Consider the following 230,686-nt stretch of genomic DNA (forward strand, 5'->3'; position numbering starts at 1 on the left):
TCATATCTATGTGGATGTTTGATAAATTGAGCCTTATAAGTTGAATCGGGATTTAAGTTTGCTAAGTTGTATAAATTCAGACGAAGTTTGTACCCTAACAGTTTACCATTAGGTTTTTGATACATCTGATTTAAGGCTGTTTCGTCATTTGTAGATTTCCCGTTTACAAGAATATTATTTTTTACAAGAAGGTTTTTTCCGTCAGGAACTCTTTTTACAGCATTACAAGCGCAAATAAGTATTGCTATTAGAATAAATGCTATTATTTTTGTAGAATTCTTTTTCAAGTGTTTTTAAAAATTTAATTCAAAAGTACATTATTTTATGGTTACTAAAAACCAAATAAAGCTTATCTCAGGTTTGCATCAAAAAAAGCAGCGTTTTGTAAATCAATTGTTTTTTGCCGAGGGGGTAAAGGTAATTCAAGAATTACTGCAATCCAATTTTGAATTAGAGCATTTATACACCACAATAAATGATTTTCAAGAAGTTCAAACTTCAAAGCGAACTCTTATTAATGACCAAGAACTAAAAAAAATAAGCGCGCTGACAACTCCAAATTCTTGTTTAGCAGTTTTTAAAATGCCTGTCGAAAACGAAATCAATTCTACGGGTTTAATCCTCGCTTTAGATGACATTCGTGATCCAGGAAATTTAGGAACCATTCTGCGTCTTTGTGACTGGTTTGGAATTAAACAAATTGTTTGTTCTAAAGAAACCGTCGATATTTACAATCCAAAAGTTGTACAGGCCACAATGGGATCTATTGCCAGAGTAAACGTAAATTATGTTGATCTCAAAACTTATTTAAGTCAAACAAAACTTCCTGTTTTTGGAACATTTATGGATGGCGAAACTATTTATAAAAAAAATCTGCCTGAAAATGGAATCATTATTATGGGTAATGAGGCCAATGGTATTTCGGCAGAAATTGAAAAAACGGTTACCACACGACTAACAATTCCTAGGTTTGGAGAGCTTCAAAAAACAGAAAGTTTAAATGTAGCAACCGCAACCGCGATTATTCTTAGTGAGTTTAAACGAAATAGTTAAGAATTTGTTTTAGTGAAAGGTAAAATTTATTAAAAGAGCCCTTGATTTCATAGAATCAATGTTACTTGTCCAAGGGCTTAATGGATCTTTGTCTTGTACTAATTCGTTTGTAATGCCAAACATACCTCTAATAGAAGGAGAGAAAATAAAATACTCCGTAAAGAAATCTATTCCAAAGCCAAGCTCATAAGCCGCAGTCCATGGTTTTACTCTGAATTTTCCTTCAGCATTGTCATCCGTAGATTTAGAGTTGCTCGACAAGTTTAATGTTGTGGACATTCCGCCAACTAAATACGGACGGACATTTCCAGTACGCAATGAAGAAAATTTCAATAACAATGGAAAATGAATGTAAGTACTGTTTACTTCTCTCAAATAATCAGTTTTAGAAGTAAAATTAGGATAGTACAAATCTCGTTTTGTGTAATATAAACCAGGCTCAAAACGCAAATTAATGTATTCCTGCAATCTTAAATCGGCAACTACACCAACATTAAAACCAGTTGTCTTTTTTACTTGAATATCTTGATTTACTACATTTTTGTAATCAAATTTAAAGTCAAAGCTGTTGAAACCTAAATAATAACCAAAGTAAACACGTTGCTTTTGCCAGTTTTCAAGATTTATAATAGGATCTTTGCTAAACATGCTTTTAGCAAATTGAGAATATCCTTTTGTCGATAAGACTAATAAAAATAAGATTACAATTTTTTTCATACTACTTTTTAGATGCTGAATAAATGGTTGCTACACCAAAAGTCTGAGGCATTGCTACAACATCTATAAACCCAGTTTTTCTTAAAATATTGTTTAATGCTTCTCCATATGGGAAAGCCGCAGCAGATTCAGATAAATAACCGTATGCTGAATTGTCTTTAGAAAACAATTTCCCTATAACCGGTAATATATTTTTGCTGTAAAATTTATATCCTTGTTTGTATGGTGTTTTATCAGGAACTGAAGTTTCTAAAATCACAAATACACCATTTGGTTTTAAAACTCGTAAAATTTCAGAAAAGCCTTTTTCTAGATTTTCAAAATTACGAACACCAAAACCTACGGTTATTGCGTCAAAATAATTATCATCAAAAGGAATGTTTTCAGAATCTCCTAACACTAAGTCTATAACAGAAGACAGATTTTTTTCTTCAACTTTCTTCTTTCCAACTTCAAGCATTCCTGCAGAAATATCCAGGCCAATAATTTTTTCTGCTTTAGTTTGAGCCATTAAAATGGCTAAGTCACCAGTTCCTGTTGCAATATCAAGAATGACTTTTGGTTTAGTATCTGAAACTATTTTTAATACTTTTTTTCTCCATTTGACATCAATACCAAATGAGATTACGCGATTTAAATTATCGTAGTTCCCAGAAATGTTGTCAAACATTTGGGCTACCTGCTCTTTTTTACCTAAAGAAGAATCTTTATATGGGGTTATTTTTTCAGACATTATTTTTATTTACGCAAATATAAACAATCTGCTTTAACTGTAGTTGAGTTTTTTAAAGTGTAAATTAAATGTTTTGAAATCGGGGATGAAAATCACTTTTAGTAAAAGTTTTTACCATCACCAAAAGTGGGTATTTTTAAAAAATCACTAAAAGTGGGTATTGTGAGATGTGGATTTTATATACAACTTTGTTAAAGTAAAAATGATAAAAATTTAATGATTGATTTATCATATTGACTTAATCAAACAGCTGTTTTTTTGCACTGACGGCTAATTTGTTCAAGTAAGTAGTTTTAAAAGTATTGTTCTTGGGGGGATACTATTTTTAAAGTGCGAAATACGTTCTTAGGATTAAATTTGTTTTTGGAAATTTTAATTTTCTGCCTTTAATATCTTAGTGGTATTTGTTATTAAAGGCTTGTATTGAGATTCGTTCTCAATTAACAGTAAATGTTATTCAGTTATTTCAAGTGCACTTTGCATTTGTGATTTTTACAAAAACTATTTCTTGAATGAGTCAGGACAAACTATCGATCATTTTTAAAAAACATCCTTCAAAAGAGGATGTTTTTTTATTTATTTTTTAATATAAGTTTCATAAGTGTAATCATAAAGATGTTTCTCATCCTTAAAATTTTCTTCAGATTCTACTAGTAACCACTCGCTTTTATTGATTTTAGGAAAAAATGTATCAGCATCAAATGTGTGATGTACCTTAGTTATTTCGATTATATCTGTATAAGGCAATGCCAGATTGTAAATTTCGCCTCCTCCAATAATGTATGAATCTTCATTTTCAGGGCATAATGCGATAGCTTTTTCTATGCTGTCTACAACTATACAGCCTTCAGGTGCATAATCTTTTTGTCTGGTTATAACAATATGTACTCGGTTCGGTAATGGTTTAGGGAAGCTTTCAAATGTTTTTCTTCCCATTATAATATGATGATTTGTTGTTAGTGACTTAAATCTTTTAAAATCATTTGGCAAGTGCCATACTAAATCATTATTTTTTCCAAGAGCATTGTTTTCGGCTACAGCCGCGATCATTATAATCATAATATGCTTAAACTAAATTTTATTTTCGGTATCCTCATTAATCCTTGACTCTAATTGACTTATTCTCTTTTGCTGTAAAGCAACTAACCTGTCAATTTGTTCTCTTTCCCATTTTTTGTTCATGAATCGATCTGTGATGTAAACTTTTATAAAGTGCAGTATAAAAATGAAGAACCATATGGTAATGCCCCATAAGCACCAATTTTGCTCTGTTGAAGCTCCAAAACCAAAAAATCTATTTGCAATGAAAATAAATAAACTTCCCAGTAGAAAAAGTACAAAATGAAAATAAAGGATTTTTTTTTGTCTTATACGTCTTCTTGCATACTCGTATTGTTCGTGCACTTCTTTTTCCATACCGATATAAATGAGATTATAAAGTTAGAATTTATTTTTAAAACACCGTATTTTGACTGCAGAATATTTGTTTGAAAATGAGTTGTAAATAAATATACAAAAAAAATATACTCTTTAAATTGTTGATGCAATTAAAAAAACGGACTGTTTTTGCTATTATCACAAATCGGAATTGTATTGTGAAAAGTTTAGTTGAATTTATGTAATTTTATTTTCTATAAATCTAAAAGCTAAATAGTTATGTCTTTAAAGAAACAATTTATCAAAACAAAACCAGTTGTAAAAGTTACTTTTTCTATAGATGCCAAAGATGCTGATTCGGCAGCAGTTGTTGGAGATTTTAATAACTGGAATCCTGAAGAAGGAACTTTGAGTAAACTAAAGAATGGAACATTCAAAGCTACGTATGACTTAGTAAAAGACGCCATTTATGAATTCAAATATGTAATCGACGGTATTTACATTAATGATCCTGAAGCAGATTCATATAAGTGGAATGATTTCGCCGGTAGTGAAAACAGTGTTTTAGTAGTATAAAAAAATCCGCTTAAAATTTTAAGCGGATTTTTTTTGTTTTTATACAGCAACACTTCCTTTTATGCCCGCATGCGGTTCATAGTCAACAAGTGTGAAGTCATTATAGTCAAAATCGAAAATATTTTTAACAGCTGGGTTTAGAATCATTTTTGGAAGCGGTTTTGGCTCACGAGTCAATTGTAATTGCAATTGTTCAAAATGATTGTTGTAAATATGTGCATCACCAAAAGTATGAATAAAATCGCCTGGTTCTAAATCGCAAACCTGCGCAATCATCATAGTTAATAGTGCATAAGAAGCAATGTTGAAAGGAACTCCTAAAAATATATCAGCGCTTCGTTGATACAATTGACAAGACAATTTTCCTTTAGTTTCTCCTTTTTCGGCATCTGGTGTCGCTACATAAAACTGGAAAAAGGCATGGCAAGGAGGTAATGCTGCCTTATTGTTGGCTACATTTTCTTCAAAAGATTTTTTTGTGTCTGGTAAAACAGATGGATTCCAAGCTGAAACCAACATTCTGCGGCTGTTTGGATTAGTCTTTAATTCGGTAATTAATTCCGAAATCTGATCAATTTCTTCGCTGTTCCAATTACGCCATTGATGTCCGTAAACAGGTCCTAAATCTCCGTTAGAGTCTGCCCAAGCATCCCATATCTTTACTCCGTTTTCTTGTAAATATTTAATATTCGTATCACCTTTTAAAAACCAAAGCAGTTCATAGATGATCGATTTTAAGTGTAATTTTTTTGTTGTAACCATTGGGAAACCTTCACTTAAATCAAAACGCATTTGGTATCCAAAAACGCTTTTGGTTCCAGTTCCAGTTCGGTCTCCTTTTTGGCAGCCGTTTTCTAAAACGTGTTTTACTAAATCTAAGTACTGTTTCATTGTTTGTTTATTTGTTTAATCATGGATTTGTTTAGTCGTTAGATTGATTTAACAAATACACAGTTTCGATTAACCATTAAAATTTATCTTTTCGAGATTTCGTCTCTAATTTTTGCAGCTTTTTCATAATCTTCCTGAGAAACCGCCTGATCTAAAAGTTCATTTAGTTCTTGTAAACTGTGTTTTGCGTAAACATCTCCAGATTGATTACTTTCCTCTTCATGTCCAAATGTTTCTGGGTTAGAAAGCACATCGTCAATCTCCTGAGAGCCTTGATCTGTTTCGGCTGTATTTGATTTTAAATAAATCCCAGCTTTGTCCAGAATGTTTTTATAAGTGAAAATTGGAGCATTAAAGCGTAATGCTAAAGCGATAGCATCTGATGTTCTAGCATCAATAATTTCTTCAATTTTGTCTCTTTCGCAGATTAAACTTGAGTAAAAAACTCCGTCTACTAATTTGTGAATGATGACTTGTTTTACAACAATGTCAAACCTTTCAGCAAAGTTTTTGAATAAATCGTGAGTTAATGGACGAGGAGGTTTTATCTCTTTTTCTAAGGCAATAGCAATTGACTGGGCTTCAAAAGCGCCAATAACTATAGGTAATTTTCGTTCGCCGTCAACTTCATTCAAAATCAAGGCATACGCGCCATTTTGAGTTTGACTGTATGAAATTCCTTTTATGGATAATTTTACTAGACTCATATATGTTTGTAAAACGGGCACTTAGCACCGCATTTTAATACTTTTTTTGATTGAAAAATAAAGGTGCAATTTTAATCAAAAAATATGGAACAAAAAAGCTGCCTTAAAACAAAGATACGATTATCTTGTTTTTAGGCAGCTATATTTTTAAAGAGAATTCTTGAATTAAGAATGTTGCGCTTTGAAAGCTTTTAATTTCTCTGTTAATTGAGGTACAATTTCAAATGCATCACCAACAATACCATAATCAGCTACTTTAAAGAAAGGCGCTTCTGGATCGTTATTGATAACTACTTTTACTTTTGATGAGTTGATACCTGCAATGTGCTGAATTGCGCCAGAAATTCCAATGGCAATATATAAGTTTGTTGCAACTGGTTTTCCTGTTTGCCCAACGTGCTCGCTGTGAGGTCTCCATCCTAAATCTGAAACTGGTTTAGAGCATGCCGTTGCAGCGCCTAAAACAGCTGCTAAATTTTCAACTAATCCCCAGTTTTCTGGACCTTTTAATCCTCGTCCTCCAGAAACTACAATATCAGCATCAGCGATAGATACTTTTCCTGTTACTTTTTCTACAGATTCTACTTTTACGCCAAAATCATTGTCTCCAATTGTTGGATTAAAATCTTCTTCAGCTGCAGATCCTGCGCTTTCGAAAATTCCGTAAGAGTTTTTAGCTAAACCAAGAACTTTTACATCTGTATCAATTTGTGTAATATTGAAAGCTTTGTTTGAGAAAGCATTTCTTTTTACTTGAAATGGAGATGTGCTGACAGGTAATCCAACAACATTTGAAGCGAAACCAGCTTCTAAAGCTACTGCAACTAATGATGAAAGGTAGATGCTGTCTGTTGTAGAAGAAAGTAAAACTAGTTTAGTTCCTTCTTTTTGTGCTGCTTGTTTAATTACATCAGCATAAGCTTTAGCAGTAAAACCAGCTAATTTATCGTTGTTTACTTTCAGAACTTTATCAACGCCGTATTTAGCTAATTCGCTTACATCGCTGATGTTTACAGTTAAAGCTGTAACGGTTGTTCCTAAACTTTCGGCTACTTTTTTAGCATAAGAAGCTAATTCGAAAGCTACTTTTTTAAATTTTCCTTCTGCAGATTCTGCATATATTAATATTGACATAATTTTTTGTTTAAAAGTTTAAAGTTTCAGGTTTCAAGTTTTGCAAACTGAAAACTGCGACTGAATACTGATTACTAGATTACTTTCGCCTCGTTGTGTAATAAATTGATTAACTCATCTAAATTATCTGCAGAAACTAATTTTACTGCTGATTTTGGAGCTGGTTTTTCAAATTTAACTGCTTTTGTATTTACAGGAGCGTCAACAGGTTCAAGGATGGTTAAGGCCTTAGTTCTTGCTGTCATAATTCCTCTCATGTTCGGAATACGTAAATCTTTTTCTTCTACTAAGCCTTTTTGTCCACCAATGATTAAAGGAAGAGTAGTGCCTACGGTTTCTTTTCCACCATCAATTTCGCGAACAGCTTTTACATTGCTTCCATCAACAGTTAAGGCTGTACAAGAGTTTAAGAAGTTGTAACCTAAAATTCCCGCGATCATACCTGGAACCATTCCTCCATTATAATCTAAAGATTCTTTTCCTGCAATTACAAGATCATAACCTCCGTTTTTAATTACTTCTGCTAATTGTTTTGCTACAAAAAAGCCATCAGTTGGATTTGCGTTTACACGAATTGCTTCGTTTGCACCAATTGCCAAAGCTTTACGTAAAGTTGGTTCAGTGTCAGGACCTCCAACATTTACCACTGTTACATTTGCGCCTTGCTGCTCTTGAAACCAGATTGCACGAGTCAATCCAAATTCGTCATTAGGGTTAATTACATATTGTACACCATTGGTATCAAATTCAGAGTCACCATTGGAGAAGTTAATTTTTGAAGTAGTATCAGGTACATGGCTGATGCAAACTAATATTTTCATAAGTATATATTTTGGATTTATAATATGCTTTTACAAATTTAGAATTTAATTTGGAATAATTATACTATGCATGCATAATATTTTTAAAAACTATTACGATTTCGAAGATTTAGAGTTTTAGCTTGAAATTGATAAGAAAATAGCCTGGAAGGATTTTATATACGTTTTCTTCTGTAAAATTGTCAAATCGTGTTATAGAAATTTGTTGATTGTTTTGAAGATTTAGAATATCATTGCCTATCAGGCTAATTTCTGCTTTAGATTTTGGAAAAACATATCTAAATTTTGGACTTAACGTATACAGGTCACTAGATGAAGTATTCGAGATGAATTTTTTATACGAAAACTTGCTGACAAAGGAAAGGTTCTTAGAAAGTTTAAAACTTGCTTCGGTAAAGGGATTTATGACGGATAAATAATTTAGAGACAATTCATCTTTGTAGTCATCTTTTGCAAATAAAATACCTGTTTCTATCTGGAAACTAGTTTTTTTGAATCTCGAAAGAAAAGAAAAGTAGCCCGATATTGATTTAGTGTTTAAGTTTTGATCTTCGTTATTAGAGAAAAAAGTTTTGTTGCTATCAGAATAAGAAATACTTCCTCGTGCCGAAAATGGGATTTTAGAAAATGTCTTTTCTAAAAACAACATTGAGTTAAATCGATCTTCAAATGGAGCTAATTTATAAGAGATGGTATTTAAGGTAGAACTAGAAACGGAATTGCTGGAAAGTATATTTTTTGCTTTGAAATAGGAGAAATTGGAGACTATTGATAGTTTGTTTTCTGAATTAAAGTAAAAGTAATCCAGTGCTATTTGTTGATTTGGGAATACCATATCAAATGATATATCTTGATTTTTAAAAATTGTTCGATAGTTGCCAATAACTTGATTTTGTAGTAAGTTCTCTACTTTATTCAAATCATTATTCTTGCTGTAAGATAATTTGATGTAATGATTTGAACTAAACTCATTTTTGAACATAAATTTTGGCGCAAAAAACGTTCTTGAGCTTAACTCGCCATTAAATGTATAATTGATTTTAGAATAAACTAGTGATGAAGTAAAAGAAGCTTTTTGAGATAATTTAAATTTAGTGTCAAAACCTAAACTGTTGCTTTTTTTGTTAAAATTTAGGTCGTTTTCAAATTGCGAGAATTGAATTTCACTGTTTAGAAATGTTTCCTTTTTTTCAAATGTTTCTAAGAACAAACTAAAATTAACCTTCTTTATTTTGAAAAAATAATCAGCCTTAAGAGCAAATTCGTTTTTATGGATTTTAGTTTTTTGAAAAATCTCATAGTTCGAATCTTCAAATAATAAATCTAGAAATTCGTTATTGGAATTTATATTTAAGTTGTTCGATGACTCTTGAATATTTTGTTTAAATGTTATGTTTAGACCTTTGTTTTTTTTGAAAAGATTGTTGAAGTTTATTTGATGATTAAAATCAAAATTAGAAAATGCTATTTGGTTAAGGATAAGATTTGAATTGTTTTCAATGTCAGATTTATTGCTTTTATCTAAGCCTGAAAAAGAAGCTTTATAGTTTAATAATGATTTTTCGGTAAACTTGTAAGCAATATCCAGATACGAAATATTGATTTTTGTTTTTTCAGTTATGTCTTTTAGTTCTTTATTAATTATTGGATTTGGTTCTGTAAAATATTCTTGTGTAACGGATTGTTGTTCTAATTGATCTGTATTGTTGAAAATAGTGTAAAAATTGATCTGCATTTTCTTTAAAGGAGAATACTTTAAATTTAATCCAGTAAAATAAGAAGATCTGTTTTTAACACTATTTCCAATAGTTAAAAATCTCGGAAGATCCTCATTTTTTGAAAAAGTGGTTTCTCGGGAAGTGTTTCCTTCTTTTTGAGCTATAAAATTCATATAATCATCTATAGAGATAGCGAGTTGACCTGTGTTGTTTGAATCACTAATTAAGCTAGTCAATAGTTTTTTTCTGAAGCTGAATAAAGTAGTGTGTAATCTATATTTAGCATTGTCTCCAATTCCAGCTTCAACATTTCCAGTTATTTTATTTTTAAATTGTTCCTTGATGTTTATGTTTAATGCTGTGATATCTGACTTTTCAGTTGTTTTTAGATTTTTAAATTCAGTATAATTTTTGATAAGCTCTATGTTTTTAATCATTTCCGAGCCAATATTTTCGGTTGCAATTTTTTGTTGATCTATAAAAAATTCTTCACCATCAATCAAAAGTTTGTCAACCGTTTTGCCATTTGCTTTAATTTTTCCTTGTTGATCAATGTCAAGTCCTGGAAGTTTTTTGATAACATCTTTTAACGTTTCTTCTGTTCCGTTCATGAACTTTTCTATTCTATATCTCAAAGTATCTCCAATTTCAGTAACGCCTTTTCCTTCGTTTTTTACGATTACATCTTTTAGTTCAATTTGGTTTTCATGCAGCGTTATACTTCCAAGATTTAAGATTTTATCACTTACTTCAATTTTTTTTATTAACGAAGCAAAACCAAACCCAGTTATTTTGAGATTATAGGTTGCCTTTTCTTTTACTTCCAACTTGAAAAAACCTAATTTATCAGTTTGAATAAATGCCAGAGTATTGTCTGTTTGAACATTTTTTATTTGTACAGTTGCTTGATCAACAGGAATGTTTTTAGAGTTTATGATTCTTCCTGTAATAATATTTTGGGATTGTAATGTTATAGTGAAAAACAAAAAAAGCAGGTAGACTGCTTTTTTTAAGTAAAATTTATTTTGGCATATAATAAAAAGCATAGTTTATTTTCGTTGTGCTTTATATTCTTCAAAACTTATTTCCTTGGCTGTATTATTAGGGATTTCAATAGTAGTGGTTTCATCACTGAAAGCTAATTTTTGAAATACTAAGATTGATTTATCATCTAGCTCTAACTGAATTATAAAACCAGGCAATCCACTGTAAAACATTGGTCCGTCACTTACTGGGATTTCTTCAGAATACCATGCTGTAATATTCTGGTTTGCACCAAAAGAAGTGTTTTTTGTTGTTGCTTTTTTGCAAAGAAACCCATTTATAGTTTTGCTTTCGGGATGTAGTTTCCAATTCTGAGTAGGAAGGTCTGTTTTTACATTTACATCTTTTCCATCATTTGTCTGAAGGACTTTGTATATTTTTGAATCAAAATCTTTGTAATTAATTACGGCAGAGGACAAACGTATTGTAGCTGTGGTTGGTATTTTATCTCCATATTTTTCTATATAAGTCGTGTCTGTGTAGGACTTTTGAATACTTATAAGTGTTTGAATTGACTTTTTTTGAGAATAAACATAGCTAAAGGTTTCTGGTTTTTTTGCTGTTTCAAGCAAAGCACCATTAGTAGATTTTAATGTTTGCTTAGTGTATATTCCTTTAAGACTCTGGGAGTAATTTTGAAAAGAAAATAATATGAAAAGCAGTAAAGTTATAGTTGTTTTCATGCGTGTTTTTTAATGTTAAAGTTGTTTTTTATGCATTTTTAAAAGAAATATACAGTGTTAAAAAAGCTGTATAAATTTGGAATTTTAATCATAGTCATAATGTAGTCATAATGCATTGGCAGGTTTTTGAGGTGGTTGTGTCAACGTTTATTACGTTTTTTGTTGTGGTATTAGATGCTGAACAACCAAACAGAATACCAACTTTAAGTGTTTTGGATTGAGTTTCATTTAAAATATTTGATACTGCTATTTACTGTTTTTACTTCAATATTGGTTTTTACATTACTTGAAAATGTTACTAAAGCAACAATCGGTAAAAAAAAGCGTTTCATAATTTATGACGTAATAGGTTAATGCTTACAAAGCAATATAAAAAAAGCAGCTTTTTTGTGTTTTTTATTTGCTATTTTTTTAGTATTTAACAAAGATGCTGTTAAAAACGCAGTTCCTCCTGAGTATTGTTGTTCTGTTCTTGTGTAATCGAGTTTGAAAGGGAAAAGGAAAATGGAGGATGAAACGATAGTTTGTCTAAAAAGAGTTCTACAAGGATTAAGTGTTAATTTTACGCGTATTATATCGATTTCGTAAATATCACAATAAAGCTAAAAAAGTTAAAACCTATAGAGAGAAAGAAGTTCATGCGATTTTAAACTTAATTTATGCTTTTAAGTGATTTAAAATATTTATTTTTGCTCTTCAGAAAATTCAACATACAATATAAATATGAGAACAATACAATTTAGAGAGGCCATTTGCGAAGCGATGAGCGAAGAGATGCGTCACGATGAATCCATATATTTAATGGGCGAAGAAGTTGCAGAATACAATGGAGCATACAAAGCTTCAAAAGGAATGCTTGCTGAGTTTGGCGAAAAAAGAGTAATTGATACTCCAATTGCTGAGCTTGGTTTTACAGGAATTGCAGTAGGTTCAGCTATGAACGGCTGTCGTCCTATTGTAGAGTATATGACTTTCAACTTCTGTTTAGTTGGTATTGATCAAATTATAAACAACGCTGCTAAGATGCGTCAAATGACAGGAGGACAATTTAATGTGCCTATCGTTTTCCGTGGACCAACAGCTTCTGCAGGTCAATTAGGAGCAACACACTCTCAAGCTTTAGAGAACTGGTTTGCAAACACTCCAGGTCTTAAAGTTGTTGTACCGTCAACTCCTTATGACGCAAAAGGACTTTTAAAATCTGCAATTCGCGATAATGATCCAGTAATTTTCATGGAATCTGAGCAAATGTATGGTGACAAAGGTGAAGTGCCAGACGGAGAATACACTATTCCATTAGGAGTTGCAGATATTAAACGTGAAGGAACAGATGTAACTATCGTTTCTTTTGGTAAAATCATCAAAGAAGCTTTTATCGCTGCTGATGAATTAGCTAAAGAAGGAATCTCTTGTGAGATTATCGACTTAAGAACAGTTCGTCCTATGGATAAAGATGCAATTCTTAAATCGGTTAAAAAAACAAACCGTTTAGTAGTTCTAGAAGAAGCTTGGCCGTTTGCTAGTATTTCTTCTGAGATTACTTATATCGTTCAAGAGCAAGCTTTCGATTTCCTTGATGCGCCAATTCAGCGTATTACAACAGCAGATACTCCAGCACCTTACTCTCCAGTTTTATTAAAAGATTGGCTGCCAAATGCAGGTGATGTAGTAAAAGCAGTTAAAAAAGTATTGTACAAATAATACACATATAAAATACACATAAAGCTTCATCAGTCATATTTATTGATGAAGCTTTTTTATTGATGAAGCTTTTTTTGCCAGATTATGAAAAGAATAATTTTACTCAGCCTGTTTTTTGTATTTGCTTTTGTAAATATTGCTGCTGCACAGACAAAAGTGAGTGGAATTGTTTTAGATAAATCTAATCAGCCGGTTCCGTTTGCAAATGTTGTTTTTAAAGGATCAAATACAGGAATAGTCTCTAATGAAGATGGTCGTTTTTATCTAGAATCTCCAAATACTTATACTGCCTTATTAGTTACTTCTGCAGGATTTTCGGATCGTGAAGTACCTTTGGAAAAAGCAGTAAATTATGATTTTAAAATTGTTTTAAGTGAAGCCGAAGCACTTAATGAAGTTGTAATTTATACCGGAAAAACTTCCAAAAAGAATAATCCCGCATTAGACATTCTTCGAAAAATATGGGAACGAAAACGTAAAAACGGACTTTATCAGTTCAATCAATATCAGATGCAGAAGTACGAGAAAGTTGAGTTCGACATGAACACAATCGATAGTGCTTTTATGAAAAATAAACTCTTTAAAGGAATGGAGTTTGTTTTTAATCATATTGATACATCAGATGTTACTGGAAAAACCTATCTGCCAATTTTTATCAATGAATCAGTTTATGATGTTTACGGCGATAATAAAATAAAGAAAGTAAAAGAAAATCTTACCGGAAATAAAATGTCTGGTTTTAATGGTAATCAGCAGATTTTATCATTTGTAAAAGATCTTTATTCAGATTATAATATTTACGATAATCACCTTAAGTTTTTTGATAAAAGTTTTACGAGTCCGCTTTCTAAAACTGGAATTGATGTTTATAATTATGTCTTGAAAGACAGTGCTTATATTGACAAAAAATGGTGTTATAATATTGTTTTTTACCCAAGACGTAAAAACGAATTAACTTTTAAAGGAGATTTTTGGGTCAACGATTCTACTTTTGCGATTAAGAAAATTAATATGGGCGTTACTAAAAGTGCCAATATTAACTGGGTAAAAGATATTTATATTGAACAAGAGTTTGAGGTAGAAAACGATTCTGTTTTTCTTTTAACTCGTGATTATATGATGTCTGATTTTGCTTTAAATAAAAAAGAAAAATCAAAAGGAGTTTATGGAAAACGAACCACTTTATATCGCAACCATAAATTCAATATTCAAAAACCCGAGAAATTTTACAAAGAAGAAGTCAACTTTGTAGACAATGCTGTTTATGAGCGACCTCCTGAATTTTGGGAAGAAAATCGATTTGAGAAACTAAATAAAGATGAAGCAGGTATTTATAAAATGCTTGATACATTGCAAACCGTCAAGCGATTTAAGCAGTTGTATAGTCTCGTCTCGATTTTAGGAAGCGGTTACGTCGAATTTAAAAACTTCGATTTTGGACCTATTTTTTCTACGTTTGGCTACAATGAAGTCGAAGGTATAAGAATAAGAGCTGGAGGAAGAACTTATTTTGGACCAAATGACCCTTGGCGTCTTCAGGCTTATACAGCTTATGGTTTTGACGATAATAAATTCAAATACGGTGTTTCAGGAAAATGGATGATCGACAAAAAAAACAGAATCATTATTTCAGGAGGAAACAGGCGCGATATTGAACAAATTGGAGCCAGTTTAACCACAACAAATGATATTTTAGGACGAAGTTTTGCATCGTCAGCATTATTTACGACAGGAAGCAACGGAAAATTAACCAACATTAATTTGAGTAATGTTTCCTTTGAAATGGAGCCTAAAAAGAATTTTATTGTTCAAGCAGGTTTTTCTTATCGAACATTAGAATCAGCTTCAAAGACTTTTAGTTTAGATTATTATACAACATTACCAAGTACTGCAAATCCTGCCGGCGTGGTCGAAAGTATGGTAAAACAGTCAGAAGCAAATATTCAGTTTGAATATATGCCAAACCGTAAAACAATTGGATATGGAGTTGAACGCAGCTTAGTTGACAGTCCTTTTAGTCATTTCTTTGTTAACTTTAGTTATGGTATTAAAGGCGTTTTTGACAGTGATTTTGCTTACGAAAAAATTCAATTGTTTTATAAACAGCCGATTATTATCGGGCCATTAGGAAGGTCAAATATTATTCTTGAAACTGGAAAAACATGGGGTACAATTCCGTTGGGATTAATGAGTGTAATTCCTGGAAACCAGACCTATTTCACGATTGAAAATACGTTTAGTAACTTGAATTTCTATGAGTTCATTACCGATCAATATACTACTTTGCAATGGAATCATGATTTTGGAGGAAGGTTATTTGCCAGAGTTCCTTTTATGAGAAAACTAAATTGGAGAGAATTTGTTGGTATAAAAGCAGTACACGGAACCATTTCAGATGCGAATCGCGCTATAAATGCTTCAGGTCAGCCTTATAATGCACCAGAAAATGTATATTGGGAATATAATGCAGGAATTGGGAATATTTTCAAAGTATTTAGAATTGATTTCTCTTGGAGAGGAAGTTATTTAAACACTCCAGATGCTAATAAATTTGCAGTAAAAGGATCTTTCGGATTCTATTTTTAATGATATAAGATGTAAAGCATCAAAGTTGCAAAGTCGCAAAGGTTTAAAATCTTTGCGGCTTTTTTTTCTTAAATGTTTTTTACGCAGATTTTTTTAATTAAAAATTGTAAAATCTGCTTTCATCAGCTTAAATCTGCGTGAACTAAAACTTTGCGTATCTGCACCTTTGTGAGATTCTTTTTTGCTTAATTTTGAAATGGACTTAAAACCAATTTATGCAAGAAGCCATTGATTTTCTATCTGATAAAAATCCAATATTTCATCAAATTATTGAAAAATATGGATTGCCGCCAATTCCAAAACGTCCGCAAGGTTTTGAGACATTGGTATTGCTTATTCTCGAGCAGCAAGTTTCGATAGATTCGGCGAAAGCCACATTCTTAAAAATTAAAGGCTATACAACGTGTAATCCAGAAACGATGTCGGTTTTATCAGATGAAGAATTTCGGAATCTTGGTGTCAGTCGTCAGAAAACCAAATACATTAAAATTTTAGCTGATGCAGTTTTAGACAAAGAATTAGATATTGAAAGTTTAGCTCTAAAAACTGCGGTTCAAGTTAGAGAAGAACTCATAAAACTAAAAGGAATTGGAAATTGGACTATCGATATTTATTTAATGTTTTGTTTGCAAGAGCCTGATTTAATTCCGCTTGGAGACATTGCAGTAATTAATACGATTAAAGAATTATTGGATATTCATGATAAACAAGAAATGGAAATTCATGCCCAGCAATGGAGTCCGTACAGATCTTATGCAACATATTTACTATGGCATTATTACTTAAATAAACGAAATCGTAAGATTACCTATTAACTGCCTGTTTTTTAAAACAAAACTAGGCAGATTAATGTAGTTTTTTATTGTGAAAAAAGGATTCTTTAGTTACTTTTGCAACCGAATTTATAGAAACAATAAAAAACGAAAATGACCGCAGACAAACTAACAACTTTCGATGTATTAATCGAAATACCAAGAGGAAGCAGAAATAAATATGAGTACGATTTTGAAATCAAAAGAATGCGTTTCGACAGAATGTTATTCTCTTCAATGATGTACCCTGCTGATTACGGATTTATTCCTGAAACTTTAGCTCTTGACGGTGACCCTCTTGATGTATTGGTTTTGGTAAACGAACCAACTTTTCCTGGATGTGTTATGGAAGTAAAACCAATTGGTGTTTTCCACATGGCAGACGATAAAGGACCAGACGAAAAAATTATCTGTGTACCAGTTTCAGATCCAATCTGGAATTCTTTAACTGATTTATCAGATATTAACCCTCACTTAGTTAAAGAAATCGAGCACTTCTTCCAAGTGTACAAAGATCTTGAAAACAAAAAAGTAGATGTTGAAGGTTGGGGAGACGTAAACGAAGCTTATGCAATTATTGCTGAGTGTACAAAACGTTTTGATGATATTGAAAATAAACCAGAGGGATTATTTAGCATTAAATAATTTTAACCCTTTTCTAATATAAAAAAAGCAATACTACCGTCAGGAGTATTGCTTTTTTGTTTAAATTCGTTTTAGTTAGATTGTTGACTATTAACCAAAAACCATTACTATATTATGAATTCATTTATGATTTACCTGCCAATTGTTATGGCAATTTTAGGATTACTTTTCATGGGAATAAAAAGGGCTTGGGTTTTAAAACAAGATGCGGGCGACGGTAAGATGAAAGAGATTTCAGATTACATTTATGAAGGAGCATTAGCCTTTTTAAAAGCTGAATATAAATTATTAACCATTTTTGTAATTATTGCCAGTATTGCTTTGGCAGGAATTACTTTTATTCCAGGAGTACAAACTCATTTATTAATCGTAATAGCATTTATTTTTGGGGCTTTATTTTCTGCGTATGCTGGAAATATTGGAATGAAAATAGCGACTAAAACAAACGTTAGAACTACTCAAGCAGCTCGTACAAGTTTACCTCAGGCATTAAAAGTTTCTTTTGGAGGCGGAACTGTTATGGGATTAGGAGTTGCAGGTTTAGCGGTTTTAGGTTTAACAGCTTTCTTCATATTATTCTTTAATCTTTTCTCTGACGGAGTTTGGAAAGATACTGAAACAATGACTGTTGTTTTAGAGACATTAGCCGGATTTTCACTTGGTGCTGAATCGATTGCTTTATTTGCAAGAGTTGGAGGCGGAATTTATACTAAAGCTGCCGATGTTGGAGCTGATTTAGTAGGTAAAGTTGAAGCTGGAATTCCAGAAGATGATCCTCGTAATCCTGCTACAATTGCAGATAACGTTGGAGATAATGTTGGAGACGTTGCAGGTATGGGAGCTGATTTGTTTGGATCTTATGTAGCAACCGTTTTAGCGGCAATGGTTCTTGGTAATTATGTTATTAAAGATATGGGCGGAAGTATCAATGATGCTTTTGGCGGAATTGGACCAATTTTACTTCCAATGGCAATTGCTGGTTTTGGAATTTTGTTTTCGATTATTGGTACAATGTTAGTTAAAATTACTGATGATAATGCTAAAGAAGCGCAAGTTCAAAAAGCATTAAATATAGGAAACTGGGTTTCTATTGTTTTAACAGCTATTGCTTGTTTCTTCTTGGTAAGACACATGCTTCCAGAAGTAATGACAATGCAATTTTTTGGAGAAGGAGCACAGCAAATATCTTCAATGCGTGTTTTTTATGCTACTTTAGTTGGTTTGGTTGTTGGTGGAGCAATTTCGTCGGTAACTGAATATTATACAGGATTAGGGACAAAACCTGTTATGGCAATTGTTCAAAAATCATCTACAGGAGCGGGAACAAATGTAATTGCTGGTTTAGCAACCGGAATGATTTCTACTTTTCCAACTGTATTATTGTTTGCGGGTGCCATTTGGATTTCTTATGCTTTGGCAGGATTTTATGGTGTTGCTTTAGCGGCTTCGGCAATGATGGCTACAACAGCAATGCAATTAGCAATTGATGCTTTTGGACCAATTTCAGACAACGCGGGTGGAATTGCAGAAATGAGTGAATTGCCTAAAGAAGTACGTACAAGAACAGATATTTTAGATTCTGTAGGTAATACAACTGCAGCGACAGGAAAAGGTTTTGCAATTGCTTCTGCGGCATTAACTTCATTAGCGTTATTTGCAGCGTATGTTACCTTTACAGGAATCGATGGAATTAATATTTTTAAGGCACCAGTTTTAGCCATGTTATTTGTCGGCGGAATGATTCCGGTAGTATTCTCAGCTTTAGCAATGAATTCTGTTGGAAAAGCAGCTATGGATATGGTATATGAAGTACGTCGCCAGTTTAAAGAAATTCCTGGAATTATGGAAGGAACTGGAAAACCTGAATACGGAAAATGTGTTGAGATTTCTACAAAAGCAGCTTTACGCGAAATGATGCTTCCGGGAATCTTGACAATTGGTTTTCCAATTGCAATTGTACTTTTAGGAAAATTAGTTTACGCAGACAATAATCAGTTAATAGCTGAAATGTTGGGAGGATATATGGCAGGAGTTACTGTATCTGGAGTTCTTTGGGCTGTTTTTCAAAACAATGCCGGAGGAGCTTGGGATAATGCTAAAAAATCTTTTGAAGCTGGAGTTATGATAAACGGCGAAATGACTTATAAAGGTTCTGATGCGCACAAAGCAGCGGTAACTGGAGATACAGTTGGAGATCCGTTTAAAGATACATCTGGACCGTCAATGAACATCCTTATTAAGTTAACTTGTTTAATTGGTTTGGTAATTGCACCAATTTTAGGAGCAGGACACGCTGATGCTGGAATGGCAGGAAAAGGTTCTTGCTGCGCTAAAACAGAAATGCATGCAAGTGTAAATTCTAAGTGCGGTGATATGTCTGGAATGACAAAAGAAGAATGTATTGCAATGTGCAAAGAAAAAGGATGCTCTGAAGAAGAAACAGCAAAATGCTTAGCTCATTTTGATCAAAAAGGTAAATATCAAAAAACAGATTGTTTTGATACTAGTAAATATGAGAAAAAATCTGTTCGAGTTGAAATTACAAACGTAAACGGAAAAACTAAAGGAACTGTAACTAAAACCGAAAATGGTAAAACAACCACAGAAGTTTATGAAGGAACCGAAGAAGAAGTTCAAGCAAAAATTGATGCTGCAAAATAAAGAACATTAAGAACTTTGTCAAAGTTTCTTAAAAACAAAAATGCCTCTAATATTATTAGAGGCATTTTTTATTTCGTGTAAATCTGTGCAATTCGTGTTCTAAAACAACCCGTTCAATTCAGCATCAATTCTATTGATAATGTTTCCTAGATCTTCAGGATTATCAACGAAATTGATATTGTCAACATCGATAATTAATAATTTTCCTTTAGTATAAGTCTGAATCCACGCTTCGTATCTTTCGTTCAAACGGCTTAAGTAATCAATAGAAATTGAGTTTTCATATTCGCGGCCGCGTTTGTGAATCTGTCCTACTAAATTAGGAATAGAACTTCTTAAATAAATCAATAAATCTGGTGCTTTTACCAAAGACTCCATTAATTCAAACAAAGACGTATAGTTTTCAAAATCACGACTTGTCATTAATCCCATCGAATATAAATTGGGAGCAAAAATGTAAGCATCTTCATAAATCGTTCTGTCTTGAATGATTTTTTTTCCGCTTTCTCTAATTTGCTGTACCTGACGGAAACGACTGTTCAAGAAATATATTTGTAAATTAAATGACCAACGTTCCATTTGATGGTAAAAATCATCTAAATACGGATTATCAACAACATCTTCATAATGGGGTTCCCATTTAAAGTGCTTCGCTAATAATTTAGTCAGAGTAGTTTTTCCTGCGCCTATATTTCCTGCTATTGCTATGTGCATTACGGTGTTACGATTTTATAATTTGCAATTTCTTTAGCTGTAAAAATAGATAAAATTTGGTCTTTGTAATAGAATTTATTAAACGTTTTTTCTAAAATTTCAATTTCAAAATCTTTGGCTGTATTTACTTTACTAATGTCTTTATAAAACAACAAATTAGCTTTGCTGTAAATGTATTTTTGAGGGCTTATTATTTCAATTTTATCAAAGTCTGGTACATTTCCCAAACTTGAAATTTTCCCGAAAATATCACATGAAAACCAGTTATTTTTTTTATCAATCCAGTAAAAAGTATTAAAATCAGTTTGGTAATACTTTATGCTTTCGGTCAACGGAATTGAAACTGTTTTGTATTCATTTTTCAAATAATCAAAAAGACCTATCTGCTGATTTAAAGTATTGAAAATCCAAAGCTGATTTTGAGTTGACATTCCCATTGCTCCAGCTATTATTGGAATTGAATTTTGAGAAAAATTAATCTCCGTCATTTTATTTAATTGATTGTCTAATAAAACAACGCTGTTAAAATCTTCGTAGTATAATAAAATTTTAAGCGGATTTTGAATGTCAACTTTACTGATGTTTCCTAAAGCGACATTTTTATATTCAAAGATCTCACGGCCCTTTGTTTTTCTAAAAACGTTATTTTTTATGTCATAACCATATCCAAAAGAATCAAAGCCGATAAAATCGTCAATATCAACTATAAATCTAGAAACAACATCAGGTTTTAATTTTTGGGTTTGCCCAAAGAAAGTCGAAAACGAGCACGAAATAAACAGCAGTAAAAAAATATGACGATATGTTTTGCTCATAAAAGATTTGGTTTCGAAATGCCAAAGTACAAAAACCGCGTAAAAGAAACTCTTAAAATTAGAGTTTTAGTCATTTTATAGTTTAAACCTTTCTAAATTCTAATAGTCTTACAAAAACTTAATTTTGTCGATGACATTCTAAGATTGATATATTTAATTTTCAGTATTTTAAAAATAATAATACATTTGAGTGTAAGTTTTGAAAAGCTTACCGAATTACAAAAAGAAAGAAATGAAAAAAGGATTTTACTTGCTTTTGATTCTTGTTTTTAATCAAGTACAAGCACAAAAAGATTTTCAAGGATTAGCGGTTTACGAATCTAAAACTCAAGCGCCTAAATTTGAAGGTGTGAGAACTGGAAATCGCGATATAACGCCAGAAATGCAAAAAAGTATGGAAGAGCGTCTGAAAAAAATGCTTGAGAAAACATTTATTTTAAATTTTGACAAATCGGCATCAATTTATAAAGAAGAAGAAAAACTGGAAACTCCCGGACAGCAAGGCGGCGGAATGCGAGTTATGATGAATTCGTTTATGGGTGGCGGTGGCACTTTTTATAAAGACGTTAAAACAAAATCGTATACTGTTGACAAGGAATTCATGGGAAAAGAGTTTCTAGTTGTAGATTCGCTTCCAAAATTAGAATGGAAACTAGAACAGGAAACCAAGCAAATTGGAGGTTACAATTGTTTTAAAGCAACTGCGGTTAAAGAAGCTAGTAAAACTGATTTTAGAAATTTCAGACCTAAAAATAATGATGACAAAAAGGATGAGGTAAAAAAGACTTCAGGAGAAACTAAAACAAATTTTGAAGACAATTTTGAAATCCCTAAGCAAATCATAGTTACCGCTTGGTACACACCAGAAATTCCAGTTAATCAAGGACCAGAAAATTATTGGGGACTTCCGGGTTTGATTCTAGAAGTAAATGATGGCAAAACTACAATTTTGTGTTCCAAAATAGTTTTGAATTCCAAAGATAAAGTGGAGATAAAACCATCGAAAAAAGGAAAAGTTATTTCTCAAAAAGAGTATGACGCAACAGTGATTAAAAAAATGGAAGAATTTAGAGAAATGAATCGTGGACGCGAAGGTGGTCCAGGTGGAGGAAATACAATAATGATCAGGCGATAAAACGCTAACTCTAAAATATTTATCCTAATTATTTTCTTGATGAACAAGACGCTTTTTTTATTCGCCTTATTTTTTACTTCTATATCTTTTTCTCAGAGTATTCGTTTTGATGGAGTTATTCAGGATGAACAAAAAAATCCGTTGGAAATGGCCAATATTATGGCGGTTAACAACGGGACAAAAGCAATGGATTCCTATGGGATTACTAATGATAAAGGGAAGTTTCAGCTTACTTTAAAATCAAATACTTCTTATACAATCAAAGTAAGTTATCTTGGAATGAAATCTAAGGAAATTGCCGTTTCGGTCAAAACTGAAAACATCAGCCAGAATATTGTTTTAGATGGAGCAGGAATTGAATTGGAAGGAGTAGAAATTGTGCGTGAAATGCCGGTTTCTATAAAAGGAGATACAATTGTTTACAACGCTGATTCATTTAAATCTGGAACAGAAAAAAAACTCGAAGATGTTTTGAAGAAGTTACCGGGAGTTGAAGTAAATGCCGATGGAGAAATTGAAGTTGAAGGGAAAAAAGTGAGTAAATTGATGGTTGAAGGCAAAGATTTTTTTGACGGTGATACCAAGTTAGGCGTAAAAAATATCCCAGCTGATGCCATTGACAAAGTGCAGGTTCTTAGAAATTATAACGAAGTAAGTGCTTTAAAAGGTTTAGAAAACGATCAAGATAATGTTGCAATGAATATCAAACTAAAAGAAGGAAAGAAAAACTTTTGGTTTGGAGATGTTACTGCGGGAATTGGAGTTGCAGAATTAGACAGTCGATATATTATTAACCCAAAGTTGTTTTATTACAGTCCAAAATACAGCATTAATTTAATCACCAATTTTAATAATATTGGAGAACTGCCGCTTACAGCACAGGATTATTTTAAGTTTACCGGCGGTTTTAAAAATATGATGAAAAAGGGAGGAAGCTCTTTTAATGTTTCTTCAAATGATTTAGGAATTTCTATTTTAAGAAATAATCGCGCCAAAGAAATTGAAACCAAATTTGGAGCAACAAACTTCGCCTATTCCGTTTCAAAAGCATGGAATATTAGCGGTTTTGGAATACTTTCGACCTCAAAAACAGATCTTGAAACCAAATCGCAGACTACAATTCTTGATTCTGGAGATCAGCAAAAACGCGATGAGTTAACACATCAAAAGAATAATTTAGGACTTTTTAAATTAAGTTCAACCTATAAACCAAATGATAAATTTCAGTTTGATTATGATATTTTAACCAAATTGTCAAAGCAAAATGAAGATACTGATTTGCTGCGCGAATCAATTGTAAATAATGCCTCAACAGTTGAAACTATTTTGACAGGTAAAAAACAAGATCCGACCTCAATAAATCAAAATTTGAGTTTGTATTATACACAAAGTGCCAAGAATATATTTGCCTTTGAAATGCAGCATTTATATCAAGATGAAAATCCGTTTTATAATGCCAATTTGCGTACGCAGCCATTTGATTTGTCAGGTTATATTTCTGGTCAAAAAAGGAATGATCTCAATCAAAACCGATTTGTAAAGACTAATAAACTGGATGCTAAATTGGATTATTATTATATGGTAACGCCAAAAAGCAACATCAATATTACTTTAGGAAACACGTATTCGTATCAAGATTTTAATTCTCATATTTTTCAGATGTTGGATAATGGAGACAAAAATGATTTGAATGACACAGCCAATAATAATGATGTAAATTATAATTTTGATGATGTTTTTCTAGGTTTTCATTATAAAATTCTAACAGGAAAATTTACTTTGACTCCCGGAGTAAGCGTGCATTCATACCAAATGACTAATACACAATTAGGGACAAACTATTCGCAAAATTTCGTAAAAGTACTGCCTGATTTCTTCGCCTTATATCAAATCAAAAAATCAGAAACGCTGACCTATAATTTCTCTTTAACAAATGATTTTACAGATATTAATCAGTTAGCGGCAGGTTATGTTTTGTCTGATTACAGCAGTTTATTCCGCGGTAATAGATTTTTGGAAAACGCCACTTCGCAAGTGCATTCGTTGCGTTACTTTAAATATAACATGTTTAATTTTGAGAATATTTTTGCCAATGCATCTTACACAAAAAAAGTAGATGCCATAAAAACTAAAGCCGATTTTGAAGGAATTAATCAATCATCATCGCCATATAACTCCAATTTAGCCGATGAAACTTTTAGCGGAATGGGAACTTACGGGCGTTCCTTCTTAAAAAAATATAAAGCGTCGGCAAGCGCAAGTTTAAACTGGTCGAAATTCAATAATATTCAGAATGATAAATTGGCAACGACAGAAAGTTTCGTTCAGAGTTATACCGTAAAAGCATCAACAAATTATAAAAACTTCCCTAATATTGAATTTGGTTATAATGCCTTAATCAATAAATACAGTGGCTCTACTTATTATACAGACAAACCTTTTGCTCGACTAGATTATTACTTTTTAAATAGTTTTTCGTTCGTTTCAGAATATGAATTCTATCATTATTATAATGGAAATAAAAGCGTAGATAACGAATATGATTTTTTGAGCGCGAGTTTGATTTATCAAAAAAAGAACAGTAAATGGGAATATAAAGTGTCTGCAACAAACCTATTAAATACAAAATATCTTAACGACGACAGTTTCTCACAGTTTTCTACAAGGGTTTCTCAATATACTGTACAACCAAGATATATCATATTCTCAATGAAATACAATTTATAGTATTTTAGTTACATTATTTTAGTTTTAAGTGTTCCGATTCAGACAAGAAAGAAATATCTTTGCGCAACAAAATTAACCACAAAATTTTAGTCATGCGCAATCTTATTTGGAGTGTAATGCTCCTGTTTATCGGAATGTCTGCGTTCTCCCAGACAAAAACAATTGAAAAAGGATCGTATCTATCCACAGATAAAGGTCAAAGAATCAAGCTTAATTTATTGGATAATAATAAATATGAGTTGATTCTATATTCTGGTGATTATGAAATCAAAGGAGATTCATTACTTTTTATACAAAATGGAAAGGACAGAAATATTTTTAATCTTTCTTTTGTAAACAATAATAAAGCGAAAAAAGTTAAAGTAAAATTTATAGATCCAGCCTATTTTCCTTTTTATATTGGAACTCAAAAAGGATCAGACTTAGTTCAATACCAAAGTGTAATTGATATTAAAACTAAAATAGATCCTAATTGGATTAAAGCAGACTTAGAGTTTGAGATTGACAAAGCCGATTTTTTATATTTAGTTTATGAAGGATATGAAGGAAGTAGTAATGTTTATAAATATGCATTACCAAAAGAAGTTTCGGAAATAACAGTTAAATACGAATTACCAGTTTTAGGTGATTTAAAACTATCTGGTTTTTTTGATCAAAAGATTGGCGGGTTGAAAATTTCTGAGAAAGAAGGAAAAAATCCGTTGACATTTTTTAATGAAAAAAATGCTCAGCCAGAGAAATCTCAAAAAGTTGTTCCTCTCGAAAGTGAACTGGTATCTAATTGGACGTATCCAGGAAAACAAGAAGCTTTAGCAGAATCTGCTGTTGCGGCTGACAGCGTTGCCGAACTTTCTTCACTTGACAGTATTGTAGGAGTAAACAAGGTAGATTTTAAATTAAAGATCGAGAATAATTTAAAAAATGCCCTAGCAGCAACTAAACAAGTTAAAGATAAATTTTTAGTAGTTGTTGTGAATGGTAAAGCTTCGGCAAAAACTGATTTTGATACTTTTATAAAAGATCAGGAAACGCAGATTGGGTATAATATGTATAGTGATTATAATCCGCAATACGATGTATACAATTTTTATTTGGCAGGAGCCGAAGATAAAAAATGGCTGAAAAGCAATAAGATTGTAAACGATCCTGCAGTATTAGTTTTGAATGGCAATGGAGAGATATTGGCACAGGCAAAATCAGATTTATTAGGCAAGGAATATCAGCTGGGTTATTACAACGATTTTTATCGTCAGCTAAAGCGTGCAGATGCATTTATGAGTTTTGATAAAGTATTAAAAAACAAAAAAGCAACTGATGCAGATTTGATAAGTGCTTTTAATAAAGTTTCAGCTTTAGAGGTTTCATACGATTATGAGACTATTGATGCAGCAGATCCTAGTTCAACAGATTTTGCAGTAACTAAATCAGTTCTTGATAGAAAAGAGATAGAAAAAGTTTGGAAAAAACTGATTGCTGCACATCAAAAAGATACCCAGCCAAATATGCTTTTGGTAGAAACGATTATAAAAGAAATTAAAGATCAAGGATTTTCAAAACAATTTTTCAAGGAAGAAAAGATTCTTAACGACACTGATTTCTTAGCTATAGATTATTTGATAAAACATTATGATGCTATTGAAAAAATAAATAAAGAAACTGAAAACAGTACAATCGAATCAGAGAACGGAACGAAAATAGGGAATCTAAGTGCAGAAATTTCATTTGCTTTACAGCAAGATACTTATGCAGCGCAAGATGAAACTGACGGAAAAGCGAGTCAAGATAGAGCTATTGCAGTCTATAAAAAGTTAATTGCAGCAGGAAAAGGTGGTTTTGACTGCTATAAAAACTACTTAAATTATTTGAGTCAAGAGGCCGAAACAAGTGGTAATGATGCTGCTTTTTTAAAAGAATTCGGCGTTTATTTTGATACTTATTTGTCAACAGAAAAAGGAAATGCTATTCAGCGATTAGATGATTTATTTGCAACAATCGATTATAATTCTGATTACTCTTATAATGGATGGAATTCATTCAAAGAGTATAATTCTAACCTTTGCAACTCGGCAGCTTGGGCAGTTGTTCTAAAGCCTGAAAATGCAGATTATATTAAATCAGCAATTAATTGGTCAGAATATAGTTTGGTTGTAACCAAAAATAATCCATACTATTTAGACACTTTAGCGCAATTATATTATAAAGATGGGCAGAAACAAAAAGCAATCGAAACACAAACATTGGCTGTGAAATATTTGAATGCTGCAGTTGAAGCGGAAACTGCTGCGGAAATTAAAGAGACATTAACTAAAATGCAAAACGGAACGTATTAAAATTATTAGTTGAGAGAAATGAAATGGCTGTCTATATTGACAGCCATTTTTGTTTGTTAATCGTTGCTATTTCCTGTTTTTGCTGTAAAAAATCAAAAATTTTGGCTTTAAATGATTAAGTTTGAATTATAAAATTAAATATATGAAAAGTAAAATGATCCTTGTTTTACTTGCCTCTGGTGCATTGACTTTTGCACAGGCAGTTAAAAAACCTTTAGTTTCGGCAATAACTGATAAAGATCTTAGAACTGATATGTACCAAATGGCTGGAGATCATTTTAATGGTCGTGAAGCAGGAACGCTTGATGAATTGAAAGTTTCAATGTGGCTTGCAAATAAAGCTAAAGAGGCAGGAATGGCTCCAGCAGGTGATGATGGAACTTATTTTCAGTTTTTTGATTTGTACAGACATCAGGTTACGCCAAATACAAAGTTCAAAATTGGCAAGAAAGAGTATAAATTATGGAAAGATGTTCTGGTTGCAGAAACAACAAATATAAAAGTTGAAGGTTCTTTAGTGTATTTAGGAGCCGCAACAAAAGAAGAAATTGAAAAGGCCGACATTAAAGGGAAAGCGGTTGTTTTATTGGCTTCAAAAGAAGGAATTGCTGACGATATTTCACTTTTTGATAGAAGATATCCAGGTTTAGTTCGAAATAAATATTATGACCTTGTTGTAAAAAAAGGCGCCGCGGCACTTATTATGGTTGCTGACGAATTAGCAGAACAAAGCTGGTCTCAAGTTGAACCGCAAATGACAAGAGGAATTTACGGAATTGAAGGTTTTCGTGACAAAATAGGTGCAACAATGCCTGTTTTTTGGGTTCACGGAGATCAATTAGAATATTTAAAAACAACTAAAGATATTTTGTCAACAGAAGTGGTTTCTGAAACTTACAAATATCCCTCAGTAAATGTTGTAGGTACAATTGCAGGAACTGATCCTAAATTGAAAAATGAATATGTACTTTTCAGCGGACATCAAGATCATGACGGGGTACGTCAAAAATACGGGCAGGATTCTATTTATAATGGAGCAGATGATAATGCAAGTACTTGTGTAGCAATGCTGGCAATTGCAAGGGCGTATAAAAAACAGCCAGGAAAAAGAACAGCTTTGTTTGTGTTTCATGGTTCTGAAGAGCGTGGTTTGTTAGGTTCAAGATGGTATGCAGCGCATCCTACTGTTCCTGAAAAAGACATTATAGCAGTTTTAAATGGTGATATGATTGGAAGAAACAATGTAAATCAGGCAGCATTGCTTGGTTCTAGTTCTCCTCATGAAAATTCATCTGATTTGGTAGCTATTGCAAAAAAAGCAAATGACGAAGGACCAAAATTTGATTTAGATAAACTTTGGGACAGACCAGAACATCCGGAGTATTTTTACTTCCGTTCCGATCATTTGCCTTATGCGAGAAAAGGAATTCCTGCAGTTTTTTTTACAAGCGTACTGCACAGTCAATATCATACTCCAATGGATGAGTCTGAAAATATTGATTATGTAAAACTGCGCAAAATGACAGAATGGATGTATCGTACAGGTTGGATTTTATCAAATGATGCAAATCGTCCTAAAACGTTGCCAAATGTGCAATTAGAGCGATAAAGAATTTTATAGATTTGTTTTATTTGTATTGAAAATAAGACGCAGATGAAACGGATTTACTTCGTAAAGACGCGGATGAAAACGGATTTTATTTTATATTCTACTCAAAGTAGAAAATAAACAAAGAAAAAATCTGTGTCATCCGCGTTTTCGTGATAACGAATCCGTGTCATCCGCGTCCAATTGACAGACGCTGTAAAACAAAAATGGCCGTCTAAATTAATAGACAGCCATTTTTTATGTTTAAGAATTTGAATTATTACAATCCAAATGCAGCTTTTACTTGGTCAACAAAATCAAGTTTTTCCCATGTAAACAAATCAACAGTAACTGTTTTTGTGTTTCCTCCAGGAGCAGAGAAAGTTTTAGTAACCGTTTCTGGTTTACGTCCCATGTGTCCGTAAGCAGCAGTTTCACTGTAAATTGGATTTCTTAATTTCAAACGCTGCTCGATAAAGTAAGGACGCATATCAAAGATAGCTTCTACTTTTTTAGCGATTTCACCGTTAGTTAAGTTTACTTTAGAAGTTCCGTAAGTATCAATAAAGATTCCCATTGGTTCAGCAACTCCAATAGCGTAAGAAACCTGAACTAAGATTTCGTCAGCAACACCGGCAGCAACTAAGTTTTTAGCGATATGACGAGTTGCATAAGCAGCACTTCTATCTACTTTACTTGGATCTTTTCCAGAGAATGCACCACCACCGTGAGCACCTTTTCCACCGTAAGTATCAACGATGATTTTTCTTCCAGTTAAACCAGTATCTCCGTGAGGACCTCCAATAACGAATTTTCCTGTTGGGTTAATATGGTAGTTGATTTTATCATTGAATAAATGAGCGTGAGCTGGATTTTTAGCAATGATTCTTGGAATTAAAATTTCAACAATATCTTTTTTGATTTTAGCAAGCATTGCAGCTTCTTCATCAAAATCATCATGTTGAGTCGAGATAACAATCGCATCAATACGAGTTGGTTTGTTATCATCGCTGTATTCTAAAGTTACTTGAGATTTAGCATCTGGACGTAAATAAGTGATTTCGTTATTTTCGCGTCTTAAAATTGCTAACTCTTGTAATAATTTATGAGATAAATCAAGCGCCAATGGCATGAAGTTTTCAGTTTCGTTTGTAGCGTAACCAAACATCATTCCTTGGTCACCAGCACCTTGCTCTTCTGGCTTAGCTCTGTCAACCCCTTGATTAATGTCTGCAGACTGCTCGTGAATTGCAGAAAGAATTCCACAAGAATTTGCTTCAAACATGTACTCGCTTTTAGTATATCCAATTTTACGGATTACGTCGCGTGCAATTTGCTGTACATCAAGATAAGTATTCGATTTTACTTCACCAGCTAAAATTACCTGACCTGTTGTAACAAGAGTCTCGCAAGCTACTTTTGAGTCAGCATCAAATGCCAAAAAGTTATCAATTAATGCATCCGAAATTTGATCTGCAACTTTGTCTGGATGCCCTTCACTAACAGATTCTGACGTAAATAAATAAGCCATAATAATGTATTAAATTTAAAATTAAGCGAGAAAAATAATTGCTAAAAAGGGCTAAAGGAGAGTTTCTGCTTTAGCATTTTTTACTACTGAAATATTTGTTTCAGCATCCATAACGAACCGTTTCATTATGAAGAGGTTGCAATCAGTTCAAATTTTTCCTCTGTATTCGCGTGCAAAGGTATAAAACCATTTTGATTTGCAAATCAAAGTTTTGATTTTTTTGTTTTTTTAGGTATAAATTTAACATAACATACTAAATTGATAGGGTAATAGAAATTATTTCTGTTTTTGTTTGGTTGATTCAAAAATAGTTTGCAACTTTGCCCCATCAAAATAACAAAAAAATGAAAACAACAGTTTGCAATATGATGTCTTGTAAGATGCCGGAGTTATCCGCAGAGATACTATTGTAGTTTTTTTTCAAAAATATATACATAGAACCTCTGCAGATTGCAGAGGTTTTTTTTTGCACAAGAACGACTGTAATTCTTTTTTAAAACCAAACAAAACACTAATTAATCAGAAAAAAAATGAAAAAAAATGTATTAATCGCCTTAGGTCTGCTGACTTTTTCAGGCATTCATGCTCAGGAGAATAAAAAAGAGCAGGATAGTTTGAAAAACAATGAGTTGTCAGAAGTTACTATTATAGGTTCAAGAAGTAAAAATAGAGTTAAAACAGATGTACCAGTTCCGGTTGATGTTTTTAACATATCTGAAATAACAAAAGGTGCGCCGCAAACCAGCGTAACCCAAATATTAAATTATGTTGCACCATCGTTTACCAGTAATGCAACATCTACAGCAGATGCAACAGATCACGTTGATCCTGCTCAATTAAGAGGTTTAGGGCCAGATCAGGTTTTAATCTTGGTAAACGGAAAACGAAGACATACAAGTGCTTTAGTAAATATAAACGGATCTCCAGGAAGAGGTTCAGTAGGAACCGATTTAAATGCAATCCCATCTTTTGCAATTGAGAGAATTGAAGTTTTAAGAGACGGTGCAGCAGCTCAATACGGTTCAGATGCTATTGCCGGAGTAATTAATATAGTACTTAAAAAGAATGCCAATTATCTAACAGGAGGTATTCAGTACGGTGCAAATTTATCTTCGGGATCTAATAACTTTAAAGGCGGCGCTGACGGACAAACTGCACAGGTTGACTTAAATTATGGAACTTCTTTAGGAAAACCAGGAAGTTTCTTAAATATTACTGGTACAGCTGTGACTAGACAAGCAACCAGCCGAGCAGGAATTAGAAGTAATGCTATTTTTAATGCTTATAATGCTGTAGAGAACAGAGCTGCACAAAATGGTGTTGAAATTAACTCGCTGTTTAGTAACATAAATACAACTCCAAACTCAACGCAAATTTTGACATCATTAAAACAATATGCGCCGCAAGTAAGTTATTTTACGCCTGCACAGCAAAGCGCTATTGCTTCGGCATCAACGCTTACGCAAATGCAGACTGCTTTGAACTTTGATGTAACTAATAATGAATTGGCATACAGAGGTCAGCAAAGAAGCGATTATAATATGAGTGTTGGTCAGTCAGAACTGGCTTCTGGACAGGCATATTATAATGCAAAATATCCTTTAAGCGAAATCACATCTTTATATTCATTTGGTGGAATCTCATATAGAAATGGTAAATCCTATGCTTTTAACAGACTTCCAAATGGTGCAGGAACTTTTACACAAGTGTACCAAAATGGATTCTTGCCTGAGATAGAATCAGACATTCTAGATGCTTCGGCTGCAGTAGGTGTTACTACAGAATTATTTGGTTTTGATACAGATTTGAGTTCAAACCTTGGAACAAACTCTTTTAAGTATGATGTAAACAATACTATTAATGCAACTTTGGGAACCAATTCGCCATTTAGTTTCGATGCAGGTAAAGTTTCGTTTTTACAAAGCACAACGAATTTAGATTTTAGTAGAAAGTATGATGTTCTGGCAGGTTTAAATGTCGCTTTTGGAGGAGAATTTAGATATGAGAATTACCAAATTAAACAAGGTGAAGAAGCTTCATACGGATTGTATGATGTAAACGGAAATGTAGTTTCTGGAATTCTTCCAAGTAATTCACCTTTAATTGTTACTGATTTTTTTGGCAACAAACGCGGTGCTGGAGCACAAGGTTTTTCTGGATTTCAACCTTCAGATGCTAAAGAAAGAGATAGAAAAAGTGGAGCGGCTTATATAGATTTAGAATTGAATGCTTCAGAAAAATGGCTTGTAAACGGAGCTGCACGTTATGAGAACTATTCAGATTTTGGAAGTACGGTTACTTTTAAATTAGCGTCTCTTTTAAAATTAAATGAAAACATAAATTGGAGAATTTCTGGGCAAACTGGTTTTAGAGCGCCTTCGCTACAACAAAAATATTTTGAATCAAGTTCAACGCAATTTATTAATGGCTCACCATATCAAGTTGGTTATTTTACAAATGATTCACAGGCTGCAAAAAGCATTGGAGTTGAAAATTTGAAACCAGAAAAATCAAAAAGTATCAGTACAGGATTTACATTTAAAATTCCTGCAGCAAATATTACAATTGCAACAGATGCTTACTTTACCAGAATTAATGACCGAGTTGTGTTGTCAGGACAATATGCAAGACCAACAGATGCGCAGATAAATGCAGCAACTTCGCAAAGTCAAAAAGACGCCTTGACATTGTTTCAACAAGCATTTGACCTTAAAGGTGTAGAAAGAGCTTCGTTTTGGACAAACGGAATTGACTCTGAAACGAAAGGAATTGATTTAGTAATTTCTCAAAAATACGATGTAATTCAGGATTTCATCATTCGAAATGACTTAGCATTAAGTTATAATGAAACCAAGAGAGTTGGAGATTTAAATGTACCGCAATCTATTATTGATGCTGGAGGAGAGCCTTACAAATATTCATTTTTTCCTGAATCAAGCCGAATTTATTTAGAAGAAGCAATTCCGAAGTTGAAAGCAAATTTAATGACAACATTCAGTATTAAGAAATTAGATATTTATTTAAGAAACAGCTATTTTGGAAAAGTTACTGATCCAGGAGCAACAGATGTAAACTTAGACGGATTTTCATCAGTATATGAACATCCAGAATATAGTGCAAAACTTGTTACAGACTTATCTTTAGGATATCAGATCAATGAACATTTTAGAGCAACAATTGGTTTTAATAATATAGGAGATGTTTATCCAGATAGAAATAATCCTGCAACTCCCACATTTACAAATACAACTCCAACATTGTCACCTGTGCCAAGTACAGATTTGAGCAATGCAAATCAATTTGCTTACTCAAGAGCCGTATCTCAATTTGGATTAAACGGTAGATTTGGTTTTGCTCGTTTGAGCTTTAAATTTTAAAAGTTGAAAGAGTCGGCTGCTCGTGATAGCTGTCGGGATATACGGATTAACCGAATTAGCATTGATTTTTTTGAATCTTTGTAATCTGTTATCCCGACAGCTATCGCGAGCGGCTAAACTTTTTAATCTTGACTTTTAATGCTGATTATTTGATTTTCAGCGCAAAAAGAAAAAAAAATATAAAATATCAATTTTTAATTTGGTAGTTAAATAAATACTTATTACATTTACTCTATCGAATTAGTAGAATTTAAAATAAGACTTAAATTTTAATTAAAATGAAAACAATAGCAAGAAAAAATATGATGTGTTGTAGTATGATGCAAATGTGCATCCCAACTTGCTGTTGCCAAAAGTGAAAGATAAAATCTTTGTTATAGTTAGAACTATAAGCCCTTTTGGTCGCCATCCGAAAGGGCTTTTTTTTAATTCACACATTTAAAATTAAAATTATGAAAACACTAAATTCAATCGCAATAGAATATTTGTTGAGAAATGATTCTCAAAATAACAATAGTATATCAGAAGAAATAACAAAAGAAGTTGTAAGAATAAATACAGAGCAGAATATAAAAAGTCAAAAATCGCTGCTGTTTCAAATGTATGATCTAGAAGATGAAGATCTTTTTATTTAAATTACAATTTCAAAATCAAATAACAATATATAATAGTATTAACAATACCTAAAAAACTAAGAAATCATGAGTACACAAAAATTTGCAACAAACGCATTACACGCAGGACACGATGTTACTAAAAACGCAGGAACAAGAGCAGTGCCAATTTATCAAACATCATCATATGTATTTAATAATTCAGATCATGCGGCCAATTTATTTGGTCTTGCCGAAGCAGGATTTATTTATACAAGATTAAACAACCCAACAAACGATGTTTTAGAGCAGCGTTTAGCGACACTTGAAGGCGGAATTGGAGCTGTAGTAACAGCTTCGGGAGCATCAGCAATTTCTACAGCCTTGTTAACACTGCTAAAAGCCGGCGATCACATTGTAGCTTCAAATAGTTTGTATGGCGGAACTTATAATTTGTTAAGTGTAACATTACCGCGTTTAGGAATTACAACAACTTTTGTAGATCCTTCAAAACCAGAAAACTTTACAAAAGCAGCTAAAGAAATTACCAGAGCATTTTTTGTAGAATCTCTAGGTAATCCAAAATTGGATGTTTTAGATTTAAAAGGAATTTCGGTGGAAGCTAAAAACTTCAAAGTTCCTTTTATCGTAGACAATACAGTTGCTACACCTTATTTATTGAATCCAATTGCACATGGAGCAAACATTGTGATTCATTCCCTGACAAAATATATTGCCGGAAACGGAACTTCATTAGGCGGTGCTATTATTGATGCTGGAACTTTTGATTGGTCTAACGGAAAATTCCCTGAATTTACAGAGCCTTCTGCTGGATACCACGAACTTGTGTATCACGAAGCTTTAGGAAATGCTGCTTTTATTGCAAAAGCAAGAATTGAAGGATTGCGTGATTTTGGAGCAGCTTTGAGTCCATTCAATGCTTTTCAAATTATTCAAGGATTAGAAACTCTGCCAATTCGAATTAAAAAACATAGCGAAAATGCTTTGGCTTTAGCCGAATGGTTAGAAAAACAAGATGAGGTTGTATGGGTAAATTATCCAGGTTTAAAATCAAGTAAATATTATGATTTATCACAGCAGTATTTGCCGCAAGGACAAAGCGGTGTTGTTACTTTTGGATTAAAAGGAGGTTTCGAAGCAGCTAAAAAAGTAGTTGACGAAACGAAACTGTTTTCACTTTTGGCAAATATTGGTGACACAAAATCATTGATTATTCATCCTGCAAGCACAACACACCAGCAATTGTCTGAAGAAGATCAATTATCGACTGGAGTTTCAAAAGATTTAATCCGACTTTCTGTTGGAATAGAAGATATTGAGGATTTGATTGCCGATTTAAAATCGGTTTTTGAAAACGCAGCTAAAACTCAGTACAATATCAGTAAAAATTAGGTTTTTTTGTTTTTTGTTTGAAAAATTGCCTTTAGCAGCGTGAGTTCTGCTAGAGGTGATTTTTTATAATAAAATCTCTTTATAGTTTTAAAACACTAAAAATTATGTCAAAGCTTAAAATAAATATTATTCTATTTGGAATAGGAAATATAGGAAGCACTTTAATCAATCAGATTATAGAAAGTCAGGAGTTTTTTCTTCAGAGTAAAAATATCGATTTTCATTTTCCAATTATTACCAATTCTACAGTTGCCTTTTTCGAGAAAGAAGGCGTTGGATATGCTTGGGAAACCAATTTTAGAGAATTGGCAGTTCCTTTTAGAGTTGAAGATATTGTCGAATTTGCAAAGGAAAATGAATTTGAGAATTTAATTGCCGTAGATGCTACAGCAAGCGATGAACTTATTGGTCATTATAATACATTGATCGAAAACGGATTTAATATTGTTGCGGTAAATAAAAAAGCAAATACACTCTCAATAGACCTTTACAAACAAATTAGAGAAAATCTTAAAAAATACGATAAAGAATTTTTATACGAAACCTCCGTTGATACTGGTTTTCCTGTTTTACAGACATTAAGAGATCTTTATTATTCAGGAGAAAAGATCACGAAAATTCGAGGTGTATTTTCAGATAACCTTAGTTATGTGTTTAATAGATTTTCGATAGAAGATAATTCATTTTCTTCCATTTTAAAAGATGCAGGTTTGTTAGGATTAATGCGTTCTACTTTTAAAGAAAATTTGTCAGGAAATGATACAGCAGGAAAACTGTTGATTTTAACTAGGGAAATAGGAAAAGAATTTGAACTCTCAGATATAAAGATTGACCCACTTATAAAAGAAGAACATCTAGAGAAAAATGGAGTTCTTAATAGAGAGGCAATTGATAAATCCTTTAGAATAGAAAAAATCGCTCAAGCCGAGAATCATGTTTTACGATATGTTGGCGAATATGATGTTGAGAAAAACATATTAGAAGTAAAACTAATTTCAGAACCAATAACATCTGCAATAGGACAGTTAAAAGGATCTGATACTATTTTTGAAATTTATACAGAATCCTATTCAAATACCCCAATTGTAATACAAAGTGCAGCGCCATGCAGACAGGCAATTTCTAGAGGTATAATTACAGATATTTTGAAAGTATCAGAGAAAATTAAAAACAAAGAAGCCGTTTGGCTGTAGGTGAAGTTAATGTTAGCAGATAGTTCTTTGATAGATTGAAACAGAAAAGTTAGTTAATTTTTTGTAAGATTAAACCTGTAAATTGTATAAACGCATTTTTGTAGGGTGTTTTTTAACGATAAAAGGTTGTTTTTTAACGTTTTTTAAGACTTTTTTCTTTTGAAATGTTTGCGATATTGAAAAAATATTCGCACATTTGTATGACCCTAAATACTATCAAATACAATTAGTTAGCAATCTAATTAATAGTTATGCACATCGGTTAAAGCCGCTGAATAAATTTTAAAATCAATAGAAGTATTTTCAGCAGTTTCGAGAAGCTTATAAAAACAAACAAATGCAAGAATTTTTTAAAATAACAGTCAAATCGCAAATGAATAAGTCACTACAGATGAACAAGATGTTTAATGTCGCACGTATTTGTGTATGCGTCTGTTGATACTAAAAGTATATATAAGTTCTAATAAAACTTAAACCCTTTTGGTATTAAAAACCCAAAAGGGTTTTTTTATTCCATTTGGTTACCATAACAAAGAATTAAAGAAAAAGTAAAGATTATAAAACGCAAACTAACTTAAACTTAAATATCATGAGCACATTAAACTACTTAACAAGAACGTTGAAAAGCATAAGAACAAAAAGAAACAATTTGCCGCCGCCGACAAATGAATTGGTACATCCAAGATTCGGTATAAACGAGACAGATAAAAAAACGGAGAAAAAAGATCCAAACTCATTATTGTTTTTGATGTATTCAAAAGAAAATGAAACGCTTTTTATCTAAATCAAAAAGTGTTATAAAATAGGGTAAAACCTGCATAAACTTACTGAGCAGTTTGTTCGGTAATTTTTTGCGTACAATAGTTTTGTTGAATTATGTTTAAGAAATTGCAGAATCAATTTCGATAAAATTTGCTTGTTTAAGAAATTAGTAGTTAATTTGCACCTTTAAGTTCAAAAACGTATTGAAAATGTTATAAAGAAAGGACGAGGGATTAGACCCGATGAATCCTTAGCAACCCTTCGTTAAATCGAAGAAGGTGCTGCATTCTACCACGCCCAAACGTGGAAAGATAACAACAAGAATTTTTCTAGTTTCACTCTAGACTTTCTTTCTAATATTTCCACATACAAATCAAAAATAAAAAGATTTGAAATTGGAAAATAGACCCAATCCCATTATAATTCAAGATTTCATCACAGAAAGTGGTGCACTTTATTCATCCTTACCGTTAAGCTTTACGCTTTCTGGCAGGCCTTTGCATACTGCTCCGATTGTTTTGGTAAATCATGCCTTAACAGGAAATGCACAGGTTACAGGAAAAAATGGATGGTGGAATGATTTAGTGGGTGAAGAAAAAACAATCGACACTAACAAGTACACCGTTCTGGCCTTTAATGTTCCAGGAAACGGAAACGATTCGTTTATAATCGAAAACTATCAAGACTTTACCACTAGAGATATTGCCCGAATTTTTATAAAAGGACTTGAAGCTCTAAATATTGAACAGGTATTTACAATAATAGGCGGCTCTGTTGGAGGAGGAATTGCTTGGGAAATCTTGGCTTTAGAACCAAATATCACAGAACATTTAATTCCGATAGCAACTGACTGGAAGTCGACAGACTGGATGATCGCAAATTGCTATCTGCAAGAGCAAATCCTGAACAATTCTTCAAAACCTATAGAAGATGCCAGAATTCATGCAATGTTGTGTTATCGCTCTCCAGAATCATTCAAAGAAAAATTTCAACGCACCATCAATCAAGATCTCTTGATTTTTAATATAGAAAGTTGGCTGGCGCATCATGGTAAAAAACTGCAGCAGAGATACCAATTGTCATCTTATAAACTGATGAATCAGCTGCTTAAAACCATCGATATTACTAGAGACAGTGAAGATTTTGAAACTTTAATGTCTAAAACAAAAGCAGCGATTCATATCGTAGCAATCAATTCAGATTTGTTTTTTACACCAAAAGAAAATCTGGAAACTTATAATGAATTAAAAAAGTTTAAAGAAAATGTCACCTACAGCGAAATAGATTCTGTTCACGGACATGACGCTTTTTTAATAGAGTACAAACAATTAGATCATTTACTTGCCGATATTTTTAAGGCAGAAACAATAGCAAAATAAAATGAAAGTATTAAAATTTGGAGGTAAATCATTATCAAACGGAGAAGGACTTAATAAAGTTGTTTCAATCATTTCTGATAAAGTAAGTCAAGGCGAAAATATTGCTGTAGTGGTATCAGCTCGTGGAAACGCAACAGACGAGTTAGAATTTATTTTAAGCATCGCTGCCAAAAACGGAAGCTATAAAGAACTATTAGAGAATTTTAAAAAATATCAAATATCAGATTATCCACAAGTAGATTTATCTGAAGAATTTAATGTTTTGGATAAGCTTTTTGAAGGTGTAAGCTTAATTGGTGATTACAGCAAAAAAATTAAAGATCAAATTTTGTCTAAAGGAGAATTGCTTTCGGCTAAATTATTGACGGCTATTTTGCTTGAAAAAGGAATTCCTGCCAATTTCGTTGATACAAGAGATTTGCTTAAAACCGATTCAAAATTTGGAGATGCTCAGCCTTTAGAACAGCTTTCAAAGAAAAATGTAATCAATTATTTCAAAGAGCATAATGGTTCAACTGTTAATATTGTAACAGGTTTCATAGGTTCAAACAACAATAACGATACAACAACTCTAGGAAGAAACGGAAGTAATTATACCGCTTCATTAATTGCAAATTACCTAAATGCCGAAGAACTTCAAAATTTCACGCACGTAGACGGTATTTACACTGCAAATCCAGATTTAGTTGCCGATGCTAAGAAAATAGAATATTTGTCGTTTAACGAAGCAAATGAGCTGGCAAATTTTGGAGCCACTATTCTGCATGCCAAAACGATTATTCCATTATTAGAAAAAAATATTCCGCTTCGTATTTTAAATACCTTCAATCATGAAAATCGCGGTACATTAATTACTTCAGATTCTGCCAAAGAAGGAATTAAAACACTTTCAGTTTTAGAAAACGTTTCGTTGGTAAATCTTGAAGGACGCGGATTGCTTGGGAAATCTGGAGTTGATGCCAGAATTTTTAAAGTAATGGGCGATCATAATATCAGTGTCAGCATTATTTCACAAGGTTCTTCAGAAAGAGGAATTGGACTTGTTGTTGCTACTGATAAAGCTACAACTGCTGTAGTTGAATTAGAAAAAGAATTCGAAAACGACTTTTATTCAAAAGATGTAAATCAGATTACAGTAACAGATAATGTTTCGGTAATTTCGATTATCGGGCAGGACTTAAGTACTTTTCATAAACCTTACACTGCTTTAATAAAAAACAAAATAGTTCCAATATTATTCAACAATACCGTTACAGGTAAAAACGTAAGTTTGGTTGTAAAAAAATCAGAACTTAATAAAGCGCTGAACGTAATTCATGGTGAGATTTTTGGAGTTTCTAAAAAAATCAATATTGCTATTATCGGTCACGGTTTAGTAGGCGGAACTTTAATCAATCAGATTTTAGAATCGGCATCAGCAATCGAAAAGCGTAAAGATGTTAAATTGAACGTTTTTGCAATTGCAAATTCTAAAAAAGTGCTTTTAAATAAAAATGGCGTAAATTCAGACTGGAAAAATGAAATTCAGACAAAAGGAGAAAACTACACCATAAACGATATTATCACTTATGCAAATGAGCATCATTTAGAGAATCTAATTGCAATTGATAATACTGCAAGTGCGAGTTTTGTCGAAAATTATATTCCGCTTGTAGAAAACAGTTTCGATTTAATTTCGTCTAATAAAGTAGCTAATACATTGAGCTATGGTTTTTATAAAGAACTAAGAAAAGCGCTAGCCGAAAATCAAAAGAACTATTTGTACGAAACCAATGTTGGTGCAGGTTTACCATTAATTGACACGATCAAATTATTGCACCTTTCTGGAGAAAACATCACAAAAATAAAAGGAGTTTTCTCAGGAACATTGAGTTATTTATTTAATAATTTCTCTGCTAAAGATGCTCCATTCAGCGAAATTCTGAAAGAAGCAATTGATAACGGATATACAGAACCAGATCCGCGTGAAGATTTATGCGGAAATGACGTAGGAAGAAAATTATTGATCTTGGCAAGAGAATTAGATTTACAAAATGAGTTTGAAGAAATCTCAATTCAGAATTTAATTCCAGAACATTTACGTGAAGGAAATGTTGCTGATTTCTTAACGAAACTAAAAGAATTTGACCCAATTTACGACAAAATAAAAGCGGATCAGAAACCAAATCACGTATTAAGATATATTGGTGAATTGTCTGGAGATTTGCAAAATGACAAAGGAAACCTAGAAGTAAAATTAGTTTCAGTTCCTTCAGATACAGCTTTAGGCGGATTGAAAGGTTCAGATTCTTTCTTCGAAATTTATACAGAATCATACGGAGATCGTCCAATCGTTATTCAAGGAGCCGGTGCAGGTTCTGCAGTAACAGCGAGAGGAGTTTTTGGTGATATTTTGAGATTGTCTGATAAAGGATAATTTGATTTTAGATTTATTAGAAGCCGATTAATGAACATTTATTGAATGAAAAAATTACTGATTTTACTGTTTTTATCGAATATTTTGACCGCTCAGATTTCTAATGTTGTCAGAAATAAAGATAGTTATACACAAGAAATTTTTCCTTACAAAGGAGTTCGGGCAATTCAAATAGATGAAGTTAGTGTTGTAGGAGAGGAAGACAATGTTTTTATTTTTTCGAAAATTGAAAAAAATGCCAATCCTGACAAAATGTATTTTCAGAGATTTACAAAAGTCAATGATAAATGGATTGTAAAAGCTATTCTTGAAGTTAATCACAGCGGAATCATTTCAGCTTGGGGAAGCCGAAAAGCTTTTGGCGATTATAATAAAGATAAAAGTGTTGACGCTCTTTTTATTTACGGATTGTATGATGCCGCTTTCAAACAGCAGTCGGTTCATTTGATTTTTTCACAAAAAGATCAGTTCTATACCATTGAGTCAAGTATTTCTGATGATTTTAAGACTGATAAATTCTCGGATAATTTTAAATCATTAGATGCAGATTCTAAAAAACAAGTATTAGAATATTGGAGTAAATTAGATAAAAGAGATAAGTGATTTAAGATCTGTATTTGTTTTTAGGCGTAAATATTAAATTTAATAAATATTAAAAAGTTTTTAAAAAATTGGGGTTGTGGATTAATATTCATTATTCCTTTTCTATTGATAGGATTGGGAACGTTATCGTTTAGTTCGTATAATATTTTTAAAGCTTTACAAGCTAAAGGATGGACTCCAGTTTCTGCCAATATTGAAAAAACAGATATTACTTCCCATTCGAATAAAGGTACAATATCGCATGAAGTTATTGTTAGGTATCTTTATGTTATTGAAGGGAAAAAGTATTCAGGAAAAAGAATTGCATTTGGTTATGGTATGAACAATATTGATGATCATGACGGATTGTATTCTAAATTAGAAAACAGTAAAAAAGTCTTGGTTTACGTGAATCCTTCAAATAACGAAGAAAGCGTGATCGTTCCAGGAATGAATGATTCGATTACTGGTTTATTAATTTTTACAATATTATGGAATTCATTTATTGTAGTTTTAGGCATACTTCCTTTTGTAATAAAAGGTGTTGACGAAAATAATGAACCTAGATTTACAGCAAAAGAAGCTACTTGGATTATTTTTATAATATGGATTGCAGGCTTCGCGATTTTATTTAGCAATTGTTTTCATATAGATATAGAAAGTAAAATCAATGTTTTAGAAGCAAGAAATGTTGATTTAGATATAGAATAAAAAAAAGAAAAATACCATGAAAGTAACGTTAAACAGAGTAAACGACGCGTTTCATTTTAAATTAAAAAATGAAAGAGGTCATGTAGTTGATGTTGACAGCAGAGCCGAATTTGGCGGAAGCGATTTAGGAGCTAGTCCAATGGAATTAGTTTTAATGGGCGTTGCCGGATGCAGTGCGATTGATATGATTTCGATTCTAAAAAAGCAGCGTCAAGAAATTACATCTTTTAATGCTGAGGTTGAAGGTGAGCGCGTGCAAATTGGTGAAGCAAAACCTTTTAAAGAAATTAATGTCGTTTTTTATTTAGAAGGCGATATCAATCCCGAAAAAGCACAGCGTGCTGCACAGCTTTCTTTTGAGAAATACTGTTCTGTAGCCAAAACTGTAGAACCAACAGCAACAATTAAGTATAAAGTTGTCTTGAACAACGAAGCTTTGTAAAATTAGATAATTAGTCAATTAGAGAATTTGATAATTTCTCTAAACAGTTTGAATTTTGAATTCAGTAATAACCTGAAACTTTAAACTTTAAACAAAAAAACAAAACAACACAATGAATACAGAAGAATTTGGTTTTGAAACACAAGCCATAAGAACACAATTAGAAAGATCTCAGTATCTAGAGCATTCAGTGCCATTATACTTATCGTCAAGCTTTGTATTTGAAGATGCCGAAGATATGAGAGCTTCTTTTACAGAAGAAAAAGAAAGAAATATTTACAGCCGTTTCAGCAATCCAAACACAACTGAATTTGTAGAGAAAATCTGCAAAATGGAAGGTGCAGAATCTGGTTATGCATTCGCAACTGGAATGGCAGCAGTTTATTCGACTTTTGCAGCTTTGTTAAATGCAGGAGATCATATCGTTTCTGCAAGCAGCGTTTTCGGTTCTACGCATGCATTGTTCATGACTTATTTTCCAAAATGGAACATTGAAACTTCTTATTTTGAAATTAATAAGCCAGAAACAATTGAAAGTTTTATTAAGCCAAATACAAAAATATTATATGCTGAGTCACCGACAAATCCTGGAGTTGATGTAATCGATTTGCAATTGTTGGGTGATATTGCCAAAAAACACAATCTGATTTTAATTATCGACAACTGTTTTGCAACGCCATATATTCAGCAGCCAATTAAATTTGGAGCACATTTGGTAGTACATTCAGCAACTAAATTGATTGATGGTCAAGGACGTGTTTTAGGTGGAGTTACGGTTGGAAGTGAAGATTTAATCAGACAGATTTATTTGTTTTCAAGAAATACAGGGCCGGCTTTATCGCCGTTTAATGCTTGGGTTTTATCTAAAAGTTTAGAGACTTTGGCAGTTCGTGTAGAGAAGCATTGTGAAAATGCATTAAAAGTAGCCGAATTTCTAGAAGCGCATCCAAATGTAAACAGCATAAAATATCCATTCTTGAAATCGCACCCGCAATATGAAATTGCCAAAAAGCAAATGAAATTAGGTGGAAATATTATTGCTTTTGAAATTAAAGGTGGAATTGAAGCGGGAAGAAAATTCCTGAATTCAATAAAACTTTGTTCATTATCTGCTAATATTGGAGATACTAGATCAATTGTAACTCATCCAGCATCAACAACGCACAGCAAATTATCTGAAGCAGATCAATTAGCAGTTGGAATTACGCAAGGTTTAGTGCGTGTTTCAGTTGGTTTAGAAACGGTAGAAGATGTAATTGCCGATTTAAAGCAAGCGCTTGATTAAAATCAAGATTTTAGAATATAAAAAGAAAGATCATTTTTTNNAAAAAATGATCTTTCTTTTTTTTTGTGATGTCAGTAAAAAGTATATTTTTGTTAATTAAAAAATCAAAAGTTATTAATAATCAACTACTAAACCACATTACAAATGAGCAATTCTACTTACGTTTTAGACGATAAATTATTAGTGTCAGCTGGAGCACGTTTTTTACATTATATAATTGATCTTTTTGCCTTTTTTGTCATTTTAATCCTAATTGGAGCAGCAATCGGTGTTCTTTCTGCCTTACTTGATGTTACTGCATTGTCTGATTGGATGAATGGTTTAGGTGATTTAGGATGGAATCTTGTCGCAATTATAGTTTCGTTAATTTATTATATTGCTATGGAAGGATTATTAGGCAGAACAATAGGAAAATACATTACAGGCAGTATTGTAGTGGATGAAAATGGTCAGAAACCGGATTTTGGAACTATTGTAAAAAGAAGTTTTTGTCGTTTAATTCCTTTTGATGCACTTACTTTTTTGGGAGGTTCTAGAGGTTGGCATGATTCATTATCTGGAACCTATGTTGTGAGTAAAAAAGCATTAGATGAAGAAGTGAAATCCTTTCATGAGTTCAATTTAATTGGAGTTCAGGAAGTAAATCAATAAAACTATACTAATTTGGTAGAATATAGTTTTCTATTCTGTTAGTATTCTCGTTCAAAAAGTCTATTTTTGTTGCAGAAAAACAATGAAGATTGTTTATTTTAGTGAGAATGTAAAATAAACAGTCAGCAATCAAAAATCTAAAAATGCTTTCAAAGAAAACAAAATACGGAATTAAAGCTTTAACTTATTTGGCAAGACGCGAGAATAACGAACCTGTACAAATTGCCGAAATTGCGAAAAGCGAACATATTTCGATTAAATTTCTGGAAAGTATTTTATTACTTTTAAGAAATTCAGGTTTCTTGGGTGCTAAAAAAGGAAAAGGCGGAGGTTATTATCTAATCAAAGATCCAAAAGACATCAGCATGGCTAAAGTGTACCGTATTCTTGAAGGTCCAATTGCATTGCTGCCATGTGCGAGTCATAATTTTTATGAAAAATGCGACGATTGTGACGATGAGGATTCTTGTGCTGCCCGACGTTTAATGACTGAAGTTAGAGATAATACACTTAAAATATTAGAAAGTAACTCTTTAGCAGATATTGCATTTTAATACATATTAGTTTAGATATAAAAAAAAGTCCATTTCATAATTTTTGAAAAGGACTTTTTTTGTTTTATCTTAAAATATCAATTTATATCCCGCCATAAAAAGCATAACAGCGATGGCATTTCTTAAAAACAAATCAGGCACTTTTCCGCTTAACATACTTCCCATAAAAATTCCGGGAAGGGATCCTAAAAGTAATTGACCTAATAAAAATAAGTCTAAGTTTCCCATCGAAGCATGACCAATTCCGGCTACCAAAGTTAAAGGAACGGCATGAGCGATTTCAGTTCCTACCAAACGCGGCGTTGGTAAAAGCGGATACAAGAAAAATAAAGTTACTGTGCCTAAAGCTCCAGCTCCAATTGAAGTTAAGGTTACAGTTGCGCCAAGTAAAACTCCAATACCAATTGTCAGCATATTTTGAGTTTGACTCTCGCTGTGAAATTTATCGCCTGCATGTTTTTGAGAAAATCGCAACAGCCTTTTCTTAAATAAAATTGCAACAGATGTAAAAAGAAGTGCCCAGCCTAAACTGTATTTTATTACAGAATTTATAGTAGAAATATCAGTTTTTATACTGTTTAATATCCATAAAGTCAGCAAAGCAGCAGGAACACTTCCTAGAGTCAGCCAGCCAGTAATTTTCCAGTTTATGTTTCCCTTTTTATGATGAACAAATACTCCGCCGGCTTTAGTAAATGCGGCGTAAAGTAAATCAGTTCCAACTGCAGTAGTTGGTGGAATGCCAAAGTACAATAAAATGGGAGTCATTAAAGAGCCGCCTCCAACTCCGGTTAGTCCTACTATAAAGCCAACGACTAAACCTGCAATTACAAGGCCTATTTGAAAATCCATAATTAAAAAAAATTTGGCGCTAAAGTAATAACAATTTTATAATTATCCTATAGATTTTGTAGAGATTAAAAATGTATTTAAAAAACAAATGATTACAAGGCAGATGTTGTTTAAATAAGATGAGTTTTAATTTCATTTGTTAAATTAATTTGTTGAAACATTACGACAGTAATTTCTAGATAATTAGAGCTTTAAAAAAAAGATAATATTGTTTTGATTTTTAGAAATAAGTAGTATTTTTGCAAAGTAATCTATTAACCCGATAGGGTAATAGGATTTGAAAATCAATCGAATAGTATTAATATGGAGAAAGAACTGAAAATAAATAGTATTGATGTGAAGTCTGAAGCTTCATTAAAAGAGAAGCTTTGGGTTGTAATACCAGTTGTTTTATTAGTAGGTTTACTATCAACCTTGATTTACAATCATTATGCTGATTTTTCTGTAGATGCTTTTATAGCGGGATTCAATCAGGAATTTTTAGTGTTTTTTGCTATTGGAGTTTTTGCTCAATTGGTTGATGGTACTCTAGGAATGGGTTACGGAGCGACTTCAACGTCATTTTTATTGGCTTATGGAGTTCCACCAGTTGTAAGCAGTACTGCGGTTCACGTATCTGAAATGTTTACAACAGGAGCTTCCGCACTTTCACATCACCGATTTGGAAATATCAATAAAAAGTTAGTTAAACATTTATTGATTCCAGGAGTTTTAGGTTCAATTACAGGAGCTTATTTATTGGCAGATGTTATTAATGGAGATATAATTAAACCATTTATTGCAGTATATATGATTGTTTTGGCAGTCATTATTATTAAAAAAGCCTTGAAGAAAAGTATTGTAAAAAAGAAAACTAAAAAACTTGGTTATTTAGCTGTTTTCGGTGGTTTTATGGATTCGGTTGGCGGCGGAGGCTGGGGACCAATTGTGACTTCAACATTACTAGGAAGAGGAAGAAATCCAAGATATACTATCGGTTCCGTAAATGCAGCTGAGTTCGCAATTTCATTTGCAAGCGGTATAACATTTATGCTTTTTGGAGGAATTCATGGCTGGCAGGTAATCATCGGATTGATTTTAGGAGGAGTTATTTCAGCGCCATTAGCAGCATATTTGGTAAATAAAATCAAAAGAAAACCAATGATGGTTGCAGTTGGAATTCTAATTATATTATTGAGTTTAAAAACATTATCTAAATTATTGTAAGTAATAATTTTAGAAAGGAGAGATTATGAGTGCGATTATTGTACAAGATTTATTAGAGAAAACTGCAGCTTTTTCGCTTGACGAAACCTTAGTTTTTTTAGCAGAAGAATTCCCAGGGAAAGTAATTTTCTCGACTTCTTTTGGACAGGAAGATCAGGTAATTACAGATTTTATTGCAAAAAGCAATACTGATATTATTGTTTTTACTCTAGATACGGGAAGATTATTTCAGGAAACTTACGACGTTTTTCACAAAACATTAAAAAAGTATAAAAGACCTATCGAAGTTTATTTTCCGGAAGCTGCAGCTGTAGAAAATTTACTAAAAGAAAAAGGACCAAACAGCTTTTACGATTCAGTTGAAAATAGAAAAGAGTGTTGTTTTATTCGAAAAGTAGTTCCGTTAAGAAAAGCTTTAGCAGGAAATTCAGTTTGGATTACAGGTTTAAGAGCTGAACAATCAGAAAACAGACAAGATTTACATTTGTTTGAATATGATGGAAACTTCGAAATTATAAAATTCAATCCGTTGCTAAAATGGACTTTAGAAGAGGTTGAAACATATTTGCAAGAGAACAATGTTCCTCAAAATGCATTGCACAAACAAGGTTTCGTAAGTATTGGATGTGCTCCTTGTACTAGAGCAATTTTTCCAGGAGAAGATATTAGAGCAGGAAGATGGTATTGGGAATCGAGCCATAAAGAGTGTGGTTTGCATAGTGCTAAAAAAGAGTAGTTAGAGGTAAGAAGCAAGAAAATAGATTTAGAATATGGATTAAAGTTTCGGAGGAACGATTCATATTGTAGAGCCGTCCCGAAGCTTCGGGATTAATCCGGGTGGAGAATAAAGAAAACAGAATAAATAGCGTAAAGTTTTAGAGTAACTCACAACTTAAAACCTGAAACTTGAAACTAAAAAATATCAAACAAAAAAACAATGAGTTCAGTATTAAAAACAAACGCTTTAGAGAGTGAAGCGATATATATTTTCAGAGAAGTAATTTCACAGTTTGACAAACCAGTTTTACTTTTCTCAGGAGGAAAAGATTCTATAACATTAGTGCGTTTAGCGCAAAAAGCATTTTTCCCTGCTAAGATTCCGTTTCCTCTATTACACGTTGATACGGGACACAATTTCCCTGAAACTATTGCTTTCAGAGATAAATTGGTAGAAGAATTAGGTTTAGAGTTAATCGTTCGTAATGTTCAGGATGCTATTGATGAAGGAAAAGTGGTTGAAGAAACAGGAAAATATTCTAGTAGAAACAGCCTGCAGACAACAACACTTTTAGATGCAATTGAAGAATTTAAGTTTGATGCTTGTATTGGTGGTGCGCGTCGTGATGAAGAAAAAGCAAGAGCAAAAGAGCGTATTTTCTCTGTTCGTGATGATTTCGGACAATGGGATGAAAAAAATCAAAGACCTGAGTTATTTGATATTTTGAATGGAAAAATCGAAAACGGACAAAACGTTCGTGTTTTCCCAATTTCAAACTGGACAGAATTAGATGTTTGGAGTTATATCGAAAAAGAACATATCGAGATTCCATCAATCTATTTTTCACATAAAAGAAAAGTTTTTTTGAGAGACGGTTTAATCTGGTCGCATTCTCCTTTTGTGTACCAAGAAGAAGACGAACAAATCGAAGAAAGAATTGTTCGCTTCAGAACCGTTGGAGATATGAGTTGTACAGCAGCAGTTGAATCTTACGCAGCAACAATCGAAGAAGTTGTTGGAGAGATCAGAGAATCAACAATTTCTGAAAGAGGAGCCAGAATCGATGACAAACGTTCTGAAGCCGCAATGGAAAAGAGAAAACAACAAGGATACTTTTAATTCAATTAAAAATTGAGAATTAAAAATTAAAAGTTAGAATCAAGAAAACAAAAACATACAGATTTAAATTTTAGTTCAAGGGAAAGCAACTTGAAACTTGAAACAAAAATTAAACCTGAAACAAAATATTAAGAATGGAAGTTTTAAAAATAGCAACAGCGGGAAGTGTAGATGATGGAAAAAGTACTTTGATCGGGAGATTATTGTACGATACAAAATCATTGACTACTGATAAGATTGAAGCAATCGAAAAAAGCAGTAAACAAAAAGGATATGATTATCTTGATTTTTCACTAGCGACTGACGGATTAGTAGCAGAAAGAGAACAAGGAATCACGATTGATGTTGCGCATATTTACTTTTCGACTGCAAAGAAAAGTTACATTATAGCCGATACTCCGGGTCACGTAGAATATACGAGAAACATGGTTACAGGAGCTTCGACTTCTCAGGTTTCTATCATTTTAATTGATGCCAGAAAAGGTGTAATTGAGCAAACATACCGTCACTTTTTTATCAATAATTTATTGCGAGTAAAAGAAGTAATTGTTGCGATTAATAAAATGGATTTAGTTGATTACTCAGAAGAAGTTTTCAATAAAATCAAAGCCGATTTTCAGGCGTTAAATGCAAAAAGTACATTCAAAGAACAAAACGTAAGCTATATTCCGTTAAGCGCAATCAACGGTGGAAACGTTGTTGATCAGTCAAAAGATATGCCTTGGTATGATGGACAAACCGTTTTAGAACATTTAGAAGGATTACATTCTCATGATGTTTTTGAAGCAGGAAAAGCACGTTTCCCAGTTCAAACCGTAATTCGCCCAAAAACAGAAGAGTACCACGATTTTAGAGGTTACGCTGGAAAATTATACGGAAACTCAATTAAAGTTGGAGATGCTGTAACAGTTCTTCCTTCTTTAACAGAATCAAAAGTATCTAAAATTCACTTTTTCGATAAAACATTTGACGAAGCCGTTGCAGGTTCTTCAATTACAATCGAATTAGAAAATGATATCAATGTAACGAGAGGTGATATGATTGTAAAATCAGATGAACTTCCAAAAATTGAAAAAGAAATCACAACAACAGTTTGTTGGATGGACAGTAAAAAATTGGTTGCAGGAACAAAATACATTGTGCAGCACAATACAAATTCAGTTTTAGCAAAAGTAGAAAGTATCAAAAATACAATTTCAACTGATTATTCTGGAACAAAAGAAGCTTCGCAATTAGCGATCAACGAAATCGGAGAAGTAAGCATAAAATTAAGCAAGCCTTTATATTTTGACGCTTACAACGACAATAAATCAAATGGAGCTTTTATTTTAATTGATACCGCAACAAACACAACAGCAGGAGTAGGATTCATCAGGTAGTTGATAGTTTGTGGTTTTTAGTTGATAGTTCTGCTGTCAACAACCAACTATAAACAACCAACTATAAACAACCAACTTAGAGAAATGGAAAGTTTTAGAACAGAAATAGAAAATCCGGTAGTTCAAAGAGAGATTATCGAATTAGAAAAAAAGATTCATTTATTCCGTGGAGGAAAAATTGATGATGAGCGTTTTCGTAGTCTTCGTTTAGCGCGTGGAATTTACGGGCAACGTCAGGAAGGCGTTCAGATGATTCGTATCAAATTGCCTTATGGTAAAGTTACCAGCGAGCAATTAGTGCGTATCACGCAAGTTTCTGATGAGTATTCTACAGGACGTTTACACATTACAACACGTCAGGATATCCAGATTCATTATGTGAGTTTAGACAGAACACCAGAACTTTGGGCAGATTTGGCTAAAGACGATATTACGCTTCGTGAAGCTTGTGGAAACACGGTTAGAAATATTACAGGAAGCGAATTGGCTGGAGTTGATGTAAACGAACCATTTGATGTTTCACCTTATGCACACGGACTTTTTCAATATTTGTTAAGAAACCCAATTTGTCAGGAAATGGGACGTAAATTCAAAATTTCGTTTTCTTCTTCAGACGAAGATACTGCTTTGAGTTATTTACACGATTTAGGATTTATTCCAAAAATTAAAGACGGACAAAAAGGTTTCAAAATCATGTTTGGAGGAGGTTTAGGATCTCAGCCAGCGCATGCCGAATTGCTTTCGGAGTTTGTTCCGGTAAACGAAATCATTCCAACAGCAGAAGGAATCATTCGTATTTTCGACAGATACGGAGAACGTGCAAAAAGAATGAAAGCGCGTATGAAATTCTTAATCAAAGAAATGGGAAGAGATGTTTTCCTTGATTTAGTTGAAAAAGAGAAAAAAGCCATCGCATTTGAAACATACGAAATTGACACAACGGCTTTTGACGGCCCAATTACAGAGCCGTTATTAGAAGTTCCGCTAGTTACGATCGAAGATACTGCAGCTTACGAAACGTGGAAAAAATCGAATGTAATCAAGCAGAAACAAGACGGTTATTACGCTATTGGAATCAAAGTTTTATTAGGTGATTTTTATACGGATAAAGCAAGATTATTAGCAGCTTTAATAAAAAATTACGGAGCAAATGAACTACGTTTTTCATTGCGTCAAAATATTGTAATACGTAATATAAAAGAAGAGAATTTACCTTTCTTTTATCAAGAATTAGCCAAATTGGATTTTGTTCAATTAGGATATAATTCGACAGCAGATATTACAGCATGTCCGGGTACAGATACTTGCAACTTGGGGATTGCAAGTAGTACCGGAATTGCAGAAGAATTAGAAAGAGTTTTAAGTGCAGAATATCCTCAGTATTTAAACAATCAGGAAATTGAAATTAAAATTTCAGGTTGTATGAATGCCTGCGGGCAGCATAATATGTCTGCAATTGGATTCCAGGGAATGTCTATCAACTCAGGAAAACTGGTTGCTCCGGCATTACAAGTTTTGTTAGGAGGAGGAAGATTAGGAAATGGAGCAGGACGTTTTGCGGATAAAGTAATTAAAATTCCAAGCCGTAGAGGACCAGATGCTTTGCGCACAATTTTAAACGATTTTGATGCGAATGCAAACGGAGAAAAATTCCTTAATTATTACGATGTAAAAGGAGAGAAGTATTTCTATGAAATTTTAAAACCTTTCGCAGACGTAACCAATTTAACAGAAGCTGATTTTGTGGATTGGGGTAATGCAGACAATTATGTAAAAGCAGTTGGAGTTGGAGAATGTGCCGGCGTTGTGATCGATTTAGTAGCGACTTTATTGTTTGAAGCTAAAGAGAAATTAATCCTAGCTCAGGAATCTTTTGATAACGAAAAATGGTCAGACGCTATTTATCATGCTTACGCAGGATTTGTAAATGGAGCAAAAGCTTTGTTGTTGTCAGAAAACCAAAAAACAAATCATCACGCAGGAATTGTAGACCTGTTTGATACTGTTTTTGTTGAAAATAATAAAATCGAATTAAACTCAACTTTTAAAGACTTGGTTTACCAAATCAATAAAAATGAACCATCAGAAGCTTTCGCTAAAGATTACATCGCTCAAGCGGTAGTTTTCTTTGATAAAATCGAAACTTTCAGAGCTCAGGAATTAGAAAATGCTTAATATAAAACCCAAAATAACTTTAGTTGGTGCAGGTCCGGGTGATCCTGATTTACTTACGCTCAAAGCTGTAAAAGCATTGGCTGAAGCTAATGTGGTTTTATACGACGCTTTGGCTAACGAAGAAATTCTGGATTATGCACCCAAAAATGCAATTAGAATTTTTGTTGGAAAAAGAATCGGAAATCATGCTTATACGCAGGATCAGATCAATCAATTGATTGTGGATAATGCGCTGACATATGGAAATGTAGTTCGGTTAAAAGGTGGTGATCCGTTTATTTTTGGAAGAGGAAGCGAAGAAGTAGAATTTGCAGAAAGTTTCGGAATTGAAACTATTGTAGTTCCTGGAATTTCATCAGTTGCTTCGGTTCCTGCAAGTCAGGGAATATCAATTACAAAAAGAGGCGTTTCAGAAAGCTTTTGGGCGATTACCGGAACAACTTCTGACAGAAAATTATCTTCAGATGTAGCTTTAGCGGCACAATCTTCGGCAACGGTCGTGATTTTAATGGGAATGCACAAATTACCTCAAATCATCGATTTGTTTCAAAAAGAAGATAAAGGAAATCTGCCTGTAGCGATTATTCAAAACGGAACAACTTCGGAGGAAAAAGTTGGAGTTGGAACAGTAGATTCGATTCTAAATATTGTAAAAGAAAAAGAATTAGGTTCACCAGCGATTATTGTTCTTGGAGAAGTTGTAAGAGAAAGCAATAAATTAAAAGGATTTTACGAAGAGTTTCTATCAAAGGAAATCGCAAGATAAAGTTCCGAAGGAACCATTCGTATAACAATAGCGTTCCGAAGGAACAATTCATGTTGTAGGGTCGGGTTTCACCCGATGTACGCATGGTAATAACGTCGGATTTTAATCTGGGAAATAAAACGAAAGATTGGAAAACATAGCCCGAGGTTTCAACCTCGAGAACGAATGGATATTTAATTCAATATTCATTAAAAAATCATCTAATTTTGATTGGATGTAATTAAATTAAAATGGAACAGAACGAATTATATCCCATATTCCTAAAACTTCATAATCTGAATGTTTTAATTGTGGGCGGAGGAAATGTAGGTTTGGAAAAGCTTTCTTTCTTGCTAAAGTCAAGTCCAAATGCGAATGTTGAGGTTGTAGCGCCTGATTTTCATTTAGAAATTAAAGTTTTAGCAGAAAACCATCCTTCAATTAAATTGACGGAAGCGAAGTTCAAAAAGAAAATGCTCAAAAAGCGTCACATGGTAATTGCCTGTACAGACAATTTAAAAGTGAATAAAAGAGTTTACGATTTGGCCAGAAAACGTTATTTGATTTGCAATATTGCCGACACGCCCGATTTATGTGATTATTATTTAGGCGGAATCGTAACTAAAGGAAATGTGAAAATTGCAATTTCGACCAACGGAAAATCGCCGACAACGGCAAAAAGGCTTAGGGAGTTTTTCGAAGAAGTAATTCCAGAGGATATCAATCAAATGGTTGAAAATTTGAATGAATATCGAAAAACTTTAAAAGGTAATTTTGAAGAAAAGGTTAAAAGAATGAACGAGATAACCGATTCATTAAGAAATAAAGAATAATAAAAAGTTCCGAAGGAGCAATTTATATTGTAGCATCGGGTTTTAACCCGATGGACGAAAGAGGAGAAATGAATAATGATAAAAATCATTGTTAGTAGAATAAATTATTCGTTTCTTTGTATTATTAAGAATGATTATAAACAACAAGCATAATGATTAAAACAGATATACTTATAATTGGAGCAGGACCAACAGGTTTATTTGCCGTTTTCGAGGCAGGATTATTAAAATTAAAATGTCACATTTTAGATGCTCTTCCACAAGCAGGAGGACAACTATCAGAATTGTATCCTAAAAAACCTATTTATGATATTCCTGGTTTTCCAGAAGTTTTAGCAGGAGATTTAATTGATAACCTACAAGAACAAATTAAGCAATTTGAGCCAGGTTATACATTAGGCGAGCGTGCTGAAACAATAGAAAAACAAGAAGACGGAAGTTTTATTGTTACCTCAAATAAAGGAACTAAATTTCATGCACCGGTTATTGCAATCGCTGGAGGTTTAGGAAGTTTTGAGCCTCGTAAACCACTTATCGAAGATATAGAGTTTTATGAAAATAAAGGGGTAAAATACTTCATCAAAAATCCTGAAAAATTTAGAGACAAAAGAGTTGTAATTGCAGGAGGAGGAGATTCAGCATTAGACTGGAGTATTTTCTTGGCAAATGTAGCTTCAGAAGTTACTTTAATTCACAGAAGAAACGAATTTAGAGGTGCTTTAGATTCAGTAGAAAAAGTACAAGAATTAAAAACTGCAGGAAAAATTAAATTAATTACGCCGGCAGAAGTTATCGGAATTAATGGTGCTGAACACATCGAGTCATTAGATATCGAAGAAAACGGAGCACACCGTAAAATCGAAACTGATTATTTCATTCCGCTATTTGGATTAACTCCAAAATTAGGTCCAATTGGAGATTGGGGACTAGAAATTGAGAAAAATGCAATTAAAGTAAATAATGCATTAGATTACCAAACAAACATTCCAGGAATCTTTGCAATTGGAGACGTAAACACGTACCCAGGAAAATTAAAGTTGATCCTTTGTGGTTTCCACGAAGCAACATTAATGTGCCAAGCTGCGTACCAAATCATCAATCCAGGTAAAAAATATGTGTTGAAATATACAACAGTTTCTGGTGTAGATGGTTTCGACGGAACTCGTAAAGAAGCACCAAAAGCAGTTGTGAAAGCGATAGTCTAAGTTGCTAAGGTTTTTATATACAAAAGCTCAAACTTTAAAAGTTTGGGCTTTTTTTTCATCACGCAGAATCCCAGAGGGATGAAATATTTACAGAAAAGAAATAATTCCGTCTGTAAAAAACTTCAGCGGAGCAACATCTTTGAGATGTGTCGCTCCGCTGGAGCTTTAGTTTGATTGCTGAATGTTTTTCTATAAATATTATGCTCCCCTGGATCTAAATCACGTAAAAGGTCAAAGCCTTAGAATCTTAGCATCTTAACTGCTCAGCACCTTAGAAAAAAAACATTTGCAAATCGAAACCCTATTTCATACCTTTGCACTGTTCTTAAAATTATTGTCAGTTATCACGAAAGGCGGAGGGATAGACCCGATGAAACCTTAGCAACCCTTTATCATAAAGAAGGTGCTAAATTCTACTTTATACTACATTTTCCAGTATTAAAGATAGATAACACAAATACATACTCGTATTTCTCAAAACTTTTCTCGATAACATATAATATTTACTGAAACAGATTCTGTATCAGGAGCGAATCATTGGCGCATTTTTGCAGTTAATAGTTCCCGCTTTCGCCTATATCTCTCCATTTCATTGCGAGGATACCGGCTCAATCGGGGCTAATGAGCCAGCACTAGTGCACTTTTGGAATTAATGTAAAAAAATATCGAAGGCTAGACCGAAAGGTTTTTTAAACCTGCCGGGTCTAAAAGAGCCTTCACAATCATAATAAAAAAACTTAGCATCTTAGAACCTTAGCGTCTTAGCAGCTAAAACAAAAAAATATGGCAATTACAATACAAGAAGCAATAAAAAAAAATATCCTAATCCTTGATGGAGCTATGGGAACGATGTTGCAGCGCTATAATTTCTCAGAAGAAGATTTTCGTGGCGAACGTTTCAAAGATTTTCCGCATCCATTAAAAGGAAATAACGATTTACTATCCATAACACAACCACATGCAATCCGCGATGTCCACGCCGCTTATTACGAAGCCGGCGCTGACATTGTAGAAACTAACACTTTTTCAGGAACGACAATCGGTATGGCCGATTATCACATGGAAGATTTGGTTTACGAGTTAAACTACGAATCAGCAAAAATCGCAAGACAAGTAGCTGATGAGTTTACCGCGAAAAATCCAGAAAAACCTCGTTTTGTAGCCGGTTCAATCGGACCGACGAACAGAACGGCAAGTATGTCACCAGATGTAAATGATCCAGGTTACAGAGCCGTAACGTTTGATGATTTGAGAATCGCTTACAAACAACAAGCAGAAGCTTTAATGGATGGTGGCTGTGATTTACTTTTAGTAGAAACCATTTTCGATACTTTAAATGCAAAAGCAGCACTTTTTGCGATCGAAGAAGTAAAAGAAGAACGTAATCTTGATATTCCAATCATGGTTTCAGGAACGATTACAGATGCCTCTGGAAGAACACTTTCAGGACAAACTGTAGAAGCATTTTTGATTTCAGTTTCGCATATTCCGTTATTAAGCGTGGGATTCAATTGCGCCCTTGGAGCCGATTTGTTGAAACCGTATTTAAAAACATTATCTCAGCATACACAATTTAATGTTTCGGCACATCCCAATGCAGGATTGCCAAATGCTTTCGGACAATATGATGAAACACCAGAACAAACTCAGGCTTTTATTAAAGAATATTTAGATGATAATTTAATCAATATAATCGGTGGCTGTTGCGGAACAACTCCAGATCATATTCGATTAATGGCTGAAGTTGCAAAAGATTATAAGCCACGCGTGGCGCCAGTAACAGTATAGTGTGATTTTTTGGAATATTATATGAAATTTAAATATCTGGTTTTATTAGTTTTTCTTTCAACTTTACTTGCACAATGTGCTTCGTCAGCGACCATCGAAGGAATGACGGTTAAAGATTATAAAGCGGAAAAGAAAATTGGAGATAAAATTTTCATTAGATCTGTTACAGGTGGAAAAAAAACAAATCCATTATGGACATCTAAGATTTCTAATGAAAATTTTGGAGAAGCATTTAAAAAATCTGTTATTGAATCTGAAGTATTTTCGAAAATAGATTCGATTACAAATGACGAGGATTGGGTTCTTGAAATTAATTTAGTTTCTGTTGATCAGCCTTTTTTTGGTCTGACCTTTACGGTCAAAACTACAATAGAATATAAATTGTATTATCAAAATAAATTGAGGTTTAGCAAGAATATTAAACAATCCGGAAGTGCTACAACTTCAGATGCAATTTTAGGAGTAAAAAGGTTACGCTTAGCGAATGAAGTTTCGGCAAAAAATAATATAAATGAGTTACTTCGATCATTAAACGAGATTGTTCAATAGATGTAAATGCAGTAATGACAATATCAAAAATGGATGGAGAGCATATTATTTATTCTGAAGATGGAGAGGTTTTTAAAGCTTTTCTAAATTCAAATTGGTACGATACAATGAGTCCATATTTATATTGTGTTTCTGAATTGAAAAGTATTAAAAGTAAGATTGACAATAACGAAAAATTCAAGATAGAAAGTAACGGTAAAATATATCATATTACGACAAATTTAGAATTTAAGACATGGATAGAAAAGGTGTTTTATGGCGGATTTGAGAAACATGTTTTTATTGATTAAAAAATAAAAGTTCCGGAGGAACGAAACATATTGTAGCAACGGAATTTATTCCGTTGAAAATTGAAGAAAATGACAGAAAAAAGAAGAGACCTTGTATTAGCAGGATTAGAACCGTTGATTATTACGCCCGAAAGTGTTTTTGTAAACGTTGGGGAACGTACAAATGTAACAGGTTCAAGAAAATTCCTGAGATTAATCAAGGAAGAGAAATATGACGAGGCGCTTGATATTGCAAGACAGCAGGTAGAAGGTGGAGCACAGATCATCGATATTAATATGGATGAAGGAATGCTTGACGGTGTTACGGCGATGACTAAATTTTTGAATTTAATTGCTGCAGAACCAGATATTTCGAGAGTGCCGATTATGATCGACAGTTCGAAATGGGAAATCATCGAAGCAGGTCTTAAAGTAGTACAAGGAAAAAGCGTTGTAAACTCGATTTCGTTAAAAGAAGGGGAAGAAGCTTTTATTCATCATGCTCGACTAATCAAACGTTATGGAGCGGCGGCCATTATCATGGCTTTTGACGAAGTAGGTCAGGCCGATAATTACGATCGTAGAGTTGAAATCTGTCAGCGTTCGTACGATATTTTGGTGAACAAAGTAGGGTTTCCTCCACAGGATATTATTTTCGATTTGAATATTTTCCCAGTTGCAACGGGAATGGAAGAACATCGCTTAAACGCTTTGGACTTTTTTAGAGGAACAAAATGGGTTCGTGAAAACCTTCCGCACGCACATATTAGCGGTGGAGTAAGTAACGTTTCGTTCTCTTTTAGAGGAAATGATACCGTTCGTGAAGCGATGCACTCCGTGTTTTTATACCACGCGATTAAAAACGGAATGACGATGGGAATCGTAAATCCAGAAATGTTGACGATTTATGATGATATTCCGAAAGACTTATTAGAACACGTTGAAGACGTAATTTTAGATAGACGCGACGATGCTACAGAACGACTTTTGGATTTTGCTGAAAACGTAAAAGGCGAAGTAAAATCAGATGAAAAAGCCGTTCAAGAATGGCGTTTTGGAACAGTTCAAGAGCGTATTACACATTCGTTAGTAAAAGGAATCGATGCTTTTATTGAAGAAGATGTTGAAGAAGCTCGTTTGGCGGCAACAAAGCCAATTGAAGTTATCGAAATCAATTTGATGACGGGAATGAATGTCGTTGGAGATTTATTCGGAAGCGGAAAAATGTTCCTGCCTCAGGTTGTAAAATCAGCTCGTGTAATGAAAAAAGCCGTTGCTTATTTATTGCCTTATATCGAAGCCAGCAAACAAGCTGGAGACAAACAAGGAAACGGAAAAATCCTGATGGCAACTGTAAAAGGCGACGTTCATGATATTGGTAAAAACATCGTTTCGGTGGTTTTGGCTTGTAACAATTACGAGATTGTCGATCTTGGTGTTATGGTGCCTCCGGAAAAAATTATTGCAGCGGCTATTGAACACGAAGTAGACATTATTGGATTAAGCGGATTGATTACGCCTTCGCTTGACGAAATGGTGTATTTAGCCAAAGAATTAGACAAACAAAATATTAAAATCCCGATTATGATTGGCGGGGCAACAACTTCGCGCGCGCATACTGCCGTGAAAATTGCACCACAGTACAAAGAAACTGTAATTCACGTAAACGATGCTTCGAGAGCTGTTACTGTTGCAGGAAATCTGTTAGATCATAATAGAAAAATATATGCAGCAGATATTCGTGCCGAATACGATTCATTTAGAGAAACATTCTTAAATCGTTCAAGAGACAAAAACTTCCTTACGATTGAAGATGCCCGTAAAAATAAATTACCATTGGATTGGTCAGAATATACTCCGACTAAACCAAAAGTAATTGGTAAACAAATTGTCGAAGTTGACTTAGATGTTTTGGTTCCGTACATCGACTGGACGCCATTTTTTCAGACTTGGGAATTGTACGGAAAATATCCTGCGATTTTAACGGATGAGGTTGTGGGCGAACAAGCAACTTCTGTTTTTGCTGATGCTCAGGCAATGCTGAAAGTTATTTTAGAAGAGAAAAAACTAAAAGCAAAAGGTATTTACGGAATTTTCCCTGCGAATCAGGTTGATGATGACGATATCGAATTGCGTGACGAAAACGGAAAAGTTTTGGAGAAATTCTTAACACTTCGTCAGCAGTCACAAAAAACAAAAGGCGCTCCAAACATCGCTTTATCTGATTTTATTCTGCCAAAAGAAAGCGGAATAACAGATTATATGGGAGCTTTTTGTGTGACAACAGGTTTTGGTGTAGATGAATGGGCAGCGGAATATGAGAAGAACTTAGACGATTACAATTCGATTATGGTTAAAGCACTTGCCGATCGTTTTGCTGAGGCTTTCGCCGAATATCTTCACGAAAGAGTACGTAAAGATTTTTGGGGTTACGATTCAGAAGAAGCTTTAACCAATGAAGAATTGATTAAAGAAAATTACAAAGGAATTCGTCCAGCTCCAGGTTATCCAGCTTGTCCTGATCACTTAGAGAAACCAACAATTTGGAAGCTTTTAAATGTAGCCGAAGAAATTGGAGTGACTTTAACGGAAAGCATGGCAATGTGGCCGGCTTCATCGGTTTCAGGATACTATTTTGGAAACCCGAAAAGCAGGTATTTCGGACTCGGAAAAATAAAAGAGGATCAAGTAGTAGATTACGCTAAACGACGCAATGTCCCAACGGATTATGCCATGAAATGGTTAAATCCTAATATAGCAGATTAACAAAGAAGTTTCAGGTTTCAGGTTTAAAGTTTCAAGTTCTGTACAGCAACTTGAAACCTGGAACTTTAAACTTGAAACAACAAATATTTGATTTAAGTTTTTGATTTCAGATTTTTTACACAAACGATTCAAAAACATAATCATAACTCATAACTTAAGAAATGAAAGTAACAGAGCATATAGAAAACGCCAAAGGAAAAACATTATTCTCATTTGAACTTATTCCGCCTCAAAAAGGGAAGAGTATTCAAGAATTATACGATAATATTGACCCGTTAATGGAGTTTCAACCGCCGTTTATTGACGTAACAACTTCGCGTGAAGAATATATTTATATAGACAAAGGCAACGGACTTTTAGATAAAAAACTGACTCGTATGCGTCCGGGAACGCTTGGAATTTGTGCTTCTATAAAACATAAATACAACGTAGACACCGTTCCGCATTTACTTTGCGGCGGATTTACACAGGAAGAAACCGAATATATGCTGGTTGATTGTCAGTATTTGGGAATTAATAATGTGATGGCGCTTCGTGGTGACGCCATGAAAGATGAACAATCTTTTGTGCCAAAAGCTGGCGGAAATCATTTTGCGATTGATTTGGTTAAACAAATTAATGATTTGAATTGTGGAAAATATCTTCATGAAGTGATGGATATTGATAACAAGGCTGATTTCTGTATTGGTGTTGCAGGTTATCCTGAAAAGCACTTAGAATCACCATCATTACAATCTGATTTAAAAAGATTAAAAGAAAAAGTAGATGCGGGAGCAGATTATGTGGTAACACAAATGTTTTTTGATAATGCGAAATATTTTGCTTTTGTAGAAAAGGCGAGAGAAATAGGTATTACAATCCCAATTATTCCAGGAATTAAACCAATTGCAGTACAAAGACATTTGCAAATTCTGCCTCAAATTTTCAGAATCGATTTACCTGAAGATTTAATCGATGCAGTTTATAAATGCAAAAATAACGCTGAAATCAAGCAAGTCGGAATCGAATGGGCGATTCAGCAGTCACTTGAATTAAAAGCTGCTGGAGTTCCTGTTTTACACTATTATTCAATGGGTAAATCAGAGAATATTCGTCAGATCGCAAGTCAGGTTTTTTAAGAGTTTTCTATTAGATATAACACAAGTTTGTCATTTCTTCTTCGTCGAAATGACAAACTAAGCGTTAGTTGGAAATCTGATTCCAAATGATAATAATGCTGAAGGATTTTGTTTAATTTAGAAGTTTAAAATTTTCGTGTAATGAAACAAGAAGAACTACAAGCCATAGCCTCTCAATTAAAACTTCCAATAGGAGAAAAAGGAATCGAAATGGGAAATATGATGAACGAAACGAACATCAATATGACACGCCATTCGATTCAAAATCTGAATATATCAAACGAAAATAAAATTCTAGAATTGGGTCACGGAAATGCGGGACACGTAGAATTTTTATTCGAACAAGCTGAAAATCTGAAATACTACGGACTGGAAATGTCCGAACTAATGTTTCAGGAAGCACGCCAGACTAATCGAAATTTTGTTTCTCAAAAACAAGCTTTCTTTTCGCTTTATGACGGAAATAAAATTCCGTTTGAAAATGATTTTTTTGATAAAATATTTACGGTAAATACAATTTATTTTTGGCAGAAGCCAGAAGAATTATTAGTAGAGATTTACAGAGTACTAAAGCCGAATGGGAATTTCTGCTTAACATTTGCGGAAGAAGATTTCATGAAGAAGCTTCCATTTACTCAATTTGAATTCGAATTATACAGTACTGAAAAAGCACAAGAATTAATTAAGAAATCGCCTTTTAAAATTGTTTACTCAGAAACACAGACTGAAAAAGTAAAGAGTAAAACAGGCGAATTAGTAGATAGAGCTTTTACTACTATAGTTCTAGAAAAATAAAAGTTTTTTTGCCACAGATTAAATGGATTAACACAGATTAAAAAAATCTTTTAAATCTGTGGCAGAATTATTAACTATAGCAGATCTTAAAGTGCTTTCGTTTTTTATTATTAATCTTTCGGAATTATAATCCTTTACAATTATGGAAGTTAAGAAAATCAATTTTTTACAGAGTTACAGCAGCATACTTTTGCTTCTTGGCGGTATTATTATAGGAAGTGTTTTAGGATTGGTATTTGGAGAAAAAGTTTTGATCATAAAACCGATTGGTGATATATTTCTGAATTTACTTTTTACGGCAATTATTCCGCTTATCTTTTTTACGATTGGTTCTTCAATTGCCAATTTGGAAAAAACAGAGAAACTTGGAAAACTGTTTGTTATAATGATATTGGTTTTTCTCGCGACAATTCTAATTTCTGGCATTGTAATGATCTGTGCCGTTTATCTTTTTCCAATTCATCAGGATATTGCCATTACCAAAGTTCCGTTTGAAAACATTCAATCTGGATCGGCGGGAGATCAAATCGCAAAATTGCTTACAGCAAATGATTTCTTCGAATTATTGTCTCGAAAAAGCATGCTGGCACTTATTATATTCTCATTTTTAATCGGCTTTGCCACATTACAATCTGGTGAAAAAGGAAATGCTTTCAAAAGTTTTCTTGATTCAGGAAACGAGGTAATGAAACAGCTTTTGAATATTATAATGAAATTTGCTCCAATTGGTTTAGGAGCTTATTTTGCTTATCAGGTTGGTATTTTTGGACCGCAGTTGTTTGGAGTTTATGCAAAACCTATGGCTGTTTATTATGCGGCCTGCATCTTTTATTTCTTTGTATTTTTTAGTTTGTATGCACTTGTTGCCGGTGGAAAAAGAGCTTTCAAAGTTTTTTGGAGCAATAATGTAACCGCTTCATTAACTGCAGTTGGAACTTGCAGCAGTATTGCAACGATTCCTGCAAATCTCGATGCTGCGCAAAAAATGGGAATTCCGGCACATGTTCGTAATTTGGTGATTCCACTTGGAGCACCTTTGCATAAAGATGGATCGAGTATGTCATCTATTTTAAAAATAACCTTTTTATTTGCCATGTTTGGAAAAGAATTTACAGAACCTTCAACCATACTTTTGGCACTCGGAATTACAATTATTGTTTCGATTGTCGAAGGCGGAATTCCAAACGGAGGTTATATAGGAGAAGTTTTAGCTATCACCGTTTATGGTTTTCCAATGGAACAGGCATTACCGGTTGCCATGATTTTAGGAACTCTGGTTGATCCAATTGCTACTTTACTAAATGCAAATGGAGACGTAATTTGTTCTATGATGGTTTCCAGATTTTCTGAAAAGACCAAATGGTAGCTTTACGGTAAGTTTTACATTTTCACATTAAATATTAATTAACCTGTTTTCTACTGAAAAATCAGTACGAAAACCAATACTATATAATATGAATTCAATACTGCAGCATGATCTAAAAAATTTCGAAGTTATCTTAGAAAAAGCAAAACAACAAGGAATTGATTTCTTGAACAATCTTGAGAATATTCCAACTTCAAGCAAAAATAAAGTAGATACAAACCGTGCTTTAAACGAATTAGGTTTGGGCTCTGAAGAGGCTTTAATAGAATTTAATGAAAGACTAGTTCCTTTATTAGTTTCTTCGCCAGGTCCGCGTTATTGGGGTTTTGTAACTGGAGGATCGACTCCCGCTTCAATTGTAGGCGATTGGCTGTCGTCGATTTACGATCAGAATACGCAGGCGGTTGTGGCACAGGGCGGAAATTCGGCATTAATAGAATTTGAAACCATTCATTTATTACTACAATTACTAGAACTTCCTGATACATTCATGGGCGGATTTGTTACTGGAGCAACTATGTCAAATTTTACTTGTTTAGGAGTAGCGAGACAATGGTTTGGAAAACAATTGGGTAAAGATTTTGCTAAGAATGGAATTTCAGAAACGATCAATATATTGACAGCAATGCCGCATTCGTCTTCTTTAAAAACATTATCAATGTTAGGAATTGGAAGCCAGAATTATACAGTTGTAAAAACAATTGAAGGTAACCGTGAAGCAATTGATACTGTTGATTTAGAAACAAAAATAAAAGAATTAAATGGGAAACCTTTCATCTTAATTTCTAGTGCGGGAACTGTAAATACAGCAGATTTTGATGATTTTAAAGAGATTTCAGCTCTTAGATCAAAATATAATTTCTGGTGGCATATCGACGCGGCTTTTGGTGGTTTCGCTGCAGTTTCAGATAAATATAAGCATTATGTAGAAGGCTGGCAGGGTGCAGACAGTATTGCTGTTGATTGTCATAAATGGCTGAATGTTCCTTACGAAAGCGCATTTTATTTGGTTAAAAAAGAACATATTAATCTGCAAATCGAAACGTTTCAAAATTCGAATGCTCCTTATTTAGGAAATGCGCTTGAAAATTTTAATTATTTAAACGTTCTTCCAGAAAACTCACGTCGTTTAAGAGCTTTGCCGGTTTGGTTTTCTTTAGTGGCTTACGGAAAAGAAGGATTTTGCGATATTATTGAAAAAAGTGCTTTACTTGCGCTGCATTTTGGAAATGAGCTTATTGAAGACGGCCGTTTTGAACTTCTTGCTCCAATTCGGTTAAATAATGTTTGCTTTACTTTAAAAGGAGATGAAAATCAAGATAAAGTTGCTCAATTTTTAACGCAGCTAAATGATACAGGAAAAGTATTTATGACACCAACTGTTTATCAAAACAAAAAAGGTATCAGAGCATCATTTGTAAATTGGAGAACTGCCGAAGAAGATATTAAAATTGTAATAGAAGAAATGAAAAATATAATTTCAGATTTGGATTTATAAGTCTTAAAATAGAATTTTTGAAGCCCGTTTATGTATTAAGCGGGCTTTTTTTATGCGCTAAACGCTGTTTTTCCTTAAAAAAGTGTTCTGTAATTTAACTTTTATGATTAAAAATCTTAATCAAATCTTAAGCTAAAGTTAATTATTGATTAAGGAATGCTGTTTTTTTTATTGATTCTTAAGTTTAAAAGTTAATTATTATTCTTATTTAGAATAATTAAAAATAGTTTGGAAAAGCTGTTGAAAGAGTCTAAGTTTGTTGTCAATTTAATTTTCAAACCATATTTATCTGATGCAAATAAGTAGATTATTACTCTTGATCACGATTATTTTTACCTCACTTCAAGGGTACTCACAAAAAAACAAAGTAAACTTAACCGGAGTTATTTTAACAAATCAAGGCAAACCAGCTGAAGGAGTTTCAGTAGCACTAAAAGGAACCGTTTACGCAGCACTAACTAATAACAAAGGAGAATATAAAATTAGCGGCGATAGCGGAGACTATATTTTATTGATTACTCATGTTGGTTATAAAACAATAGAAGCCGCAGTTTCGCTTAAACAAGGAAGCAAACCAACTCAGAATGTTACGATAGAGGAGGATATGGCTGCTTTAAATGAAGTTGCTGTAAAAGGAAAATCTAAAGTACAGCGTGCCAGAGAGCAGGCGTACAATATTACTTCTGTAGATCTTAAAAAAACATACAATACAACTGCCGATTTAAATCAGGTTTTAAATAAAACTACAGGTGTACGTATTCGTGAATATGGAGGATTGGGATCTGCGTTTAACTTTTCATTAAACGGTTTCTCTGGAAATCAGGTTAAATTTTTTCTTGACGGAGTACCTATGGATAGTTATGGTTCGTCACTTACCTTAAATAATATTCCGGTAAATATGGCTGAAAGAATCGATGTTTACAAAGGTGTTGTTCCTGTAGAATTGGGCGCAGACGCTTTGGGAGGCGCAGTAAATATTATTACGAATAAAAACGTAAACCGCTATATTGATGCTTCTTACAGTTATGGTTCTTTTAATACTCATAGAGCGGCCGTAAACACAAGGTTTTCGGGTAAAGATGGATTTATTGCTAATATTAATGCTTTTGCAAATTACTCAGATAACGATTATAAAGTAGACGTAAGTGTTGTTGATAAAAATACCTCGAAGTTTTTACCAGAACAAAAATACAAACACTTTCATGATGGTTACAAGTCTGGAACTATAATGGCCGAAGCGGGATTTAAGAATAAAAGCTTTGCCGATTATTTGCTTGTTGGTTTTGCTATGTCTGGCAATAAAAAGGAAATTCAGCAGGGAAGATCTATGCAAAAAGTGGTTGGACAAGCATTTACAGACAGTGAAAGTTTTATTACTTCTTTAAAATATAAAAAAGATAATCTTTTTACTAAAGGATTATCACTAAATGTAAACAGTACATACGCTTTGGTAAACAACAGATCTGTAGATACATCTTCAAGAGTGTATGATTGGACAGGGAATTATGTTTACAGGCAATTTGCAGGAAACAGTGATAAAGGAGAGCTGGGAAACAAGAGTATTTATGTTTATGATGAAGAAAATGCCCAGTTGACTACTAATTTAAAATACCAATTGAATGAACAGCATTCGCTGGCAGTAAATTATTCTTATTTAGGCTATAAACGTAAAGAAACAGATGAATATTTAACTGTAATTGAACTTGGAGAGCCTACAATTAATAAGAACATTCTAGGATTGGGTTATAACTTCAGCGGTTTAGATAATCGATTGGCAATTTCTGCATTTGGAAAAATGTTTGATTTAGAAACCAAAATGCTTTCTGGCGGAATAACGCAATCAACAACATCGACTAATTACGGTTATGGAGCTACTACAGCTTATCATTTATCGGATAAATTACAAATAAAAGGATCTTATGAACATGCTTATCGTTTGCCGGCTGCAATCGAAATGCTTGGAGATGGTTTAACAGTAAACAGTAACATTGGCTTAAAACCAGAAAGCAGTGACAACGCAAATTTAGGACTTGCTTTTATTCTTCAAAAAGAAAAAAATCACTTTAATGCTGAGACTAGTTTAATATACAGAGAAGCAAAAGATTTTATTAGAGAAAAACAAGATGGTGATAAAACGGTATATGAAAACTTGCAAAATGTACAAGTATCAGGTATTGATGGAGTTCTTAGATATGGTTACACAGATTTACTTACGTTCGAGGTAAATGCAACATATCAAAAAAGCCTTAATAAAAACAAATACAAAACAGGAACAACAAGTCCAGATGCTTTGTATGATGCGCAGTTGCCAAACGTTCCAATTTTTTATGGAAATGCTGATTTGACTTTTAATTTTAAAAATGTCAAATATCAAGGAGACAAACTTTCTTTGAATGTGAGCGCAAATTATATCGATGCATTTTATTTGACTTGGCCGGTTTTAGGGGAGTTAGAAACTAAAAAAGCAATTCCAGAACAATTTACCCAGAATGCAATGGTTGCCTATTCATTTTTAAAAGGAAAATACAATCTCGCATTCGAATGTAGAAATATTACTGATGTTAAAGTCTACGACTACTTTAAAGTTCAAAAGCCGGGACGTGCTTTTGCTGTTAAGTTCAGATATTTTCTTCAGTAATTAAATTTTAATAATAACCCTTAATAATTATAATCATGTTAGTAAACAAATTCGCAAAATGCTTTGCATTGGGCTTTCTGTCATTATCTATTTTTTCATGCAGCAGCGATGATTCATCTTCAAAAGAGGAACCAGCTGTAAATGGTGCAAAATACGTTGCATCATATTGGTTAGACGATTACACACAATATATATTAGATTTTAACTCTACAGATCAATTAATGACTGGCGAAATCAGTGCTAAAGGAGTTGGAATTGAGCAAGAAGGAAGCTGTTTTCCAGTGCAAAATACTTTTTTTGCATTGAGTACAGGAGATGAAGGATCAGTTTCATTTCATCTTAACAGCGCAGGAAAACTAGTTCAAGGCGGAAAACTAGCTTTCGAATCATCTTACGCTGTAGGTTATACTGATGATAAAAAAATGATCAATATTGGTGCTACGTGGGACGGAAGTTCGTCTGATTACGAACTTATGATTTACAATCCAGCAACGGTTTCAATCGATGGTCGTAAGTTTAATGACTTTAGTGTAACTCCTGGAAATAAAAATATATTATATTGGCCAACTGGAGCTGCGGTTTCTGGCGACAAACTTTTTGTTCCTGTTTATACTAAAGATGTCAGCGAGAAGAAAAATGTAGTATTATCTTCAGATGCGGTTGTGAGAGTTTACAAATACCCTTCTTTAGAATATGTAACAACAATAAAAGATACTAGAACAACTGCAATTGGAATGTACTATACTAATACAGGAATTGTACAAACTGAATCTGGAGATATCTATACTTTTTCATCTAATGCACGTGCAGGAGGTTATCCAGTTACAGCTGCAGCTTCTGGAGTTTTACGTATTAAAAAAGGAGATGCTAAATTTGACCCAGGATATTTCTTTGATCTTGAGGCAAGTACTATTAAAGGAAAAGTTTTAGCAGCTTATCCATTAGGAGGAGAGAAAGTTTTTATCTCTTATATTCCTGCTTCTGTTGATCCAGGAAAATCAGTTTATAGTTTCTTAAGCACACAAACCATATTCAAGTCAGCAATACTTGACTTATCAGCAAAAACTGTTTTAGCAGTTACAGGATTACCTGATCATGGTGGTGATGAGTTTTTTGGAGTTGGAAGTTTGTTTGTTGAAAACGGTAAAGCTTACAAAAGTTTCGTAACCGGCAATGAAGCTCGTGTTTATCAAATTGATATTGCAACAGGTAATGCAAAAGCTGGAGCTCTTATTAAAGAAGGTCTTTATTTACCAACAATTGGTAAACTTACTTTCTAAATTCTAATCTATTATAGATGGCTTGAAGTATCTTAAAAGATGCTCAAGCCATTTTTTTATTTTTATTAAATTATAATTTCAATGACTGCTATTAAAAGCCGAACGGGTAAACCGCCAAATAAAGGAAAATCACGTTTTAGTAAAATTAATGCCTGGCTGCATTTATGGCTGGGTCTTGCTTCTGGAATAATTGTGTTCATAATGGCAATTACAGGTTGCATATTAGTTTTTGAACACGAAATAAAAGAGTTGACTTCACCATACTTAAATGTTGAAGCACAAAGTCCGGAAAAACTCCTGCCACCTTCAAAAATTTACGCTGCCGTTCAAAAAGTACTGCCAAATAAAGAAATTCATGGAGTATGGTATAGCGGCTTAGACAAATCAGTTAAAGTTGATATTGAATCTGATTCATTGATTTATGTAAATCCGTATAACGGCAAAATTACGGGAATGGTCGATCACGAAGATTTTTTTCACATCATAGATGAAGGACATCGAAATCTTTGGCTGGAGCGTGAAATAGGAGCGCAGATAACGGCTTGGGCAACTTTCATTTTTTTCTTTTTATTGATAAGCGGACTTGTACTTTGGTTTCCAAAAAAATGGAATAAAACAACGGTTAACAACAGTTTTAAAATAAAATGGAGCGCCAAAATCAAACGTCTAAATTATGATTTGCATAACGTTATGGGATTTTATGTCGTCATTTTAGCCTTACTGATTTCTTTTACAGGATTATTAATGAGCTTTCATTGGCTTCGCGAAAGCACTTATTGGATAAGCGGAGGCTGGGCTGATGAAAAGGACAAAAAAGAACAGATTGTTTCGGTTAAAAATGATACAATTTCTAAACAGCAAATCGATAAGCTGGCTGGAGCCGATTTTATCTGGAAAAAGGTGCGGACAGAAATTGCTAAGGAAAATAAAGAAGCTGTTATCATTCATTTTCCTGATGAGCCCAAAGACGATTATTATGCTTGCACAGATATGTATAAAGGAATTTGGAGGGATTTATATTTTGATTCTAAAACATTAGAACTACTTCCAAAATCTGAAAAATACATTAGTGACGAACGATTCTCAGATTGGTTAATGCGATCAAATTATAGTCTTCATATTGGCGCAATAGGCGGATTGACTACAAAGATTATTTATTTTACAGCAAGTTTAATATGCGCAAGTCTTCCTGTTACAGGTTTTTACATCTGGTGGGGAAGAAAGAAAAAACAAAAAAAATAACATTGAGTACTTTTTAAGTTTCTATTTGTTTGGTTAGTTGGTTGAAAGTCTTTTGCAAGAAATAATATTCTGCAAGAGACTTTTTTTTGTTTTAAAATAAAGAAAATAAATAATCATATTGTCATACTGAGCGAATTCGAAGCCCCGCAAAGTGATTTAGTATATGTGAGCTTCGAATTCGCTCAGTATGACAACTCTGACTTCGTTCGGCCTTATAAATGTGTGATTATTTACTGCTTTGCATAATATCTTTAAAAACAAAAAGAGCCTGCTAAAAGCAGGCTCCTCTCATTCAAAAAAAAATAAAAAACAAAAACAAATTCAAGGGATCTTAAATTCTATAAGTAAAAGATAATGTCGCAATGCGATTATCTAGATCGTATCGTTTATTAATAGCAGTCTGCCCGACTGTTGAGTTAATATAAAAATTGTTAGTGTTAAAAATATCAGTAACATTTAGTTTTATACTGCCTTTGTTTGCCAGAACTTGTTTTGAAATTCCAATGCTGAAATCAAAAAAGCCGTCACGTTGATAAACGCCAAGGTTCGATTTTGATTGATACTGTGCGTTAGCTTCAGCTTTCAAACTTTCAGTTATTGTGAACGAATTTTGTACACTTAAGTTTAGCGTAACAATTGGGTCAATAGTATCAGAGTTTACAATGTTGCCCATAAATCTATTTTCGAAAATATTGAAAAGAGTATTTATAGACCAAAACTTGTAAAGTTCCGCTGTATGAGTAATGTTTGCTCCATAATTATAAGATTTTGATACATTTATCTGAGAAGTAACAGTTGTGTTATTACCCGGATCATAAGTATAAACTTCCGTAAAAACATCTTTAGTGCTGTTGAAATACAATGAAGACATGAAATTGCTTTTCCAAGCATATCCAATTTCGGCAGCATGCGTAATTTCAGGAACTAAATTTGGATTTCCTTGAGAGTAATTGAATGAATCATCATAAAAACGAAATGGATTCAAATCAAATTGGCTCGGTCTGTTTATTCTTTTGCTGTAAGAAGCATGAACAGAATGATTGCTTGTAAGTTCATATTTTAAAGAAAGACTCGGGAACCATTTTAAATAATCGTCTTTGTGCTCCTCGTTTAAAGTTCTTTGTAAGATATTAATTGCCGTATATTCAGAACGTAAACCACCTTGAATGTTTAAATCTCCAATTTGATATTTGTAATTGGCATACGCCGCATAAATTTGTTCTTTGTACTCAAAATGATTGGTTGAATTAAGATCAATTATCCATTGGTTATTGTCATTATATTCATAAACCGATGGATTATCATTGTTTTTTAAGCTCGCTTTAAAACCCCATTCAATAGATTGTTTTTCTTTTAATGGATTAGTAAAATCTACTTTTCCTGTAAAAACTTTTAATTGTGACGGAATAAAACCTCTTCTATCATTAATATCATTTGGGTTTGAAGGATCTATATTTTGTGCACTCTGAAATTGATTTGATCTAAATTTTGAAGTTTCGTATTCAAAGTCAAAAGACATATTTTTTCCTTCCGTATTAAACTTATGAACTCCAGAGAACGCATACGTGTAATCATTCCATTTTTCTTTACTGTCGTTGTATGTTGAAGCATCAAAAAGCAGTTGATTTTGGGCATTGCTCAAAGAGTTTCGACCGTTGGCGATATTTTCATAACGCCCCAATTTAGCATCAACATAAAACTCTAAATTCGTTTTAGGAGAAACTTCATAAGTAGTTCCAATTTTAAAGTTATTCGAAGTAAGCGGTTCGTCTGTAGTTGAGGTTTGATAATTTTTAGTGTCAATTTGCTGACGCGTTATATCTGTATATTGCGTTTGGTTAAATTCTTTGCGTTCCTCTTCACCTCTAAAAGTGTAGCTGTAATTACCATAAACGCCAAATTTGTCCTTATTATAACTTAAGTTAACTCCAGAATTAGTTCTGTTTTTTCGTCCGCGGCCATAACTCGCAAACGCAGTTCCTTTTATCCCCGAAGTACTTGGTTTTTTTAGAATAATATTTATAATTCCGGCTTTTCCGGCTGCATCATATTTAGAAGAAGGATTCGTTATAACTTCAATTTGTTTAATATTTGAAGAAGTGGTTGATTTTAAGTAATTAGCCAATTCTTTTTGAGAAAGCTGTGTTAATTTACCATTAATCATAACAGCAACACCCTGTTGTCCTCGAATAGACAAATCGCCGTCCTGAGAAACTACTACTCCAGGAGCACGAGATAAAACATCCAGCGCTGTACCACCTTCAGATACAATACTGTTTTCGACATTAAAAACCAGACGATCTGATTTTTGAGTATATAAAACTTTCTTTTTTGTAATTACAATTTCATCTAAAACATTGATAGATGTTTCAACCAGACTGTCTTTTTCTTTTTCTGTCTGTGAATAGGAATATACGGAAAACGCGAGCATAATAGAGGTTAAAATGTTCTTCATGTCGTTTTGTGCTTTTATAAATGAGTTGTTTTTTTAATGTAAAACGATTTGTTCGATTTTATCTGAAAGTAATTTCTTGAAACGTTCAACGTAATTATAAAAGGAATAAAAAAGAGACATTATGAAGTGAAATAAATGTGGCATTTGTGCAGTATTATTGAGATTGATCCTGCAAATATAACACTATTTATATCAAGTCTAAATAAAAATAATTCAAATTTGGCACTTTTAATTGTAAACCATTGATAACGAGAGAAGATGAATTGGGTTTCAATGTTGTTTTTGCGACTCAGAAGGTATAAATAATGATTTTAGAACTGTTAATAGTTTCTTTTGAAGATTTTATAAAACAGAAAACCAGTCTATTCTGTACAAGAATAAACTGGTTTTGTTGATAAGCTGAAACTGAAAACCGAGATCGAAAACTACTTGGTAATTTCTCTAAATACAGCTTCTAAGTTTTTATTTTTTTGATTTAATTGCAGTGTTTTTAAGCCGTTTTCGTTGGCAAAATCAAAAATGGCAGGGCGCATATCTTTTTCAGTAACAAAAGTAAGTTCCCACGTCATGTCATGCGTATTTTTGTACGAAGCAATATTTTCAAGTCTTGCTAGAAGCTGCTCTTCAACTTGATAATCAAACTCAACCTCAATAACTTGCTCTTTATTTGTAGAAACAAGATGATCTAATTTGTTATCAGCAACAATATTTCCTTTGTCAATAATAATGACACGATCACAAATAGCTTCAACCTCCTGCATGATATGAGTTGATAAAAAAACAGTTTTATCTTTACCAACATTTTTGATTACATTTCGTATTTCCATTAACTGGTTAGGGTCTAGACCAGTAGTTGGTTCATCTAAAATTAAAACATCAGGATTATGCAGTAAAGCATTGGCAAGTCCCACACGCTGGCGATATCCTTTTGATAATTGTCCTATTTTTTTATGGCTTTCAGTTGACAGTCCTGTCAGTTGAATTACTTCTTCGATTCTTGATTTTGCAACTTGATAAACATCGGCATTAAAAGCCAAATACTCACGAACATACAAATCTAAATACAACGGATTGTGTTCTGGTAAATATCCAATAGAACGCTGCACCGCTTTTGCATTCGTCATGACATCGTGACCGTTTACAAGGGCTGAGCCGTCGTCGGCAAGTAAATACGTAGTCAAAATTTTCATTAAAGTAGATTTTCCCGCTCCGTTTGGACCAAGAAATCCAACGATTTCTCCTTTTTGAATAGAGAATGAAATTTCGTTCAGTGCTTTTTGAGTTCCGTAACTTTTTGATATGTTGTTAACTTCGATCGACATAGACTTTTTATTTGCTACAAAAGTAAACAGAAATAATCTTGATTGCTAAAATTTGTCTTTTAAAGAAACCATAAAATAAATAAAACCCAATAGATTCACGGCATTGTTGTTGTTAAAGGAATGCTAAATTAAAACAAACCCAAATCATGAAAAAATTTTTAGTGATAGCAGCTTTGGCTATCTGCACTTTTGCAACTGCACAAAAAAAAGGATCCATTTTAGTAATGGGAAGTATTGAGTATAATTCTCAAAACGTTTCAAATTCTGGATCAGAAGACAAAACTAATTCTTTTACTTTTTCGCCTAAAGTAGGTTATCAATTTCACCAAAACTGGACAGCGGGTATCGAAGCTGGAGTTGGTACTGCTAAAAGAGAGTTTAGTAATAATACAGAGAGCAAATTAAATAGTTTCTCTTTAGGAGGTTTTTTACGTTACTCAAAACCATTAAACCAAACTTTCTCTGCTTATGCTGATTTAGGAGTTGGGTATCAAAATAGAAAAACAACAAACTCTGTTGGACCATTATCAACAATAAATGAAGGTGACGGTTTTTATATTGGAGTTACACCGGCGATTTTTATTAATGTAAATAAAGGATTTGGATTAAACTTCAACATTGGAGGTTTAGGGTACAATACTTTAAATTATGACGGAAATAATGGAAATGGAGACAATGTTAAAAACTTCAATTTCACTTTCGGAAAAGCATTTTCTGTGGGAATTTCAAAGAATTTCTAATCTGAAATATATATATTCAATTTCGAGAAGAGCATCCGTCGCGGCGGATGCTTTTTTGTTTAAATAGAAATGCCAGCAAAAGTGAAACCGAAACGAATCATAACTAAATTCGGTCTCACATACTGGCATAAAAAACAAAAATATATTCTAGGTAAAACTATTACACAACAGGATTTTCAACAGCAGCTCTCATTTCCTGAGCAGCAGCAACCATTTCGATCAAAGCTTTTTTAGTTTCATCCCAATGACGAGTTTTTAAACCGCAATCTGGATTTACCCAAAGCTGATCTACCGGAATTACAGCCGAAGCTTTTTCTAACAAACGAACCATTTCTGTGCTTGATGGCACTCGAGGTGAATGAATATCATAAACTCCAGGTCCAATTTCGTTTGGATATTTAAAGTTAGCAAATGCATCTAAAAGCTCCATTTGCGAACGAGAACACTCGATTGTAATCACATCGGCATCCATGTCTGCAATGTTCTGAATAATGTCGTTGAATTCGCTGTAACACATGTGCGTGTGAATTTGCGTATCATCGTTTACACCGCTTGCAGAAATTCTAAAAGCTTTTACAGCCCAATCTAAATAGTTTGCCCATTCTTCTTTTCGTAAAGGCAAACCTTCGCGAATTGCGGGTTCATCGATTTGGATAATTTTGATTCCGGCTTTCTCTAAATCCACAACTTCGTCACGAATTGCTAATGCGATTTGTGTACAAGTTTCAGAACGCGGCTGGTCGTTACGAACAAATGACCATTGCAAAATTGTTACAGGACCGGTAAGCATTCCTTTTACCCATTTTGAAGTTAAAGACTGCGCATATTTAGACCATTTTACAGTCATAGGAATTGGTCTTGAAACGTCACCATAAATAACTGGCGGTTTTACACAACGGCTTCCGTAACTTTGAACCCAGCCATTTTTGGTAAACGTAAATCCGGCTAATTGTTCTCCAAAATATTCCACCATATCATTACGTTCAAATTCTCCGTGAACTAGAACGTCAATTCCAGTTTCTTCCTGAAAACGAATTGTAGCTTCCGTTTCTTTTTCGATTAAATCATTGTATTGTTCAGTGGTTAATTCTCCTTTTTTGAATTTTGCTCTCCAGCTTCTCACTTCAGCTGTTTGAGGGAAAGATCCAATTGTGGTTGTTGGAAATAATGGCAGATTTAAAGCTTCAATCTGGCTTTTTCTTCTTGCAGCAAAAATACTTTTACGTTTGTCATCTGAAGCTGTAATTCCTGCAACACGATTTTTAACCTCATTATTATGAATTAATTTTGAAGTTTTACGATTGTCGTTTGCAATTACATTTTGCTCAAAATCAATTGAGCTTTTAGTGTCAACTTCGTTTGAAGCGAATTGTTTTAAAAGTACAATCTCGTTGATTTTTTGTTTTGCAAAAGCCAGCCATTGTTTAATTTCTGGCGTAAGAGTTTGGTCGTTTGTTTCTAGATCTAGATCGCACGGACTGTGAATTAAAGAACAAGACGGAGCTACTAAAATTCTATTTTCGCCTAAAGCTTCAGTCGCTTTTTTGATTAATTCTAATGATTTTTTGAAGTCGTTTTTCCAAATATTTCTTCCATCAACAACTCCTAATGAAAGATTTACATTTGGATTTAGTTTTCCAGATTCTAAAATATCATCTAATTGAAGCGGACAACGAACTAAATCTAAATGGAAAGTATCAACTGGTAAAGCCAAAGCCGTTTCTAAATTTTCTCCAAAGCAATCAAAATAATTCGCTAAAATGATTTTAAGTTTTGGAAAACGAGTATTGATTTCGTTATACACTTTTGTAAAAGTGTTTCTTTCTTTATCAGTTAAATTTAAAGCTAAGAAAGGTTCGTCAAGCTGAATATATACTGCGTTTTCTGCTTGTAATTTTTCGAAAATTTCGAAATAAACAGGAAGTAATTTATCAATAAGATCAATTCGGTGAAAACCTTCTTCCTTTTCTTTTCCTAAAAGCAAATATGAAATTGGTCCAATTAAAACTGGTTTTGTGGTAACTCCTAAAGCATTTGCTTCTTTAAATTCGTTGATTACTTTTTCTGAAAACAATTCGAATTTTTGGTTCTTTGTAAACTCAGGAACAATATAATGATAGTTGGTATCGAACCATTTTGTCATTTCCATTGCAACAACATCCTGTCCGTCTTTTTGCGCGCCTCTTGCCATTGCAAAATACAAATCTAAAGTAGAATTTGTTTTGGCTAATTCATGATAACGTTCTGGAATTGCTCCAACAGTCAGAGTTAAATCTAAAACCTGATCGTAAAAAGAAAAATCATTAGACGGTATTAAATCAACTCCAGCTTCAGCTTGTAAATGCCAGTTTTGAATTCGAATTTCTTTTCCTGCGTCGATAAGTTCGTCTGCCGAAATTTTTCCTGCCCAATAAAGTTCGCTGGCTTTTTTGAGCTCTCTGTTGCTCCCAATTCTTGGATAACCTAAATTATTTGTTTTCATTTTGATTTCAGTATTTTTTACTGAGCAAATTTATTGCATTAGATTTTATAACTTATATTTGGTGGTTATTTCAGTAAAATGCGTTTTAAAAATGTAATTTTAAAGATTTTATTACTGTTAATATCTTTTAAACGAACCTTCAGCCGTAAAAAAAACTATGGAAAATCTAGACAAAACCGATTTGCTTATCTTAAAGCACCTTCAGGAAAACTCAAATATCAATACAAAAGACCTTGCAAGTAAATTATTTCTGACTGTGACGCCAGTTTACGAACGTATAAAAAGACTGGAAAGAGATGGTTATATTACTAAATATGTAGCCTTGCTTGACAAGAAGAAAATGAATCGCGGAATGACAGTTTTTTGTAATGTTCGACTAAAAGAACACGCAAAAAACGTAGGAAGCAATTTTGTAAAAGATATTGTCGCTCTTCCTGAAATTATAGAATGTTATAACATTGCAGGCGATTATGATTTTATGCTAAAAATTCTAGTTCAAGATATGACTAGTTATCAGGATTTTGTAATGAACAAATTATCAACGATTGAAAACATCGGAAACACAAATAGTATTTTTGTAATGGGAGAAATTAAACATAGTACGGCGTTAGAGTTTTAATAATATTTTGCCACGAATTTTACAAATTAACACAAATCATTGAACTTACATTAATTCGTGAAAATTCGCAAAATTCGTAGCGAGCAAAACATTTAAATCAAATTAATTTGCGACCTATATTTATTCAATTTTATCCTAAAATAAAATGTATTTTTGAAATCTTAAATCATCAATTTAGATCCTCAATCTAAAATAAATAATCTACAATCTAAAATAAAACAATGAACTGGGAACAACTTTTATCATTAAAACGTCAAGGCGATACAAGCAAAAGATTACGTGTAGAACAAGATGACACGCGATTAGGTTTTGAGGTCGATTATGACCGAATTATCTTTTCGGCTGCTTTTAGAAGTTTGCAAGATAAAACACAAGTAATTCCGCTTTCTAAAACAGATTTCGTACATACAAGACTTACGCATAGTTTAGAAGTTTCTGTTGTTGGACGTTCTTTAGGACGTTTGGTTGGTAAAAAAATCATCGAAAAATACCCTTATTTAAAAGAAATTCACGGTTATCATATGAATGATTTTGGGGCAATTGTTGCCGCAGCGTCATTGGCTCATGATATTGGAAATCCGCCTTTTGGACATTCGGGTGAAAAAGCAATTGGAGAGTATTTCTCGAGCGGAAAGGGATTAAAATACAAAGATAAACTTACGGCAAAACAATGGCAGGATTTAATTGATTTTGAAGGAAATGCTAACGGATTTTCAGTGTTAACAGCAAGTCGTCCAGGAATTGAGGGCGGACTTAGAATTTCATACGCTACTTTAGGTGCTTTTATGAAATATCCTAAAGAAAGTCTTCCGAAGAAGCCAACTACTAATATCGCAGATAAAAAATATGGTTTCTTTCAAACAGATAAGTCTTTCTTTGAAGAAGTTGCTCATGACATGGGAATGATCGCAAATAAAGAAGATGGCGATATTGGTTTTGAAAGACATCCTTTGGCGTATTTAGTTGAAGCTGCAGACGATATTTGCTATACTATTATTGATTTTGAAGACGGAATAAATCTTGGCTTAGTTTCAGAAGATTATGCTCTAGAGTATCTTATAAAATTGGTAAAAGATAATATTGGTGTTTCTAAATATAAATTACTGGAAACAAAAGAAGACAGAATTAGTTATTTAAGAGCGTTAGCAATTGGAGCTTTGATTAATGATGCTGTAGATGTATTTGTTGAAAATGAAGAAGCTATTCTAGCAGGAAATTTCCCTTTTGCGTTAACAGACAAAAGTAAATACAAAGCACAAATGAATGATATAATCAAGTTAAGTGTTGATAAAATTTACCAGAGCCGCGAAGTAATCGAGAAAGAAATCGTGGGTTATCAAATCATTCAAACTTTGCTGGATAAATTTATAACTGCTTTCAATAATAAATATGACAGAACGGCATCAAACTACGATAAATTAATCTTGAAGATGCTGCCAGAAAAACATCATTTAGATAAAGGTAATTTGTACGAACGTCTGCTTCACATTTGTCATTATGTTTCATTACTAACAGATGGAAATGCCTTAGAATTATATGAAACTATTCAAGGACGTAAGAAGAATTAAATAGAAGCATTTATGCTATTGTCCAAAATAAAACACCCCATAAACATAATTTATGGGGTGTTTTTTATTTTCTCATGATCGAGAATTAAGTTTTGTATTATTGAAAAGCATAAACTAGACCAACTCCTAAAACTTGGCGTAATTGCATTCTAGGTCCGTCGTTTACTTGAGATTTTGCGCCTGTAGTAGGATCAATTACATCTTTTTTGGTTTTAATATCGTCATCATAAACTAAATGAACACCAATATTTGCTTTGACATAAGCATTTACAACAAGATCTAAACGAGTATCATAATCTATATCGACATTCCCAAATCGGTTTAAATAATCGGTGTATAAACTTAATCGGTTTTCGTAGAAGACATTTTTATAGATTTCGTTTTTCATATAGCCAGTAACAAGAATACCAAATTCGGCTTTTACCTTTTGACCGCTTTCAATCAATATTTTATTATTTGGATCTAGAGGATCAGTGGCGTAAACTGCTTTTTTAACACCAAAAGAACCTTGATCTGCAAGATATTGATCTAATACCAAAGTGGTTTTTAATGTAATAGGAGAGAAGTAAAAAGTTCTGTTTTTCTTTTTATTCGAGTTTTCAGCTCCAGCTCCAAGAAATATGTAAGCAGGTGCAAAAGGTTTCGAGATAGCAATGTCACGATTAGGATAGTTATAACCGTCGGTAAATTGCGTATTAAAATTAAACTTGGCCGAGTAAAACCAATTTGAAACCGTATCTTTTCTAAAACCGTAAGTCGAGTTTAGTTGAAAAGCATCGTCCGTTTTACGCAATTCAGTTCCGTCTTGCTTGTTTAATCCGTATTTTACAATAAGTTCATTTGCCCATTTGTGATTTCCTTTTTGGTAAATTCTTCCAAATTCTCCTTTAAACAAACCAGAGATAGAACTTGTTCCCCCCGCACTCCAATTCACAAATGCAATTTCTGAAATATCAAACCCTACTTGATTTTTTTTGGCCCAATTTGAAGGCAGTTTTGGTGCTTTATTGGGATCTATTGTTGTTTGTATAAGTTGGGCAGAGTTTTTAGTTGTACACAAAAACAAAAGAATAAAAAGAGTGGAACGTATTAATTTCATTAGGTTTATTTTAATATTTTGGTGCCGCAAAATAATTATTTTGGCTCATTAGAAAAAAGATTTATTAAATTTTTAACGTCAATTTTACACAATTGTTGTAACTGGTTTACTGTTCCGTGCTCAATAAACTCATCTGGAATTCCTAAAATATTGATGTTGTTTTTAAAATTATTTGTGGCCGCAAACTCTAAAATAGAGCTTCCAAAACCACCATTTTTTACCCCGTCTTCTATTGTAATTATGTTGTCAAATGAAGATAATATCGAGTGTAAAGCCTCATTGTCTAAGGGTTTTATAAAGGGAAAATCGTAATGCGCAATAGTTTCTGAATTTGTACTTTGTTGTAGAGCTTCGATTACATTATTTCCAATCGTTCCAGTCGATAAAACAGCAGTTTTTGTTCCCTGTTTTAAGCAAATTGCTTTCCCGATTTTAATTTTTTCATAATGTCCGAAATTTTCTACTTCCCAATTTGGCAGCACGCCGCGTCCTCTTGGATATCGAATTGCGATTGGATGATTTAGACCTAGTTGAGCAGTATATAAAATGTTTTGCAAAGCAATCTCATTGAGAGGTGCGTAAATAATCATGTTTGGAATAGAACGCAGATACGCTATATCAAAAACACCATGATGTGTTGCGCCATCTTCGCCTACTAAACCTGCTCTGTCCAGACAAAAAATAACAGGTAAATTTTGTAAAGCTACATCATGAATAATTTGGTCATAGGCACGCTGTAAAAAAGTCGAATAAATATTGCAATATACAATCATGCCTTGAGTTGCCATTCCGGCTGCAAGCGTTACAGCATGCTGTTCGGCAATTCCCACATCAAAAGCACGTTCCGGCAATTCGTCCATCATAAATTTTAATGAACTTCCAGAGGGCATTGCAGGTGTGATTCCGATTATTTTTTCATTTTTTCTGGCTAAATCTAAAATGGTTAAGCCAAAAACGTCTTGAAATTTAGGCGGTAAATTTTCTTCAGATTTTAAAATGATTTCTCCTGTCGAAGCATCAAATTTTCCAGGTGCATGATATTTTACCTGATTTTCTTCAGCTTGCTGTAAACCCTTTCCTTTTGTAGTTACAATGTGAAGAAATTTTGGGCCCTTTATGTTTTTTAAGCGATTCAATTCTTTGATTAAATTCGGAAGATCGTGACCGTCTATTGGTCCTGAATAATCAAAATTCAAAGATTTGATCATGTTATTCTTCTTCGGATTTTTTCCTTCTTTTACAGCAGTAAGATATTTTTTAAGAGCACCAACACTTGGATCAATTCCTATTGCATTATCATTTAAAATAACCAACAAATTGGCATTAGTAACTCCGGCATGATTTAAACCTTCAAAAGCCATTCCAGATGCAATAGAAGCATCGCCGATAACTGCAATATGCTGTTTATCGAAATCACCTTTTAATTTTGAAGCAATCGCCATTCCGAGTGCTGCAGAAATTGAAGTTGAAGAATGTCCAACACCAAAAGTATCGTAAACACTTTCGGTTCGTTTAGGAAAACCTGAAATTCCGTCGATTTGTCTATTAGTATGGAAAATTTCCCTTCTTTCCGTCAGGATTTTATGCCCGTAAGCCTGATGGCCAACATCCCAAACCAACAAATCATCTGGGGTATTAAAAACATAATGAAGTGCAATCGTAAGTTCAATAACGCCCAAACTAGCTCCCAAATGACCTTCTTTTACAGAAACAACCTCAATTATAAATTGACGTAATTCTTGTGCAACTTGTAGAAGTTGTGCCTCAGAAAGTGCGCGTAAATCAGCTGGATTATATATGTTCAAAAGTAAATCGCTTTTCATTGTATGGAAAAAAGCAAATTTACGGTTTTAAATTTAAATCTGTTTGTTCCTTGCTCTCTCCAGTTTTAAAAATTTGCATTGAGGTAATTTTTGAAAATTTTCTTTTTCTTTTTTTTGGATTCAAAGTATCAAGCTCAAGTGTGATAGGTAGATTGTAATAAGTTCTAACTTTTCTTCCATTGGTTTCACCTGGAGTCCATTTTTTAGATTCTTCTAAAATCCGCATGGCTTCTTCCCCAGTTCCTAAACCGAGGTCTTCAATGATTTTTATTTCATTTAGTTTTCCATCTTTTTCAATGACAAAAGACATTTTTATTACTCCGGTAGATTTCTTTAACTTTTTTGGGATTTTATATTCTGATTTAAAAATTTCGTAAAACATATTAATTCCTCCTGGGTAGTCAGGCAAAACATCAATTCCCATACCTCCATAAACGCTATAGTCCTCATAAAGACCTGTGGGTATTGGTCCTTCACATTTTGCTTTTGCGAAAGAGAAGGTTTTTTCTTTTTTAAGCGAAGACCTGCTTTTGCGTTTTGTGGATTTTGTTTCGTTGGCAGTTAAGGATTTATTATTAGCGGCTTCATGCTTTTCGCCAGCATTAGTTTTTAGAACTGCAGGATCTTCAATTATTTCAATTTTATCGATCTTTTGTTTGTTTCCATCCTTATCCTGACAGCTGAACAAAGTAGTTCCCATGGAAATAAACAGAGCAAGTAAAAATATTTTATGGAAATAAGTTTGTGTATAAAAAACGCGACTAGGAATTTGGATTGTAATCGAGTCTAATTGAGATCTTTTTATTCTTCCACAGATACTTTTGTTTTGATTTTGGGTAAAAAAGTACTGAATTTCTTCGGGCAGCATAGATGTGAAATCAATAACCGTTTTAGAACAGCTCAAACAAAAACGCCCCTCTTTGTTTGGAATCATTTTGTCCCAGTTTTCTGTACAAGGTTCCGGAATTGTTATTCTGAGTTTTCTTTCCATTTTTGAATTTCAATATTTAAATGTAATAAAAAATAAATAGTAAAACCTTATTTTTGCATCTATGATAAATCCTTTTACCGACGAGTACTTCATGAAAAAAGCTTTGCAGGAAGCTGAAATGGCTTTTGAAAAAGGCGAAATTCCTGTTGGAGCTGTAATTGTTGTTGCTGATAAAATAATAGCAAGAAGTCATAATTTAACAGAATTATTAAATGATGTTACGGCTCATGCCGAAATGCAGTCGATAACCGCTGCTGCTAATTTCTTAGGCGGTAAATACCTAAAAGATTGTACACTTTATGTAACGCTGGAACCTTGCCAAATGTGCGCAGGAGCTTTATATTGGAGTCAGATTTCGAAAATTGTTTTTGGAGCTCGTGATGAACAGCGCGGTTTTATCACTATGGGTACAAAACTACATCCAAAAACTACAGTAGTTTCAGGTATAATGGCAAATGAAGCGGCTGATTTAATGAAACGTTTTTTCTTGGAAAGACGTAAGTAGTTAAAACATATATCCTCCCATGTAAACACAGATAAAGATCATAAAAGAATTAAAGCATACGATATTATAAAATGTGTTTTCAGAAAACCCTTTTTTCGAAAGCAATATTTTTATACTTATTCCAATTGAAAAAAGCAGGATTAGGCAAGTGTAAAATTGAATTCCATTAATGCTTAAACCGCTGGAAAGTAGATTTGTATAATTTCTTATCTTGGATTTTACGGTTGTTACGGATTTAAACAATAAAGAAGTTTCAATTGTAACATTATTTTCATCAATATATTCTTTTGCTGTAGAAAAAGTAAATCCTTTTTGTGTAAAATAATGATAAGAAACTTTTTGTTTAGATTTTCCAGAAGTTCTTATAGTGTAATGCGTAATTACATCATTAGTTTTTGAAGTGGGCAAAACATAATAATCGGCAAAAGTAATCAAAATAAAAAATGTTATAACACCCATCAGATATATAATTACATTTTTATTTTTGATAATAAATTCATTTTCAATAGAATATCTATTTAAATTATCAGGCATTCTTCTTTAAATTTAAAAACATTAATTTAATAATTTAATGATTCGTTTTTGTAAAACTTCAACAAAAGTTAAATAATCAATATTAGCGAATTTTCTTCTTAAATAAATTAAAAAATAAATTACTTTTATCCTTATTTAATTTGTAATTTGTTGTTTCGGTTTTCGTTAACAATTCAAATTAAATTTTTGCTTTATTAATCAATAAACTAAAAGTAAACGTGAAAGTAAAAGGATTAAGTCTCGTGTTTTTTGTGTTTTTTATTTTTCAATCTTGCGGTAGAAAATCAGCAGCCGATTTCAATTCGGATTTTTCGTTATTTAAAGATTATATAACCAGTTTTACTGGCGGAATTGTTTCTTCGGATTCTGATATTCGTGTGGTTTTGGCTTTCGATAAAAATGATTGGAAACCCAATCAGGAATTAGATGATGATTTGTTTGATATTTCGCCAAGTGTTCACGGAAAAGTAGTGGCACTTTCGACCAATACTTTAGCTTTTATTCCAGAGAAAAAATTAAAACCAGGAACAGAATATCAGGTTACTTTAAACTTAGATAAACTGACAGCAATTCCGAAAGAGAAAGAGTCAGCGCTTTCTAAATTTAACTTTACAGTTAAAACAATCAAACAGGATTTTACCATAAATACTGGTGATATTCAATCGTACAGCAAAGAATATCAGTATTTAAACTGTGTTTTGAAAACAGCAGATAATATTGATCTTGAAACGGCTCAAAAATTGGTTGAAGCCAAACATAATGGCAATAATCTTAAAATTAAGTTTGAGAAAACAGCGGGGCCAGCTAAAGAATTTCGTTTTATAATTGACAGTATTCAGCGTCAATCAGAAGCTTCAAATTTAGAGATTATCTATGATGGAAATGATTTTGATATTGACCAAAAAGGACAAATCGACTTTCCTATTACAAGTATAAATGAGTTTAAAGTTATAAAAGTTGAAGTTCCAGACGGGAATAATCAATCAGTTTTAATTAATTTTTCTGAACCATTAGAAAAAGGTCAAGATTTTGCCGGATTGGTTTCCATTCAAAATACCAATAATCTTAAGTTTTCTACTCAAGGAAATTTATTAAAAGTATATTTTACCAATCAGGCAGTTTCTAAAAAAGAGACTCCTGCACCTGTTGTTGAAGAACCAGCGTATGCAACAGTAGATTCTGCTGCAGTTGTGGTAGACTCAGCATCAGTTGCTGTCGATTCTGCCGCTGCAGTGGTTGAAAATGTTGTAGAAGTTGTGCCGGACGAAGAGCCAGAGCAAGTTATTACAGGTGAACTTCTTTTGGAAGTTTTTGAAGGAATTGAAAGTCAATACGGTAAAAAATTAGAATCAAATTATTCTGAGAAAATTTCTTTTGATCAGATAAAACCAAGTGTTCGTTTTGTGAAAAATGGAACTATTCTGCCAAGCTCTAACAATTTAAAACTGAATTTTGAGGCTGTAAATTTAAGTGCGGTTGACGTAAAAGTGTATAAGATTTACAAAAATAATATACTTCAATTTCTTCAATATAATGAATTAAACGGAGCTCAAAACCTCAAAAAAGTAGCGCAGCCAATTGCTAAAACAACGCTTAACTTAAGAGAAAGCACACTCGTAAATCTCACAAAATGGAATACGTATGCTTTAGATTTATCTAAAATTATAAAGCCGGAACCAGGAGCAATTTATAGAGTAGAGTTTGTATATAAAAAGAAATATTCTCTTTATAAATGTGAAACATCTGATGGAAATGATAATGAAGCAGAAGAGGATGAAGTAGATGAAAATGACGTAAACTACAGCGGCAATTCGTATGATGATTATTATTATGATGATTATGACTGGAGAGAAAGCCAAGATCCTTGCTCTGGGTCATATTACTATAATGCAAGAATTGCTACTAATATTTTAGCTTCAGATTTGGGAGTTATCGCGAAAAGAGGCGAAAATAAATCGTATTTGTTTGCTGTAAATAATATTGTTACAACAGAACCAGTCTCAAATGCGAGAGTTGATTTATATAATTTTCAACAGCAAAAAATTGGTACGCAGGCGACAAGCAGTGAAGGAATTGCGTCTTTCCAATTAGATAAATTCGCATATTTCGCTATTGTTACCTTGGGAGATCAATCGACTTATGTAAAGCTTGACGACGGACTTTCATTATCTGTCAGTAATTTTGATGTAGCTGGAGAGACTTTACAAAAAGGATTGAAAGGATTTATTTATGGAGAAAGAGGCGTTTGGCGTCCAGGAGATAATTTGTATTTGTCTTTCATTTTAAATGACGCAGCGAATAAACTTCCAAAATCACATCCAATAAAGTTCAGATTGAATGATCCAAATGGTAAAACTGTTTATCAAACTGTTCAGAAAACAAATGATTTAAATCATTACGCTTTTATAGTACCGACAAATCAAGATGCTCCAACAGGAAATTGGGAAGCAATGGTAAGCGTTGGAGGTGCTAAATTTTATAAAAGTATTAAGATCGAAACGATAAAACCAAATCGTTTAAAAATTAAAAATACATTTAGCAGCAAAACCCTTTCGGCGTCTTATCCAAATACAGATAATCTAGAAGTGACTTGGCTTCACGGCGCTATTGCGAAAAACCTAAATGTAGAAATGCAGGCTAAATTTTCACAGCAGACAACAACATTTAAAGGATATGAAAAATTTAGTTTTGATGATATTGTTCGTCAGTTCAGTACAGAAGAAATAAATATTTTCTCTGGAAAATTAAATGAAAACGGAAAGGCTTCTGTAAATATTCAGCCAAAATTACAAGGTCAAGCGCCTGGAATGTTACGCGCTTCATTCATTACAAAAGTGTATGAAGAAGGCGGGGATTTTAGTACTGATGTTATTTCGACAACTTATTCTCCATATAAAACCTATGTGGGAATAAAATCGCCTGAATTGAACAAATATAATATGCTTGAAACTCGAGCTAATAATCGTTTTGAAGTAGTTACTGTTGATGAAAATGGAAGACCACGAGCAGTTAGAAATCTTGAAGTAAGAATTTATAAAGTTGACTGGAGATGGTGGTGGGATTCATCAAGCGATAATTTGTCAAATTATAATTCATCAAACTCGACAACAGCTTATAAATCTACTATAATTGATACCGATTCAAGCGGAAAAGGAAGTTTTCAATTTGCTTTAACTGATGAAGAGTGGGGGCGTTATTTGATTCGTGTTGAAGATACAAACGGCGGACATGCAACTGCTTTAACAGTAAATATTGACTGGCCAATATGGTCTGGAAAAACACGTAACAGAGATGCTTCTACAGCGAATATGTTAGTTTTTTCTACAGATAAAAAGAATTATGCTGTGGGAGAAAAAGCACAAATATCTTTCCCTTCAAGTGAAGGTGGACGTGCTTTAATTTCAATCGAAAATGGATCTCGTGTAATTCAGACGATTTGGGCAAAAACTAAAAACGGTGAAACAAAAGTTGAGGTTCCGATTACTGGAGCTATGGCGCCGAATGTTTATTTTAATATCACTTTGTTACAGCCTCATGCCACAACCAAAAATGATTCGCCAATTCGTATGTACGGAATTGTTCCGATTGAAGTGGTGGATAAAAACACGATTTTGGCACCAACCATTAATATGCCGGATGTTTTAAAGCCAGAACAGCCATTTACAGTTAAAGTTGGTGAAAAGTCAGGTAAAGAAATGACGTATACAATTGCGGTTGTTGATGAAGGGCTTTTAGATCTAACTCGTTTTAAAACACCAAATGCATGGGATAGTTTCTACGTTCGTGAAGCTCTTGGAGTAAAAACATGGGATGTTTACGATGATGTAATTGGTGCTTACGGCGGAAAAATAAACCAGATTTTTAGTATTGGAGGAGATCAGGATTTAGGAGGTGGGAAAGCTAAAAAAGCCAATCGCTTTAAACCTGTAGTATTGTATTATGGTCCGTTTAAATTGGAAAAAGGACAAACAAAATCACATCAATTAAAACTGCCAAAATATATTGGTTCTGTTAGAACAATGGTTGTAGCTGGAGATGCTGCAACAAGTGCTTACGGAAGTGTAGAAAAAGCAACTCAGGTTAAGAGCCCATTAATGGTTTTAGCTTCGCTGCCTAGAAAAATTTCACCATCAGAAAAAGTAACACTTCCTGTGACAGTTTTTGCTACAGAAAATAAAATTAAAAATGTTTCAATTCAGATAAAAACAAGCAACGGATTGAAAGTAGCAGGAAGTGCAGTTCAAAAATTAAGTTTTGCACAGCCAGACGAAAAGATGGCGTATTTCAATTTAGTTGTAGGTGCTGCAACTGGAATTGCAAAAGTTCAAGTTATTGCAACATCAGGAAGTGAAAAATCAGTTTATGAAGTTGAAATTGATATGACAAATCCAAATCCAGTTACAAGTACATTTACTGATGTCGTTCTGACGCCAAACAGCAGTAAAACAATTTCATGGAAAACATTTGGTGTTGCCGGAAGCAATAAAGCGAGATTAGAAATTTCGTCTATGCCGTCAATGAATTTGAATGGAAGACTGCAATTTTTAATTCAGTATCCGCATGGTTGTGTAGAGCAGACGACTTCGTCCGTTTTTCCGCAATTATTCTTAAGTGATGTTGCCGATATTGACGTGAAACGTAAAGAGATTATTCAAAAAAATATTGCAGCCGGAATTGCCAGATTAGGAAATTTCCAGTTATCAAACGGTGGATTACCATATTGGCAAGGAAATGCAATAGCAGATGATTGGGGAACTTCTTACGCTGGACATTTCTTGATTGAAGCGGAGAAAAAAGGTTATGTTCTGCCTATTAATTTCAAATCAAAATGGCTGTCGTATCAGCAAAAAGAAGCGAAGCAATGGCGCTTTGAACCTAAATATGGAAATGATCTTGCTCAGGCATATCGTTTATACACATTAGCTTTGGCTGGAAATGCAGATTTATCAGCTATGAATAGATTACGTGAAACAAAAAACATTTCGAATGAAAGTAAACTTCGTTTGGCCGCAGCTTATGTTTTAGCAGGACAAAAATCTGCTGGACAAAGTTTGTTCTTGAAAACAAGTATTGATGGAGATTCAGACGGATATAGCTATTACTATTATGGTTCAAGCGAAAGAAACAGAGCAATGGCTTTGGAAACAATGCTGCTTTTAGGGCAAACGCAAAAAGCATTTACTATGGCTTCAAAACTAGCCAAAGAAATGTCGGCCAATCAATGGATGAGTACGCAGACAACGGCTTATTGCTTGTACTCAATGTCGAAATTTGCAATTAGCAACGGTCCAAAAGGAATCAATATTCAGTTTAGTAAAAACGGAAAAGGAGAGGCAATAAATACAAGCAAATCAATTGCAGATCGCAGTATTTCGGTTACTTCTGGAGCAAATAGTATTACGGTGAAAAACAATAAGGCAAATACGGTTTATGTTCGTGTATTGAATACAGGGATATTGCCTATTGGACAGGAAAATGCTGTTCAAAGCGATGTTTCGGCAAGTATTGTCTTTAAAAATAGAAAAGGAAGCGTAATAAATGTTTCAAGGATTAATCAAGGAACAGAGTTTGTTGCTGAAGTTACAGTTAAAAATCAAAGAGGAGAAAGTGTTCAGAACGTGGCATTATCACAAATTCTGCCTTCGGGATTCGAGATTGTAAATACTCGATTTACAGATTACGGAGACGCAGTAAACAACATTGCCGATTATATTGATATTCGCGACGATAGAACTAATTTCTATTTTGGAATGAAAGCCAGAGAAACCAAAGTTTTCAGAATTCTGCTAAACGCATCGTACTTAGGAAATTATTATTTACCTGGATTGCAATGTGAAGCGATGTATGATAATACGTTCTTAGCCAGAACAAAAGGATTCTGGGTTGAGGTTGTGAAATAAATTTATTCGCCACAGATTAAAAGGGTTTTTAAAAATCTGTCCGAATCAATTTAATCTGTGGCAAAAAATCTTTGTGATAAAAGGTCTCCCGAAGATTTTGCAGATCAAGCAGATAAAAATAAAATCTGTCAAATCTGTTGAAGCTGCGAGCAAAAAAACTTAGCGCCTTTGTGGTAAAATAATCAGCATTGAAAAATAAAGTGAAGGCGTTTTTCCAACGCATTATAAACTGGATAAAAAGTAACAAAATAAAATCAGCAATTGCATTTATGCTCTTGCTGATTTACTATTTTTCGATACCCCGAACTTTATTCAAAGAGCCCTATTCAACCGTTATTGAAAGCAAAGAAGGGGAATTATTAGGAGCCAAAATTGCCCGCGACGGACAATGGCGTTTCCCTGCGCAGGACAGTGTTCCTGATAAATTCAAGAAGTGTATTGTTTATTTTGAAGACGAGTATTTTTATAAACATCCCGGATTTAATCCAGGTGCAATGGTAAATGCTTTTAAACAAAACAAAAAGGCGGGTAAAGTAGTCAGAGGAGGAAGTACCTTAACTCAGCAAGTTATTAGATTATCTCGAAAAGGAAAAAATAGAACTTACTTTGAAAAAGTAATAGAAATCATCCTCGCAACTAGATTAGAGTTAGGGTATTCTAAAAATGAAATTCTCGAAATGTACGCAGCTCATGCACCATTTGGAGGAAATGTTGTGGGATTAGAAATGGCTTCATGGCGTTATTTTGGAGTACAGTCCAATCAATTATCTTGGGCGGAAAATGCTGTTTTAGCCGTTTTGCCAAATGCTCCAAGTTTGATTTATCCAGGAAAAAATCAAATAAAATTACTGAATAAAAGAAATCGACTTCTATTAAAACTGCATCAGGAAGGTATAATCGACAAGCAAACCTATGAGCTTTCAATAGAAGAACCGTTGCCTCAAAAACCGTATGATCTGCCTCAAATTGCGCCGCATTTATTGCAGAGAGCAGCGAAGAATGAAGAAGGAACACGAGTTAAAACGACTATTGATTATGCTTTACAAAATAGAGTTAATCAAATCACGAGATATTATTACAATCAGTACAAACAGAATGAGGTTCATAATCTGGCTATTTTGGTAATCGATGTTCAGAACAGAAGTGTAATGAGTTATGTTGGCAATGCTCCAACGGACAAAGACCATCAAAAAGATGTTGATATAATTGACGCACCAAGAAGTACAGGAAGTATTTTAAAACCGCTATTATATGGCGCAATGCTTGATGATGGCGAATTATTACCCAATACTTTAGTTGCCGATGTTCCAACGCAGATTTCAGGATATACGCCTCAAAATTTTAATTTAACGTTTGACGGCGCTGTTCCTGCGCATCGTGCATTGTCGCGTTCTTTGAATATTCCTGCCGTTCTTATGCTTCAGGAATTTACTGTAAACAAGTTTTATGAAGAATTGCAAAAATTCAAATTGAAGAATATTAATAAAACCCCAGATCATTATGGTTTATCGCTTATTTTAGGAGGTGCCGAAAGTAATTTATGGGACTTATGCAGAACTTATGCGAATCTGTCTTCAACATTGAATTATTTTACTAAACATCAAGCAAAATATAGAACAAATGAGTTTACGGAATTAAATTATAAAAATGATTTTAAGGCTGATTTTGGCTCGGAAACTGATCAAAAGAATATTTTGGGCGCAGGGTCAATTTGGTTAACGTACAATGCAATGGAAGAAGTGAACAGACCGGAAGGAGACGAAGCTTGGAAATTTTATGATAGTTCTCTGAAAATTGCATGGAAAACGGGAACAAGTTTTGGAAATCGTGATGCATGGGCAATTGGAACAAATTCAAGATATGTGGTTGGAATTTGGGTTGGAAATGCAACGGGAGAAGGAAGGCCGACTTTAACGGGAGTTACCAGTGCAGCACCAATTTTATTTGATGTATTTAATTTACTGCCTAGACAAAGATGGTTTGATACACCTTACAAAGATTTGGCTGAAGTTGAGGTTTGTCGATTAAGTGGTTATCTGGCTAAAGAAAACTGCCCGAAAATTAAACAATGGGTTTCTAAAAAAGGAAAATCGACTAAGATTTGTCCATATCACAGAACGATTCATTTAGATAAAACAGAACAGTTTCAGGTAAATAGCAGCTGTGAAAATGTTGAAAATATTAGTACTAAAAATTGGTTTGTTCTGCCTCCAGTTATGGCTTGGTATTATAAAAGTCAGCATATTGAATATTTACCTTTACCGCCGTTTAAGGAAGGCTGCGAGGGAACGCAAACGACAGCGATGGATTTTATTTATCCAAAGGCAAACAGTAAAATTTATTTGACTAAAGATTTTAATAGCAAAGTACAGCCTGTAATTTTAAAAGTAGCTTATTCTGAAAGAGATAAAGAATTGTTTTGGTATGTTGATGATGTGTATAAAGCTACAACAAAAACTTTTCATGAATTGCCAATTACGCCAACCACAGGAACACATTATATTACTGTGGTAGATGCTTCTGGAAATGAAATTAGAAGAAAAATTGAGATTGTGAGGGAGTAGGATTTAAAAATAAAATCCAATTCTAAACCCCAAATTCCCCAAAAAAAAAGCTTCTCTCTAAAGATAATGTATGTCAGGCTGAGGGAAGTCGAAGTCTTTTTTAGATAAGAAAGTCTTCGACTTCGCTCAGGGTGAAAATCATACTTATAACGACTTTTTAATATATAGTGATCTTATAAAAACGATTGTCTAGCCCAGATAGAAGCGGTATCCTTTTTCTGGCTCCTTTAGCCAGGAAAAGATACAAGCGGATAGCAGGAACTTGCTTCTAAAAAAAAGCCACAAAAAAACCGCCAGTCTTTCGAAAGGCGGTTTTTTGTTTTTTATTCTGAAATAACATTTCCTTTTTTATCATAGAAATGGTATTCTAAGTACGTGTAAGCGTCACGAGGTATGATTTTCACCCATTTCTTATGTTCAAAAAACCATTTTGAACGTAATGATGGAAAACCTTTACTGAGGTATGCAGCCACAAATGGATGTACATTAAGTACAACATTTTTGTGGGTTTTTAAAAGTCTTTCTAAATCAGAGGTGATCTTATCAATAATTAAAATTGGCGCTTCAATTTCGCCATTTTCTTTGTTAGGATCTTCTTCTCTGGTTTTAATGTTAACTTCTGGTCTTACGCGCTGTCTTGTAATCTGGACTAAACCAAATTTACTTGGCGGTAATATTTTATGCTTTGCTTTATCGTCGCTCATTTCTTCTCGCAAGAAGTCGAACAAAACCTTCCTGTTTTCAGGATTCGACATATCGATAAAATCTACTACTATGATTCCGCCCATATCTCGCAGACGAAGTTGTCTGGCAATTTCTGCAGCAGCAATCATATTTACTTCCATGGCAGTGTCTTCTTGATTGGTTGCTTTATTCGAACGGTTTCCGCTGTTTACGTCTATAACGTGAAGAGCTTCTGTATGTTCGATGATAAGGTAAGCGCCCTTACTCATAGATACTGTTCTTCCAAAAGAAGTTTTGATTTGTCTCTCTATATTGTATTTCTCAAAAATTGGAGTGTCATTTGATTGATAAAACTTAACAATCGATTGTTTTGAAGGCGCAATTTCTTGCAGATATTCCTTCGTTTGATGGTACAACTCTTCGTCATCTATTTGAATACCGCTGAAGGTATCGTTGAATACATCTCTTAATATTGAAGAAGCTCTATTGAGTTCTCCTAATACTTTTGATGGATGATGAGCAGTTGGTAATTTTTTACACATTGCAGTCCATCTGCCAAGCAGGTTCTGCAAATCTTTTTCTAATTCGGCTACGTTTTTGCCTTCGGCTACTGTGCGAACAATAACACCAAATCCTTTAGGTTTGATCGATAGAACAAGTTTTTTTAGACGATCCTTTTCTTTTTTGTCTTCTATTTTTTGAGAAATAGAAACGCGATCAGAAAAAGGAACTAGAACGATAAATCTTCCAGCAAGAGAAAGCTCAGCGCTTATTCTTGGACCTTTGGTTGATATAGGTTCTTTAACTACTTGAACTAAAACAGATTGATTGGCACTTAAAATATCAGTAATGATGCCATCTTTGTCAATCTCTTTTTCAAACTGAAAGGTTTTTAGGGAGAAATCTTTTAATTTACCTGCGCTTACAAGTTTTATGAATTTCAGTTGGGAAGCTAAATTTGGACCTAAATCATGATAATGCAAAAAGGCGTCTTTTTCGAAGCCTACATTTACAAAAGCAGCATTAAGTCCAGCAACTGGTTTTCGAATTTTGGCAATAAAAATATCACCAACCTGAAAGTTGCTTTTTTCTTCTTCTTTATGTAATTCAATTAGTTTTCCATCTTTTAATAAGGCAAAATCTACGGCTTCAGAACTAGATCTAATGATTAATTCTTTATTCACACTGTAAATTTTTATCCGTGAATTGGTTGTCGGCTTCTTGTTGATGGTTGTTGGCAAACAAAACCAAAAGCCAAAAACTAAAAACCATTAACTTCTACAAGGATGGATTAAACAATATTTTAACAGGTATTGAACCCGGGGAAAATCAGCAGGCAGTTTGCAGTTGCAAGTAATCAGTAAACTGAATACTAAAATCTGATAACTGAACACTAATTCTCAATTTCAATGAACGTTTAAAAAGAAAAAAGTAGTTTAAAACTACTTTTTCTTCTTGTGACGGTTAGCTCTCGCTCTTTTTTTACGTTTGTGAGTAGCTACCTTATGTCTCTTTCTTTTTTTACCACTTGGCATATCGTGTCAGATTTTATGTTAATTAATATTATTTTGCTTCGTTGTTCGTTTTTACTCCTTCTACAAAAACTTTTGCAGGTTTAAACGCAGGGATGTTGTGTGCAGGAATTTTAATTGTAGTGTTTTTAGAGATATTTCTACCAGTCTTTTCAGCTCTGGTTTTTACAATAAAACTACCAAAACCTCTTAGGTAAACATTGTCTCCAGTTTCTAATGAAGTCTTAACTTCTTCCATGAACGTTTCTACTGTTGCTTGAACATCTCCTTTTTCAAGACCTAGTTTTTCTGAAATTTTCGCTACGATATCTGCTTTCGTCATTTTCTTTCCTATTTTATTTTATAATGGTGTACTATTTTTTTGAGGTTGCAAATATAAGAATTAAAAAAATAATTAATCAAGCTAATTCGTTAAATTTTAATTACATAAACATTTACTTTTGCTTTTTAAGGATTTCAATATGGATTTTCATAACACACTGATAAAATGGTATTTACAAAACAAGCGTGATCTTCCATGGCGAAATACGACCGATCCGTATCAAATTTGGCTCTCAGAAATTATGCTGCAGCAAACAAGAGTTGCGCAAGGAATGCCTTACTTTTTTGCTTTTACTAAGGAATTTCCTACTGTTTTTGATCTTGCAAATGCCTCTGAAGAACAGGTTTTAAAACTTTGGCAAGGACTTGGGTATTATTCGCGTGCTAGAAATTTGCATAAAACAGCAAAATACGTAGCATTTGAGTTAGGTGGAAGTTTTCCTGCAGCTTATAAAGAACTTCTAGGTTTGAAAGGCGTAGGTGAATATACCGCAGCAGCTATAGCTTCTTTCTCCTATAATGAAGTAGTTCCAGTTGTTGACGGAAATGTGTTTAGAGTGCTTTCCCGTTATTTTGACATTGAATCTGATATTGCGATTCCTGCCACCAAAAAAGAGTTTACGGAACTTGCTTACGAATTAATGCCAAAAGATAACCCTGCAATTTTTAATCAGGCGATAATGGAGTTTGGTGCTTTGCAATGTGTACCTAAAAGTCCGAATTGTAGTATTTGTGATTTTAATGATAGTTGTGCAGCGCTTCAGAAAAAGAAGGTTATGGATTTGCCTGTGAAATCAAAAAAAGTAAAAGTAACCAATCGTTTCTTTAATTATTTAATTTTAGAAGATGCTTTAGGGAATACTCTAATACAAAAAAGAACAGCAAAAGGGATCTGGCATAATTTGTATGAGTTTCCTCTTCTTGAAACTGCAGAAATTGAGGGATTTGATTTTGTTTCAAAAACAGTAAAAAGCGATCTTTTTTCTTCCTATACTATTATAGGTATAGAAGAATGTCAAAATGCGGCTTTGGTACACAAGCTTTCGCATCAGCATTTACATATTCAATTTTGGAAAATAAAGATTGAGGAAGTGATTGAAAAAGGTGTTAATAGAACTGATTTAAAAACTTTTCCCTTTCCTATTGTGATTTATAATTTTATAGAAAAGCAGGAATTAATTTGCTAAATAAAATGTATCTTTGGTAGAAATACCGCTATTATTATGAATGGAACATTAAACAAAGTCATGCTTATTGGTCACTTAGGCGATGATGTAAAAATGCATTATTTTGATGGAGGAAACTGTATTGGACGTTTTCAACTTGCGACAAACGAAGTTTATATTAATAAAACAACCAATGAAAAAATAACTTCAACAGAATGGCATAATCTAGTTGTGCGAAATAAAGCAGCTGAGATTTGTGAAAAATATCTTTCAAAAGGAGATAAGATATATGTTGAAGGACGCATAAAGTCCAGACAGTGGCAAGCTGAGGATGGTACTACAAAATATACAACGGAAATTCAAGTGACTGAATTTACTTTTCTTACTACGAAAAAAGAAACTGCAAATCATAAACCAAATCAAGATTCAGAATCCGCAAAAAACACTAACTTTGATGCTTCAAACGAAGGCTTACCTATAAATGATCTGCCCTTCTGATTGTTTAACTAATCTATTTTAATTTGGACCCAGAGCCCAGTTTACTTTTTACTTCAACTTTAGACATCAATTTAATTATTGGTTTTGTCGGAATATTTATTTTACTTTTTTTATCGGCCATTGTTTCAGGAGCCGAAGTTGCTCTCTTCTCTTTGTCACAGAAAGATATCGATCAAACGCTGCAAGAAAATTTCTCAAAGGGAAAAATTATTTCAGATCTTTTAGATAAACCAAAAAAACTGTTAGCAACATTATTAGTAGCCAATAACTTTTTAAATATTGGAGTTGTTATATTGTTTTCCTTCGTTGGTCGAAATTTATTTAATGGGGTTAGTTCTCCGGTTTTTAAATTTATTTTAGAAGTAATTTTAGTTACTTTTTTAATCTTGTTGTTTGCAGAAGTTTTGCCTAAAGTTTATGCAAGCAGAAACAATATAAAGTTTGTTAATCGTTTTGTTTATCCCATTTCAGTTTTAGACAAACTGCTTACGCCAATAAGTCTTCCTATGCGAAGTCTTACTTTGTATTTGCATAATAAATTAGGGAAACAAAAAAATAACTTTTCGATTAATCAGCTTTCTCAAGCTTTAGAATTAACAGATTCTGAAGGAACTTCAACAGAAGAACAGAAAATTTTGGAAGGAATTGTTTCTTTTGGAAATACAGATACGAAGCAGGTTATGAGTCCGAGGATTGATATTTTTGCTTTAGAAATCTCAGAATCATTTGAAGCTATTTGCCCGAAGATTATCGAGAAAGGATTTTCTAGAATACCTGTGTATCGTGACAATATAGATCAAATAGAAGGCGTTTTGTTTGTTAAAGACTTATTGCCGCATATTGATAAAGACGATTTTGATTGGACATCACTGATAAGAGAAGCTTTTTTTGTTCCTGAGAATAAGAAACTCGATAATTTGTTGAAAGACTTTCAGGGTTTAAAAAGTCATTTAGCTATTGTTGTTGATGAATATGGCGGAACTTCGGGATTGGTTTCTTTAGAAGATATTATAGAAGAAATTGTAGGAGATATTAGTGATGAATTTGATGATGAAAATCTGAATTATTCTCAAATAGATGAAAAGAATTTTCTTTTTGAAGGAAAAATAAATCTAAAGGATTTCTATCGAATTGTTGATGTTGACGAAGATGTTTTTGAATCTCGCAAAGGTGAGGCGGAAACATTGGCGGGATTTATTTTAGAAATTTTAGGGAACTTCCCAAAGAAAGATCAAAAAGTGATTTTTGAAAACTGTGTTTTTACAATTGAAACAGTTGATAAAAAACGTGTTAAACAAATAAAAGTAACAATAGAATAATGTTTAAAAAAATAATTTTGGTAACTGCAATTTTGCTGACATTAACAGTTGTAAGCTGTAAAGACGATGTTTTGCCTAAACCTGCAAGTTTCCTTAGATTAGATTATCCAGAGGCAAAATATGTCAATTTTGAAAATAACTGCCCTTTTGCTTTTCAAATGAATGAAGACGCTGTAATTAAAGGCGAAAAAGACTGCGGATTTGCAATTACGTATCCAAAGATGAAAGCGACAATTTATTTAACGTATAAGCCTGTAAATGGTAATATTGATAAGCTTTTGAGAGATGCTCAGAAACTTACTTACGAACATGTTATAAAAGCTGATGATATTCTAGAACAGCCTTATTTAAATCCGGAGAAAAAAGTATACGGAATGTTTTATCAGGTTGACGGAAATGCTGCTACAAACTCACAATTTTATGTTACAGACAGTACAAAGCATTTTGTAATTGGTTCTGTTTATTTTTATGCAAAACCAAACTTTGATTCGATTATGCCGGCTGCGAGTTATATTAAAAATGATATGCAGCGATTGATGGAAACTCTAAAGTGGAAATAAAAAAACAAAATAAAAAAACGGCGTCTGTTACAACAGCCGCCGTTTTTTTTATCTCCGAAGTTTTAAACTTAAGATTTGAAATTTAAAACTTTGTATGTTTTTCCATCACCAGTTTCTTGAACAACTTTCGTTAAGTTTTCTTGATTTTGAACAGTTTTGTCAAAAGTAACAGTCGCTGTTTTTTTATCAAAATCAACAGCTGCCTTTTCTACTCCTTCTAAATTAGATAATTCTTTCTCGATTGTTTTCGCACATCCCATAGCGCAAGTCATTCCTTCGATTTCGAAACTTGCAGTTTGTACATTTTCAGCCGCAATTGCTTTGTGCTCTTTTGGAGCCTCTTTTTCGGCTTGAGCCTTAATTAAGCTTAAGCTTTTGTCTTCTTCTTTTTTGCAGCTTACAAATACTAAACTTGCAATTGCTATAACAGCTATAGTTTTTGTGAATTTCATTATGTATGATTTTAATATGTTTGATATGTTTGTTGCAAAATTAATAAAAACCAAGAGGTTAGTTCGTAAAATAATTACAAATTTGCAGTAAAATACTATTTATGGAAGCAAAACAGTTGAAGTGGACTTATTTATTAGTGCTTTCGTTAATCTGGGGAAGTTCTTTTATCTTAATTAAAAGAGGTTTAGTCGGTTTGACGGCAGTTCAGGTTGGTTCATTCCGAATAATTTTTGCAGCCTTATTTTTATTGATTATCGGGTTTAAGAGCTTGAAGAAAATTTCACGCCGCCAGTGGAAATTTGTTGCAATAACATCTTTTTTTGGAACTTTTACTCCAGCATATCTTTTTGCAATTGCCGAAACCGAAGTTGATAGTTCAATAGTTGCTATTTTAAATTCCCTGACACCTTTAAATACATTGGTTTTAGGAATTATTATTTTCGGAATCCAATTCCAGAAACGTCAGGTTCTAGGTGTTTTTATTGGATTAATTGGTTGTTTGTTGCTGGTTTTAAGTGGAGCTTCGTCGCATCCCGGGCAAAATTACTATTATGTTATTTTAGTTGTAATTGCAACTATTTGTTATGCGATAAATGTCAATTTAATCAAAAAATATCTGTCAGATCTAAATTCGGTCAGTATCACAACTGGAAATTTTACGGTCTTGCTTTTGCCTGCATTAATTATCTTAAGTACGACAGATATTTCTGAAAGGATAAATATTGACATCACGCAGCATTCAATATTATTTGTGATGATTTTAGGGGTTTTAGGAACGGGAATAGCAAATGTTTTGTTTTTTAAACTAATTCAAATGTCATCACCAGTATTTGCAACATCAGTAACGTATCTAATTCCGATCGTTGCCTTTTTCTGGGGACTATTAGATAATGAAATGCTGACTCCAATTCAATTTTTTGGAGCGTTTATTATTTTGATTGGTGTTTATTTATCTGCCAAGAAGTAAGTTTTTAGTTCTAAAATGTGAGATAATATATATTGTCAGGCTGAGCGAAGTCGAAGCCCTTTGCGCCCTTCGACTTCGCTCACGGTGACAAAACGAGTAATAAAAAAAGCCTTGTCAAAGTTTAAACTTTGACAAGGCTTTTAAAAATCTTAGTCCCGATAGCTATCGGGATAGTTCCTCAGAATCTTTTTTACAAGAAATCTGCATCCGAAACACCTTCATTGATCTTGATGTCCGACATTTTGATATCTAATTCAAAGCCTACATTTTGAATTAAGTTAAAAGGAACTTTTACACCTTTTACCTCTTTGTAGTCATTAAAGTTTGTTATTTGTGTATTCGATTTTCCGTCTTGTTCACGAGTTTTAGCTTCTGCCGTTTTTAATCCTGATTTCACATCATAGAAGTAAGTAGTTTTACCATCTTTGATTGCATAAGCATCACTTCCGTTAATTGGCTCAATGCCTTCAACTTTTAAATCTGCTCTTTTAATCAGTTGTAATTCTTCAAAAGGAGCTGCATTGGCTTTCATTTCAGCAAGATCATTTCCTTCAAGGTTTTTACGTTTTCCTTGTTGTTCGATATATGCGCCTTTATCGTTTACAACTTGTTTCATTAAATTCATTGGTCCCATTGCAAGAGATACCATCATTTTTCCTTTCGAATCTAATTTTGATGTAAAAGTAAGTGGAGAAGGAGCTTGCGGAATTGTTGTAGTTCCGTTCATGTAAAGAGTTTTTACAGCTGTTACTGCTTTTTCTCCGCCAATTGCTTTAATGTAATTTTCGAAAACAGTTTTAGCAGTAATTCCAGTTGGAACCTCTTTTTTTGTTGCTGGTTTCTCAACCGGATTTCCGTATTTGTCAAAATAATAAATAGGAATTTGAAGTTTTTCCAAGCCTGTAATAACATCAGATCCTTTTCCTGCAATTACAATTCTCATATTGTCCAGTAAAAAATATTTATTCGCTACACGGTAAATATCATCTGCAGTAACATTGTTAATGGTTTGAATGTATTTTTCGTAGAAATCAGCCGGAAGCTTTTCTGTTTCAATGTTTAGGGCATATCGCGCTACAGCTTGCGGTTTTTCAACCTGCATTACAAAACGACCAATATATCCAGCTTTTACGTTTTTAAGAACATCTTCAGAAACCTTTTCAGTTCTGATTCTTTTTATTTCTTTTATAAATTGAACAACTGCGCTGTCTGTAACGGTGTTTCTAACTGCAGATGAAGCTTTGAATTTAGTTACATATTTTCCGCTTCCAATACTTGAACTCGCGCCGTACGTCCAAGCGTGCTGCTCACGTAAATTCATGTTTAAGTAACTGTTGAAATCACCTCCCAGAATTTGATTTGCAATTACAGCAGGGAAAAAATCAGGATCGCTCATTCTTAAATTTACAGTATTTACTAATGAAATTTCAGATTGAACGGCATTTGGCACATCGACAAAATCAATTTGAAGTTTAGAAACATTCTCAGGATTTGGATATGTGTTTTTTGGAGCAGATTGTTTTTTCCAGCCGTTAAAAAGTTTTTCGACTGCCGCTTTTGCTTCTTTAAATTTTATGTCTCCAATAATTACTAAATAAGCATTTTCAGGAACAAAATAAGTAGCGTAATTAGCTTGAACATCTGCAAGAGTTACATTTTTTACTGTTTGTTCAGATAAATATTCTCCAGAAGGATGATTTTTTCCGAAAGCCAAAACATCAACTACACGACTGGCAATTGCTGGAACGCTTTTTTCATCGGCTTTAAGGCCTTCAAGTAATTTTGCCTTTTCTTTATCAAATTCGCTCTGAGTGAAATTTGGCTGTAAAGCTCCTTCTGCTAAAAGTTCAAGAACGCGTCCTGAATATTTAGAAAGCGAACTTGCGTAAGCTCCTGATGACGAGAAATTAATGTTTGCGCCATAAAAATCTATTTCTTCATTAAAAGCTTCTTTGGCAGTTTTTTTGGTTCCGTTACCAATTAAACTGCTTGTTAATTCGTCAACGCCTTTTTTGTTTCCTTCGGTAAAAGGTGCGTTGTCCAGCGTAAGATTAAAACTTACTCTAGGAAGTTTATGATTTTCAACTACCAAAACTTTCATTCCGTTTGCCAAAACAAAAGTTTGTGGTTTTTTGATGTTGACTACAGGCGGATTTCCTGGTTTTGGTTGTGGACGATCTTGTGCTTGCATAATTCCAGTCAGGAATAAAAGGATTAAAACTGTATGTATTTTTTTCATGATTCGAGGCTCTTAATTTTGAACTTTAGTTGAAGGGATGTAATCTAAAATTAAACGCTGATTTGGGTTTAAATACTTTTTGGCAACTTCTCTAATTTCTTCTCTTGTAATAGAGTGGTAAAGATCGATTTCAGTATTAATCAGGTTCACATCGCCATAAAGTAAGTAATATGAAGCTAGATTTTCAGCGATTCCTTCAACAGTTGCATTTGCATTAACAAAATTATTGTCGAATTTGTTTTGCAGTTTCTCATAGTCTTTTTCAGAAATCAGATCAGTTTGGATTTTTACAATTTCCTCATCCATTTCTTTTAAAACATCTGCAGTCGTATGCGGTGCCATTGGTAAACCGTACAAAATGTATGTTCCGTAATCTTCCTGGCTGAAGCCGACTGCGCCAATTTGAAGCGCCATTTTTTTGTCGTCAACTATTTTTTTGTACAGCTTAGAGCTTTTTCCGTCACTTAAATAGGAAGAAATTAAATCTAAAACTCTAGCGTCTCTCGTTTTCATAGACGGCGTTCTGTATGAAGCCACAATCATTGGAATTTGAATGTTTGGATCTTCGTAAGTCGCTTTTATCGTTTTGGTAATCGGTTCTTCGATAAAAGTTTGTTTTTTTACTTCTTCACCTCTTGGAATTGGAGCGAAATATTTCTGAATCCATTCCTTGGTTTTGGCTTTGTCAAAATCTCCTGCTACTACTAAAACAGCATTATTTGGAGTGTAGAACTTTTTGTTAAATGCTTGGAATTCTTCAAGAGTCGCAGCATCTAAATCTTTCATAGAGCCAATTGTAGTCCAGCGATATGGATGATTTTTGAACATGTTTTTTTTAACCTCAGGTAAGATGTTTCCATACGGCTGGTTGTCATAACGCATTCTTTTTTCTTCCTTAACAACTTCGTTCTGAGTTTCAACGCCAATTTTATTAATGATTGGGTGCATTAAACGTTCTGACTCCATCCATAAACCCAGTTCTAAACTGTTTGATGGAAAAACTTCGTAATAATAAGTTCTATCATCCGAAGTATTGGCATTGTTGACACCGCCATTTGCAGTAACGATTTTCATCCATTCGCCGCGTTTGATATTTTGAGTTCCTTCAAATAATAAATGTTCAAAGAAATGTGCAAAACCGGTACGATCCGGGCGTTCGTCTTTTGAACCCACATGGTACATTACAGATGTGATAACAACAGGAGCAGAGGAGTCATTGTGCAAAATTACATGCATGCCGTTGTCTAAATTGTATTCTTCAAAAACTACTTTTTGAGCATGAGCAACTCCGCCAAGCATTAGTGCAGCACTTAACATCATTATTGAATTTTTCATAGAGATTAATAATTTTTATTTACCTAAGTAATAGGTAGTCCTGAATTGATTATAGTTACATCAAAAATAGTTTTTTTTGTGTAGTTTTTTGAAATTTTACACGATAGATGATTAATTTAACAGTATTTTACATCTGTTTGAAATTTTGATTAGCTGTTGAAGTGCTTGAAAAAGAGACTTTAGGGTAAAATAAATATTTTTAGAATTAGGAATTGCACAGTAAATTAATAGTTGTATATTTGCAACCTTAAAAATCAATAAATCAATTTGGTATGTATGCAATCGTAGAGATAGCAGGGCAACAATTTAAAGTAAGCAAAGACTTAAAGGTTTATGTTCACCGTTTAGCTAATGAAGAAGGTTCAAAAGTTTCTTTTGACAAAGTTCTTTTATTAGATGATAATGGAAATGTAACTTTAGGCGCCCCAGCTATAGAAGGTGCTTCTGTAGAAGCTAAAGTGTTACAACACTTAAAAGGAGATAAAGTTATCGTTTTCAAAAAGAAAAGAAGAAAAGGATACAAAAAAAGAAATGGTCACAGACAATATCTTACTCAAATTGTAATTGAAGGTATTACTGCAGCAGGAGGAACTAAAAAAGCAGCGGCTAAAAAAGCAGTTGTAGCAGAAGATGCAGCTACTGAAGAAGTAGAAGCTCCTAAAGCTAAAAAAGCAGCTCCAAAAGCAAAAAAAGAAGCTACTAAAGAATAATAACAATATTTAAACTCATACGTCATGGCTCACAAGAAAGGTGTCGGTAGTTCGAAGAATGGTAGAGAATCAGAATCAAAACGTTTAGGCGTTAAGATTTTTGGTGGTCAAGCTGCTATTGCTGGGAACATCATCGTTAGACAAAGAGGTTCAAAACACAATCCAGGTGAAAATGTTTACATCAGTAAAGATCACACACTACACGCAAGAGTAGCTGGAGTTGTTAAGTTCCAAAAGAAAAAAGATAATAAATCTTATGTATCTATCCTTCCATTCGAAGCATAATCATTAGATTACTATTTATAAAAAACCCGTTCTGAAAAGATCGGGTTTTTTGTTTTATATGGTTTTGTCGTATAAGTTATGTAAGAGGATTTACGCTTACTTTGTTTTGTAGTTTTGTTTTATTTGGTTCGTTTTTTTGTCATTTCGACCAGAGGGAGAAATCACACAGGTAGATCGACAAAGTTTTGGGGTTTTGCTTGAGGAGTTTCTGGTGAGATTTCTCCCTTTGGTCGAAATGACAAAATTTGGATAGGGTTTCAGATAAAGAAAAAAACCTTTGTCAAAGTTTTAAACTTTGACAAAGGTTTATATTGTGTAAAAGAAGATCGATTGTTAAAACTATTAATTTGTTCCTTTTTTGTTTGTTTTAATGTGTTTGTAGATGAATTTTTCTAATTCTTTTCCATTAAAAGTATTGTCTTCAAATTCGAAATAGATTTCATCTTCATAATTTTGTTTTAAAGTGATTAATCTAGTATTGCTATTTTTTTCTTCAAGATTAATATCGAGCCATTTCTTTGGTCGAATGTTTTCAATATACTGTGCGTTTGCTGAATTAATAATTCTACAAAATTCTGAGATTTCATTTTTGCTTAATAAAAAGGAATGTTCTTTATAGAAATCGTATTTCTTTTTGTTCCATATCCAGCTGCCATCTCCATTGTGAATTTTGGTTATGTTGTTGGAGTTAATATTAGCTTTTTTGGAAATGTCAAAAGAAGCTTGTTTGTAATAAAACATATTGAAAACTGCCCATGCGAATCCTATGTTGGCAAATACTATTAAAAGTATGGATAGTTTTTTCTTGTTCATTTTTTATTTCTGAATGATATTAGGAGTGCAAAATGAATACAGTAAACTTAAAACATTTAATCTTCCGTATCTTTAGTTTCTTCTAAATCTTGAGATTTTCTTCCAACTTTTATTTTTGGATTGTCTTGAGTTCCGGTAACTGTAAGTGGAATTCCGAATATTCCAAATGGAGGTAAACCTAAGCGCATTTTTAAATTCAGTTTTCCGTCTAGACTTGTTGTGCCTTCAATTCTTGGTCTGAAGCCGGCAAATTTAAATTTAAAACGTTCAACAGTCATAATGTTGTTTTTAATCGTGGTCTTAATATCGACTTTAGAAAGATCAGGATTTTTAATAGCTTCTGTACTTGTTTCCTTGCTTACTGCGGTAAACATTTTTAAGCCTCTTACTTTTACATCTTTAACAGAAAGAATTCCGCCTCCAGAAAGTGATGGGTAAACGGGTTCCATTTTGCTGTTTAAACGTCCCTTTAATTGATAATCTAAAGATACAATACCTTGAGCTTTCTCAGCTGCACTTGCCATTTTTCTAAAAACCTCAATTTCGTTATAGGCTCTCTTAATGTCAAAGTCTGATGCTTTTATAGCGTAATCAAAATTGGCTTTTTGCGGCGTTATGGCTTGGTAATTTGCATTCATAGTAACATTGCAGCCAATTAGATTAAAACCAGTATTCTGCATTGTTAATTTTCCTTTGTTCATGCTTAAATTACCAATTGCATTCTGAAGATTAAGTTTGTCGAAACTTACTTTCTGAGCAACGGCATTAAATTGCAAATTCAAGTTAGTTGGAATTATAATAACTCCTGTTTGTGTGTTCTCGGTTTGTTTTGTCTCTGCTTTTGGAGATGGATTTTGTGTTACAGAAGTTTCTGCATTTGTATTCGACATAAATTCATCAACATTAATGTATCGAGAAGTAGCTTTGAATTTACCTTTTAAAACACCTGTATTGGTTGTTACATAGTTAAAAACATTTTGTAAATATCCATTCATTTTAAAATCAGATTGGCCATAAGCTGCCAAAAAGTTGTTGAAAGACATTTTGTCCTGATTGATTTTGAAAATTCCTTCTTTAATAATGAATTTTTTAGGCAGGTATTCAGATGTAATTCCGATGTTTCTAAGTTCCAGCGTTCCTTTGTTGTATAGTTTGCTGTAATTTCCTTTTTCGGCATCGCTTTGTTTTCCTTTCAACACCACATCAGCTTTTACGAAACCGTCAAGGTCAAGACCTTTTTGCGAGAAAACCTTATATATTTTGTTCACATCAAGTTCACCCTTTGCTTTTATGTCGTAAGCTAAATCATCAAAATTGCTTAAATCTGCTTCAACAAAAACGGGTTTTCCTTCAAAGGTAAATTGAGCCGGCTTTAGATTGATGTTTAAGTCGCCAAAAGTTCCCTTCGGATTATCAATTTTAGATTTTATCGTAATATCAGTAATTGGATTTGGATAATAAGGTGTTTTTAAATATCCGTTTTCCAAATCAATAGTTCCGTTTGTAACAGGAAGGAGCTTGTTCTTTAAATCAAATTTACCATTTGCTTTTACGTCGCTTGTTAAAGCTCCTTTTAATTCGATTTTAGGAATTCCAAGTGCTTTTGTTAATTTTTCAAGATCAATTTTGGATTTAAAATCGGCGTTGATTTCGGGAGTTTTTATGCCTTTTACATAAAACTTAGATTTCAAATAATCTTTGTTCATGTTTAGAGAAACGTTCTTAGCGTCAACAGTTAAAAGATCTGGATTTAAAGATGGAACTTTAGTTTTTACATCTAAGTTTAAATTTGAAACAGGAAATGGACTTTTGTTGTAATTCACAAATCCGCTGTCTATTTTTAGGTCAAGATTCAAGTCAGGAGCTATATTTTTTGATGCAATATAATCTCCTTTTAAAGTTAGAAGTAAATTGGTGTTTCCTTTTATTTCGGTTTTTGACAACCAAGTAATGTATTTAGGAGGAAAAGCTGTGAAAACATCGTGTAAATCGCTGTTGTCAGATTTTATTACAAAATCCATATTGTAGCCATCTTTTAAGAAATCAAATTTCCCTTTGAAATCTATTAAAAGCTGGTTTATTTTTAAGTTATTCTGTTGGAAGAAAAACGATAAGGAGTTAATGTTGACTTTTGTAATTAAATCTGCATTGACTTTTTTGTTCATTAAATAAGGTTCATTTTCATAAACGATATTCAGCTTTTCAATTTTGGCTTTTGAGTATAAATCAAAAACAGCTTTGTTTAAATCTCCTTTTCCTAAATAATTGAATCCAAAAGCATCAAAGTGAATTTTTGTTGATTTGTCATCGTAAATAATTTTACTGTTTAAGATTTCAATTCGTTCCAGTTTCAAGGCAGTTTCAGTGCTGTCTTTTTCTTCTGAAGCTTTAGCCTGCGATTTATAAATATTGTAATTTGCTTCTCCGCTAGGGTTTACTTTTACATTTATAAAGGAATCCGATAGGTAAATCTGATCAATTTTTACAGATTTACTGAAAATTAAACTGGCGACATTTATTCCGAAAGAAACTTCTTTGGCAGTAATGAATTTTTCATTTTTGTATGGTGCAGATCCATTAAGACTAAAGTTGTCTAATGTCAATGTAAGAGATGGAAAATGGCGAAAAAATGAAACGGAAACGTCAGAATAGTTGAGCTCCGCGCTTAGCCTTTCGTTGGCAGTTTTTTTGATCTGATCTTTAATTTGATCTTCAAAAATAATAGGAGTTAAAAATAATAATCCTAAAATAACAACGAAAGTTATCCCTAAATACTTGGCAATTTTAAATACGATTGATCTGGATTTACTTTTTTGCATAGTAATTTGTGGTGTTTAATAAAATAATAATGTCAAAAAAAGATGTAATTTATCCGTGTACAGTTTCTTTTTTACCGTAATTGGTAATAATAGAACCTTCATATTCAATCCACTCTTTCCATCGTTTATCGATGTCAATATTGTCTTGGTATTTTCTTGCAAATCCTAAAAATGTTGTATAGTGCCCCGCTTCAGAAATCATTAAATCACGATAGAATTTGGCTAATTCTTCATCTTTAATATTTTCCGAAAGAACTTTAAAACGCTCACAGCTTCGGGCTTCAATCATGGCTGAAAATAATAAGCGGTCACACAGCGCATCACGTCTGCTGCCGTCTTTTTTCATGAATTTAAACAGCTCATTTACATAGTGGTCTTTTCGTTCGCGCCCTAAAGTAAGTCCGCGTTTTTTTATAACATCATGCACCATTTGTAAATGTTCAAGCTCTTCACGTGCAATTATAAGCATTTCGGTTACCAGTTCTTCTAATTCAGAATTATAAGTAACGATACTTATTGCATTCGAAGCGGCTTTTTGTTCGCACCAGGCGTGATCTGTCAATATTTCTTCAATGTTTGACTCCACAATATTTACCCAGCGCGGGTCTGTAGCTAATTTTAATCCCAACATAATTTCCTTGCATTTTTAGTTCTTGCAAAATTAGTGTTTTTTATGACGAAAAGTCAGGAAATATCGTTCAAATGCGCTCAAAAAAGCATTATTTTGTAAGTTGAAAAAAAAATGATGAATCAGATAAAAAAACTTTTAATAATTGGATTTGTCTGGCCTGAGCCAAATTCTTCTGCAGCAGGAGGGAGGATGATGCAGTTGATTTCTGTTTTTATCGCAAACGGATATCAAATTACATTTGCCAGTCCTGCTTTAGACAGCGAATTTATGGTTGACTTGTCTGAGTTTGGTGTCGAGAAAAAAAGTATCGAATTAAATAGTTCAACTTTTGATGATTTTATAATTGAATTAAATCCAGATGTGGTTTTGTTTGATCGTTTTATGATTGAGGAGCAGTTTGGCTGGCGTGTAACAGAAAATTGTCCTAAAGCAATTCGATTGTTAGATACAGAGGATTTGCATTGTTTAAGAACAGCAAGACAGAAGGCGTTTAAGGAAAATAGAGTTTTTCAGCTTGCTGATTTGTTGTCTGAAGAAGTAGCAAAACGGGAAATAGCGAGTATTTTAAGATGTGATTTTTCTTTGATGATCTCACAGTTTGAAATGGATCTTTTAAAAGATGTTTTTAAAATTAGTTCAAGTTTATTGTTTTATCTTCCGTTTTTAGTTGATAAAATGAATGAAGAAAGGTTTGGTGAATTACCTTCTTTTGAAGATCGGAAACATTTTATTTTTATTGGAAATTTTCTTCATGAACCAAATTGGAATACTGTTCAGTATTTAAAAGAATCGATTTGGCCTTTGATAAAAAAAGATTTTCCAGAAGCAGTTTTAGAAGTTTACGGTGCTTATCCGTCACAGAAAGTATTGCAACTGCATCAGCCTAAGAATGGTTTTTTTATTATGGGAAGAGCTGTAAATGCTAATGAGGTTGTGAAAAAAGCTAGAGTGGTTTTAGCGCCAATTCGTTTTGGAGCTGGTTTAAAAGGAAAGTTGTTGGAAGCGATGCAATGCGGAACTCCGAGTGTAACCACAACTATTGGTGCAGAAGCAATGAGCGGAGATTTAAATTGGAACGGATTCATTGAAGATGATCCGCAGGAATTTGCAAAAAAAGCGATTGTACTTTATCAAGATGAAAATCTTTGGAAACAATCTCAAAAAAATGGTATTGTGATTATAAATGAATGTTATCAGAAGAATAATTATGCCGATGAATTAATGATGAAGGTAGATTCTTTATTGATGAATTCTGATGAGCATCGTCTCCATAATTTTATGGGGAATTTATTGCAGCATCATGGTTATAGAAGTACAATGTACATGTCGAAATGGATAGAGGCTAAGAATAAAAACTAAATATTCGTTTTAAAGAAAAAAAAATCCCAATTACAATTGTAATTGGGATTTTTGAGTTTTAGTGTAAGCTGAAAACTATTTTAAAGTACCTTTAATATCTTGAATAGTTGTCGCGTGATAGCCAGATTTTGCTTTATCAAAAATTTGGTTTGCCCAAACTTTTCCTTCTGGTGTTTTTACCATTTCTTTATAAAGCATCATCACAGATCCAGTTCTGCTGCTTCCAATTAAAAATTGTTCAATATCAGGATTAGCAGCTTTATATTGATGGCGAATTGCCTGAACAAACCATTGACGTTTGATGATGAAATTGCCACCTTTTGTAAAGTTGAATTCCTTGTCAAGTTCTTCCATTTCTTTTGGTGTAATATCTGATGGAAGATGATCTATAAAATGTTGTTTCTCTGTAGTTGTTGTGATTTTTTTGCTTAATCCTTTCACGCCGGTTTCTCTCCAGCTTTTTTGGATTTTATCTATAGCATCAAAATCGGCAGAGCTTACAGGAGTAATATTTGATGGAATTCCAGGTTTGAAAATCCAGTCTTCTAGTTTTATTTTATCAGCAAGAGCTTTGTCGCCTTTAATAAGGTTTTCATTAAGGTATTTGATAAAATCATCAGTAGTGATCGATTTGAAAGCGTGCGCATCAAAATAGTTTTTGATGAAAACATCAAATTTTTCGCGGCCTACAGCGTTTTCAATTACTCTCAAAAACGCATATCCTTTTACGTAAGGAATCATGCTGATTCCTTCGTCAGGATTTCTTCCTGTAAGACTCACTTTTAGCCTTGTATCAGGATTTGTATCTCCATATTCAGCTACATTATCAATTAATTCTTTACGAATGATAACGTTTTGCATTTTAAATTCTTTTTGACCAAATATTGCTTCGCCAATTCGATGTTCAACATAAGTTGTAAAACCTTCGTTTAACCAAATATCATCCCAAGTTGCATTTGTAACTAAATTTCCGCTCCAGCTGTGTCCTAATTCATGTGCTAATAAACTTGTCAATGAACGATCTCCTGCAATAACTCCCGGAGTTAAGAATGTTAAGTTTGGATTTTCCATTCCGCCGTAAGGGAAACTTGGCGGTAAAACCAAAACGTCGTAACGTCCCCAACGATATGGACCATAAAGTTTTTCGGCAGCAACAACCATTTTTCCAAGTTCAGCAAATTCCCAAGCTGATTTTTTCAACATTGAAGGTTCTGCGTAAACTCCGGTTCTATTGTCGATAGATTGAAACGCAATGTCTCCAACAGCAATTGCCATTAGATAAGATGGAATTGCTTTGTCTTGTTTAAATGTGTAAACTCCGGTGTCATTTTTCTTCTGCGGATTTACGGCGCTCATTATGGCTAGTAAATCTTTAGGGACTGTAACTTTTGCATTATAAGTAAAACGAATTCCTGGTGAATCCTGGCAAGGTATCCAAGTACGTGACCAAACACTTTCTCCTTGAGAAAAAAGAAATGGTTTCTTTTTGTCTGCTGTTTGTTCTGGTTTTAGCCATTGTAAAGCTACTGCATCTTTAGTGGTGTTGTAGTAGATGTTTACTTTTGTCGTATTTGGTTCTATTGTAATATGAAGTGGTTTTCCGTGAAATTCGGTATTTTTTCCAAGTTCAAATTTTGTTTCTTTTTCTTCGTCACCTAAAGTTACTTTCGTAATGTTTAAGGTGTTTTCGTCGAATATAATTTCATTTCCTTTGCTGATATTGTCAATTAACCAAGATGCTTTTCCAGAAATAGTCTGTGTGTCAAAATCAACTTTTATGTCAAGATCTAGATGTTTAACTACAGCAAGTTCTGGTTTAGAATAGCTGTGTTCATCTGTAACGACTGCTGGTTTTTCTGTTTGGTCTTTTTTCTGACAGGCGATTGCCGCTAGGAATAAAGTAACAAGGATTAGTTTTTTCATTTTATCAAGTATTGAATTTGTGGGCGAAAATTAAACAAAAAATCCCGTTTTGAATAAACAAAACGGGATTTTATTAAATGTAACCTTCTTCCGAAGTCTCGGGACGCTCAGGTTGGAATAAGTAAATTATGCCAACATTGTAACTGGGCTTTCGATGTATTGTTTTAATGTTTGTAAGAACTGAGCTCCAGTTGCACCATCAATTGTTCTGTGGTCACAAGCTAATGATAACATCATTGTGTTTCCAACTACGATTTGACCGTTTTTAACTACTGGTTTCTCAACAATTGCACCTACAGAAAGGATAGCAGAGTTTGGTTGGTTGATAATTGAGTTGAATTCAGTAATACCAAACATTCCAAGGTTAGATACTGTAAAAGTACTTCCTTCCATTTCTTGTGGTCCAAGTTTTTTGTTCTTAGCTCTTCCTGCAAGATCTCTTACTGAAGCACCAATTTGAGATAAACTCATAGCGTCAGTAAATCTTAATACAGGAACTACTAATCCGTCTTCAACAGCTACAGCTACACCAATATTTACGTGGTGGTTGATGATGATAGCATCTTCTTTCCACTGAGAGTTGATTTTTGGGTGTTTTTTCAATGCTAAAGCACAAGCTTTAATTACCATATCGTTGAAAGATACTTTTGTATCCGGAACAGTATTGATTGTAGCTCTTGCGCCCATTGCTTCGTCCATGCTTACTTCGATCACTAAGTTGTAGTGAGGAGCTGTAAATAAAGATTCTGCAAGACGTTTTGCAATAATTTTACGCATTTGAGAGTTTTTGATCTCTTCTGTGTAAACTTCTCCCGCAGGTACAAATACTTTTGGTGCAGCAGGAGCAGATGCTTCTTGTTTAGCAGCTGGTGCTGAAGCAGCAGGTTGTGCTTGTGCAGATGGAGTAAAGTTTTCGATATCGCTTTTTACGATACGTCCATTTTCTCCAGATCCTTTAACTTGGCTTAATTGAATTCCTTTGTCAGAAGCAATTTTCTTAGCTAAAGGTGAAGCTAAAATTCTTCCTCCGTTTGAAGTTTCAGCAACAGTTTCTGTTGCTTGAGCAGCAGCAGGAGCAGTTTTTGTTTCTTCTGCAGCAGGAGCACTTGCAGCGCCTCCAGCAGTATAATTGACAGCAATTCCAGAAATATCAGTTCCTGCAGGTCCAATGATTGCTAGTAAGCTGTCAACTGGTGCAGTGTTTCCTTCTTGAATTCCGATGTATAATAATGTTCCAGCATTGAAAGACTCAAACTCCATGGTAGCTTTGTCTGTTTCAATTTCTGCTAAAATATCACCTTCAGCTACCGTGTCGCCAACTTTTTTCAACCAAGTTGCTACTGTACCTTCGGTCATAGTGTCGCTCAAACGAGGCATAGTTACAACAATAACACCTTTTGGTAATTCAGTTGCAGCTTTTGCAGGAGCAGTTTCAGTTTTTGCTTCAGCAGCAGGAGCATCAGCTTTAGGAGCTTCGGCTGCAGGAGCGTCACCACCAGCTAAAAGAGCAGAAATATCTTCTCCTTCGTTACCAATGATTGCTAATAATGAATCAACAGGAGCAGTTTCTCCAGCTTGAATTCCGATATGTAAAAGAGTTCCTTCGTTAAAAGATTCGAACTCCATTGTTGCTTTGTCTGTTTCAATTTCAGCAAGGATATCTCCTTCGCTGATTTTGTCGCCTACTTTTTTAAGCCAAGTTGCTACCGTTCCTTCCGTCATAGTATCGCTCAAACGAGGCATAGTTACTTTAATCGCCATGATGTTATAGTTTATGAGGTGTAAATGGATAGTCTTCTTGTGCGTATACTACGTCGTATAATTGTTGTAAGTCTGGGTATGGAGATTCTTCAGCAAATTTCTGACACTCTTCAACCAAGTCTTTAACTCTTTGGTCGATTACTTCAATTTCTTCTTCAGTAGCATATTTTTGATCCAAGATTACATCAAGAACTTGTGTAATTGGGTCAATTTTTTTGTACTCTTCAACCTCTTCTTTAGAACGGTATAATTGTGCATCAGACATAGAGTGTCCTCTGTAACGGTACGTTTTCATTTCAAGGAAAGTTGGTCCGTCTCCACGACGAGCTCTGTCAATTGCTTCAGTCATTGCTTCAGCAACTTTTACAGGATTCATTCCGTCAACTGGTCCGCATGGCATTTCGTAACCTAAACCAAGTTTCCAGATGTCAGTATGGTTTGCAGTTCTTTCAACAGAAGTTCCCATTGCATAACCGTTGTTTTCAACGATAAATACAACTGGTAATTTCCATAACATAGCCATGTTGAAAGCTTCGTGTAATGAACCTTGTCTAGCAGCTCCGTCACCAAAGTAAGTCATGGTAACACCACCGGTATTGAAATATTTATCAGCGAAAGCTAAACCAGCTCCCACAGGAATTTGTCCACCTACGATTCCGTGCCCTCCGTAAAAACGGTGCTCTTTAGAGAAAATGTGCATAGAACCTCCCATGCCTTTAGAGGTACCTGTTGCTTTTCCTAAAAGCTCTGCCATTACGTTTCTAGGATCAACTCCCATACCAATTGGCTGAACGTGGTTTCTGTATGCAGTAATCATTTTGTCTTTAGTCAAGTCCATAGCGTGCAATGCACCTGCTAATACAGCTTCTTGACCATTATATAGGTGTAAAAAACCTCTAACTTTTTGTTGAATGTATAATGCTGCAAGTTTGTCTTCAAACTTTCTCCAAAGCAGCATGTCTTCGTACCACTTTAAATATACTTCTTTTGTAACTTCTTTCATCTGAATTCTTTCTTTTGCTAAAGTTTGTTTGTGTTATCAATTGTTGCCTATAACGCAAAATAGTTTCCTCCCACAAATTTGCGCCCGAAAGGTCGGGATGCAAAAATAAGACATTCCTATTAAGAAGTAAAATTTAAAAGGCACTTTTTGGCTTTTTTTTACAAGAACTTTTTATCAAACATAAAAGGGAGTAAGTTTTTTAGGGATGCTGATTTATAAACTTCGCCAATTTCGCCCATAAAATAGATTTCAATAGGGGTGTCTTGTTTGATTTCGTATTCTGCAATAGATTGTCTGCATGATCCACAAGGCGGAATCGGTGCTTTGGTTTGGTTTGTGTCTGAAGCTGCTGTAATAGCTATTTTTAAAATTTTAGCTTCTGGATAAATACTTCCTGCGTGAAAAATAGCAACTCTTTCGGCGCATAATCCTGATGGATAAGCGGCGTTTTCTTGATTTGAGCCCAAAACTATTTTTCCGTTGTCTAAAAGTAAGGCGGCTCCAACTCTAAATTGAGAATAAGGTGCGTATGCTTTTTTGCGAATTTCAACGGCTTGTGTCATTAAATCCTGAATTTCTTCTGAAACTTCTTTTATAGATTCATAAACTGTAAATGATGATGTAATGCTTATTTCTTTCATTTCTTTTTATGGGAAAAAAAATCCAAATTTCTAAGTTTTTAGAAATTTGGATTTGTGATTGTTTTTTATTTGATCTTTTTAATATACCTCGTATTTGTCTCCAAAGTTAAAGGTTAAAGAAAAGCGAAGTGTATTTTCTAAAGGATTTTTAACATTTGATGATGAGAATAAATAAGACACGTCAACTTTCATGATGTTGTATTTAAATCCTGCTCCTAAAGAAAAGAACTGTTTTGCTCCTTTCATTGGGCTTTCATGATAATAACCTAAACGCATTGCGAAGGCATCTTGATACATATATTCTGCAGCAACGCTGTAGGTTATTTCTTTTATCTCTTCACTGAAGCCTCCCGGTGCATCTCCAAATGATTTGAATATTCCTGATACCCAGCCTGTGTCTTTGTAGTTTTTATAGTTTATAGAATTTGCTTTTTCTTGCGAGATGTCTTCTGGATCTGTAAAATCACCGTCGCCATTTGTGTCTACAGGTGTTCCTGGTCCAGGAGGTGTAGGAACTAAAAGTTTTGTCAACTCTACAGAAACTGCTAATTTGTTATAATCATCAAAAATAAAATCAAATCCACCACCGACTCTTAAATTTGCAGGCAAAAAGTTTGAGCTTAAATCGTCGTTGTCATAGCTTATTTTTTGACCTAAATTTTGAACATTAAAACCGGCTCTCCATCTTCCGTTAAAATCACGGTATGCAATTTCTTCTGATTGATAAAAACCTGCGATATCTACAGCAAATGATCTTGCAGCGGAAGCATCGACTTCTCCAGATGGAATTTTTAGGTTTGAGCTGATAAAACGTGCGGCAACTGCCATCGAGAATTTTTCGCTTAATTTTAATGAGTAAGAACCGTCTAGTGCAAGTTCATTTGGACTTACTTCTCTGGTAGGTTCACTTGGATCTCCAGTTTCTCTTAGCTCAATTCCTCCAAAACCAAAGTATCTAAGACTTCCTGCAAAGGCACTTCGTTCGTTTATTTTGTTGTAATAAGTTAATTGTCCAAGTGAAATGTCATTGGCTAAATCTGTTAAATAAGGCGTGTAGCTGATTGAAAAACCTTGGGCATCTTCTGAAAAAGCATATTTAGCGGGATTCCATTGTTGAGAAAAAACATCTGAAGAAGTAGCAACACCTTGGTCAGCAAGACCAGCAGCTCTCGCATCTGCAGCAACTAATAAAAAGGGTACTCCTGTTGTAATGGGGCGTTCAATATTTTGGGCTTTTGCGAATGAAATAATTAATAAAGAAATTAATAAAAACGATATTTTTTTCATTTGTGGGGATAAAGGTATTTATGTTACAAATATATATATTATTATAGAATTACAAGTTTTTCGTATTTTTCTGCTTTTTTATTTGTTAAATTAGATCGAACGGTAAGTTTATAAATGTAAACTCCTTTTCCAATTCGATCGCCAAAATCATCTTTACCATCCCATGATATTTCTCTAGATAAAAAGCCTTCTGTAGTAATGATTTGGTTTTTTGTCCAAACTACTTTTCCTGTTATTGTCATTACCTGAACCTGAACATCTAATGGCTCATAAGGTCTGTTGTGAGAAAACCAAAATTGAGTATAAGTTGAAAATGGATTAGGGTAATTAAGAACGTGTGTTAGTGTTAGTGCATCGTCGCCTACAACTATAAACTGTATTTCGCTTGTTACAGGATTGTTATAAACATCCCAAGCGGTGAAACTTATTGTGTGCAGACCCGGAGCTAAATTCCGCAGCGGGAAACGCAGATTTCCGTTTGTATAGTCATCTAATTTTGTTTGGTAGTAATCATTCAGAATATATTGATTGCTTACATCTCCGTCCAAAACGGCAATTATATCATGACCAATTCCGCCGGCAGTGTTGATGCCGTTTTCGTCTTCTAGAAATGCTAAAAGAAAGGGTGAATCGTTTGTGATACCGCCAGATACAAAAGTCTCATCGTTCATATATAACTTAACTTTCGGACTTATATTGTCCTGTGGTGCATTTTCGTTTATACCGCCAATTTTAATGATAGTTGTGCTGCCAGTTTGGTTCTCCAGCGCTAGATTTTTCTTTGAATAAAAACTAATTCGACCATTGTCAACTGGTATTCTGATGTCTCTTGGTACAACAAAACTAAATTCAAATTGACCATTGGTTACTGATGCATTTCCTCTAAAAATAGTTTCTCCAAGGGTTTTGAATGAGATTGCAGGACTGTATCCGTCATTGTTTAAAGTTGAGGCTGTAATCATTTTGTCAAAAATAGCGGTTGAGAGTTCTCCATTATAATTGCTTAAAATGCTGTTGTTTTCGTCTGTTATTTCGCCAGTGATTTTGATTTTTGATAATGATTTAAAGTCAGGAATTGGCTGTGAAATTGAAATATCGTTTACTTTGGTTAAATTAATTTTAGGTTTTGGAATAGCGAGCATTAATGCAGGATCACCTATATAAACGATAACATTGCTTGATGAACTTGGATTCTCGTTTTTTGAAATCCTCAGCGATTCTGCAATACTGTTGTATTGATTGGAACCGTATGAGAGAAGGTTTTTGCTTAAGATGTCGTTGAAATTTTCGGCATTAAACTGTCCTATTGCTCGCGTCGTTGTCAGCATTGAAATAGCTCCGCCTTTTGGATTCCAAAAAGTATATTCGCCTGCGGTTGGTCTTGTTGGGTCGTCAAATCTTGAAAACTCACAGGTTATTGTAATAAAAAGCGGGTATTTGTATTGATTGTTTAGGTTTTGTCCGTCTGACTTTTCCCAGATTCGCTCGCTTGCCAAACCGTCTTCTCCGCCGTGACCTAAATAATTAAAAACTAAAGCTCCTTTTTCAAAAGCATTAAAAAAATCAGTTCTAGCTTTTGGGTAGCGCGATCCTCCGGCAGAAGCTTCTTGTGTATAAGAATCTAAAATGATTTTGTCAATATTGAAAAAAGGTTTTTCTGTTGCAATTATATCTGCTAGATTGTTTTGACGAGCTTGCAGAGAAGCATCAGAACTTTGGTCGGAATCGTCGCTTATTAAAACGAAGTTGTTTCTCCAGTTTCCATAAGATTTTGTGTCGTGATATTCAAGTACTTTGTTGACCATTTCCTGTGCTTGAACATTGTCTGAGACCAACATTCGGCCAACAGCAATGTCAATTCCTCCAAAAGGATAGCCGACAATTCCTTCGTTGGAGTCCATTAAGCTATAAAAATCATCTGATGCAAATGATGCTTCGCCGGTTGTATTGCTTATTGGGGATTGATAAATAGGTACAATATTGGTGTTGTTTGGAATTCTATTTTTGTAATCATAAGATGCATCGCCAAACAGATTTACATATTTTATTCTTCTTTCAGGAGATGAAGCGTTATCATAAACGTATTTAATGCAGTTTCTAATTGCTGCAATATCTTGTTTGCCGGATGAAAATTCCTGATAGATATTTTCAAGCGAAACAACTTTTACACTTAAATTTGAATTAATGCGATGAAAAACGGCTAATTTTTCTGCTTGTGCGGCCAATGATTTTGGAGTTACAATTATATAATCAATATCTTGAAAGCTGTTTTGGTTGTTTCTAAAAAGTGTTCCTTTTAAATTTTGATTGGCAATTTTTGACTGATTTTCTTTTAAGGGAGTATAATAATCTGCGGCATCAATTGCGATATATTTTCTAACTTCTCCCAGGTTTGCTTTGAAGCTGAAAACAGTCTGATTTGTATTTTCAAATCTCGATATATTATATAGGTCTGTAATATCCCAAATTTGAGAAATTGTAGAAGCATTTCCGATAGTATAATTTACAATTCCGGTTGTTGAGCCGGCAGCGTTATATTGAAACTTGAATTGTTTGTTTGTGCCGAGAAGTTTTCTTTTAGCGGTTAAATTGATGTAGTCAAGATAGCCTTTTGAGCCCGGTACACCATTGTTATTATAGGTGAGTTTTATTTTTATGGTTTCGGTACCGGAAAATGTTGTATTTGCAGGTAGTTTTTGTGTTAGATATTTGATTTCTGAACTTGTCGAAAGGCTGTTGAAGTTTATAGTTCCAATGTTTTGTCCATTTGCAGAAATAATAAAGGAAGTAGGAGTAAAGGCTGCCGAGGCTGCGTTTAGTTCAATTTTTACTGGCGATGATGTGTCAATGTTAGGGAAGTTAAAAGAAAATTCTTGTTCTTGATTAGTATCAAATGCTTCTCCAAGCCATTGTCTTCCTAAGTGAACAAGATTGGTTTGATCTACTTCATGAAACTGATAGTCATCAAACGTATTGAGTTCTAAAGTGCTGTTTCCTGATGGCTGACTTGCATTTGGAATTCTTTTGCCTTCTCCTCCAGAACTGGTAACATAATAGTAGGATTTTGTATCGTACAGATTTAAGTTTGTTTGACTTTCAGTGTTCCAATTTTCTACACCTTCGGCATAGAAAAGGATGTAATCTTCATTGTTGAAAATACCGTCATTCTCTCCAATAATCTGAATCGCATTTTCGATTAGGTCCTCGGGATAATAAATGTTGTTTGATAAAGGAAGCATTTGTCCGCCATTACCATAGATTTTTATTCTTTTTGGGTCAGTTTTTCCAGGATCAAAACCTAAGCTTTGCAGAAAAGATTTTGAAATTTTGTAAACCCCTGATTTTTCGACATAAAAACGATACCAATCGCCCGAAGCTAATACAGAATTTGTTACGGAATTTGATTTTTGAAAAGCTGCGGAATTACTAGTTTTTGCTGTGGCGTTTGTAAGGAAGTAAGAAAATGATCGCAGGCGTTTAAAGCTGTTTCCTTCCTTTATAATAGGGTATAGAAACAAGAAGTTTTGTTTCGTGTCTCTGGCGCTTGTGCTTCTTAATGATTCGTTGAGTTTGTCTGGGATGTTTTCAGGGTTTAGGTCGCCTAAGTCAGCTCTTGAAATTGGCTCGTAAATGGTATTTGTAATTTGTACAGAAGAATTATCTGAAAGGTTTGACTGGTTTAGGTTGAGCAGAAGCGTTAAGTTTTTTTTAGTAATGTCGTACCGAAAAGTGTTTCCTGAAAAGTACGGAATTGTTGTTTTAAAGTCGCCGTAATTCATCTCCTTTTTAGGTTGCCAATCAAGTGTAAAACTCCCGTTTAACTGAGAGAATAAGAGAATTGGAATCAACAGAAAGGATACTATTAGAAACTGTTTCATTATCTAAGAAAGCGAAAATTAATTAAAAAAAAATTAGTAGGTAAAAATATAGTATTTCATGTTACAGTAAATAATAAAAAGTATATTTTTGCGTTCGTAACTATAGGTTATTTTCTGGTAAAAAACAGCTAAATAAAATTATTAGAACAGATGTTGCTAATTAAATGTTAATTATTATATTGCAGCACCTAAATTTATCACCTAAGAATGAGTATGAAAGTAAACAAAATTGTAGTCTTGCAATTAATGATGTCAATGGTATTGATGTTGGGCACGGCTAGTTGTAGCAAAAAATCGAGTTCCACTCACGCTTCGAGAGCAACTGGCTGGGATGTAGATAGTCAGAATGGAACTGCTGCTAGAAATGCAGGAAAAAAACAACAGGCAGGACCTGGTTTAGTTTTTGTTGAAGGAGGTACGTTTACTATGGGTAAAGTACAAGATGATGTTATGCACGATTGGAATAACACACCTACTCAACAACACGTTCAGTCTTTCTATATGGATGAAACTGAAGTTACCAATGGTATGTACTTAGAATACCTTGAGTGGTTGAAAAAAGTTTTCCCGCCAACAGAAGAAAATTACAAGAATATTTACGAAGGAGCTTCACCAGATACTTTAGTATGGAGAAATCGTTTGGGGTATAACGAAACGATGACAAATAACTATTTAAGACACCCATCTTATGCAAACTACCCAGTAGTTGGTGTAAACTGGATTCAAGCTGTTGAATTTAGTAAATGGAGAACTGACCGTGTGAACGAAGCAGTTTTAGAGAAAAATGGTTATCTTCAAAAAGGAGCTAAAACAAGCGATGTTACTGCTGAAAATGCATTTAATACTGAAGGTTATTTAATGTCTCCTAGTACTTCACGTGGTGGAAGCGAAGAAATTGTAATAAAGAAAAATCCAAACGGAAAAAGACCAAAAGCTGGAAAAGATGGTGTAGTTCCTGAAGAGAAAAATGTATATGCACAACGTTCTTCTGGAATCATTTTGCCAGAATACAGACTTCCTACTGAGGCTGAATGGGAATATGCTGCTGCAGCAGATGTTGGACAAAGAGAATATAATATTTACAAAGGTCAAAAGAAATATCCTTGGTCTGGTGATTATACTCGTTCATCAAAACGTAAAAATAAAGGAGATCAATTGGCTAACTTTAAACAAGGAAACGGTGATTACGGTGGAATTGCAGGTTGGTCTGATGATGGTGCAGATATTACAAACTCTGTAAAAAGTTATGCTCCAAACGATTTCGGTTTATATGATATGGCAGGAAACGTTGCAGAATGGGTTGCCGATGTTTACAGACCAATTATCGATAATGAAGCAAATGATTTTAACTACTATAGAGGAAATCAATATGCTAAAAACAAAATTGGTAAAGATGGTAAAGTTGAAATCGTTACAACTGCTACTATTAAATATGACACATTAAGCAATGGAAAAGTTGTAGCTAGAAATCTTCCAGGAGAAATCGCTCAAGTTCCAGTTGATGAACAAGAAACTTATTTAAGACAAAACTTCAGTACAAGTAATAATATCAATTACAGAGATGGTGATAAACAATCTTCTAGATATTTTGACTTTGGAGATTCTGAATCAGGATCAAAAGCTGATCAAGCAATGTACAATTCTCCTAAACATAACGTAACAACGGATAGTTTAGGTAAAATGATTAGAAAATATGATAATTCTAGTAAACGTACTACTTTAATCGATGATAAAGTAAGAGTTTATAAAGGAGGTTCTTGGAGAGATAGAGCATATTGGTTAGATCCAGCTCAAAGAAGATATTTCCCTCAAGATATGGCAACAGATTACATCGGATTTAGATGTGCTATGTCAAGAGTAGGTGCAAAATCAGAAAGAAAAAAATCACCTAGAAACTAAGTTTTAGAAATTTCAACATAAAAAATTCCAAATTCCAAAAGCTGAATATTTCAGTATGGAATTTGGAATTTTTTTATTGTTTTTTTTCTATTTTTATGGTCTATTAAATAAAAAATTAAATGAATATTCAGGACATTCATAATTTGTTTTTACAATGTAAATCAGTTTCAATTGACACAAGGAAAATTGAAAAAGAATCGATGTTTTTTGCCATTAAAGGAGAGAATTTTGATGCCAATACCTTCGCACAAAAAGCACTCGATTTAGGAGCATTATTTGTTGTTATTGACAACGAATCTTATTTGATCGATGAGCGGACTATTCTTGTAAAAAACAGTTTAGAAACATTGCAGGAACTTGCAAAATATCATAGAACCTATTTAAAACTGCCAATTATTGCTCTTACAGGAAGTAACGGAAAAACTACTACAAAAGAGCTTATAAATGTCGTTTTGTCTAAAAAGTTTAAAACAAAAGCTACGATTGGTAATTTAAATAATCATATTGGAGTTCCGTTGACACTTTTGTCTTTTACAAAAGAAACTGAAATTGGAATTGTTGAAATGGGTGCCAATCATAAAAAAGAAATTGAGTTTTTATGTGAGATTGCGCAGCCGGATTATGGTTATATAACAAATTTTGGTAAAGCACATTTAGAAGGTTTTGGCGGCGTCGAAGGAGTTATACAAGGAAAAAGCGAGATGTATCAATATTTGGCAAAAAATGATAAACTTGTTTTCGTAAATCTTGAAGATCCTATTCAAATCGAAAAATCGCAAGGAATAAAAGCATTCACTTTTGGAGTGAATAAAAAGAATGCTGATCTTGAAATTAAAAACATTACAGCAAATCCTTTTGTGATTGTTACTTATGAAGATTTTGTTGTTGAGTCTCATTTAATTGGACTTTATAATGCAAATAATATAAATGCAGCTGTAACTATAGGTAAATATTTTGAGGTTGAAAATAAGGCCGTAAAAGAAGCTATTGAGAATTATATTCCTGAAAACAACAGATCACAGTTGTTGAAGAAAGGCTCAAATGAGATCATTTTAGATGCTTACAACGCAAATCCGAGTAGTATGGCAGTTGCGATAGTAAACTTTGTGCAATTAGAAAACAAAGGAAAAATAATGATTCTTGGCGATATGTTTGAGCTAGGTGATGAAAGTCAAAAAGAACATAAAATAATAGTAGATTCTTTAATAGGACAAAACGAATGTTTGAGTTATTTGATTGGGAAATCATTTTATGAACATAAAATTTTAAGTGACACAATCAAATTTTTCGAATCATTTGATTCGTTTGCAGATTATCTTAAAACAATTCAGTTTAAAAATAATACCATTTTAATAAAAGGCTCAAGAGGAATGGCTCTTGAACGTACATTAGAATATATCTTATAATAAAAAGCCATTCGTTATCTCGAATGGCTTTTTCAATTTAAATACTCATTAAAAAACCTATCAGGTTTTCTTTCTTATTCAGTCCCAGTTTTTTTCTCAAACGGTATCGGGCTAATTCTACACCTCCAGTCGAAATATTCATAATTTCTGCTATTTCTTTTGTAGACATATTCATTAATAAATAGGTTGATAAATCCAGCTCACGAGGCGAAATTGTGGGATATTTTTCCTTTAGACGCTTTAAAAACTCAAAATGAACATTCTTAATGTGTTTTTCTAGATCCTTCCAGCTTTTGTCTGTATTTACCTCTTTTACAATACTTTTATTTAGTTTGCTGACTTGAAATTTAGTAGAATCATCTAAAGCTTCCACATCTATTTCTTTTAATTTATGGATGATTCCATTTAGAATTTTATTTTTCTTTACTACCTGCAAAGAGTTGTTAACTAGTTCTTTGTCTTTTGCCAGGATTTTAATTTGAAGTTTGTCATTTTTTAACTTCTCGATTTCTTTTTCCAAGTCATATTGTTCTTGCCTGATTCTAGATTCTTTTTCAAGGTAAAGACGTCGCTGCTCAATCGTTTCATAGTACTTGTTTTTTCTTATTTTCATTTTAATTCTATCCGAAATAAAATAAATAGCTATAATGAGAAGTATAAAATACATCATAAAAGCTAGAAAATGTCTGTACCAAGGAGGAGAAATGGTAAAAGTAACAGCTGATGGATCAGATTGAATTCCGTAACTGTTTCGAACCTTAACTTTCATCGTATAATCGCCCTCACGTAAGTTTGTATACTCTTTAAAAGATACTACAGACCAATTGCTCCATTTGTCATCAAAAGGCTCTAATTGATACGAAAATTGCACATTTTCGAGGTTTTCGTAAGTAGGTGACGAAAAGGTAAAGCGAACATTATTTGAAGCGTAAGGTATGCGAATGTTTTCAATTCTAGTTTGATTATTTCCAATTACAATAGTATCACCCGGAAAGGAGAAACTGCGAATAAAAGCTTTAGGTTTAGTATTATGACTGCTTTGCAGACTGAAGTCATAATGAGCAAGTCCATCTGTTAATCCGATGAAAATATTTCTAGAGTCGATCGTATTTACCGATAGATGGTTGCTGACTAAGTTGCCCGTTAAGTTTGAAAATGGAACAATACTGTTTTTGTAATGATTACGGTCTTTCATTAAAACCCCAAGCGACTCATCAAATGTATACCATAAATTTGACTGAGAATCTTCGCTTAAGGCATTTATTACAGGTATATTCTTAAAGAGTGCTGTTACGTTTTTATCTTCATAAAATAAGTCTTGTTCACTTGAGTATTTGTAGAAATGATTATTAGTTTGAAAGTAAATTTTTCCTCCAATTTTTTGAAGACTTCCTATGTTCTTAAATCTCGGAGTTAATTGATCAATTTTTTTGATGCTCGCAAATCTTGTTAAGTCTTCACTTAAGGCCATTCTATAAATAGATTCGTCTTTTTTTAGCCAGAAATACAGTTGATCAAGTTCGAAACTATTTGATGACTTGTCAAATCCAGAAACTTGATTTTTGAACACAAGTCCGTTAGCTGTTTTTTGAAAAATGGCAAAACCATCATAATTAGAACCAATAAAAAATCCAGGATGACTTGGTATTTTTTTTAATCCAAAATAACCTCTAGAATCAATTATCCTAGTTACTCTGTCACCTTTAATAACAAGCGCACCTCTATTATTTGCGCATATTAATTCATTATCAATTACCTGAACATTCCAAGATTGAGCGGTGGTTCCTTCAACTAGTTTAAAAACATCTTCCTTAAAGCTGTTATTCCAAGCATGATAAAAAACACCTTGATTGGTCGCGACATATAAATTTCCCTGAAAAATAACAGAAGCATATACCGTACTAATGTCATAACTAAATCCGAAATAAGTAAAAGGAGAAGTCTCATTAACAAAAGCAATTCCGTTATCAAGTCCAAGCCAAAGATTACTTTTATTGTCTATAAATGAAGTTAAAACGGTATTGTTTTGCAATCCCTTTTTTCGATTAATATGCTGAATTACTTTGCCATTAAAATCGCAGATAATAATTCCGTCTAATACCGTATTTAGTACAATGAATTTATTGTTAATGATTGAAGCGCCCAGTGAATTGTTCTTTTTAACAAAGCTGTTAGCTTCAGTATTCCAAGGAATAATATTGTTGTTTTCATAAAGAAACAAACCTCTTTCGAGTGTAACAATCAGTATTTTGTCTTTTGAAATAGAATGCATGGCCCAAATCTCCGTATTATTCAAGCTTGTAGTATTTGGCAAAGCATAAAGACTGCCATTTCGATATTCTAGAATTCCTTTTTCGACATCTTGAAAATAAAGTTTCCCGTTAACAACAAATGAAAATTGAAACCTTTTTGGAGCTTTTAATATGGTTAATTTGTCATCTTTAAAAATGTAGGCTCTTGCAAAAGATTGAAAAATAGTTTGATCGCCAATAGAGTGGATTTTCCAAACAAAATCAATCATTTTAATTTTGTTTTTATCTACTCTTTTAGCCAATGAAGTGTATTTAAGTCGTCCGTTATGATCTGGTTTAAAATACCCAAACTCATTATAACCTCCCACAAATATTTTTCCTGATTTGTCAATTTTTAAACATCTAACAGAAGTTAAGTTTGGCAAAGGATATTTTCGCCATGTCGCTCCGTCAAATTGCAGCAGACCATTATTATTAGCAAAATATAGATTTCCGTTTTTATCTTGATCGATATTCCAGTTTTGGGTACCGCCTTTATATTCATTTCGTTTGTAATTTCTGACATCTGGAAGGCCGATGTTTTTTACCTGCGAAAAAATTGAGATTGTGAATAATGTAAAAAAAATGATGTAAATGTGTGATTTTATCAATTTTGTGGTTTTTTGAGTTTGTTTAGGGAAATAGGCTTTAATGTGCTTGTTTGTAGTGTTTTATATTTGTTTTTTAACTACTATTACGATGTAGAGCAGTGTTTTTTTAATAAAAATAAGCAATCTTATAATAGTGTAGTGTTTATTTTTATAATTAACATTTTGATAACATCATTTATTTTGATTTTAAATCATTGTAAATTAATGTTTTGTGTAAAATTTGATGTGTTTTTGTAATGTGTATTTTTTTAATTTGATGTGTTTTTGTAAGGAATATTAGTTATCGATAGTAGAATATTAACATTATTATTGCATCAAATTACTAATTAATTAACCAAAATTTTTAGAAAAATGAAATTAACAAAATTACTTATTTTTTGTGTTTCGTCTTTGTTATTCTCGGTTATAGCCGTGGCTCAGGATGTCACAGTTAATGGAATAATAAACGATGAAAGTGGAATGCCAGTTCCAGGCGCAACAATTGTACTAAAAGGTACGACTAAGTCAACCGCATCTGATTTTGATGGAAAATTTCAATTACAAGTACCTTCAAATGGAGTTTTGACAGTTACATTTATTGGATACACTACAGTTACTGAAGCTGTAAACGGAAGGACAAAAATTACAATTAAGCTATCACCAGAATCACAATCCTTAAATGAAGTAGTGGTTGTAGGATATGGAACTCAAAAGAAATCAGTTGTTACGGGAGCAATCTCCAGCGTAAAAGCAGCAGATCTTGAAAAAGTTCCAAACGGAAGAGTTGAACAAACTCTGCAAGGTCGTGCAGCAGGGGTTTCTGTTGCAGCTGTTTCTGGACAACCTGGCGAAAAATCAAAGGTTCGCATTAGAGGTATAACTACTTTTAGAGAAGGAGGAAATGATCCGTTATGGGTTGTTGATGGTATTGCAATAGATGCAAATGCGGTAGGTTTTATTAACCAAAGTGATATTGAATCTATAGAAGTTCTTAAAGACGCAGCTTCTGCGGCGATTTATGGTACTCGTGCTGCTACGGGAGTTATCTTAGTTACAACTAAAAAAGGAAAATCAGGAAAAATTTCGGTAAACTATAATGGTTTTGCTGGGATTTCAACTCCTGCTAAAAGATTAGATCTTCTTAATGCCGCACAATATGGTGCTCTTATGAACGAAAAATCAATGGCTGATGGAGGTCCAATTAAATATACAAATCCAGCAGCTTTAGGAAAAGGGACAGATTGGCAGGATGCAATTTTTAATGATTCAGCTTTTAGATATACACATGAATTAAGTATCAGTGGCGGAGGTGAAAAATCTACTTTTTATGCTTCTTTCGGAATACAAGATCAAGAAGGTATTGTAGCAACAGAAATTTCAAACTATTCAAAGAAAAATTTCCGTTTAAATTCAACACACAAAATTTCTGATTACTTTACGTTTGGACAAACTTTTGGTTATACACACCAAAAAACGAAAGGTTTTGATAACCCAAATACTGAATTTGGAGGGCCTTTAAGTTCTGCAATTAACTTAGACCCTATTACTCCACTTGTTGTTACTGATCCTGCAGTAGATGGTACTGGTTTTTATGCCAATCCAAATGTTGTTAGAGATGCAAGCGGACGCCCTTACGGAATTTCGTCTTTAGTACAACAAGAAATGACCAATCCACTAGGTTTCATGCAAACTAGATTAGGAGCATTTAACTGGTCAGATGATTTTGTTGGAAATGCTTATTTAGAAGCTAATATTACCAGTCATTTAAAATTTAGAACTACACTTGGCGGTAAATTGGCTTATTGGGGGAAAGAAGGTTTTACACCGGTTTTTTTCCTAAATCCAAACATGAAAGCGGATAGAAACAACTATATGCAGGAAAACAGAAAATCATTTTCTTGGACTCTTGAAAATATCCTGACATATTCTAATAAATTCGGTGATCACAACGTAAACATTCTTGCGGGGCAAGGAGCTTATGTCGAAAACATTGGCGGTATGATTGGTGTAACCATGTTTGGGCTGCCAATTACAAGCTACAAAGATGCTTCTTTCAATTTTGATATACCTCAAACAGACAGAGTTAATTCAGCTGAGGATTTTGTAGAGCACAAATTGGCATCGTTGTTTTTACGTGCTAACTATGATTTTAAAGAAAAATACCTTTTTACAGGAATCGTTCGTCGTGATGGATCGACTCGTTTTGGTGAAAACAAAAAATTCGGAGTTTTCCCTTCATTCTCATTAGGATGGGTAATCTCTAAAGAAGGATTTTGGAAAGAAAATAATGTAGTTAATTCTTTAAAACTACGTGGAGGTTACGGAGTTGTTGGTAATGATAATATCGATGATTTCAAATATAGAGGTTTAGTTGTTGGTGGTTATAACTATTCAGTTGGGAATGCTGGCGCAATTACAACTGGTTATGGAAATTCTACACTTCCAAATGCTGACTTAGGATGGGAAGAAACATCACAAACTACAGTAGGTCTTGATGCAAAACTTTTTAATGATTTTAATCTTTCAGTAGATTATTATAAAAAGAGAACAACAGGAATTTTAAGAAACGTTGTTATTCCTGGATATGTTGGAGTTGTTGATCCGCCTTCTGCAAATATTGCCGATATGAACAACAGCGGTTTCGAAATTGAATTAGGATACAAGAAAAGACTTGGAGAATTTAATTTAGGTGTAAACGGAAACTTTGCCTATTTAAAAAATGAAATTACTTACGTAGGATCATCTACAAATTATATTGTTGGAGACGCTAGTTTTCAATCTATGGGACCAGTAACAAGAACACAAGTTGGACATTCATTCAATGAATTCTATGGTTTTAAAACTGCAGGGATTTTTCAAAATGAAGCAGAAGTTGCTGCCTATAAAAATGCTAAAGGAGAGTTGATTCAGCCAAAAGCCAGACCGGGAGATTTCCGTTGGGTAGATGCAAATAACGATGGCTCAATCACCGATGATGATAAGCAGTTTTTAGGTACAAATATTCCTAAATATACATTTGGTCTTACTCTAAACTTAGATTACAAAAACTTTGACTTTATGGCATTTGCTCAAGGAGCAGCAGGAAGTAAAATTTTCCAAGGGTTAAGAAGACTTGATGTTTTGAATGCTAACTACCAAACAAAAGCTTTGGATCGCTGGGTTGGAGAAGGAACTTCAAATGATTATCCTAGATTAACCAACGATGATCCAAATAAAAACTACAGTAATATGTCTAATTTTTATCTTGAAAATGGAAATTACGTGCGTTTGAAAATTGTTCAAGTTGGATATACAATGCCAACTAATTTATCATCTAAAATTGGTGCAGATAAAGTTCGTTTTTACTTAACAGGCGAAAACTTAATCACATTTACAAAATACAGCGGATACGATCCAGAAATTGGAGGTCAAGTTTTTGGTGTAGATAAAGGAGTTTATCCACAAGCAAGATCTATTTTGTTTGGAGCAAATGTTCAATTTTAAAAAATTAAAGAATCATGAAAACTATAAAATTTAAATACATATATATCGCTCTAGCAATGGCAGCCTTGGGTGGATCTTGCTCTGAAGATTTTGTCACCATTAATCCAGAGGGAAAATTTGATACTAGTACTTATTTTTCTAATGAGCAGCAATGTTACGCAGCCTTAATGGGAGTGTATGATCCGCTTAGAAAAAATACAGGTGGTTTTGAAAACCTAGTAGCCATGCTTAACGCGGGATCTGATGATTTTTATGCTGGAGGAGGTAGTGCCACAGATGGAAACGGAATTCAGAATTTTTCTACGCATTCACTTACTTCAATCAGTGTTCCAAGTAGTTACTGGAATGACCACTATCAAGGTGTGTCTAGAGCAAATTTGTTGATCGAAAAACTTCCTGCAGCTACAATGGATAATGGTGCAAGAGCCAGATTTGCTGCAGAAGCAAAAGCATTGCGTGCACTTTACTATTTTAACCTAGTGAGATTGTTTAAAAACATTCCATTGGTTTTAGTACCTCTAAATACTCAAACTATTTATGATCCAGAACAAGTTACACCAGATGTAATTTATGCACAAATAGAAAAAGATCTAAAAGAAGCGATTGCCGTTTTACCAAATAAAGTTACTCCAGAGACTGAAGCTGGAAGACTTAATAAAGGTGCAGCACAAGCGATATTAGGAAAAGTATTTTTGTTTGAAGGTAAAAAAGCAGACGCTGCAGCTGTTCTTGCTGAAGTAAATGGAACTCCAGGTGTTGAAAACCAATATGGAAATAAGTTACTGGATAAGTTTAGTGATTTATGGGACACTTCAAAGAAATTTAATGCAGAGTCACTTTTAGAAGTATCTCATACAAGTGCAGGAAACTCTGACTGGACATTTTGGGGAACTGGTAAAGACGAAGGAAACTCCTTAAACGTTATGGTTGGGCCAAGAGGATATGTCCTAACAGAAGGTTCTACAGCACCAGATCTTCCTTCAGGATGGGCTTTTAATGTTGCTACTCAAAAATTGTATAATGCAATGAAAGATGATCCTAGGCTTGGAGCGACTATTTTAGATTTGAAAGCGCTTAAAGCTGCTGGTCAAATCGATTATATTCCAGCTTATCAAGACACAGGTTACTTCTTGAATAAATATCTTCCAAGACAATCTGATGTTCGTACTGGTGGTGGTAATGCAGAGTTGAACTACAAACAAAATTCTTATATCATCAGACTCGCAGATACTTACTTAATGGAAGCAGAAGCTTTAGGATCTGGAGACAGAGCACAGAAATTACTTGATGCCGTTAGAAAAAGAGTTGGCCTAGGTTCAATACCAGTAACATTAGCGGCTATTAAGAATGAAAGAAGAATGGAATTAGCTGGTGAAGGACATAGGTTTTTTGATTTAGTAAGATGGGGAGACGCACCAGCAGCTTTAGCTGATAGAGGTTTCGATGCTGGTACAGATGAGATTTTTCCAATTCCGTACACAGAACTTAATGGTACTAAATTGAAACAAAATCCTAATTATCAATAGTCGAAACTAATTAACCAAAAACATAGAATATGAACTTAAATATAAATTTGAAAAAAAGTGTTTTTCTAATGCTGACATTGGCTTTAGGATTAGGAACATTAATAAGTTGTGACGATGAAACTGGAAATGCAAACGTTCTAATAGGAAGCAATATTGATGCAGCATTTACTGTAACTCCAGTTCAAGGAGCATCAAACACTTATCTTTTAGTTGCACAAACGAAAAACGTTATTTCTTCAAGATGGAATACGGGCGATGGTGAATATCCAGGAAAAATGAATGAGATTATCACATTGCCAGATGCTGGAACCTACACAATTACGCACACAGCAGTTGGTGCAGGCGGAGCTACAGGAACTGCAAGTTCTCAACTTGTGGTTGCAACTACTGACTTAGCAAAAGGAAATCTTGTAAAAGGCGGTTCTTTTAAAACAGCTGCAGATCAGGCTAACTGGAAAAAAGTTATTTATGAAGCAACAGGTGACTGGGTTTATAGTGATAAAGGAGCAACTGTAAGTGGTGGTCACGCAGGGATTTATCAAGCTATAGATGTAGTAAAAGATAAAGAATATACTATTGATATGGTAGTTTCTGGCGGTGCATCTACAGATATGTGGTTTGAAGTTTACGCAGGTGAAAAAGATCCAGCGACAGTTTCTGGCGATTATAGTGACGGCGGAAAAGTAATGGGCTTAAATACTTGGGATGGCTGCGGTAAAAATCCAGTTTCTGGTAAATTATCAGCTATTGGATGTACTAAAAATGTAAAACTAGATGCAGTAAGCAATGTTGTTAAATTTAGTACTACAGGAAAAATATATCTAATGATTAGATGCGGCGGTGGAATCGCTCCAGGCGGAATTACCATTAAAAGTGTCGAATTAAGAGGAAAGTAAGTTTAAGTTAAGTTTAAGTTTGGTTGCAAATAGCCCATAATCATTTATGAGTATGGGCTATTTTTTAAATCCTTAAACGGTCAGAAAAAGAGCTTCTGAAATAAAAACTTCTATTTAGAATTTAATAATTTAAGGAAAGAATGAAAAAAAATAGTTTAAAAATTCTATGCTTTTTGTTCTCGCTGTCAGCACTTGCCCAGCAGACAAAAGCAAAGAAAGAATTTACAACCAATGGAAAGAAAGTTACGGTTTATACAACTGCTGAAAACACCAATTTAAGACTAACATCAACAGATAACTTATCCTTTTCGGCTGCAAAACAACCTCTGGAAACAGAAGTATCCGTTTTTGTTGAACCTTCAAAAAAATTCCAAACTTTTATGGGAATCGGCGGCGCAATAACTGACGCAAGTGCCGAAGTTTTTGCCAAACTTTCAAAAGAAAAACAAACAGAATTTTTAAATGCCTATTATGATAAACAAAAAGGAATTGGCTATTCTTTGCTAAGAACAACAATACAAAGTTCTGATTTTAGCAGTGAAAGTTATTCCTATATCAAAGAGGATGACAAAGATTTAAAAACATTTTCTATTGAACATGACAAACAATACCGTATTCCATTAATCAAACAAGCCATTCAAACTGCCGGTGGAAAATTATTGACTTACGTTGCGCCATGGTCGCCAAATGCTTTTATGAAAAGCAATAAAAATGTCTTGAAAGGCGGAACTTTATTGCCAGAATACTACCAAACTTGGGCAGATTTTTATGTAAAGTTTATAAAAGCATACGAGAAAGAAGGAATTCCAATTTGGGGAACCTCTACACAGAACGAACCAATGGCGACCCAAACCTGGGAATCATGTATTTATTCTGCTGAAGCCGAGAGAGATTTTATTAAAAATTTTCTAGGACCAACATTAAAAAAAGAAAAACTAGGCGAAGTAAAAATCATTGCATGGGATCATAATCGTGATTTAATGAACTACAGAGCAAACGTAATTTATTCAGATCCAGAAGCATCAAAATATGTTTGGGGAATTGGGTTTCACTGGTACGAAAACTGGTCTGGCGGCACTTCAATGTTTGATAATGTTGCCAAAGTAAACGAGGCATATCCTGATAAAAAACTATTATTTACAGAAGGCTGCGTAGAGAAATTTGATGCTAAAAAATATCAATTCTGGGCAAATGGAGAAAGATACGGAATCTCTATGATTAATGATTTTAATAACGGAACTGCAGGATGGACGGATTGGAATATTCTTTTAGATGAAAAAGGAGGACCAAATCACGTTGGTAATTTTTGTTTCGCTCCAATTCATGCTGATACAAAAACAGGCGAGTTAATCTACACACCATCTTATTATTATATCGGGCATTTCTCGAAATTCATTCGCTTAAATGCCGTAAGAGTAAGCACTGCAGTAAGCAGAAGCGGATTGTTCAGCACTTCTTTTTTAAATACCAATGGCACAATGGCAACAATTGTAATGAATCAAACAGATAAAGAAATGAATTACAATTTAATTATTGGAGCTGAAAAAACGATCGTTAAAATTCCAGCTCATGCAATACAAACACTAGTGTATTAGAGCATTTTAAGTAAATGAGAGGGTTGATTTGAATCATCCATTTCGACCCTCATTTATTTTGTATTTGAAAGTAAAAATATTTTTTGAGGTAATGTAAAAGCGATTGCGAATTATTCTATTACAAGTTGATTAGATTTTAATATGGTATTTATCAGGCTAAAAAATATAAAAATGAAACTAAACTTTAAAAAAACAATAAAAGCACTATTTTTTCTATTGGCGGTATTTTCGCAAGTAAAGTGCTCTTCGTCAAATGATGCCGCAGATCCTGGACCAGTTCTACCTCCTGTTGTGCCTCCAGTTGTTGTTACAAACGATGTCGATTTTTGGCTGACTAAAGGAGACCAAAGTGTTTTACTGGCAAAACAATCTGGAACTTTAGGGTTTGGAACCACATACAATATCTATCCAAATATCGAAGTAAATGCATCGCAAAAATATCAAACAATAGATGGTTTTGGCTATACACTGACAGGCGGAAGCGCTGAAGTAATTAACCAATTAACAGCGTCAAAAAAGAGTGCTCTATTGCAGGAACTTTTTGGCTCAGGCGAAAATTCGATAGGAGTAAGTTACTTAAGAATAAGTATAGGAGCTTCAGATTTAAACGCATCTCCTTTTACTTATAACGATCTAGCTGCAGGAGAAACCGATTTAGATTTGGTGAAATTTAGTTTAGATAAAGATAAAGCAGGAGTAATTTCTCTTTTAAAAGAAATTCTAGCCATTAACCCTAAAATTTTAATACTTGCAACTCCTTGGTCTGCACCTTTGTGGATGAAAGATAAAGACAGCTTTATAGGCGGAAAACTGCAAACCAAATATTATGATGTTTATGCCAAATACTTTGTAAAATACATTCAGCAAATGAAAGCTGAAGGAATTACAATTGATGCCATAACACCACAAAACGAACCCTTACATGACGGGAATAATCCTAGTATGTACATGTCGGCAGCAGAGCAGGCGAATTTTATAAAAACAAGTTTAGGTCCAGCCTTCAAAGCAGCAAATCTAAATGTCAAAATTATTACTTACGATCATAACTGCGACAATATAAGCTATCCAAAAGCAATTTTGGCAGATGCAGATGCTTTTCCTTTTATAGACGGATCAGCTTTTCATTTGTATGCAGGAGATATAAGCGCATTATCCAATGTTTACAATGCTTATCCAACAAAAAATGTGTATTTCACAGAGCAATACACAGCCTCAACAGGGAATTTTGGAGGTGATCTAAAATGGCATATGCGAAATGTAGTTATTGGTTCAATGAGAAACTACAGCAAGAATGCACTAGAATGGAATTTAGCCAACAATAGCAATTACGAGCCTCATACTCCGGGTGGATGCAATACTTGCAAAGGAGCTTTAACAGTAACATCAACAGAAAATTTTCAGCGCAACGTTGCCTATTATATTATTGCGCATGCTTCAAAATTTGTTCCAGCAGGTTCTGTTAGAATCGCTAGTAATACAAGTGGAAATCTTCAAAATGTGGCATTCTTAACGCCGTCAGGTTCAAAAGTTTTAATTGTTGAAAATGACGGAACTGCTGTAGAAGTTTTCAATATCAAGTTCAATGATAAATGGATCACAACCTCTTTAGAAGCAGGTTCAGTCGCAACCTATACTTGGAAATAAAAATCAAGTAAAAAATAAATAGTTTTCAAATGAAAAAAATAATAATAGCAGTACAGCTTTTGTTTACCGTTGCCGTTGCAGGACAAGGTTTTTTACATAGAGACGGGCAAAAAATTGTTGATGGTAATGGAAAAAATATTCTATTAAGAGGTCTTGGTATAGGCGGGTGGATGGTACAGGAAGGATACATGATGCAGACACAGCCCTTTGCCAGTCCGCAATATATAATAAAGCAGAAAATTCAGGACGTCATTGGCGAGCAGGGAACAAAAGAGTTTTATGCAGCGTACAAAGCAAACGGATTAACAAAAAGAGATGTGGATTCGTTAGCAGCTTGGGGTTTCAATTCAATCCGTCTGCCAATGCATTATAATCTATATACACCGCCAATTGAAGAAGAAAAAAATGGTGAAATCACTTGGATAGAAGAAGGTTTTACAATGACAGATAATTTGCTGAAATGGTGTGCCGAAAACAAAATCTATCTTATTCTAGATCTACACGCTGCTCCAGGCGGACAAGGAAATGATGCCGCAATTTCTGATTACGATACTACAAAACCATCATTATGGGAAAGTGAAGCCAATCAGAAAAAAATGATCGCTTTATGGAAAAAATTAGCTTCCCGATATAGAGACAATCCATGGATTGGAGCGTATGATATTATTAATGAACCTAACTGGAATTTTACAGGGACAAACAAAAATGGCTGTGACGAAAATTCAAACGGCCCTTTAAGAGATCTTATGGTTGCTGTTACTAAAGCAATTCGCGAAGTCGATACAAACCATTTAATATTTATTGAAGGAAACTGCTGGGGAAACAATTACAACGGAATTTTTCCATTATGGGATGATAATATGGCATTGAGCTTTCATAAATATTGGAACTATAATACCAAAGAATCAATTCAGAAAATGCTGGATTATAGAACACAGTACAACGTACCGATCTGGTTAGGCGAAAGCGGCGAAAACTCTAATGTTTGGTTTAAAGATGCGCTTACGCTGATGGAAACTAATAATATTGGATGGGCATTTTGGCCAATGAAAAAAATCGAAAATATTGCAGGCGTAACTTCAGTTACCAAAATTCCTGAATATGATGTTTTACTAAAATATTGGAAAGACGGCGGACAAAAACCTGCTGTAGATTTTTCTAAAAAAACATTAATGAAAATGGCAGATAATTATAAAATGGAAAACGTAACAGTTAAACCAGATGTAATCGACGCCATGTTTAGACAAGTGCAGACAAACGATACAAAGGCGTATAAAAAAAATGCAATTCCAGGAAAAATTGCGGCCACACATTATGATTTAGGAACAAACGGTTACGCATACTCCGATAAAGATTTTGTGAATTACAGAGTTGAAACTAACAAATTTGAAGATTGGAATAAAGGAAATACAATGCGAAATGACGGTGTAGATATTCTGCCATGCAAAGACGCAGGATCAAATGGTTATCAAGTTTCATTTATTGAAGACGGCGAATGGCTGCAGTTTACTACCGAAGTTAAAAAGCAGAATAAATACAATGTTGCTATACGATATTCAAGCGAAAAAGCCGAAGGCAAAATTCATTTAGAAACCGAAAAAGGAATGTCAAAATCGATAACACTGCCAGCAACTGGCGGAAGTGAAAAATGGAAAACTATAATCTTAACTGATGTCGAATTGAATGCAGGACAAAACAAGATTAAAGCCGTTTTTGAAAAAGGAGGTTTTAATTTAAACTATTTAGATTTTTCAGAGAATAAAAAAGGAAATTCAAAAAAGTAAAAAGAAATATCAATTTTCTTGTTTAAGAAACAAAGTAAAACAATAAAATAAAACGTGATGATATATTTAGTATTGATTATCCTAACGTATATAATTAACATAACTTTTAAATAAGTTTTTTTCTTTAAGGCTAAGGAAACATTAGCTTTACGGATCAAAATTTTTTAAATATGAAAAAGAAAAATACAATTGTTTTAGTGGTAATGATGCTTTTAGTAAGCGGAGCATTTTATGGTCAAAATTTAAAAATCATGACCTACAATATTCGTTTAAATGTTGCTTCAGATGGAGAAAATGCCTGGCCAAATCGTAAGGATTATTTCATGTCTCAAGTGCAATTTTACAGCCCCGATATTTTTGGAGTTCAAGAAGCAACACCAAGTCAAGTAATTGATATTGAATCAGGTATGCCAAAATACAGCAAATTTGGAATAGGAAGAGAAGAAGGAGGAACAGGAGAAGCCTGCACGATTTATTACAAAAAAGATCGTTTTAAGCTTCAAGAATCCAATACTTTTTGGCTTTCAGAAACACCAAATGTAGTTTCAAGAGGCTGGGATGCCGCTTGTAACAGAGTTTGTACTTACGGACTTTTTACAGATTTAAAAACTAAAAAAACATTTTACGTGTTTAATCTTCACCTTGATCACATGGGAGAAGTAGCAAGAGTTAAAGGCGTACAGGTAGTTTTAGAAAAAATAAAAACAATAAACACAAAAAAATATCCGGTGTTTTTAATGGGAGATTTTAATTCAGAGCCAAATACACCACAGATTGCTGAAATTAAAAAAGTAATGGATGATACTAGAGATGTTTCAAAAGAAAAACCATTTGGTCCATCTGGAACTTTCAATAATTTCAAACACAATGAGCCTGTAACCTTATTGATAGATTACATTTTTATATCGAAAAACAGCGGGCTTAAAGTTCAAAAACACGCAGTTTTAAGTGATTCTAAAGATTTAAAATATCCTTCGGATCATTTACCTGTTCTAATAGAAATAGATTAAATATGAAAAACATCAACAAAAAACTCCAAATTTTACTGTTACTGCCTCTTATTGCAGTACAGATAAAATGCGGATCTTCAAAAAATGTTGCAAGCAATTCAGGAAAAGCAGAATCTTGGATTACAACATCAGATGAAACATCAAAACTTAAAAAACAGGACGATTTAGTTTTTAGTACCGAAACTAATTCAAACCAGACCATTGAAGTAAATCCTTCTCAGAAATTTCAAACCATAGAAGGTTTTGGATTTTCGTTAACTGGAGGAAGTGCTCAGACAATTTTAAAACTAGATAAAGCAAAAAAAGAAGCCTTGCTTCAAGAATTGTTTTCTAGAAAAAATGATGCCATTGGTTTAAGTTACCTGCGTATAAGTATTGGAGCTTCAGATTTAAATGAAAAAGTTTTTTCGTATGATGATATGCCAGAAGGCCAAACAGATTTAAAACTAGAACATTTTAATCTTGGTCCAGATTTAAACGATGTGGTACCATTATTAAAAGAGATTTTAACCATAAATCCACAAATAAAAATTATGGGTTCACCGTGGTCGCCGCCGGTTTGGATGAAAGACAACGGAAGCTCAAAAGGCGGAAGTTTACAGCCTAAATATTATCAGGTTTATGCCGAGTATTTTGTAAAATACATTCAAGCCATGAAAGAGCACGGAATTGTAATTGATGCCATTACACCGCAAAATGAACCATTACATCCAGGGAATAATCCAAGTTTATTGATGCTTGCAGAACAACAGGTAGATTTTATAAAAAATAATCTAGGTCCCGCTTTTGCGAAAGCAAAAATTAAAACCAAAATTGTAGTTTACGATCACAATTGCAATAAACCAGAATATCCCTTAACTATTTTAAATGATCCAAAAGCACTGCCTTATGTTGCAGGTTCCGCATTTCATTTATACGAAGGAGATATCAGTGCCCTGTCTAAAGTTCACGATGCATATCCAAATAAAAAATTGTATTTTACAGAACAATACACAGGATCAGGAAGCAGTTTTGAGTCTGATTTAAAATGGAGCGTAAAAAATGTAGTTATCGGTTCAATGCGTAACTGGAGTGTAAATGCACTTTCGTGGGGATTAGCAAATGACGAATTCTACAAACCATTTACGCCAGGAGGATGTTCGACTTGCAAAGGTGCTTTAATGATCGATCAAAATCAGAATATTAAAAGAGAAGTAGGCTATTATATTATCGGCCATGCCTCTAAATTTGTACCCGAAGGATCGATCAGAATTGGAAGTAATATCAGCGGAAACCTTTACAATGCTGCATTCAAAACACCGTCAGGACAAACTGTTTTAATTGTTGAAAATGACGGAAATACAGCAGAAACATTCAATGTAAAATACAATCAAAAACAAATTTCAACTACTTTAAATGCAGGGGCAGTAGCAACTTATGTTTGGTAATTAAAATAAAACACATGAAAACAACAACAACAACATTCCTCTTACTGATGGTCACATTTTTTGCGGCTGCACAGCAAGAAACAATCGATCAGAAAGTAAATGCCTTATTGAAAAAAATGACTATTGAAGAAAAAATAGGTCAGTTAAATCAATATAGCAACGACAACTCAATAACGGGACCAATAACCGTTAACCCAAATAAGCAAGCCGAAATTAAGAACGGTTTGGTAGGCTCAATGTTGAATGTAACAGGAGTAGAATCTACTCGAAATTATCAAAAGTTAGCGATGCAGTCGCGTTTAAAAATACCAATGTTGTTTGGGCAGGACGTTATTCATGGTTATAAAACAACATTTCCATTACCATTAGCAGAAGCAGCAAGTTGGGATTTAGAAGCCATAGAACTGGCAGCAAGAGTTGCCGCTACAGAAGCTGCCGCAAGTGGAATTCACTGGACATTTGCACCAATGGTTGATATTGGGCGTGATCCGCGTTGGGGGCGTATTATGGAAGGCGCAGGAGAAGATACTTATCTAGCGTCTAAAATCGCTTATGCAAGAGTAAAAGGATTTCAAGGAAATAAATTAGGAGATTTAAATTCAGTTATGGCGTGCGTAAAGCACTTTGCTGCTTATGGAGCCGCAGTTGGCGGAAGAGATTATAACTCTGTTGATATGAGCGAAAGAATGTTGTGGGAAACTTATCTGCCTCCTTTCAAAGCTGCTTTAGATGCTGGTGCCGCAACATTTATGAATTCATTTAATGATTTAAACGGAATTCCCGCTACAGGAAATGTTCATTTACAGCGTGACATTTTAAAAGGAAAATGGAACTTTCAAGGTTTCGTAGTTTCAGATTGGGGTTCTATTGGAGAAATGGTGGCGCATGGCTACTCAAAAGATCTTAAAGCAGCGGCACTTTCAGCAATTACTGCCGGAAGTGATATGGATATGGAAAGCGTTGCTTACAAAAATAATTTAGCACAATTAGTAAAAGAAGGCAAAGTTTCAATAGACTTAGTTGATGATGCTGTAAAACGTATTCTTCGCAAGAAATTTGAATTAGGTTTGTTTGATGATCCTTATAGATATTCTGACGAAAAAAGAGCAGAGAAAGCTTTAAATAATCCAGAAAACAGAAAAGCGGCACTTGAAGTTGCTCAAAAAAGCATCGTTCTATTAAAGAACGAAAATCAAACACTGCCACTTTCTAAAAACCTAAAAACAATCGCTTTTATTGGGCCGATGGTAAAAGAGTATAAAGAAAATATGGGTTTTTGGTCTGTAGAATTGCCTAATGTTGATTACAATAAATGGATTGTTTCGCAATGGGATGGTTTGCAGAATAAAGTTGGTAAAAACACCAAATTGCTTTATGCAAAAGGCTGTGAAGTTGACGGCGATAACAAAGATGGTTTTGCAGAAGCTGTTGCAACTGCAAAACAAGCAGATGTTGTTATTTTAAGTATTGGTGAAAGACGTGACATGAGCGGCGAGGCAAAAAGCCGAAGCGATATTCATTTGCCAGGTGTTCAGGAAGATTTAGTAAAAGCAATTCAAGCGACAGGAAAACCAGTTGTAGTTTTAATAAATGCAGGAAGACCTCTTGTTTTTAATTGGACAGCAGACAACGTTCCCGCGATTGTTTATACTTGGTGGTTAGGTACAGAAGCAGGAAATGCAATTGCAAACGTGTTATTTGGAGATTACAATCCGTCAGGAAAATTACCAATGACATTTCCTAGAGAAGTAGGGCAGATTCCTATTTATTACAACCATTTTAGTACTGGAAGACCAGCCAAAGACGAAAATCAAAACAATTATGTTTCAGCTTATATCGATTTAAAAAACTCACCTAAATTTCCTTTCGGATATGGATTGAGTTATACTAAATTCGATTATTCTGGATTGAAACTGTCTTCAGTAAAAATGAAAAATAATGAGACAATTAAAGTTTCGTTTCAATTATCAAATGTTGGAAAAGCTGCTGGAGAAGAAGTCGTACAATTGTACTTGAAAGATAAATTTGGATCAGTTGTTCGCCCGGTTTTAGAATTAAGAGATTTTCAAAAAGTCAAATTAAATGCAGGAGAATCAAAAACAATCGAATTTACAATCGACAAAGAAAAACTTTCTTTCTACAATGATAAATTAGAATGGACTGCTGAACCTGGAGATTTTGAAGTAATGATTGGAGCTTCATCCGCAGATATTAAACTAAAATCAGATTTTGAATTGCTTGCGAATTAGTATTTATAAATAGTGTAAAAAGAAAAATGGGGCGATAATAAGCCCCATTTTTTATTAATATATTTTTGTTATTTAAGACGTTTTTTAAAATTGAATTTCAAAAGATTTAATAAACCCTGTTCGATAATATCAATGCCAATTCCAAAATTACTATCAGCAATAGTATTATGATCCGTTCTAAATTTTTCGAACTCCTGTACTGGAATTTCTACGTTTGTCAAAGGTTTGAAATCAATAAATATTGAAGCCCCATTTTTAGTGATTTTTTTACGGCTTGTAAAATCAAAATAAGGATTGCTGATCGTACTTTCCTGAACAGTAAATTTTTCTTCTGTATCTATTCTTTGATCACTACTAAGGTTTATTTCATATTTTTCATTATCAAAATTATGCCAGAACAAAATGTCTTTATGCATAAAATCGCGTGCATTATTCTTAACCATATTTCGGTCAAAATACATTAAAAAACGATTCTTCTGAGGATCTGTAAAGTACGGATTATCGACAGATGCCTTGTATTGAATTGTAAATTCGTTTAACTTTTTGTCGTCACTTACAATATCAATAACAGCATTATTAAAAATAGTTCTAATATCAGTTCCGTTTCGATCATTCGAATAATTCAAAGTATAGTACAAGAAATTGTTCCAACTGTCGATAATTTCTCTTTTATTAGTGTTTTTGAAATACTTGCGCATATAATTTGCACGATTTCCTTTGTAAGTTGTGGTAAGGTTTAATTCTCCTTTTTCATTTTGAACGGTGAAATTTACCTTCTCATTAATACCATAATATGAAAACCTGTGTGGCTTTTTAGTTTGCAGCTGTTGATTAGGTTTCACTTCCAAATAATGCATGAAATAAATGTAACCGCGGTTTTCTATCAATCCAAATTCATCTCTCGTAGTTGCATCAATAAAATAGGTTTCATCTTTATAATTGATTTTTACAATTACATGATTAAACGTCAATAACGACGGCAGATAATATTTAATGTAATGATCTGAATTAAAGTTGACCAAAACAACCGAAGAATCGATGTTGATATAATCTAAAACGACTTTCAATAAAACCGATTTTGCTTTACAATCACCTTGTTTGTTTTCGTAAGTAACAGCAGGTTCTTGTGGTTTATGGCCATTCATTTCATCTGCATTATAAACATAATAAACATGATTTTGAACATAGTCAATTGCAAACTGCAGCTGCTCATCTTTATCTGAAATAGCATCAAGTTTTTCGGCTAATTTTGGAGCAAACTCCTTTAAAGAAGATTTACTATAAATTTCCTCATATAAAGGTGAAATATAGTTTGATAAATCAGTCCAATTACTATCCGTTGCAAAATCAATAAACGGAGCAATCTCTCTGTTGGTATCAACAAAATTGATGTAGTTTTCTTTGTCAATAGTAAACTTTTCACCTTTTTTCAAATAATTAATTTCAGGTTCTAAAACATTTTCCTGTTCATCTCTAAAAAAAGTTTTTTTGTAAGCAATTGTCTTTTCACGTTCATTGATAAAAGTGAATTTATAAGAGCCGTAAGCCCAGTAATTATTTGGACTAATCCAAATATACTTAAGGAACTCCCTGCGCATAAAATCACGCTCAGTAAATACTTTTATTCTCGAATCCTCTAAAATTAAAACATCATATAAACGAAGATCTTTAATAGTAATATTTACTTTTTTGTTGCTGCTCAAAATTCCTCCCTCACTTTGATTTTCGCTGTCAAGTACCTTTATTTTAGTATCAAGAATCTTATCAATCAAAACGCCCTCTCTCAAAACACTGATTCGATGTATAATATAAGTTTCATTTTCTTCAACGACCATATCCATTACAGAAGCACTTTCTAAATTAGAAGGCTCATTTAAAGTATAAGCAACACAAGCATATTCACTATTTTCAGTATCGCTGGTGTAATAAATTTTATCCAAGAAATAACAAAAATCTCTTCCCTCTTCGACTTGTTTACTTGAAAAATCAGATTCTTTAATATAGTCAACAAGCTGTTTATCGTCAATATTTGAAGCCCAGCTTTCAGGCTTTTGAATTTTATACTTTTCTAAATCTATTGTATTTTCCATTTTCTAATAGTTTACTTTTTTACGACCTTTGTTTAAGTATATTCGTACTTTTTCATAAAACAAAAATATAGATTTTTTAGAGATAATTTTCAATTGTTTTCAAATAAAAATCCCCGCTAATTTAGCAGGGATCAATTTTTTTAAAGTTATAAAATGGGTCTATTTTAATACGGTATTTATAAAATCCATAGCGCCAATTCCTTTGTATGAAGCATACAATGCTTTATCAAAAGCTTCACGTTTTGCTTTTTTATCTTTAGCTTCAGTTTCAACAATCATTTGATTAAAAATTCTTTCCTGTTCTTCACTGTATTTTAAAGAAGCTTCTAAAAGATACGTTTTAGAAACAAAACCAAATGAATTCCAGATTTTATCTCTAATTTTTGAATTGATTTTTTTTAACGGATTAGCAGTCATATTCTCCATCATTTTCTTCTGAATTTGTTTCTTAGATAAGAATTACAAGTGGTATAATAGGGATTCTTTTCTTTCTTTTTTTTTGACTGTTTTTCGTAATTAACCGTCAAATGTGTTATTATGACGCAATGTACTTGTTTTTTTGATTTGATTTTTAATTTTAACAAAAATTGTGATTTATACACTTTTTAGTTTTTCTGTGATTTTAAAAATGAATAAATGCGATTTATAAAAAATGAAGTAAATTGCGTACACAATTGAAGCTAAATGTCGTATTAATTATAAAATCAATGCTGAAATCAATTTTAGAAAATAATGAAAATTACCAGCCGGGATTGTCAATTGATTGTGTGATTTTTGGTTTTCACGATAATCAGTTGAAAGTTTTATTGATTAAGATTCCGCACAATAAAAAATGGTCTTTACCAGGCGGATTTATTCCAATTGATCAGGATATCGACACAGCAGCAGTTACCATCTTGAATGGAAGAACTGGAGTAGAAGGTGTTTTTTTAAGACAGTTTGCCACATTTGGAAAAATTGGCCGTAATGATAAGCATTTTGGAAATGAAGTTTTAGAACATTTAAATATTGATCCCGAGCTTGGAAAATGGCTTACTCAGCGTTTTGTAACAATTGGTTATTATGCCTTAGTAGATTTTTTAAAAATACTTCCTAATCCCATTAATAGGAATGAAGTTGTAGAATGGATCGATCACAAAGAAGTTCCTGATCTTATTTTAGATCATCGAGAAATTTTAGATAAAGCACTTGATACTTTAAGAATAGAGTTGAATTTAATGCCCATTGGATATAATTTATTACCAGAGAAATTCACTATTCCAGAATTGCAAAAATTGTACGAAACAATTTTAGATAAAAAACTCGATCGCAGAAATTTTCTTAGAAAAATAATTAACATTGGAATTCTGATTAAACTTGACGAAAAGAAGAGTAATGTTGCCCACAAAGCTCCAAACTTATATTCTTTTGATAAAGAAAAATACGATGAGGTCTTGAAAAATGGATTGAATCAAGGTTGGTAAAATTTGTTTAACAAAGATCTTCGGGTTTTAAAAACAGTTAGATCTGATAAATAATTTGCGATTATGGTGTCAATTGAAACATTCAGAAAATTAGCTTTATCATTTGAAAATGCTGTTGAAGAGCCACATTTTGAGAAAATATCTTTTCGCGTAAAGAAGAAAATTTTTGCCACTTATGATGCAAAGAATAATCACGCCGTTTTGAAATTCAATGAAATCGATCAATCTGTATTTTGCGCTTCAAGTGAGATGATTTTTTATCCAATACCGAATAAATGGGGAAAACAAGGCTGGACAATTGTTGAACTTTCAAAAGTAAGACCTGAAATGTTTGCAGATGCTTTATTGATTTCCTATCAAAGTGTTGTTTCTAAAAAGAAATAAAGCTTTATGTTTTACCCAACTATGGTTCTAAAAGTTAAATTTACTCTTGGTTTAGAAGTAGATTTAGTAGGCGGAAGCCGATGAAGCCAATGTGTTTGCGTTTCGTCTTTCATAACCAATAAACTTCCGTGTTCTAAAATCAAAGAGACAACTTCTTTAGTCTGTTTATGTTTGAAGGCAAATTTACGTTCTGCACCAAAGCTAACAGAACCAATAGCGCCATTTTTTTTCAAATCCTTTTCGGCATCGCTGTGCCAAGCCATTCCTTCATCGCCAGAATGATATAAATTAAGTAAGCAGGAATTGAAAGTTTCTCCTGTTTTTTCTTCCATAAAAGTTTTTAACTCCAGCAATTCTTTTGTCCACGGAAGCGCTTTTTTTGTAGTATTCGAATACGTATATTCAAATTCCTTATCACCATACCAAGCCACCTTTCTTTTAGTCAAAATTAATTTTCCAAAGATTATTGCCTCATCATTTTTCCATTCAATTGTATTTAAAAGAATATCACGATAAAAATCGGCCTTTTCTCTCGAGAACAATTTTCCATAATAATTAACCGTGCCATTTTTAGGAAGCAGATTTGTTGTTTCGTCTATTTGAGGATTAAATAAGTCCATTTTTCCATTTTTGATATTCGAGTTTCATACAATGTCCGCAAGGTCTGAAACCATTTTTTCTGGCTTCATTTTCAGATAAAAAGAAAACTCGATTTTCTAGTTTCATTCTTTTTCCCGAGGAACATTTTAGCGTTCCGTAGATCTTTAGTTTTCGGTTTCCACCAAAGCAAATTTCGCCTTTTTTAATTTTATTTCGAAGATCTGAATCTGAAATTTTATTGTGTTCAATCATTTGTTTGTCATTTTTTTTGCCACAGATTAAAGGATTAAAATGATTTAAAAAATCTGCTCAATCTGCCTAATCTGCGTGAAAAAAATACCGGTTTTTATATCGTAGAGACACACTGCAGTGCGTCTAACGTCACGTATTTTGTCAACAATCTTTGCGTAGACGCGCTGCAGTGTGTCTCTACAGATATATTGTATAGAGAAACCTCTGAATCTTTGCGCCTCTGTACCTTTGAACCTTAATTTAACGCATCATGAAAAATAATTCCCAACGTAGATCTTTCACCAGACTGAACTTCGCTTACACCATGTTTCATATTAACCCGATAATAGCCTTTTGAACCTTTTACAGGTCTAAAATTGGTAGTAAAAATCAAAATATCTCCTTTTTTTGGTTTCAAAACAATAGCTTTAGATTGCGCTCTCGGCGTTTGCTGTGTAAGAACAAATTCACCGCCGGTAAAATCTTCATCTGGTTCAGATAGAAAGAGCACAATTTGAATTGGAAAATAAATATCGCCGTATAAATCCTGATGGAGTGTATTAAAACCGCTTTTACCATATTTTAAAATCAAAACCGTGGCTTTTAATTGATTATTATCATGACATAGTTTTAATAATTCTTCATGTTGATCAGGGAAAATAGTATTGATATTTAGAACCTTCATCCATGCATTTGCGATTGGCACTAATTTGGGATAGATTGCAGATCGAATGTTTTGAATTAAATTAGGAAGAGGATAATTGAAATATTTATATTCACCCAAACCAAATCGGTAGCGCTCCATTACAACTGTTTTTCGATATAAATTTGGATTATCATAATCGAATTTTAGATCTTCACATTGTTCGTGATTTAGCACTTTTGGAATAATTGCGAATCCATTTTCATGCATAGATTCGGTGATGCTTTCCCAGTTTTGAGAAGCAATTATTGATTGTATATTTTGCATAAGAATTTTTAGATTGAGATTTTTTTGCCGCGAATTAAACGAATTGCACCAATTTTTATTCTGATACATAAAAAATTAATTCGCGAACATTCGTGTATTCTTGGCGAACAAACAATACACTAGATGCACTACTTTGTGTTTCTACGGATATGTTTTGTGTAAATTTGGATTATAGATTTATGTGCGCGCCTTCCCAGCCAATAATCGCTGTTTTTCTAGTATTTCCCCACATATAACCGCCAAAGATTCCAGAAGACTGAATCACACGATGACAAGGAATTAAAAATGCAACTGGATTACTGCCAATCGCAGTTCCAACAGCTCTAGAAGCATTTGGTTTTTGAATTTGATGTGCGATAGTGCCATAAGTCGAAAGCTGTCCCATTGGAATTTTCAGCAAAGTTTCCCAAACTTTTAATTGGAAATCAGTTCCCTTTAGATGCAGTTTTATTTCCGATAATTTGCTCCAGTCATTTTGAAATATAAACAGCGCATTTTGCTGTACTAAATCTAGTTTTCTTGAGAAAGAGGCATTTGGGAATTTGTATTTTAAAGCATTTATTCCGTTTGTTTCATCTTCGGCGAAAGCCATAAAACAAATGCCTTTTGAAGTAGAAGCTACAATTATATTTCCAAACGGACTTTCGGCAAAACTGTAATTTATTTCTAGATTTTTTCCTCCATTTTTATATTCAGCAGGAGTCATTCCTTCAATGTTTACAAATAAATCGTGCAGGCGGCTTGTGCCGGAAAGTCCCGTTTCATAGGCCGTCTCAGAAATGGTTGCCTGATTTTCTTTCAGCAGTTTTTTGGCATGTTCTAAACTAGTATACTGCAAGAATTTCTTCGGACTTGTTCCTGCCCAATCGCTGAAAAGTTTCTGAAAGTGAAACGGACTTAAATGCACTTTTTCGGCAACTTCATCAAGATTAGGCTGCGCTTTAAAATTGGCTTTGATATAATCGATCGCTTCTGCAATACGATTATAATTAATGGTTTCCTGTGTGTTCATTTTCATTCAATTTTATAAGGCAAATATCGATTGGTTTCTGCTGGTATAAAATCCGAATCTTGCGGAGTTTTTTTTTAACCGCAAAGGGCACTAAGATTTACGCAAAGTACGCAAAGTTTTTTTTACGCAATATTGTCACCTTGAGCGAAGCCGAAGGGCAGAAAGTATGTCGACAACGATTGGCACAAACCTGAAACCTGAAACAAATTATTAAATCTCTTTTTCCATTTTATAATTGATAAGTATTTCATTGTGACGAATGTTTTTTTGCTCAGCTTTTACAATAAATCCCTTCTTCTCAAAAAATGGTTTTGCAGTAATACTGATATCCGAAGTTATAATTTTGGAATGTTGTTTTTTTGCTTCGAGTTCTAATTCAGTCAAAAGTTTAGCAGCAATTCCTTGTCGTTGAAAATCCTTATGAATGTAAAAGAAATCAATATAGTTTCCGTTTTTTAGAGTTCCGTAACCAGCTATTTTATTTTCAATAATTACTAATAAAACAAACTGTGTTTCGATAACTTCAATCCAGCTTTCTTTATTTTTTACACCAGAAATCCAAGCTTCGATTTGTGCCGCAGTATAGTCATTTTTGCAAACAGATTGTATAGTTTCGATATACAATTGCTGCATTTCGTCTAAGTCTGAAAGTGTCGCTTTTCTGAAATTTATCATCCTGTGGATTATTAAAATGATGTGTTTAGGATAGTAATCAATTTTTGATTCTAATTATTTTAATGTGCCGTAGTTTTAGAAAAAACATTGATTACAATAACTCCAATTATAATTAAGCTTAATCCGATAATTGCTGGTAAATCTGGGATTTCTTTAAAGAAAATAGCACCGATAGCAGTAATTAAAACAATGCCGACTCCTGACCAGATAGCGTAAGCAAAACCAACAGGAATAGTTCTTATGGCAAAACTTAAAAAGTAAAATGCAGCAAAGTATCCAACGATTGTAATAATGCTGGGAATGAGCTGGGTAAATTGTTCCGATTTTTTTAATGCTGTGGTTGCAATGATCTCGAAAATTATGGCAATGAATAGAAATAGTAGATTCTTCATGTTTTACTTTTTTACAAAGTTAACTTTTATTGAAAGGCGAAAAATTATTTAAGATTATGTTTTGCTGCAGAAACACTAATCAATTTGTAACCATTTTCAGTTCGTAGAAATTCTAAATGATCTTGAGTGCGATCAATTTTATTTTTTGAAGAAATAACAATATCCATAATCGGATAAATCCAATCCTTAGATTCATTACAATTATTGAAATACATTTCGTATTCGGCAGATTCAAAAATAAAAGGATTCAAACCGTCAGCCGAAATGAAATATTCGGTTTTTGCAGTATTTAATTCTTGAAGTTTAAGCTTTATATAATTGTAATTTTCATTTATGAACTTGTTTTTTGGGTTGCTTATCCAACCCGTTGGTTCTTTCCAATAAGTAATTTTGTCAAAAGATTGTTTTAAGATATTAGCTTTAGATAAATCTTTGAGCAAATTGTTTGTCAGCCATTCTTTAAATTCCTTTTCAAAGTTTATAAACGAATAATAATTTCCGTTAACTCCAAGAAAACTTTCTCTTGTTGCATTTTTACTTGGTTCTCCCGATTTTTCTAGAGAGTAAAAGTTAAGATTATCGTTGTATGCGAAATCTTCAATTAAAACAGTGTTGTTGATGTCGATTAGAAATTCTTTTCCTCCAGTCCAGAAAAAGTGTTCTCCGTCTCTTACTTTTTCAGCATCTTTTAAACCTATAAAAGTTCCATTTCTAACTTTGGTTAAATTACTGTATATCGCTGGAATTACGATTTTACCATCGCTGTTAAACATTCCCATTTTATCCGTTTTACGATCTGTAAATCTTATGAAACCTTCGTTTTCACAATCTGGACCATTGTCAAAAATATACAAACTGTCGCGCCCGACAATTTTTCCTGCTTTGGTTAAATAATAACTTTCCCATTTTTGATTGTTTTCTTCATTAACAGCAATAATATTTTCAAATTTATGAGCGATTGTCATTCCCATAAATTTTGGTTCAATTTTGATAACGCCGTTTTTATCTTTAAATCCAATATGAGTCGAATCTTTATCTGGAAATGAGATCCAAGTATCATTGTTTTGAGCAAATACAGTTAAGTTTAAAAAGAAGAAAACAGAAAAAAGGATACTCTTTTTCATAAGATTTATTTATCGTATATGAATTTCGGATTCCTTGTTTTTTGCTTCATCAAAGCAGTCGCTGCATAACATTTTAAAATCGGCTTTAGCTTGAAAAACATTAGTCCATTCTTCACCATTATCAAGCAGCCATTGTTCGCATTCTCCGCACCACGCAATTTGAGGAAGGTCTTCTTCGGCTTCTGAGTAGAAAAAGCCTGTTTTTTCTTCTGAGTCTATTGCCATTGCAATGTGAATACATCCAAAAGACATTTCTTTTGAGCCATGTACTTCACATAAAACATTTTCAATCATAATTTTTTTTAAGGATTTATTAGAAAGCAATTTTACATTACTTCAATTAATTTGAATTAATTGTTGTCAAATTTGATGTGTAAAGTTAATCTAGTTTTACTGTTATAAACGAAAAATAGTTCTGATTCTATTATGGGTTGAATGAAAATCCAACACTAAAAAATAATCTTACTTTGTCGATATTATTTATCCAGGAAGTATCAAAATGAATAGGTCCTAAAATCGATTGATAAGAAATAGAAGCTCCTCCAGATATTACAAGACTAGGATCAAAGCCATCATCCCATTTTCCTTTTGGACTAAATGCTTTGTTAATGTATTTATCAAAAGATTCAAACCCAACAGTTGCAATATTAAAATGGGGAGTTAGGTAGATTTTTCCCATAAGGTTTATTTGAGAAGCTAGTTTTAAGCCCATATATTGCGAAACATTCAGTTCGTCTTCGTGCAGGCCGGGAAATGAAAAACGATTACTGCCAGAACTTGGTATATTTCCCCCTATGAAATACTTTGCTGCATAACCAAAATCAGAAAACGGGATTTGATCGTCGCTAAGTTTATCCTCAAAAATAAAATAAGAATCAAACCCAATGATTCCCGTAATTTTCTTTTTTAAAAGAGCTCTTTTTTCAAAACTGAAGCCAAATTTTGTATAACCATTGGTTGAACCGGATATACTTGTATGATCAGGCGAGTTAAAAGAAGTGTAGACATCTGTAAACAATGATCGGGTTATATTTGCTTTTAAAATTGTTCCGTTTTCAGCAAAGAAAACTTTATCCATGTCATTATAGGAATAATGCATGTTTAATTCGATGTTGTTTAATGAGTAATTCGTGATGTCGATTGAGTTAGGATTGTATTCTCTGTCGTATTTTGGTTTTAAATTAGCGTATTGATAGTGTAAGCCGTAGCCAAAATAACTTTTTAATGAATTTATGTTTCTATTGATTTCATTACTAAATTCAACCGAATTATAAAGTACATTATCTGAAGCCCTGCCGTTAAAATAAATTTCTTGTCTTAATAAGGCTCCATAAAGTTCAGATGACCACCACCAATCACGGTTTTTTCCAAAATTTTTCTGATAATTGATTCTTGCTTTAGGCTGCTCAGCTATATCGACTGTTACAAGAAGACGAGATGCTCTGGCAAGAACATTTCTGGCAGTGTAATTAAAAATGATTCCAACGCCTCGATAAGTATCATAATGAACAGATGTGTTCAGTTGGTTTTTGGCACGTTCATGGCCAAAGATTGTAACACCTAGTTTGTTGTCATCTTTGACGAAATAGTTGTAGGTAATCTCATCAAAAAGATTGGTGCCCATTGCTCTGTTAATGCCTGCTATTAAATCTTTTGTAGTGTAATTTTCGTGTGTCTTTAGATTCATTCTCCCTAATACGAGAGCAAGGTTTTCTGGACTGATTTTTTTGTAAACAATCGTATCAAGAATAATTTCTGAAGGCATTTTTGGTAATTCGTGAATTCGTTGTTGGTATCCTTTTAATTTTTCGGATAATGCTGTTAAAGCCGGAAGATTTTCATTTGTTGCAATTTTACCATCTTTATAGATTTCTGCACTATTTCCAAAATCTGCAGTCGAAAAACGAAGGTTAGGCATGTGATCTACCAAAATATCACAGAGTTTTCTATTAGCAGGATTCTTAATGTTACTCGGAAACATACTGGTTTGCGTCAATATAGTTATAACATTGTTCAGTTTGTCTATTGGTTCCAATCCGCCTCCAACATCACTGCCAATAATAATGTCAGCACCCATTTGTTGGGCAACATCAGTAGGGAAATTATTCAAAACGCCTCCATCAACTAATACTGTTTTTTCATAGTTCATAGGTTTGAAAATAGCAGGGAGTGACATACTGGCTCTCATAGCATAAGCCAAGCTGCCTTTGCTTAAAATAACCTCCTTTCCTTCAGACAAATCTGTGGCCATCGCTCTAAACGGAATGGGAAGGCTGTCAAAATCTCGAATATTATATACCGGGTAAGTTAATTCAGAAAGATATTCTCTTAAATTTTGATCATTTAGTAAAGAGCCAATGCTGTTTAGTTTTTTGTTTTTAACTCCAATTCCAACTAAGTATCTCTGAAATTCTCTTTTTTCTTCTACGCTTACAGATTTTAATGATTGTCCGCCGCCAAGTAATTTATCCCAATTAATGTTTTTGGTTAGTTTCTCTATGCTGTCTCCAGAATATCCCATAGCATATAAACCGCCTATAATACTTCCCATACTATTTCCAACGATAAGATCAGGAACAATGTGTAGAGAATCTAGTTTTTGTAAAAGCGGAATATGCGCAATTCCTTTTGCTCCGCCGCCGCTTAATACCAATACGACTTTAGGTTTCTTTTCCTGCGAAAAAATAATTTGCGGGAGACTGAGTAAGAATAAGAAAGCGAATAAATAAGATGTTTTTTTCAAGATTACAATGTTTATGTATTTGAGAAATAAGGGCTTATTTTTATTTTTAAAATTAAGGACTTATTTCTAAAAAGTAGAATTTTTTGGTTGAAATGTTTAAAAAGACAATTTATTCATTCTTAAAAGCCTTAAAAATTAAAAACCCTCACATTTCTGTAAGGGTTTTTATAAATCTGAAAACTGCGATTTTTAGTATCTGTAGTATTCTGGTTTGAATGGACCTTCAACTGGAACACCAATATAAGCAGCTTGATCGTCACGTAAAACTTCAAGTTCAACGCCTAATTTAGCTAAGTGTAAAGCAGCAACTTTTTCATCTAAATGTTTTGGTAACATATAAACTTCATTTTTGTAAGCTGCGCTGTTGTTCCATAATTCGATTTGAGCCAAAGTTTGGTTTGTAAATGAGTTACTCATTACAAAACTTGGGTGACCTGTAGCACAACCAAGGTTTACTAAACGACCTTCAGCAAGAATGATGATATCTTTTCCAGCGATGTTGTATTTGTCAACCTGAGGTTTGATTTCGATTTTAGATGCACCGTGGTTTTTGTTTAACCAAGCCATATCAATTTCGTTATCGAAGTGACCAATGTTACAAACAACAGTTTTGTCTTTCATTTGCTCGAAGTGCTCTCCAAGAACGATATCTTTATTTCCTGTAGTTGTAATGATGATGTCAGCATTAGCAATTACAGTATTTAATTTTTTAACTTCATAACCGTCCATTGCAGCTTGTAAAGCACAAATTGGATCGATTTCAGTAACCGTTACAATAGATCCTGCACCTCTAAAAGAAGCAGCAGTTCCTTTTCCAACATCACCGTATCCGCAAACGATAACTCTTTTTCCAGCTAACATTAAGTCAGTTGCACGACGTACAGCATCTACAGCAGATTCTTTACAACCGTATTTGTTATCAAATTTAGATTTAGTAACAGAGTCGTTAATGTTGATTGCAGGCATTGGAAGAGTTCCAGCTTTTACTCTTTCGTAAAGTCTGTGAACACCAGTTGTAGTTTCTTCAGATAATCCTTTAATTCCAGGAACCAATTCTGGGAAACGATCAATAACCATGTTAGTTAAATCTCCACCATCATCAAGAATCATGTTCAATGGTTTTCTGTCTTCACCAAAGAATAAAGTTTGCTCAATACACCAGTCAAATGATTCTTCGTCAAGACCTTTCCAAGCATAAACCTGAATTCCAGCAGCAGCAATAGCAGCAGCAGCCTGATCTTGAGTAGAGAAAATGTTACAAGAAGACCAAGTAACTTCAGCACCAAGAGCGATTAAAGTTTCGATTAAAACTGCAGTTTGAATCGTCATGTGTAAACATCCAGCGATACGAGCACCTTTAAGAGGTTGTTCGTCTTTATATTCAGCGCGAAGAGCCATTAAACCTGGCATTTCAGCTTCAGCTAGTTCAATTTCTTTTCTTCCCCAAGCAGCCAGAGAAATGTCTTTTACTTTGAAAGCCACATAAGGCGTAGTCGTTGTACTCATTTATAGTATATTTGTAATTGTAAAATTTTTGCAAATTTACATAATAGCTTTTTATTTTTACTACTTTCTGTCAGATTTGTGAAATCTTTAATTTCTTAATCTTTAGAATGTTAGTTTGTAAAACGATTTTAACCATATAAGTGATATAAGTACGTTAAAAAAAGGATTCTTATATTCTGCTTTTTGAAACCATCTAAGTGATATAAGTTCATTTAAAAAAGATTCTTAAAGGATTACCTTTGCTTCTAATTGCTTATATTTACTAATGCATTTTTTAAGCGAATAGTTATATTTTCTTAAATGACTTATATGATTTAAAATGTACCATCCATAATTTATAATTAAAGAAAATGCCTTTATTTCAAACCATACAATTCAACGAAACCACAAAAATTTTAATTTGGGAAATAAGCGAATCGTTCGATGAATTGTATAGTAAGGTTACCTTAAAAGAAAAGACGCAGCGCAGACTTGACGGAATGAAATCGCAAATGCATCAGCGGGCTTTTTTAAGTGTTCGAATGCTGATTCAGGAAATGGGTTTTACAGATCATGAATTGCATTATGACGAATTTGGAAAACCTTATTTCGATTGTCATAATCATATTTCGATTACACATTCGTATCATTTTGCAGCAATAATTGTCAGCCGCGAGACCGTAGGAATCGATATGGAATTACAACGCGAAAAAATACTTCGCATTGCAGATAAATTTGTTGATACTGAATTTGACTATTTGAATCCAGATGTTTTACAAGATTACGTAAAAAAGCTAACGGTTATTTGGGGTGCAAAAGAAGCAATCTTTAAAATCAGAAACGAAAAAGGCATTAGTTTTAAAGATCATATAAGAGTTGATGATTTTTCTTTAAATAAAGATCAAACCAGTGCGAGTCTTCATTTTGATGATTTAGTGAAAGGTTTTGATGTGCATTATGAAGAAATAAAATCAGAAAATTTTGAAGGTAATTTTACACTGGTTTATGCTTTTGAGAAATAAGTTTTTTAGTCTTGGTCACGGTTTTAGCCGCAATCTTGTCATTTGACAAAAAGCAGATAGATATTCACTATTCTAAAGGATTCTCTGGCAATTTTTTTCGATGTTCAAACATGCTCATGTACAAAAAAGTGCTCATTTTTCTAGCACGTCTCTTTAGTATTTCGACATTTTCGCCTTCAAAATACTCCTCTAAAGTTTGAAACCAATGATTAAGCCAAATTCCAAATTCATTTGAAGTAATCTGCCCCTTAAAATGAGCATCAACTTCATTGTGAACAGCAATAGGATTACCATCGTATTTTTTTACACCAAACAAATTCATTTCCCAAAAATCAGTCAGTTTTTCCAGATGTGAATCCCAATCTTTAATCATTTCATTAAAATAAAAACCAATTTCTTCGTCGGCTCTTATTTTTTCATAAAATCGATGTACTAGAAAAGAAACATCATCTCTGTTTTCTATTTGTTTTTTACTCATGTAAGACTATTCAAAATAATAAATAAAACACTAAAAAAGGCACTTGCAATTAGTAAGTTAAAAATCAGTTTATGCTTCATTTGAGCCAAAATCGAAGTGTTTACAAAGATACAAACTAAAACAATAACTGCCAGTTGTATCATTTGCGGAATAGAAGTTCCATTGACAAGAATAAACATTGCTGCGGCTGCTCCCAGACAGCTTTGACCGATTACAGCCATTGTTGCAGAACCAATAAAATTTTTGTCAAAATTTTCGAATGTTGTTTGATAAAGTGTCATGATAATAAGCTTTAGAATAACAAAGGTACAGGCACCTTGAGGCTGTTATTTATGACTTAAATCATAAAACAAAATCTTTTTTATCGATATACTTTTCGGTTTATAATCTTTAGTTGTCCCTTTTTTTCTAGCGCTTTTATAGCTCTAATAACAGTTTCAACACGCAGACCTGTTAAATCTCCAATTTGTTGTCTTGTAAAACTAATAAGATGTCCGTTTACATCTTTTTTAAAATTAAAATAAGCAATTCCGTGATCTATTAATTTTAAAACTCGATGCTCAGGTTCATGAGTCGATATTTCTGCAGCCATTATAGATTTATAATACAAACGCTGTGCAAGATTCTCGATTATTTCAATACTCACAGAAGGGTTTTCCTGAAGCAGTGTCATAAAAACAGCTTTAGGCAGAAGAAAAATTTCAGTATTCTCTACAGCTATTGCATTTGCTGGATATTTTTGATTTAAAAATAATGGAGGTTCTCCAAAAGATTGATTTTTGTAAAATATACCTTGAATAAATTCCCTTCCGTCATCATTATAATTACACATTTTAATCTCACCTGAAATAATTTGATAATAATGTGTTGGAAGCTTTCCCTCTTCAAAAATAATATCATTTTTGTCAACAGATTTTTTTAACGCATCATATTTTTCTAACAATTCAGTAGTAATCATAAATTTGTCTGCTTTGGTTGTTAACTCATGTATTACAAATATAATTCATTCTGAATAGTTCTTCTACACTAAAAACTTTTTACTTTTACAGCCATTATGGAGCAAAAATTACTCACTATTCATCAGCAGATTTTAGAGGCTAAGAAAAATGGACAAAAGTTATTGGCCATACTTCTAGATCCAGATAAAATTGTATGGGAAAATTTAAATCATTTATTGTTCAAAATAAATGAATCTCCTGCAACCCATATTTTTGTTGGCGGCAGTATTGTTCATAGCAGCATTCTAGAAGATTTAGTACAGGAGTTAAAATTAAAGACAAACCTTCCAGTTATTTTGTTTCCAGGAGATCCATCACAGATTTCCCCGCAAGCCGATGCCATTTTGTTTTTGTCTTTATTATCGGGACGTAATCCTGATTATTTAATAGAATATCAAGTTCAGGCAGCTCCAATTCTTAAAAAAACAAATCTCGAAGTTATTTCTACAGGATATATTTTGATTGAAAGCGGTAACGAAACTGCGGTTGCGCGCGTAAGTAAAACAGAACCTCTTAAGCGCGAGAATTTCGATTTGGCACTTGCAACAGCACAAGCCGGCGAAATGTTAGGGAATAAATTGATTTATTTAGAAGCAGGAAGCGGAGCAAAAAATCCAGTTCCGTTAGAAATGATACAGTTAATTGCTCAAAATATTGAAATTCCTGTAATTGTTGGAGGAGGAATTGTAGATTTACACTCCATTAAAAAAGCTCACAATGCTGGTGCTGATTTGGTGGTTATAGGAACTGCATTTGAAAACGACAGCCATTTCTTTGAATCCTAAATAAAACTTTTACAGTTTATAAATACCACACAAATGATAGATTTTTTTCTTGATAGTTATAAAAATGCGCCGCTTTGGCATATTGCTTTAGAGTTTTTAGTTTTCGTGTTTGGGATTTTAAGCGTATGGTTTGCAAAAAAAGAAAACATCTTAGTTTATCCAACCGGTTTAATCGCTACTGTTATTTCTGTATATCTTTTATATATTGCAGGTTACATTGGTGATATGATTATAAACGGGTATTTCTCAATCATGAGTATCTACGGATGGTATGTTTGGGGAAGAGGAGGAACAGTCGAGGATAATATGCCCATTACCAGAACGAATCTTAATGAAAAAATAATTGGTGTAGTATTGTTTTTAGTAACTGTTTTTGTAGTTTTCGGGATTTATAAGTATTTCGATTACGAAATTAGAAATGACAATTATGTCGATATGATATCGTCTGGAATATTTTTTGCAGGAATGTGGTACATGGCCAGAAAAAAAATCGAAAACTGGACACTTTGGATTATTGGTGATATTATTGTAGTTCCTCTATACGCTTATCGCGGTTTAGGAATGCTGTCACTTCAATATTTAATTTTTACAATTTTAGCTATTTCAGCTTATTTAGAATGGAGAAAAATCTTAGACAGCAAAAAACAACTATCATAAAAATTGCCTTATTTGGTCCTGAAAGTACAGGTAAAACCACATTGGCAAAACAGCTAGCAGAGTATTACGAAACAGAATGGGTTCCGGAATTTGCTCGCGATTATCTGCAAGAAAAATGGGAAGAAAATCAGCATATTTGCGTTGAAGCAGATATGATGCCTATTGCTTACGGGCAGACTGCTTTAGAAAATCAAAAGCTTTCTAAAGCAAATAAATATTTGTTTTGTGATACCAATTTAATGGTTACCAAAGTTTTCTCTGAAATGTATTATAATGTTTGCGATCCGCTTTTAAATGAAGCAGCACTTGAACATGAATACGATTTGTTTTTTCTCACAGACATCGATGTTCCTTGGGAAAAGGATGATATTAGAGATACGCCAGAAGGCAGAGAAACCGTGTTTTCTGTTTTTAAAGAAACCTTGATAAATACTAAAAAGCCCTTTATAACGCTTTCTGGAAACAAAGAAAGCCGTTTGGCAAAGGCAACAGAAATTATAGATAATTTAGCAATAGCTAAAAAGCATGGTTTTACTTCTGCTGATTTTGTGCAGATATACGAACATGGTATTCCTTTTGAAAATGTTCTAAAACAGTTGGAATTTTTTAAAAACGGAATTACAAAAAGCAGCTTAATAAATCCAGCAACGATCCATAATGGAATTTTAAGTTTATCTGATATAGAATTTAAAGAAAAGGCTGTTTTTTTTGATGCTCAGAGAGGAAATTTAAAAATTAAAAAGTTCGTTCCTGCTTCTGGAGCAGCAACTAGAATGTTTAAATTTTTAATCGCTTTCCTGAATGATTTTGATATTCAAAAAGAGACAATAAACGCTTATATCAACAGGAAAAACGATAAAGAACTTGCTATTTTTATTGTGGGAATGGAGAAATTTCCTTTTTTCGAAATAGTTTATAAAAAGTTAAAAGAGCTTTATCCAGACTTTGATGCTTTAGAAAGAGATTATAAGAATTATTATTTCATAAAATTATTGCTGTCTCCAGAGCATTTCAATTCAGCAAATAAACCAAAAGCGGTGTTGCCTTTTCATCTATACAAAACCCATCTTGCAAATCCAATTGAAGAGCATTTGAACGAATGCGTTCATTATGCTACAACAAATAACACCTCGAATTTGCATTTTACCGTTTCAGAAATTCATCAAAAATTATTTGAACAGGCTGTTGATGAGGTTAAAGGGAAAATAGAAAAATCTTCAGGAACAAAAATTAATATTGGATATTCCTATCAAAATAAAAGTACAGATTCTATTACAGTTGATGTAAAGAACAAGATTGTAAGAAATCAAAATGAAGAGCTGATTTTTAGACCTGGAGGACATGGAGCATTAATTGAAAATCTAAATAATCTCGATGCAGATATTATTTTTATTAAGAATATAGATAATGTCATTCAAAATCATATTGATGAAATTACCCTTTATAAAAAGACTTTGGGAGGTATTTTGATCGAAATTCAAGAAAAAGTATTCGGCTATTTAAGAGCAATTGAAAATAACGAATTACATGAAAGTGATTTCGCTGCAATTATTGAATTTCTAGCTGAGAAGTTAAATATTCAGGTAAGTAAAGATTTTTATAAATTTACTATTGAACATAAAATCACCAAAATTAGAGAAATCTTAGATCGACCAATCCGAGTTTGTGGAATGGTTCGAAATGAAGGTGAACCGGGCGGCGGTCCGTTTTGGGTAATGAATGATAAAGGAGAAGTTTCTCTTCAAATTGTAGAAGCCTCTCAAATTGATCTTCAAAATAAAAAACAACTTGAAATTTTAGAAGCAGCAACCCATTTTAATCCTGTTGATTTGGTTTGCGGAATTAAGAATTTTAGAGGTCAAAAGTTTAATCTTGATCAATTTATAGATAAAAATGCAGGTTTCATTGTAGAGAAAAGCGTAGAAGGCAGGGCGGTGAAAAATTATGAATTGCCGGGATTATGGAATGGTTCAATGGCACATTGGCTGACCGTTTTTGTTGCAGTTCCTTTAATAACCTTTAATCCTGTGAAAACGGTAAACGATTTATTAAAAGCGACACATCAGCCACAATAATGGATAACGAAAAAATCATATCAGAGTTAAGCTTTAAAGCCGTTAGAAGCAGTGGTGCAGGCGGACAAAATGTAAATAAAGTTTCCTCAAAAGTAGTTTTGACTTTTGATTTGGAAGCTTCTCAGGTTTTGTCTGAAGAAGAAAAAGGACTTCTGAAAGATAATTTATCATCTCGTTTAACATCTGAGAACATATTGATTTTGAATTGTGACGAAGATCGAAGTCAGATTAAAAACAAAGAGATTGTTATAAAACGTTTTTTGGAAATTATAAAAAAAGGTTTGTTTGTTCCTAAAATTCGAAAAGCGACCAAAATTCCAAAATCCGTAATTAAAAAAAGAATCAAAGACAAAAAAAGTGTTTCTGAAATAAAGAAAAACAGGAAGAGACCAGAGTTTTAAAAAATATAAATAAATGAAGATACTAGTTGTGTTACTTATAGCTTTGAGTGTAAAAACATATTCACAATCAACTAATTTTGAATACGATTTTGCTCTTAAGGGAAATGTAAAAGAAATGACTGCAACTCTTTTTAAGGCTGTAAAAGTTGGCAAAGAATTTAAAACGAGCGAAAAAATAGCTGATTTTTTATTTATAAAGAACCGTTCTGGAAAACTTTTTCAACCTGATTATTTGGGGTCGGATCTATGGTCACAGCCTCAGGATGTTTACAATGAAAAGAATCGGATTGTTGAAAATGTTATCTATTCTGAAGAGAGTAAAGTGCTTCATAGAACAAAATTTATTTATGATGAAAAAGGGCAGCTTGTAGAAGAAAAATTCTATAATGAACCTGATACTTTGTCGCAAGTAACACATTATGAATACAAAAATAATTTACTGCAAAAACAAGTATCCAAAAAATTGAAAGATATACAGGAGTATGAATATGTAAAAGATTCGCTAAAAAATTACATTTATGACGATCATGGTAATCTGACAAAAATTATTACGGAAGGCTCTTGGAATGTAATTTATAAATACAATTCAAAAGGTTTTTTAGCTGAGGAATATATAGAAGGTCAATTTGGTAATCCAAACGAAATACTTGTTAGAAGGTTTCATTATTTAAAAACAGACGATAAAAATTGGATAAGTGCTTATTTTGAGGTGTTTGCATACGAGGAAAAGCCAGTTTACTATTACCTTGAAAGACAAATTAAATATGAAGATTAGAAACGTATAGTTTTACAAATGATTTATTTTTAAAATACCTGGAGACATACTACTTTTTTCTTAATTCTTTTTTACCTTTGCCTCGTCTCAAAGGGGTGCTCTAAATAACGAGCTGAGATCATACCCAAAGAACCTGAGCGAGTAATGTTGCTAAGGGAAAAAACGACACTATCAAGCGTGCACACTTTATTTTGTCGTGAAACATTTATTAATTTAACAAAAGAATAATTCCCCCTTTTATTCGTAATTTTTTACGAATGAAAACTATTTTTCAAAGTACTGAGGTACTAAGCTGTAAAGGTTCTATGGTTCAGAAAATGAGCAGAACCAAATCTATTTTTTTTCTTCTCTTTTCTCTTTTCTTTTCGTCGTTTTCGTTCGCACAAGTTCAGGATTCAACAAAAATTACTAAACTTGATGATGTCTTAGTTTCTGCAGTTCGCGTTACTTCAAAAACTCCAGTCACATTCAGTAACATGGATAAAAAAGAAATTAAATACAGAAATCTAGGGCAGGATATTCCTGTTTTGATGAATTATCTGCCTTCTGTTGTTACCACTTCTGATGCTGGAAACGGAATGGGGTATACTGGAATCAGAGTTAGAGGAAGCGATGCTACGAGAGTAAACGTTACCATAAATGGGATTCCGTATAATGATGCCGAAAGTCAAGGAACTTTTTGGGTAAATATGCCCGATTTTGCATCTTCTCTAGAGAGTTTACAGTTACAACGAGGTGTTGGAACTTCAACAAACGGATCTTCGGCGTTTGGAGCCAGCTTAAATATGCTTACCGATAATTATGCTTCTAAAGCAAATGGTGAAATTTCAAGTTCTTATGGAAGTTTCAATTCAAACAAAAACACTGTAAAATTCAGCACAGGTTTGTTAAACGATCATTTTGAATTAGCAGGTCGTTTGTCTACATTGAAATCTGATGGTTATGTAGATCGCGCCAGTTCTGATTTAAAATCATATTTCTTGCAAGGAACTTACGTTGGAAAAACAACTTTGATAAAAGCTCTTGTTTTTGGAGGAACTGAAAAAACGTACCAATCTTGGAACGGAATTGATGCTGAAACATTAAATTCAAACCGTACTTACAATTCAGCAGGAAAATATAAAGATGAGCAGGGAAATGTTCATTTTTACAATAATGAAACCGATAATTATCAGCAAGATCATTATCAATTACATTGGAGCGAATCATGGTCTGATAAGTGGAGTACTAATCTAGCTGTTCATTATACAAAGGGATTAGGGTATTATGAAAATTACAAATATGATGAGCCAATTGAAGGATATGGACCAATTCAACCTACAAAACAAGTTGAGAATGATTTAGGAGAATTGGTTCCAGGAACTGATTTGATTCGTCAGAAATGGTTAGATAACGACTTTTACGGAACAACTTTTTCTGTAAAATATAAAGAAGAAAAACTAGATGTTATTGTTGGCGGAGGCTGGAATAAATACGAAGGTGATCACTACGGAAAAGTAATTTGGGCAAGAAACTCAGCTCAGTCTGAATTAGGCGATCATTATTATGATGATTTCTCGACAAAAACTGATGGAAATATTTTTGCAAAAGCGAACTATCAGTTTACAGAAAAGTTAAGTTTCTATGGAGATTTACAATACCGAAATGTACATTACAAAGCCAATAGCGCTGAGACAGGTTTAGTAAATGATAACTTTAGTTTTTTTAATCCAAAAGCAGGTTTGAATTTCGAAATCAATTCAAAAAACAATCTTTATTTTTCATATGCACGTGCCAACCGTGAGCCAAATAGAACAGACTATGAAGGCGGAAATGTAAAGCCTGAAAAATTAAACGATTTTGAATTAGGATGGAGATTTAATTCGGAGAAAATCCAATTGAATTCTAATTTCTATTATATGGGTTATAGAGATCAGTTAATTTTAACGGGAAGATTAGATGATGTTGGCGCACCAATTCGTGCAAACACTGAAAAAAGCTACCGTTTAGGGTTTGAATTTGATGCTACATTCGCGCTTTCAGAGAAATTTATTCTTAGACCCAATTTCACTTTAAGCAGTAATAAAAATATTGATTTAGCTGTTGATGGTCAGTACTACGGAACTACTGATATTGCTTATTCTCCAGAAGTTATTGCAGGGAATATTATAATTTATAAACCAATTGAGAATTTATATGTTTCGCTGCTGCAAAAATATGTTGGCGAACAATATATGAATAACATCGAATTGCCATCGGCAAAATTGGCCGATTATTTTGTAAACGATTTGAATGTATCTTACGAGATTAAACCAAAATCTGTTTTTAAATCAATCATGATTACTGGTTTAGTAAATAATATTCTAGATAAAAAATATGTTTCAAACGGAGCCATGTGGGATATTTATCCATACTATTATCCACAGGCAGGAATTAATTTCTTAGCCGGATTAACATTGAAATTCTAAAAAAAGACTCGATATAAAAAAAGCCTGAAAATTTAAACTTTCAGGCTTTTTTATTTTTAGTTATAAACGCGAATTACAGTTCCGCTTACTTCAACACGATATTGTTTTAATGGATAATCTTTACCTCCAAGTCCAGTAAATAAACTATAAGATGTTTTATCACAAGAACAAACTGCATTAATACCTTCAATAGTCATTGCAACACATGAGTTTAAATCCTGATTAGGACAGGCGGCATCAAAAGCATTATAAGTACCTCCTGCATTAAAAATGATAATTCCTTTTGCTCCATAATTAGGAATTATTACACCGTTGCTCACAAATTTAAGATTTGAATAAGCCGGCAGGTTCATATCTACAGATAGATTTACAGGGTAATTAGGTATATAAGGATTTTTATTGCTTCGCTCGCTGTCACTGCAAGAGAAAAGAATAGAAACGAAGGCGATTATTAGAAAGATTTTTTTCATTATTTTAATAAGAATTAGTGAAACAAAAATAAAATATTTAGATTTGATTTTTATATGATTAACATATAATTATGTACTACAAAAAATAATAGTATATTTGTAATACAAAATCCCGTCCCGATGGGATTTTTTCTATTTATATAAACGATGAAGTTATGAGTAAAGTATCTTATTATACCGCAGAAGGATTAAAAAAATTAAAAGATGAATTGGAGCATTTAAAAAGTGTAATGCGTCCAAAAGCATCTCAAGATATAGCAGAAGCAAGAGATAAAGGTGACTTATCTGAAAATGCTGAGTATGATGCTGCAAAAGAAGCACAAGGTTTATTAGAAATGAGAATTGCTAAACTTGAAGAAGTATATGCAAATGCAAGATTAATTGACGAATCTCAACTTGATGTTTCGAAAGCTTTGGTACTTTCTAATGTAAAAATTAAAAATCAAAGTAACGGAATGGAGATGAAGTATACTCTTGTTGCTGAAAGTGAAGCCGATTTAAAAACAGGAAAAATTTCTGTAACTTCTCCTATTGGAAAAGGCTTACTAGGGAAATCTGTTGGTGAAGTAGCTGAGATTACAGTGCCAAATGGTGTTTTAAAATTTGAAATTCTTGAAATTTCGAGAGACTAAATATTTTAATGTTTAACTGTTTAATCGGTTAAACGAATAAAACAATTAAACGATTAACCGAATAAAACAATGAGTTCTATATTCACTAAAATAGTAAACGGAGAAATTCCAGCATATAAAATCGCTGAAGACGATAATTATCTGGCTTTTTTAGATGTAAATCCTAATGCAAAAGGACATACACTTTGTATTCCAAAACAAGAAATCGATAAGATTTTTGATATGGATGACGAATTGTATTTAGGATTAATGAAGTTTTCTAAAAGAATTGCAGCAGCACTGGAAAAAACAGTTCCATGTAAAAGAATTGGAATAGCAGTTGTAGGTTTAGAAGTTCCTCATGCGCACGTACATCTAATTCCGCTTAACGAAATGGATGAAATGCGTTTTCATAATAAAGTAAAACTTTCAAAAGAAGAGTTTGAAGCATTGGCAAAAGACATTCAATCTCATCTTTAAAAAAGAAGAGGCAGAAAAAGGTTTTCACTTCATTCAGCTGAACATAAAAAAAACACCAATTCTGAACTTGAATTGGTGTTTTTTTATGTCTTTTTTAAACAGGAGTATTTATTTTATAACTGATTTGAAAAGTAGTTCCTTTTCCAATTTCAGAATGCAGTACTTTGATTTTTCCATTGTGATATTCTTCAACAATTCTCTTGGTCAAAGAAAGTCCCAAGCCCCAACCTCTTTTTTTGGTAGTAAAACCAGGTTCAAAAATAGTCTTGAATTGGTTTTTAGAAATACCGCTTCCAGAATCCTTCACATTTATTTTTACATGATGAGAATCTATTTCAATCTGAAGATCTAGATTTCCCTTTCCTTTCATTGCATCAATCGCATTTTTAATTAAATTTTCAATAGTCCAGCTGTGCAGCGTTGGATTGATAAGAACAAAAATTTGCTTTTCTGGAGCCTTATATGAAAATGAAACCTGTTTAGAAAATCTGGATTGTAAATATTCATAGGTATTCAAAGTTTCAGCCACAATATCATTTGGTTCTAAAACAGGAACAGAACCAATTTTAGAAAAACGATCAGTTATGGTTTGCAAACGTTCAACATCTTTTTCGATTTCAGCTGTGATAGATTGATCGATTTCTTCCGTTTTTAAAATTTCAACCCAACCGATTAATGATGATAAAGGAGTACCAATTTGGTGCGCCGTTTCCTTTGCCATTCCTGCCCATAATTTATTTTGTGTTGCCATTTTTGTGCTTTTGTAAAAGTTGTAAATCAAAGCACCGCATAAAAAAATAATCAATAATAAAGCGACAGGATAATATTTTAGTTTATTTATTAAAGCGGAATTACCATAGTATATCTGCTGAAATTTACCAGGAGCATACTCAATTATAACAGGGTCATTTTCGTTTTTAAGATTGTTTAAAAATGAAATAGATTCTTTTTTGTCATTGATAATGTGTTCAGGAACATTTACCGAACTTATAATTTTATCATACATCACTAACATTACGGGTACCGAAGTATTGTTGTTTATGATTTCAAGCGGTAAATCAAGATCTGTATTCTCATCTGCATTGATTAATGTTTTTTGAGCATTGGCCCAAAGATTCATCTTTAACCTTTCCTCATTTTTAAAGATTTGGAAAAAAGTATAAGTATTCCAAAGAATCAAAGAAATGATTAAGAAGGAAATAAAAATAATGATCCAACGGGTTGTATTTCTACTTTCAGAAAAACGCATAAATTAATTTTTGAGGTATAAATATAACGAAATAAACGCATTTTATATTTCGCAAAACTTTAAAGATTTTTTGTTTTTATCTTGTAAAACTATTTCTCGAAGTTAAACGATTTATATACTTTTGTAAGCCCGAAGTTGAGGTTCGGTTAAATGGAGAAATTATGATCAGCATAGACCCAAAAGAGATAACGACAGTAAAACTGCAAGGATATTTGCAAAGCGCAGTAGGTCCAAGGCCAATTGCTTTTGCAAGTACCATAAGTGTAAATGGAGTTCCAAATTTATCTCCCTTTAGTTTCTTTAATGTGTTTAGCGCTAATCCGCCAATTTTAGTTTTTTCACCATCAAGACGTGTTCGTGATAATACCATAAAACACACCTTGATAAATGCTGAAGCAACTCGTGAAGTTGTAATTAATGTTGTTAATTACGATTTGGTGCAGCAAACATCATTGGCAAGCACAGAATATGGAGATTGTGTAAACGAATTTATAAAAGCAGGATTAACTCAAATTCCTTCAGATTTTGTAAAACCATATCGAGTAAAAGAATCACCGGTGCAGTTTGAATGTAAGGTGACTCAGATTATTCCTCTTGGTACTGAAGGCGGAGCTGGAAATCTAATCCTTTGTGAGGTAGTCAAAATTCATATTCATGAAGCAATTCTTGATGAAAATGGAGCAATCGATCAACACAAAATTGATTTGGTTTCAAGACTTGGCGGAAATTGGTATTCTAGATCTAATCAAGGGTTATTTGAAGTGCAAAAACCACTAACAACTTTAGGAGTTGGAGTCGATGCAATTCCGGATTATGTCAAGCAAAGCCCTGTGTTTAATGGAAATGACCTTGGAAAATTAGGTAATATTGAAGCCTTGCCTACAAAAGAAGAAGTTAGTATATTTGTGAAAGAAAATTTTGCCGTCAAAGGAGTTTTAAGTTCAGACGATCAGGAAAAAATTCATTTAGAAGCAAAAAAATATCTCAACAAAGATGATATTGCCTCGGCTTGGAAAGTGCTTTTAGCTAAAAAATAAGAATAGAAACAATAATTAATATAGACGAAGATGGAAGTTATAGGAAAAGTAAAAGTGGTTAATCCTGAGCAGCAAGTTAGTGCTTCATTCAAAAAAAGAGAATTAGTAGTTACTACAGATGAGCAGTATCCACAGCACATTTTAATCGAATTTACACAAGATAAATGCGATTTATTAAGCAGCTATAAGCAAGGAGAGGCAGTAAAAGTTTCTATCAACTTAAGAGGAAGAGAATGGGTTAATCCACAAGGAGAAACTAGATATTTTAATAGTATTCAAGGTTGGAGAATTGAAAGAGTAGCACCAGAAGGTCCTGCACAAACTCCAGCAATGCCGGCAGCAGAAGCTTTTGCTCCAGCAACAAATTTAAACGAAGACGAACCAGACGATTTACCGTTCTAAGAGTTTAAAATTCAATTTATTAAATTCCAAATTCCAAATTCACGAAAATGAATTGGAATTTGGAATTTTATTTTTATTTGCAGTTTATGTCATTTACATGAACGTGAATACATAGTTTTGTCATTTCGACCGAAGGGAGAAATCTCCGCGAGAAGCTCGACAAAGATTGGACTTTCGCTACGGAGTTACTTGTGGAGATTTCTCCCTTCGGTCGAAATGACAATGATTATGGTTTTTTGTGTATAACTAAATATCCTTATACTGCTGATTCAAAACTTTGACAAAGGTTCGCAACGCTTGGAATTTGGCATTTAATTTTATTGGAATTTAAAAAAAATGTACTACGTATTTGAAGATCTATTTTTTCCGCCAGTTTCAGAAGCCGATGAAGAAGGCATTCTGGCAATTGGTGGGGACTTAAATCCAGAGCGATTAAAGCTCGCTTACAGGAGCGGAATTTTTCCGTGGTTTAATGAAGGTGAACCAATACTTTGGTGGTCGCCAGATCCAAGAATGGTTTTGTTTTTAGATGAATTAATAGTGTCTAAAAGCATGCGGAATATTTTAAATAGAAATCAATTTAAAGTCACTTTTAATCAGAATTTTGAAGACGTGATTTCAAATTGTCAGAAAATAAAAAGAGACGGACAAAACGGAACTTGGATTTCGAACCAAATGATTGAAGCCTATTGTAAACTTCATGCGCAGGGAATTGCAAAATCTGTAGAAGTCTGGCAGGATGAAGTACTAGTTGGCGGTTTGTACGGAATAGATTTGGGACATGTTTTTTGCGGTGAAAGCATGTTCTCTAAAGTTTCAAATGCTTCAAAAATTGCTTTTATAGCTCTAGTAAATAAGTTAGCAAAAGAAAATTATAAACTATTAGATTGTCAGGTTTATAATCCGCATTTAGAGAGTTTGGGTTGTCGCGAAATTGACCGTGACGAATTTATGACGATTTTAAAAAGTAAATAAAATGAGTGCAGTTCATATCGTAAAGGAAATCTATATTTATCCGATAAAAAGTTTAGCAGGTATAAGCTGTCAGTCTGCTTTGGCTGAAGAAATGGGTTTTGAAAATGACCGAAGATGGATGCTGATTGATGCTGAAAATCAAATGATAACACAAAGAGAACATCGCATAATGAGTCAGTTTTATCCAAAGATTTTAGATGGAAAAATAGGCATTACTTTTAAAGATCAAAAACATGAATTTTCTATTAATGAACATTTAGACAATTCGCTGGAAGTGAATGTTTGGGATGATAAAAGCGAAGTAGTTGAAGTGAATCAAGCAACTTCAAAATGGTTCAGCCAGCATTTAGGTTTCGAATGTAAATTGGTTAAAATTCTAAAAAATGGAGATCGTAAACATGAAAGTTCCAGAGTAAAAGAAACTTTCAATGTAAGTTTAGCCGATGGTTATCCTTATTTATTAATAGGTACAAAAAGTTTGGACTTTTTGAATAATAAACTTGATGAAAAAATTACAATAAAAAGGTTTCGGCCAAACATCGTTGTAAGCAGCGAGAATCCTCACGAAGAAGATGATTTTAAATCCTTTACCATTGGAAAAGTTCAATTTAAAAACATAAAACCTTGCGGAAGATGCATTATGGTAAATAATGATCCCGAAAACGGACGACTAAAAAAAGAACCTTTAAAAACGCTGAGCAAATACAGAAACGTAAATAATTCTGTTTTATTCGGAACCAATATTGTGAGTTTGAATTCTGGGAATATTACTGTTGGCGATACACTTGTTTTCTAGAAATTCAACTTTGTAAAATCCCAGTTCAAAGTATTAAAAATTATTAATTCATTGTTTAAAGCAGGTAATTCCAAGATTAGCTTTAAGGTTTCATGCGCCATCATATTTCCTATAATTCCTGGGAGAGTTCCTAAAACTCCGTTCAAATTACAATTCGGAACATCTTTTGGATCAGGCATTTCTGGAAATAAATCACGTAGATTTCGACTTCCATTGTGATTGAAGACTGCAATTTGTCCTTCAAATTTCAAAATGCTTCCGTACACTAAAGTTTTATTGAGTCGAACGCAAGTATCGTTTACTAAATAGCGTGTCTTAAAATTATCAGAACCGTCAACAATAATATCAAATTGTTCAATAATTTGAGATGCATTTTCAAGCGTTAATTTCTCTGTAATGGCTGCGGCTTCGATTAGAGGATTTAATTTTGAAACCGCCTTTTTTGCGACAAGAGCTTTTTGCTGTCCAATTTCGTGTTCAGTATATAAAATCTGTCGGTGAAGATTATGAATTTCAATAGTATCAAAATCCATGATTCCAATAAAACCAACTCCAGCTGTTGCAATATATTGCAAAATAGGACAGCCTAAACCGCCGGCACCAATTACTAAAACGCGTGCTTTTTTTAATTTCTCCTGACCTTCATCGCCAATTTCGGGCAGCATGGTTTGTCTGTTATAACGTAAAAATTCTTGTATAATACTCATTATTTTAATCTTAAAGTTTGAAAGTTAAAAGTCAAAAAAAGTAATTATCTATAACAATAGACTTTAAGACTTTCGACTATATGCTTTATCCCAATCTTTCCATACGGGGTCGTAACCTTTACTTTTTATGATTTTTGCAATTTCATCAGCAGAGCGTTCATCACTGATCTCAAATTGTTCTAATGACTGTGGGTCAACAACATATCCGCCCGGGTTTGTTTTAGAACCTGCACTCATGCTTGTAACTCCAATAGGAATAATATTGTTTCTGAATTTTTCGTTTTCTCTTGTTGAAATCGAAATTTCCAAATCTTCATTCCATAAACGATAGGCGCAAATTAACTGAGTCAAATCTTTATCATCCATTATAAAATTCGGCTCGATAATTCCTTCAGCAGGACGAAGGCGAGGGAAAGAAACAGAATATTTGGTCTGCCAGTATTTTTTTTGAAGATAATCTAAATGCAAAGCATTAAAAAAACTATCCGTTCGCCAATCCTCTAAACCCAATAAAACACCTAACCCAATTTTATGAATTCCAGCAGTTCCAATTCGATCAGGAGTTTCCAGCCTATAATCAAAATTTGATTTTTTGCCTTTAGTATGGTATTTTTTGTAAACTTCCTGATGATACGTTTCCTGATAAACCAAAACCGAATATACACCAGCATTGTGCAGCTTTTCATAATCTTCTGTAGAAAGCGGCTGTACTTCGACGGAAATAATCGAAAAATCGTTTTTGATAAGATTTATCGCGTTTAGAAAATAATTGATGTTTACAGTATAATTAGCTTCTCCAGTTACAAGTAAAACATGGTCAAAGCCTGTGCTTTTTAAGGCTTCAATTTCAATTTTTATTTCGGCATCCGTAAGTGTTTTTCGTTTGATTTTATTATCTAAACTAAATCCGCAATACGTACAAATGTTTTGGCATTCGTTGCTTAAATAAAGCGGCGCATACATTTGGATGGTTTTTCCAAAGCGTTTTTTGGTGATTTCATGGCATTTTTGTGCCATTTCTTCCAGATAGTTTTGGGCTGCTGGAGAGATTAAAATCAAGAAATCATCGAGCGTGTATTTAGTTTTAGCCAAAGTTTGCTCAACATCTTCTGATGTAGTTTGGTATATTCTGGCTTGAATATCGTCCCAATTGTATTGTTCAAAAATTGTTTTGAATGTTTTCATTTTATTTTTTTATTTCATGCAGATTTTCTTGAATACATCAGATTTTGTTTGCGACTCGATGTATATTATCTAAGATATTTATACAATTAAAATTGACTAATAATCCGAGTTTTTTGTTTGTTAGTTTTAAATAGGTATTTAGTTGTTTAAATTGAATAGATTTAAGCTCTTCAACGGATTTTAATTCAACAATTACTTTGTGTTCGACTAGTAAATCTATTCGGAAAGTGATATCTAATTCTACATTATCATAATTAACCGGTATATTAACTTGTTTTTATGGTATTTAATCCATCTTTGTTTAATTGATAATATAAAGCGCTTTCATAAACTGATTCTAATAATTCTGGGCCTAGGATGTTGTATACTGTAAAAATAGCACCTCTAACTTTATATGAAATTTCATTTTCTGACATAATCTTGATTTTAATTTCAAATCAAATTAAATGAAATTTCCTGCTTTTTGTAAGATATTTTTCTCGCAGATTTGGTAGATTGAGCAGATTATTTTTTGAGCATTTTTTATCCAAATAAATCTGCTTAAATCTGCAAAATCTGCGAGAGATTAAAAATTAATCAAACAAGAATGAAGTTAAAGGGCTAGAAGCCGCAGCATGGTTTTGTTGATTAGCAATTCGAGCTTCAAAAGCTTTTCTTCCTGCAATAACCGCTTCTTTAAATGCTTCTGCCATTAATTTGGGGTTTCCTGCAACGGCAATTGCGGTATTTACCAAAACAGCATCAGCGCCAATTTCCATTGCTTTTGCAGCATCAGACGGAGCGCCAATTCCAGCATCAACAATAACCGGAACATTACTTTGTTCGATTATAATCTCTAAAAAATCTATTGTTTTTAAACCTTTGTTACTGCCTATTGGTGATCCTAATGGCATAACGGCTGTTGTTCCAGCATTTTCTAAATGTTTGCATAAAACTGGGTCGGCATGAATGTAAGGCAGTACAAAGAAGCCAAGTTTAGCCAATTCTTCAGTTGCTTTTAACGTCTCAACTGGATCAGGCAGTAAATATTTTGGATCTGGATGAATCTCAAGTTTTATCCAATTTGTTTCTAAAGCTTCGCGAGCTAATTGTGCCGCAAAAATGGCTTCTTTTGCATTTCTTGCTCCAGAAGTATTAGGTAATAAATTAATGTTTGGGTGTTGTAAATGCGCTAAAATGGCATCAGTATCGGTTTCAAGATCAATGCGTTTTAAAGCTACAGTAACCAGCTCACTTTCTGATGCTAAAATAGCTTCTTTCATTTCTTGGTTGGAACCAAATTTTCCTGTTCCTAAAAATAAACGGGATTTAAAGGATTTGTCTCCAATATTAAACAATGACGTTTGCATATAATTTTTCGTTTAATTGTTGAATTAATAGTTCTTTTTCATCACTTTTTGTGATGATACCTGAAACTGCAATTCCGTGAATTCCAGTTTGAATCAACGGATTTAAATCTTTCAAGGTGATTCCTCCAATTGCATAAACTGGAATTTCAATTTTATTTTTTTTCAATTTTTCAAGGATCTCGTAATAACCAGACAAACCTAATATTGGACTTAATTTTTCTTTTGTGTTAGTAAATCTAAAAGGACCTAAACCAATATAATCACAGCCATTTTTTGTATGATTTACAATGTCTTCGAATGTATTTGCGGTTCCTCCAATAATTTTTGTAGTGCCTAAAATAGCTCTTGCTTCATCGATTTTCATATCTGATAAACCTAGATGAACACCATCGGCAGCAATTTGCTGAGCGAGATATAAATTATCATTTACAATAAAGTTGGCGAGATATTCTTCGCATAAAAATTTTACCGCTTCGGCTAAAGCAAAGCTGTCTTTTGCAGTCTGATTTTTAAATCGCATTTGTATCCAGTCACATCCAGCATCTAAAGCTTGATGGATGTTGTACAATTGTTGTTCGATTGTTTTTCCTTGTGAAATGTATTGCAATTTATTGTACATAATGATATCCGATTAAAGTTGATGTTGAACTCAGGTATTTTTCTATGTAGATTTTAGCATTTTTACAAGCTTCCTGTAAAGTTTGGTTTAATGCCAGATTTGAGGCAATCGCAGATGATAAAACACAACCCGAACCATGTTTCTCAAAGCATTTTTTATCTGATGGAAGTAAATCAAAAACTTCATTTTTTAGAAATAAATGATCAGTTCCAATGGCCGTTTCATTATGTCCGCCTTTCAATAAAACAGGAACAGGAATTTCATTTTGAAGCCAAAGTTTCTTTGAAATAAAACCAGGATATAAAACTTCAATTTCATGATAATTGGGTGTGATTAGATCAATTTTTGATACAATTTTATTTAAATCAGAATGATCGTTAATTGATAAAAACTCAAATTTAGTGGTTGATTTTAAAACAGGATCCCAAACGATTTGCGTAGTTGGAGACAACAGTTTTATGGTCGAAAGAATTCGATTTAAATAATGAGCAGAAGGAACAATTCCGATCTTGACCACGCTGATTTTATAACTCAGAAAAAGAGTCTCAATTGAGCGAATCACAAAACTCAAATCTGTCCATTGAATTTCATAAAAAGTATCCTCAGTTTGAATAGTATTGGCGGTGATAACTGCAAAACCATTGACTTTATGCTGCTCAAAAGTCTTGATATCGGCCAGAATACCAGCTCCTCCCGAAGGATCAAGACCGGCTATTGTAAGTGCGAACGGACGATTTTCTGACATAGTTTAAATTCTTTTACAGGGTTTGTGTTACTCCAAACAGCACCTAAAAGCGCGATATTATCAAAACCATTTTCAAGTGTTTTTTGAATGTTTTTAGAATTAATTCCGCCTAAAGCAATTGTTTTTGTTTTATAATTTGTTCTTGATTTTAATGCTTTAAAGAGATCTGTTTTGGGTTGATAGTTTTCTTTTGAAATACTTTTAAAAACGGGACTTAAGAATGCGTAATCGAAATCACTTTCCAGAGAATTAAAATCCTCTATAGAATGTGTTGAAGCTGATTTAGATTTGTTCTTATATAAATCTGAAAGTATTGCAGAAACATTGTGCCTGTTTTCTCTTTCTTTTTCAGAAAAATGAAAACGAATAATTCCTAAATCTTCTGCTAATTCATGATGACTATGCAAGACAAGCTTATTTCTATGTTTTAGGTTAATTTGTTGAATAAATTGAGCCATTTCCAATTCAGAAAAATCAGGTTTCCGAATATGAAATAGAGACAGTTCTTCTTCAAATAAAGAATGAATTATCTTGATTTCATCTACAACAGTCAAAGCATTAGAAATTACAATCATATTTTTCCACTTTCTTCTAGAGTCTATTTCCGATTTTCTACTTTTTCGCCTCTTTCTAAATATAAATCTCTTTTCCCTGCTCGATAAACTCCTCTGATTTTTCCTGCATTCCTTTTTCTGCGGCAGCGACATCCCTGATTTCCTGAGATATTTTCATAGAACAGAATTTTGGTCCGCACATCGAACAAAAATGCGCCACTTTTGCACCATCTGCAGGAAGCGTTTCATCGTGAAATTCTCTCGCAGTATCTGGATCTAAAGCTAGATTAAATTGATCTTCCCAGCGGAATTCAAAACGAGCTTTACTCAAAGCATTGTCTCGATATTGTGCTCCCGGATGACCTTTAGCCAAATCTGCAGCATGCGCGGAAATTTTATAGGTGATTACGCCATCTTTTACGTCTTTTTTATTAGGTAAACCAAGATGTTCTTTTGGGGTTACATAACACAACATAGCGCATCCGTACCAGCCTATCATTGCGGCTCCAATTGCTGATGTTATATGGTCATAACCAGGTGCGATATCTGTTGTTAAAGGGCCTAAAGTGTAAAATGGAGCTTCATGACAATGTTCTAATTGTTTGTCCATGTTTTCTTTAATCATGTGCATTGGCACGTGTCCCGGCCCTTCAATAAAAACCTGTACATCATGTTTCCATGCGATTTTGGTTAGTTCACCTAAAGTTTCTAATTCGGCAAATTGCGCCGCATCATTAGCATCTGCAATCGAACCCGGGCGTAAACCGTCTCCTAAAGAAAATGCAACATCATATTGTTTCATAATCTCACAGATTTCCTCAAAATGAGTGTATAAAAAGTTTTCTTTATGATGAAATAAACACCATTTTGCCATGATTGATCCACCGCGAGAAACAATGCCGGTAACACGATTTGCAGTTAAATGAATATAACGAAGTAAAACTCCAGCATGAATTGTAAAGTAAGAAACGCCTTGTTCTGCCTGCTCTATTAAAGTATCACGGAAAATTTCCCAAGTTAAATCTTCGGCAATTCCTTTTACTTTTTCTAAAGCCTGATAAATCGGAACGGTACCAATTGGAACTGGCGAATTACGAATAATCCATTCTCTAGTTTCATGGATATTTTTTCCTGTAGATAAATCCATGATCGTGTCAGCGCCCCAGCGGCAAGCCCAAACTGCTTTTTCAACTTCTTCTTCAATACTTGATGTAACAGCGCTGTTACCAATATTGGCATTGATTTTCACCAAGAAATTACGTCCAACAATCATTGGTTCGCTTTCAGGATGGTTAATGTTGTTTGGGATAATAGCTCTTCCGCAGGCAACTTCAGCTCTTACAAACTCGGGTGTTATTTTACTTTTTGGAGTGTTTGCACCAAAACTATTTCCGCCATGCTGACATTGCATTGCTTTTGTTTGTTCGTTTAAAAGCTCGATTCGTTGGTTTTCGCGAATAGCAATGTATTCCATCTCAGGAGTAATAATACCTTGTTTCGCATAATACAACTGCGTTACGTTTGAACCCTTTTTAGCACGTTTTGGCTGATGAAGATATTCAAAACGAAGATGATTCAGGTTTTCGTCACGCAATCGGCTTTGACCGTAATCTGAAGAGATTTCATTTAAAATTTCGACGTCATTTCGATCTAAAATCCAAGTTTCGCGTAAGCGAGGTAATCCTTTTCTAATGTCAATTTCAACATTTGGATCAGTATAAGGACCAGATGTGTCATAAACGGTCACGGGAGGATTTTTTTCAATTCCTCCGTTTGAAAGTTTGGTGTCGCTAAGATGAATCTCGCGCATTGCTACTTTTATCGGATGCATTTCTCCGTCGATGTAAACTTTCTTAGAATTTGGAAATGGTGTTCTTGATATTTGTTCTTCTGTAGTCATTGTTTTTTTGTTTCAGGTTTGAAGTTTCAGGTTTCAGGTTGATCGTGTTTTATCGTTGAGATTTTCCGTAGAGGCGCACAGCAGTGCATCTCCTTTTGAGTATGAAATTGGAATTTGGTCCCGCAGCTTCGGGATTGATTTGTAGTTTAAATACTATCCGCCTTGTGTAGCAGAAATAATCAAAATTTCGTCAGTTTCTTGTAGGAGGAATTCGTTCCATTTGATTTTTGGAACAACAGTATTATTAATGGCAACGGCGATTCCGTTTTGTTTGAGGGGAATTTCGAGATCAAGTAATGACTGAATGCTTAGGGATTCAGCATTAAAATGTTTAGTTTGTTGGTTGATTTTTAGTTCCATTCCTTTGTTTTTTTTGGTTTATCTAAGATTCACTGCAGTGAATCTCTACCTTAGGAATGGCCGCAATTGCGCATAAAAATGCGCTCAGAAGTCATCTTACTTTTCCCTACGCTAGTATGAACTAGATCAGGTTCAGAGGGTAAAATCTCAGCCTGCATGTTGCAGACACCCCTAAAGTGTGAAGCAAATATAGAAAATTTTTGTTTGGTTGTTTAAAAAAGTTTCAAGTTTCAGGTTTCAAGATGCATGCGAGGAGAATTTTTTGTTTCTATTAAGATGGCGGTTTAACGTGAAACCTGAAACTTGAAACAAAAAATATTACTTTGTTCTAGTCCAGCAATCTTCAATATGATCATTGACCATTCCTGTTGCCTGCATATGAGCATAGATAACGGTTGAGCCGACAAATTTAAAGCCTCGTTTTTTTAAATCTTTACTGATTGCATCAGAAATTGGAGTTGTTGCAGGAACATCTTTTAGAGTCTTAGGATTATTATCAATGGGTTTTCCATCTGTGAACTTCCAGATATAATCAGAAAAGGTCCCAAATTCATCTTGAATTTTCATAAATGCCTGTGCGTTTGTAACTGCCGATCTAATTTTGAGTTTGTTACGAATGATTCCAGTATTTTGAAGTAATTCTTCGATCTTGTCTTCAGGATAATTGGCGATTTTTTTATAATCGAAATTATCAAAAGCAGTTTTAAAGTTTTCTCTTTTATTTAAAATGGTAATCCAGCTCAATCCTGCCTGAAAGGTTTCCAAAATTAAAAATTCAAATAGAGTAGGGTCGTCATAAACAGGAGTTCCCCATTCTTCATCATGATATTTTTTGTATAAATCGCTTGAGGTACACCAACCACATCTTATTTGTTCCATTTTTTTTAATTTAAATATAGATAAACTCAGATTGAAAAAGTAAGGACTACGATTTGTTTTATTTAATAATTATTTTCGGTTATAAACAGATATAAAGACTAAAAGAGTTGTGCCTGTCTTTAAAGTTTGTTTTAATTTTAAGGTTGATTGACTTAATTCCAGAATTTCAAGAGTAGTAGAACCGTCATCATAAATAGCTGTTATTATTTTGTCTTTTGCAGACCATGCCCCTTTCTGGTTATAAGAAACGCATTTATTGTCTTGAAATTCATATCTGAGATTAGAAAAAGTTCCGTTTGATGAATACTCAAGAAGTCCACTATCACATTTTCCCGGATTAGGAATTTCCTGTAACGATTCATTTCCGTTTTCTGCTATTGTTCCCGTTTTTTTGGGAACCCATTTTCCTGTTAATAAAGCGGTATCATTTTCTTTATTATCACTGCTGTCGTCACTGTTACAAGATGATAAGTATAATGCTATTAGTAACGCAGATAAAAATAAAATGCTTGCTTTTTTCATGATTTCTTTTTAGAAATGGTTCTAAGATTTCGTATTAATTATTTGACTTTAGTATTTTTATAAGAAGGGTCGTTTTCCAAATATTTTTTTATCAAATGATGTCCGGCATAAATTAATGGAGTTAGTAAAATTGCAATTGATAATTTAAAGGTGTATCCAACTAAAGCAGAGGAAATGAAAGTATCAAAATCAATTTTACCGGGCAGCCAAAAAGCAATTCCGAGAACAATAAACGAATCAAATAATTGCGAAATTACGGTTGAACCGGTTGTTCTAAGCCAAATTTTTCGTTCACCTGTGCGTCTTTTGAAAAACCAAAAAATCCATACGTCGATTAATTGAGATGCCATAAAAGCAATTAAACTTCCAATTATAATCCACATACTTTGTCCAAAAACAGCTTGAAATTGCTCATCGTTTACTGGACTTATTCCTTTTGCTGCAGGAATTACAATTGCCATAAACAAAATCAGAAAAGCATAAGCGATCAAACAGGCCGTTATAAAAGAGAGTTTTTTCACTCCTTTTTCACCAAAATATTCATTAATCAAATCTGTGGTTAGAAAAACAACAGGCCATGGCAAAATTCCAATGCTCATGACAAAAGGGCCAATTTGAATTAGTTTTCCACCAATAAGTTCGGCAACAACCGCATTCGTAATAAATATTCCGGCAAGTACTACAAAAACAATTTCTTTTCGGGTTTTAAACATCTTAATTTGGTAAATGATATTTCAAATTTAAACTATTTTCTTTATAACTTAAAAGGATTGATTTTAAATTAAGCTGTCCTTTTTAAGAGAATCTGAAAGTTAAAATTCTATTTTGAATGCTGATTTTAGTTACATTTGGAACAATAACATTTTAGTTAAAAATTAATGATAATGAAAAAATTAATGACAATTTTTCTCATGGGAACAACTTTTTTTGCGGCCACCGCACAAACAAATTCTGATAACCCATTGCTTAAAAACTGGACAGGGCCTTATGGCGGAGTTCCTGCGTTTAATGAATATAAGGTTTCAGATTTTAAACCAGCAATTCAGTTTGCAATTCAAGAAAAGCTAAACGAGATTGATGCTATTGCTAATAATCCGAAGGCGCCAACTTTTGACAATACAATTGCAGAACTAGAGCGTTCTGGGAAAACAATTACTAGAATTTTGACAGTATACGGAATTTATAGATCGAATTTGAGCACACCTGAGTTTAGTGCCGTAGATCGCGAAATGTCTCCTAAGTTTTCTGAATTCTCGGACAAGATTAATCAGAATAAAAAACTTTTTACTAGAATTGAGACTTTGTATAATTCTAAAGAAAGTAAAAAATTGACCAGTGAGCAACAACGTTTAATCTGGTTGTATTATACTGATTTTGTTCGTGAAGGAGCTAAATTAAATGTGGCTGACAAAGAAAAAGTAGCTGATATTAATAAAAAATTAGCGAGTCTTTTTACTAAATTCAGTCAAAATTTATTAGCGGAGGAGAATAATCAATATGTAGCTTTAAAAACAGAAAGTGATTTTGATGGTTTACCATTAGAAGTAAAAAACGCAGCTATTGCTGAAGCAAAAGAGAGAAAACTTGATGTTTTGGGCTGTATTGCAAATACACGTTCTTCAATTGAGCCATTTTTAACTTTCTCTAATCGTAGAGAATTAAGAGAAAAAGCATTCGATATTTTTGTGAAACGTGGTGATAATGGAAATGCAAATGATAATAATGCGACTTTGGTTTCTATTTTGCAATTGCGTACTCAAAAAGCAAAATTATTAGGATTTACAACTTTTGCTGATTGGAGTTTATCTAATAAAATGGCAAAAGACCCTAAGAAAACATTGGATTTGATGATGTCAGTTTGGGAGCCGGCTGTAGAAAAAGTACATCAAGATGTTGCTGAAATGCAGAAAATTGTGGATGCCGAAGGTGGGAAATTTAAAATTCAGCCATGGGATTATCGTTATTATGCTGAAAAAGTTAGAAAAGCAAAGTATGATTTAGATCAAAATGAGGTTAAACCGTATTTGCAATTAGAGAATTTACGTGAAGGAATGTTTTGGGTTGCTGGAGAATTATTTAATTTAAGCTTCAAACAAGTTACAAATGTTCCTGTTTATCATCCAGATGTGCGTGTTTGGGAGGTAAGTAACAAAATAACTGGAAAAACAGTTGGGCTGTGGTATTTTGATCCTTATGCACGTACAGGAAAGCGTTCTGGTGCATGGATGAATGCATATCGTGATCAGCAAAAAATGGATGGTGAAGTACTTACGATTGTGTCTAATAATTGTAATTTTATTAAAGGTGCTGCAAACGAACCTGTTTTGATTTCTTGGGAAGATGCAACTACATTATTTCATGAGTTCGGACATGCACTTCACGGAGTATGTTCAAATGTTACTTATCCTAGTTTAGCAGGAACATCTGTTGCTAGAGATTATGTCGAGTTCCCATCGCAATTATTAGAACATTGGCTGGCTACACCAGAGGTGTTGAATAAATTTGCTTTGCATTATAAAACAAATCAGCCATTGCCTCAATCTTTAGTGGATAGAATTGAGAAAGCGGCTAATTTTAATGAAGGTTTTGCTACTGTAGAAACCATTTCTAGTTCTTTAATAGATATGAAACTGCATTTGGCAACAACAACTATTGATCCTCATAAATTTGAGAAAGAAACTTTAGATGCCCTTCATATGCCTTCGGAAATTGTAATGAGACATAGAATTCCTCAATTCGGTCATATTTTTTCAGGAGATGGATATGCAGCTGGATATTACAGTTATTTATGGGCAGATGTTATTAATGCAGATGCTTGGGAGGCTTTTACAGAAGGAAAAGGTCCATATGATAAGGAAGTGGCTAAGCGTCTTTATGATAATGTTTTTAGTGTAGGAAATACTATAGATCAGGAGAAAGCGTATGAGAATTTTAGAGGGAGAGCTCCAAAATCTGATGCGCTAATGCGTGCTAGAAATTTTCCAATTGTAGAAAAGAAAAAGTAAAAAACTTTGCAATTATAATAGGCGCACTGCGGTGCGTCTTTATAATTTGACAAACATAAAAAAGCCCGAATAAATAAATATTCGGGCTTTTTTTATTGAAATAATATATTAACCTAAAGTAACTCTTTTGAAACCTGTAATTTCAACGTTGAATCCTTTAACGTAATCACCAACTTTTTTACTGTCATCTTTGATGAAGTTTTGATCTAATAAAGCTTTTTCTTGATCTAAAGTAGTGTTGTCAGAAATGAAACGTTGTACTTTTCCTGGAATAATTTTGTCCCAGATTTGTTCTGGTTTACCTTCAGCTTTTAATTCAGCTTTAGCATCTTCTTCAGCTTGTTTTAAAACTTCTTCAGTTAATTGAGAGAAAGAAATATATTTAGGAACATTTTTTAAAGTTTTTCCTAAACGTTTTGCCTCTTCGTTATCTTTTTCGATTACAGCAATACGAGCAGCAAGTTCAGATTCAACGAAAGCAGGATCAAAATCTTTGTAAGATAATGTGTCAGCTCCCATAGAAGCAACTTGCATAGAAACATCTTTAGTTAAAACGTCAGCGTTAGGAATTGCAGCAGAAATTGCAGTTAATGCAGCAATTTTGTTAACGTGAACATAAGATCCAACGAAAGCACCTTCTAAAATTTCAAAACCACCGATTTCGATTTTTTCTCCGATAACTCCAGTTTGCTCGATTAATTTTTCAGCAACTGTAATTCCGTTGAAATCTGAAGCTAAGAATTCTTCTTTAGAAGAGAAATTGATAGCTCTTTCAACTAGATCTTTAGCTAAAGTTACGAAAGCTTCATTTTTACCTACGAAATCTGTTTCGCAGTTTAAAGTAATGATAGCTCCTTTAGTGTTGTCTGCATTGATGAAAGAAACAGCAGCTCCTTCAGAAGACTCACGGTCAGAACGGTTAGCAGCAACTTTTTGTCCTTTTTCTCTAAGAATTTGTATAGCTTTATCGAAATCTCCTTCAGCTTCAACTAAAGCTTTTTTACAGTCCATCATTCCGGCACCTGTAGATTGTCTTAATTTATTTACGTCTGCAGCAGTAATTGTTGCCATAATATTTTGAATTTTAATGTTAAAAGTAAAAATTCCATCTTCTAAATCCCAAACTCCAATTTTATTAAATTATCAACATAACGTTTTTAATTTTGTATTTGGAGTTTGGAATTTAAAATTTGGAATTTAAAATTTGATTTATTCTTCAGTTGCAGGAGCAGCTGCAGCTTCAACAGCAGGAGCAGCTTCTTCAGCAGGAGCTTCAGTCTCTTTTTCAGAACCTCTGTCAGAAAGACCTTCGATTACTGCAGTAGTTACTAAAGATAAAATTTTGTCAATTGATTTAGAAGCATCATCATTTGCTGGAATTACGAAATCAACCTCTCTTGGGTCAGAATTCGTATCAACCATTGCGAAAACTGGAATGTTTAATTTTTGTGCTTCTTTTATTGCGATGTGTTCAGCTTTGATATCTACTACGAACAATGCAGCTGGTAGTCTAGACATGTCAGCGATTGAACCTAAGTTTTTCTCTAATTTAGCACGTAAACGATCAACTTGCAAACGCTCTTTTTTAGATAACGTCATGAAAGTACCATCTTTCTTCATTTTATCAATAGAGGACATTTTTTTAACTGCCTTTCTGATAGTTACGAAGTTAGTCAGCATTCCACCTGGCCATCTTTCAGTGATGTAAGGCATGTTTGCAGCTTTTGCTTTATCAGCAACGATGTCTTTTGCTTGTTTTTTGGTAGCTACGAATAAAATTTTTCTACCTGATGCAGCGATTTTTTTCAAAGCTTCGTTAGCTTCTTCAATTTTAGCTGCAGTTTTATATAGATTGATAATGTGAATACCATTACGCTCCATATAAATGTAAGGAGCCATGTTTGGATCCCATTTTCTAGTCATGTGTCCGAAGTGAACACCTGCTTCTAGTAATTCTTTTACTTCTATTTTGTTTGCCATTTTTGTACTAGTTTACGTTCTGTTGATTAGCAATGTATAAATGGCGATTTCTCTGGCTTTATACATTTAGATGCTAAACTATATCCTACCTCGGTAGGAGAGCAACAATAACTGTGTTTTTTAATTTCAATAAATAATTGATAATGTCTTGTCCCATTTGAACAAGACAGGTAATATTAACGTTTAGAGAATTGGAATCTCTTACGAGCTTTCTTCTGACCGAATTTCTTACGTTCAACCATTCTTGGATCTCTTGTTAATAAACCTTCTGGTTTCAAGATAGCTCTGTTTTCGATGTTCACTTCACACATTACACGTGCTAATGCCATTCTTACAGCTTCTGCTTGACCAGTTGAACCACCTCCGTAAACGTTTACTTTTACATCAAAGTTACTTGCATTTTCTGTCATAGATAATGGTTGTAAAACTTTGTATTGTAAAGTTGCAGTTGGAAAGTAAGTTGCGAATTCTTTTTTGTTTACAGTGATTTTACCTGTTCCTTCAGAAACATATACACGTGCAACAGCGGTTTTTCTTCTACCGATTTTGTGAATAACTCCCATTACTTAAGATCGTTTAGGTTAACAGTTCTAGGTTTTTGAGCTCCGTGAGTATGCTCAGCACCTACAACAACATTTAGATTTCTAAAAAGTTCAGCTCCTAATTTGTTTTTAGGTAACATTCCTTTTACAGCTTTTTCTACTAATAATGCAGGGTTTTTAGATTGCAATACTTTAGCAGTTAAAGTTCTTTGTCCTCCTGGGTAACCTGTATGACGCATGTAAATTTTGTCATTCATTTTTGTACCTGTAAGGTTAATTTTTTCTGAGTTGATAACAATTACGTTATCTCCACAGTCAACGTGCGGTGTGTAACTTGGCTTGTACTTACCTCTTAAGATCATCGCAACCTTTGAAGCAAGACGTCCTAAGTTGTGACCTTCTGCATCAACAACAATCCACTCTTTAGTTACAGTGGCTTTGCTAGCTGAAATTGTCTTGTAGCTTAATGCGTCCATAATATTATTTTAATTAAACATTCCATCCCCAATAAAGGGGATGCAAAAGTACAATTAATTATTTTAAAACCAAATACCTTAAAAGAATATTTTATATCCTGAAAATCAGGCTCTCAGTTTTTATTTTTAAAACTAAAAAAAAACCAGCTTCACAATAAGGCGAAGCTGGTTCAATCTGTAGAGTATTTTTGTTATTAAACAATAAAGATATTGGCAATATTTACAACTTGTTGAGTCGTTAATGGTTCATCGTAAGCCTCTGATCCTGCGGAAGCTCCAAAGGCTGCCGCAGTATTGAATCCTGCCTGAGTGGTAACTCCTTCACCATCATAAACTGCTTGAGTTGCCGGCGGCATTCCTGTGCCTCGATCAGCATTCGAAATCCAGCCTTTTAAGCTGCGGAGTCTTCTCACTTCAGATGCATGTCGTGCTTCAACAGAATGTATTTGCAGTGCTGCGGTTAATAAATCGGGTGTAGTTATTAAGTTTGCAGCTTGTCCTTTGTATGCTCTTACGCCGGTATCTTCAAAAGCTTGTGCTAAGGCAAGAAAGGTTGGGTAATCATGAAAAGGGTCAAATGTACCGCCCACCGTAAAGTCAAAAGTAGGTTTAGCAACGAAGTTAGCACTTCCTGGACCGCCTAATCCTGCGATTAAAAATTTAACGTGACTTGACTCGTGAGCTGCTATTTGTTGAAAGACCTTTAAATCTCGTCCGCCATTTTCTAAAGCCGGAATGACACCAGAATCCAGCGCCATGGCATAAAATTCGTTTTCTAGATATTCTAGTGTTAACGCAAATTGTAAAGCCCCGATTGGGGTGGCGGGTGTTGGGGTGATATCTTTTGCTATTGCTTTATTTGCCAATGCTGATAATCCAAAAGGAATTGATGCCAGCGCCAGATTTTTACTGATATTTCCAAATTGTGAAAAACTGTCTCTTCGTGAACCCGTACTATTCATTATACTGTCATCAGTAAAGGTTTCTATAAATTTTAAAATATTCATAATTTCTAAGTTTTAGCTCGTTAAGATTAAGGTAAATATTTGGCAGTAAATTTTGTAGTAATAAATCCGCCCGCAATTGGTAAGATTTTAGAAGGATCTTTCGCGACATCTAATCCGTTTGAAACGCTTACAACATCGTCGCCCGCAAAATCTTTAGAGTTTGGATTGATCAAACTTCTTATTGCAGAAGCGTGTCTGGCTTCAACGGAAACAATTTTTCCTGCCAGTAATAAATAATCAGCGCTTTTAATTAGTCGTCCCGCGCCATTGTAAGCGGCAACGCCTGTGTCTTCTAGCGCTTTTGCGGTAGCTAAAACTTCGTTACGGCTGTTAAAATTTAAAGAGCCATAGTTGAATGCTAAGGAAGGAAGTAATTGAGAGCTAGGATCTGGAAGTGCTCCAGTCAAGGCAGCTTTAAAAAAATCTCTGTGAATTACTTCGTGATGGTATAAGTCTGTTAAGACTTGACGCTCAATATCATTAAATACGGTGTTGAAATTTGTAGAATTTACAACTTTAGTATAAAAATCAGCTTCTAATTGTTCTAAGGCGTAAGCATAAGTAAGTACGCCAAAATCTCCGGAACCTAAATCAAAAACTCCATTTTTTATTCCAGGTAAGGAGTTGTCCTCCATATTATTATCGTTGTCATTGTCGCTGCAACCAGCTAAAACCAAACCTGCGCTAACTAATGTCAGTCCGCTGAGCTTAAGAAAGCTCCTTCTATTATTCAGTGAAGGATCAACTTCATGAATTTTAACTTCGTTTTTCATAATCTAGGTTTTTATTAAGGTTATTAACATGCTATTAAGTTATTAACGAAATTTTAGCACTAGTGGTTTTAAATAATCAATGTTTTTGAATATTATTTCGAAAAGACCTTATGATTTCAAATAGTAGTAGTAGTTTTTTGTTTTATTTTAGGTAATTCTACTATATTTGTATTAATTACATAAAATATTAATAGATGAAAGCTAAAGCAACTCTAAAACAAATTGCGAAAGAACTTGGTGTTTCTGTGTCTACGGTGTCTAAGGCGCTAAATGATAGTCCGGAAATTAGTGAGCAGACGAAGGTGAAGATTAAGGAGTATGCCAAACTCAAAAATTATAAGCCAAATGTTATTGGTCTGAATTTGAAGAATCGTAAGACTAAAACGATTGGTGTAATTATACCTAATATATTGAACTCTTTCTTCGCAAAAGTTTTTAGCGGAATTGAAAAAGTGGCGGATAAAAAAGGATATAACGTAATTACTTGTATTTCTAATGAATCTTTAGAGAAAGAAGTTCATACACTTGAAATGTTAAGCAACGGAACAATTGATGGTTTTATTCTTTCTGTTTCTGAAGAAGCGCAAAAGCTTCAAGATTACAATCACTTTTCGGCTATTATAAATGACGGAACTCCAATTGTAATGTTTGATCGTATTGCTGATGAAGTAGAATGTGATAAAGTTGTGGTAGATGATTTTGATTCTGCCTTAAACTCGACTCAGCATTTAATTAATTTAGGATGTAAAAACATTGCTTTAATCTCTTCTGTAGATAATTTAAGTGTTGGTAAATTAAGAGCAGATGGATATTTAAAAGCTTTAAAAGACAATAATATTCCAGTAAACGAAAAAATTATTCTTCGTACCGATTCAGAAGAAGATATGAAAGCTAAAATTGATGCGATTTTTGAGAATAAAATTGATGCTATTTTTGCTTTAGATGAAAATGATTCAGTTGCGGCTTTGAGAGTAAGTTTGAAAAAAGGATATAAAGTTCCTGAAGATATTTCGATTATCGGTTTTGCTGACGGAATTTTGGCTTCAAGACGTTTGTCTCCAAGTTTAACAACAGTAAGTCAGCACGGAATCGAAATTGGAGAAGTTGCTGCAAAAAGATTAATTCAAAGATTGGAAGAGCCGGAAGGTGAAACTTCAGATTATGAAACTATTGTTATCAAAACAAAATTGAAAGAAAGAGAATCCACTAGAAAAGCATAAACAAAAAAAACCGTCTTTAAGACGGTTTTTTTTTATAAGGAATATGGGAATTTAGGATTTTTATACTTTTTTAATTTTTCGAAAGGAATTAAAAAAGATTCTTCACAAGATCTTGCTGCTCTGTAAAAGATTGGCGTGAATTCTATACCTTTTTCAGTGTAACTCCAAGATGGAAAATCCCAATATTCTTCATTAGTATAATCGCAAGGATCATCATCGTCATTTTTTGGTTTTTCGAAATGAAACTCTGAGTTAAGTACGGCTAGTAATTTAGGAGCGAAATAAGTGCTTCTGTATTTTGAATAGTTATCAAAATTACTTTGTTCTTCGGTGGTAACACTCTTATCAAATGCAATGATGTCATCTATTTCGTAGTCTTTTCCATTGTTTAGATCAATCAAATAACCGCTTCCTCCAAAATCAGGATGCGCACCGCCACAGTAATACGATGAGAACATTTCAAAGCCTAATAAGTTTGTATTGAGAAAATTTATGGTCGTTCTTCCTTCAATTCCTTTTCCTTCGCTATACTCAAAACTTGAGGAGCAGTTAAGTTGTGCTAATGTAGTTTGAATGTGGATATTTTCTAAAATTGGATTTATAACAGCTTTGTTTTTCTCTGAAAAATTACTTCCTAATCTAAAGAAATCCGAATCACAATGTTTTTCAGAATACCAGATAAATTCTTTGTTGTTGTAAATTGTGGTTTTTTGTTTTTTGAATTCCAGGAATTTACATTTTACAAGATTTAATTTTTCATCGGCATAATATCGGTCAAGTTTGAATTTGTAATTTGAAAAATCGATAGGTTGTAATTGAACCGGAAATTGTTTTCCGGCAGTATTGTACCATGATCCTTCAAAACGATTATTGGTTGATTTTTTTAAATAGAATTTTTCAGTAATTACATTATTTGGTTTAAAAAAGAAGGTATAAGTATCATTTTTCAAAGCAGCTTCAAGCGGAATATCTTTTAGTGAATTTTGATAAAAATAAACAGCATTTAAACTTGTTTCTTTACCATCTTTATAAACCTCAATTTTCATGAAAATTTTACTTTTTGCAATGCTTCCTTCCAGATAATAGGTGTCCTGACAAAATACAATTGTGGAATAAAGCAGACAGAGAATAAAAACTATTTTTTTCATACGATATTATTTTGTTTTTCTGATAATGTACAAGTTTTTGCTTTTGTCCTCAGAAATTAAAGTAAACTTCAAATTAGGATTAGAATAATAACTGTATTTTTTATTCACATCGTTTTCCATTTCTGTCCAGTTGTCTTTTGTAGTGCTATATATTGAATTTTCCTTGTTGCTATAATCATCCAAGAAAATATCTTCTTTTTTAAATTTTAGCGTATCTTTTTCAAAAGGTATATTGACATAGGCAATTCCATCCCAGTAATAATAAGTATAAGGACTATTGGACTGGGTTTGTCCTGCCATATTTGAAATATATTCTAATTTTTGATAATATCTAACCTTTATTTTGTCGTTTGGTATAGTGTGAAATACATTTTCATCATTGATATTTTTATGCTGTTCCGAGCTTAAATCTCGAGCATTATTATATATATCTTCACTTGCACCATAAACTACATACCAATGGTTATTTGCGTAATAAATTATAGATTCTCTTTTTTTATATGGTATTGAATCATCTCTCCAAGCATAAAAGGATTCAAGGTAAATACAATTTGGCACAATGGTATCGTAATAATATTTCGATAATTTTTCAGCAGACCAGCTTAAATCTTTATTTACAGGAATAAAAGCTTTTTTTGTTTTGTCCCCATTTGCAGGCCAAGTTTGGTAATAAAGCAAGGCTTTGTTTACTATTTGCTTGTTAAGTAAAACAATCTCGCCAAATTCAGATTGATCAGATGAGGAAGTTTTAAAGTTTATTGTATCTAAAACTTTCCCAAAAGAATCCATTTTAAATAAGGTGTTGCTGTAATTATCACCAGTATTTCCTCCCCCGTGATCATAAGGTTCAGATTTGGTAATTACCTTAACCATGATTTTATCATTAGCAATCTCAAGTATCTGAAAAGTATAACAATACTCAGCTCCTTTTTGAAATAATGATACATCATGATTGCCAAATTTTTTAACTTCAGATAAGTTTTTATAAGCCGCAAATTCACTTGGCAGTTTTTTGCGGGGAAAAAGATTTATAACAAAAGTATCCAAGCCTAAAGCCAGGCTAACATTGATTTGATAGATTATAAATAAGACAGCTATTGTAACTAGAGAATACATTATTGTTTTCTGTTTCATAGCTGTTTTTTTAATGAGCCTCTAACCAGTCTTTACCCAAGCCAAGTTCAACTTCTAAAGGAACAGAAAGTTTAAATGCATTTTCCATTTCATGTTTAATCATGGGTTGGATTTTTTCTAATTCGTCGTTGTGCACATCAAACACAAGCTCATCATGTACTTGAAGCAACATTTTAGATTTCCAGTTTTCGTTTTGTAATTTTTTATGAATGTTAATCATTGCAATTTTAATTACGTCGGCAGCGCTTCCTTGAATTGGCGCGTTTACGGCATTTCGTTCTGCTGCACTTCTTACAACTGCATTTGCCGAGTTAATGTCTTTTAGATAACGGCGGCGACCTAAAATGGTTTGTACATAACCCTTTTCTCTGGCAGAATCAATCTGTTCTTGAATATATGATTTTAATCTTGGATAAGTTTTATAATAAGCATCGATCAAAGCGGCGCTTTCGCTTCTTGATAATGAAGTTTGATTGCTTAATCCGAAGGCAGAAACACCATATATAATTCCGAAGTTTACAGTTTTAGCATGGCTTCTTTGCTCGCGGGAAACTTCTTCCAATGCTACATCAAAAACTTTTGCAGCGGTTGCTTTATGAATATCTTCTCCGTTTTGAAATGCTTTAATCATGTTTTCTTCTCCACTTAAAGCGGCAATAATTCTCAATTCGATTTGCGAGTAATCGGCAGAGATTAAAGTATGATTTTCATCGCGTGCTACAAAGGCTTTACGAATCTGACGTCCTCTTTCTGTTCGAATTGGAATGTTTTGCAAGTTTGGGTTGTTAGAACTCAAACGTCCTGTTGCAGCAACAGTCTGCATGTAATCAGTATGGACACGTAAAGTTTTTTTGTCAACTTGTTCTGGTAAAGCTAAGATGTAAGTACTTTGCAATTTTACCATTTGACGCCAATCTAAAATTTGTTTTACAATTGGGTTGTCATTTGCTAAATAAGTTAATACTTCTTCGCCGGTTGCATATTGACCAGTTTTGGTTTTCTTTTGCTTTGCGCCGCCAATTTTAAGTTTATCAAATAAGATATCTCCTAATTGTTTTGGAGAGGCAAGATTAAATTTTTCTCCGGCCGTTTCGTATATTTTTTGTTCTAAAGATTTGATTTCAACATCCATTTCTTTAGACATCGCATTTAAAAAATCAACATCTAAGCGAATTCCTTCGGTTTCCATTGCAGCCAAAACGCTTACTAATGGAATTTCGATTTCATCGAATAATTTTTTAGTTTCGGTTTTGTCTAATTCTACGGTGAAGATTTCTTTTAATTGCAAAGTGATATCAGCGTCCTCGGCAGCATATTCTTTAATGTCTTCAAGAGGAACATCGCGCATCGAAAGCTGATTTTTTCCTTTTTTACCTATTAAGGTTTCAATTGATTTTGGAGAATATTTTAAGTAGGTTTCTGCCAAGATATCCATATTATGGCGCATATCCGGATTAATCAAATAATGCGCAATCATGGTATCAAAAAGTTTTCCTTTTACGGTAACGCCATAATTCGAAAGAATCTTTAAATCGTATTTAAGGTTTTGTCCAATTTTTTCGATGTTTTCATTTTCAAAAAACGGAACAAATTTGTCTACTAATATTTTTGCTTCTTCTTGATTTTCGGGAAACGGAACATAAAATGCTTTTCCTTTTTCGTAAGAGAAAGACATTCCCACAAGTTCTGCATGCAAAGCATCGATTCCTGTAGTTTCGGTATCAAAACAAACCGAAGTTTGGTTTTGTAAATTCTGTAAAAGCAGTTTTACTCCTAAATCTCCTTGAATAGTTTGATAGGAGTGAGGTGTGTTTTCTAATGTGCTGTAAAAAGAGGTTCTTGTAGTTTCGGTATCTTCATCTGCGGTAGCACTTCCAAATAAGTCAAACTGTTCTTCGTTTTTTGGCTGTGGTTTTTTGTATAATTTGGCATCTGGAGCAGCTGCAGGAGCAGTTTGTGTTCCATCAGTTTTAAACAAGTTATCAAATTGTTCCGCCATTCTTCTAAACTCTAATTCTTGAAAAATCGCATCTGTTTTTTCAATATCAGGGCGCGTTAACTCATAATCATTCTCATCAAAAGTTACGGGACAGTCTAGTAAAATTGTTGCCAGTTTTTTAGATAATAAACCTTTTTCTTTATTGGCTTCAATATTCTCCTTCATTTTTCCTTTCAGCTTATCGGTATTAGCCAAAAGATTTTCCATTGTTCCAAACTCTTTCAATAGTTTTTTTGCTGTAACTTCACCAACGCCGGGAAGACCAGGAATGTTATCGGCAGCATCGCCCATCATACCAAGAAAATCTATTACTTGTTCAGGACGTTCGATTTCAAATTTTTCTAATACTTCAGGAACACCCCAAATTTCAATTCCATTACCCATACGAGCAGGTTTGTACATGAAAATGTTTTCAGAAACCAATTGAGCAAAATCCTTATCAGGAGTTACCATAAAAACTTTGTAATTCTCTTTTTCGGCTTGTTTAGCAATTGTTCCAATTAAATCATCGGCTTCAAAACCGGCAACTTCGATAATCGGAATGTGCATTGCTTTTAGTAATTCACATATATAAGGTACAGCTATTTTAATAGCTTCAGGGGTAACGTCTCGATTTGCTTTGTATTCTGGGAATAACTCATTACGCAATTGGCTTCCGCCTTTGTCAAATGCTACGGCCAAATGGTCTGGTTTTTCTCTTTTAATAACATCTAAAAGTGAGTTCATAAAACCCATAATTGCAGATGTATCCATTCCTTTTGAGTTAATTCTAGGGTTTTTTATAAAGGCATAATAACCACGAAAAATTAATGCGTAAGCATCTAGAAGAAAAAGGCGTTTTTGAGTTGACATATAAAAAATATTAGTCTGTAAAAATAAACAATTGAGGTCTCAAAAATTAAACTAACAAGATTTTTTTTCCACTATATAAGTTATATAAGCTCAATTTAACATCATGCATACTATACATGCTTCTGCAGTGTGTCTAAATTTTTTTTGATCTAGAATATCTATAATTAGCTTATATAACTTATATGGTAAGAAAAGCAAAAGTTAATGTGAAGTTAAAATTTTTTTATTCGGAGATTTCTTCATTTTCTCTTCATTTTACGAGGGTACTTTTGATCTGTAAAATAAAAGGAATTGAATATTAAATCTTAGAAATCATGAGAAATTTATTAATGTTATTAGTCGCAGTTTTAGGAACAAGTGCAATGGTTCATGCATTTCCTGCAAAAGAGGGTAAAACGGTTCCTGCAAAAGAAGTAAAAGCAACAAAACACAAAAAAAATAAATCTGATAAAAAAACAAAATCAGAAAAAAATACAGCTCCAAAAGAAGAGACAGTAAAAGTAAAAAAGTAAATATATAAGGTTATTATTAAAACAAGTGTAATTAATTTAAAAATTTAGAAATCATGAAAAATTTATTTATTGTATTAGCAGCAGTTTTAGGAACAAGTGTAATGGTTAGTGCTCAAACAACTCCAACTCAGGCAGCACCTGCAAAAGAGGTGAAAGCTACAAAACACCATCATAAATCAAACAAAAAAGCAAAAGCTGAAACTCCAAAAGAAGAAAGTGCCACTATGAAAAAATAAACATTGCTAATGTTTTGCCTTCAAAAGATTGTAAGGAGGCAAAGTAGGATTAATGATTGTGGAGAATGCGGTTGAAGAAAGCTGATGAAGAAATTTGTCAGCTTTTTTTGTTCGTTAATTTTTTAATAATGTGCCGCTTGATTTTTTATAATTGATTAATTTTAGTTGCACTTAAAAGTTGTTTTATGAATGTTTTGATTGTTGAAGATAATAAAGAGCTTGCTGTAGAGGTTTACGACTTTCTTTGCAATGCAGGTTATGTTTGTAAAATTGCAAATAACTGCATGGATGCACTTGATGAATTTAATAGCAATGATTATGATGCAATGCTGCTTGATTTAGGACTTCCGGATGGCGATGGTTTTGAGGTTTTAAAGGCAGTTCGTAAAACAAAATCAAAAATTGCAGTTATTGTACTTACGGCACGAGGGGAATTGGATGATCGAATTAATGGTCTTCATTTAGGTGCCGATGATTATTTGACAAAACCTTTTGCGCTCACAGAACTCGGAGCAAGGTTGTTTGCAGTAATTCGCAGGATTCATGGTTTTACCTTGAATAACTTAAGTATACACGGTTTTTTGCTGCAGCTTCAGGACTACAAAGTTAGTTTTGATGAAATTGCTATAAACTTGACTAAAAAAGAGTTTGATATCTTTCAATATCTTGTTTTGAATAAAAATCGTGTAATTACGAGATTACAATTGACAGAACACATTTGGGGAGATATTCTGGAGGTTAATTCAGATTCTAATTTTATTGATGTTCATGTTCGAAATCTTCGAAAAAAATTAGATAAACATGCGCCAATAGATTGGTTTGAAACGGTTAGAAATGTGGGTTATCGTATTAATGAATAAATAAATGTTGTGAAGATAAAACACCAATTGGCGATTTTTAATGCACTGACACGCTTGTTGGTGATTTTAATTTTGTGGCTGATGCTTCCTATTTTAGTCGAAAATGTGGTTTATAGACATATCAATAATAGTCTTATTGAGAAAAAAGAAAAGTTTATAGAGCATCTAAATCAACAGGAAATAAATGATTTTATCGAAAATGAAGGCGATTCGACCGAAACGTATTCTCAGTTTTCTACACTTCACAGTGAGTTTTTAGTTCTTTCGAAAGCTCCAATTATACCCAATCAAAAAAAAACAACCTTTACAAATGAGTTTCGCATTATTGAAGGGGAAGAAAATGAATATAGAATTCTAACACATCATTTTAGTTTTGGGAATGAAAGTTATCAGCTTGAAATTGGCAGCAGTCTTGGCGAGGTAAATGATCTTACTTTTATAATTAGGTTTTTTATTATTATAGTTTTGTTTGTTATTCTTTTGGTGACTTTTTTAGCCGATACGGTTTATATCGAGTATTTACTGAAACCATTTTATAAAATCATTGATACAAAAATAAGGCGTGTCAATGAACCTGAAGTTTTTGATCATACGCCTATAAAGGCAAAATCCCGCGATTTTAGAGAGCTGGATTTGGTTTTGAATCAAATGATGGATCGTATTGCAGAACTTTTTAAAAAAGAAAAACAGTTTATTTCGAATGTTTCCCACGAGCTTCTTACTCCAATTGCTTTGCTTAAAAGCAGGTTTGAAAATTTATTACAGAATGAATCTTTAGATGAAAATGCTTTTGATAAAATAGCAGGTTCGCTGAAGACATTAGATATGCTGAAAAAAATCATCAATAATCTACTGTTGATTTCTAGAATAGAAAACAATCAATATGAGGCTAATGAGGAAATTAATTTTTATGAAATTATAAAGGATGTCGAGGAGGATTTACAGGATCGAATTGAAGATAAAGGAATTCAATTTGTAAATAAAATGAAGAATGATCTGGCTTTTAGAGGAAACAAAACCCTGCTTCATATTCTTATTTATAATTTGGTAACAAATGCAATTAAGTATAATAAACAAGACGGAAGTATTATAGTCAGCGATGGTTTTGTACGGAATCAATATTTTATTTCAATTGCAGATTCTGGTATAGGGATGAGCGCTTCTCAAATCGAGAATATCTTCAATAGGTTTGCCAGAGTTAGTTCTGATCAGGAAGGGCAGGGGCTGGGCCTTGCGATAGCAAAAAGTATAGCTGTTTTTCATCATATTGAAATCAAAGTCATATCTAACATAAATGAAGGAACAATTTTTACTTTATATTTCTCTGAAACGGTTAAAGCTTAATTATTTGTTAAAGTTTTTCTTACTTATAAAACTTCATGTTGTCTTCATTTTACGGTTTTACCTTTGGGTTATAAATAAGAGATAATAATCACAAAAAAAAACAATCATGAAAAAATTAGTAATGTTAGCAATTGCTGTTCTAGGAACAACTGCTATGATAAACGCTCAAACAACTCCAGCAAAAGCTGCACCGGTAAAAGAGGCTAAAGCTCCTAAAAAAGACAAAAAAATGGATAAAAAAGCTGTAAAAGCAGATGCAGCTAAACCAGAAGCGGCTAAGCCAGAAGCAGCGAAAGCAAAAAAATAAAAGGCATTAATTTGCTGAAGTAACCTATGCTTTGCATGAGGTTTTAGAAAAAAATTGTAATAAAAAAGCTGATAGAGTGATCTATCGGCTTTTGCTTTTGTTTGAGTTAAATTTTTGATAATAAAAAGCAATAAAATTTTCATTATTTGTTACTTTGCTTAAAACTATAATTAATGATTCTTAAATTTATAATCCTTTGCGTCCTTTTTCTGCTTCTTGAATTTTATTCCTACCAAGCCTTTCGCACTCTTATTAAGTTAAGATGGGTTTTAATAAGCTATCAGATTATTAGTTTTTTGCTTCTAGCATTTATTCTGTATTCTTTTTCTCAAGTAGATCGGTCAGTTGGTCAAACCAAACAGTTTATGTTTACAACAGGTTTGATGCTGCTTATTTATGTGCCAAAAATTGTAATTACATTAGTTTTACTTAGTGAAGACATTTTTAGAATTGGCGCAAGTATCGTGAATTACTTTATTTATAATGCGCCTCGTAAGGAAATGATGCCGGACAGACGAAAGTTTGTAAGTCAGATCGCATTAGGATTGGCTGCAGTGCCTTTTTTATCTTTGATTTATGGAATATTTGAAGGGAAATATAATTTTAAGGTAATCAAACAAACTGTTTTTTTTCCTGATCTGCCAGATGCGTTTGATGGTTTTAAAATCACTCAGATTTCAGATGTTCACAGTGGTAGTTTTGATAATCCTGAAAAGATTAATTATGCTGTTGATTTGATAAATGAGCAGGAATCTGATATGATTCTCTTTACGGGTGATATCGTAAATACTCATGCTAAAGAAATGTATCCTTGGTTGGAAACATTTAATCGTATTAAGGATTATAAATATGGTAAATTTTCGGTTTTAGGAAATCATGACTATGGCGAGTATGTAGCTTGGTCTTCCGAAAAGGAAAAAAAGGAGAATTTTGAGGCAATAAAAAATCTCTATGGTCAAATTGGGTTTGAATTAATGCTAAATGAACATAGATATATTCAGAAAGGCGATGATAAAATTGCTTTAATTGGCGTAGAGAACTGGGGAGCAAATTTTAAGAAAGCTGGAGATTTAAATAAAGCTTCAGAACAGGTAAATCAAGATGATTTCAAGATTTTAATGAGCCACGATCCTAGTCATTGGGAATATGAAGTAAAAAAACATCCTAAGAATTTTCATTTAACCTTGTCTGGTCATACTCATGGCATGCAATTTGGAATTGAGATTCCGGGATATTTTAAATGGAGTCTCGCTCAGTATATTTATAAACAATGGGCAGGTTTATACGAAGAGTCTAAAAGATACGTTTATGTTAACCGCGGGTTTGGTTTTCATGCCTACCCTGGAAGAGTTGGAATTATGCCTGAAATAACGGTCATTGAACTAAAAAAGGGGAACAATGAGGCTTAATTCGTTAAAAATGCTACATTTGTATTAATTATCTTTTTTAACTAGATTAAAAGAATTAAATTTTTGGTTTTATGTCAAAATTTGGAGAACTTATAAATGCTCAGGTTCCAGTGTTAATTGACTTTTACACAGATTGGAACGAATCATCAGTATCGATGCATCCAGTTATTAAGGATGTTGCGGCTGCGCTAGGCGACAAAGCTAAGGTAATTAAGATTGATGTAGATAAAAATCAAGAATTAGCTGAGGCATTGCGAATTAAAGGGCTGCCTACATTGATGATTTATAAAGAAGGGCAAATGATCTGGAGACAGTCTGGAGAACTTGACGCCAATACGCTTATTGGTATTGTTCAAGATCAATTTGATTTTTAAAAGTTACGATTGTGATATTATTTAGTGAATAATATCAAACTTATATCCGTTTTCTTTTAAAAAATGTAATGTTTTTGGGAGAGCAAATTTTAAATTTGGTGAGGCTTTTATGCTGTCATGAAATACAATTACACTTCCTGATTTTACATTTTTTGTAACATTTTCAAGACATTTTTCAGGAGTAATACTTTGGTCAAAGTCCGCGCTCAAAACATCCCACATAATTATTTTATAGCCTAATTTTCGTAAAATTTTAGATTGCGCTTTTTTTATTTTTCCATAAGGAGGACGAAATAATAAATTGCATGTTTTTTCTTCTTCTAAAATGGCCGCACAGTTTTTTACATTCTCAATATAATCATCGTTGTTACTTTTCCAGCCATTTACATGGTTCATGGTATGATTTCCTATGCTGTGTCCATCGGTTATAAGCTTTTCGAACAAGGATAAGTTGGCTTTAATGTTTTTTCCAATACAAAAAAAGGTAGCTTTTGCATCAAACTTTCTCAATTCGGCTAGTACCCAATCTGTAATCTCTGGAGTTGGGCCATCATCAAAGGTTAGGTATATTTTCTTTTCGTTGTTTGGAATGTCCCAACAATATTTAGAAAACACCGTTTTTATGAATGAATTAGTTTTTACCCAATAAAAGCTCATTGTTAACTTATTTAGAGATAAGTAAATTTAAAAAATGCAGCACTGTTTATCAAGCAGTACTGCATTTTTTTAATTAATATATTTTTCGTATATTATTCTTTTTCACGCCCAAAGCGCTCAAAAATATTTACATATGTGTTAAAAGTCGTTTTGTGTTTTTCGTAAAAAGCTTTATCGTTGTTTTCTTTCATTACTTGCAGTAAGCTTCTGTATCGCTCAATATCAGTGATGATGTCAATAGCTAAATCTGTTTGATCTGAACCGCTCAAAGTTTTGTAGTAGTCTAGATTTTCTCTGTATTTATTTACTAGTTTTTCTAATAAATCGTGCGCTTTAGCTGTTTCTCCTACTTTGTAATATCCGCCGGCAAATGGCTCGACTAAAGAGTAGTAGCCAAATTTATCTAATGGCATTTTTGTAATAGCTAAATTGATAACATTTTTAGCTTTGTCAATTTTGCCTTCTGCAATAAGCTGATTCATTAAACGAGATAAATTTGTTCTATAAGTAATGCTGTTTCTTCTAGTCTCTGGATCGTGATAGATTTTCTCGCTTTCGCTGTTACCCCAGTCCCATTTCATTACAATGTTGTACATTTTATCTGCATCAATTTGTCCCATGTCCATTGGTCCGCCATCTTTTGATGGAACATTTTTAATAGGAACTAATTTGTAAACCATTCCGTCTAACTGTAAATAGTTTTTCAGCCATAAATAATCTTCATCATCAAAAGCACCTCCACTAAAATAAATTGGTCGTTTCCAGTTGTTGTTAGCTAAGATGTCAAGCATCATTAATCTGTTTTTATAGATTGCGCTTCCTTTAATGTCTATGTCCATGTAAGGAACAATAGAGTCATTGTATTTAGGATTTACAACTTTATTTTTAATGATGACATTTTTATCAATGTTAACTCTAATTTTGTTTGTTGGGTAAAAATGAATTGTTTGTCCATTCTGTAAGCCTACAGTTGATTTAGGGTTTTTAATAAAATCAATAAAATCCGTAATGTTCCAGCGTGTTTCTATTTTTGGAATATGAGCCACGTAATCTAGTTTGTCTCCAACGTATTGCTCATGTGTAAATGATATAGGCAGAGGATCTGATTCGTATGATTTTGCTTTCATTTGATCAATATACCAATCTGTCATGAAAAGACTTGTATTTACAATTTTCACATCTGTTCTAAAGTGCTCAATTTCTTGGGCGTACCATAGAGGGAAGGTGTCGTTGTCTCCAATTGTAAATAAAATAGCATCTTTATCACACGAGCTTAAGTATGCTTTGGCCATTGCAACAGCAGTATATCTGTTTGATCTATCGTGATCGTCCCAGTTTTGTGAAGCCATTAAAATAGGAGCTGCTAATAAACTTCCAGCAATAATAATAGGTCCTGCAATTTTTGGAGCGATATATTTTTGGATACTTTCGTATAAAGAATAAACTCCAAATCCAATCCAAATTGCAAAGACATAGAATGATCCTACAAGAGCATAATCTCTTTCTCGAGGTTCAAAAGGCCTTTCGTTCAAGTAAATTTTTAATGCAATTCCTGTAAATAAGAACAATGCTAAAAGCACATAAAAGCTCTTAAGGTCTTTGTTTGCATGATACATTAATCCAATTAAACCTAGAATGAAAGGAAGGAAAAAGTAAACATTTCTTCCTTTGTTGTTTAAAACGTCAGATGGTAAATTATCTTGAGATCCTAAATGTAGCGAGTCAAGGGCTTTGATTCCGCTGATCCAGTTTCCGTCTAAATTGTCGTATTTTCCTTGAACATCGCTTTGGCGTCCAACAAAGTTCCACATTAAATATCTCCAATACATATATCCAAATTGATATTCGAACATAAAGCTGAAATTGTCAACAGTAGACGGTTTCTCAATTATTAAGTAATCTTTATAGCTGTTTAAGAATTTAACATAGCCTTCGTTGTCAATTTGTTTTTGGGCATACGCATGTCTAAACTCAGAAATGGTTTTTTCAACCTCATTTCTTAATTGAGCAGTTGCTTTGTTGTATTCGTCTTCGCTTAATTGGCTGGCATCAATTCCGTATTTTGCTAAATCCTCTTCGTAATTATAATTTGGGTTGATCTTGAACTTAGGCGGATTTGTAAAGCTGATGTAGTTTTGAATGTGTCCTGTTTCAGTACTCCACATTCTTGGCAGAATCGTTTTCTGATTATCATCTGAATTTTGATCAGCGTTTTTGTAATTATTGGTAATGATATATTTACCAGTTTTATCGTCTCTCTCGTAGTTAGGTTTTTTGTCTAAGTATGGATTTTTGGCATCCAGACCAGCAAAAACTTCAGTGTATTGAGGACCGTAGAATAATGGATTTACGCCATATTGCTCACGATTATAGTAAGCTAAAACTTCGGCAGCATCTGATGGTTTGTTTTCGTTGATAACTGTATTTGCATTTGCGCGTACAGGAAGCATCATCCAAGTTGAAAAACCTATTAATATAAATAAGATGCAAAGTATAATAGTGTTATAAAAAATCAAACCTTTTTGTTTGGTAAATTTTAAACCAAAATAAAAGAATGCGATAAGTATTAAAACAACAAAAATGGTTCCTGAATTAAATGGTAATCCCATATTGTTTACCATGAAAATTTCAGTTTTACCAAAGAATGCCATTGTTAAAGGCAGAAGTAATTTGAAAATAAATAATAAAATTCCAATTACAACAACATTTGCAATAAGGAAGTTTTTAATCGTTACTTTTTCGTAATGTTTAAAATAATAAAGAAACCCGATTGATGGAATCGTTAGTAACGCCATAAAGTGTACTCCAAACGAAAGTCCAACAACTAAAGATATGATTAATAGCCATTTGTTTCCTTTTGGTTTGTCCATATCTTGTTCCCAGCGTAAGCCCAGCCAGAAAAGTAATGCGATAAGTAATGAAGCCATTGCATATACTTCGGCTTCAACAGCATTGAACCAAAAACTGTCTGAGAAAGTGTAAGCTAATGCTCCTACAAAAGAACTTCCTAGAATTACAATAGAATTGTTTTGATCAATTTCGGCAAAACGAGCTACAATTTTCTTTAAAATCATAGAAGATGACCAGAACATAAATAGTATTGTAAATGCACTTGAAAAAACAGACATCATATTTACCATTAAAGCTACATGCTGTGCATCTGTAGCAAACATTGCAAAAAACGCTCCCATCATTTGGTATAAAGGTGCTCCTGGCGGATGACCCACTTCTAATTTTGCCGCTGTGGCTATGTATTCCCCGCAATCCCAAAAACTCATGGTAGGTTCAACTGTTAATGTGTAGGTGATTAAAGCGATTGCAAATGCAAACCAACCAATAATTGTATTCCATTTATTGAAATTGAATTGTGCCATATTTAGGTGTTATAATTTTGTATATTTTTAATCCTACAAAGAAAATGTTTTTTTGTGTAAAGAAACTAGCATTAACAAAAAATTCTATAAAAGTATCTATTGAAAGTAATTTGTTGTATATGAGTTGTTTCTAGTCTTTTGGGAGGTTGTAAAGTTAAAAAATCAAAAAAAAATGATTTTTTTTGATGAAAAAGCTTGCGCAAATTAAATAAAGCCTTAAATTTGCACTCGCTTAACAGCACTGCTGGTCTATGGTGTAATGGTAACACAACTGTTTTTGGTGCAGTCTTTCTAGGTTCGAGTCCTAGTAGACCAACATAAAAGCCTCTCGTTTGAGAGGCTTTTTTTTTATGCAAAAAAAAAATGTCTCTAAAAATTTGCATAAACTAAATAAAGTTTTAATTTTGCACCCGCTTAACAGCATTATTGGTCTATGGTGTAATGGTAACACAACTGTTTTTGGTGCAGTCTTTCTAGGTTCGAGTCCTAGTAGACCAACATAAAAGCCTCTCGTTTGAGAGGCTTTTTTTATGGAGTAAATCCAGATGTTGTGTGTGATTGAGGTTTGGCTCTAGATTTTAAGTGTGATAATGGGTTTTACGGCATGATTTACTAAGCCTTCGCTAATGCTTCCGTTAAAAAAGTGTGCAAAACCAGTTCTTCCGTGTGTGCACATTCCGATAATATCTGCGTTTATCTTGTTTGAAAAGTTTATGATTCCTTTTTCGATATTTGTGTCGTTGTAAATGTTTGTAGTGTAATCAGTGAGGTTAAATTCTGTGATGAAATCAGTTATAGCTTTTTCTGCTGCGTGTGTAGTTTTAAAGCTGTTTGGTGTGCAAATTGTAACTAAATGTAATTTTGATTGGAATGTTTTGGCGAAGTCAAGGAGTTTTTTGAATGGTTTTTTTGCTTCTTCTGAAAAATCAGATGCAAATACAATGTTTGATGTGTTAAAAGCTTTGATGTCTTTTTTGATTACCAAAACAGGAATGTCAGAATTGCGTACTACTTTTTCAGTATTTGAGCCTATTAGTAGTTCTTCGACTCCAGAAGAGCCATGAGAGCCCATTACAATTAAATCTATATTATGATCTTTGCTTACTTGAGTGATTCCGTGAATTGGTCTGTCCATTTTTACAATTTCAGTCACCTGAATTCCGTCTAAATATGGTTTTGATGAAATTTCATCCAGCATTTCGTTTGCTTTTTTCATGAAAAGCATGGTTTCTGGGATGCTGGTGCCACCTAAAATGGCATCGTTCATTTGGCTTGGAAGTTCAAGCATATGCAGGATGATGATCTCGGAGTTGTTTTTTTTAGCAATTTGTGCAGCGACTTTTAAGGCGTCTTCTGCGTGTTCGGAGAAATCAGTAGGTACTAGAATTTGTTTCATGGTTTTTGGGTTAAATAATGAGAAATTCTGTTAAATTAATGCTTCTATAAAGATAAGAAATGTTTTTAGAGCGATCTATTTATTTTGATTTATAAAAAAATCACTATATTTGCACCGTTATTTATTAAAATCTAAATAATGAGGGGACTAAGTGTCCCCTCTTTTTATAAAATTATGACATTTAAAGAAAAAGTAAACGGATTAATTGCGGAGGCTCTTTTAGAAAAGCCGTCAATCTTTTTGATTGATTTGGCTGTTTCTGATGCTTTTAAAATTAGTGTAGGTTTAGATGGTGATACAGGAGTGGCGCTGCAGGATTGCATCGATATTAGTAGAGCAATTGAGAATAACTTGGATCGTGAAGAGCAAGATTTTTCTCTTGAAGTAGCATCAGTTGGAGTAGGGTCTCCTTTGAAATTGGTAAGACAATACAAGAAAAATATTGGTAGAACATTGATTGTTACTACAAATACTGAAAAAATTGAAGCAGAATTAGTAGAAGCTAACGATGTTTTTATAATTTTGTCTTGGGAAGCAAGAGAACCGAAAAAAATAGGAAAAGGAAAAGAAACAGTTCAAAAAGAGCAACAAATACCTTATACAGAAATTAAAGAGGCAATTGTTACAGTAACATTTTAATTAAAGAATTCGCATGGAAAATTTAGCATTAATCGATTCATTCTCAGAGTTTAAAGACAATAAACTTATTGATCGTGTAACGCTTATGGCAATTTTAGAGGACGTGTTTAGAAATGCATTAAAGAAAAAATACGGTTCTGATGATAACTTCGACATCATTATAAATCCTGATAAAGGAGATATGGAGATATGGAGAAGAAGAGTAATTGTTGCTGACGAAGATCTTGATTTTGAAAACGAAGAGATTACTTTGACTGAAGCAAGAATGATCGAAGCGGATTTTGAAATTGGCGAAGAAGTTTCTGAAGAGGTTAAATTGATTGATTTAGGGAGAAGAGCTATTTTGGCTTTGCGACAAAACTTAATATCTAAAATTCACGAGCACGATAATACAAATCTTTATAAGCAATTTAAAGATATTATTGGTGATATATATACTGCAGAAGTACACCACGTACGTCCTAGAGTAGTTATCTTGGTTGATGATGAAGGAAACGAAATTGTGCTTCCGAAAGAAAAACAAATTCCGTCTGACTTTTTCCGTAAAGGAGATAATGTTCGTGGAATTATTGAAAGCGTTGAATTAAAAGGAAACAAGCCTCAAATTATTATGTCTAGAACTTCTGAGAAGTTCTTAGAAAAATTATTTGAACAAGAAATTCCTGAAGTATTCGACGGTTTGATTACAGTTAAAAATGTAGTGCGTATTCCAGGTGAAAAAGCAAAAGTTGCGGTAGATTCTTATGATGATAGAATTGATCCAGTTGGAGCTTGTGTTGGTATGAAAGGTTCTCGTATTCACGGTATTGTTCGTGAATTAGGAAATGAGAATATTGATGTTATCAATTATACAAACAACATTCAATTGTTTATTACAAGAGCATTAAGTCCGGCGAAAGTTTCTTCAATCAAAATTGATGAGGAAAACAAAAGAGCTGAAGTGTTCTTGAAATTAGAAGAAGTTTCTAAAGCGATTGGTAGAGGTGGTCACAATATTAAATTAGCGGGTCAGTTGACGGGTTATGAATTAGATGTTATTCGTGAAGGTGATGTTGCTGGTACAGTTGCAGATGAAGACGATGTTGAATTAACAGAGTTTTCAGATGAAATTGAAGAATGGGTAATCGAAGAATTTGCTAAGATAGGTTTAGATACTGCAAAAAGTATTTTAAAACAAGAAGTAGAAGATTTAGTAAGAAGAACAGATTTGGAAGAGGAAACGATTCTAGATGTTATGAAGATACTAAAAGAAGAGTTTGACAGCTAGTTAACAGCTGAAGTCTGGCTCTAACAACACAACGAAAAAGGTAATAATAAAAAGGTTATATGTCTGAAGAGAGAGTAATAAGAATAAATAAGGTTTTAAGGGAATTAAATATCTCGTTAGAAAGAGCTGTTGATTATCTAAAAGATAAGGGTATTGCTATTGATGCAAATCCAAACGCGAAAATTTCTGATAGTGAGTTTAATATCCTGCAAAGCCAATTTGCGGGCGATAAGGGGAATAAGGAAGCTTCTAAAGAGGTTGGAGAAGAGAAAAGAAAAGAAAAAGAAGCATTACGTGTAGAGCGTGAGAAAGAAATTGAAGACAAACGCAGACAAGACGAGGAGCGCCAAAAGCAACAGGAGATTATAAAAGCGAGAGCAGTTGTAACTGGACCTGTGCAAGTAGGTAAAATAGATTTAAATCCGAAGAAACCTGCAGTTGTTTCTACTCCTATTGAGGAGCCAGTTAAAGCTGAAGAGCCAAAAGCAGTTATTACTCCAACTCAACCAGAAAAACCAGTTCAGAAAGAAGTTGTACAGCCTGAGCCAGCGGCTCCTGTAGTTTCTGAAGAGAAAAAGGTAGAGAAACCTATTATTACAGAGAAAAAAGAAGTTAAAGCTGAAGTTTCTAAAACAGCGCAAGAGCCTATTGTTTCAACAGATCCTGCAACTGCCGAAGAAACGATCACAACTCAATATCAGAAATTATCTGGAACAACTCTTACGGGGCAAACAATTGATTTATCTCAATTTAATAAGCCTAAGAAAAAGAAAGAAGATCCTAAAATTACGCCTAATAAACCGGGTGCGCCAGGAGTTGGGAATAATGCTAATAAAAATAAGCGTAAAAGGATTGCTCCTAAACCGGGAACTCCAGGAGCGCCAAAACCTCAAGGAGCTGGTAATGCACCAGGAACTCCAAATCCTAATAAAATCACGCCAAACAATGGTGGTGGCGGATTTAATGCAAATAGAAGTGCGAGACCTGGTTTTGTAAAAGGAAACCGTCCTGCTATTGTAGCAAAAGTTGAGCCTACTGAAGAAGAAGTAAAAAACCAAATTAGAGAGACTCTTGAAAAACTTCAAGGTAAAGGAGGGAAATCTAAAGCGGCTAAATATAGAAGAGATAAAAGAGAAACGCACCGTCAGAAATCTGATGATGAGCAAAGAGCTCTTGACGAAGGAAGTAAAACAATTAAAGTTACTGAATTTGTTACTGTAGGTGAAATTGCCATCATGATGGATGTGCCGATTACAAAAGTAATTGGAACTTGTATGTCTTTAGGTATAATGGTTACGATGAATCAGCGTTTAGATGCTGAGACATTAACAATTGTAGCTGATGAATTTGGTTACGAAGTTGAGTTTATTACTGTTGATATCGAGGAAGCTATTGAGGTAGTTGAGGATAAAGAAGAAGATTTAGTAACTAGAGCGCCTATTGTTACTGTAATGGGTCACGTTGACCACGGTAAAACATCTTTACTGGATTATATCCGTAAAGAAAATGTTATCGCTGGAGAGTCGGGTGGTATTACACAGCACATTGGAGCATATGGAGTTACTCTTGATAATGGTCAGAAAATAGCATTCTTAGATACTCCAGGTCACGAGGCGTTTACCGCGATGCGTGCACGTGGAGCTCAAGTTACGGATATCGCTATTATCGTAGTCGCTGCGGATGATGATATCATGCCACAAACAAAAGAAGCAATTTCTCACGCACAAGCTGCGGGAGTGCCAATTATATTCGCAATCAATAAAATTGATAAACCAAATGCTAATGTTGAGAAAATCAAAGAGCGCTTGGCTAGTATGAATTTACTTGTTGAAGATTGGGGTGGAAAAATTCAGTCACATGATATTTCTGCAAAAGTTGGAACAGGAGTAAAAGAACTATTAGAGAAAGTTTTATTAGAAGCTGAGATTTTAGATTTAAAAGCTAATCCAAATAAGGCTGCGCAAGGAAGTGTTGTAGAGGCTTTCTTAGATAAAGGAAAGGGTTATGTTTCAACAGTTTTAGTACAACAAGGTACTTTGAAAATTGGAGATTATATGCTTGCTGGAAAACATCATGGAAAAGTTAAAGCAATGCATGATGAGCGTGGACATACTGTTTTAGAAGCAGGTCCTTCGACTCCGGTATCTGTTTTAGGTTTAGATGGTGCTGCAACTGCGGGTGATAAATTCAATGTATTTGAAGATGAGAAAGAAGCAAAACAAATTGCATCTAAACGTTCTCAATTAATGCGTGAACAATCTGTACGTACACAACGTCATATTACGCTTGATGAAATTGGACGTCGTATCGCTCTTGGTCAGTTTAAAGAATTGAATGTAATTCTTAAAGGAGACGTTGATGGATCTGTTGAGGCATTATCAGATTCGTTCTCTAAACTTTCTACTGAAGAAATTCAAATTAATATTATCCATAAAGGTGTTGGAGCAATTACAGAAACTGATGTTATGTTGGCTTCTGCTTCTGATGCAATCATTATCGGATTTAACGTTCGTCCTGCTGGAAATGCTAGACAGCTTGCTGATAAGGAAGAAATTGATATCCGTTACTATTCTATTATTTATGCGGCTATCGATGACTTGAAAGATGCGATGGAAGGAATGTTAGCTCCAGAAATGAAAGAGGAGATTTTAGGAACAGCTGAGATTCGTGAGATTTTCAAAATTTCTAAAGTTGGTTCGATTGCAGGATGTATGGTAACTGATGGTAAGATTTTAAGAAGCTCTAAAATTAGAGTTATTAGAGATGGAGTTGTAGTACACACAGGAGAATTAGTTGCTTTAAAACGTTTCAAAGATGATGTTAAAGAAGTTTCTAAAGGTTATGATTGTGGTATTCAAATTAAAGGTTTCAATGATATTGAAATGAATGATGTTATTGAAGCTTATCACGAAGTTGCTATCAAAAAGAAATTGAAGTAAAATCAAAATATGTTTTAAAAAAGAAAGTCTCGAATGTTCGAGACTTTTTTTTGTTTTAATTTTTTGCTGAATGCGTCTTTTTTGAAATAAATAGTTAAGATGATTTTTGGTTTGGTAATAAATTGAAAAGTCTGTGTAAAGTTGTTTAGGGACTATTTTAAAAAAAAACTGGTTTGTTTCATTTTATGATGTAAAATAGATAGTTGAGGATGATGTTTATTTTGATTAAAGGGGTGTTTGTTTCTTTGAGAGTTTTGTTTCGTTAATGGTTCGGTGTGGAAATTGGTTATTCTTGTGGGAATTAATAAAAGGTGGTTTTGTGCTTACTGTGGTTAATGTGTATTGTTCTGTTGTGAATGTAGTGCTTTTAGATAAGTAGGGAAGAAAAGAGTGGATTGAATGTTATGAAAGCGGATTATTAATGATTTTATAAAATGAGATGAAAAATAATTAAGATTATCAATAGGCTGAGTGGATAGGATTTATTTTGACTAATAATGTTGCGAGTAAACTGTGTCTTAAGATAATTGTGCATGGTTTGCTCTATGATTTTTCGTCTCAGGAAGAATTGTTGAATGGTTTTGTATTGTTTGTGTTTCCGTTAGTTTTGGTTTCTGATGCTTTTAAGTTGAATTTGGAGTGTCTAAATAGGTCTTTTGAGTTTGGGGATGGTAAAAGTGGTTTGTGATGCTGATTTGCTCTTTGAATTTGTCTTGAGCTTTCAGATTAGTAAGGTGAATACGGCAAGCTTTATGTAATTATGTGTCGAGGAATAAAGGATGCAGGATTGTCTGCATTATGATGTGGGTATTATTACGATAGAGGGTATTTATTTGTTTTTAATAATGAAACAAGCTGCGCGTAGATTGGGGAGTTATCTTGTTGAAAATTGGTCCTTTTCTTTCTGGAAATGTAGTTTTTTTGTCAGGCTTGTTTGTTGGTTTTTGCTGTATATTTTTGATAAAGAAGGAATGATGTTAGCGGTAGTCACATTGTTTGTATTGCGTGCAGATATATTGATGCAGAAGAGGGGGGTATTTTGACAAGTGCAACTGTAGGGTTTCTTGATTCTAATGTGAACTTTTAGGTAGATTTGGCAGGAGTGAAAGGAGAGATGTTTGATTGTTTAGAAGTAATTGATGTTGATTAGTGGATTGGAGAAAAGTGATAAAACAAGAAAAGCAACTCTATTTAAAGTAGAGTTGCTTTTCTTGTTTTAATTTGGGTTAAATGGGGTGCTATTTGTTCGGTTTTAATAAAAATACATTTTTGTATTTTTTCTTGATGTCGGCCAAATTTCTTTCTGCTTCTATTCTGGATTTAAAACTACCTACGATAACTTTGTAATTTGGTGTGTTGAAAATTATTGTGCCGTCAATGTTTGAATATTCCCTTTTAAAGTCGGATAGTGTTTTTTTTGCTTCTTCGCTTTTTCCGCTGAAAATTTGAATTCTATAAGAATCATTTGTACTTATTGATGTGTTAAATTTGCGTTTCTCATTCAGTAACTGCTCGAATTTAGGATCTTGATTTACTGTTAAATTTTGATCTTGAGCATTAATGTTTAGAGCTAACGTTAACATTGCTAGTGTTAAGAAAACTTTTTTTGAAGGGGTTAAAATTCTCATAATGTGATGGTTTTTGTGCAAAAATACTATTTAAAGTTTGTATGTAAAATTTTAATATTATTTAGAATTGATATAAATTGATATTTAAGAGTATTTTAAGGTTTTGAGAATAGTTCATAAGTCGTATTTTTGTGCAAGTTTTAAAAGAAGGTATTAATTTTAGTCTGATTTACTACAGAAAAAATCATACCAAAAATTAGTAGATAATTATTATACTATATGAAAAAGGTGGGTAACCATAATTCGATCTCCAGAAAATTATTACTTAGTTTATCGCTAACGTTAATTTTCTCCCTAACTTCATTTGCTCAAGATCCTGCTGCTCCTGCGGCTCCTGAAGCTGCGGCTCCTGCTGCTGCTACGGGCGGTGATCCAGTAAAAGGGAAAGAACTTTTTAATGCAAATTGCGCTGCATGTCACAAATTAGATGCTAAATCAACAGGTCCTGCTTTAAGAGGAATTGCGGATAAGCATGATAAAGCTTGGCTTTATAAATGGGTGCATAACAGTTCTGACATGATTAAGTCAGGTGATCCTGTTGCGGTTAAACTTTTTGAGGAAAATAATAAGGCAGTAATGACTTCATTTCCTCAATTATCTGAAGGCGATATTGATAATATTATTGCTTTTACTTCTGAGAAAAAAGCTGAGCCAGCTGCTGGTGCGCCTGGAACTGTTCCTCCTGGTCAAAAAGTTGAAGGTGGAGGTATTTCTAATAATATTATTTTAGGAGCTCTTGCTCTTGTGATGGGTATTTTAGTTGTTATGTTGTTCATGGTGAACAAGGTTTTAACTAAAGTGGCTAGTAATAACGGAATTGAAGTTGCACCAAAAGAAGGTAGAACTCCAATTTGGAAAGCTTTTGCTAAAAATCAATTTTTAGTTTTAGTTACTTCAATATTTTTACTTTTAGCTAGTGGTTATTTTGTATACGGATACTTGATGCAGGTAGGTGTTGATCAAAATTATGAGCCAATTCAGCCAATTCACTATTCTCACAAAATTCACGCTGGAGATAATGAGATCAATTGTAAATATTGTCACTCTGCTGCACGTGTAAGTAAAACTGCTGGTATTCCTTCATTAAATGTTTGTATGAACTGTCATAAAAATATTTCTGAAGTTGCTGAGACTACTGCTACTGCAGAGTACAGTAAAGCATTCTACGATGGAGAAATTCAAAAATTATATGATGCTGTTGGATGGGATAAGACTAAGCAAGCTTATACTGGAAAAACTAAGCCTGTAAAATGGGTTCGTATTCATAATCTTCCTGATTTTGTTTATTTCAATCACTCTCAACACGTTTCTGTTGCAGGAGTTGAATGTCAAACTTGTCACGGTCCGGTACAAGAATTTGAAATCATGAAGCAATACTCTAAATTAACAATGGGATGGTGTGTTGATTGCCATAGAAAAACTGATGTTAAGATGGAAGGAAATGCATACTATGATAAAATTCATGCTGAACTTTCTAAAAAATACGGTGTAGAGAAATTAACTGCAGCGCAAATGGGAGGTTTAGAATGCGGTAAATGCCACTATTAATCGAATTATTAAGATTTTAATATTTATATACAATGTCATCAAACAAAAAATACTGGAAAAGTGTTGAAGAACTAGAAAATAGTTCTATTGTTGAGGCGCTTAGAAATAACGAATTTGTTGAAGAGATTCCTACAGATGAATTCTTAGGAAATGCAGATGCTTTAGCTACATCTGGAACTTCACGTCGTGACTTTTTAAAGTACGTAGGATTTAGTACTGCGGCAGTTACACTTGCTGCTTGTGAAGGTCCTGTGCACAAGTCTATCCCTTATGTATTACAACCAGAGCAAATCATTCCTGGTGTTGCAGATTTTTATGCAACTACTGTTTTTGATGGTTTTGATTTTGCAAATCTTTTGGTAAAAACTCGTGAGGGTCGTCCAATTAAAATTGAGAACAATACTATTTCTGGATCTAAATTTTCTGCTAATGCTAGAATTCATGCATCTATCTTAGGGTTATATGATAGTATGCGTTTGAAAGAGCCTAAATTAGACGGAAAAAATAGCAGCTGGTCAGCAGTTGATTTAAAAATTAAATCAAGTTTAGCTGATGCAAAAGCAAAAGGAGGTCAAGTAGTATTATTAACAAATACATTAGCAAGTCCATCTACTGAGAAATTAATAGGTGAGTTTATTGCTAAAAATCCAAATGCTAAACATGTAGTTTACGATGCGGTTTCTTCATCTGATGCGTTAGATGCTTTTGAAACTGTTTATGGTGAAAGAGCTTTAGTGGATTATGATTTTTCAAAAGCTTCATTAATTGTATCTGTAGGTGCTGATTTCTTAGGAGATTGGCAAGGTGGTGGGTACGATGCTGGATATGCAAAAGGACGTATTCCTCAAAACGGAAAAATGTCTCGTCATTTTCAGTTTGAATCAAATATGACATTATCTGGAGCTGCAGCTGATAAGCGTGTTCCAATGACGACAGCTGATCAAAAACAAGCTTTAGTTCAGATTTATAATGTTGTTGTTGGAGGTTCGGTTCCGGTTTCTTTAGATGCTAAGTTTAAAGCGGAAGTTGAAAAAGCAGCGCAACAATTAAAAGCAGCTGGTTCTAAAGGAATTTTAGTGTCTGGCTTAGAAGATAAGAATGCGCAATTATTAGTTTTAGCTATTAATCAAGCATTGTCTAGTGAGGCTTTTAATACAGCTGAAACAAGACAAATTAGAAAAGGTTCTAACGCTGTAGTTGCTCAATTATTAAAAGATATGAATGCAGGAAGTGTTCATACTTTAATTATGAGTGGTGTTAATCCTGTTTATACTTTAGCTGATTCTGCTTCTTTTGTTTCTGGATTGAAAAAAGTTAAAACGTCAGTTGCTTTATCTTTAAAAGAAGATGAAACTGCTGCTATATCAACAATTGCTGCACCAGTTCCTCATTATTTAGAGTCTTGGGGAGATTTGGTGATTACAAAAGGAACATATAGTTTAACACAACCTACAATTCGTCCAATCTTTGATACAAAACAACTTCAAGACGTTTTATTGTCATTGAATGGTGTTGCAGGGAATTTCTACGATTACCTTAAAGCTAATTCAGGGTCAATTATTGCAGGATCTTCTTGGAACAAAGTTTTACATGATGGTGTTTTTGTATACGGTTCAAGTGCTTTAAATGGTGGTTCTTATGATTACGCAGGTGCTGCAAGTGCACTTTCAAAATCAAAAGCTGCTGGAGAGCTTGAATTAGTTTTGTATACTAAAACTGGAATGGGAGACGGACAACATGCAAACAATCCTTGGTTGCAAGAGTTTCCAGATCCAATCACAAGAGTTTCATGGGATAACTATATTACAGTTTCTAATGCTGATGCAAAGAAATTTAATTTATCAAACGAAATTGTTGCAAATGGAGGTTTGAATGGTAGTTATGCTACTATTACTACTGCAGATGGAACTAAATTAGAAAATGTGCCGGTAATTGTTCAGCCAGGACAAGCAGTTGGAACAGTTGGTTTAGCTGTAGGTTACGGTCGTAAAGCGGCTTTAAAAGAAGAAATGCAAGTAGGTATTAATGCTTACGCTTTATATAAAAACTTCAATAATGTTCAAGCTGTTTCTATTGTGAAAGCTAATGGAGAGCATGAGTTTGCTTGTGTTCAAGGGCAAAAAACATTAATGGGAAGAGGAGATATTATTAAAGAAACAACTTTAAAAATCTTTAATACTGAAGATGCTAAACATTGGAACGAACAACCAATGGTATCTTTAGATCACCAAGAAGTTGAAGCTACTACTGTTGATTTATGGGAATCATTTGATCGTTCTACTGGACATCACTTTAACTTATCAATCGACTTGAACGCTTGTACTGGATGTGGAGCATGTGTTATTGCTTGTCATGCAGAAAATAACGTTCCTGTAGTAGGTAAATCTGAGGTTAGAAGAAGTCGTGATATGCACTGGTTGCGTATTGACAGATATTATTCTTCTGAAAGTACTTTTGCTGGGGATAACGAAAGAAAAGAAGGTATTGCTGGTTTGTCTAGTTCATTGTCTACATTCAATGAAATGGAAAAACCTGGGGATAATCCTCAAGTAGCATTCCAACCTGTAATGTGTCAGCACTGTAATCACGCACCTTGTGAAACAGTTTGTCCGGTTGCCGCGACTTCACACGGTCGTCAAGGTCAAAACCACATGGCATACAACAGATGTGTTGGTACTCGTTACTGTGCTAATAACTGTCCTTATAAAGTTCGTCGTTTTAACTGGTTCTTATACAACAAAAACAGTGAATTCGATTATCACATGAATGATGATTTAGGTCGTATGGTATTAAATCCAGACGTAAATGTACGTTCGCGTGGTGTTATGGAAAAATGTTCTATGTGTATTCAAATGACACAAGCTACTATATTAAATGCTAAAAAAGAAGGCCGTTCAATTGTTGATGGAGAATTCCAAACAGCTTGTTCAAGTGCTTGTTCTTCTGGAGCAATGATATTTGGTGATGTTAATGATGCCGAAAGTAAAGTTGCTAAATTAGCAGCTGATGATAGATCATATCATTTATTAGAGCATGTAGGAACAAAACCTAATGTGGTTTACCATGTTAAAGTTAGAAATACTTAGAATAAATTATTAATAAGAAACAATATAAAGGATTATGTCGTCTCACTACGAAGCACCCATTAGAAAACCTTTAGTTATAGGTGATAAATCATATCACGATGTAACTGTAGATGTGGCAGCACCTGTTGAAGGTCCTGCAAATAAACAATGGTGGATTGTATTTTCAATCGCATTAATAGCCTTCCTTTGGGGGTTAGGTTGTATAATTTACACCGTATCTACCGGTATTGGAACATGGGGATTAAATAAAACAGTTGGCTGGGCTTGGGATATTACTAACTTCGTTTGGTGGGTTGGTATTGGTCACGCTGGAACTTTGATTTCTGCAGTACTATTACTTTTCCGTCAACGTTGGAGAATGGCTATTAACCGTTCTGCGGAAGCAATGACTATTTTCTCAGTAGTTCAAGCAGGTTTATTTCCAATTATTCACATGGGACGTCCATGGTTAGCATACTGGGTTTTACCTATTCCAAATCAGTTTGGATCTTTATGGGTAAACTTTAACTCACCATTACTTTGGGACGTATTCGCGATTTCTACTTATCTTTCGGTATCATTAGTTTTCTGGTGGACTGGTTTATTGCCTGATTTCGCAATGCTTCGTGATAGAGCTATAACTCCTTTTAACAAAAGAGTTTATTCTATCTTAAGTTTTGGATGGAGTGGTAGAGCTAAAGATTGGCAGCGTTTTGAAGAAGTATCATTGGTATTAGCTGGTTTAGCAACTCCTCTTGTACTTTCTGTACACACAATTGTATCGATGGACTTTGCTACTTCTGTAATTCCAGGATGGCATACAACAATTTTCCCTCCATACTTCGTTGCTGGAGCGGTATTCTCAGGATTTGCAATGGTAAACACATTGTTAATCGTTATGAGAAAAGTTTCTAATCTTGAAGCATATATCACATTGCAACATATTGAATTGATGAATATCATTATTATGATTACTGGTTCGATCGTTGGTGTGGCTTATATCACTGAGTTATTCGTAGCTTGGTATTCTGGAGTAGAGTATGAGCAATATGCATTCTTAAACAGAGCTACTGGACCTTACTGGTGGGCATATTGGTCAATGATGACTTGTAATGTTTTCTCTCCACAATTTATGTGGTTCAAAAAACTAAGAACAAGTATCATGTTCTCATTTATTATTTCGATTGTGGTAAACATCGGAATGTGGTTTGAAAGATTCGTAATTATTGTTACTTCTCTACATAGAGATTATCTTCCATCTTCTTGGACAATGTTCTCACCAACATTTGTTGATATTGGAATTTTCATCGGAACAATTGGTTTCTTCTTTGTATTGTTTTTATTATACTCTAGAACATTCCCTGTAATTGCACAGGCAGAGGTTAAGACAATTCTAAAAGGAACAGGAGATAATTACATTAGAGAAAGAGCAAAAAATAAAGATTCACATCATGAGTAATAAAGTAATATACGCCATTTATAATGACGATGATATTTTGATGGATGCAGTAAAGAAAACTAGAGCTGCACATCATCATATTGAAGAGGTTTTTACTCCATTTCCTGTTCACGGATTGGATAAAGCAATGGGTTTAGCACCAACAAGATTAGCAATTTGTTCTTTTCTTTACGGATGTGTTGGTATTTCATTTGCTACATTTATGATGAGTTATATCATGATTCACGATTGGCCGCAAGATATTGGAGGTAAGCCTAGTTTTAGCTTCATTCAAAACATGCCTTCTTTTGTGCCTATTATGTTTGAGATGACTGTGTTTTTTGCTGCCCACTTAATGGTTATTACTTTTTATATGAGAAGTAGATTATGGCCTTTTAAAGAAGCTGAAAATCCAGATGTGAGAACAACAGATGACCATTTTTTAATGGAAGTTGCTGTGAATAATAATGAAGCAGAACTAGTTACTTTTTTCGAAGGAACTGGAGCTGTTGAAGTTAAAGTAATTGAAAAGAATTAATTGTAGCTATGAAAAGGATATATAAAATAACACTTTTAGTTGGTATAACTATTTTAGTTTCATCTTGCCACAATAATTCGGCACCAAACTATCAGTATTTCCCTAATATGTATGAGTCTTTGGCATATGAGCCATATGCAGAAGCAAAAGTATTTAAGGGTGGTAAAGAAGGACAGCTTCCTGTAGAAGGAACTATCAATAGAGGTTTTGAGCCTTATGAGTATGAAAATTCAACTGCAGGTTATGAATTGGCGAAAGCTAATTTAAAATCGCCTTTGACTGAAATAGAAAAAAGTTCTGAAAAAGGAAAAGAACTTTTCGATATTTACTGTATAAGCTGCCATGGTGCAACTGGAAATGGTAAAGGTAAATTAGTTGAAAGAGAGAAATTTCTTGGAGTACCTAGCTATAAAGACAGAGAGATTACAGAAGGAAGTATCTTTCATGTTGAGACTTATGGTTTAAATGCAATGGGTTCGCATGCAAATCAATTAAGTGCCCACGAACGTTGGTTAGTTGCTGACTATGTTCTAAAACTAAAAAGCCAATTATAATTGTTGAACAAACTGATCGTAATAGATATGTATACATTTTCAAGTAAATTAAAAACTTTTTCTTTCATCCTAATGATCGTTGGTATATTAGGAATAGGATATGGTTTTTTAACTGCTCCTAAAGATATTCAAGAAGTTGAAAAAATTCTTGCTGCAGATGCACATGGTTCTCATGGTACTGCGCATGAAGCAACAGCAGAAGCTTCTCATGCAGAAGCTGGACATCACGAAACTGCTGAGGCATCTCATGATTCACATAAAGGTGGTGAACATGCAAAAGTTAATGCCGCTGATGAACATACAGAACATTTAAACCATGTACTGCACCAATTACAAAATAAACCATGGTCTGCATTATATGTAGCTTGTATTTTCTTTTTGTTGCTTTCAATGGGTGTTTTAGCATTTTATGCTATTCAACAAGTTGCACAAGCAGGTTGGTCTCCAGTTTTGTTTAGAGTAATGCAGGGTATTACTGCTTATTTACCAGTTGGCTCTGTAATTTTCTTTATTATTTTGGTTCTTTGCGGACTACATTTTAATCATATTTTTGTATGGTTAGGGGAAGGTGTTACAGATCCAAAAAGTCCTAATTATGATGCAATTATTGCTGGAAAATCAGGTTATTTAAACTTTCCATTTTGGATTGTTAGAGCTGGTATCTTTTTATTAGGATGGAATTTATATAACTATTTCTCAAGAAAGAATTGTTTAGCTCAAGATGAAGCAAATGATGATTTATACTATAAAAAGAACTTTAAGGCATCAGCTGGATTCTTAGTATTCTTTATCGTATCTGAATCTATTATGTCTTGGGATTGGATTATGTCATTTGATCCACATTGGTTTAGTACATTATTCGGATGGTATGTTTTTGCTTCTTTCTTTGTAAGCGGAATTACTACTATTGCTTTAGTGACTATTTATTTAAAATCTAAAGGATATTTAGAGTTTGTTAATACAAGCCATATTCATGATTTAGCTAAATTTATGTTTGGTATTAGTATTTTCTGGACGTACTTATGGTTTTCTCAGTTTATGTTAATCTGGTACGCTAATATTCCTGAGGAGGTTACTTATTTCATCACAAGAATTCAATTATATAACTTGCCATTCTTTGGTGCTGTCGTTATGAATTTTGTTTTTCCATTATTAATCTTAATCAATACTGATTTCAAACGTCTTAGCTGGATTATTGTAATGGCTGGTATTGTTATTTTATTAGGACATTATATTGATTTCTTTAATATGATTATGCCTGGTACAGTAGGAGATAAATGGTTTATTGGAGTTTCTGAAATTGCGTCTATTCTTTTCTTTTTAGGATTGTTTATTTTTACAGTATTTACTGCATTAACTAAATCTCCTTTACTTGCAAAAAGAAATCCTTTCATAGAAGAAAGTAAACATTTTCATTATTAATATTTAAAGAAATAAACAGATGACAAGTTTGTTGGTAATTGTAGTTTTAGTTTTATTAGCAGTTGCATTATGGCAATTGACCAAGATATTTGATCTTACTCAAGTAGGATCTTCTTCGGACGATTCTCAGGTTGCATCAGATAATGATAATAATATTCAGGGATATATTATGTTTGGCTTTTTAGCTTTCATTTATATATTTACTATTTATGGTTTACTAAAATGGGGTAAATTAGTACTTCATACGCCAGCTTCTGAGCATGGGCTTTTGGTAGATAATTTGATGAATATTACTTGGGTATTAATTTTTACAGTTCAAGTAATTACTCAAGGGTTATTACATTGGTTTTCTTTTAAAAATAGAGGACATAAAGATAAAAAAGCTTTATTCTTTGCAGATAGTAATAAATTAGAAGCGATTTGGAGTATTATTCCATCAGTAGTTTTAGCTTGTTTAATTCTTTATGGATTATATGCTTGGAATAATATTATGTTTGTTGATAAAGATGAAGATGTTGTAGAGATTGAATTATATGCTCAACAGTTTAAATGGACGGCAAGATATGCAGGTCAAGATAATGTTTTAGGAAAAGCAAACGTGCGTTTGATTGAAGGTATTAATACATTAGGAGTTGATATGTCAGATCCTAATTCTCAAGATGACATTGTTGTTTCTGAGCTTCATATTCCTAAAGGTAAAAAAGTGCATTTCAAAATGCGTTCTCAGGACGTTCTGCATTCAGCTTATTTTCCTCACTTTAGAGCACAGATGAACTGTGTGCCTGGTATGGTAACTGAGTTTGCTTTTGTTCCAACTTATACTACTGCTGAATACAGAGAGTTGCCATTTATGGTTGAGAAAGTTGCAAACATCAACAAATTAAGAGCTGAAAAAAGTATTGAGTTAGTTGCAAAAGGAGGTACAGCTTTAGATCCTTACACATTTGATTATTTATTATTATGTAATAAAATTTGTGGAGCTTCACACTATAACATGCAAATGAAAGTTATTGTAGATACTCCAGAAGAATATAAAAAATGGTTAAGCGAGAAAACTACTTTAGCTCAGGATATTAAAGCGGCAGCAGCTGCTAAAAAGCCTGAAGCAGAAGGTGCTGCACCAAGTGATACTACTGCAAAAGTTATCGATACTGTAAAAGCGGTTGTAGATACTGTAAAAGCAGCTGTAGCTAAAGTTGCGATGAAATAATATTATTAAGAAAATTTAAAGTACACATATATGTCAGCAGAAGCGCACGGTCACGATCACGGACACGATCACGAGCACGAACATCATCATAAAGACACGTTCATTACTAAATATATTTTTAGTATTGATCACAAAATGATCGCTAAGCAATACTTGATTACAGGTATTATCATGGGGATTATTGGTATCGCTATGTCTTTGCTTTTCAGAATGCAATTGGCTTGGCCAGAAGAGTCTTTTAAAATCTTTAATGTTTTATTAGGAGACAAATTTGCACCTGATGGTGTAATGGCAAATGATATTTATCTAGCTTTAGTTACAATTCATGGTACCATTATGGTATTCTTTGTACTGACAGCTGGTTTAAGTGGAACTTTTAGTAACTTACTTATTCCGCTTCAAATCGGAGCGCGAGATATGGCTTCTGGATTTATGAATATGATTTCATACTGGTTGTTCTTTTTATCTGCTGTAGTTATGTTATGTTCTTTATTTGTTGAAGCTGGACCAGCTTCTGCAGGTTGGACAATTTATCCACCATTAAGTGCTTTACCACAAGCGATCCCTGGATCTGGAACAGGTATGACTTTATGGTTAGTTTCGATGGCTATCTTTATTGCATCTTCATTAATGGGGTCATTAAATTACATTGTTACTGTTATCAATTTGAGAACTAAAGGTATGTCTATGACAAGACTTCCTCTTACAATCTGGACATTTTTTGTAACAGCAATTATTGGTGTTATTTCATTCCCAGTATTATTATCAGCTGCTTTATTATTGATTTTTGATAGAAGTTTCGGTACTTCATTCTTCTTATCTGATATTTATATTGCAGGAGAGGTTTTACATTACCAAGGAGGTTCTCCGGTATTATTCGAACACTTATTTTGGTTCTTAGGACACCCTGAAGTTTACATCGTAATTTTACCAGCAATGGGACTTGTTTCTGAAATTATGGCTACGAATTCTCGTAAACCAATTTTCGGATATAGAGCGATGATTATGTCAGTTCTTGCAATTGCATTCTTATCTACTATTGTATGGGGTCACCACATGTTTATCTCAGGTATGAATCCTTTCTTAGGATCTGTATTTACTTTTACAACTTTATTGATTGCAATTCCTTCAGCTGTAAAAGCTTTTAACTGGATTACAACTTTATGGAAAGGTAACTTACAGTTTAACCCTGCAATGTTATTCTCTATTGGAATGGTTTCTACTTTCATTACTGGAGGTTTAACAGGAATCATTTTAGGAGATAGTACTTTAGATATTAACGTTCACGATACTTACTTTGTAATTGCTCACTTTCACTTAGTAATGGGTATCTCTGCACTTTACGGAATGTTTGCTGGTATTTACCACTGGTTCCCTAAAATGTACGGAAGAATGTTAAATAAAAACTTAGGTTATATTCACTTCTGGATTACTGCAGTTTGTGCTTATGGAGTTTTCTTTCCAATGCACTTTATTGGATTAGCTGGTTTACCAAGACGTTATTATACAAATACCAACTTCCCATTGTTTGATGATTTACAAAATGTGAATGTTTTAATTACAACATTCGCTCTTGTAGGAGGAGCTTTCCAATTAGTATTTTTATACAACTTCTTCAGCAGTATTTTCTACGGTAAGAAAGCAGTTCAAAATCCTTGGAGATCTACAACATTAGAGTGGACAACTCCTGTTGAGCATATTCACGGAAACTGGCCAGGTGAAATTCCTCATGTATACCGTTGGCCGTATGACTATAGTAACCCAAATCATGATGTAGATTTTGTTCCTCAAAATGTGCCAATGAAAGAAGGTGAAGAAGTTTTACACCACTAAAATATTAGAAAGACTGTCAGAGATGACAGTTTTTTTTTTATACGTTTATTTTAAGCCGTTAGATATTACTGTTTAGATACTGATTTACTTTGTATATCTTTGTAAAATGAATGAGAATTTAGATCCAACGACCAAAGGATATAACCCAGAAGAATTAGATCTTGAAAAAAGATTGCGCCCATTGTCATTTGATGACTTTGCTGGACAAGATCAGGTTTTAGAAAACTTAAAAGTTTTTGTTGCTGCTGCAAATCAACGTGGCGAAGCGCTTGATCATGCTTTGTTTCATGGACCTCCTGGACTTGGAAAAACTACTTTAGCAAATATTCTGGCAAATGAATTGGAGGTAGGGATCAAGATTACATCTGGACCTGTGTTAGATAAGCCAGGTGATTTAGCTGGATTGTTAACAAATCTGGATGAAAGAGATGTTTTGTTCATAGATGAAATTCATCGTTTGAGCCCTATAGTTGAAGAATATTTATATTCGGCAATGGAAGATTTCAAGATCGATATTATGATCGAATCTGGTCCAAATGCTAGAACCGTACAAATCAATTTGAACCCTTTTACTTTGATTGGAGCGACAACTCGTTCGGGATTGTTAACGGCTCCAATGAGAGCTCGTTTTGGGATTTCATCTCGATTACAATATTATTCTACTGAACTTTTGACAACAATTGTCGAAAGAAGTGCAGGGATATTAAAAATGCCTATAGATCTTGAAGCGGCAATCGAAATTGCAGGCCGAAGCCGAGGAACTCCTCGTATTGCAAATGCATTATTGCGACGAGTTCGTGACTTTGCGCAGATAAAAGGTAACGGAACTATTGATATTGAGATTTCTCGTTACGCGTTAAAAGCTTTAAACGTTGATGCTCATGGTTTAGATGAAATGGATAATAAAATATTATTGACTATTATCAATAAGTTTAAAGGTGGGCCGGTAGGTCTTTCTACTTTGGCAACAGCTGTATCTGAAAGCAGTGAGACTATAGAAGAAGTCTATGAACCTTTTTTAATTCAAGAAGGATTTATTATGCGTACGCCTCGTGGACGTGAAGTTACTGATAAGGCATATAAACATTTAGGTAAAATAAATACAAATATTCAAGGAGGTTTGTTTTAGCTGTTATGTCTAATAATGTAAAATATAATTACCCAAATAAATTATCAATTGGTCGATTTTTTAAAGATGCTGAGGGAGTTCGAAGAAATCCAATTCCTTTTCATAAAAAGTATTTTGAGAAATTTGGTGACTCTTTTTCTATTAGAATTGGTTTCTCAAAACATATCATTTTGTCGAGAGATAATGAAATTGCACAATATATTTTAGTTAAGAATCAAAAGAATTACAACAAATCGAAGTTTCAATCTGTATATCTTTCCAAGTATTTAGGGAAAGGTCTTTTAACCAGCGATGGTGATTTTTGGTTAAAACAAAGACGTCTTATCCAACCTGCATTTCATAAACAAAAAATGAATCAATTGGTTGACAATATGAATACAGCTATTATTGTAGAATTGGATAATTTAATTGAAGATAAGTCAATAGATCTTTTCCCAATTATGAGTAATCTGGCTTTTAATGTTGTTGCGAAATCTTTGTTTCAATTATCAACTGCAGAAAATAAATTCGAGCGAATTAAATTTATCATTGAGGAAGTTCAGAATTTTTTAATCAAGGAAATTAGACTTCCGCATAAAGCTTGGTGGTTCTCAATGAGTGGCCAAGTAAAAAATCATCTCAAGTTAGCCGAAGAGAATAATAGTATTATTCGTGAAATTATCGAGGAAAGAAAAGCTTCAAAGGAAGAGATAAATGATTTATTGAATATGCTTTTAGAAACTAGATATGAAGATACTGGTGAAAGCATGTCTGTGGAACAATTAATTGATGAAATTAAAGTTTTGTTTATTGCGGGACATGAAACGACTGCAAATGCTTTAACATTTACACTTCATTTGTTAGGCAGTAATCCAAAAGTGCAGCAAAAGGTTTTTGAAGAAATTAGTCAAATTGAATCGCAAACTGACAATGTGATAGAACAACTTCAAAAAATGACCTATTTGAATGCCGTTTTAAACGAATCTATGCGTTTATATCCGCCAGCTTGGATTACAGACAGACAGAATCTTGAAGATGATTCTCTTGGCTTGTTTAAAATAAAGAAAGACACGCTGATAGGAGTTTCTTTTTATGAATTGCACCGTAATCCTAAATATTGGAATGATCCAGATGAATTAATTCCTGAACGATTTTTGGGGGAGCAAAGAAAGGAATCAATGAAATATTTTTATCCTTTTGGAGCTGGACCAAGAATGTGTATTGGGACTGGATTTGCTATTTACGAAATGTGTCTTACGATATCGCAAATTGTAAAAATGTATTTCATTAAATCTAATGACGACGTAATTCAATTTAATCCGTTGATTACTTTAAAACCTGTTAATGTTAAAGTTTCATTCTCTAAAAGATGCTGATTAATTCTAAAGAGACATATTCAAAATTTATTAAATCAGAAGCTAAACGACTTGGTTTTATTTCATGCGGAATATCGAAAGCTGGTTTTTTAGAAGAAGAAGCTCCACGACTTGAGAAATATCTGAAAAACAACTATAATGGTCAAATGACCTATATGGAAAATCATTTTGATAAGAGACTTGATCCAACTTTATTGGTTGATGATGCAAAAAGTGTCGTCTCTCTTTTACTTAATTACTATCCTTCAGAAGTTCAAAATGAGGAAAGTTTTAAAATTTCTAAATACGCCTACGGTCAGGATTATCATTTTGTGATAAAAGAAAAATTAAAGGAATTTCTTCATTCAATTCAAGAAAATATTGGTGAAGTTTCTGGTCGCGCTTTTGTTGATTCAGCACCAGTTTTGGATAAGGCCTGGGCTGCGAAAAGTGGTTTAGGATGGATTGGAAAAAGCAGTAATTTAATAACTCAAAAAGTAGGTTCTTTTTATTTTATAGCAGAACTTATCTTAGATTTAGAGTTAGAATATGACTACGCAGTAACAGATCATTGTGGTTCTTGTACAGCTTGTATCGATGCTTGTCCTACACAAGCTATAGTTGCTCCATATGTGGTTGATGGCAGTAAATGCATATCTTATTACACTATTGAATTAAAAGAAAATATTCCCTATGAAATGAAAGGGAAATTTGATGAATGGATGTTTGGATGTGACACTTGTCAAGATGTTTGTCCTTGGAATCGATTTTCAAAACCACATTCAGAGCCATTGTTTAATTCAAATCCTGAATTACTTTCTTTCTCTAAAAAAGATTGGCTTGAAATTACCGAAGAAACTTTTCGGTTAGTCTTCAAAAATTCGCCTATAAAAAGAACCAAATTTGATGGACTTAAGCGAAATATAAATTTTCTAAAATAAATTTATTTTTTTCCTTTTTAAACTTCCTTATTGAAATTTTATTTCATATAATTTTTATACGCACAATATTGAATATCAATTTGTTAAGTGTGTTTTGTTTCTTTTTGCGTTTTGTGTTTTGTAAGATAATTTTACGGATTAATCACTTAGGCTTTGGTATGCTGTTTTTTCTGTAAAATTTTAAGAATTTTCTGCTGTTTTGTTATTGAATTGTTATGTTTTTAAAATTTTAAGGTTAATTTGTTTTGAAGAATTATGCATTTCAACGTTTTTCCGAGTAGTTTATCGACTAATGTAGTTAGTATTGAGGGCTTTGTATACTTTCGCGGCACCAAATTTACTTAACTAACCCCCAAAGACATTGTGTCTTGAACCTAATATATTATGGCTCAAACGCTTTACCATTTTTTATGTGATTTTGAAAAGTTCTTTTTCAATTGTCAAAAATCCGTTTACATCATTTTTTCGTATTTATATTATAATCTGAAAGCCAAATTTGGTTTTTCAGCTTCCAAGTTTTCTATTCTCCCAACTAATACCCTGTTTGTCTATGCGTAACTTTACTTTTAATGTATCTAGTTTTGTTAGGTCAAGTTTTTTTCTTTTATTATTTCTGTTAGTATCATTAAGTTCTGTTGCTCAGGTTTGTGGTACACCTGGAGGTGATGGCCCTATAGCGATAACAGGCTCTGTAAATACTTATTTCCCAATTAGTGGTGATATTAATTTAAATGCTGGGGCTCAGGCAATTTTATTGGCGGCATCTCCAGGATCAGATGGTAAAGGAAACAACTTTGGTACGATTCCGATTTCTGCTGGAGATCTGATTTTGATTATTCAGATGCAAGATGCAACAATTGATTATAGTGACAATCCACTGTATGGATCTGGAACAACAAATAGTGGTAAAGACCTTTTAGGGGGTACTGGCTTTCTAAATATTAATAATACGGGGATTTTTGAGTATGTTATTGCGACAAATAATGTTCCACTTGCAGGAGGAAATCTAACTTTTAAAGGAACAGGTTCCAATGGCGGTGTTCGAAATAGTTTTTTTAATGCAAAAGCAACAACAACTAGAGGACAGAGAACATTTCAAATCGTTAGAGTACCCCAATATTCTAATTTAACTTTAAATTCGATTATTACAACTCCACCTTTTAATGGTGTTGCAGGAGGTGTAATTGCTTTTAATGTTTCTGGGACTTTTAATTTTAACGGCAATATAATTGATGGGTCAGCAAGAGGATTTAGGGGAGGTTACAGCCCAGTAGCAACGACTGGTGTAAATAATGATTTAACTTATGTCGGTGCCTCAGATAATACTGCAATTTCAGGTAAAGGAGAAGGAATTGCTGGTACACCAAGATACATGTGGGATGGTTTTAGTCAAGTTGATAATGGAGCTGCTAATGAAGGATTACCGGGAGGATCTTCAGGTAGAGGAGCTCCTGCAAATGCAGGTGGTGGAGGAAATGATCATAATTCCGGCGGCGGCGGCGGCGGAAATGGTGGATTTGGAGGTTTAGGAGGTAAAGGTTGGCAAGGCGGCGGCGGCGCTACAAGTCCTAGAACTGGAGGAGGAAGACCAGGTTTTACTTCTTTTAAGACACCAGAACCAGAACTGACTCGACTAATTATGGGAGGCGGTGGTGGAGCCGGTGATGCTAATAACGCTATAAATGGAGTTAAAGGAGGAGTTGGTGGAGCTATAATTCTTATTAATGCGGGTAATATTCAAGGAACTGGAACTATTAAAGCAAACGGAGGAGAAGGAGCACCAGGTTCGTACGCAGGAGCGCCAGATGGAGCAGGTGGTGGTGGAGCTGGAGGAAGCGTTTTTTTAAATATTTCGAATACTAATACTATTGCCACAAATGTTACTATTGAGGCGAATGGAGGAAAGGGAGGTAATACACTTAATGACTTAGGAAATTCACATGGACCAGGTGGTGGTGGTGGTGGTGGAATTATTAGATATAATGTTCCAGGAACAGGAGTAACGATAAATCCTTCCGTTACTGCTGGTGCCTCTGGTAAAACAGATAACGGCAGTGTTAATGGAGTAGATCATGGTGCGCAACCAGGTGAAGCTGGATCTGTAAAATCATTTATTTCTTCTGATGTGCCCCCTAATTTACAAGTAAATGCAAGTTGTTTCCCTATTTTGGAGACAACAGTAAAGGCATTAACAACGAGTGAAGTATGTGGTTCGATTGGTGAGAAAGTTACATATGAGATTCAAATAAAGAATACTGGAGCAGGAAATGCAGCTGGAGTTTTATTAGATTTCTCTTTTCCAGCAAATATTGAATTTGATGCTGCAACAGCATCTTATTCAACGGAGGCTTCAGGTCCTTCTGGGGCTTTGTCTAGTATAGGCTCGGCTAATAATCCTTTAATTGGAAATTTTAATATTGCACAAAACGGAGTTGTCACTATAACTTTAGTTGGAAGAATATCAGGTACAATTGCTGCAGGGAAACATAGTTCTAGTGCGCAAGCTCAGTACTTAGATCCAACCCGCAGGCTGGATGCTAATAGAAAAATAACTGCTGCTATAAATGGATATGGTACAGTAAATAAAAAATATGAAGGAGCGAACCAAGCAGATGTTCCGGGAACAAATTTTAATGGCATTGGTTCAACAATAATAGTTGATGATATTACAATTTTGGCACTGCCAGCAGCTCCAACAGTTAATACAACTCAGGGAAATTGTACAACTCCAACTGGAACTATAACGGTTACAGCACCTGCTAATG

Annotated in this window: 185 protein-coding genes, 2 tRNA genes, 1 pseudogene and 3 riboswitches (2 of these 191 cut by a window edge); of the genes and pseudogenes, 109 read left to right on the plus strand and 79 right to left on the minus strand. The window is 33.5% G+C overall.

What is annotated here, in order from left to right:
• Positions 1 to 287, minus strand: partial view of a translocation and assembly module lipoprotein TamL gene (gene tamL / locus B0A81_RS07435; protein WP_089057438.1) — the beginning only. The gene continues 2,287 nt to the left of window position 1, outside the view; the window shows 287 of its 2,574 coding nt (coding positions 1-287); its start codon is at positions 285 to 287; its stop codon lies off the left edge, out of view.
• A gap of 37 nt (positions 288 to 324) precedes the next feature.
• Between tamL and B0A81_RS07440 the strand changes: the two genes are divergently transcribed.
• On the plus strand, positions 325 to 1,053 hold the full coding sequence (locus B0A81_RS07440; RefSeq protein ID WP_089057439.1) for an RNA methyltransferase: 729 nt from the start codon (positions 325 to 327) through the stop codon (positions 1,051 to 1,053).
• Positions 1,054 to 1,062: 9 nt separating this feature from the next.
• On the opposite strand, the gene porT is transcribed toward B0A81_RS07440, so the two are convergent.
• From porT to B0A81_RS07460, 4 genes are all read right to left on the minus strand, one after another.
• Positions 1,063 to 1,770, minus strand: a complete 708-nt coding sequence (porT, locus tag B0A81_RS07445; protein WP_089052554.1) for a type IX secretion/gliding motility protein PorT/SprT — start codon at positions 1,768 to 1,770, stop codon at positions 1,063 to 1,065.
• 1 nt (position 1,771) lies between these two features.
• A complete protein-coding gene (gene ubiE / locus B0A81_RS07450; protein ID WP_089057440.1) occupies positions 1,772 to 2,503 on the minus strand; it encodes a bifunctional demethylmenaquinone methyltransferase/2-methoxy-6-polyprenyl-1,4-benzoquinol methylase UbiE in 732 nt (243 codons plus the stop codon).
• Positions 2,504 to 3,079: 576 nt separating this feature from the next.
• Positions 3,080 to 3,562 carry a dihydrofolate reductase gene (locus tag B0A81_RS07455; RefSeq protein WP_089057441.1) on the minus strand — a complete coding sequence of 161 codons (483 nt, stop codon included), beginning with the start codon at positions 3,560 to 3,562 and terminating at the stop codon, positions 3,080 to 3,082.
• A 12-nt stretch (positions 3,563 to 3,574) separates the two neighbouring features.
• Complete coding sequence (locus B0A81_RS07460; protein WP_089057442.1) at positions 3,575 to 3,919, minus strand: 2TM domain-containing protein; 345 nt, start codon at positions 3,917 to 3,919, stop codon at positions 3,575 to 3,577.
• Between the two features lie 240 nt (positions 3,920 to 4,159).
• On the opposite strand from B0A81_RS07460, the gene B0A81_RS07465 reads away from it, so the two are divergent.
• Positions 4,160 to 4,456, plus strand: coding sequence for an isoamylase early set domain-containing protein (locus B0A81_RS07465; protein ID WP_089052558.1), 297 nt, complete (start codon positions 4,160 to 4,162; stop codon positions 4,454 to 4,456).
• A 39-nt stretch (positions 4,457 to 4,495) separates the two neighbouring features.
• Here the strand turns inward: B0A81_RS07465 and B0A81_RS07470 are convergent, their stop codons facing one another.
• From B0A81_RS07470 to B0A81_RS07495, 6 genes are all read right to left on the minus strand, one after another.
• A complete protein-coding gene (locus B0A81_RS07470) occupies positions 4,496 to 5,347 on the minus strand; it encodes a thymidylate synthase (protein ID WP_089057443.1) in 852 nt (283 codons plus the stop codon).
• 83 nt (positions 5,348 to 5,430) lie between these two features.
• Entirely contained in the window at positions 5,431 to 6,054 is a 624-nt protein-coding gene (locus B0A81_RS07475) for a bifunctional nuclease family protein (protein ID WP_042566126.1), read from the minus strand.
• A 165-nt stretch (positions 6,055 to 6,219) separates the two neighbouring features.
• The gene (locus tag B0A81_RS07480) at positions 6,220 to 7,188 is read right to left on the minus strand and encodes an electron transfer flavoprotein subunit alpha/FixB family protein (RefSeq protein WP_089057444.1); all 969 of its coding nucleotides are present in this window, start codon (positions 7,186 to 7,188) and stop codon (positions 6,220 to 6,222) included.
• A 74-nt stretch (positions 7,189 to 7,262) separates the two neighbouring features.
• Entirely contained in the window at positions 7,263 to 8,009 is a 747-nt protein-coding gene (locus tag B0A81_RS07485; protein ID WP_089057445.1) for an electron transfer flavoprotein subunit beta/FixA family protein, read from the minus strand.
• Positions 8,010 to 8,118: 109 nt separating this feature from the next.
• Positions 8,119 to 10,713 (minus strand): carboxypeptidase-like regulatory domain-containing protein, encoded by a 2,595-nt coding sequence (locus tag B0A81_RS07490; RefSeq protein ID WP_165768044.1) that lies wholly within the window; start codon positions 10,711 to 10,713, stop codon positions 8,119 to 8,121.
• Positions 10,714 to 10,776: 63 nt separating this feature from the next.
• Positions 10,777 to 11,454, minus strand: a complete 678-nt coding sequence (locus tag B0A81_RS07495) for a GLPGLI family protein (RefSeq protein WP_089057447.1) — start codon at positions 11,452 to 11,454, stop codon at positions 10,777 to 10,779.
• Positions 11,455 to 12,177: 723 nt separating this feature from the next.
• On the opposite strand from B0A81_RS07495, the gene B0A81_RS07500 reads away from it, so the two are divergent.
• From B0A81_RS07500 to B0A81_RS07520, 5 genes are all read left to right on the plus strand, one after another.
• The gene (locus B0A81_RS07500) at positions 12,178 to 13,155 is read left to right on the plus strand and encodes a pyruvate dehydrogenase complex E1 component subunit beta (protein ID WP_089052563.1); all 978 of its coding nucleotides are present in this window, start codon (positions 12,178 to 12,180) and stop codon (positions 13,153 to 13,155) included.
• An 84-nt stretch (positions 13,156 to 13,239) separates the two neighbouring features.
• Positions 13,240 to 15,741, plus strand: coding sequence for a DUF5686 and carboxypeptidase-like regulatory domain-containing protein (locus B0A81_RS07505; protein WP_089057448.1), 2,502 nt, complete (start codon positions 13,240 to 13,242; stop codon positions 15,739 to 15,741).
• A gap of 215 nt (positions 15,742 to 15,956) precedes the next feature.
• On the plus strand, positions 15,957 to 16,556 hold the full coding sequence (locus B0A81_RS07510; protein ID WP_089057449.1) for a DNA-3-methyladenine glycosylase family protein: 600 nt from the start codon (positions 15,957 to 15,959) through the stop codon (positions 16,554 to 16,556).
• Between the two features lie 111 nt (positions 16,557 to 16,667).
• Positions 16,668 to 17,198, plus strand: a complete 531-nt coding sequence (locus B0A81_RS07515) for an inorganic diphosphatase (protein WP_089052566.1) — start codon at positions 16,668 to 16,670, stop codon at positions 17,196 to 17,198.
• Between the two features lie 114 nt (positions 17,199 to 17,312).
• On the plus strand, positions 17,313 to 19,859 hold the full coding sequence (locus B0A81_RS07520) for a sodium-translocating pyrophosphatase (protein ID WP_089057450.1): 2,547 nt from the start codon (positions 17,313 to 17,315) through the stop codon (positions 19,857 to 19,859).
• A gap of 99 nt (positions 19,860 to 19,958) precedes the next feature.
• Here B0A81_RS07520 and B0A81_RS07525 read toward each other — a convergent pair whose 3' ends face one another.
• Positions 19,959 to 20,573, minus strand: a complete 615-nt coding sequence (locus B0A81_RS07525; RefSeq protein ID WP_089052568.1) for a deoxynucleoside kinase — start codon at positions 20,571 to 20,573, stop codon at positions 19,959 to 19,961.
• The gene (locus B0A81_RS07530; protein WP_089057451.1) at positions 20,573 to 21,388 is read right to left on the minus strand and encodes a hypothetical protein; all 816 of its coding nucleotides are present in this window, start codon (positions 21,386 to 21,388) and stop codon (positions 20,573 to 20,575) included. Before B0A81_RS07530 ends, B0A81_RS07525 begins: the two co-directional genes overlap by 1 nt.
• 232 nt (positions 21,389 to 21,620) lie before the next feature.
• Between B0A81_RS07530 and B0A81_RS07535 the strand changes: the two genes are divergently transcribed.
• The 4 genes from B0A81_RS07535 (at position 21,621) to B0A81_RS07550 (ending at position 29,189) form a co-directional block, all read left to right on the plus strand.
• Complete coding sequence (locus tag B0A81_RS07535; protein WP_089057452.1) at positions 21,621 to 22,523, plus strand: GLPGLI family protein; 903 nt, start codon at positions 21,621 to 21,623, stop codon at positions 22,521 to 22,523.
• A 39-nt stretch (positions 22,524 to 22,562) separates the two neighbouring features.
• Positions 22,563 to 25,250, plus strand: coding sequence for a carboxypeptidase-like regulatory domain-containing protein (locus B0A81_RS07540; protein WP_089057453.1), 2,688 nt, complete (start codon positions 22,563 to 22,565; stop codon positions 25,248 to 25,250).
• Between the two features lie 92 nt (positions 25,251 to 25,342).
• Positions 25,343 to 27,580, plus strand: a complete 2,238-nt coding sequence (locus B0A81_RS07545) for a hypothetical protein (RefSeq protein ID WP_089057454.1) — start codon at positions 25,343 to 25,345, stop codon at positions 27,578 to 27,580.
• A gap of 142 nt (positions 27,581 to 27,722) precedes the next feature.
• Entirely contained in the window at positions 27,723 to 29,189 is a 1,467-nt protein-coding gene (locus B0A81_RS07550) for a M28 family metallopeptidase (protein ID WP_089057455.1), read from the plus strand.
• A 259-nt stretch (positions 29,190 to 29,448) separates the two neighbouring features.
• Here B0A81_RS07550 and metK read toward each other — a convergent pair whose 3' ends face one another.
• A complete protein-coding gene (gene metK / locus B0A81_RS07555) occupies positions 29,449 to 30,699 on the minus strand; it encodes a methionine adenosyltransferase (protein WP_089057456.1) in 1,251 nt (416 codons plus the stop codon).
• A 530-nt stretch (positions 30,700 to 31,229) separates the two neighbouring features.
• Here metK and B0A81_RS07560 point away from each other — a divergent pair.
• The 13 genes from B0A81_RS07560 to B0A81_RS07620 all read left to right on the plus strand — a co-directional run bounded on the left by B0A81_RS07560 (position 31,230) and on the right by B0A81_RS07620 (position 46,057).
• Positions 31,230 to 34,076, plus strand: a complete 2,847-nt coding sequence (locus tag B0A81_RS07560; protein ID WP_089057457.1) for a TonB-dependent receptor plug domain-containing protein — start codon at positions 31,230 to 31,232, stop codon at positions 34,074 to 34,076.
• Between the two features lie 452 nt (positions 34,077 to 34,528).
• Positions 34,529 to 34,711, plus strand: a complete 183-nt coding sequence (locus tag B0A81_RS07565) for a hypothetical protein (protein ID WP_089057458.1) — start codon at positions 34,529 to 34,531, stop codon at positions 34,709 to 34,711.
• Between the two features lie 66 nt (positions 34,712 to 34,777).
• Positions 34,778 to 36,082, plus strand: a complete 1,305-nt coding sequence (locus B0A81_RS07570; RefSeq protein ID WP_089057459.1) for an O-acetylhomoserine aminocarboxypropyltransferase/cysteine synthase family protein — start codon at positions 34,778 to 34,780, stop codon at positions 36,080 to 36,082.
• Positions 36,083 to 36,186: 104 nt separating this feature from the next.
• A complete protein-coding gene (locus B0A81_RS07575) occupies positions 36,187 to 37,275 on the plus strand; it encodes a homoserine dehydrogenase family protein (RefSeq protein ID WP_089057460.1) in 1,089 nt (362 codons plus the stop codon).
• Between the two features lie 589 nt (positions 37,276 to 37,864).
• On the plus strand, positions 37,865 to 38,059 hold the full coding sequence (locus tag B0A81_RS07580; protein WP_089052578.1) for a hypothetical protein: 195 nt from the start codon (positions 37,865 to 37,867) through the stop codon (positions 38,057 to 38,059).
• A 187-nt stretch (positions 38,060 to 38,246) separates the two neighbouring features.
• A riboswitch (SAM riboswitch) is annotated at positions 38,247 to 38,355 on the plus strand.
• 77 nt (positions 38,356 to 38,432) lie between these two features.
• On the plus strand, positions 38,433 to 39,416 hold the full coding sequence (locus B0A81_RS07585) for an alpha/beta fold hydrolase (protein ID WP_244281321.1): 984 nt from the start codon (positions 38,433 to 38,435) through the stop codon (positions 39,414 to 39,416).
• Position 39,417: 1 nt separating this feature from the next.
• Complete coding sequence (gene thrA / locus B0A81_RS07590) at positions 39,418 to 41,832, plus strand: bifunctional aspartate kinase/homoserine dehydrogenase I (protein WP_089057462.1); 2,415 nt, start codon at positions 39,418 to 39,420, stop codon at positions 41,830 to 41,832.
• A 45-nt stretch (positions 41,833 to 41,877) separates the two neighbouring features.
• Positions 41,878 to 42,435 (plus strand): hypothetical protein, encoded by a 558-nt coding sequence (locus B0A81_RS07595; RefSeq protein WP_089057463.1) that lies wholly within the window; start codon positions 41,878 to 41,880, stop codon positions 42,433 to 42,435.
• Between the two features lie 114 nt (positions 42,436 to 42,549).
• Positions 42,550 to 43,125, plus strand: coding sequence for a DUF3592 domain-containing protein (locus B0A81_RS07600; protein WP_165768045.1), 576 nt, complete (start codon positions 42,550 to 42,552; stop codon positions 43,123 to 43,125).
• Between the two features lie 16 nt (positions 43,126 to 43,141).
• A complete protein-coding gene (locus tag B0A81_RS07605; protein WP_089057465.1) occupies positions 43,142 to 43,567 on the plus strand; it encodes an OsmC family protein in 426 nt (141 codons plus the stop codon).
• Positions 43,568 to 43,679: 112 nt separating this feature from the next.
• Positions 43,680 to 44,852, plus strand: a complete 1,173-nt coding sequence (locus tag B0A81_RS07610) for a trans-sulfuration enzyme family protein (protein WP_089057466.1) — start codon at positions 43,680 to 43,682, stop codon at positions 44,850 to 44,852.
• Between the two features lie 144 nt (positions 44,853 to 44,996).
• Positions 44,997 to 45,503, plus strand: coding sequence for an RDD family protein (locus B0A81_RS07615; RefSeq protein WP_089057467.1), 507 nt, complete (start codon positions 44,997 to 44,999; stop codon positions 45,501 to 45,503).
• A gap of 143 nt (positions 45,504 to 45,646) precedes the next feature.
• Complete coding sequence (locus B0A81_RS07620; RefSeq protein ID WP_089052586.1) at positions 45,647 to 46,057, plus strand: RrF2 family transcriptional regulator; 411 nt, start codon at positions 45,647 to 45,649, stop codon at positions 46,055 to 46,057.
• A gap of 69 nt (positions 46,058 to 46,126) precedes the next feature.
• Here B0A81_RS07620 and B0A81_RS07625 read toward each other — a convergent pair whose 3' ends face one another.
• Complete coding sequence (locus B0A81_RS07625; RefSeq protein WP_089057468.1) at positions 46,127 to 46,909, minus strand: sulfite exporter TauE/SafE family protein; 783 nt, start codon at positions 46,907 to 46,909, stop codon at positions 46,127 to 46,129.
• Between the two features lie 303 nt (positions 46,910 to 47,212).
• Here B0A81_RS07625 and B0A81_RS07630 point away from each other — a divergent pair, with 303 nt between their 5' ends.
• From B0A81_RS07630 to B0A81_RS07720, 19 genes are all read left to right on the plus strand, one after another.
• Positions 47,213 to 48,115 carry a sulfite exporter TauE/SafE family protein gene (locus tag B0A81_RS07630; RefSeq protein WP_089057469.1) on the plus strand — a complete coding sequence of 301 codons (903 nt, stop codon included), beginning with the start codon at positions 47,213 to 47,215 and terminating at the stop codon, positions 48,113 to 48,115.
• A 25-nt stretch (positions 48,116 to 48,140) separates the two neighbouring features.
• Entirely contained in the window at positions 48,141 to 48,851 is a 711-nt protein-coding gene (locus B0A81_RS07635; protein WP_089057470.1) for a phosphoadenylyl-sulfate reductase, read from the plus strand.
• 201 nt (positions 48,852 to 49,052) lie between these two features.
• Positions 49,053 to 49,952 (plus strand): sulfate adenylyltransferase subunit CysD, encoded by a 900-nt coding sequence (cysD, locus tag B0A81_RS07640; RefSeq protein ID WP_035645595.1) that lies wholly within the window; start codon positions 49,053 to 49,055, stop codon positions 49,950 to 49,952.
• Positions 49,953 to 50,086: 134 nt separating this feature from the next.
• The gene (locus tag B0A81_RS07645) at positions 50,087 to 51,331 is read left to right on the plus strand and encodes a sulfate adenylyltransferase subunit 1 (RefSeq protein ID WP_089057471.1); all 1,245 of its coding nucleotides are present in this window, start codon (positions 50,087 to 50,089) and stop codon (positions 51,329 to 51,331) included.
• 84 nt (positions 51,332 to 51,415) lie between these two features.
• Positions 51,416 to 53,506: a HEPN domain-containing protein gene (locus tag B0A81_RS07650; protein ID WP_089057472.1), complete on the plus strand. Its 2,091-nt coding sequence runs from the start codon at positions 51,416 to 51,418 to the stop codon at positions 53,504 to 53,506.
• The gene (gene cobA, locus B0A81_RS07655; protein WP_089057473.1) at positions 53,499 to 54,272 is read left to right on the plus strand and encodes a uroporphyrinogen-III C-methyltransferase; all 774 of its coding nucleotides are present in this window, start codon (positions 53,499 to 53,501) and stop codon (positions 54,270 to 54,272) included. The genes B0A81_RS07650 and cobA overlap by 8 nt, the downstream gene beginning before the upstream one ends.
• Positions 54,273 to 54,502: 230 nt before the next feature.
• The gene (locus tag B0A81_RS07660) at positions 54,503 to 55,084 is read left to right on the plus strand and encodes a precorrin-2 dehydrogenase/sirohydrochlorin ferrochelatase family protein (protein WP_089057474.1); all 582 of its coding nucleotides are present in this window, start codon (positions 54,503 to 54,505) and stop codon (positions 55,082 to 55,084) included.
• A 152-nt stretch (positions 55,085 to 55,236) separates the two neighbouring features.
• Entirely contained in the window at positions 55,237 to 56,289 is a 1,053-nt protein-coding gene (locus B0A81_RS07665; protein WP_089057475.1) for an NAD(P)/FAD-dependent oxidoreductase, read from the plus strand.
• Between the two features lie 338 nt (positions 56,290 to 56,627).
• Positions 56,628 to 56,744: riboswitch (SAM riboswitch) on the plus strand.
• A gap of 328 nt (positions 56,745 to 57,072) precedes the next feature.
• Positions 57,073 to 58,077: a homocysteine S-methyltransferase family protein gene (locus B0A81_RS07670; RefSeq protein WP_089057476.1), complete on the plus strand. Its 1,005-nt coding sequence runs from the start codon at positions 57,073 to 57,075 to the stop codon at positions 58,075 to 58,077.
• Between the two features lie 21 nt (positions 58,078 to 58,098).
• The gene (locus B0A81_RS07675; RefSeq protein WP_089057477.1) at positions 58,099 to 58,626 is read left to right on the plus strand and encodes a hypothetical protein; all 528 of its coding nucleotides are present in this window, start codon (positions 58,099 to 58,101) and stop codon (positions 58,624 to 58,626) included.
• Between the two features lie 14 nt (positions 58,627 to 58,640).
• A complete protein-coding gene (locus B0A81_RS07680) occupies positions 58,641 to 58,916 on the plus strand; it encodes a hypothetical protein (protein ID WP_089057478.1) in 276 nt (91 codons plus the stop codon).
• 69 nt (positions 58,917 to 58,985) lie between these two features.
• The gene (gene metH / locus B0A81_RS07685; protein WP_089057479.1) at positions 58,986 to 61,661 is read left to right on the plus strand and encodes a methionine synthase; all 2,676 of its coding nucleotides are present in this window, start codon (positions 58,986 to 58,988) and stop codon (positions 61,659 to 61,661) included.
• 161 nt (positions 61,662 to 61,822) lie between these two features.
• On the plus strand, positions 61,823 to 62,779 hold the full coding sequence (gene metF / locus B0A81_RS07690) for a methylenetetrahydrofolate reductase [NAD(P)H] (protein ID WP_089057480.1): 957 nt from the start codon (positions 61,823 to 61,825) through the stop codon (positions 62,777 to 62,779).
• Positions 62,780 to 62,920: 141 nt separating this feature from the next.
• Positions 62,921 to 63,574 (plus strand): class I SAM-dependent methyltransferase, encoded by a 654-nt coding sequence (locus B0A81_RS07695; protein ID WP_089057481.1) that lies wholly within the window; start codon positions 62,921 to 62,923, stop codon positions 63,572 to 63,574.
• A gap of 142 nt (positions 63,575 to 63,716) precedes the next feature.
• Positions 63,717 to 64,940, plus strand: a complete 1,224-nt coding sequence (locus B0A81_RS07700; RefSeq protein ID WP_089057482.1) for a dicarboxylate/amino acid:cation symporter — start codon at positions 63,717 to 63,719, stop codon at positions 64,938 to 64,940.
• A gap of 88 nt (positions 64,941 to 65,028) precedes the next feature.
• Entirely contained in the window at positions 65,029 to 66,438 is a 1,410-nt protein-coding gene (locus tag B0A81_RS07705) for a pyridoxal phosphate-dependent decarboxylase family protein (RefSeq protein ID WP_089057483.1), read from the plus strand.
• Between the two features lie 292 nt (positions 66,439 to 66,730).
• A complete protein-coding gene (locus tag B0A81_RS07710) occupies positions 66,731 to 69,076 on the plus strand; it encodes a TonB-dependent receptor (protein ID WP_089057484.1) in 2,346 nt (781 codons plus the stop codon).
• Between the two features lie 35 nt (positions 69,077 to 69,111).
• Positions 69,112 to 70,356 carry a DUF4374 domain-containing protein gene (locus B0A81_RS07715; RefSeq protein WP_089057485.1) on the plus strand — a complete coding sequence of 415 codons (1,245 nt, stop codon included), beginning with the start codon at positions 69,112 to 69,114 and terminating at the stop codon, positions 70,354 to 70,356.
• Positions 70,357 to 70,437: 81 nt separating this feature from the next.
• The gene (locus B0A81_RS07720) at positions 70,438 to 71,598 is read left to right on the plus strand and encodes a PepSY-associated TM helix domain-containing protein (protein ID WP_089057486.1); all 1,161 of its coding nucleotides are present in this window, start codon (positions 70,438 to 70,440) and stop codon (positions 71,596 to 71,598) included.
• Between the two features lie 331 nt (positions 71,599 to 71,929).
• Here the strand turns inward: B0A81_RS07720 and B0A81_RS07725 are convergent, their stop codons facing one another.
• Entirely contained in the window at positions 71,930 to 74,053 is a 2,124-nt protein-coding gene (locus B0A81_RS07725; RefSeq protein ID WP_089057487.1) for a TonB-dependent receptor domain-containing protein, read from the minus strand.
• 425 nt (positions 74,054 to 74,478) lie between these two features.
• Complete coding sequence (gene gldA / locus B0A81_RS07730; protein WP_089057488.1) at positions 74,479 to 75,375, minus strand: gliding motility-associated ABC transporter ATP-binding subunit GldA; 897 nt, start codon at positions 75,373 to 75,375, stop codon at positions 74,479 to 74,481.
• Between the two features lie 146 nt (positions 75,376 to 75,521).
• Between gldA and B0A81_RS07735 the strand changes: the two genes are divergently transcribed.
• The gene (locus B0A81_RS07735; protein WP_089057489.1) at positions 75,522 to 76,115 is read left to right on the plus strand and encodes an outer membrane beta-barrel protein; all 594 of its coding nucleotides are present in this window, start codon (positions 75,522 to 75,524) and stop codon (positions 76,113 to 76,115) included.
• A gap of 160 nt (positions 76,116 to 76,275) precedes the next feature.
• Here the strand turns inward: B0A81_RS07735 and metE are convergent, their stop codons facing one another.
• Complete coding sequence (metE, locus tag B0A81_RS07740; RefSeq protein WP_089057490.1) at positions 76,276 to 78,597, minus strand: 5-methyltetrahydropteroyltriglutamate--homocysteine S-methyltransferase; 2,322 nt, start codon at positions 78,595 to 78,597, stop codon at positions 76,276 to 76,278.
• Positions 78,598 to 78,754: 157 nt separating this feature from the next.
• Between metE and B0A81_RS07745 the strand changes: the two genes are divergently transcribed.
• Positions 78,755 to 79,216: an Lrp/AsnC family transcriptional regulator gene (locus B0A81_RS07745; protein ID WP_089057491.1), complete on the plus strand. Its 462-nt coding sequence runs from the start codon at positions 78,755 to 78,757 to the stop codon at positions 79,214 to 79,216.
• Between the two features lie 221 nt (positions 79,217 to 79,437).
• Positions 79,438 to 80,784 carry a deoxyguanosinetriphosphate triphosphohydrolase gene (locus B0A81_RS07750; protein ID WP_089057492.1) on the plus strand — a complete coding sequence of 449 codons (1,347 nt, stop codon included), beginning with the start codon at positions 79,438 to 79,440 and terminating at the stop codon, positions 80,782 to 80,784.
• A gap of 97 nt (positions 80,785 to 80,881) precedes the next feature.
• Here B0A81_RS07750 and B0A81_RS07755 read toward each other — a convergent pair whose 3' ends face one another.
• The 3 genes from B0A81_RS07755 to B0A81_RS07765 are packed head-to-tail and all read right to left on the minus strand — an operon-like array spanning position 80,882 to position 84,640.
• Complete coding sequence (locus B0A81_RS07755) at positions 80,882 to 81,883, minus strand: DUF3078 domain-containing protein (protein ID WP_089057493.1); 1,002 nt, start codon at positions 81,881 to 81,883, stop codon at positions 80,882 to 80,884.
• A 35-nt stretch (positions 81,884 to 81,918) separates the two neighbouring features.
• Positions 81,919 to 83,706: a 1-deoxy-D-xylulose-5-phosphate synthase gene (locus tag B0A81_RS07760; protein ID WP_089057494.1), complete on the minus strand. Its 1,788-nt coding sequence runs from the start codon at positions 83,704 to 83,706 to the stop codon at positions 81,919 to 81,921.
• A gap of 19 nt (positions 83,707 to 83,725) precedes the next feature.
• Positions 83,726 to 84,640 (minus strand): energy transducer TonB, encoded by a 915-nt coding sequence (locus tag B0A81_RS07765; protein WP_165768046.1) that lies wholly within the window; start codon positions 84,638 to 84,640, stop codon positions 83,726 to 83,728.
• A 118-nt stretch (positions 84,641 to 84,758) separates the two neighbouring features.
• Here B0A81_RS07765 and B0A81_RS07770 point away from each other — a divergent pair, with 118 nt between their 5' ends.
• Positions 84,759 to 85,202 (plus strand): nucleoside deaminase, encoded by a 444-nt coding sequence (locus B0A81_RS07770; RefSeq protein WP_089057496.1) that lies wholly within the window; start codon positions 84,759 to 84,761, stop codon positions 85,200 to 85,202.
• Here B0A81_RS07770 and B0A81_RS07775 read toward each other — a convergent pair whose 3' ends face one another.
• Positions 85,203 to 85,736, minus strand: coding sequence for a hypothetical protein (locus B0A81_RS07775; protein WP_089057497.1), 534 nt, complete (start codon positions 85,734 to 85,736; stop codon positions 85,203 to 85,205).
• A 218-nt stretch (positions 85,737 to 85,954) separates the two neighbouring features.
• On the opposite strand from B0A81_RS07775, the gene B0A81_RS07780 reads away from it, so the two are divergent.
• Together B0A81_RS07780 and pbpC are read left to right on the plus strand one after the other, a co-directional pair.
• Entirely contained in the window at positions 85,955 to 91,636 is a 5,682-nt protein-coding gene (locus tag B0A81_RS07780) for an alpha-2-macroglobulin family protein (protein ID WP_089057498.1), read from the plus strand.
• Positions 91,637 to 91,824: 188 nt separating this feature from the next.
• On the plus strand, positions 91,825 to 94,200 hold the full coding sequence (gene pbpC, locus B0A81_RS07785) for a penicillin-binding protein 1C (RefSeq protein WP_089057499.1): 2,376 nt from the start codon (positions 91,825 to 91,827) through the stop codon (positions 94,198 to 94,200).
• Positions 94,201 to 94,523: 323 nt separating this feature from the next.
• On the opposite strand, the gene B0A81_RS07790 is transcribed toward pbpC, so the two are convergent.
• Positions 94,524 to 96,068 carry an Rne/Rng family ribonuclease gene (locus B0A81_RS07790; protein ID WP_089057500.1) on the minus strand — a complete coding sequence of 515 codons (1,545 nt, stop codon included), beginning with the start codon at positions 96,066 to 96,068 and terminating at the stop codon, positions 94,524 to 94,526.
• Positions 96,069 to 96,447: 379 nt separating this feature from the next.
• Positions 96,448 to 96,738 carry an HU family DNA-binding protein gene (locus tag B0A81_RS07795; RefSeq protein ID WP_007805026.1) on the minus strand — a complete coding sequence of 97 codons (291 nt, stop codon included), beginning with the start codon at positions 96,736 to 96,738 and terminating at the stop codon, positions 96,448 to 96,450.
• A gap of 139 nt (positions 96,739 to 96,877) precedes the next feature.
• Between B0A81_RS07795 and mutY the strand changes: the two genes are divergently transcribed.
• From mutY to gldD, 4 genes are read left to right on the plus strand one after another with little or no spacing between them, the layout of a single operon-like run.
• On the plus strand, positions 96,878 to 97,924 hold the full coding sequence (gene mutY, locus B0A81_RS07800; protein ID WP_089057501.1) for an A/G-specific adenine glycosylase: 1,047 nt from the start codon (positions 96,878 to 96,880) through the stop codon (positions 97,922 to 97,924).
• A gap of 36 nt (positions 97,925 to 97,960) precedes the next feature.
• Positions 97,961 to 98,401 (plus strand): single-stranded DNA-binding protein, encoded by a 441-nt coding sequence (locus B0A81_RS07805; RefSeq protein WP_089052617.1) that lies wholly within the window; start codon positions 97,961 to 97,963, stop codon positions 98,399 to 98,401.
• Between the two features lie 23 nt (positions 98,402 to 98,424).
• Positions 98,425 to 99,720 carry a gliding motility-associated protein GldE gene (locus B0A81_RS07810; RefSeq protein WP_089057502.1) on the plus strand — a complete coding sequence of 432 codons (1,296 nt, stop codon included), beginning with the start codon at positions 98,425 to 98,427 and terminating at the stop codon, positions 99,718 to 99,720.
• Positions 99,720 to 100,280, plus strand: a complete 561-nt coding sequence (gldD, locus tag B0A81_RS07815; RefSeq protein ID WP_089057503.1) for a gliding motility lipoprotein GldD — start codon at positions 99,720 to 99,722, stop codon at positions 100,278 to 100,280. The genes B0A81_RS07810 and gldD overlap by 1 nt, the downstream gene beginning before the upstream one ends.
• A gap of 68 nt (positions 100,281 to 100,348) precedes the next feature.
• Here gldD and B0A81_RS07820 read toward each other — a convergent pair whose 3' ends face one another.
• Complete coding sequence (locus B0A81_RS07820; protein WP_089057504.1) at positions 100,349 to 100,732, minus strand: heavy-metal-associated domain-containing protein; 384 nt, start codon at positions 100,730 to 100,732, stop codon at positions 100,349 to 100,351.
• A gap of 101 nt (positions 100,733 to 100,833) precedes the next feature.
• Here B0A81_RS07820 and B0A81_RS07825 point away from each other — a divergent pair, with 101 nt between their 5' ends.
• The gene (locus B0A81_RS07825) at positions 100,834 to 101,700 is read left to right on the plus strand and encodes a DMT family transporter (RefSeq protein WP_089057505.1); all 867 of its coding nucleotides are present in this window, start codon (positions 100,834 to 100,836) and stop codon (positions 101,698 to 101,700) included.
• Between the two features lie 190 nt (positions 101,701 to 101,890).
• Here B0A81_RS07825 and B0A81_RS07830 read toward each other — a convergent pair whose 3' ends face one another.
• Positions 101,891 to 103,939 (minus strand): M16 family metallopeptidase, encoded by a 2,049-nt coding sequence (locus tag B0A81_RS07830; RefSeq protein WP_244281323.1) that lies wholly within the window; start codon positions 103,937 to 103,939, stop codon positions 101,891 to 101,893.
• Positions 103,940 to 103,951: 12 nt separating this feature from the next.
• A complete protein-coding gene (locus B0A81_RS07835) occupies positions 103,952 to 105,274 on the minus strand; it encodes a M16 family metallopeptidase (protein WP_089057507.1) in 1,323 nt (440 codons plus the stop codon).
• Positions 105,275 to 105,546: 272 nt separating this feature from the next.
• On the opposite strand from B0A81_RS07835, the gene rplU reads away from it, so the two are divergent.
• Both rplU and rpmA read left to right on the plus strand, forming a co-directional pair.
• On the plus strand, positions 105,547 to 105,984 hold the full coding sequence (gene rplU, locus B0A81_RS07840; RefSeq protein WP_068844917.1) for a 50S ribosomal protein L21: 438 nt from the start codon (positions 105,547 to 105,549) through the stop codon (positions 105,982 to 105,984).
• A gap of 24 nt (positions 105,985 to 106,008) precedes the next feature.
• Positions 106,009 to 106,269, plus strand: coding sequence for a 50S ribosomal protein L27 (gene rpmA / locus B0A81_RS07845; protein ID WP_017497241.1), 261 nt, complete (start codon positions 106,009 to 106,011; stop codon positions 106,267 to 106,269).
• Positions 106,270 to 106,611: 342 nt separating this feature from the next.
• Here the strand turns inward: rpmA and B0A81_RS07850 are convergent, their stop codons facing one another.
• From B0A81_RS07850 to miaE, 3 genes are read right to left on the minus strand one after another with little or no spacing between them, the layout of a single operon-like run.
• Positions 106,612 to 107,082 carry a hypothetical protein gene (locus B0A81_RS07850; protein WP_089057508.1) on the minus strand — a complete coding sequence of 157 codons (471 nt, stop codon included), beginning with the start codon at positions 107,080 to 107,082 and terminating at the stop codon, positions 106,612 to 106,614.
• Between the two features lie 56 nt (positions 107,083 to 107,138).
• Positions 107,139 to 109,901 carry an AsmA-like C-terminal region-containing protein gene (locus B0A81_RS07855; RefSeq protein WP_089057509.1) on the minus strand — a complete coding sequence of 921 codons (2,763 nt, stop codon included), beginning with the start codon at positions 109,899 to 109,901 and terminating at the stop codon, positions 107,139 to 107,141.
• A gap of 49 nt (positions 109,902 to 109,950) precedes the next feature.
• Positions 109,951 to 110,532 (minus strand): tRNA-(ms[2]io[6]A)-hydroxylase, encoded by a 582-nt coding sequence (miaE, locus tag B0A81_RS07860; protein WP_089057510.1) that lies wholly within the window; start codon positions 110,530 to 110,532, stop codon positions 109,951 to 109,953.
• Between the two features lie 114 nt (positions 110,533 to 110,646).
• On the opposite strand from miaE, the gene B0A81_RS07865 reads away from it, so the two are divergent.
• Positions 110,647 to 111,891, plus strand: coding sequence for a glycosyltransferase (locus B0A81_RS07865; RefSeq protein WP_089057511.1), 1,245 nt, complete (start codon positions 110,647 to 110,649; stop codon positions 111,889 to 111,891).
• 75 nt (positions 111,892 to 111,966) lie between these two features.
• On the opposite strand, the gene B0A81_RS07870 is transcribed toward B0A81_RS07865, so the two are convergent.
• The 6 genes from B0A81_RS07870 to porU form a co-directional block, all read right to left on the minus strand.
• Positions 111,967 to 113,814, minus strand: coding sequence for a hydrolase/aminopeptidase (locus B0A81_RS07870; RefSeq protein ID WP_089057512.1), 1,848 nt, complete (start codon positions 113,812 to 113,814; stop codon positions 111,967 to 111,969).
• A 126-nt stretch (positions 113,815 to 113,940) separates the two neighbouring features.
• A complete protein-coding gene (locus tag B0A81_RS07875; RefSeq protein WP_089057513.1) occupies positions 113,941 to 115,575 on the minus strand; it encodes a pyruvate dehydrogenase complex dihydrolipoamide acetyltransferase in 1,635 nt (544 codons plus the stop codon).
• Between the two features lie 4 nt (positions 115,576 to 115,579).
• Entirely contained in the window at positions 115,580 to 116,578 is a 999-nt protein-coding gene (gene pdhA / locus B0A81_RS07880) for a pyruvate dehydrogenase (acetyl-transferring) E1 component subunit alpha (RefSeq protein ID WP_089052629.1), read from the minus strand.
• 158 nt (positions 116,579 to 116,736) lie between these two features.
• Complete coding sequence (cdd, locus tag B0A81_RS07885; RefSeq protein WP_089052630.1) at positions 116,737 to 117,219, minus strand: cytidine deaminase; 483 nt, start codon at positions 117,217 to 117,219, stop codon at positions 116,737 to 116,739.
• A gap of 78 nt (positions 117,220 to 117,297) precedes the next feature.
• Positions 117,298 to 118,506 (minus strand): type IX secretion system outer membrane channel protein PorV, encoded by a 1,209-nt coding sequence (gene porV / locus B0A81_RS07890; RefSeq protein ID WP_089057514.1) that lies wholly within the window; start codon positions 118,504 to 118,506, stop codon positions 117,298 to 117,300.
• A 41-nt stretch (positions 118,507 to 118,547) separates the two neighbouring features.
• A complete protein-coding gene (gene porU / locus B0A81_RS07895) occupies positions 118,548 to 122,384 on the minus strand; it encodes a type IX secretion system sortase PorU (RefSeq protein ID WP_089057515.1) in 3,837 nt (1,278 codons plus the stop codon).
• Between the two features lie 213 nt (positions 122,385 to 122,597).
• Here porU and gldJ point away from each other — a divergent pair, with 213 nt between their 5' ends.
• On the plus strand, positions 122,598 to 124,283 hold the full coding sequence (gene gldJ / locus B0A81_RS07900; protein ID WP_089057516.1) for a gliding motility lipoprotein GldJ: 1,686 nt from the start codon (positions 122,598 to 122,600) through the stop codon (positions 124,281 to 124,283).
• Between the two features lie 119 nt (positions 124,284 to 124,402).
• Entirely contained in the window at positions 124,403 to 125,689 is a 1,287-nt protein-coding gene (locus B0A81_RS07905) for a UDP-N-acetylmuramoyl-tripeptide--D-alanyl-D-alanine ligase (protein ID WP_089057517.1), read from the plus strand.
• Between the two features lie 37 nt (positions 125,690 to 125,726).
• Here B0A81_RS07905 and B0A81_RS07910 read toward each other — a convergent pair whose 3' ends face one another.
• Positions 125,727 to 128,591, minus strand: a complete 2,865-nt coding sequence (locus tag B0A81_RS07910; RefSeq protein ID WP_089057518.1) for a triple tyrosine motif-containing protein — start codon at positions 128,589 to 128,591, stop codon at positions 125,727 to 125,729.
• A gap of 351 nt (positions 128,592 to 128,942) precedes the next feature.
• Between B0A81_RS07910 and B0A81_RS07915 the strand changes: the two genes are divergently transcribed.
• The 9 genes from B0A81_RS07915 (at position 128,943) to B0A81_RS07955 (ending at position 144,184) form a co-directional block, all read left to right on the plus strand.
• Entirely contained in the window at positions 128,943 to 132,053 is a 3,111-nt protein-coding gene (locus tag B0A81_RS07915) for a SusC/RagA family TonB-linked outer membrane protein (RefSeq protein WP_089057519.1), read from the plus strand.
• 14 nt (positions 132,054 to 132,067) lie between these two features.
• Positions 132,068 to 133,579 (plus strand): RagB/SusD family nutrient uptake outer membrane protein, encoded by a 1,512-nt coding sequence (locus B0A81_RS07920; RefSeq protein WP_089057520.1) that lies wholly within the window; start codon positions 132,068 to 132,070, stop codon positions 133,577 to 133,579.
• Between the two features lie 29 nt (positions 133,580 to 133,608).
• Complete coding sequence (locus B0A81_RS07925; RefSeq protein ID WP_089057521.1) at positions 133,609 to 134,475, plus strand: hypothetical protein; 867 nt, start codon at positions 133,609 to 133,611, stop codon at positions 134,473 to 134,475.
• Between the two features lie 140 nt (positions 134,476 to 134,615).
• On the plus strand, positions 134,616 to 136,070 hold the full coding sequence (locus B0A81_RS07930; protein ID WP_089057522.1) for a glycoside hydrolase family 30 protein: 1,455 nt from the start codon (positions 134,616 to 134,618) through the stop codon (positions 136,068 to 136,070).
• A 171-nt stretch (positions 136,071 to 136,241) separates the two neighbouring features.
• Complete coding sequence (locus B0A81_RS07935; RefSeq protein ID WP_089057523.1) at positions 136,242 to 137,714, plus strand: glycoside hydrolase family 30 protein; 1,473 nt, start codon at positions 136,242 to 136,244, stop codon at positions 137,712 to 137,714.
• A gap of 29 nt (positions 137,715 to 137,743) precedes the next feature.
• Entirely contained in the window at positions 137,744 to 139,498 is a 1,755-nt protein-coding gene (locus tag B0A81_RS07940) for a cellulase family glycosylhydrolase (RefSeq protein ID WP_089057524.1), read from the plus strand.
• Between the two features lie 170 nt (positions 139,499 to 139,668).
• Positions 139,669 to 140,508 (plus strand): endonuclease/exonuclease/phosphatase family protein, encoded by an 840-nt coding sequence (locus tag B0A81_RS07945; RefSeq protein WP_089057525.1) that lies wholly within the window; start codon positions 139,669 to 139,671, stop codon positions 140,506 to 140,508.
• Positions 140,509 to 140,510: 2 nt separating this feature from the next.
• Positions 140,511 to 141,935 carry a glycoside hydrolase family 30 protein gene (locus tag B0A81_RS07950; protein WP_089057526.1) on the plus strand — a complete coding sequence of 475 codons (1,425 nt, stop codon included), beginning with the start codon at positions 140,511 to 140,513 and terminating at the stop codon, positions 141,933 to 141,935.
• A gap of 14 nt (positions 141,936 to 141,949) precedes the next feature.
• On the plus strand, positions 141,950 to 144,184 hold the full coding sequence (locus tag B0A81_RS07955) for a glycoside hydrolase family 3 N-terminal domain-containing protein (RefSeq protein WP_089057598.1): 2,235 nt from the start codon (positions 141,950 to 141,952) through the stop codon (positions 144,182 to 144,184).
• Positions 144,185 to 144,252: 68 nt separating this feature from the next.
• Here B0A81_RS07955 and B0A81_RS07960 read toward each other — a convergent pair whose 3' ends face one another.
• Together B0A81_RS07960 and B0A81_RS07965 are read right to left on the minus strand one after the other, a co-directional pair.
• Positions 144,253 to 146,274 (minus strand): hypothetical protein, encoded by a 2,022-nt coding sequence (locus tag B0A81_RS07960; protein ID WP_089057527.1) that lies wholly within the window; start codon positions 146,272 to 146,274, stop codon positions 144,253 to 144,255.
• 159 nt (positions 146,275 to 146,433) lie between these two features.
• Complete coding sequence (locus tag B0A81_RS07965; RefSeq protein WP_233207171.1) at positions 146,434 to 146,703, minus strand: hypothetical protein; 270 nt, start codon at positions 146,701 to 146,703, stop codon at positions 146,434 to 146,436.
• Between the two features lie 278 nt (positions 146,704 to 146,981).
• Between B0A81_RS07965 and B0A81_RS07970 the strand changes: the two genes are divergently transcribed.
• Both B0A81_RS07970 and B0A81_RS07975 read left to right on the plus strand, forming a co-directional pair.
• A complete protein-coding gene (locus B0A81_RS07970) occupies positions 146,982 to 147,737 on the plus strand; it encodes an NUDIX hydrolase (protein WP_089057528.1) in 756 nt (251 codons plus the stop codon).
• 63 nt (positions 147,738 to 147,800) lie between these two features.
• Positions 147,801 to 148,121 carry an MmcQ/YjbR family DNA-binding protein gene (locus B0A81_RS07975; RefSeq protein ID WP_089057529.1) on the plus strand — a complete coding sequence of 107 codons (321 nt, stop codon included), beginning with the start codon at positions 147,801 to 147,803 and terminating at the stop codon, positions 148,119 to 148,121.
• An 11-nt stretch (positions 148,122 to 148,132) separates the two neighbouring features.
• Here B0A81_RS07975 and B0A81_RS07980 read toward each other — a convergent pair whose 3' ends face one another.
• The 10 genes from B0A81_RS07980 to ahcY all read right to left on the minus strand — a co-directional run bounded on the left by B0A81_RS07980 (position 148,133) and on the right by ahcY (position 157,374).
• Positions 148,133 to 148,741, minus strand: a complete 609-nt coding sequence (locus B0A81_RS07980) for an alpha-ketoglutarate-dependent dioxygenase AlkB family protein (RefSeq protein ID WP_089057530.1) — start codon at positions 148,739 to 148,741, stop codon at positions 148,133 to 148,135.
• Positions 148,728 to 148,973: an Ada metal-binding domain-containing protein gene (locus B0A81_RS07985; protein ID WP_089057531.1), complete on the minus strand. Its 246-nt coding sequence runs from the start codon at positions 148,971 to 148,973 to the stop codon at positions 148,728 to 148,730. Before B0A81_RS07985 ends, B0A81_RS07980 begins: the two co-directional genes overlap by 14 nt.
• A 235-nt stretch (positions 148,974 to 149,208) precedes the next feature.
• Complete coding sequence (locus B0A81_RS07990; RefSeq protein WP_089057532.1) at positions 149,209 to 149,922, minus strand: 2OG-Fe(II) oxygenase; 714 nt, start codon at positions 149,920 to 149,922, stop codon at positions 149,209 to 149,211.
• 169 nt (positions 149,923 to 150,091) lie between these two features.
• On the minus strand, positions 150,092 to 150,934 hold the full coding sequence (locus B0A81_RS07995) for a bifunctional helix-turn-helix domain-containing protein/methylated-DNA--[protein]-cysteine S-methyltransferase (protein WP_089057600.1): 843 nt from the start codon (positions 150,932 to 150,934) through the stop codon (positions 150,092 to 150,094).
• A 210-nt stretch (positions 150,935 to 151,144) separates the two neighbouring features.
• On the minus strand, positions 151,145 to 151,609 hold the full coding sequence (locus B0A81_RS08000) for a GNAT family N-acetyltransferase (RefSeq protein WP_089057533.1): 465 nt from the start codon (positions 151,607 to 151,609) through the stop codon (positions 151,145 to 151,147).
• Positions 151,610 to 151,668: 59 nt separating this feature from the next.
• Positions 151,669 to 152,001: a DMT family transporter gene (locus tag B0A81_RS08005; protein ID WP_089057534.1), complete on the minus strand. Its 333-nt coding sequence runs from the start codon at positions 151,999 to 152,001 to the stop codon at positions 151,669 to 151,671.
• A 44-nt stretch (positions 152,002 to 152,045) separates the two neighbouring features.
• Positions 152,046 to 153,125 carry a hypothetical protein gene (locus B0A81_RS08010; RefSeq protein ID WP_089057535.1) on the minus strand — a complete coding sequence of 360 codons (1,080 nt, stop codon included), beginning with the start codon at positions 153,123 to 153,125 and terminating at the stop codon, positions 152,046 to 152,048.
• 9 nt (positions 153,126 to 153,134) lie between these two features.
• Positions 153,135 to 153,419 (minus strand): hypothetical protein, encoded by a 285-nt coding sequence (locus tag B0A81_RS08015; protein ID WP_089057536.1) that lies wholly within the window; start codon positions 153,417 to 153,419, stop codon positions 153,135 to 153,137.
• A 130-nt stretch (positions 153,420 to 153,549) separates the two neighbouring features.
• Positions 153,550 to 155,868, minus strand: coding sequence for a patatin-like phospholipase family protein (locus B0A81_RS08020; RefSeq protein WP_089057537.1), 2,319 nt, complete (start codon positions 155,866 to 155,868; stop codon positions 153,550 to 153,552).
• A 189-nt stretch (positions 155,869 to 156,057) separates the two neighbouring features.
• Positions 156,058 to 157,374: an adenosylhomocysteinase gene (gene ahcY, locus B0A81_RS08025; RefSeq protein ID WP_089052655.1), complete on the minus strand. Its 1,317-nt coding sequence runs from the start codon at positions 157,372 to 157,374 to the stop codon at positions 156,058 to 156,060.
• A 350-nt stretch (positions 157,375 to 157,724) separates the two neighbouring features.
• Between ahcY and B0A81_RS08030 the strand changes: the two genes are divergently transcribed.
• Positions 157,725 to 158,375, plus strand: coding sequence for a 4'-phosphopantetheinyl transferase family protein (locus B0A81_RS08030; RefSeq protein WP_089057538.1), 651 nt, complete (start codon positions 157,725 to 157,727; stop codon positions 158,373 to 158,375).
• Positions 158,376 to 158,442: 67 nt separating this feature from the next.
• Here B0A81_RS08030 and B0A81_RS08035 read toward each other — a convergent pair whose 3' ends face one another.
• The 3 genes from B0A81_RS08035 to B0A81_RS08045 form a co-directional block, all read right to left on the minus strand.
• Entirely contained in the window at positions 158,443 to 158,853 is a 411-nt protein-coding gene (locus B0A81_RS08035) for a group III truncated hemoglobin (RefSeq protein WP_089057539.1), read from the minus strand.
• Positions 158,850 to 159,134 carry a hypothetical protein gene (locus tag B0A81_RS08040; RefSeq protein WP_089057540.1) on the minus strand — a complete coding sequence of 95 codons (285 nt, stop codon included), beginning with the start codon at positions 159,132 to 159,134 and terminating at the stop codon, positions 158,850 to 158,852. The genes B0A81_RS08035 and B0A81_RS08040 overlap by 4 nt, the downstream gene beginning before the upstream one ends.
• A gap of 80 nt (positions 159,135 to 159,214) precedes the next feature.
• Positions 159,215 to 159,811, minus strand: coding sequence for a Crp/Fnr family transcriptional regulator (locus tag B0A81_RS08045; RefSeq protein WP_089057541.1), 597 nt, complete (start codon positions 159,809 to 159,811; stop codon positions 159,215 to 159,217).
• 96 nt (positions 159,812 to 159,907) lie between these two features.
• Between B0A81_RS08045 and B0A81_RS08050 the strand changes: the two genes are divergently transcribed.
• From B0A81_RS08050 to B0A81_RS08075, 6 genes are all read left to right on the plus strand, one after another.
• A complete protein-coding gene (locus B0A81_RS08050; RefSeq protein WP_089057542.1) occupies positions 159,908 to 160,636 on the plus strand; it encodes a geranylgeranylglyceryl/heptaprenylglyceryl phosphate synthase in 729 nt (242 codons plus the stop codon).
• A gap of 33 nt (positions 160,637 to 160,669) precedes the next feature.
• On the plus strand, positions 160,670 to 161,293 hold the full coding sequence (gene pnuC / locus B0A81_RS08055; RefSeq protein ID WP_089057543.1) for a nicotinamide riboside transporter PnuC: 624 nt from the start codon (positions 160,670 to 160,672) through the stop codon (positions 161,291 to 161,293).
• Positions 161,254 to 163,368 (plus strand): DUF4301 family protein, encoded by a 2,115-nt coding sequence (locus tag B0A81_RS08060; RefSeq protein ID WP_089057544.1) that lies wholly within the window; start codon positions 161,254 to 161,256, stop codon positions 163,366 to 163,368. The genes pnuC and B0A81_RS08060 overlap by 40 nt, the downstream gene beginning before the upstream one ends.
• Entirely contained in the window at positions 163,368 to 163,769 is a 402-nt protein-coding gene (gene arfB, locus B0A81_RS08065; protein ID WP_089057545.1) for an alternative ribosome rescue aminoacyl-tRNA hydrolase ArfB, read from the plus strand. The genes B0A81_RS08060 and arfB overlap by 1 nt, the downstream gene beginning before the upstream one ends.
• A 13-nt stretch (positions 163,770 to 163,782) precedes the next feature.
• Positions 163,783 to 164,544, plus strand: a complete 762-nt coding sequence (locus B0A81_RS08070; protein ID WP_089057546.1) for a hypothetical protein — start codon at positions 163,783 to 163,785, stop codon at positions 164,542 to 164,544.
• A 257-nt stretch (positions 164,545 to 164,801) separates the two neighbouring features.
• Entirely contained in the window at positions 164,802 to 166,991 is a 2,190-nt protein-coding gene (locus B0A81_RS08075; protein ID WP_089057547.1) for a TonB-dependent receptor, read from the plus strand.
• Positions 166,992 to 167,047: 56 nt separating this feature from the next.
• Here B0A81_RS08075 and B0A81_RS08080 read toward each other — a convergent pair whose 3' ends face one another.
• Positions 167,048 to 167,461, minus strand: coding sequence for a Rieske (2Fe-2S) protein (locus B0A81_RS08080; RefSeq protein ID WP_089057548.1), 414 nt, complete (start codon positions 167,459 to 167,461; stop codon positions 167,048 to 167,050).
• A gap of 155 nt (positions 167,462 to 167,616) precedes the next feature.
• Here B0A81_RS08080 and greA point away from each other — a divergent pair, with 155 nt between their 5' ends.
• Entirely contained in the window at positions 167,617 to 168,093 is a 477-nt protein-coding gene (gene greA / locus B0A81_RS08085) for a transcription elongation factor GreA (RefSeq protein ID WP_089052667.1), read from the plus strand.
• Between the two features lie 69 nt (positions 168,094 to 168,162).
• Positions 168,163 to 168,552, plus strand: a complete 390-nt coding sequence (locus B0A81_RS08090) for an HIT family protein (protein ID WP_089057549.1) — start codon at positions 168,163 to 168,165, stop codon at positions 168,550 to 168,552.
• 94 nt (positions 168,553 to 168,646) lie between these two features.
• On the opposite strand, the gene B0A81_RS08095 is transcribed toward B0A81_RS08090, so the two are convergent.
• Entirely contained in the window at positions 168,647 to 169,801 is a 1,155-nt protein-coding gene (locus B0A81_RS08095) for a sensor histidine kinase (RefSeq protein ID WP_089057550.1), read from the minus strand.
• Positions 169,802 to 169,962: 161 nt separating this feature from the next.
• On the opposite strand from B0A81_RS08095, the gene B0A81_RS08100 reads away from it, so the two are divergent.
• From B0A81_RS08100 to B0A81_RS08115, 4 genes are all read left to right on the plus strand, one after another.
• Positions 169,963 to 170,838 (plus strand): flavin reductase family protein, encoded by an 876-nt coding sequence (locus tag B0A81_RS08100; RefSeq protein WP_089057551.1) that lies wholly within the window; start codon positions 169,963 to 169,965, stop codon positions 170,836 to 170,838.
• A gap of 30 nt (positions 170,839 to 170,868) precedes the next feature.
• Positions 170,869 to 171,240 carry a DUF3127 domain-containing protein gene (locus tag B0A81_RS08105; protein WP_089057552.1) on the plus strand — a complete coding sequence of 124 codons (372 nt, stop codon included), beginning with the start codon at positions 170,869 to 170,871 and terminating at the stop codon, positions 171,238 to 171,240.
• 336 nt (positions 171,241 to 171,576) lie between these two features.
• Entirely contained in the window at positions 171,577 to 172,215 is a 639-nt protein-coding gene (aat, locus tag B0A81_RS08110; protein WP_089057553.1) for a leucyl/phenylalanyl-tRNA--protein transferase, read from the plus strand.
• Between the two features lies 1 nt (position 172,216).
• Positions 172,217 to 173,011: an MOSC domain-containing protein gene (locus tag B0A81_RS08115; RefSeq protein ID WP_089057554.1), complete on the plus strand. Its 795-nt coding sequence runs from the start codon at positions 172,217 to 172,219 to the stop codon at positions 173,009 to 173,011.
• Here the strand turns inward: B0A81_RS08115 and B0A81_RS08120 are convergent.
• The 12 genes and pseudogenes from B0A81_RS08120 to B0A81_RS08175 form a co-directional block, all read right to left on the minus strand.
• The gene (locus tag B0A81_RS08120) at positions 173,008 to 173,718 is read right to left on the minus strand and encodes a HesA/MoeB/ThiF family protein (protein WP_089057555.1); all 711 of its coding nucleotides are present in this window, start codon (positions 173,716 to 173,718) and stop codon (positions 173,008 to 173,010) included. The genes B0A81_RS08115 and B0A81_RS08120 overlap by 4 nt on opposite strands.
• Positions 173,719 to 173,781: 63 nt before the next feature.
• On the minus strand, positions 173,782 to 174,903 hold the full coding sequence (thiH, locus tag B0A81_RS08125; protein ID WP_089057556.1) for a 2-iminoacetate synthase ThiH: 1,122 nt from the start codon (positions 174,901 to 174,903) through the stop codon (positions 173,782 to 173,784).
• 37 nt (positions 174,904 to 174,940) lie between these two features.
• Positions 174,941 to 175,319: pseudogene (locus B0A81_RS08130) on the minus strand (GxxExxY protein).
• 156 nt (positions 175,320 to 175,475) lie between these two features.
• Positions 175,476 to 176,252 carry a thiazole synthase gene (locus tag B0A81_RS08135; RefSeq protein ID WP_089057557.1) on the minus strand — a complete coding sequence of 259 codons (777 nt, stop codon included), beginning with the start codon at positions 176,250 to 176,252 and terminating at the stop codon, positions 175,476 to 175,478.
• The gene (locus tag B0A81_RS08140) at positions 176,233 to 176,871 is read right to left on the minus strand and encodes a thiamine phosphate synthase (protein WP_089057558.1); all 639 of its coding nucleotides are present in this window, start codon (positions 176,869 to 176,871) and stop codon (positions 176,233 to 176,235) included. Before B0A81_RS08140 ends, B0A81_RS08135 begins: the two co-directional genes overlap by 20 nt.
• Positions 176,861 to 177,616 carry a hydroxymethylpyrimidine/phosphomethylpyrimidine kinase gene (locus tag B0A81_RS08145; protein ID WP_089057559.1) on the minus strand — a complete coding sequence of 252 codons (756 nt, stop codon included), beginning with the start codon at positions 177,614 to 177,616 and terminating at the stop codon, positions 176,861 to 176,863. The genes B0A81_RS08140 and B0A81_RS08145 overlap by 11 nt, the downstream gene beginning before the upstream one ends.
• The gene (locus B0A81_RS08150) at positions 177,583 to 178,191 is read right to left on the minus strand and encodes a thiamine phosphate synthase (RefSeq protein ID WP_089057560.1); all 609 of its coding nucleotides are present in this window, start codon (positions 178,189 to 178,191) and stop codon (positions 177,583 to 177,585) included. The genes B0A81_RS08145 and B0A81_RS08150 overlap by 34 nt, the downstream gene beginning before the upstream one ends.
• A 55-nt stretch (positions 178,192 to 178,246) precedes the next feature.
• Positions 178,247 to 180,070, minus strand: a complete 1,824-nt coding sequence (thiC, locus tag B0A81_RS08155; RefSeq protein ID WP_089057561.1) for a phosphomethylpyrimidine synthase ThiC — start codon at positions 180,068 to 180,070, stop codon at positions 178,247 to 178,249.
• A gap of 153 nt (positions 180,071 to 180,223) precedes the next feature.
• Complete coding sequence (gene thiS / locus B0A81_RS08160) at positions 180,224 to 180,430, minus strand: sulfur carrier protein ThiS (RefSeq protein ID WP_089057562.1); 207 nt, start codon at positions 180,428 to 180,430, stop codon at positions 180,224 to 180,226.
• A gap of 86 nt (positions 180,431 to 180,516) precedes the next feature.
• Positions 180,517 to 180,613: riboswitch (TPP riboswitch) on the minus strand.
• Positions 180,614 to 180,748: 135 nt separating this feature from the next.
• Complete coding sequence (locus B0A81_RS08165; RefSeq protein WP_089057563.1) at positions 180,749 to 181,309, minus strand: DNA-3-methyladenine glycosylase I; 561 nt, start codon at positions 181,307 to 181,309, stop codon at positions 180,749 to 180,751.
• Positions 181,310 to 181,378: 69 nt separating this feature from the next.
• Complete coding sequence (locus B0A81_RS08170) at positions 181,379 to 181,831, minus strand: lipocalin family protein (RefSeq protein ID WP_089057564.1); 453 nt, start codon at positions 181,829 to 181,831, stop codon at positions 181,379 to 181,381.
• 38 nt (positions 181,832 to 181,869) lie between these two features.
• Positions 181,870 to 182,544 (minus strand): queuosine precursor transporter, encoded by a 675-nt coding sequence (locus B0A81_RS08175; RefSeq protein ID WP_089057565.1) that lies wholly within the window; start codon positions 182,542 to 182,544, stop codon positions 181,870 to 181,872.
• A 171-nt stretch (positions 182,545 to 182,715) separates the two neighbouring features.
• Here B0A81_RS08175 and B0A81_RS08180 point away from each other — a divergent pair, with 171 nt between their 5' ends.
• Positions 182,716 to 184,836 carry a M3 family metallopeptidase gene (locus B0A81_RS08180; RefSeq protein ID WP_089057566.1) on the plus strand — a complete coding sequence of 707 codons (2,121 nt, stop codon included), beginning with the start codon at positions 182,716 to 182,718 and terminating at the stop codon, positions 184,834 to 184,836.
• Positions 184,837 to 184,944: 108 nt separating this feature from the next.
• Here the strand turns inward: B0A81_RS08180 and tsf are convergent, their stop codons facing one another.
• The 6 genes from tsf to B0A81_RS08210 all read right to left on the minus strand — a co-directional run bounded on the left by tsf (position 184,945) and on the right by B0A81_RS08210 (position 189,614).
• Positions 184,945 to 185,907 (minus strand): translation elongation factor Ts, encoded by a 963-nt coding sequence (gene tsf / locus B0A81_RS08185; RefSeq protein WP_089057567.1) that lies wholly within the window; start codon positions 185,905 to 185,907, stop codon positions 184,945 to 184,947.
• Between the two features lie 138 nt (positions 185,908 to 186,045).
• Positions 186,046 to 186,816: a 30S ribosomal protein S2 gene (gene rpsB, locus B0A81_RS08190; protein WP_089057568.1), complete on the minus strand. Its 771-nt coding sequence runs from the start codon at positions 186,814 to 186,816 to the stop codon at positions 186,046 to 186,048.
• Positions 186,817 to 186,992: 176 nt separating this feature from the next.
• Positions 186,993 to 187,379 (minus strand): 30S ribosomal protein S9, encoded by a 387-nt coding sequence (rpsI, locus tag B0A81_RS08195; RefSeq protein ID WP_017497947.1) that lies wholly within the window; start codon positions 187,377 to 187,379, stop codon positions 186,993 to 186,995.
• On the minus strand, positions 187,379 to 187,834 hold the full coding sequence (gene rplM / locus B0A81_RS08200; protein WP_026983738.1) for a 50S ribosomal protein L13: 456 nt from the start codon (positions 187,832 to 187,834) through the stop codon (positions 187,379 to 187,381). The genes rpsI and rplM overlap by 1 nt, the downstream gene beginning before the upstream one ends.
• 194 nt (positions 187,835 to 188,028) lie before the next feature.
• Positions 188,029 to 188,841: a ferritin-like domain-containing protein gene (locus B0A81_RS08205; protein WP_089057569.1), complete on the minus strand. Its 813-nt coding sequence runs from the start codon at positions 188,839 to 188,841 to the stop codon at positions 188,029 to 188,031.
• A gap of 26 nt (positions 188,842 to 188,867) precedes the next feature.
• Positions 188,868 to 189,614, minus strand: a complete 747-nt coding sequence (locus B0A81_RS08210; protein ID WP_089057570.1) for a ferritin-like domain-containing protein — start codon at positions 189,612 to 189,614, stop codon at positions 188,868 to 188,870.
• 194 nt (positions 189,615 to 189,808) lie between these two features.
• Here B0A81_RS08210 and B0A81_RS08215 point away from each other — a divergent pair, with 194 nt between their 5' ends.
• Positions 189,809 to 190,834 (plus strand): LacI family DNA-binding transcriptional regulator, encoded by a 1,026-nt coding sequence (locus tag B0A81_RS08215; RefSeq protein ID WP_089057571.1) that lies wholly within the window; start codon positions 189,809 to 189,811, stop codon positions 190,832 to 190,834.
• A gap of 32 nt (positions 190,835 to 190,866) precedes the next feature.
• On the opposite strand, the gene B0A81_RS08220 is transcribed toward B0A81_RS08215, so the two are convergent.
• The 3 genes from B0A81_RS08220 to polA are packed head-to-tail and all read right to left on the minus strand — an operon-like array spanning position 190,867 to position 195,967.
• Entirely contained in the window at positions 190,867 to 191,982 is a 1,116-nt protein-coding gene (locus tag B0A81_RS08220; protein WP_089057572.1) for a hypothetical protein, read from the minus strand.
• Between the two features lie 6 nt (positions 191,983 to 191,988).
• A complete protein-coding gene (locus B0A81_RS08225) occupies positions 191,989 to 193,116 on the minus strand; it encodes a hypothetical protein (protein ID WP_089057573.1) in 1,128 nt (375 codons plus the stop codon).
• A 10-nt stretch (positions 193,117 to 193,126) separates the two neighbouring features.
• Positions 193,127 to 195,967, minus strand: a complete 2,841-nt coding sequence (polA, locus tag B0A81_RS08230) for a DNA polymerase I (protein WP_089057574.1) — start codon at positions 195,965 to 195,967, stop codon at positions 193,127 to 193,129.
• A gap of 314 nt (positions 195,968 to 196,281) precedes the next feature.
• Between polA and B0A81_RS08235 the strand changes: the two genes are divergently transcribed.
• The 7 genes from B0A81_RS08235 (at position 196,282) to B0A81_RS08265 (ending at position 201,009) form a co-directional block, all read left to right on the plus strand.
• A complete protein-coding gene (locus B0A81_RS08235) occupies positions 196,282 to 196,479 on the plus strand; it encodes a hypothetical protein (RefSeq protein ID WP_089057575.1) in 198 nt (65 codons plus the stop codon).
• A 53-nt stretch (positions 196,480 to 196,532) separates the two neighbouring features.
• Positions 196,533 to 196,715 carry a hypothetical protein gene (locus tag B0A81_RS08240; RefSeq protein ID WP_089057576.1) on the plus strand — a complete coding sequence of 61 codons (183 nt, stop codon included), beginning with the start codon at positions 196,533 to 196,535 and terminating at the stop codon, positions 196,713 to 196,715.
• 185 nt (positions 196,716 to 196,900) lie between these two features.
• Entirely contained in the window at positions 196,901 to 197,575 is a 675-nt protein-coding gene (locus tag B0A81_RS08245) for a response regulator transcription factor (protein ID WP_089057577.1), read from the plus strand.
• 9 nt (positions 197,576 to 197,584) lie between these two features.
• Positions 197,585 to 198,919: a sensor histidine kinase gene (locus B0A81_RS08250; RefSeq protein WP_244281326.1), complete on the plus strand. Its 1,335-nt coding sequence runs from the start codon at positions 197,585 to 197,587 to the stop codon at positions 198,917 to 198,919.
• 106 nt (positions 198,920 to 199,025) lie between these two features.
• Positions 199,026 to 199,226 carry a hypothetical protein gene (locus B0A81_RS08255; protein WP_089057579.1) on the plus strand — a complete coding sequence of 67 codons (201 nt, stop codon included), beginning with the start codon at positions 199,026 to 199,028 and terminating at the stop codon, positions 199,224 to 199,226.
• A 173-nt stretch (positions 199,227 to 199,399) separates the two neighbouring features.
• The gene (locus B0A81_RS08260; RefSeq protein WP_089057580.1) at positions 199,400 to 200,635 is read left to right on the plus strand and encodes a metallophosphoesterase; all 1,236 of its coding nucleotides are present in this window, start codon (positions 199,400 to 199,402) and stop codon (positions 200,633 to 200,635) included.
• Between the two features lie 71 nt (positions 200,636 to 200,706).
• The gene (locus B0A81_RS08265; RefSeq protein ID WP_089052699.1) at positions 200,707 to 201,009 is read left to right on the plus strand and encodes a thioredoxin family protein; all 303 of its coding nucleotides are present in this window, start codon (positions 200,707 to 200,709) and stop codon (positions 201,007 to 201,009) included.
• A 21-nt stretch (positions 201,010 to 201,030) separates the two neighbouring features.
• On the opposite strand, the gene B0A81_RS08270 is transcribed toward B0A81_RS08265, so the two are convergent.
• Together B0A81_RS08270 and B0A81_RS08275 are read right to left on the minus strand one after the other, a co-directional pair.
• Positions 201,031 to 201,666, minus strand: a complete 636-nt coding sequence (locus tag B0A81_RS08270; RefSeq protein WP_089052700.1) for a polysaccharide deacetylase family protein — start codon at positions 201,664 to 201,666, stop codon at positions 201,031 to 201,033.
• 92 nt (positions 201,667 to 201,758) lie between these two features.
• Complete coding sequence (locus B0A81_RS08275) at positions 201,759 to 205,040, minus strand: glycosyltransferase family 117 protein (protein ID WP_089057581.1); 3,282 nt, start codon at positions 205,038 to 205,040, stop codon at positions 201,759 to 201,761.
• A 245-nt stretch (positions 205,041 to 205,285) separates the two neighbouring features.
• On the opposite strand from B0A81_RS08275, the gene B0A81_RS08280 reads away from it, so the two are divergent.
• Together B0A81_RS08280 and B0A81_RS08285 are read left to right on the plus strand one after the other, a co-directional pair.
• Positions 205,286 to 205,356: transfer RNA gene (locus B0A81_RS08280), tRNA-Gln, on the plus strand.
• A 111-nt stretch (positions 205,357 to 205,467) separates the two neighbouring features.
• Positions 205,468 to 205,538, plus strand: a tRNA-Gln gene (locus B0A81_RS08285).
• Positions 205,539 to 205,611: 73 nt separating this feature from the next.
• Here B0A81_RS08285 and B0A81_RS08290 read toward each other — a convergent pair.
• Positions 205,612 to 206,436, minus strand: a complete 825-nt coding sequence (locus tag B0A81_RS08290) for a universal stress protein (protein WP_089057582.1) — start codon at positions 206,434 to 206,436, stop codon at positions 205,612 to 205,614.
• A 174-nt stretch (positions 206,437 to 206,610) separates the two neighbouring features.
• On the opposite strand from B0A81_RS08290, the gene rimP reads away from it, so the two are divergent.
• From rimP to infB, 3 genes are read left to right on the plus strand one after another with little or no spacing between them, the layout of a single operon-like run.
• Complete coding sequence (rimP, locus tag B0A81_RS08295; protein ID WP_164973666.1) at positions 206,611 to 207,075, plus strand: ribosome assembly cofactor RimP; 465 nt, start codon at positions 206,611 to 206,613, stop codon at positions 207,073 to 207,075.
• Between the two features lie 13 nt (positions 207,076 to 207,088).
• Positions 207,089 to 208,342: a transcription termination factor NusA gene (nusA, locus tag B0A81_RS08300; protein ID WP_089052704.1), complete on the plus strand. Its 1,254-nt coding sequence runs from the start codon at positions 207,089 to 207,091 to the stop codon at positions 208,340 to 208,342.
• A 59-nt stretch (positions 208,343 to 208,401) separates the two neighbouring features.
• Positions 208,402 to 211,281, plus strand: a complete 2,880-nt coding sequence (gene infB, locus B0A81_RS08305; protein ID WP_089057583.1) for a translation initiation factor IF-2 — start codon at positions 208,402 to 208,404, stop codon at positions 211,279 to 211,281.
• Between the two features lie 1,238 nt (positions 211,282 to 212,519).
• On the opposite strand, the gene B0A81_RS08315 is transcribed toward infB, so the two are convergent.
• On the minus strand, positions 212,520 to 212,909 hold the full coding sequence (locus B0A81_RS08315) for an SPOR domain-containing protein (RefSeq protein WP_089057585.1): 390 nt from the start codon (positions 212,907 to 212,909) through the stop codon (positions 212,520 to 212,522).
• A gap of 219 nt (positions 212,910 to 213,128) precedes the next feature.
• Between B0A81_RS08315 and B0A81_RS08320 the strand changes: the two genes are divergently transcribed.
• The 12 genes from B0A81_RS08320 to B0A81_RS21905 form a co-directional block, all read left to right on the plus strand.
• Positions 213,129 to 214,457, plus strand: coding sequence for a c-type cytochrome (locus B0A81_RS08320; RefSeq protein ID WP_089057586.1), 1,329 nt, complete (start codon positions 213,129 to 213,131; stop codon positions 214,455 to 214,457).
• A gap of 32 nt (positions 214,458 to 214,489) precedes the next feature.
• Entirely contained in the window at positions 214,490 to 217,543 is a 3,054-nt protein-coding gene (locus B0A81_RS08325; protein ID WP_089057587.1) for a TAT-variant-translocated molybdopterin oxidoreductase, read from the plus strand.
• Between the two features lie 34 nt (positions 217,544 to 217,577).
• Positions 217,578 to 218,981, plus strand: coding sequence for an NrfD/PsrC family molybdoenzyme membrane anchor subunit (nrfD, locus tag B0A81_RS08330; RefSeq protein ID WP_089052709.1), 1,404 nt, complete (start codon positions 217,578 to 217,580; stop codon positions 218,979 to 218,981).
• Positions 218,974 to 219,498 carry a DUF3341 domain-containing protein gene (locus tag B0A81_RS08335; RefSeq protein ID WP_089052710.1) on the plus strand — a complete coding sequence of 175 codons (525 nt, stop codon included), beginning with the start codon at positions 218,974 to 218,976 and terminating at the stop codon, positions 219,496 to 219,498. The genes nrfD and B0A81_RS08335 overlap by 8 nt, the downstream gene beginning before the upstream one ends.
• 8 nt (positions 219,499 to 219,506) lie before the next feature.
• Complete coding sequence (locus tag B0A81_RS08340; protein ID WP_089057588.1) at positions 219,507 to 220,052, plus strand: c-type cytochrome; 546 nt, start codon at positions 219,507 to 219,509, stop codon at positions 220,050 to 220,052.
• 27 nt (positions 220,053 to 220,079) lie between these two features.
• Positions 220,080 to 221,474, plus strand: coding sequence for a cation-translocating P-type ATPase (locus tag B0A81_RS08345; protein ID WP_089057589.1), 1,395 nt, complete (start codon positions 220,080 to 220,082; stop codon positions 221,472 to 221,474).
• Positions 221,475 to 221,493: 19 nt separating this feature from the next.
• Complete coding sequence (locus B0A81_RS08350; protein ID WP_089057590.1) at positions 221,494 to 222,684, plus strand: cytochrome c oxidase subunit II; 1,191 nt, start codon at positions 221,494 to 221,496, stop codon at positions 222,682 to 222,684.
• Positions 222,685 to 222,714: 30 nt separating this feature from the next.
• On the plus strand, positions 222,715 to 224,517 hold the full coding sequence (locus B0A81_RS08355; protein ID WP_089052714.1) for a cytochrome c oxidase subunit I: 1,803 nt from the start codon (positions 222,715 to 222,717) through the stop codon (positions 224,515 to 224,517).
• A 106-nt stretch (positions 224,518 to 224,623) separates the two neighbouring features.
• Positions 224,624 to 225,646, plus strand: coding sequence for a Holliday junction branch migration DNA helicase RuvB (ruvB, locus tag B0A81_RS08360; RefSeq protein WP_089057591.1), 1,023 nt, complete (start codon positions 224,624 to 224,626; stop codon positions 225,644 to 225,646).
• Between the two features lie 5 nt (positions 225,647 to 225,651).
• Complete coding sequence (locus B0A81_RS08365) at positions 225,652 to 227,001, plus strand: cytochrome P450 (protein WP_089057592.1); 1,350 nt, start codon at positions 225,652 to 225,654, stop codon at positions 226,999 to 227,001.
• Complete coding sequence (gene queG / locus B0A81_RS08370) at positions 226,995 to 227,921, plus strand: tRNA epoxyqueuosine(34) reductase QueG (RefSeq protein ID WP_165768047.1); 927 nt, start codon at positions 226,995 to 226,997, stop codon at positions 227,919 to 227,921. The genes B0A81_RS08365 and queG overlap by 7 nt, the downstream gene beginning before the upstream one ends.
• A 550-nt stretch (positions 227,922 to 228,471) precedes the next feature.
• On the plus strand, positions 228,472 to 230,686 hold part of the coding region annotated (locus tag B0A81_RS21905; RefSeq protein ID WP_089057593.1) for an Ig-like domain-containing protein (this coding region is incomplete at its 3' end). 1,942 nt of the annotated region lie beyond the right edge of the window; 2,215 of 4,157 annotated nt are visible.

Origin of the sequence: Flavobacterium plurextorum, from assembly GCF_002217395.1 — a bacterium.
Lineage (GTDB): Bacteria > Bacteroidota > Bacteroidia > Flavobacteriales > Flavobacteriaceae > Flavobacterium > Flavobacterium plurextorum.

What these genes read in the sequence shown, in the direction of transcription:
- B0A81_RS07440 (WP_089057439.1), top strand. Translation starts at nt 325, where the DNA reads ATGGTTACTAAAAACCAAATAAAGCTTATCTCAGGTTTGCATCAAAAA.
- porT (WP_089052554.1), bottom strand. Translation starts at nt 1,770, where the DNA reads ATGAAAAAAATTGTAATCTTATTTTTATTAGTCTTATCGACAAAAGGA.
- ubiE (WP_089057440.1), bottom strand. Translation starts at nt 2,503, where the DNA reads ATGTCTGAAAAAATAACCCCATATAAAGATTCTTCTTTAGGTAAAAAA.
- B0A81_RS07455 (WP_089057441.1), bottom strand. Translation starts at nt 3,562, where the DNA reads ATGATTATAATGATCGCGGCTGTAGCCGAAAACAATGCTCTTGGAAAA.
- B0A81_RS07460 (WP_089057442.1), bottom strand. Translation starts at nt 3,919, where the DNA reads ATGGAAAAAGAAGTGCACGAACAATACGAGTATGCAAGAAGACGTATA.
- B0A81_RS07465 (WP_089052558.1), top strand. Translation starts at nt 4,160, where the DNA reads ATGTCTTTAAAGAAACAATTTATCAAAACAAAACCAGTTGTAAAAGTT.
- B0A81_RS07470 (WP_089057443.1), bottom strand. Translation starts at nt 5,347, where the DNA reads ATGAAACAGTACTTAGATTTAGTAAAACACGTTTTAGAAAACGGCTGC.
- B0A81_RS07475 (WP_042566126.1), bottom strand. Translation starts at nt 6,054, where the DNA reads ATGAGTCTAGTAAAATTATCCATAAAAGGAATTTCATACAGTCAAACT.
- B0A81_RS07480 (WP_089057444.1), bottom strand. Translation starts at nt 7,188, where the DNA reads ATGTCAATATTAATATATGCAGAATCTGCAGAAGGAAAATTTAAAAAA.
- B0A81_RS07485 (WP_089057445.1), bottom strand. Translation starts at nt 8,009, where the DNA reads ATGAAAATATTAGTTTGCATCAGCCATGTACCTGATACTACTTCAAAA.
- B0A81_RS07495 (WP_089057447.1), bottom strand. Translation starts at nt 11,454, where the DNA reads ATGAAAACAACTATAACTTTACTGCTTTTCATATTATTTTCTTTTCAA.
- B0A81_RS07500 (WP_089052563.1), top strand. Translation starts at nt 12,178, where the DNA reads ATGAGAACAATACAATTTAGAGAGGCCATTTGCGAAGCGATGAGCGAA.
- B0A81_RS07505 (WP_089057448.1), top strand. Translation starts at nt 13,240, where the DNA reads ATGAAAAGAATAATTTTACTCAGCCTGTTTTTTGTATTTGCTTTTGTA.
- B0A81_RS07510 (WP_089057449.1), top strand. Translation starts at nt 15,957, where the DNA reads ATGCAAGAAGCCATTGATTTTCTATCTGATAAAAATCCAATATTTCAT.
- B0A81_RS07515 (WP_089052566.1), top strand. Translation starts at nt 16,668, where the DNA reads ATGACCGCAGACAAACTAACAACTTTCGATGTATTAATCGAAATACCA.
- B0A81_RS07520 (WP_089057450.1), top strand. Translation starts at nt 17,313, where the DNA reads ATGAATTCATTTATGATTTACCTGCCAATTGTTATGGCAATTTTAGGA.
- B0A81_RS07525 (WP_089052568.1), bottom strand. Translation starts at nt 20,573, where the DNA reads ATGCACATAGCAATAGCAGGAAATATAGGCGCAGGAAAAACTACTCTG.
- B0A81_RS07530 (WP_089057451.1), bottom strand. Translation starts at nt 21,388, where the DNA reads ATGAGCAAAACATATCGTCATATTTTTTTACTGCTGTTTATTTCGTGC.
- B0A81_RS07535 (WP_089057452.1), top strand. Translation starts at nt 21,621, where the DNA reads ATGAAAAAAGGATTTTACTTGCTTTTGATTCTTGTTTTTAATCAAGTA.
- B0A81_RS07540 (WP_089057453.1), top strand. Translation starts at nt 22,563, where the DNA reads ATGAACAAGACGCTTTTTTTATTCGCCTTATTTTTTACTTCTATATCT.
- B0A81_RS07545 (WP_089057454.1), top strand. Translation starts at nt 25,343, where the DNA reads ATGCGCAATCTTATTTGGAGTGTAATGCTCCTGTTTATCGGAATGTCT.
- B0A81_RS07550 (WP_089057455.1), top strand. Translation starts at nt 27,723, where the DNA reads ATGAAAAGTAAAATGATCCTTGTTTTACTTGCCTCTGGTGCATTGACT.
- metK (WP_089057456.1), bottom strand. Translation starts at nt 30,699, where the DNA reads ATGGCTTATTTATTTACGTCAGAATCTGTTAGTGAAGGGCATCCAGAC.
- B0A81_RS07560 (WP_089057457.1), top strand. Translation starts at nt 31,230, where the DNA reads ATGAAAAAAAATGTATTAATCGCCTTAGGTCTGCTGACTTTTTCAGGC.
- B0A81_RS07565 (WP_089057458.1), top strand. Translation starts at nt 34,529, where the DNA reads ATGAAAACACTAAATTCAATCGCAATAGAATATTTGTTGAGAAATGAT.
- B0A81_RS07570 (WP_089057459.1), top strand. Translation starts at nt 34,778, where the DNA reads ATGAGTACACAAAAATTTGCAACAAACGCATTACACGCAGGACACGAT.
- B0A81_RS07575 (WP_089057460.1), top strand. Translation starts at nt 36,187, where the DNA reads ATGTCAAAGCTTAAAATAAATATTATTCTATTTGGAATAGGAAATATA.
- B0A81_RS07580 (WP_089052578.1), top strand. Translation starts at nt 37,865, where the DNA reads ATGAGCACATTAAACTACTTAACAAGAACGTTGAAAAGCATAAGAACA.
- thrA (WP_089057462.1), top strand. Translation starts at nt 39,418, where the DNA reads ATGAAAGTATTAAAATTTGGAGGTAAATCATTATCAAACGGAGAAGGA.
- B0A81_RS07595 (WP_089057463.1), top strand. Translation starts at nt 41,878, where the DNA reads ATGAAAAAATTACTGATTTTACTGTTTTTATCGAATATTTTGACCGCT.
- B0A81_RS07605 (WP_089057465.1), top strand. Translation starts at nt 43,142, where the DNA reads ATGAAAGTAACGTTAAACAGAGTAAACGACGCGTTTCATTTTAAATTA.
- B0A81_RS07610 (WP_089057466.1), top strand. Translation starts at nt 43,680, where the DNA reads ATGAATACAGAAGAATTTGGTTTTGAAACACAAGCCATAAGAACACAA.
- B0A81_RS07615 (WP_089057467.1), top strand. Translation starts at nt 44,997, where the DNA reads ATGAGCAATTCTACTTACGTTTTAGACGATAAATTATTAGTGTCAGCT.
- B0A81_RS07620 (WP_089052586.1), top strand. Translation starts at nt 45,647, where the DNA reads ATGCTTTCAAAGAAAACAAAATACGGAATTAAAGCTTTAACTTATTTG.
- B0A81_RS07625 (WP_089057468.1), bottom strand. Translation starts at nt 46,909, where the DNA reads ATGGATTTTCAAATAGGCCTTGTAATTGCAGGTTTAGTCGTTGGCTTT.
- B0A81_RS07630 (WP_089057469.1), top strand. Translation starts at nt 47,213, where the DNA reads ATGGAGAAAGAACTGAAAATAAATAGTATTGATGTGAAGTCTGAAGCT.
- B0A81_RS07635 (WP_089057470.1), top strand. Translation starts at nt 48,141, where the DNA reads ATGAGTGCGATTATTGTACAAGATTTATTAGAGAAAACTGCAGCTTTT.
- cysD (WP_035645595.1), top strand. Translation starts at nt 49,053, where the DNA reads ATGAGTTCAGTATTAAAAACAAACGCTTTAGAGAGTGAAGCGATATAT.
- B0A81_RS07645 (WP_089057471.1), top strand. Translation starts at nt 50,087, where the DNA reads ATGGAAGTTTTAAAAATAGCAACAGCGGGAAGTGTAGATGATGGAAAA.
- B0A81_RS07650 (WP_089057472.1), top strand. Translation starts at nt 51,416, where the DNA reads ATGGAAAGTTTTAGAACAGAAATAGAAAATCCGGTAGTTCAAAGAGAG.
- cobA (WP_089057473.1), top strand. Translation starts at nt 53,499, where the DNA reads ATGCTTAATATAAAACCCAAAATAACTTTAGTTGGTGCAGGTCCGGGT.
- B0A81_RS07660 (WP_089057474.1), top strand. Translation starts at nt 54,503, where the DNA reads ATGGAACAGAACGAATTATATCCCATATTCCTAAAACTTCATAATCTG.
- B0A81_RS07665 (WP_089057475.1), top strand. Translation starts at nt 55,237, where the DNA reads ATGATTAAAACAGATATACTTATAATTGGAGCAGGACCAACAGGTTTA.
- B0A81_RS07670 (WP_089057476.1), top strand. Translation starts at nt 57,073, where the DNA reads ATGGCAATTACAATACAAGAAGCAATAAAAAAAAATATCCTAATCCTT.
- B0A81_RS07675 (WP_089057477.1), top strand. Translation starts at nt 58,099, where the DNA reads ATGAAATTTAAATATCTGGTTTTATTAGTTTTTCTTTCAACTTTACTT.
- B0A81_RS07680 (WP_089057478.1), top strand. Translation starts at nt 58,641, where the DNA reads ATGACAATATCAAAAATGGATGGAGAGCATATTATTTATTCTGAAGAT.
- metH (WP_089057479.1), top strand. Translation starts at nt 58,986, where the DNA reads ATGACAGAAAAAAGAAGAGACCTTGTATTAGCAGGATTAGAACCGTTG.
- metF (WP_089057480.1), top strand. Translation starts at nt 61,823, where the DNA reads ATGAAAGTAACAGAGCATATAGAAAACGCCAAAGGAAAAACATTATTC.
- B0A81_RS07695 (WP_089057481.1), top strand. Translation starts at nt 62,921, where the DNA reads ATGAAACAAGAAGAACTACAAGCCATAGCCTCTCAATTAAAACTTCCA.
- B0A81_RS07700 (WP_089057482.1), top strand. Translation starts at nt 63,717, where the DNA reads ATGGAAGTTAAGAAAATCAATTTTTTACAGAGTTACAGCAGCATACTT.
- B0A81_RS07705 (WP_089057483.1), top strand. Translation starts at nt 65,029, where the DNA reads ATGAATTCAATACTGCAGCATGATCTAAAAAATTTCGAAGTTATCTTA.
- B0A81_RS07710 (WP_089057484.1), top strand. Translation starts at nt 66,731, where the DNA reads ATGCAAATAAGTAGATTATTACTCTTGATCACGATTATTTTTACCTCA.
- B0A81_RS07715 (WP_089057485.1), top strand. Translation starts at nt 69,112, where the DNA reads ATGTTAGTAAACAAATTCGCAAAATGCTTTGCATTGGGCTTTCTGTCA.
- B0A81_RS07720 (WP_089057486.1), top strand. Translation starts at nt 70,438, where the DNA reads ATGACTGCTATTAAAAGCCGAACGGGTAAACCGCCAAATAAAGGAAAA.
- B0A81_RS07725 (WP_089057487.1), bottom strand. Translation starts at nt 74,053, where the DNA reads ATGAAGAACATTTTAACCTCTATTATGCTCGCGTTTTCCGTATATTCC.
- gldA (WP_089057488.1), bottom strand. Translation starts at nt 75,375, where the DNA reads ATGTCGATCGAAGTTAACAACATATCAAAAAGTTACGGAACTCAAAAA.
- B0A81_RS07735 (WP_089057489.1), top strand. Translation starts at nt 75,522, where the DNA reads ATGAAAAAATTTTTAGTGATAGCAGCTTTGGCTATCTGCACTTTTGCA.
- metE (WP_089057490.1), bottom strand. Translation starts at nt 78,597, where the DNA reads ATGAAAACAAATAATTTAGGTTATCCAAGAATTGGGAGCAACAGAGAG.
- B0A81_RS07745 (WP_089057491.1), top strand. Translation starts at nt 78,755, where the DNA reads ATGGAAAATCTAGACAAAACCGATTTGCTTATCTTAAAGCACCTTCAG.
- B0A81_RS07750 (WP_089057492.1), top strand. Translation starts at nt 79,438, where the DNA reads ATGAACTGGGAACAACTTTTATCATTAAAACGTCAAGGCGATACAAGC.
- B0A81_RS07755 (WP_089057493.1), bottom strand. Translation starts at nt 81,883, where the DNA reads ATGAAATTAATACGTTCCACTCTTTTTATTCTTTTGTTTTTGTGTACA.
- B0A81_RS07760 (WP_089057494.1), bottom strand. Translation starts at nt 83,706, where the DNA reads ATGAAAAGCGATTTACTTTTGAACATATATAATCCAGCTGATTTACGC.
- B0A81_RS07765 (WP_165768046.1), bottom strand. Translation starts at nt 84,640, where the DNA reads ATGATTCCAAACAAAGAGGGGCGTTTTTGTTTGAGCTGTTCTAAAACG.
- B0A81_RS07770 (WP_089057496.1), top strand. Translation starts at nt 84,759, where the DNA reads ATGATAAATCCTTTTACCGACGAGTACTTCATGAAAAAAGCTTTGCAG.
- B0A81_RS07775 (WP_089057497.1), bottom strand. Translation starts at nt 85,736, where the DNA reads ATGCCTGATAATTTAAATAGATATTCTATTGAAAATGAATTTATTATC.
- B0A81_RS07795 (WP_007805026.1), bottom strand. Translation starts at nt 96,738, where the DNA reads ATGACGAAAGCAGATATCGTAGCGAAAATTTCAGAAAAACTAGGTCTT.
- mutY (WP_089057501.1), top strand. Translation starts at nt 96,878, where the DNA reads ATGGATTTTCATAACACACTGATAAAATGGTATTTACAAAACAAGCGT.
- B0A81_RS07805 (WP_089052617.1), top strand. Translation starts at nt 97,961, where the DNA reads ATGAATGGAACATTAAACAAAGTCATGCTTATTGGTCACTTAGGCGAT.
- gldD (WP_089057503.1), top strand. Translation starts at nt 99,720, where the DNA reads ATGTTTAAAAAAATAATTTTGGTAACTGCAATTTTGCTGACATTAACA.
- B0A81_RS07820 (WP_089057504.1), bottom strand. Translation starts at nt 100,732, where the DNA reads ATGAAATTCACAAAAACTATAGCTGTTATAGCAATTGCAAGTTTAGTA.
- B0A81_RS07825 (WP_089057505.1), top strand. Translation starts at nt 100,834, where the DNA reads ATGGAAGCAAAACAGTTGAAGTGGACTTATTTATTAGTGCTTTCGTTA.
- B0A81_RS07830 (WP_244281323.1), bottom strand. Translation starts at nt 103,939, where the DNA reads ATGAAAAAAATACATACAGTTTTAATCCTTTTATTCCTGACTGGAATT.
- B0A81_RS07835 (WP_089057507.1), bottom strand. Translation starts at nt 105,274, where the DNA reads ATGAAAAATTCAATAATGATGTTAAGTGCTGCACTAATGCTTGGCGGA.
- rplU (WP_068844917.1), top strand. Translation starts at nt 105,547, where the DNA reads ATGTATGCAATCGTAGAGATAGCAGGGCAACAATTTAAAGTAAGCAAA.
- rpmA (WP_017497241.1), top strand. Translation starts at nt 106,009, where the DNA reads ATGGCTCACAAGAAAGGTGTCGGTAGTTCGAAGAATGGTAGAGAATCA.
- B0A81_RS07850 (WP_089057508.1), bottom strand. Translation starts at nt 107,082, where the DNA reads ATGAACAAGAAAAAACTATCCATACTTTTAATAGTATTTGCCAACATA.
- B0A81_RS07855 (WP_089057509.1), bottom strand. Translation starts at nt 109,901, where the DNA reads ATGCAAAAAAGTAAATCCAGATCAATCGTATTTAAAATTGCCAAGTAT.
- miaE (WP_089057510.1), bottom strand. Translation starts at nt 110,532, where the DNA reads ATGTTGGGATTAAAATTAGCTACAGACCCGCGCTGGGTAAATATTGTG.
- B0A81_RS07865 (WP_089057511.1), top strand. Translation starts at nt 110,647, where the DNA reads ATGAATCAGATAAAAAAACTTTTAATAATTGGATTTGTCTGGCCTGAG.
- B0A81_RS07870 (WP_089057512.1), bottom strand. Translation starts at nt 113,814, where the DNA reads ATGAAAAAACTAATCCTTGTTACTTTATTCCTAGCGGCAATCGCCTGT.
- B0A81_RS07875 (WP_089057513.1), bottom strand. Translation starts at nt 115,575, where the DNA reads ATGGCGATTAAAGTAACTATGCCTCGTTTGAGCGATACTATGACGGAA.
- pdhA (WP_089052629.1), bottom strand. Translation starts at nt 116,578, where the DNA reads ATGAAAGAAGTTACAAAAGAAGTATATTTAAAGTGGTACGAAGACATG.
- cdd (WP_089052630.1), bottom strand. Translation starts at nt 117,219, where the DNA reads ATGAAAGAAATAAGCATTACATCATCATTTACAGTTTATGAATCTATA.
- porV (WP_089057514.1), bottom strand. Translation starts at nt 118,506, where the DNA reads ATGAAAAAAATATCGTTTTTATTAATTTCTTTATTAATTATTTCATTC.
- porU (WP_089057515.1), bottom strand. Translation starts at nt 122,384, where the DNA reads ATGAAACAGTTTCTAATAGTATCCTTTCTGTTGATTCCAATTCTCTTA.
- gldJ (WP_089057516.1), top strand. Translation starts at nt 122,598, where the DNA reads ATGAAAGTAAACAAAATTGTAGTCTTGCAATTAATGATGTCAATGGTA.
- B0A81_RS07905 (WP_089057517.1), top strand. Translation starts at nt 124,403, where the DNA reads ATGAATATTCAGGACATTCATAATTTGTTTTTACAATGTAAATCAGTT.
- B0A81_RS07915 (WP_089057519.1), top strand. Translation starts at nt 128,943, where the DNA reads ATGAAATTAACAAAATTACTTATTTTTTGTGTTTCGTCTTTGTTATTC.
- B0A81_RS07920 (WP_089057520.1), top strand. Translation starts at nt 132,068, where the DNA reads ATGAAAACTATAAAATTTAAATACATATATATCGCTCTAGCAATGGCA.
- B0A81_RS07925 (WP_089057521.1), top strand. Translation starts at nt 133,609, where the DNA reads ATGAACTTAAATATAAATTTGAAAAAAAGTGTTTTTCTAATGCTGACA.
- B0A81_RS07930 (WP_089057522.1), top strand. Translation starts at nt 134,616, where the DNA reads ATGAAAAAAAATAGTTTAAAAATTCTATGCTTTTTGTTCTCGCTGTCA.
- B0A81_RS07935 (WP_089057523.1), top strand. Translation starts at nt 136,242, where the DNA reads ATGAAACTAAACTTTAAAAAAACAATAAAAGCACTATTTTTTCTATTG.
- B0A81_RS07940 (WP_089057524.1), top strand. Translation starts at nt 137,744, where the DNA reads ATGAAAAAAATAATAATAGCAGTACAGCTTTTGTTTACCGTTGCCGTT.
- B0A81_RS07945 (WP_089057525.1), top strand. Translation starts at nt 139,669, where the DNA reads ATGAAAAAGAAAAATACAATTGTTTTAGTGGTAATGATGCTTTTAGTA.
- B0A81_RS07950 (WP_089057526.1), top strand. Translation starts at nt 140,511, where the DNA reads ATGAAAAACATCAACAAAAAACTCCAAATTTTACTGTTACTGCCTCTT.
- B0A81_RS07955 (WP_089057598.1), top strand. Translation starts at nt 141,950, where the DNA reads ATGAAAACAACAACAACAACATTCCTCTTACTGATGGTCACATTTTTT.
- B0A81_RS07960 (WP_089057527.1), bottom strand. Translation starts at nt 146,274, where the DNA reads ATGGAAAATACAATAGATTTAGAAAAGTATAAAATTCAAAAGCCTGAA.
- B0A81_RS07965 (WP_233207171.1), bottom strand. Translation starts at nt 146,703, where the DNA reads ATGATGGAGAATATGACTGCTAATCCGTTAAAAAAAATCAATTCAAAA.
- B0A81_RS07970 (WP_089057528.1), top strand. Translation starts at nt 146,982, where the DNA reads ATGCTGAAATCAATTTTAGAAAATAATGAAAATTACCAGCCGGGATTG.
- B0A81_RS07975 (WP_089057529.1), top strand. Translation starts at nt 147,801, where the DNA reads ATGGTGTCAATTGAAACATTCAGAAAATTAGCTTTATCATTTGAAAAT.
- B0A81_RS07980 (WP_089057530.1), bottom strand. Translation starts at nt 148,741, where the DNA reads ATGGACTTATTTAATCCTCAAATAGACGAAACAACAAATCTGCTTCCT.
- B0A81_RS07985 (WP_089057531.1), bottom strand. Translation starts at nt 148,973, where the DNA reads ATGATTGAACACAATAAAATTTCAGATTCAGATCTTCGAAATAAAATT.
- B0A81_RS07990 (WP_089057532.1), bottom strand. Translation starts at nt 149,922, where the DNA reads ATGCAAAATATACAATCAATAATTGCTTCTCAAAACTGGGAAAGCATC.
- B0A81_RS07995 (WP_089057600.1), bottom strand. Translation starts at nt 150,934, where the DNA reads ATGAACACACAGGAAACCATTAATTATAATCGTATTGCAGAAGCGATC.
- B0A81_RS08000 (WP_089057533.1), bottom strand. Translation starts at nt 151,609, where the DNA reads ATGATAAATTTCAGAAAAGCGACACTTTCAGACTTAGACGAAATGCAG.
- B0A81_RS08005 (WP_089057534.1), bottom strand. Translation starts at nt 152,001, where the DNA reads ATGAAGAATCTACTATTTCTATTCATTGCCATAATTTTCGAGATCATT.
- B0A81_RS08010 (WP_089057535.1), bottom strand. Translation starts at nt 153,125, where the DNA reads ATGAAAAAGAGTATCCTTTTTTCTGTTTTCTTCTTTTTAAACTTAACT.
- B0A81_RS08015 (WP_089057536.1), bottom strand. Translation starts at nt 153,419, where the DNA reads ATGATTGAAAATGTTTTATGTGAAGTACATGGCTCAAAAGAAATGTCT.
- ahcY (WP_089052655.1), bottom strand. Translation starts at nt 157,374, where the DNA reads ATGAGTACAACGACTACGCCTTATGTGGCTTTCAAAGTAAAAGACATT.
- B0A81_RS08030 (WP_089057538.1), top strand. Translation starts at nt 157,725, where the DNA reads ATGCCTTTATTTCAAACCATACAATTCAACGAAACCACAAAAATTTTA.
- B0A81_RS08035 (WP_089057539.1), bottom strand. Translation starts at nt 158,853, where the DNA reads ATGAGTAAAAAACAAATAGAAAACAGAGATGATGTTTCTTTTCTAGTA.
- B0A81_RS08040 (WP_089057540.1), bottom strand. Translation starts at nt 159,134, where the DNA reads ATGACACTTTATCAAACAACATTCGAAAATTTTGACAAAAATTTTATT.
- B0A81_RS08045 (WP_089057541.1), bottom strand. Translation starts at nt 159,811, where the DNA reads ATGATTACTACTGAATTGTTAGAAAAATATGATGCGTTAAAAAAATCT.
- B0A81_RS08050 (WP_089057542.1), top strand. Translation starts at nt 159,908, where the DNA reads ATGGAGCAAAAATTACTCACTATTCATCAGCAGATTTTAGAGGCTAAG.
- pnuC (WP_089057543.1), top strand. Translation starts at nt 160,670, where the DNA reads ATGATAGATTTTTTTCTTGATAGTTATAAAAATGCGCCGCTTTGGCAT.
- B0A81_RS08060 (WP_089057544.1), top strand. Translation starts at nt 161,254, where the DNA reads ATGGAGAAAAATCTTAGACAGCAAAAAACAACTATCATAAAAATTGCC.
- arfB (WP_089057545.1), top strand. Translation starts at nt 163,368, where the DNA reads ATGGATAACGAAAAAATCATATCAGAGTTAAGCTTTAAAGCCGTTAGA.
- B0A81_RS08070 (WP_089057546.1), top strand. Translation starts at nt 163,783, where the DNA reads ATGAAGATACTAGTTGTGTTACTTATAGCTTTGAGTGTAAAAACATAT.
- B0A81_RS08075 (WP_089057547.1), top strand. Translation starts at nt 164,802, where the DNA reads ATGAAAACTATTTTTCAAAGTACTGAGGTACTAAGCTGTAAAGGTTCT.
- B0A81_RS08080 (WP_089057548.1), bottom strand. Translation starts at nt 167,461, where the DNA reads ATGAAAAAAATCTTTCTAATAATCGCCTTCGTTTCTATTCTTTTCTCT.
- greA (WP_089052667.1), top strand. Translation starts at nt 167,617, where the DNA reads ATGAGTAAAGTATCTTATTATACCGCAGAAGGATTAAAAAAATTAAAA.
- B0A81_RS08090 (WP_089057549.1), top strand. Translation starts at nt 168,163, where the DNA reads ATGAGTTCTATATTCACTAAAATAGTAAACGGAGAAATTCCAGCATAT.
- B0A81_RS08095 (WP_089057550.1), bottom strand. Translation starts at nt 169,801, where the DNA reads ATGCGTTTTTCTGAAAGTAGAAATACAACCCGTTGGATCATTATTTTT.
- B0A81_RS08100 (WP_089057551.1), top strand. Translation starts at nt 169,963, where the DNA reads ATGATCAGCATAGACCCAAAAGAGATAACGACAGTAAAACTGCAAGGA.
- B0A81_RS08105 (WP_089057552.1), top strand. Translation starts at nt 170,869, where the DNA reads ATGGAAGTTATAGGAAAAGTAAAAGTGGTTAATCCTGAGCAGCAAGTT.
- aat (WP_089057553.1), top strand. Translation starts at nt 171,577, where the DNA reads ATGTACTACGTATTTGAAGATCTATTTTTTCCGCCAGTTTCAGAAGCC.
- B0A81_RS08115 (WP_089057554.1), top strand. Translation starts at nt 172,217, where the DNA reads ATGAGTGCAGTTCATATCGTAAAGGAAATCTATATTTATCCGATAAAA.
- B0A81_RS08120 (WP_089057555.1), bottom strand. Translation starts at nt 173,718, where the DNA reads ATGAGTATTATACAAGAATTTTTACGTTATAACAGACAAACCATGCTG.
- thiH (WP_089057556.1), bottom strand. Translation starts at nt 174,903, where the DNA reads ATGAAAACATTCAAAACAATTTTTGAACAATACAATTGGGACGATATT.
- B0A81_RS08135 (WP_089057557.1), bottom strand. Translation starts at nt 176,252, where the DNA reads ATGCAAACGTCATTGTTTAATATTGGAGACAAATCCTTTAAATCCCGT.
- B0A81_RS08140 (WP_089057558.1), bottom strand. Translation starts at nt 176,871, where the DNA reads ATGTACAATAAATTGCAATACATTTCACAAGGAAAAACAATCGAACAA.
- B0A81_RS08145 (WP_089057559.1), bottom strand. Translation starts at nt 177,616, where the DNA reads ATGTCAGAAAATCGTCCGTTCGCACTTACAATAGCCGGTCTTGATCCT.
- B0A81_RS08150 (WP_089057560.1), bottom strand. Translation starts at nt 178,191, where the DNA reads ATGATTGTAATTTCTAATGCTTTGACTGTTGTAGATGAAATCAAGATA.
- thiC (WP_089057561.1), bottom strand. Translation starts at nt 180,070, where the DNA reads ATGACTACAGAAGAACAAATATCAAGAACACCATTTCCAAATTCTAAG.
- thiS (WP_089057562.1), bottom strand. Translation starts at nt 180,430, where the DNA reads ATGGAACTAAAAATCAACCAACAAACTAAACATTTTAATGCTGAATCC.
- B0A81_RS08165 (WP_089057563.1), bottom strand. Translation starts at nt 181,309, where the DNA reads ATGGAACAAATAAGATGTGGTTGGTGTACCTCAAGCGATTTATACAAA.
- B0A81_RS08170 (WP_089057564.1), bottom strand. Translation starts at nt 181,831, where the DNA reads ATGAAAAAAGCAAGCATTTTATTTTTATCTGCGTTACTAATAGCATTA.
- B0A81_RS08175 (WP_089057565.1), bottom strand. Translation starts at nt 182,544, where the DNA reads ATGTTTAAAACCCGAAAAGAAATTGTTTTTGTAGTACTTGCCGGAATA.
- B0A81_RS08180 (WP_089057566.1), top strand. Translation starts at nt 182,716, where the DNA reads ATGAAAAAATTAATGACAATTTTTCTCATGGGAACAACTTTTTTTGCG.
- tsf (WP_089057567.1), bottom strand. Translation starts at nt 185,907, where the DNA reads ATGGCAACAATTACTGCTGCAGACGTAAATAAATTAAGACAATCTACA.
- rpsB (WP_089057568.1), bottom strand. Translation starts at nt 186,816, where the DNA reads ATGGCAAACAAAATAGAAGTAAAAGAATTACTAGAAGCAGGTGTTCAC.
- rpsI (WP_017497947.1), bottom strand. Translation starts at nt 187,379, where the DNA reads ATGGGAGTTATTCACAAAATCGGTAGAAGAAAAACCGCTGTTGCACGT.
- rplM (WP_026983738.1), bottom strand. Translation starts at nt 187,834, where the DNA reads ATGGACGCATTAAGCTACAAGACAATTTCAGCTAGCAAAGCCACTGTA.
- B0A81_RS08205 (WP_089057569.1), bottom strand. Translation starts at nt 188,841, where the DNA reads ATGAATATTTTAAAATTTATAGAAACCTTTACTGATGACAGTATAATG.
- B0A81_RS08210 (WP_089057570.1), bottom strand. Translation starts at nt 189,614, where the DNA reads ATGAAAAACGAAGTTAAAATTCATGAAGTTGATCCTTCACTGAATAAT.
- B0A81_RS08215 (WP_089057571.1), top strand. Translation starts at nt 189,809, where the DNA reads ATGAAAGCTAAAGCAACTCTAAAACAAATTGCGAAAGAACTTGGTGTT.
- B0A81_RS08220 (WP_089057572.1), bottom strand. Translation starts at nt 191,982, where the DNA reads ATGAAAAAAATAGTTTTTATTCTCTGTCTGCTTTATTCCACAATTGTA.
- B0A81_RS08225 (WP_089057573.1), bottom strand. Translation starts at nt 193,116, where the DNA reads ATGAAACAGAAAACAATAATGTATTCTCTAGTTACAATAGCTGTCTTA.
- polA (WP_089057574.1), bottom strand. Translation starts at nt 195,967, where the DNA reads ATGTCAACTCAAAAACGCCTTTTTCTTCTAGATGCTTACGCATTAATT.
- B0A81_RS08235 (WP_089057575.1), top strand. Translation starts at nt 196,282, where the DNA reads ATGAGAAATTTATTAATGTTATTAGTCGCAGTTTTAGGAACAAGTGCA.
- B0A81_RS08240 (WP_089057576.1), top strand. Translation starts at nt 196,533, where the DNA reads ATGAAAAATTTATTTATTGTATTAGCAGCAGTTTTAGGAACAAGTGTA.
- B0A81_RS08245 (WP_089057577.1), top strand. Translation starts at nt 196,901, where the DNA reads ATGAATGTTTTGATTGTTGAAGATAATAAAGAGCTTGCTGTAGAGGTT.
- B0A81_RS08255 (WP_089057579.1), top strand. Translation starts at nt 199,026, where the DNA reads ATGAAAAAATTAGTAATGTTAGCAATTGCTGTTCTAGGAACAACTGCT.
- B0A81_RS08260 (WP_089057580.1), top strand. Translation starts at nt 199,400, where the DNA reads ATGATTCTTAAATTTATAATCCTTTGCGTCCTTTTTCTGCTTCTTGAA.
- B0A81_RS08265 (WP_089052699.1), top strand. Translation starts at nt 200,707, where the DNA reads ATGTCAAAATTTGGAGAACTTATAAATGCTCAGGTTCCAGTGTTAATT.
- B0A81_RS08270 (WP_089052700.1), bottom strand. Translation starts at nt 201,666, where the DNA reads ATGAGCTTTTATTGGGTAAAAACTAATTCATTCATAAAAACGGTGTTT.
- B0A81_RS08275 (WP_089057581.1), bottom strand. Translation starts at nt 205,040, where the DNA reads ATGGCACAATTCAATTTCAATAAATGGAATACAATTATTGGTTGGTTT.
- B0A81_RS08290 (WP_089057582.1), bottom strand. Translation starts at nt 206,436, where the DNA reads ATGAAACAAATTCTAGTACCTACTGATTTCTCCGAACACGCAGAAGAC.
- rimP (WP_164973666.1), top strand. Translation starts at nt 206,611, where the DNA reads ATGACATTTAAAGAAAAAGTAAACGGATTAATTGCGGAGGCTCTTTTA.
- nusA (WP_089052704.1), top strand. Translation starts at nt 207,089, where the DNA reads ATGGAAAATTTAGCATTAATCGATTCATTCTCAGAGTTTAAAGACAAT.
- infB (WP_089057583.1), top strand. Translation starts at nt 208,402, where the DNA reads ATGTCTGAAGAGAGAGTAATAAGAATAAATAAGGTTTTAAGGGAATTA.
- B0A81_RS08315 (WP_089057585.1), bottom strand. Translation starts at nt 212,909, where the DNA reads ATGAGAATTTTAACCCCTTCAAAAAAAGTTTTCTTAACACTAGCAATG.
- B0A81_RS08320 (WP_089057586.1), top strand. Translation starts at nt 213,129, where the DNA reads ATGAAAAAGGTGGGTAACCATAATTCGATCTCCAGAAAATTATTACTT.
- B0A81_RS08325 (WP_089057587.1), top strand. Translation starts at nt 214,490, where the DNA reads ATGTCATCAAACAAAAAATACTGGAAAAGTGTTGAAGAACTAGAAAAT.
- nrfD (WP_089052709.1), top strand. Translation starts at nt 217,578, where the DNA reads ATGTCGTCTCACTACGAAGCACCCATTAGAAAACCTTTAGTTATAGGT.
- B0A81_RS08335 (WP_089052710.1), top strand. Translation starts at nt 218,974, where the DNA reads ATGAGTAATAAAGTAATATACGCCATTTATAATGACGATGATATTTTG.
- B0A81_RS08340 (WP_089057588.1), top strand. Translation starts at nt 219,507, where the DNA reads ATGAAAAGGATATATAAAATAACACTTTTAGTTGGTATAACTATTTTA.
- B0A81_RS08345 (WP_089057589.1), top strand. Translation starts at nt 220,080, where the DNA reads ATGTATACATTTTCAAGTAAATTAAAAACTTTTTCTTTCATCCTAATG.
- B0A81_RS08350 (WP_089057590.1), top strand. Translation starts at nt 221,494, where the DNA reads ATGACAAGTTTGTTGGTAATTGTAGTTTTAGTTTTATTAGCAGTTGCA.
- B0A81_RS08355 (WP_089052714.1), top strand. Translation starts at nt 222,715, where the DNA reads ATGTCAGCAGAAGCGCACGGTCACGATCACGGACACGATCACGAGCAC.
- ruvB (WP_089057591.1), top strand. Translation starts at nt 224,624, where the DNA reads ATGAATGAGAATTTAGATCCAACGACCAAAGGATATAACCCAGAAGAA.
- B0A81_RS08365 (WP_089057592.1), top strand. Translation starts at nt 225,652, where the DNA reads ATGTCTAATAATGTAAAATATAATTACCCAAATAAATTATCAATTGGT.
- queG (WP_165768047.1), top strand. Translation starts at nt 226,995, where the DNA reads ATGCTGATTAATTCTAAAGAGACATATTCAAAATTTATTAAATCAGAA.